Here is a 230686-nt window from a genome sequence, read left to right as displayed (position 1 = left end):
AAAAAGCAATTGATGAAGATGTTTATCATATGGCTCGATTAGGAATTGATGGATTTAGAATTCATGTAATGGAATCTTTTATAGTTGATGAAAAAGGAAACTTAATATACAATCAACATTTTGAATTATTTGATTATTTATTGTTTAAATTAAAGGAAAGAGGGATAAAAATGTATATTACCCCAATGTATTTAGGTGGTGGAGGTAACACAAATTCATTTACTGCAAAATACGGCATGGGTGTTGGATGTTTATCTAATGAAAAAGCCTTTCCTGCTCAGGAAAACTATCTAAAGCAATTTGTTTCTCATATAAATCCATTAACAGGAATTGCTTACAAAGACGATCCGGATATCATTGCTTTTGAAATTGTAAATGAACCTAAACATTGGAAAGAACCAAAGTTGATTAAAAAGTACATTGGTAAAATGTACAAAGCAATCAGAAGCACAGGTTGTGATAAGCCTCTTATGTACAATATGACAACTTGTTCAGATTTTATAGATGATGTTTTGGATACAAAAATTGATGGAGGAAGTTTTCAATGGTACCCTACAGGTTTAACTTCAAATCACGAACAAAAAGGTAATTTATTACCAAATGTAGATCAATATATTGTTCCGTTTCAAGATAAATTAACAGAATCTAAAAGACCAAAATTTGTTTATGAATTTAGTCCTTCAGATACTAAAGGTGCTTATATGTACCCAGCAATGGCAAGAAGTTTTAGAGAGGCAGGGTTTCAATTTGTGGCTCATTTCTCTTATGACGCCTTGCATGCTGCTCATACAAATGTTGCGTATAAAACCCACTTTTTAAATTTGGCATATACGCCAAAAAAAGCCATTGGTTTAATGATAGCTTCTGAAGTTTTTCATAAAGTGGCGCTAAATAAAAGTTTCGGTCGTTTCCCTGATAACAATGAATTTGATGATTTCAGCTTGAGTTATGAAAATGATCTGACTGAAATGAATAGCGATAAAAAATTCTTGTATAGTAATTCAACAGAAACACTTCCAAAGAGTGTTAAAAAGTTAGAGAAAATTGCTGGAACTGGTAATTCACCAATAGTTCAGTATTTAGGTACAGGTGCATACTTTTTAGATAAGTTAGAAAAAGGAGTTTGGAGGCTAGAAGTTATGCCAGATGCTCATTGGGTAAAAGATCCTTTTTTTGTGCCTTATACCTATGGAGAAGTTGCTGTAACAATTTCTAGAGAGCATTCAATGAAAATAAATATTCCAGAACTAGGGAGCAATTTTAGGTCAAATGGAATTAACAAAGGAAATGTAACAAGTACTTCAGCTAATGAATTTTCAATTCTTGTTAGCCCAGGAGTTTATTTGTTACAAGCTAAAGAAATAAATTATTCGGTTAAAGAGCAGTTAAAAGAGTTCCATATTCCTGCTAATAAACCCAAACAAAATTATGTGTTACATCACGCGCCAAAAACAGTTTCTGTTGGAGAGAATTTAGTCTTAGAAGCTGAAGTTATTACTGAAAATAACATTGAACAGGTTGAGGTTATTATTTTAAATCAAAGAAAACAAGAAGTTTTTCCTCTGCATAAATTGGACAACGGATTTAAGTATGAATTGGCAGTTCCTAAAAATTATTTAAAAACGAGTCAGTTGATAAGATATTATATCAGCTGTAAAATAAACGGGGACTACTATAGTTATCCCGGAGGTGAAAAAGACACTTATTTGTTGGATAGACGTATTTATAGTGATGATTTAAGCTTAGATGATGAAAAGCCTTATGTTATCAGTGTATTGGAATCAAGTTCACCGATAACTTTATTTAACGCAACAGATGATTGGGAGAACATTACCAAGATGGGAAGGTCTGATAAAATAAATGTTTATCCATCTGGAATACCGAACCTATATAAACTACGATTTACTTATCCTAAGAAAAATAAATATGGGGATGAATTCGGTTTTAAATATTACTGTGCGGATAAGATAATTGGAAGAAAGAAGGATTTAATTACGAAAAACAAAATTATATTTCATGGTCAGTCCATTGGAGGCAAAGATAATGCGGTTACTGTTCAGTTATTAATGAAAGATGGAAGCGCTTATTCAGGGAAAATTCAGGTTGGAACGGAATTAAGGAAATATTCCATTTCAATAGATGAATTAGTTTTTGATAAGTATCCTTTGCTGCCAAGAGCTTATCCAAAGTTTCAGGTGTATAATTTCAAACCTAGTTTGAGAACAGCATTTAATATCGGTGAATTAGAATCTGTCCAGTTATTGCTTCACAAAAAAGAAAATTTAACTATAGAAAACACGGTAGAGATTTATACAATTGGTTTAGAATAGTTACGCCTATACTTGTTAAACTTCAAGAAGGAAAATTAGAATTTTAGAATATGAAAAAAATAGTATTTCTTTTAACCTTTATACTGAGCTTTTACTTAAACGCTCAAAATGGTGTTGAGTTACTTTTTCCAGATAATAACGAAAATCTTACTGATGTAGCAGTTGCATTTAAAGCTAAGATTACTAAAGATGGTCCTTATATTTTACAAGTAAGTAAGCAACAGGACTTTTCTGGTCGAGTGTTAGAACACAAACCTACAGGACATAAGAAGCAGTTTAAAAGTAAAATGGATGTAGTGTATTTCTTAACGTATCAAGGGAAATTACACTCGAATGAAAAATTTTTATTAGATCCTGGAACCTGGTATTGGAGAGTTTCTGGAGATAACGGAACTACATTTAGTGCAACAAGGAATCTAATTGTAAATAATAAACATACGCGAAAAGAACCAGAAAGACTTACGAGTCCAAACAAGCCTCTTTTCCATATGCGTTTAAGATGTAAGGTTTTTGATTTTAATAACCCTGAGGAAGTGTTGGCTAAAATAGTACCTGAGGAATTAAAAGAGTATGTTGTTTTTGATCTTCGCAATACGCTAAGCTCTATTCCAGGTGAGAGATCTGTATATGCATTCGCAAAACTTTTTAATGATGCTGGATATAAATTCTATTATGATTTAGGAAGTCAGTTGCGACCAGATAGAATTGGGTTATTAGGTGAATATGAAAAAATAGCTAGAGAACTACCAAATTGTATTGGAGCATCAATAACCGAAAGGTTTTATGACTATCAGTCAGACGAAGCTAGCAACTCTGTATTTTATGGAGCTCTTGCTATTTCAAAAAAATACGGAAAATCTTTCCAATTGGCAGATATTAATTGGAGAACAGCTAGATGGCCTACTTTTAGTTATAATTTTTATGATGAATTTGAAAAGGAAGGCTACGGAGATTATTTTCATCCCGTATATAAGACAACTAGCCCATGGGGAGCGCATACTTGTATAAGTACGCTACAGGGAATGAAATTATCAGGGATGACTAAGAATATAGGAATCTGGAGCGATGGATGGTGTTGGGAAAAATTTGGAGATGTCGATACTATTGCTCTTGGCGATTTCCTAGAGAAAAGGCATGGTACGGGTGGTCAGAAAAATTTCCCTTACATTCAAAACCTTAAATGGTATATCTACGGAATGACATTTGGAAGTACGGTTTTTGCACTTGAACCTTCTACCTGGGCTCATTACAATACCTGTGAGCCAAATGAATTGTATTCTAGATACTTGTTACCTTTTTATAAAGCGGTTGTCAAAGAGAACATTATACCTAGTGTACAATCAATTAATGATAATTTTAATATTGTAGTAGACCCTAGTCTAAAATCTGGTAAGATGCATGATGGCCCTTGGCTTACTTATATGCCAGGGACTATTTGGAACGACTACTTAACTAATACCTTTGGTATTTCTAAAATTCCAGGATATAATGATGTTGTGAACACAAGTTCAGGAGAGATCATTCAAGCGGCATATTTAGAAGTAATACCTAATACAGATCGATACCCTTCTGGGGTTCCTTTTCTTGCGAAACCAGGAATACCTGCACCGGTAGTTAATGGACGAACACTAGATGTTGTGAAGCTTTCAGAATTACGATCTAAAAAAAATATAGACGAAAAACTCAATAAGTATTATCCAGAAAGTGATAACGAAGCTTATGCTGTGAAAATTGATAAATCTATTTTTGTCTTTAATACTACAGAAAACCATGATATCAGACAAAAGTATACCGTAGATATTAATTGTTCTGGTATTCAATCATTATCGGGTAATATCGATTTAATGAGCTATGTTATGGGTAAATGTAGAACGGATGATAAATCAGTATTTTTTCAAGTGAATGGATATGTTTCAATACCATCATTGCAAGGAGGATTGTACAGCTTGCCTAGTTATCCTTCTGTTATGAAATTTAAGTGTTTAACTAAGCCTGACTTAACTAGTAATGAAATGTCTGCAATCACTAAATCATGGAATAAAGGGAAAAAAGAATTGACAGTAACAGTAGATCATACTAATGCAGGAGCTGTTGATTTTGTTCTTTCTACTAACAAATAGTTTTACCTACTAAAGTATGTTTATCGCTGTCAGACTAGTATGTTGAGAACGAAAATTTCATACTCAATCAGGATTTAGAGAGGGAACTAAGAATATTGGATACATCGAAAATGAACATGTAACTTAGGTTTAAGTATTTGTTATTCTGTTGTTTGTTTAGATATAGAATTAAAAAAGGAGCTTTAAGAAGAATTCTAAGTTTTTACTGATAAAGACATTTATTGAGCCTTAACAGACATTTCATAAACTAAAAGAGACACTATTGTTAAGAAACTTTATTTTCTTCGTGAAATATTATTTTATAAAAAAAACAGATGAAAACAAAAGTATTATATCTAATCGCAATAAGTTGCTTGTTATTAAATACGAGTTGTGTGGCTCAAAAAAAGTCAGATAAAACAGCTAAGAAACCTAATTTGGTTATTATTCATACAGATGAGCATAACTTTAGAACACTAAGTTGTTATCAAAAAATAATGAGTGAAGATCAAGCTTTTGTTTGGGGAAAAGGAAACAATGTAAATACGCCAAATATTGATAAAATTGCAACGGAAGGTGCAATTTGCACAAGTTATTATGCATCGTCTCCGGTGTGTACACCATCTAGAGCATCTTTAGTTACAGGATTGCATCCACAAGCAACTGGAGCGCCAAAAAATGGAATGCATATTCGTGAAGATATCCCAACATTTGCAACTATTTTAAGAGATGAAGGATATTCAACTTCATATGTTGGTAAATGGCATTTAGCAGGTCACGAAAAATATACATTTGGAATTGAGTATAAAGCAGGTTTTGATGATAACCGTTATATGATGCGTGGTGGACACGCTCCTTATTTTCATATAAAAGGTGAAAAATTCAAAGGTATTAATGATAAAGTTGCAGCAAAATTACCTAAGGAAGAAATTATCCATGCCACTGACTTTTTTACTGATAAAACATTAGAAATTTTAGAGCGTGATAAAAACAAGCCGTTTGCATTAATGCTTTCAATTCCTGATCCACATACTCCAGATTATGCAAAGCCACCGTACAATACAATGTATGCGGATATGGATATTCAAGAACCATTAACAATGGATCCGAAATATACAGCAATTAAACCTGCTTGGGCAAAATCTGGAGGGTCAAAACCAGATTCAAATGAGGCAGTTGGTAAACAAGCTTTTGATAGTAAAGCATTGCAACAATATTTTGGAATGGTAAAACATATTGATGATAGTGTTGGTAGAATACTAAAGTTTTTAGAAGATAATGATTTGGTTGAAAATACCATTATAATTTTTACTTCGGATCACGGAGATATGTTTTTTGAGCATAATCGCAGAAACAAAGGAGTACCTTATGAGGCTTCAGCTAAAATTCCTTTTGTAATACGTTATCCAAATAAAATTAAAGCTGGTAAAGTATTAAATACAGCCTATACAAATGTAGATTTTGCTCCAACTATTTTAAATATAATGGGTGTAAATTATTCGGCTAACTTTCAAGGTACTGATACTTCTGAAGATTTTTTAAATTCAAAAAAAGAAATTACAAGTGATAGAATAACATACTTTGCCAAAAACGGTGGATGGTGGGTTTCTGCTGTTAGTGATAGATATAAACTAGTGCTAGACAAAAAAGAAATGCCTTATTTATTCGATTTAGAAAAAGATCCAAATGAGTTGATTAACTTTTATAATAATCCACAATACAAAGAAATTGCTTCAAAAATGCAAAAAGAACTATTTCTTCAAATGAAAAAATTCAAAGAACCTGGGTTAACATCAAATAGACCATATATAATTAAATAATTATAAGGAAAATGAAACATTTTAAAGATGAAATTTTAAGAATTTCATTAGTAGGAATCTATTTGGTTCTAGCCACGTCTTTTGGAATAACTGCCCAATCTAAAAAATCATTAGTAGATTTCTTTCTACCTATGGAACCTCAATCTGATCTTATTTTAAAAGGAACTTGGGGAGATAAAGTTGTTATGCCACGTGATACAGCTAATGGTTTAGAAGATGCTAAACTTAAAAAGTATTGTTATTGGGATGGAAGAATAGTAAAAAGTGATGATGGTAACTATCATATTTATGCAAGTCGTTGGGATCAAAAAATGTCGCATAGTGAAGGTTGGCATTTAGGGTCAAAAGGAATGCACGCAGTTAGTAATAATATTATGGGACCTTATGTTGATAAAGGTTTAATTTACCCTAATTGGAAAGAAGGCATGGGACATAATGTTATTGGATTACGAATGCATGATGGAAGATATGCTGTTGTAACGAGCGAAATTACAGAAGGAGAAGTCTTTGTTTCTAATTCGCCTGATGGACCTTTTAAGTTATTAGGTAAAATTAAGGTTGATCCAAATGGTTTTAATGAAGGTTTAGCAAGGTATCAAAACAAAAAACAGGCGTCATATGGACATATGTCCAATGTTAAAATATTACTGAGACCGGATGGAGATTATATGATTATTGGAAGATCTACCGCGCCAATGTTAAGTAAAAATGGAATATTAGGCCCTTATAAAATAATGGGAGATCGTATTTACAAAAACTACCCTGAATTGCCCCAAACAAAAAATGAAGATCCAACAATATGGTTTAGTGGAGGAATGTATCATATTGTTTATAATCACTGGCCAACAAAAACATCTCATCATTTTTCTTCAATGGATGGAATTTCTGATTGGAAATATAGAGGAATCGCTTTTAAAAAAGAAGAATCTAAAATATTTAAATATACCAATGGTATTATTAACGATTGGCAGTTTATAGAGAGACCAACTGCATATGTAGAAAATGGACATGTAACTCATTTTATTTTTTCTGTGATTGATGTGTTTAAAGGTAAAGATAGAGGTAATGATAATCACGCAAGTAAAATTGTAGTTGTACCTTTTAACGGTAAAGCATTTGATAAACACATGAATAAAATTGTTAAGGCTGAGCGTAGAAAAAACTAAGCGTTAATAGATTTTTTTCTTTGTATTTAATGGTTTAATAGCAGATTATAAGCTATCGATTACATTATTGTTTTTAAGTGCCTTTAATAACAATAATCTATAAAATAGAGGCTTTAAGCTACATTGTTAAGTTTTTGTAATGCTTCTTTTTAGGCTTTCACCCATTAAATCTTCGATATTTGGACTGAGAAGTACATTTATTTTACTTAAACATTACATTGTAATAAAATAATTGATGATTTTTATATAATTGAAACATAAAACCTAAAAATGAAACGTAGAAACTTTTTTAAAACAGGAGCAAAAGGAGCATTAGCCGCAGGATTATTTCCAATTATGGGAGATATTACTGCACAAACTTCAAGTAGTTCAGATAAAAGATTATTTAATTGGAATGAAGGAGTGGAAGGAATTAAAGGAGATCCAATTAGAAGAAAAACACTAAATGTTGATGTTGCAGTTATTGGTGGTGGAATGTCTGGTATTTCTGCAGCCGTTTCCGCAGCTAGAAATGGAGCTAAAGTAGTTTTAGTGCAGGATAGACCCGTTTTGGGTGGTAATGCTTCCAGTGAAATGAGGGTTACTGTTAATGGAGTTTCTAGCTTGCAAAACAAACATAAAGTTGAACGAGAAACAGGTATCGTAGAAGAACTTTTAATTGAAAATTGGCATTACAATCCACAAGAATCTTATCCTGTTTGGGATCACGTTTTATATAACTATGTTATCCGTGAAAAGAATTTAACATTATTATTGAATACTTCAGCATTAAGTGTTGAAATGAATGACGATAAAATTAAATCAGTTGTTTGTAGACAATTAACTACAGAAACAGATTTTACCATAAATGCAGCTATGTTTTGCGATTGTTCAGGTGACGGATTTATGGCCGCATCAGCAGGTGCTGAATTTAGAATGGGACGTGAAGGTAAGGCAGAATTTAATGAGAAATTTGCACCTGATGAGCCAGATGGATGGGTAATGGGAGATTGTTTTATGATGATTACCAAAGACATGGGAAAACCTGTACCTTTTTATGCGCCAGATTATGCTATTCCTTTTGATGCTGAAACAGCTTTTAAAGACAAGCATAGAAAAGTAAAGCAAGTAAAAGAAGGATTTTGGTGGGTTGAATTAAGTAGTAAAGTTGATATTATTGGTGAAAGAGATGAAATTCGTCATAGATTAATGGCGCATTTTTATGGAGTTTGGGACCATATTAAAAATTCGGGAGATTTTCCTGAAGCAGAAAATATTGCGTTGGATTGGATTGGCTCTATTCCTGGAAGAAGAGAATCTCGCAGATTTATGGGAGATTATATTTTAAAAGAAGGAGATCTGTTAGGTAATACTCAATTTAACGATGCTATTGCTTTTGGAGGGTGGAGTTTAGATGAACATTGCCCAGGTGGAATTGAAAATCTTAAAGAACCTGCTAGTTATTTTCACTCTAGATTTAACGAAGTATATCAAGTACCTTTTAGATGTTTATATTCTAGAAACATATCTAATTTATTATTTGCAGGTAGAAATGTAAGTGTTACTCATATGGCACTATCTTCAACTAGAATTATTGGAACTTGTTCTATGATGGGACAAGCAGCAGGAACTGCAGCTGCAATGTGTGCAGAAAAAGGTGTAAATCCAAGAGGTTTATATCAAAAGCATATGAATGAATTGCAAGAGCAATTATTGCGTGATGATTCTTATTTTCCATACCGACCAGCTAATGATCCAAAAGATAAAGCTAAAAAAGTGGCAACTATTTTTGCGTCTTCTACATCTTCTGGAGAGGCTAAATTATTGTTAGATGGTGTGTCACGTGATGAAGTCGATAAAATTCACCATTGGCAATCTGAAGGTTTAAATGAAGAGTTACAGTTAGAATGGAGTAAACCTCAAAATTTAACAAGCGTTGAAATGAAGTTTGATACAAACTTGCAACGTAAAATGATGATGCATAAAGACCCTGAAAAAAACAAAGGACAAATTATTGGAATTCCTCCAGAGTTAATTAAAAATTTAAGTGTTGAAGCTCGAATTAAAGGTGATTGGGTTGAAGTAGGAAAAGTAGAATATAATAAAACGCGATTGGTAAAAGTTAATTTCAATGAAGTTAAAACTACCGCCATTCGTGTTAAATTGAAAGAAACTCACGGAGCAGAAAGTATAAAAATGTTTGAAATACGTTGTTATTAATTAATATATGAATTTCAATAAAATTCTTATTTTGCTATTCTTTCCAATTTGGTTTTTTTTCCAAAATGGAGAGGATAGTTCTTTTTCAAAAATAAAAAAAATTGAACACCAAATAACAGTTGGGCATCCTGGAAATGAGGATAATGGATTGGAACAGTCAATACTTGTTGAGGTTAGAAATAAAAAAGGATTGGCCGTTGAATTCTATATGAACGTAGAATCGGTTATTTGTGTAAAAAGTGTTTGTAAAGTTGTACCTGTTCGTATTTATTGGAACAATTTAGGGGGGTATCAAAAATATGAACTAGATAAAGGTGTAACATTAGAAAAATATGAAGCCGACCTTTTTGAAAAAGAAGATTATGTAAAATTACAAAGTATACTTTCGGATTTAGATTCCCCATTTAAAAATGTAAGAATTGATGAAATTTTAACAGTTGTAGATGAAACGCATAACGATGCTGATGCAGTTTCCGGAGCTACTGCGTTGGAATTAGATGAAGAAGATACTGTACCTGGTGCGGCTTTAACTTGTTTTACACTTTGGCATTGGGCACACGGAGATATTGAAACTATTATTAGAAATTTTGCAGGCGAATCATTAAAAAAACAAAATTTTTTAAAGCTGTTAAATAGTAAAAATGTAGACAAACAATTGTTTGCTGTAGAACAGTTAGATGAACGAAAAATTTATAAAAAAATTCTTATTGAAGAAGTTATTAAACAGACTACAAGCAACAATAAATTATTAAAAACTGCTGTAAATTATTTTGAAAATTCAGATTCTAAAATATATTTTTCGGCAATAAAAAAACTACTTCAAAAAGGAAATGAATCACAAAAAATAGTTTCATTGAATTCCTTATTGAAGTCAGAATTAGTTCCTCCAAAAGGATATTATAATGAATTGAGTTTGCTTATTTCAAATTTAAAATCATACCAAGAAATTTCATTGTTTTTAAGATTAATGAAAAGTAAAAACCCAAACTCTTTAGAAGTAGTATCGCAATTAATACCATTATTAAAAAGTGATTTGTTAATTTCTAGAAATGTGTATTGGTTTTTAAAAAAACAACAATTAAACAAAAACCAAGAACAACAATTAAATATTTTTTATAAAGAATACCAAGATCAACTTTAACCAAAAAACCAACGTATTATGATTACATTTTTAATCTGCATTGCCGTATTAATTGCCGGATATTTTATTTATGGAACTTATGTAGAAAGGAAATTTGGAATAGATGTAAATCGTAAAACACCTGCAATAACAAAACAAGACGGTGTTGATTATGTACCTTTAAAATTGCGAAAAATATTTTTAATTCAGTTTTTAAATATTGCAGGATTAGGTCCAATATTTGGAGCTATTGCAGGAGCGCTTTGGGGACCAGTAGCATTTATTTGGATTGTTTTTGGATGTATATTTGCAGGTTCAGTCCACGATTATTTTTCGGGTATGTTATCTATTCGTCACGATGGAGAAAGTATTCCCGAAATTGTTGGTAAATACCTAGGAAACGGTGTAAAACACTTTATGAGAGTTTTTGCGGTTGTACTGCTTATTTTAGTTGGAGTTGTTTTTGTAAAAGGGCCCGCAACAATTTTACAAGAATTAACAGGAATAAATGCTTCAATTCTAGTTGTGATAATATTTGTTTATTATCTATTAGCAACTATGATTCCTATTGATAAATTAATTGGGAAAATTTATCCAATTTTTGGGTTGTCGTTATTAATAATGGCGGTAGGATTGTTTATTGCATTGTTAACTCAAGGGTATACAATTCCTGAATTAACCCCTGAAAATTTAATTAATATGCATAGCTCACCAGATAAATATCCCATATTTCCTATGTTATTTATAACCATTGCTTGTGGGGCGATTTCCGGATTTCATGCAACACAATCGCCATTAATGGCACGTTGTATTTCAAATGAATCTCACGGGAAAAAAATATTTTTTGGAGCAATGATTACAGAGGGTATTGTAGCTCTTATTTGGGCTGCTGTTGCTATGGCGTTTTTTGGAGGTGTTCGTGAGTTGGGAGAAACTATGGCACAAGAGGGACATAATGCAGCTTGGGTTGTAAATATTATTTGTAATACAATGCTTGGTAAAATAGGTGGAATTCTAGCAATATTTGGTGTGGTTGCAGCTCCAATTACTTCTGGAGATACAGCTTTTAGAAGTGCACGACTTACCATTGCAGATTCATTTAATATCAATCAGAGTAATTTAGTGAAACGATTAATGGTAACTATCCCAATTTTTATAATAGCTATAGGGTTAACTCAAATTAACTTTGCTATTATTTGGAGATATTTTGGATGGTCCAATCAAATGTTAGCGACAGTAGTATTATGGGCAGCTGCCGTTTATATGAAAACTCAAGGTAAGAAATCAGGGTTTATTTTAATTCCAGCAATGTTTATGACAGCAGTTGTAACAACATATATTTTAGTGGCTCCAGAAGGATTTAAATTAAATTATAGATTGTCTTATTCTATAGGAATTACAGTTTCAATATTATTAGGAATGTGGTTTTTATTTTCCAAATCAATTTCTAAAATAAAAGAAGAGAACTAAAAGATATGAAGTTTTTAAAATTAGGATTATTTGTATTATTATTAATAGTAATTTCAAATAGAACAGAAGCACAACAAAAATTTTCTACAGCAGGTTTTTACGAAGTAGAAAATAGTCCACGAAAGGTGTTTAATTTTAATATTGGCTGGCGTTTTTATAAAGGAGATGTTAAAGGTGCAGAAACAATAGATTTTAACGATTCAAATTGGGAAGCTGCAAATTTACCTCACGGATTAGAAATTTTACCAGAAAATGCCAGTGGAGGTAGAAATTACCAAGGGAAGGCTTGGTATAGAAAAGAATTTTCAGTTGAAGAGAGTTCAACTTCCTCAAATACATTTTTATATTTTGAGGCTGTAATGGGAGTCGGTAAAGTATGGGTAAATGGATCATTGGTAGCAGAACATTACGGAGGTTATTTGCCTTTTACTGCTGACATTTCAGAAGTATTGAAAAAAGGAAAAAATGTTGTTGCTGTATTGGCTGATAATAGCGATAGTAAACTATATCCTCCGGGGAAACAACAAGGTGGGTTGGATTTTAGTTATTTAGGCGGAATTTATAGAGATACCTATTTAATTCAAACAAAACCAATTCATATTACACTTACAGAGCTTAGTAAAACAGTTGCTGGCGGTGGTGTTTTTGTTGGAACAAAAGAAATTAAAGGGAATGATGCTAAAATTGGAATTAGAACAGAAATTGCTAATAATTCGAATAAAACACAAACTATAATTGTTAAATCTGTTTTAGAAAATTCAGATTTTAAAGAAATTAAATCAACGCAACAATCGGTTAGATTACAAGCGGGAAAATCCAAACAATTATCAAAAGATTTAAAGGTAGAAAATGTTCATTTATGGCATCCAGATGATCCTTATTTGCATTTTATTAGAACTGATATTATTGTAAATGGAAAAATTGTAGATCAAACAAGAACTCGTTTTGGAATTAGATTGTTCGAAATGAAAGGAGCGGAAGGATTGTTTGTAAACAATAAATATATAGGCAAAAAACTGGTAGGTGTAAATCGTCATCAAGATTATGCGTATGTTGGTAATGCCGTTCCAAATTCAAGTCATTATAGAGATGTAAAACTATTACGCGAAGGAGGTAGTCACATTATTAGAGTTGGTCATTACCCTCAAGACGATGCTTTTTATGATGCTTGTGATGAATTAGGAATGTTAACAACAACAGCAAATCCGGGTTGGCACTTTTTCAATTTTAAAGAAAAGATATTTGAAGAACGTTTATATGAAGATTCTCATAATTTAGTTAGAAAAGATAGAAATAGACCCTCAATTTTATTGTGGGAAACAGCTATTAATGAAACACCTTCTCAGCCAGATCACGCAATGAATAATATGCACAAGGCTGCACATTCAGAATATCCTTTTCCAGGAATGTACACAGTAACAGACTATGAAGAGGCTGAAAAAGGAGGGTTAGATGTGTATTATCATGGGAATTCTAAAACGGTGAATTCGTTTAATAGAGAATTTGGAGATGGTAATGAAGTTGACGATTGGTATTCGCAAAATTCAATTGTACGAGTAAAACGTGAATGGGGAGAAAAAGCAATGCTTGATCAGTCATTAAGACAAGCTCAACAATTATCACAAAGATTTAAAACAGATAAGGTTCGTATTGGTGGTGCAATGTGGGCAGGAATTGACCACCAAAGGGGATACCACCCAGATCCGTTTTTGGGAGGGCATTTAAATGTGTTAAGATTGCCTCGTTATACGTACTATTTGTATCAAAGTCAAAATTCAGCAGATTATAAATTGAAAGGTATTAAAACTGGTGCTATGATTTATAATACAAATGAATTAACGCAATTATCAGGTAGTGATGTTATTATTTATAGTAATTGTGATGAAATAAAATTGACTTGGATGGGAGAAAATTTTGGAACTCAAAAACCATCTACAGACCCAAAATATGATGGTTTACCGCATCCGCCTTTTGTGTTTAAGGATGTTTTCTATTTAGATAAAATTCGTCATAGAAAAGAAGATCAGAGAGGTGCAGTTAGATATATGATTGCTGAAGGTCTTATTAACGGTGAATTGGTTGTGGAAAATGTAAAACCCTATGCCATGAGATCTGAAAAAATAGAATTAAGCATAGCAGATGAAGGATTAGAATTAATAGCAGATGGATCTGATTTTATTCCTATTAGAGCTACCATTGCAGATTTAAATGGAACAAAGAAAGTATTGGCAGAAGAATTTGTTTACTTTGAAGTTGAAGGCCCTGCAGAAGTTATTGGAGGAATTCAAAATATGAGTAACCCAGCTAAATCTTCTTTTGGTATTGCAACTACATTAATAAGAGCTACTAATAAGCCTGGTGTTATTAAGGTTCGTGCCTATGTAAAAGGGTTAAAATCAGATGAAATTACTTTAGAATCAAAACCTTCAAAACAGAAAATGCTTTTTGATGAAAATTATGTTTCAAATTCTAAAAAGGTTAACAAAGATAAAGTAACAATAGAACAAGTTAAAGAAGAAAAATTACCTACAAATATTAAAAAACTTCAAGAAGAAGTTAAAATGTTAAAACTGCAATTAGTTGGTAAAGATCAGCAATTAATGGAATTAAGAAGTAATCCAGAAGGAAATAAAAATTAAACAAATGAGAAAAATTGCATGTTTTTTTGTAATACTTTTTAGTTTACAAAGTGTATTGGCATTTGGAGGAATTCAAAGTGAAGAAACAGATTATACCATCATGAAAGTTAGAATCATGAAGTATAAAAGCAAAACTAGAATTATTGGAACTAGCTATGAAGGTACCGTAGTATGTTATGATTATTCTGGAAAATTACAGTGGAAAAATGAACTTTCTGGTTTTATGAACAACGATATTTATTGTGCAGACATAGACAATGATGGTAAGGATGAGGTGTTAGCTGCAAATGCAGATGGAACTTTATATTGTTTAGATGATAATGGTGAATTATTATGGAAGTTCAAAAAAAACTCAGCACCAATATTAACGGCAACTATGGTAAGTGCACATAAAACCAATTATGTAGTTTGTGGGGGTTATGATAAAAATATTCATTATTTATCTACAAAAGGAACCTTGTTAAAATCTATTCCGTCAGCATCTTATAGTATTGATAAAAAGCATCCAAATCACGCTATAAATTACCTTAGGAAAATTGAACAAAACGGAAAAGATGTTTTGGTAGTATTAAGTGCTTTTAATACAAATTACGATCAAGGTGTATTGTATTACTTTAAACCTTTTGCTGATAAACCGTACCAATCTGCGAAAATGAAAGGTAAAGGAGGCGGAGGTTCTTGCCCAGGGACTTTTTCTGTAAATGATATTATTACTGGAAATACTGAAGTGTTATTAGGAGGAAATGGCTTGGCTAAAATGCAAGTGTCTGTTGCTTCTGCTGAAAAATGCTCGGCTGAAAAAATGGATTTTAAATTTAAAAATGAAAGAAATAGTTTAGGGAAGCCAGGATATAGATTAGCTTCTGTTGAAGCAATTCCCTATAAAAATGGATTCAAATATTATGTGCTTTTTGGAAATAGAATGTTTTTGGTTTCCGCAGAAAAAAATGGAGAAGAAACTGAAATTATTGAAAGTAACTATGCTTTTAATGATATGTGTAAAGATGGAGATAATGGAAAATTAATTTTAGGAAGTGTACAAAGTGGTGGTAGTTGTATTCATATAATTGATTACACAAACGACTCTTGGAAAAAGGAATTTCAAAAATTGGAGCCTTCAGGGAAAATGGCAAAGATTTTAGAAAATACAAAAGAGTTCAGTAAAAAGTTAAAAAAATTCAAAATCCCTAAATGGGAAAATCATAAAGTAGCTGTAAAAGTAATGTCGTCGGGTATAAGTAGTGAAGAGGTGGCAGCTTTATCAGGTGGAAATACTAAAAATTTTATTAACATAGATGGTGTAAAAAAGTTATATCCACATGTTGAAAACTGGGATCGTTCAGGTATGGAAAATAAAGTGTCAAGAGAAACTCGCGACCATCGTAAAAAATATGATTTAACAGGTGGTGAGGCTTTAGCTAGATTCAAAAAAGGATTGGAAGCTGCTCCATCAGGAATTCAATATTGGCAGGGACATGGTAGGGATGTTTATTTTTATTCTTTACCTACAGCTAAAAAAGTAATTGATGCAGCAGGCGATAAAATTGTGATTCCAATTTTGGCGGAATTAGGAGCTCATGATAAAGATGCTGAGTGGATGGTTGAAGATTTTATATATCCATTGGCAGCTCATATGAAAGGAACAAATAGTTTTATTTCTATAAGAAATAAATTTACTTTTTGGCAATCTGTAGTTTATACTCCAATGTGGAAACGACTTGTTTCAGGCGAATTTGCCGATTCTTTTGTGTCATCAATGGAAGAATCAAATAGTAAGGTAATGGATATGAGTATTTCTGGCAGAATAGGACTTTGGGCTGCTGGCTCAATGAATCAGTGGGGAACTCGTTTTACAAGAGACAATCCATGTTATGATCGGTTACGCCAATTATCATATCAAAAAGTACCAAATCATGCATTGAGAATGCTTGTGCATCAAATAGCAAGCGGAGCTTCTGTTGTTCACCACACAACAGTAAATATTAAGTATCAAAAAGTATTATGGGATATGATTTCTTCTGGTATATTATATGTGCCAACAAGAAAAGAAATATTAAGTATTAATCCTGTTCATTTAAGTATGTTAGATCCACATCCTTTATTTCTTAAGGGGGAGGAAGTAAAAGATGTAACTCTTTATGATGAAAAGTTTGAAAAAGAAAACCCAATGGTTGTTGGACGTACTCAAGGTGTTTATGCAGGTGGACCGGTAACTGAGTGGGATTTTTCTAAATATGCAGCTGGAGTTAAAGAGCGTAGATTAGAGTTTTTACCAACCTATCCAAACGGATTGGTATTAACTACACCGCCAGTAGATGAAAAATCATTGAGAGGAACATTAGAAAGTCATTTAAATCCAATTTATAAAAACAATACAACTGAAATTTTTATGGATGGAAAAAATTACTATTCTGATAAAAATAAGACTACAACTTACAGAGCAGATACTTATTACACTACAGTTAAAAAAGCCATTGAAGAAGGTGCTAAAAAATTACCTTTAACAGTTAATGGACGTGTAGCGTGGGTTACGGCGCAAACAGCACCAAAACACTTAAGATTAACCTTAGTTGATGGTGGTTATGTGAACCCAAATGATAGAATTGCAATAATTAATTTTCATACGGCAAAAGTGAAAAAAATCACCAATTTAATAACAAATGAAGAGTTGAAATTTAACAAGGAAAATGCTACAGTAGCTGTTCCTTGCGGTTTGTTTGTGTTTTTAGATATTGAATTGAAAGAAGCGCTTTAAAGTGTTTTAAACATAAAGTATAGCAGTAGTTATAAGAAAAATAGTACTCCTACTAGTTACTTTGATTTTATTAATGTATAGAAGTTATGTTGTTATATACACTTTTTAAAAACCTGGTGGGTTTCTGCTGTAAGTAACAGGTGTAAATTAGTTCTTGATAAAAAGGAGAAGCCTTATTCGTTCAAATGAAAAATTTAAAGAGTTGGTTTAAAAATGAATAGACCCTACATTTAAAATAATACGTAGTTTTTTATGAATTAATTGTGTAAGTGAAAGAATAAAATGAGTAATCTAAGATTAAAAAACAGTTATAAATTGCAAATTAAAAGGGGCTTTAAACTATAAAGGACAAGTTTTTTATCTATAACAACAAATCAAGTTGTAGGAAAGGTATTTTTGTTAGTGTATTAATAAATTAAAGATGTATAAAAATTTCTATATTGTTATTGTAAGTTGTTTATTATTGTCGTGTGGAGGTAATAATTCAACAAAAGAAAAAATTGTAAAAAAACCAAATATTCTTTGGATTGTGGCTGAAGATCTTTCACCTTTTATGGGCTGTTATGGCGATTCGATTAACAAAGGTCATACACCTGTAATTGATAAATTTGCTTCAGAAGGAGTTTTGTTTAATAGAGCTTATTCAACTGCGCCGGTTTGTTCAGCCGCAAGGTCAGCATTTATTACTGGGAAAATGGCAACAACTATAGGTACGCATAATCATAGGTCTAGTAGATTTACGGATGGGGAAATTGTTCCGGAAGAATTACAAATTAAGCTACCTGAAGGGATGAAAACAATTCCTGTGTTAATGAAAGAAGCTGGTTATTTTACATTTAATAGTGGTAAGGATGACTACAACTTTAATTACGATAGGAGAGCTTTGTATGATGTTGGTACAAAAGAAGATTATGTTGCTGGTATGAACGGTTGGCAAGGGAATATGGCAATTGATTATATGACGGTAAAAGACTATGTTTGGAGCTCTAGACCAGATAAAAACCAACCTTGGTTTGGGCAAGTTCAAATAATGGGAGGGAAAAAAGACGCTAAATATGTTCGTGAAGGTGAAAGGTTAGCTGTTAATGATGTTCCTTTGCCTCCTTATTTTCCAAATATTCCATCACAACGCAAAGCTTGGACAGAGCATTACAATGCAAATAGAGGTTCTGATGTTACTGTTGAACATATTTTAGATCAATTAAAAGCCGATGGCGAATTAGAAAATACTATTATATTTTTCTTTTCCGATCACGGAAGTCCATCATCTTTACGTCATAAACAATTTTGTTATGAAGGTGGAATGTTAGTGCCATTAATGATAAAAGGAAATAATAAGGCTTTAAAAGCTGGAACTGTAAGAAACGATTTAGTTTCACTACTAGATGTATCTGCAACAACACTATCATTAGGGGGTGCAAAAATGCCAGATTATTTAGACGGTCAAGATTTATTTGCTGAAAATTACAAAGAACCAAAATATGTTGTTGGAGCAAGAGATCGTTGTGATTATACTATTGATAGAATTAGAACAGTAGTTTCTGAAGATTACAGATATATTAGAAATTTCTTTCCAGATAGACCAATGATGCAAGCAGGTTATAGAGATTTAAAACCTATTGTTACTGATTTAAAAAAATTACATAAAGAAGGAAAATTATCACCTTATCAAGATAAACACTGGTTTGGAATTAGACCAACAGAAGAATTATATGATCTTAAAGCTGATCCAAACCAAATGAATAATTTGGTAAATGACCCTAAATATGCAACTGTTGCAAAAGATCACAGAGATTATTTAGAAAATTGGATAAAAGAAACAGATGATCAAGGTCAATATCCTGAAGCTTCAGCACAATTAAAAGCCACATATGATATGTGGAAAGACAGACCTCGTTTTAGAGATGCAAAAATAAATCCTGAATACGATCAGTTTAAAAAATAAATTTTCATTTCAAATATTAAATAAAAAAGGGGGAGCCATTTAGGTTTTCCTTTTTTTTATGCTTTGTAAGCCAGATTTATAAGGTAGTTATTAAGAAATGTATCTTTCAGTAAAAAGAGAAGATTGACTTAAAAATACAAATAATTTACGCATACATATAACAAGAATGTTTAAAAGGATGAATTTTAACTTTATAATTATCAAACCAAAAGAAAGATGAGAAACAAATTTATAATACTAGTAATTATTTTATTTTCAGTTAGTTGTAGTGCTCAAAATTTTTCAACAAAAGAAAACGGAATTAGAAACTGTATTATAGCAAATGTAAAGGGTAATAATGTATTTTATTTATCTGAGTTAAGTGGAGGTGTTTCTTCATACACATTAGAAGGGAAAAACCTATGGAGGAATGCCACAGATGAAGAGGCTGTGTTGTTTGAAATTAATGCTGTAGATGTAAATGAAGATGGAAACGATGATTTAATTGCAGCAAGTGGAGACGGAAATATTTATTGTTGGGATAGTAATGGATCATTACTGTGGAAATTTACACCTGAGGTTAAAGTTCGTTTTTCAGAAGTTGCTGTTGTAAATAATAGAACAATTCAAATTTTTGCAGGTGGAAATAATAATAAATTGTACGAATTAGATTCCAAAGGAAAATTAGTTTCAACAACTCCAATTAAAGGTGTTGTTAGAAAAATTGAAGCAGGTAGGTTTACTGGAGATGGAAAGCAATCTTTATTTGTATACACTTATAATCATGATAAATTTCGTTGGGAATTTATGGGTTTTATAGATGCTGAAACTAAAGAAGTTATTAAAAGTGTTTCTCTTAATGATAAAAGACTAAAAGAATTAAGAAAAGCAATGGTTACAGATGTTGAAATTGCGGATATTAATGGAGATAGTAAAGATGATATTTTGTTTTTTGGAGATGTTTCTTTTAAGGCATTAGTTGTTGGATTAGATTCAGATTTTAATGTAATTGTTCAATTTCAAGCTTCTAATAAAGATACACAGCGTTATGCACATTCTCAAGGAACATTTTTACCAAAGCGAAATGAAATAATGTTTCAAAATGGAGGGATTTTATTTGTGCTAGATTCAAAAGGAAAATTAATTGCTAAATCTGGGGAACGATACGGAGCTATGGTTTACAACGATTTTGTATTTGAACCAAAGTCTAATCAGTTAATTGCTGCAGGTGAAGTTGATGGAGGAAACACATTATATTTTTACGATGTAAGTAAAAATAATTGGTGGAATACAACTCACAAAATGCAAGGTAGAATGTTAGAGGTTGAAAAAAATATTGATAAGCTTTATCAGCAAACATTAATGTTTACACCTCCAAGTTATCAAAAAAAATCTGATGAGGATTGGGTGATGATTACTTCAAAAGAAATTGATTCAAAAGTTAAAAAATTAAAGGGGCAAGATATTAAATTTGTAATTCAAAAAGCACCAAAAGAAGGAACTGATCGCTCACATTTAGTTGCGAAAATCGGGAAAACTGCTTTGAAGAAAGATAAGCGTGGTAAATATCAAGAAACCAGAGAAGAAATTGTTCAAATGGCAAGAGATTATGAAGCGCAAGGACAACCTTTTACTTTTTGGGCAGGACACGGAAACGATCCTTTTTATATTCAAATTGAAACTTTAGAAAAAATATTAGAAGTAGCACCAACAACTTGTTATGGCTTTGTATATGCTGAAATGGCAAATGTTGACGATCCAAGAGTTGTTCATTTTGTAAAAGAATATTTACCTCGCTTGGCAAAAGCAATTCGAAAAAATAATAGAGCCAAATTATATTTTAGATATAAAAATATGTTTTGGGCGGCAACATCACATTTACCATTGTGGAAAGAAATGTTTTTCTCAGGAAAATATAGTGATATTCTTATTCCAGCATCAGAAGATACAAGTAACCGTATTCAAGATTTAAATTTAGCAGGAAGAGTAGGAATGATGTCTGGTGGTTATGTAAATGATTTTGCAATGCGTTTGGTTGATGATAATCCAACTAGTTGGAGACCGTTAACTCCTGGAGGGCAAAATTCAATTTCTCCTTATTTACGTCAAGGTGTTGTTATGGCAGCATATGGTGCTCGTTATGGAATTATTATAGATAATAACTTCACAAAAGGACCAGGGCTAAATGTGTTATTTGCATTAATGAAATCTGGAGTGCTTCCTGTTGTTGAAAAAGAAAACATTCAATCAATAGGATCTTGGCATTTAATAAAAGAAGTTGATGCACATTTAATTCATTCAGTAGATGATCACCATAATTTAAAACATTATAAGAAGGATGATGACAATGCAGTTTTCTCAGTAGGACAAATGCATTGGGCTGGTGCAAGTGTACCAGAATATGATTTTTCAAATGCTGCTTTAGGTGTTAAATACCGTTGGCTAAATTATATGCCAATAATGCCTTACGGAATGGTGCCTGTTGCTCCAATTGAAAGTGAGAAATTGGTTGAAGGGCAGAACAAACCATATTTTGTGTCTAATGCCAAAGTTGGGTTTGTGAACGGAGAAAAAATTGAGGCAAAACAATTTGGGTCAACCATAACTAAAACAGTAAAAGAAGGCGCTGATAAATTACCAATTATTGTAGAGGGAGCATCTTGGAGTGCTGTTAAAATAGATGATAATCATACTAGATTAATTTTAGTTGATCCTGGTTATATCAATCCTCAAGAAAGAAAAGTAGTTGTAATATTTCAACATAGAAAACCGAAATCAGCTACGGATATTTTAAGTAATGAAACTGTAGAAATAATTAATAATACATCTAAATTTTTGGTACCTGCAGGTTCAATTAGGTTTATTGATATTGCTTATTAATTTAAATTTTTTAAAATGAAAAACACACGTAATTTAGTAACAATATCAATCTGGTTTTGTTTTACATTATTTTTTGCAATACCATCATGTTCTTCAGATGATATGAAAGATGTAGATTTAATTGAAGAAGAGAAACAGGTTGAAGAGATTGAAGAGGTTGAAGAAGAGAAGGAGGTAGAAGTTGTGGATGTTCCTAGACTTTTAGATGATGAAGATCTTTTTTATACAATTGTATCAAATTCAAACTATAATAAAAATCTGGTGACAGATTATAACGCTGATATTATTTTTTCAACAGATGATAGTGTTATACTGCAAGAAGCAATAGATGATGTGTCAGCAAACGGAGGTGGGATTTTAACTATTCCTGAAGGAAATTTTTCTTTTGATGATATTCATTTAAAATCCAATGTTCATCTTAAAATTGACGAAAATGCTGTAATTAGACCAACAGATAGAAATGATACAAAGAACTATTCTATTTTTCATTTAGGAGTAAAAAATCAATTACCAATTGAAAACATTTCAATAACTAGTACAAACGGAAATAAGTTTAAAGTTGATTTTACACAAGTTAATAACCCAAATGTACAAGTAGTTAATTGCAATAAAGTTACCAATTTTTTGATATCAGATATTATGGTTGACGATGTTTATACAAAGTTTTCTGTAGTTACTATGGGAGGTGATGATTATAATAATTCTTATCAAATTCCTGAAAATGGAATTGTAAAAAATATTCATGTTGAAAATGCACATTATGGTTACGGAACGGTACAAACTCAATCTGCAACTAACATTTTATTTAAAGATTTATCAGGTGTTGGAGGAGCAACTTTAAGATTAGAAACAGGTTTTACAGGATTAAATGATTTACAAGTAGTAGGGCAACCAAGAGTTGGTGGTTTAGATAAAATTGTAGGTCGAAATATTTCGTGTACAAATGGAAATTCAGCAGTAATGATATCTCCACATGCAATGCATAACGGAGTTGTAGATATTGAAGGAGTTACAACAAGTAGTGCAGGATTTGCAGTAAGAATAGAATCTGGTTTTATTTCAAACAAATACGATCAAACTATTGGTTTAACTCAGGGTACTTTTGAGTTTGTTTACGTAAAAGATGTAAAAGCTACCTATGGTGAAAATGCAGAGTTAAAGTCTAAGCATTTTGGTTGGTATCCATCGGAGATTGCTGATCCAAGTACTTCAAGTTCGTATGATGATGCTATAACAATTGGACCATCTATAGCTGCAATTTTAGCAGATGCAAATTATACTTGTAAAGCAGGAGAACAAACAGTTTTTGTGCAAGAGCCAATTGAAGTAACTGGTTTTTTATATCAAGAAAATATTATACCTGAAGAGTTTGTGAATACAGATTGTTCTAACTAAAAAGCCAAAAGAGAAACGTTAAAAATTTTGCAACAGGTTGGTTGTGTTTAATTTATATAGCATATTAAGAATTCATCAAATGGAAATAAAAGCATTCAAACATTTAAAGAAACTAGTATTATTAACAGTATTCATAATGTGTTTTCAGCAAACAGAAATGTTGGCGCAAATAAAAGAAAATATTAATGCTAATTGGTTTTTTCAGAAGGGTGAGGTGTCTGATGCTTTGTCCAAAAATATAAATCAGAGTAAATGGCAGAAGGTTGAAATTCCACATACGTTTAATCCTTCAGGAACTGCAGAAATTTACCGAGATCAAAAAGAAGAAGTAGGATATCAAGGCCCTGCGTGGTATCGTAAAGATCTTTATATTCCGCAGGAATTAAAAGGGAAAAGGCTGTTTCTACATTTTGATGGAGCATACATAGATACTGACGTATACATTAATGGTGAAAAGATTGGAAACCATAAAGGAGGGTATTCCGCTTTTGTTTTTGAGGTAACAAACAAGGTGAAATATGGTCAGGATAACCTTATCTCAGTTAGAGTATCAAACGAGTATAGTCCAGACATTACACCTTTGGGAGGTGGATATATCAAGTTTGGAGGAATCACTAGGCCTGTTTCTTTAATAGTTAAGGATGAATTTTGTATTAGTCCGTTACACTATGCTTCAAGTGGAGTTTATTGTAAGCAATTAAATATTTCAGAAGAAAAAGCGGAATTGGAAATTGAAACAGTATTAAATTCTTCTGTAACTTCAAAAGGAAATTATAAGATTGTATGTCAAGTTATTGATGCTAACAAAAAAGTTGTAGCAAAAGAAACTTACAAAGGCAAATCTACAAAAGCTGGGCAATGGAATGTAAACATACCAATATCAGTAAAAAATCCAGTTTTATGGAATGCAAAAGAAAATCCAGCATTATATATTATACAGGTAGATTTATATCAAGATAATAAATTAGTGGATACGGTTACTGAAACAACAGGATTTCGTTATGTTTCAGTTGATGAGAATAAGGGCTTTTTCTTAAATGGAAAATCATTCCCTTTGTATGGAATTGCAATCCATCAGTATTATCCTGGTGTTGGATCGGCAATGCATAAGGAACACTTTGATGAAGATTTAGAGTTAATGCTTGATTTGGGTGTTAATGCAGTGCGTCTTTCTCATTATCCACATAGTGAATACCGTTTAGATCTTTGCGATAAATATGGAATTGTAGCTTTTTCTGAAATGGCTTTTATTAAAGAGTTTTTTGGAACAGAAGCATTTGTAGGGAATTGTCAACAACAAGTAAAGGAGATGATTTATCAGTTATATAATCATCCTTCAATTGCTATTTGGGGATTGTTTAATGAAATACGTTACGATACATTTAAAGGAGTTGATGGGGTGCCAATTGTAGAAGGATTGAATAAGTTGGCTAAAGAAATTGATGCCTCCCGCCCAACTTGTGGAGTAAGTTGGAAAGCAGGTAAACGAAATGATGTTGCGGATATCTCTGGGTGGAACCGCTACCAAGGTTGGTATTGGAATGCTTATCCGGGTGGTCCAAACGATTTTACATGGTTGGATCAAATGCATGAACAATTTCCAAATCGTAAATTGGGTATTACAGAATATGGTGGAGGTGGCGCAATCAACCATTTTGATGAAAATAGAAAATCAGCACCGTATAATCAAGATCAGTTTCATCCTGTAGACTTTTATAATTATAGTCACGAAGAACATTGGAAAGAAATGAAGAAAAGACCTTGGTTGTGGGGGAATTTCATTTGGACATTAACTGAGTTTTTGGTTCCAAAATATGATCAAGGTAGAGCATCTTATCTTCACGATAAAGGATTAGTTGGTGAGAATCGTATTCAGAAAAAAGATGTGTATTATTTCTACAAGGCTAATTGGAAAAAAGAACCAGTTTTTCATTTAGCATACAAACAATTTGATATCCGATTAAAAGACAATGCAGAAGTAACCGTATACTCTAATCTTGATAATGCAACACTTAAAATAAATGGTGTTGATTACGGAACGCTAAAAAATGCTTCTTATGGAATTTACCGTTGGAATGAAGTACCGTTGAAAGTTGGAGAAAATAAAATTATTGTTAGTTCATCAAAGAATGGGAAAATATACGAGGAAAAAGCGGAATGGTATTATATAAAAGATATTCATAATAACTCAAAATTAAAGGAGCTGGTTCAATGTGGTGCTGAATGGAAAACCTTGTTTAAGGAAGAAATTGCACAGACTAAGAAAAAAAGAGGAAGTGGTGTACCAGGGGAAGAGGTTAATGCTTCTTTCAATGTGTTGTCAGATAATTGGAAAAGTAGTGACCAATGGCAGTCTACAAAACTACCTTTGTTTACAACCACACAAACTGCTACGGGTAATTGGGAAGGTAAAATGGTATACCTAACAAAAGAGTTTGAAGTTCCAAAGGAAGGTTTAATGAATCCACATATTTATCTAAAACAAACGGCTAAACTTTCTACAGAAAATGCAGGTAGAATTTCAATTGCAATTGATGGAAAAGGAGTTTTAACATTAGAAGAAGGGTATGAAGATTATCGTTTGATTCCAATACTAGAACGTTTAGGAAATCTGAAAGCTGGGAAACATAAAATTTCAGTGATAGCGAATACTCCTTTAAAAGGTGGAATTCTAGATATAGGTTTAGTGGATAAAATTTTATAAATGTCATTTGGAATATGTGCATTGTGTTTGATCAATTAATAAGTTAATGAATAGTAAGAATTGTATTTGTCTAATATTACTCGCGTTAGTTTGTAGTAATAGTTTTTCACAGAAGAGTTTTTCCTCTATTGCAGAGGATAGGTATCCTAAAACAGTAGCTTTTAGAAGTACGGAATATGCTCTTAGAAAAAAAATATTTGTAGTGGATTCTGCTTTTAACAAAGTTGATGGAAAAAAAATAACTCAGGTTCAATTTGCTCGAGATATGTCTCGTTTTCCTGTAATAATGGGGAAAATGGTAGACGAAGAGAGAACAGGTGGTACAAATAAGGTGTTAAAGGGTTATTCGTTTTCTAAAAAAGAGAACCCTGAAAGTAAAGTGATTCTTCATTTTAATGGTAGAAATAGGAGACCTGAATTTCTGACAAATAAGAATGAACCTTTTTATCCTGGGCATTGGTTATATAGAGTGCCAAATGAAATTATACAAAGGGGAGCTATTTCTAAAGAACAAAAATCATTTGTACTTAAAGATGTTTCTATGTTTAAAGGAGTGAACTTTAAGAAAAAGAATATTGTTTTTTGTTTATATGCAGTTAAGAATAAAGTTAAGGATTTTTACCACAGCGAATATGTAAAAGTTACAGATGTTGACTTTAAGAATAATAAAATTATAGTAGATAGAGGCTATTTTAAATCTATTTCAAAAGAATACAAAGATGATTTCGGAATTGCTGAATTAGCCGTTTTTGAGCGTAAAGGAAATTATCGTCTTTATTATAACTTCTCTAAGCTTTCTCCAAAAGATAAATATGGAAGAACTTCTAATGAAGCTTTAGCTGATGAAATAAAATCATTAAAAAACGGAAAATTAAAAGCGATTGATGGAGTTATTTTTGATGCAGCATCATTTACAGCCCCATTCAAATATTTTGATGGTAATGTTGATTTGAATATTGATGGAGTTCCTGAAAAATTTGGGTTTAAAAATGGAGTAAATCAAATGATGATTGGTTACGATGATTTTTTCAAGACAATTAGAACAAAAATGGGACCAGATTTTATTGTTATGGCAGATTCAAGAACTGCTTTTCACAATAGAAGTTTTACATATCTTAATGGGACAGAGTCCGAAGGGTGGCCGCAAAAGAAGGATGGTGAATTTCTGCTACAATGGTCTACAGGATTGGCAAGACATGAGTTTATTAATGACCGTTTGTTTGATGACACCTCGAACAAACTTATTCAGTTTAATGTAAATGTAGGCTCATTAAATAGTGGTCAACAGCGACTTATTCAAGTTGCAGCTGCTTGCGAAAGTGCGGCGCATACTGCAAAATATGTGCTAGATAATAATACAGGGAAAGTTGTTGGTTTTACTGATGAAATGTCCAAAGGAATAGAAAATGATTTTAGCGGTTGGTTAGGGGAACCTTTAAGTAGTATAAAGACATTAGCAACAGAGGAAACTAGTTTTAAAGAAGTAAATAACTTAGAGTTTAAAGAAATAAATGAATTAACCGAGACGGAAATGCCTGCTTCAGAAATCATATTAAATAATATTGAAATAAAGGGAAAACAGTTTTATGTTAGATTTAAAATTAAAGGAGAACCATTAGAGAATTATCCAGAGAATATTCCTAGAGTATGCAGTGTTGAAGTCTTTCCAGAAAACTCATCTTCATTTAAAAATAAATTACCCGAAAAAGGTATTAAATCTTTAACACCGTACCGTCAAGAATTTTATGTAGATAAAAAAGGACAGGAATATGGAGCTTATTTTAGATGGATATCTGATAGTAAAGTGAAATTAAAATTCACTATTGAAGGAATTGAATCGGCGAATATAGAATGGGTGAGATTATATAATACTCCAGACATTATTCATAGAGAATTTGAAAATGGAATTGTTATAGGGAATCCATCCTTAGAATCTTTTGAATTTGATTTAGAGAAAGAATACCCGAACCAATCATTTAAAAAAATAAAAGGCTTTTTTAACCCAAGATATAATACAGGTGAAATAATAGGAGATAAAATTATTTTAAACTCTTTAGATGGTATTTTTCTTGAGAAAATGAATTAATTAAATCTAATTTTTATAGAGCCAGATCCTATTTTACGAGCTTAGAAAAAACAAGAAAAAACAAAATATATCAATATGAAATTTAGTGTAAAAATAGTTATAACAAGTTTATTATTAAGTCTCTTAATAGTTCCAATTCAAGCTCAAAAACAACCAAATGTTGTGGTAATAATGGCTGATGATATTGGTTTAGGAGATATTAATTTTTATCATAAAGAAAGAACAGGTAATAATGGAGTTGTGCCAACACCTAATATTGATGAATTAGCTCAGGCTGGAATGCGATTTTCAGATGCACATTCACCAGCATCTTTATGTGCGCCTACTCGTTTTTCAATGTTAACGGGTAATTATTCATTCAGAAATCAACGTCCGTATGGAGTGTGGTCTCCAGATGCGGATGCTTTAATAGATTCAAACAATTTTACAACTATTGCTCGCATAGCCCAAAAAGGAGGATATGCAACTGCCTTTTTTGGAAAATGGGGATTAGGAGGTTCTTGGAAAATAAAAAATAAAGTTAACTGGGAAAAAGAAGACGGTGGTGCGTTAACGTATGGTTTTGATTATGCGGTTGAACTTCCAGAAGGTATCCAAAATAAACCATATGCGTTTTATGAAAATCAAGTTTGGATGAAATTGAAAGAAGATTCAGTTTTAAAAGAATTAGATGCAGATCAAACAGGATATTCAACTTCAAAAAAACATAAAACTCGTGGAGGTGTTGGAGATTCTAATTGGGATCCAAAACAAGCAGGCCCAGTTTTAGTGGGTAAGGCAGTTGATTATATTAAAAATCAAGCTAAATCTAAAAAACCATTTTATATGTATTACTGTAGTCAGGCTGTACATATTCCACACGAACCACCTGCAGAATTTAACGGGAAGAAAATAAAAGGAGCTACGCCAGGTAAACATGGAGATATGATTTATGAGCTTGATATTCAGGTTGGTTTAATTGTAAAAGCTTTAAAAGATGCTGGTTTGTATAAAAACACTTTATTAGTGTTTACGTCAGATAACGGTGGACTTTCATTTGATAGAGATATGACCAAAGCGGGTCATGTTACAAGTAATGGATTAAATGGTAGTAAAGGTTCAATATATGAAGGAGGACATCGAATTCCTTTCTTTGCAATTTGGCCAGGGAAAATTAAATCTAATATTGTTTCAAATGTACCAATTGTTGGGCAAGATATGGTTGCTACAATTGCAGAGTTGTCTAATCAAGAATTGGATAAAACAAAAGTTTTTGATTCAGCTAACTTGTTACCTGTGTTTTTAGGGGAAACTAATAAACCAATTCATAAATATTTAATACATCAATCTAAGGGTGGCCCAACGTACGCTATAAGAGATGGTAAATGGAAGTTGATAATTAAAGGGATTAAGCCTAATAAAATGGAGAACTTGAAACCGATAGCTCTTTTTAATTTAGATGAAAATTTAACTGAAAAGGAAGAGGAAAATGAAATAAATAATCCTAAATACTCTGATAAAATAAAACAAATGTTTGAAGCATATGTTGATGTGCGTGCTAGTGGAAAAGTAACTGTATACTAGGTTTTGGACTTAGAGATACATTGTATAAATTTTAAACAACATTTATTGCGGTTATAAAACCTTAATTTGAGGGATGAAGTTTCTTAAAAGAAAAAGAAAAAATAGTTTTTATTGATTTTCACTAATTATAATTACAAAAATGAAAAGAAGAGATTTTTTTAAAAAAGGAGTAACAGGGGCAGTAGCTGCATCTATAATTCCAATGAGTGTAATTGCTGCGTCTTCTGAAGTTTCAAATTCAGACAATCGTAAATATGATAAGTGGAAACATATGGAGTCCGAAAAAACGGGAACTCCTAAAAGAAATAAAGACATATATGTTGATGTATTGGTTGCTGGTGGTGGAGTTGCTGGTTGTTGTGCTGCAGTTTCCGCAGCTCGAAATGGAGCTAAAACAATGTTAGTTCAAGACAGACCAGTTTTAGGAGGAAATGCTTCAAGTGAAATAAGAGTACATTTAAATGGTGTTACGCATTTAAAGGGAGCACATCCAGAGAGGGAAACAGGAGTTGTTGAAGAATTATTATTAGCCAATCGTTTTCATAATCCTCAAGAATCATGGCATGTTTGGGATCATGTTGTGTACAATTATGTTACAGAAGAACCAAATTTAAAGGTTTTGATGAACACTCAAGCTATAGAGGCTAAAATGAAAGGGGAACGCATAGAATCAGTAAAATGCTGGCAGTCTACAACTGAAATGACATTTACAATTTATGCCAAACAGTTTATAGATTGTTCTGGAGATGGTTTAATGGCTGCTACTTCTGGTGCTTTGTATAGGACTGGTAGAGAAGGAAAAGAAGAGTTTAATGAAAAATTTGCTCCAGACCAACCAGATGGTTGGCAAATGGGATCAACACTTATGTTTAGTACCAAAGACATGGGAAAACCAATGCCATTTGAAGCACCACATTATACCATTCCTTTTAAAGCTGAGGAAGCTGCAAAAGAAGATAGGAAAATTAAGCAGTTTAAGCAAGGATATTGGTGGGTTGAAGTGGGTAGTGATGACGATATTATTGCAGAGGCGGATGATATTAGACAAAGAATAATGGGACATATGTATGGTGTTTGGGACTATATTAAGAACTCTGGAAATCATCTAGAATCTGAAAATATAGCCCTTGATTGGGTGGGCTCATTTCCTGGTAGAAGAGAATCTAGAAGGTTTATGGGAGATCATATTCTTACAGAAGGTGATCTTTTAAATTTTCGTCATTTTGATGATGCAGTTGGTTATGGAGGTTGGTCTTTAGATGAACATAATCCTGGAGGAATTGAAAACTTAAGTGATCCTCCAAGCTTTTTTCATCATAGATTTAATAAAGTTTATGAAATACCATTTGGCAGTTTGTATTCTAAAAATGTACCAAATTTAATGTTTGCTGGTAGAAATGTAAGTGTTAGCCATATTGCACTTTCATCAACACGTCTTCAAGGAACCTGCGCTACTATGGGGCAAGCAGTAGGTACGGCAGCTGTACTTTGTGTTGAAAAAGGTATAGATGCTCGCACATTAAGAGAAAAGCATATTAATGAATTACAAGAGCAATTGTTGAGAGATGATGCTTATATTCCAAATCGGCCGGCAAAAGACACTAAAGATTTAGCAAAAAAAGCTTCTTTAATAGTTGCTAGTTCAACAAGTTCAGGTGATCCTAAATTATTATTAAATGGGTACTCTAGAGATGTTCAGGAAAGAGAAGAATTAAACCATTGGCAATCAGAAATGTTACCAGCTGACGTTGTTTTAGAATGGATAAAACCACAAAATATTTCGAAAATAGAAATTAAATGTGATACCAATACAAGGAAGAATATAATGATGAGGCATGATTCAAAAGTTGGTGATAAAAATATAAATACTGTTCCTCCAGAACTAATGGAGTCGTTATCTGTTGAAGCTAGAGTTAAAGGTGAATGGATTCAAGTAGGAGACATAAAGAAAAACAAGCGCAGATTAATCAAATTTAGTTTTGATTCAATTAAAGCAACAGCGGTAAAAGTTATATTGAAAAATACATATGGTAAAAAGGTTGGTAGACTCTATGAAATAAGGTGCTACTAATTACAGGTAATAGAATTGGTATTAAACGAGAATTAAGTTTAAAAATTAAAAATAAATAGAATTAAAATGAAAAAGTTTATTGTAATATGTATTACTGTTTTAACAATAGTTAATTTACATGCACAAAAGAAAAAACCAAATATTTTGTTTATCATGTCTGATGATCATACATCACAAGCAATTGGAGCTTATGGAAGTAGGTTGGCAAAACTAAACCCAACTCCAACTATTGATGCTATTGCTGCTGAAGGTGTTGTAATGACCAATGCTTCTTGCCAAAATGCTATTTGTACACCAAGTAGAGCTTCAATTATGACTGGGCAAAGTAGTGCCGTAAATGGTTGTCCAACGTTGGCAGATCACCTACCAAAGGATAAACAATATTTAGCCATTGAAATGAAAAAAGCTGGATATCAAACAGCAGTTATAGGAAAATGGCATTTACATGAAATTCCTGAATCTTTCGATTATTATAAAGTGTTTCCAGGGCAAGGTTCTTATTTTAACCCTGTATTTTATGATATAGATGGTAAGGAGAAAATTCAATGGAAAAAATATAATATTGAAAAAGGTTCAAGAATGAAAGGCCATTCTTCAGATTGTGTTGGTGATTCTGCAATTGAATGGTTTAAGGAAAAAAGAGATCCAAACGAACCCTTCTTTTTGAAACTTCATTTTAAGGCACCACATGATTTGTTCGAGTACGCACCGCGCTATGAAAATTATTTAGCTGATGTTAAAATTCCTGAACCTTCAAATATGCGAGATAGAAAAGAAAATGGTTCTATTGCAACTAGAGGTTATAATAATGAGTTGGAGCAGTATATAGGAACTTCAATAGGGAAAAGAAATCCAAGAAGAAACTATACAAATTCTGGAGCTTGGTCTAAAAAGTTAGATTTTACTAAAAGCGACGAAGAAATTCACGGAGATGCATACCAAGGTTATATGAAAGCTTATTTACGTTGTGTAAAAGGAGTAGATGATAACCTAAAACGAGTAATTGATTATTTAAAAGAAAATGATCTTTATGACAATACGGTAATTATTTATACTGGAGATCAAGGGTTTTATTTAGGTGAACACGATTATATGGATAAGCGATGGGCATATGAAGAATCTATGAGAATGCCTTTTATTATTCGTTATCCTAAAACTATTAAACCAGGAGAAATTGATGCTATTGTAGAAAATATAGATTATGCACCTACAATGTTAGATTTTGCAGGAGTTTCAACACCTAAATACATGCATGGTAAAAGTTTTAAGTCAATTTTAGAAACAGGAAAAGAAGCTAAGGATTCAAAAAAAGCAGCTTACTACCATTATTGGATGCATATGACAAGTCATGACAATCCAGGGCATATTGCTATTAGAACTAAACAATTTAAATTAATTCAATTCTACGGAACTAAAATTAACGGAGATCAACCACAAACACCTCCAGGTTGGGAGCTGTATGATTTAAAAAATGACCCTTCAGAAGATTATAATATTTATGATAATCCAAAATACAAAGATGTAATAGCAGATTTAAAAATACAACTTAAACAACTTAGAAAAGATTATGGTGAAGATGATCCTAAATTCTCTTTTAACAAAGTAATAGATGAATATTGGGATTATGATGAAAAGCATAAGCAGCGAGCTATTGAGATTTCTCATGAGTATTTAAAAACTGTTCAATCCAATATGTACGTGAATAACCCTCAAAAAAAGGTAAAAATTAAAGTCAAGTCTAAACATTAATAATAAAGCTCACAAAAAAGTATTTATTAAATTATTGAGTTTTATTTTAATTGATTGTGAAAAGACCTTGTTTGTTATTAAACAAGGTCTTTTTCTTTATGTATTTCAGAGTAATTTAACACAATATACCCTTAGCTACAATTCATTTACCAATTAATACACGTTTTTATATTGATTGTAGATATTTGTTTAGTAAACTTAAAATGGTTCAAATGATAAAAAGAATTATAACTGCATTAGTAGTGTTAAATGTAATTTTCATGTATGCTCAACAACAGCCAAATGTACTGTTGATAATGGTTGATGACATGAACGATTGGGTTGGTGCATTTGGAGGTCATCCTCAAGCAATAACTCCAAATATGGACAAGTTAGCAAAAAAAAGTACCGTGTTTAAAAATGCATTTTGTTCAGCGGCTTTATGTAATCCTTCTAGAACAAGTATGCTTACCGGTTACCAGCCTTTTAAAACAGGAGTTTATGGTAATAAAGAAGTTTTTAGAGACATGAAAGGCTTTGAAAATACGGTTACCTTACCGCAGTATTTTGCAAAAAATGGATATAAAACAGTTGCTTCTGGTAAAATATTTCATAGCCCTAGAGGAACAGCAAAAGAGCCAAAAGAAGGAAGTGATCCAGGCTCATTTCAAATAGAAAATAAAGTAGGGTTAGGAACTCCATATCCTGAAAAAAGATTTACTCACGGAATAGATTTTAAAAGAGCCGGAGTAAAAGGTAGTAAAACTAGATCATTTGATTGGGGAGCTGTTGATGTTGAGGATGAAGAAACAAATGATTGGAAAACTGCAGATTATACAGTGAAATTTCTTGAAAAAGAACACGATAAACCATTCTTTTTAGCCTGCGGAATTTTTAGACCTCATTTACCATTATATGCGCCTAAAAAATATTTTGATATGTTTAATGAAGAAGATATTCAACTTCCGACAGTATTAGAGAACGACTTAAAAGATGTTGGTAAAGTTGGGGAAAATTGGGCTAGTGAAAAGTTACATGCTGAAATATTAAGAAATAATAAATGGAAATCGGCTGTAAGAGGTTATTTGGCAAGTTTAGCTTTTGCAGATGCTTGTGTTGGTCATGTGTTGGATAATCTTGGTAAAAGTAATTACAAAGAAAATACAATTGTTGTTCTAATGGGAGATCACGGTTGGCACTTAGGTGAAAAAGAACATTGGTCTAAACAAACTTTATGGGAAGAATCAGCAAAAACGCCGTTAATTATTTTCGATCCAAGAAAAGGTGAAAGTGGAGTGAGCTTAAGAACGGTTTCATTAATAGATGTATATCCAACATTAATTGATTTATGTGGTTTACCAAAGAAGAAAGATTTAGATGGAAACAGTTTTGAACACCTAGTAGAAAACCCAAAAGGTAAATGGAATCATTCCGCTTTAACAACTAAAGGCTTAGGAAATCATACGTTAAGAGATGAAAGCTATAGATATATTGTTTATACCGATGGTTTTGAAGAATTATACAATGAAAAAGAAGATCCAATGGAGTGGAATAATATAGCTAAGGATCCAAAAAATAAGGAGATTTTAAAAAAGTTTAGAAAAGAATTGAATGAACTAGTTAAGTAATAGCACTAAATAAATAACAATGAAAAAAATAATTCTTTTAGCAATCTTAACACTTGGAATATTCCATGTATCAGCACAAAAACAACCGAATGTATTATTTATAGCCATTGATGATATTAACGATTGGGTTGGGCCTTTAAATGGAAATCAGCAAGCTATAACTCCAAATATGGATAAGTTCACCAAACAAGGAGCAATGGTGTTTAAAAATGCAGTTTGTGCAGCACCTATATGTGGCCCATCACGTTCTGCAATTCTTTCTGGTTTTATGCCAAATAGAAGCGGTGTTTACGGGAATGCTCAAAATATGATTTATTCTGAATTGGTTAAAAAGAATGCTACACTTCCAGAATATTTTTCAAAAAACGGCTATCATACAATGGCTAATGGAAAAATATTCCATAAACACGGTGCTGAATTTGGTACTGATTTTGGACATTGGGCTTGGGATGAATTTGCACGTGCTCGTAGATATGAAAAAGATCCTATAGATAAAAAAAGATACACAGCTTCCAAAGCAGGAATTATAAACGGAGTTAAAAAGCCTGAATTTAAAGGGAAGAAAAGTAAATTAAGTTGGGGTCCAACTATTGATTCTTTTGAAGAAACGGTAGATTATAAAGTAGCCGATTGGGCAAAAACGCAATTGAAAAAAGATTTTGATAAACCATTTTTTATGGGTGTTGGGTTTATAAAACCGCATTTACCTTGGATTGTTCCTCAAGAATTTTTTGATATGTATGATGTTGATAAAATTAAAGCACCAATTGTTCCTGAAAATGATTTGGATGATATTTTAAAACCAAATGGAGAAAAAGCATTTCAACCTTCAGGAGAGTATAATTGGATTAAAAAAAACGGATTAGAAAAGGAGGCGACAAGAGCTTATTTGGCTAGTATTTCATATGTAGATGCTTGTTTGGGTGTTGTAATGGATGCGCTAGAAAAAAGTGGACATGCGGATAATACCATAGTCGTTATTTGGGGAGATCACGGTTGGCATTTAGGTGAAAAACAGCGTTACCTTAAAAATACTACTTGGTTAGAAGCTGTTAAAACACCTTTGTTTGTTAGACTTCCAGGAATGAAAAAAGCTGAGGTTGTAGATCATAATGTTAGTTTAATAGATTTATATCCAACATTGGTTTCATTGTGTGGATTGCCCGAAAAGGCGAACATTGATGGACATGATTTTTCTAAAATATTGAAAAATTCAAAATCAAAATGGGAATATTCAGGAGTTACCATAACAACAAGTGGAGCTTCAGTATTAAAAGGAAAATGGCATTATTTGTTAGAATTAAACGGTACAGAGCAATTATACAATGTTGAAGAAGATCCAATGGAATGGACAAACTTAATTTCAAACTCTAAATATAGATCTATTGCAAATGAATTAAAAAAATCAGTTCCTAAAAAGCGTCAAGTTCCAAGTAAAATTCATTTCGATAAAATGAAAAATTATGTAGATGCAGATGCTGATCCATCAATTAAAAAAACAAGAGATTTAAGCAAACTGAAATAATAGACTATGAAAAACAGAAGAGACTTTATAAAAAAGGCTGGTTTAGGAATTGCAGGTGTTGGATTAGTTGGTTGTGGAGCTCCTTCAATAAATGTTGAAAAATCTGAAGACGGTTATACTTCAGGTGCTGTTGTAAAAGGAGGAAGAACTATTGAAAAGGTTACCTTAAAAGTAACTACACCGTTGTTTTTACCTTATCATAGTTTATCTACTGCAGCAGAAAAAGGTGGTGGAGCACATTATTATAAAAGTGAATCTTTTGAACACAATCCGTTTACAATTCCTGCGTCAGGAATGTCTGGTTCTCCAGTAATTATTGATGCTAAAGGAAAGTTTGTTGGTTTTATGACATCTTTAGGGTTTGAAAATTCAACCTTTAGTTTTGATGGTGTTGAAACATTAACAATTTCAGTACCTGAAGGTCAAGAATTGTTTATTGATGAAAAAGAAAATGGAGATGAAGCATGGATGCAATATAATTCAATAATGATGAAACGGTTAAATTTTAAACCGTACACTTCTACACCAAAATTTTGGGGAGAAGTTGAGTATTGCACTTGGGTTGAACAAAAAATAGCATCTAAAGTTAGACGAGGACATTTTAATTTATTAACACATGATTTTGTAGAGAAGTATTTAGATAAAATTATAGAATTTGGGTATCCAAAAGGAAAAATGACACTCGATCACGGTTGGGGACAATTTCCTGATGGAAGCTTAAACTCAGGTTTTGGTACTTGGCATGCAGATACTAAAAAGTTTCCAGATTTTAGAAAAACAATGGATATGATTCAAAACAAAGGATTTACTCCTGGTTTATGGATTGCATTTCCTAAAATTCATCATGCAAGTTCAATTGCTCAGAAATATCCCGATATGTTAGGTGATTGGAGAGTAAATAAAAAGATAGATAAAGAAAAAGATGAACGTTGGTTAAATCCAAAGGCAGATATTTTTGAGTATGCTTCCGAAGTAATAAACAGATTTTATTCAATTGGTGTACGAAAATTTAAAATTGACATGTCATATAATACAAAATCTGATATGTTACATATTCATAAAGAATTGTATAGAGCAGCAAAAGCAATAGACCCAACAATTGAAATGGAGTTTCACGTTCCAGATATTTTCTTTACTAAATTTACAGATGTAACTAGAACTAATGATGTTTGGTTGAACGATAAATATAATTGGCCTGCACGTGTAAAAACGCATTATAAGGTAACGTATAAATCTTCACCAGGAAGGTGTATTAATTTAGATCATATTGGAGGTAACGATTCTTCTGAAAAAGCTTTAACTGAAGAAAAATATTTAAAGCATTTAGCAATGTTTAAAGGTAAAACGGGTTATCCGCTAGTTTCTGTTTTACCGCATCATATTAGTCAAAAATGTGTAGATGAAACAGGTGATTACTTATGGGATTATGCAAAAGGTGAACGAAAAATAATATCAGAATTTTATAAGAAATAAAGATTGAAAATGTTACAAAATAAAAAAGGAATTCGATTGCTTACCGTACTTATCTTAATGCTGCTTTCGTTTGTTGAAATTAATAGTCAAAATAAGAATAATACATCAAAGCCTAATGTTATTTACATTTTAGCAGATGATTTGGGTTATGGAGATTTAAGTTGTTACGGACAAGAGAAATTTAAAACTCCAAATATTGATAAGTTAGCTGAAAAAGGAATGAAATTTACAGATCATTATTCTGGTAATTCGGTGTGTAGTCCTTCAAGAGCTGTTTTAATGACTGGGCAGCATCCTGGAAATGTATATATAACAGGGAATTCAAAAGAAGAACCGCCATTAGATTCAGAAATGATAGTGTTACCAGAGGTTTTTAAAAATGCTGGTTATGCTACGGGAGCATATGGAAAATGGGGACTTGGTTATACTAATGAAGCAGGAGATAGAAATCCTTTAAATAATGGATTTGATGAGTTTTATGGTTGGAAAACCCAATCTGAGGCTCATACTTATTATCCAAAAGTAATGGTGCATAATGGAGAAGAAGTTGTAATGGAAGAAGGAACCTATGTTCATGATAAAATTATGGATAAAGCTTTTAACTTTATAAAAACAAATGCAGCTGCAAACAAGCCTTTTTTCTGTTATATTCCTACAGCAATACCTCATGCTGCAATGCACGCTCCTAAAAAGTTGCATGATAAATGGAGAAAGAAATTACCTCAATTTGAAGAAAAAATAGGGAAATATACAATAGGGAAAAATCAATATGTAAAAGAAGTTATAAATCCAGTAGCTGCTTTTCCTGCAATGGTACAGCATTTAGATTCTCAGGTAGGAGAAATTATGACGATTCTTGAGGATTTAGGTATTGATGATAATACAATTATCATTTTTACGAGTGACAATGGAGCACATCATGAGGGTGGTCACGATCCGAATTTTTGGAATTCAAATGGAAATTTAAAAGGAGGGAAAAGAGATGTGTATGAAGGAGGAATTAGAGCTCCAATGCTAGCTTATTGGCCAGGTAAAATAAAAGCAGGAAGTGTAACTAATCATCCGAGTGCATTTTGGGATGTTATGGCTACAGCTTCTGAACTTACAAATCAACCAATTCCTGAGCAATGTGATGGAATTTCATTTTTACCAACGTTATTAGGAAAAAAATCAAAACAAAAAAAAGCGGATTATTTGTATTGGAAATTTACAAATTGGCAAACAACGAAGGTGGCTGTAAGAATTGGAGATTACAAAGGAGTTTTAATAAATTATAATAAAACAAGTAAATCACCAGAACATGTTACTCCGTTTGAATTGTATGATTTATCGAAAGATTTAGGTGAAGAAAATAATATGGCGTCTGAAAACCCTAAAATGGTTGCTAAAATGATGAAAGTTATAAAGCAGTATAACTAGTTGTTTTAATAAGTAACTATGTACTAAATGACCATTGAAGTGTAGATAAAAGTCTAATAGTAAAAGAATATTGAATAAAGAGCGTATTTGTACTAGCAAATACACTCTTTTTATTGTTTAAGCCTAAAATAGAATCAATTTGTATCTATCGATATTCGTTTTAGATGTCAATTAAACTTAAAAGAACAAATTATTTATCAATAACAACATATTTTTATTGTAAAAAGGCGAATTTTATTTTTTAAAATAAAGTAAAATTGAAAAGTATGTATTTCAGAAATCAAGTCCTTATCTTTTTGGTTGTTTTAGTAGCTGGTTTAGCTTCTTGTAATTCAACAAAAAAGAACAAAAAAGAAGATGTTAAAAAACCTAATATCATATACATTTTAGCAGATGATTTAGGGTATGGAGATTTAAGTTGTTATGGTCAAGAGAAATTTCAAACACCAAACATTGATAGTTTGGCAGCAAACGGAATGAAATTTACACAGCATTATAGTGGCTCTACTGTTTGTGCTCCATCTCGTTCTTCGTTAATGACAGGTCAACATACGGGGCATACACCAATTAGAGGAAACAAAGAATTAAAAGGTAGAGAAGGACAAACTCCTATGCCTGCAAATTCTTATACTATTGCTGAAATGATGAAAGAAGCAGGGTATGTAACTGGTGCTTTTGGAAAATGGGGATTAGGTTATATTGGTTCTGAAGGAGATGCTATAAATCAAGGATTTGATGAGTTTTATGGCTACAATTGCCAGCGAATGGCGCATAGATATTACCCACCATACCTTTGGAAGAATGATGAAAAAGATATTTTAGAAGGAAACGATTGGACAAATACAGTAACCTATGCTCCTGATAATATTCAAGATGCTACGTTAGAATTTATAGAAGACAATAAGAATAAGCCGTTTTTTGCTTATGTACCACTTGTATTGCCACACGCAGAGTTGATTTCTCCTCAAGATTCTATTTTTAAAAAGTATCAAGGAAAGTTTAAAGAAGTTCCATATACAGAGCCGTATGCTTCGGATTATGGTCCGGATATTGTAAAAGATAAATATTGTACACAAAAAGAACCTTTTGCTGCTTTTGCTTCAATGGTTTATAGAACTGATGTTTATGTTGGTCAAATTGTTGCTAAAGTGAAAGAATTAGGTATTGAAGATAATACAATTATAATTTTTACAAGTGATAATGGCCCGCATAATGCGGGTGGAGCAAATCCTGAATTTTTTAATAGTGCAGCAGGATTTAGAGGAATTAAAAGGGATTTATATGAAGGTGGTGTAAGAGCTCCTTTTATTATTTCTTGGCCAACTAAGGTTAAAGCAGGAACTGTATCAGATCACGTTTCAGCATTTTGGGATATGATGCCAACTTTTGCTGAAATTATTGGTGTAGAAACTCCTTCAACAACGGATGGTATTTCGTTTTTACCAAGTCTATTACAACAACCAAATCAAAAAGAACATGAGTATTTATATTGGGAATTTAACCATAAAGGAGGTAAACAAGCTGTTAGAAAAGGTGATTGGAAAGGTGTTGTTTACAATGTTTTAAAAAATGAAAAAGCAAAAATTGAATTGTACAACTTAGCTAAAGATCCTTCAGAAAGTAATAATGTAGCAGATAAACATCCTGAAATTGTAGCTGAAATTGCTCAAATTATGAAAACTGCTCATGTAGATTCTGAATTGTTTCCATTTAAACCAAAACAAAAATAAATATGAAGATTTATTCAACTATTTTTCTGTTACTTTTTTCTATGTCATTTATAGCGCAACAACGTGTTAATTTTGATGAAAACTGGAAATTTATTCAAGAAGATGTTAAAGGAGCTGAGCAAGTAAGTTGGGATGATACTACTTGGCGAACGCTAGATTTGCCTCATGATTGGAGTATTGAAGGTGAATACAATGAAGAAAACCCAATGGGTGGACAATGTGGTTATTTACCTGCCGGATTTGGTTGGTACAGAAAAACCATTGAAGTTCCTAAAGAATGGAAAGGCAAACACATAGAAATTTCATTTGATGGAGTTTTTATGAATAGTACTGTTTGGGCAAACGGAAGGGAAATAGGAACACGACCATATGGTTGGATTTCTTTTAACTATGATATTACTGAAGAAGTTAATAATTCAAACAAAATAACATTTGCCGTTCGTGTAGATAATGACAAGCAACCATCAGCGCGTTGGTACACCGGTAGTGGTATTTACGCACATACATGGATTGAAGTTAAAAACGATATTTATATTCCAAAAGATGGGATTTATATTAAAACAACAGGAAATAAAGTTACTATTGAAACCGAATTAAATAGTGAACTTTCAAAATCTAAAAAGGTTCAGTTATGTACTTCAATTTTAAATAATGAAGGAAAAGTAATAGCCAATACTTTAGAAAAAATAAAACTTAAAAATACGGGTTCTATAACGCAAGAATTAACAATTGATAATCCGAAATTATGGTTTGTTGAAGCTCCTAATTTGTATACGGTTTTAAGTGAAGTTAAAGTTGGAAAAACAATTCTTCATTCTAAAAAAACCAAATTTGGAGTTCGAGATATTGAATGGAGAGCAGGAACAGGAATGTGGCTAAATGGTAAAAACGTGAAGTTACAAGGTGTTTGTAATCATCAAGATGCTGGAGCTTTGGGAGCTGCGGTTCCAGATAAAATTCTTCGTTTTAGAATTAAGCAATTGAAGGATATGGGTGTGAATACAATTAGAACTTCTCATAACCCACAAACTCCAATTTTTTACGATTTATGTGATGAGCTTGGTATGATGGTTATGGATGAAATTTTTGATGGTTGGTTAAAAAAAGCAGCCAATGATTATGGAGCACATAGTTTTAATGAATGGTGGAAGCGTGATGTTACAGATTGGATTAAAAGAGATAGAAATCATCCATCAATTGTAATTTATAGTGTTGGGAATGAAACTCACGGTGAAATTGGAAAAGACTTAGTTGAAACTTGTCACAAATTAGATAATACACGTTTGGTAACTTCTGGACATTCAAGTTCAGAATATATGGATGTGTATGGAGTTAACGGCCACAGTGAAAAAATGGGATTCTTTGATGAATTAGAAGATGACCAATTTTTTATTGGTACAGAAAATACGCATACTTGGCAAGTGAGAGGTTTTTATCGAACCAAAACTTGGTTTAGAGATGGATTCCCAAGTAAAAAGCAAAAACCATATCCGCTTCCAGATTTAACTGAAAAAGAGGTGTTTTCTCACGATTGGACTTCTAATTTAGAGCGATTAAATCCTAAGCAAATTTTCAATTCTAGTTATGATAATGCGATGGTTCGTGTTTCATCTAGATTAAATATTGAGCAATTAAGAGATATTCCAAAATATGCTGGTTCGTTTCGTTGGACTGGTTATGATTATATTGGAGAAGCAAGTTATGTTCACGGTGGTTGGCCATTTAAATCGTTTATGGGAGGAGCAATAGATATGGCAAATTTTGAAAAAGATTTATTCTATTTATACCAAAGTCAGTGGACATCAAAACCAATGGTGCATATATTACCGCATTGGACACATCCAAAAGTTGAACTAGGAATTGAAATACCGGTTTGGGTGTATTCAAATTGTGATGAGATTGAATTATTTTTCAATGGAAAATCTTTAGGTAAAATAAAGCCAGGTGCAAAATGGGATAAAATGCAATGCCAATGGATGGTGCCTTGGAAACCGGGAGAATTAAAAGCAATTGGTTACAATAATGGAAAAGCTGTTTCAGAAAAAATAATTAGAACTGCGAATGCACCTTCAAAAATTAAATTATCTGTTGATGGTGATGTATTAACTTCAAAGGGAAAAGACATTGTTCAAGTTCGTGTTACAAGTACAGATGAAAATGGGGAAATGTATCCTTATGGAGAAAATAGAACTTATTTTAAAGTGCTTGGTGCAGGAAAAATTAAAGCGTTAGATAATGGAAGTCCAATTGATGTAGAGCAACATTTTGAAGCTGAAAACAGAATTGCGTTTTATGGTTTAACACGTGCTTATGTTGAGTCTTTTGAAGGTAGTGAACCTATTACATTATTAGCAAGCTGTATTCTTGGAGAAAAGAAACAAATAACATCAAACAAGGTAAGTATTGATACTCAATTATTAGCTTTAAGAGGAAATCTTCCGAAGGCTGAAATTGAAGTGTTTTATACGGTTGATGGTTCAATTCCAACTAAGAATTCAAAAAAATATACAGAATCATTTTCTGTTGAATTAGGAACTACTGTAAAAGCATTGGTTGTTTTAAACGGAAAAGAAGTTCAGCAATTAGAAGAGAGATTTGCTAAAAATGAAGGTTTTGTTTGGAATGAAATTCAGAATGAATATGTAATAGCAGGTGAGCAAGCCGAAGACGCAAAATTAATAGATGCTGAAATTTCTAAAAGAGGATCAAAATATAATGGAAAAGGTTATGTGAAATTTGATAAAAAGATAGGAGCTTCAATTGAATGGTATCAAGAGAATGATGGTGGCGCTGGAGAAGCAGATTTATATATTCGTTATAGTAGTAAAATTGATGGTGAAGGAGGAACTTATATTAAAGTTTCTGTTAATGGAGAAATAGTAAAAGATAAACTGTTTTTACGAAATACAAGAAGCCAAGGAGGTAGATGGAATAAAGTAAAAGTACCAATTAAATTAAATAGAGGAGCAAATACGATAAAGCTTATTTCTGTTGAAGATACTGGAGTGTTTATTGATGAAATATTAATAAATTAAGATACAGTTTTTAATATTTACATACATATTTAAAAAATACTATTTAATCATAAAAATACACCTATGCATAATATAAAAAAACAATTTACATTCATTCTTTTATTCACAATAAGCGTTGTTTCAAATTCATTTGGACAAACTCAAAAGGCTGATAATTTTTATTTTAATCCAGTTTACGGAAATAATGATATCACAATTACAGCAAAGCAAGGCGATAAAGGATTTATAGATAAAGAGTTAACTGAGGCTATTGATAAGGTTAACAAAAAAGGAGGAGGAATTATAACCATTAAAAAAGGAGATTACAACTTTAAAGAAGGTGTAGAATTAAAAAGTAATGTGCATATCCATATAGAATCTGGCGTTAACCTTTATATGAACAAAACTGGAGTAATCTTTAATGCAAGAAGTACAACAAAAGGAAAACCTGTTTCTAACTTTAGTATTGTAGGAATAAAAGGAGAAAATTCAGATCCGTTTAAAGTTCATTTTAAATATGGCAACTCAGAAACCGATTCTAAAAAAAATAGTTTTATTGTTCTAGGCTATGTTACCAACTTTAAGATATCTAACGTTACTATATTAGATAATTTCACAAAAATAGCTTCAGTAGTATTAGCTTCGGATGCTACTAGTGTAAATATTTTTAATGAAAAGGGTAAGAAAAGTAACAGAACTAAATTAATTAATGAAGTATTTGGTGTACCAAGTAAAGGAATCATTGAAAAAATGCACAACGAAAACGGAAGTTATGGTTATGGGCTTATACAAATGCAAGCTGGTAATAATGTTGTTTACAGAGATTTAAGTGGTAAAGGTGGTGTTACATTAAGATTAGAATCTGGTTTAAATATAAATCAACTTTTTAGACCCGTTGGTTCTGCACATACGTATGTTATTGATGGGATTGAATTACCATTAACTATTGATAAACAACCTAAAATAGACCAAGTTTATGCTAACAACATTAGCTGTAGTAATGGTCATGCTGCTTTTACAATGTCTCCTCACACAGTAAAACAAGGAAGTGTGTTTCTTTCTAAAATAAGAACCAAAAGTTGCGAAGCTGGAGGTGAAGTAAGTAAAGGTTTTATCAATAATTTTAAGAGAGAAGAAAAAGCAGGATTAGAAGTTTCTAAATTCGGAATTGAAAAAGGCTCATTTGCAAGTAATTCTACAGTTACAGATGTTGTTGCTGAATTTGGACAATTTGCTCAAATTAAATCTAAGAACTTTAGATATATTCCTTGTAATTTAAGAATTGACAGAGGTACAAACCAAGCTAACGTTGGTTTAAGTACAAAAAATGGTTTAGATTTTGAATCCCGAGTTGGACCTTCTTTATTTCCTTTTCATTACACTGCTGCAAGTGGAGAAATTGGTGATGGAGGTTATCGTATTAACATAGATGAAACTACAATTGTTGGACAAGGTTTTGGAAGCAATGTTGAGACAATTTCTATAAATACTAATTATAGTTGTGGGGGATCACCTAATTTTTCAACAGAGATTGGAGGAAAAAAGAAGACAAAGAAAATTAAGGGAACAAAAGTGAAAAAGGAGAAAAAGAAAAATAAAAAGGAAAGAAAATAGCACGTTTAAATTTAGAGCACTTTCTATGGTTCTGTTAAAAATACAGTGATTTATATTGATGTATTTTAATTAATTAAATGGAGAACGGGTAGTATTTCATTTATAGGATATATAAAAAAAACACACTTTTTTAATAAGGTGTGTTTTTTAGTTAAACTCATGAGAAAAATCATATAGGTTAGGTTTTAGGTATCATTCTTAAATCAAGAGCAACATTTAAAGAACTCTTAAAGACATGTTTTTCTTGTAAAAGCAGTTATTTAGTAGTCTCCTTTAAGGGAGAATCTTTTGATAAGTATATAAAGAGACTAGTGAAACAAGAAATAAGAAATAAGAAAATAATTTAAAGTATTAATTGATGAAAACAAATTTAAAAATTTTATTAAAATTAGCTGTTGTAGTTTTTACGATGTTTAATATCAATGCTCAGAAAAAACCTAATATTGTTTATATTTTGGCTGATGATATGGGGGTTGGAGATGTTATGATATATAATAAAGACTCTAAAATACCCACGCCAAATATTGATAAATTGGCAAAAGAAGGGATTAAATTTTCAGATGCTCATACAAGTTCTGGAGTTTGTTCACCTACCCGTTACGGAATTTTAACTGGACGATATTCTTGGAGAACTTCAGCATTAAAAAAGGGAGTTTTAGGTGGTCATAGCGAGCATTTAATTAATAATTCAAGAGAAACTGTAGCTAGTTTGTTAAAAAAGCAAGGTTATACAACTGCTTGTGTTGGTAAATGGCATTTAGGAATGGATTGGAAACAACTTGAAGCATCAAAATCTGTAAGAAAAAAAGCGAACAATGTAGATATGAATGCACCAATTAAAAATGGTCCAAATGTTAATGGTTTCGACTATTATTTTGGTATTGCTGCTTCATTGAATATGAATCCTCATGTATTTATTGAAAATGATAAAGCTCAAGGTACTTTTGAGTATTTAAAAGATCAAGATGCGTTAAAAAAACGTGGTTATATTGGAGCAAAACCAGGTTGGTCAGCTAAAGAATTTGAGCAAGATCAGGTTTTACCAACATTTACTAAAAAAACATGCGATTGGATTAGAAAAAACTCAGACAAGCCATTTTTTGTGTATATGCCTTTAAATGCACCGCACTCACCAATTGTTCCTAATAAAGATTTTGCAGGAAAAAGCGAATTAAATGACCATGGTGATTTTTGTATGGAAACTGACTGGGCTGTTGGAGAAGTAATGAAAACATTAGATGAATTAGGAATTGCAGATAATACCATACTTGTTTTTACGGCAGATAATGGTACTTCGCCAAAAGCAGGTTTTCCTGTAATGGCAAAAAAAGGACATCATTCAAGTTGGATTTATAGAGGAATGAAAGGTACAAACTGGGAAGGTGGTCATAGAGTTCCTTTTGTAGTGCGTTGGCCAAATGAAGTTGAAAAAAATCAAGTTTCTAACCAACTTATTTGTACAACCGATTTAATGGCTACTTGTGCTGAAGTTTTAAATTTTGATTTAAATGATAATGAGGGAGAAGATAGTGTTAGTTTTTTGCCAGCCTTAAAAAATAAAAGTATTCCTGAATTAAAAGATAGAGCTGTAGTTCATCATTCAGATGTGGGTGTTTTTTCTGTACGTTATGGAAAATGGAAACTAATGTTTGATAATTTTGGAGGCTCTAAAAGGGGAGATCCAAGAGAAAGTGAGCCAATTAAAGATACTGCAGATTTGTTGTTATTTGATATGGAAAATGATGCTGTTGAGAATATTAATTTAGCAGCTAAATATCCAGAAGTTGTTGAGAAATTAAAGAAAAAACTAGCTGCAGTTATTAAAAATGGGCGTAGTACAGAAGGTGAAAATCAACCTACAGACGTAAAAGATCCTAATGTAAAATGGCCGCAATTAAAAGTAGTTAAAGAGTATTTGTAACAAATTTTTAACTGATTGTAGCACTATTGTTTACACATACATACGTATTTTGAATTAAGGAATACATTTAGTTGAAATAAGTTAGCGAAATTGCAAGGGTAATTAAAAAAACTAAATGAAATTATTAAAAATTGTATTGGTCATTTTTTTGAGTATTGCGTTTACATCCAATGCTCAGAAGAATAATGTTGTAGATAATGAGAGTTTGATACCATTAGGAACTAAAATTTTTAAAAATCTACCATATGTAAAAGATGGACATTCTCTTCAAAAACTTGATTTGTATTTACCTGAAATTTCAAGTAAAGAATCTTTACCGTTAATAGTTTGGATACATGGTGGAAGTTGGAAAAAAGGGTCTAAAAATATGATTGAGAGAAATGCATTTGTCTTAAAACATGGTTTTGCATTAGCTTCTATAAATTATCGTCTCGTACCTGAACATATTTATCCAGCTCAAATTCATGATTGTAAAGCTGCAATTCGCTATTTAAGAAAAAATGCAAGAAGTTTTGGAATTGACCCTGATAAAATTGGAGTTTGGGGCTCCTCTGCGGGTGGACATTTAGCAGCTCTTTTGGGGACAACAAATGGAGTTGAAGAATTAGAAGGATCTATTGGTATAACAAATGTGTCTAGTAATGTACAAGCAGCATGTAATTGGTTTGGGCCTTCAGATATGATTGAAATGGGTGCGTATAACATAAAAAAGTTGAAACCTGAGGTTGACCCAGTTGTACAGCTTATTGGAGGAGTAATTCAAAAAAATATTTCTAAGGCTAAAATGGCTAGTTCAATTAATTATGTTAGTGAAGATGATGTGCCTTTTTTATTGATGCATGGTGAACAAGATTCGAATGTTCCTTGTACAGAAAGTGAAAATTTACATAAACGACTGCAAGTGGCAAATGTGGATACGAAGTTGATTCTTGTTCCAGATGCAGGTCATGGGTTTTTCAAAGAAAAAAAATTGCATCAGAATGTAGTGGATTTTTTCGAAAAGAATTTAATAAATAGTAATCAAGTAGCAACAATTCAAAATGAATCAGAATGGATTAAACTTTTTAATGGAAAAGATCTTACAGGTTGGATTCCAAAAATTAGAGGTCATAATATTGGGGTTAATTATGCTGATACCTTTAGAGTTGAAGAAGGTTTGCTAACTGTGTCTTATGATAAATATAAAGAAGCAGATTTAGAGAATTTGGATGGTAAAGGGAAGAGTACTTTTGACAAATTTGGACACCTTTTCTATAAAGAACTTTTATCTCATTATATTCTGCGAGTGGAATACCGTTTTATTGGTGATCAAATAAAAAATGGGCCAGAATGGGCATTTCGTAATAGCGGTATTATGATTCATGGTCAAGATCCATCCCAGATGAAAAAGATGCAAAAATTTCCTATTTCATTAGAAGCTCAATTACTCGGTGGAAATGGTAAAGATGATCGTTCAAATTTAAATCTATGTACCCCAGGAACTAATGTTGAAATTGGAGGAGAATTAATTAAAAAACCGATAACTAAAAGTAATTCAGAAACTTTTCATGGAGATCAATGGGTTGAGGTAGAAATAGAAGTACATGGTAATGATGTTATACGGTATAAAATTGATGGGGAAACTGTTATAGAATATTTTAAACCACAGTTTGATAAACGTTTACCTGAAGTGTTACCATTTATTGAAAACAATAACATTTTAATAAATAAAGGAACCATTTCATTACAATCTGAGAGTCACCCAATTCAATTTCGAAAAATTGAATTGAAAAAACTAAATCCGAAGAATAAAGCTTATCGTTTTATAGGCAATTGGGCCTTGTCTATGCCATATGGTTCTGCTGGATGGCTGTCTATTACCGAGAAAGATGAGAATTTAAAAGGAGAACTTTGGATGGTAGGAGCACCTAAACCTTTATCTAATATTTCAGTTGAAAATAATAAACTGTATTTTACTCATAACCGTTCAATTGGTGAGCGGAAATATAAAGACGGTCCTGCCTCTGGTCCAAAAATAGCCCTTAGGCATTCAGCAACAATTATAGGTGATAAATTAAATATAGAAGTTGAAGTACCAAAAAATGATGGAACTTTCAAAAAAGTGAAATTTAACGGTGTGCGTATTGCACCAACACCTCCTAAACCAGATTTAAGTCAAGTTGAATATGGAGAGCCAATAGAGTTATTTAATGGAAAAGATTTGAACGGGTGGAAGCTAACAAACCCAAATCAAATAAATAAATGGAAAGCAGTTGATGGTGTTTTGTTTAATGATACACCTAAAAAAACCTTCAACCCTTTTGCTCATTATGGTAATCTAAGAACGGAAAGAGAATTTACTGATTTTAATTTAGATCTAGAATTTAATGTTCCTACAGGAGGTAATAGTGGAATATATTTAAGAGGACTTTATGAGGTGCAGGTTGTTGACCATGATAGTAGAATGCAAGGAATGCATGGAGTAGGATCTATTTTTAATCGAATTATACCAAAAGGAAATTTTGGGAAAGATGGTGGTGAATGGCAACATTATAATATCACATTAATTGACCGTCATGTAACCGTTATTTTAAATGGTGAAAAAGTAATTGATAATGAGCCTATTCTTGGATGTACAAATGGTGCTTTACATGCAGATGTAACAAAAAAAGGTCCAATCTATTTGCAAGGAGATCATACCAAAGTTAGATATCGAAATATTATTATTAAAGAAATTATTAAAAAATAAACTATACACTTGAAATAATCAAAAATGAATATAACTATTCAATTAGTAAAAAATTATAAAAACAATCGAATGAAAAGAGTACAAATCTTATTTTTAATGCTTTTGGCATTTGCTATAAATACAAACGCTCAAAAAATTAATGTTGCCGATTACGGAATTGAACCGGGAAAAGATGTAACCTTAGAAGTAAATCAATTAATAGAATCTTTGAAAGGGAAAAAAGATGTTACCTTATTTTTTCCAAAGGGTCAATATGAATTTTATCCTGAAAATGCGATTGAACAATATAGAGCAGTTACAAACCATGATAATAGTTTAAAACGATTGGCAATTCCAATTTTTGGATTTGAAAATTTTACGTTGGATGGAAATGGATCAACATTTATGTTTCACGGTAAAATTTGTCCAATTACAGTTGAAGGTTCAACAAATACAATATTAAAAAATTTCACAATAGATTGGGAACATTCATTTGTAAATGAAATGAAGGTACTTGAAAATAATACAAAAGAAAATTCATTTATTGCTGAAATTAATGAAGGTAAATTTGATTTTAGAGTTGAAGACAATCAAATATTATTTCAACATTATGACTGGGAAGATGTTATTGGTCAAAATATAGCTTTTGATTCAAAAACTAAAGCTCCAATTTGGCACACCAGAAATTACTCATTAAATAACAAAGGGAAATCCAAAGTTGAAAAACTAGATAATAGCAGAGCTAAATTCACAAATATTACAAAAGTAACACCACCTGTAGGAACTATTTTTGCAACATACGGTCCAAGTCCAGGAGGAAATAGATTTGCGCAAGCAATTCATTTAGATAGATCTAAAGATAATTTCATTGAAAATGTAACCGTGTATGCGGCAGGAGGAATGGCATTAATCGCGGAGCGTTGCGAGAATATCACCTTAAATAAATTGATGGTAACATCAAGAGATGATCGTAATTTTGCAACAAGAGCAGATGCTACACATTTTTTAGGTTGTAAAGGTTTAATAAAAATTGAAAATTGCTTGCTAGAGCATATGATGGACGATGGTGTAAATGTTCACGGAGCATATATAAAAGTGGAAAAATATATGGGTGAGAACACATTTTTATGTGAAATTAGCCATAGTCAACAATGGGGATTGGTTTTTGCTGAACCGGGAGATAAAATAATGCTTACCTCAAGAGAAACAGTGTTGCCAATTTATGAAACTTCAGTTACGAAGGTTAAAATTTTAAATGAAAAAAGAGTTTTAATTACAGTTTCTGATTTGCCTAAAAAAATGCCTACTGGTCCACTTTCTTTTGAAAATATTACTTGGAACCCAGATTTAATAATGAGAAATAACACCATTAGAGAAAATAGAGCAAGAGGAGCTTTAATTACAACAAAAGGAAATGTACTAATTGAAAATAATTACTTTTCATCTCAAATGCACGGTATTTTAATTGAAGGTGATAACAAGGCTTGGTATGAGTCTGGTGGAGTTAGAAATATTACAATAACAAATAATATTTTTGACAATGTTGGTTATGGTTCTGGTGAGCATTACCCGTTATATGCAGCGCCATTATTTTTGCCAAACCAACATATTGGAGATGAGAAATACCATCACAATATTACTTTTTCAAACAATAAAATTAAAAGTTTTAATGGTTTGTTAGTGCACGCTTTTTCAGTTAAAGGTCTTAAAGTTGAAGGGAATGAAGTAGAGTTAAGTGATAAATATCCAATCGGATGCGATTTACCAACTATATCTTTAGATTATTGTGAAGATGTCTCTATTCAGAAGAATAAATTTGAAAATTATACATGGCCTTTAAAAATTGAAAAGACAGATAATTCGACAAACATAAAAGTTAAGGGTAATAAAGGAATTTAAAAAAGTTTTAAAAAACTGTTATTTCATTGTAGTTACCTAATTATGGATAAAATCTATTTGTAATTAGGTGTTTTTTTGCTACTAGTATAAAGTATTCTTAAATAAATTTACTTCAAAATACATTTTCTATACTTGTGGGAACAAATGTTTTTTAATATTGAAGCATTTTCACATTGGTGTAATTGTATTTATTCAGCAGATAGAAATAATATGCTAGAGATTAAAAGAAATAACCACAACAAAATTATAATTATAGATGATTTCAAAAAACACGTTTTTAGTAGCTTTAAAGATATATATGTCATATTTCAATAAGAAATATTTTTTAGCATTGATAATTATTGCTGTAGTAGGATTTAGTTCTTGCACAGAGAAAAAGAAACAGAAAAAAGTAGAAGAAACAGCATTTAGATATCAAGAAAATTGGGAATCTATTCGAAGTGGTTATAAGGTTCCAGAATGGTTTAAAGATGCTAAGTTTGGGATATTTTTACATTGGGGTCCATATGCTGTGCCTGCTTATAGTAGTGAAAAATATCCAAAAGGAATTTATCAAAAAAGTTGGAACAAAGGAGGGATGAATCCTTGGACTCATCATAGAGAGCATCACGGAGATCCTTCTGTATTTGGTTATAAAGATTTAATTCCGAAGTTTAAAGCAGAGAATTTTGACGCTAAAGAATGGGCTTCTTTATTTAAAAAAGCTGGAGCTCGTTATGTAGTTCCTGTTGCTGAACATCACGATGGATTTGCAATGTATAAATCAAATTTTACACGTTGGAATGTTGTAAATATGGGACCTAAAAAAGATGTTATGCAAATGCTGTCTGAAGCTTGTAAATCTGAAGGGATGAAATTTGGAGTTTCTTCTCATTTTGCTTTAAATAGAGCGTATTACAATCACGCAGATCCAAGTTATGATGTGAATGATCCTCAATATCAAGATTTATATTGGAAAAAAGTTGAAAGAAATTCATTACCATCTAAAGAGTTTCTAGATTTATGGTGGAACAGAACAACTGATATTATTGATAATTACCAACCAGATTTATTATGGTTCGATTTTGGTTTAGATAAGCCAGGTTTTGAACCAATGCACAAGAAAATACTTTCATACTATTACAATAAAGGGTTAGATTGGGATAAAGGCGTTGTTTTTCAAGATAAAAATATGAAAGGAAAATCGTTTCCTGAAGATTTAATTACCTTGGATATTGAACGTGGTAGAATGGATGGTATTTATAAATATCCTTGGCAAACTGATACTTCTATCGGTAAAATCTCTTGGGGATATATTAAAGATGAAGAATACAAAACATCTAATTATTTGTTAGATGAATTGATTGATATTGTAAGTAAAAACGGATGTTTATTATTAAATATTGGCCCAAAAGCGGATGGAACAATACCTGATGAAGCTAAAACTATTTTAGAAGAAATGGGTAGTTGGTTAACTGTTAATGATGAAGCCATTTTTAACACACGACCTTGGAAAATATTTGGAGAAGGACCAACAAAAGTGAGTAAAGGTCATCATTCTGAAAAAAATAATAAAGAATCTGGATTTGAAGATATTAGATTCACTATAAAAGATGATATTTTATATGCTACCTCTTTAGGTTGGGCTGATAATGGTGTTTTTACCATTAAATCTTTAGCTAAAGGAAATGAATATGAGTCTAGAGAAATAGTATCAATTCAATTTATTAGTGGAGCCAATAAAATTGATTGGAAACAAACTGAAAAAGGTCTTCAAATAAATGTTGAAGGGAAAAAACCTTGTGAGGCTGCTTTTTCTTTTAAAATTGAATTCAAAAAATAGTATTTCATTTAAACAAGTTAAAAAGTACAAAGGCATTTCTTAAAAATAGATACTTAGAATAAAATGAAAAAGTTATTAGCATTACTAATTTTAGTTGCATTAGTTTTTAATTCTTGTACAGAGAAGAAAGAAGAACAAAAGGAACAAAAAACAGAAAAAAAAGAGAAAGAAAAAACAGCATTTCGTTATCAAGAAAATTGGGAATCAATACGAAGTAAATATGAGATCCCTGAATGGTTCAGAGATGCTAAATTTGGTATTTTTATTAATTGGGGTCCTTATTCCGTTCCTGCATTTAGTAGTGAGAAATACTCAAAAGGAATTTATTCTGAAAAATGGCAAAAAGGCGGAATGTATCCATCAATTTATCACCGTATCCATTATGGAGAACCAGAAGAGTTTGGCTATAAGGATTTAGTACCTCTTTTTAAAGCTGAAAATTTCGATGCTGCTTCTTGGGCTAAATTATTTAAAAAAGCTCAGGCAAAATACGTTGTTCATGTTGCAGATTACCATGATGGGTTTGCAATGTATAATGCAAAACACACACGCTGGAATGTTGCCAATATGGGGCCTAAAATAGATGTGATGCGAGAAGTTAAAAATGCTGTGACTGCAGAAGGCTTAAAGTTTGGAGTGTCATCTCACTATGCTTTAAATCGTGTTTTTTACAATAAATCTAACCCAGATTGGGATGTTAACAATCCAGAGTATTATGATTTGTATTGGAAACCAGAAGATCCGAAATCTAAACCATCTCAAGAATTTTTAGACCATTGGTGGGACAGAACCATAGATGTTATAGATCAATACGAACCAGATCTCTTATGGTTTGATTTTGGTTTCGATAAACCTGGGTTTGAATCTGTGCACAAAAAGATATTGGCTTATTATTATAACAAAGGTTTGGATTGGGATAAAGGTGTTGTTTTTCAAGATAAAAACATGAAAAATCATTCTTTTCCTGAAGATTTGATTACGTTGGATATTGAGCGTGGTAGAATGGATGATATTTACAAATACCCTTGGCAAACAGATACTTCAGTAGGTGTTATTTCCTGGGGGTATATAAATAACGAAAAATATAAAACATCTGATTATCTTATTGACGAACTTATAGATATTGTAAGTAAGAATGGATGTTTATTATTGAATGTAGGTCCAAAAGCTGATGGAACAATTCCTGATGAAGCTAAAACTATTTTAGAAGAAATGGGAAGTTGGTTAACTGTTAATGATGAAGCCATTTTTAACACACGACCTTGGAAAATATTTGGAGAAGGGCCAACAAAAGTAAGTAAAGGTCATCATTCAGAAAAAAACAATAAAGAATCTGGATTTGAAGATATTAGATTCACTACAAAAGATGATATTTTATATGCTACCTCTTTAGGTTGGGCTGATAATGGTGTTTTTAACATTAAATCTTTAGCTAAAGGAAATGAATATGAGTCTAGAGAAATAGCATCAATTCAATTTATTAGTGGAGCCAATAAAATTGATTGGAAACAAACTGAAAAAGGTCTTCAAATAAATGTTGAAGGGAAAAAGCCTTGTGAGGCTGCTTTTTCTTTTAAAATTGAATTTAAAAAATAGTATTTCCTTTAAATTATTAAAATTATGCTGCAAAATAAGTTTTCAAAACTGATTATAATTGCGTGTTTATTTGCTTTTGTAACCTCAAAAGCACAAGATAAAAGACCAAATATTTTATGGATAACAATAGAAGACTGGTCGCCAGATTTATCTTGTTATGGAACCAAAGGGATTTCAACTCCAAATGTTGATAAATTAGCTTCTGAAGGTGTTTTATATAAAAAAGCATTTACAACTTCACCGGTTTGCTCAACATCTCGTTCAGCAATGATGACCGGGTTTTATCAAAATTACATTGGTGCAAATCAACATAGAGAACACAATAAAAAACCATTACCATACGGTATTAAACCCATTCCAAAAATATTTGAAGAAGCAGGTTATTATACTAGTTTAATGAGTTGGAAAACGGACTGTAATTTCACTCCGAATAAAAGTAGTGAATTATTTATGGATACAACTGATTGGGTAAAAGAGGGAAAAGCAGGTTGGTCTAACCGTAAACCTGGACAGCCATTTTTTGCTAGAATTACTTTTGGAGGAACACATCGTTCTTGGAATCGTGATCCTCAAAATCCTATTGCTACAAAAGATGTTGAGTTACCTCCATATTATGCCGATACGGAATTTAATAGAAGAGATTGGGCAAATGGTTTAGAGCAAATGCAATTGGTAGATCGTGAAGTTGGTGCCTTATTAAAGCGTTTGGAAGATGAAGGTTTAGCGGAAAATACTATTGTATTTTTTATTGGTGATCACGGACGTTGTCACATACGTGGAAAACAATTTTTATATGATGGAGGAATCCAAATTCCAATGGTTATGCGTTGGCCAGGAAAAGTAAAACCAAATACAGTAAGTGATAAAATGGTAATGTCTATTGATATTTGTGCAACAATCTTAGAAGCTGCAGGAATTGAAGAACCTGTTGCATTGCACGGTAAAAGTTTATTTAGCAATGCTGTTAAGAATAGAAAATATGTATTTGCGGCACGTGATAAAATGGATGAAACCCACGATGCAATGCGTGCAATTAGATCAAAAGAATATAAGTTAATTTTGAATTTAATGCCCGAGCGTCCTTATTTACAATACAATAATTACAAAGAAGGAGCTTACCCAATGTTGGCTGAAATGAATATTTTAAATATGAAAGGAAAGTTAACTCCTGCACAAGCGGCTTTATTTGCTTCAACAAAACCAGAAATTGAATTGTTTGATTTGCAGAAAGACCCTTTTGAAATTAACAATGTTGCTGATAATCCAGAATATGCTTCAATTAAAAAAGAATTACTTGCTGAATTAGAAAATTGGCGTACAAATGTAATTAAAGATAAAGGTGTTTCTAAAGAGTTTAGAGCGGCAACTGTTTTTCCAGAAAATTGTCCTACTTCAACTGTAGATGAGTGGGTAAAAGCAAATGAGAAAAATTACGATTTTAATGTTACCGGTTGGCCAAAATGGTTTCCTACAAGAAACTTGGAAGCTTGGGAAATAGCACGAAAAAAATGGGAGCCTTATGTAATGCGTGAGGCAGATGAAAAAGTGTTAAGACCATTTATTACAATTCCAACAGAAAATCAATTAAGAAAAAGAGCATCTAAAAAACATTGATAAAACCCAGTAAAATGAACTATAATCTATCTAAATATTTTTATTGCATAGTAGTAATTTTGTTTTCATTTCAAACAATTTGCTCTCAAGAAACTCCAGAGTTTTCAAAAGCTGGTTTTTGGGAAGTAGAAAATAGCGGAAGAACTGTTTATAATTTTAATATAGGTTGGCGCTTTTATTTAGGTGAAAATGAAGAAGCTTTTCAACAAAATTTTGATGATTCATCTTGGGATGTTGTTAACTGTCCAAACGGATTAGAATACAATTCAAGTGAAGTTAGCGGGAGTGGAAATTATCAAGGTGTTGCTTGGTATAGAAAACATTTTAAACCTACCGCTAATTCAAAAAATAAAGTGGTTAAGCTCCATTTTGAAGCTGTAATGGGAAAATGTAAAGTTTGGTTAAATGGAGAATTACTAGGTGACCATTACGGAGGTTATTTACCTTTTGAAATAGATTTAACAAACAAGTTAAATTTCGAGAAAGACAATGTTGTGGTTGTTATGGCTGATAATAGTGATGATCCATTATATCCGCCAGGAAAACCACAAACACGGTTAGATTTCTCTTATTTTGGAGGGATTTATCGTGATGTTTGGATGGTTGAAACAGGAAATGTATATGTAACAAATCCAAATGCTGTGAATAAAATTTCTGGAGGTGGAATTTTTACACACATTGAATCTATTTCAGAACAAGAAGCAATAGTTTCTGCAAGTATAGATATACAAAACGATGCATTGAAAAGTAAACGTGTATTGGCTTCTTTGGTTTTAATTAATACTGAAGGGAAAGAAGTTTTAAAGAGCGTAAAAAAAATAACAATGAAAGCTGGTAAATCAACAAAAATTAAGCATATTTTTTCTGTTGAAAATCCTAAATTATGGTCGCCTTGGTCACCAAATTTATATCGATTAGAAGTTATTTTGAAAGATGAAAAAGGAACTAGGTTTGATGCAGTTGCATCTAGAATTGGAATTAGAAAAATAGAGTTTAAGGGAAAAGATGGCTTTTACTTAAATAATAAACCATATCCGGGGAAATTAATTGGTGTTAATCGTCATCAAGATCACGGTTATGTAGGAAATGCTATTCCAAATAACGGACAATGGCGAGACGCTAAAATATTTAAAGAAGGTGGTAGTGATGTAATTCGTGCTGCTCATTATCCGGCAGATCCTGCTTTTATGGATGCTTGTGATGAATTAGGGTTGTTTTATATTGAAGCAACTCCAGGTTGGCAATTTTGGAATGAAGAAAATCCAATTTTTGAAAAACGAGTGTACGAAGATATTCGGAATATGGTTCGTAGAGATCGAAATTATGCGTCTGTAATTATGTGGGAGCCAATTTTAAATGAGTCTCGTTACCCATCTTATTTTGCTGAAAAAGCGCACAATGTAGTTCACGAAGAATATCCAATGCAAGGAGCTTTTACGGTTTGTGATAAAAAAGCTGATGGACAAGAATATTTTGATATTGTATATGCACACGATTATAATATAGATTTTTTAACAGAAAAACGTTGTACGTTTACGCGTGAATTTGGTGATAATGTAGATGATTTTAATTCTCAAAATTCACCAAGTAGAGTTGCAAGAGCTTGGGGAGAACAACCTCAAATTATACAAGCACAGTTTTATGCAGATGTAGATTATGTTCATACTACGTTAGAATCGTTACACGCAATGCCTCCACAACATGTTGGTGGTACGCTTTGGGCTGGTTTTGATCATCAAAGAGGGTATCATTGTGATCCGTTTTATGGAGGATTAGCAGATGTATTTCGTCAGCCAAAATATTCATATCAGTTATTTAAAAGTCAACGTGATATTTCAGAAAAAAATAAGCCATTTATTTTTGTTGCGCACGAAATGACTCCGTTTTCTGGAGCAGATGTAAATGTGTATACAAATTGTGATGAAGTACGATTGACTTTACACGAAGGATTGGCTGTGTATCAAAAAAAGACTCACAAAACAGAAACAGAATTAAAGTTGATAAGAAGAGGTCAACCTAAATTAAGAATTATAAAACCTATTAAGAAAATTCCACATCCAATTGTAACATTTGAAAACGTGTTTGATTTTATGGATACAAAATACTTGCATAGAGGTGGAGGTAAAAGTAAATCAAGTATGTTGGTTGAAGGTTTAGTTGATGGAAAAGTAGTAGTTTCTGAACGAAAAGTAGCCGCTAAAAAACCTACAAGACTTCAATTGAGTATTGAGAATAGCGGTTTACCTTTAACGGCAAATGGATCGGATTTTGTGTTAGTTGTAGCTTCTATGGTAGATCAAGATGGTGTTGTAAAACATTTGAATGAAAATACTGTAAAGTTTGAAGTTGAAGGAGAAGGTGCAATAATTGGTGATGAATCAATTTCAGCAAATCCAAAAAGATTGGATTGGGGAACTGCTCCATTATTAGTTAGAGCAACAAATAAATCAGGTGAAATTAAAATAAAAGTATCACTTCTTAACGAGGGTAAAAGTACACCATTAGCAGGTGAGTTGATTATTAAAAGTAACCCTTCAAAAAACAAGTTTTTATATTCAGATGTTGGTTCAGAAAAAACAAAAACAACTTCAATTAAAACCAATACGCAGCTTTCTGTTGAAAGTTTAATGAAACAGAATAAAGAACTTCAGAAAAAATTGATTGATTTAAAATTAAAGCAAGAAGAAAAGGAACAGATTGAATTTGATGAGAATCATTAAGGTTACAACTATCATTATCTTAAGTGCTTAAATTGGGTAATTAATTTTTTTAGATAGGTAAATTTTGATTAATAATATTTAATTCTTTAATTACTTTTACAAAAGAAAAGTATTTATGCCGGCTTATTAAATTGGTAGTTATTTGTAAATATTAAAAAAAATAAAACATGATAAAAAAACAACTTTTTATATTAGTATGCTTTTTATGTGTAGCAACTAGTTTTGCTCAAAGGGATATAGAATCATTTAATGAAAATTGGAAGTTTGCTCGTTTTGGGTCAATGCCTGATGGTTCTACATTAGAAGAGCCAAAAAACATGGATGAAGTAAATTTTAATGATTCTGATTGGAGAGTTTTAAATGTTCCGCATGATTGGGGCATTAAAGGACCTTTTAGAGCTGATCTACCAAATCAAACAGGTAAATTACCTTGGGCAGGAATTGGGTGGTATAGAAAAACGGTTGAATCTTCTGAGTCCGATAGAAATAAAAAAATATTTATTGAATTTGATGGTGCTATGTCTGGAACAAAACTATGGGTAAATGGAGGTTTTGTTGGTGAATGGCCATATGGGTATTCTTCTTTTAGTTTTGAAATATCTAGATATCTTAAAACAGGTGAAAATACTATAGCTGTTCGATTAAATAACAAAGCGGAATCGTCACGTTGGTATCCAGGTGGTGGGATTTATAGAAATGTTCGTTTGGTAAAAGTAAATCCAACACATATTGCACAATGGGGTACATTTATAACTACACCAGAAGTTTCTCCAGAAGAGGCAGAAGTAACTATTAAAACTGACATTATTGGTGATACTGAAGGTGTTGAAATTATTCATGAAATATTTGTTGATGAATTAGGAGGAAAAAAAATTACTGAAATTAAAATTCCTTATTATGCTCCTTGTAAAGTGAAAATTTCAAATCCACGTTTATGGAGTTTAGATAATCCAAACCTATATAAAGTAAAAACCACCTTGATAAGAAATCAGGAAAAAATAGATGTTTATACTTCTACTTTTGGAATAAGATCTATTGAATATACTGCTGAAGGATTTTTTCTAAATGGTAAAAAAGTTAGGATGAATGGTGTCTGTCAGCATCATGATTTAGGTCCTTTAGGCACGGCAATAAATGTTAGAGCAATAGAGCGTCAAATTGAAATTTTAAAATCATTTGGCGTAAATGCAATTAGAACCTCTCATAACCCACCAGCACCAGAATTTTTAGAATTATGTGATAAAATGGGAGTGTTAGTGCAAGTTGAAGCTTTTGATGTTTGGGAAAAGAAAAAGGTAGAGAATGATTATTCAACGCTTTATGGCGCTTGGCATGAAAGGGATATTATTGCAATGGTTACACGAGACAGAAATCACCCAAGTGTAGTTATGTGGAGTACAGGTAACGAAATGATTGAATTAAGAGAAAGTAATGATGCACCAATGGCAGCAAAATTAGCAGATATTATTCGTTCAGTTGATACAACGCGCCCAACAACTTTTGGAAATAGTAGACCAGAAGGTTCAACAAACGGATTTCAAAAAACTGCAGATGTTTTTGGTTTTAATTATAAGCCACATTTATATGAAGAATTTAGAAAAGCAAACCCAAATATGCCTTTATATGGAAGTGAAACGGCATCAACAATTAGTAGTCGTGGAGAATATTTCTTTCCATTCTCTGAAAATAAAAAAGAAGGTTCCGGAGGAAATTTTCAAGTAAGTAGTTACGATTATTCCGCACCAAATTGGGCTTACAGACCAGATATTGAGTTTGAAGCTCAGGATAAGTATCCTTGGGTTTTTGGTGAGTTTGTTTGGACAGGATTTGATTATTTAGGAGAACCAACACCTTATAATAAAGATAAAACCAATTTATTAAATTTTACAGATCCAGCTGAAAAGGCACGAATGAAAGCGGAATTGGCTAAAATGGGAGGAAATATCCCTCCTCGTAGTTCTTATTTTGGAATTGTAGATTTATGTGGATTTCCAAAAGATAGATATTACTTATATCAATCTAAATGGATGCCAGAACTTCCTATGGCTCACATTTTACCACATTGGAATTGGCCTGAGCGTATAGGGAAAGAAATACCAGTTTTTGTTTATACATCAGGTGACGAGGCTGAGTTGTTTTTAAATGGAAAATCATTAGGTAAAAGAAAAAAAGGACAATATGAATATAGGCTTCGTTGGGATAATGTTATTTATAAGCCAGGGACGCTAAAAGTTGTAACCTATAAAAATGGAAAAAAATGGGCACAACAAATAGTTAAAACAACAGGGAAAGCTAAAAATATTAGTTTAATGGCTGATAGGAATGAAATAAATTCAGATGGACAAGATTTAACTTTCATAACTGTAAGTATTAAAGATAGAAAAGGGAATGTAGTTCCAAGAACTCATAATAGTGTAAATTATAATATTGAAGGTCCGGGAGAAATTGTAGCAGTAGGAAATGGAGATGCTACAAGTCACGAATCTTTTCAGGCTACAAATAGAAAAGTTTTTAATGGTTTGGCTTTAGTAGTTGTTCGTTCAATTAAAAATAAGCCAGGAGAAATTATTTTAAAAGCAACATCAGAAGGTTTAAAAGCTACTGAAATTAAAATAACTACAAAATAATGAACGATATTTTAATTAACTTATTGAAATTTAAGTTTTAATAGAGTTTATTTGAAAGTCTATATTTTTAATGAATACCTAATTACAGATAATTTCTATTTGTAATTAGGTATTTTTTTGTAACTATTTTAATGTGTTTTCTAATAAATTTACGGCTACATACATTTTCTAAACTTAAAAGAACAAATTTTCCTGAATAAAAGAGCATTTTTACATTGTAATTCTGTATTTGAAAATTAAAATCTTTTATGGCTAGAACAAAATACAATTACTCTAATATTAAACTAAAGTACTAATGATTTCAAAAGAAAATTTATTAAAAGCATTTTCAGTTTTAATGATGCTAACCATTTTTGCTTGTAAGGGACAAGTTGAAGAAAAGGAAAAAGAAGAAGTTAAACAAAATGAAAAACCAAACATTGTTTTATTGTTTGTTGATGATTATGGTTGGGCAGATATTGGATATAGGAATTCTTCTTTTAAAACACCAAATTTAAATCAGTTAAAGAAAGAAAGTTTAGATTTTACAAGAGCTTATATTCCAACACCTACATGTAGTCCAAGTAGACTTTCATTATTAACCGGAAAAGAAGCAATTAGATTGGGAATGCCAAGACATATTTCAATTGATGAAAATCACCCAGATGCTGAATATAATTTATGGCCTACAGATCCTGTTCAAATGCCTTCTAGAAATTATTTACCACTTGAAGAAATTACCTATGCTGAAAGGTTGAAAGAATATGGTTATTACAATTATTTTATAGGGAAATGGCATTTAGGTCATGAATCTCATTATCCAGATCGTCAAGGTTTTGATGAAATGTTTGGAACTACAAATTCTGGTCATCCTAAAAATTATTATTTCCCATTCTTTAAAAATAATGAAGATCCAAAAGGCTTTTTGAAAAATTACAAAAAAGGAGATTATTTAACTGATGAATTAACCAATGGGGCAGTTGACTTTATAAAGAACTATAACAAGAAACAACCATTTATGTTGTCGTTTTGGTATTATTCAGTACATGGGCCTTCTGTAGGAAGAACAGATTTATTGAAAAAATATCAGGACGCAGGTTTCGAAGATAAATATGCACATCATCATGCAATGGTTGAAGCTATGGACGAATCTGTTGGTAGAGTTAGAAAAGCTTTAGAAGAAAAAGGAATTGCAGATAATACAATTGTAATTGTGTTATCAGATCAAGGTGGAGCATTTACAAACGCACCTTTATCAGGAGGTAAAAAAGGAGGGAATACTTTAGGAGAAGGAGGAGCAAGAGTTCCTTTTATGGTATACTATCCTGGTGTTACAAAAGCTAATACAGAAACTGCTGTTCCTGTTCAATCAATAGATTTATATCCTACCTTAATGGAAATTGCTTCAGGAGAAAAATGTGAAGAGAAACAAATAAATGGGGTAAGTTTAATGCCTCTTTTAAAAGGTGGAACTATTGCAAAACGTAAGTTATTTTTCTTTAGAAGTTACGAAGATCAATATGCAGCGGTAATTGAAGGTGATTGGAAATTGGTGAAATACCATAGTGGAAAATTTCAGTTATTTAATGTTACTAAAGATATTAGTGAAAAAAACGATTTAATAGGTACAAATCTTGAAATTGAGAAAACCCTAAAAGAAGCAATAGCTGCTTGGGAAAAAGAAGCTGTTCCTGTTTATAAAAAATAGAAGAAAATTATGAAAATATTTAAGTTTATAATTATAGCTATAGGATTTTTTACTTTAAACTCATGTAGAGAAGTTAAGAAAGACGGTAAAGAAACGGAGATCTCAAAAGTTGTAAAAAAAGCGAAAAAATTATCTAAGCCAAACATTGTCTTTTTATTAGCAGATGATATGGGATATGGTGAGTTAGGTTCATACGGACAAGAAATAATTAAAACGCCGTTTTTAGATGATTTAGCGAGTAAAGGTTTACGTTTTACGGATTTTTATGCAGGTACTTCGGTGTGTTCACCTTCAAGAGCTGTTTTAATGACAGGAATGCATACAGGACATACAAGTATTCGCGGAAATAAAGGGAAACTTCAAAATAAATGGGATAGAGTAGCTTTAAAGAAATCTGAAATAATTATTCCTGAAATGTTGAAAAAAGCAGGTTATCAATCTGCAATGATTGGTAAATGGCATTTAGGTGTTCCTGAAGATATAAGTACTTGGGCTAAAGGCCGTGGTTTTGATTATGCGGTTCAAGAGCAATGGGGAGAAGACAAAAATGGAAATGAAATAGATGAACGTGTTCATTGGGTTAATAACAATCAAGATTCTATTTTCTATAACTATAATAATTACAAGTGTTTAGATGAGTTTAGAACCAATTTTGCATTGGACTATTTAGATCAAAAAGATGAAGACAAACCTTTCTTTTTATATATGTCTTATAGAACGCCACACGCACACGAATTCTTTTTAAGTAAAAATAATTTGTATGCAGATAAAATTGAAGAATGGCCAGAAATTGAAAGACGTCACGCGGCTAGAATTACAATGTTAGATACCCAGATTAAAAGGTTGTTTGATAAGCTAGAGGAAAAAGGAGAATTAGAAAATACATTAATTATATATTCTAGTGATAACGGACCAACGAATGAAAATCATCATAGTTATAAATTTTTCAATAGTTCAGGAAGTTTAAAAGGTTTTAAAAGAGATGTATATGAAGGTGGTGTAAGAGTTCCAATGATTGCTTATTGGAAAAATAAAATTAAACCTGGTGAATCTAATCATCCTTCAACTTTTTATGATATTATGCCAACCCTTGCTGAGGTTGCTGGAATTGAAGCTCCAGAACAAACAGATGGAATTTCAATATTACCAGAGTTGTTAGGGAAACCACAAAAAAAACATGACCATTTATATTGGGAAATTCAAGAAGGTGCAAGTGTAAAAGGTTTTCATCAAGCAACACGTTTTGGAAACTGGAAAGCTGTTAGATACGGAAATAATTATCATACTGAAATTTACGATTTAGAAAAGGATCTGTATGAGCAAAATGATATTTCAGCAGCTCATCCAGAACTCGTTAAAAAAGCAAATGAAATTTTAAAAAAAGAAAGTATTATAGATATACATTGGCCTTATTCAGGAGGTGTATTCAAAGACTAATTTTATGAAAAAAAATGTATTAGCGTATTCGTTATTGTTAATTTTAGGAATAAACTTTACAAGTTGTAAAGAACAAATAAAGGAAGAGGTTAAAGCTAAAAAACCAAACATTGTTTGGATTATGGCTGAAGATATGAGTATAGATTTGGAGTGTTATGGTATGAAAGCTGTAAAAACTCCTTATTTAAATAAAATGGCAAAAGAAGGGATTCTGTTTAACAATTGTTTTGTTACGAATTCTATTTGTTCGCCTAGTAGATCGGCTATGATGATTGGTACACATCAAGTAAAAACAAATTCGCACAACCACAGAAGTAATAGAAACGTGCCACTGGATCTTCAATTTACGCCATTTACTCAAAAATTAAGAGAAGCTGGTTACACTACTATTTTAGGGAATCAATCTGTAATGAGAAATGGTAGAAAAATTGATGTGAATTTTAAACACGAACCTTTAGGTGAGTGGGACGGAAAAACCAAGTTTGGATTGTTTGATAGATATGACACTATAAAAAAATCAGACGAACCATTTTTTGCTCAAATTCAATTAGTTGTTACACATAGAGGTGATTGGTGGAACGAAGTGAGAGAACAATCGAAACATCAAGTAAACCCAAATGATGTTGAATTACCAGAGTATTATTCAGATCATCCTGCTATTCGTTTAGATTGGGCTAAATATTTAGACCAAGTGGAATATATGGACAATGAAGTTGGAATGATTTTTAAAGAATTAGAAGATAAAGGTGTTGCAGATAATACCGTTGTTATTTTTATAGGAGATAATGGACGTTGTAACATTAGAGGGAAAGGATATTTACAAGATCCGGGGTTAAGAATCCCTTATATTATTCATTATCCAAAAGGTTTAAAAGGAGGTCAGGTTAGAGATGATGTTGTGAGTTCAACAGATATTACAGCTACAATTTTAGATTTTGCAGGAGTTGAAACTCCTAGTTATATGACAGGTAGACCAATGTTTGCTGATAATTTTAAACGTGAGTATGTATATTCTGCACGTGATTTATGGGATGAAATTCCAGAGAAAATGAGAGCAATTACTTCAAAAGAATGGAAATATATTAGAAATGATAAACCTGAAATTCCTTTTGATGCGCATCAAGCTTATTTAGAGTTTTACCGTCCTGCAGTTCATATTATGAGAGGCTTAAAAAAACAGGGTAAATTAAATAAAAATCAAAGTTTCTTTTTTGAAGATACTAAACCTGTTGAAGAATTATATAATTTAAAAAATGACCCTCAAGAGTTGATAAATTTAGCTAATAATCCAAAATATGCTTCAATTTTAGAAGATTTAAGAGCTAAAACAAAAAGTTTTGATGAAGAATTTAAACCTGTATCAAATGTTTATGAACCAGTTTCTGTTCAAAAAACAGTTGATTTGGTACAATGGATTAAAGATGAAAAACCTGAAATCCGTAAACAAATGGAAGAAGGAGTTGAAGTTGGATTTAAGAAATGGGGAAAAGAATTTAAGAAAGCTCAAAACAAGAAAAAATAGAAATTATGAAAATATCTAACCTGAAAGATACGTTTAAAATAATAGTCTTAATTTGTTTTTTAGTTCTTGTAAATTCTTGTGCAGAAGGAGAAGTAGGGAATATAAAAATACAATCGGATTGGAAGTTTAAATTGTTAAACGAAACTTCAATTCAAGATAGTAAATTTCAGGATGTAGATTTTGATGATTCAAAATGGAAAACAGTAAGTTTACCACATACAGCAAATATTGAACCTCTTGTTGTAAACAATCAATGGCAAGGAATATGTTGGTATCGTAAAAGTTTTAAAGTTCCAAGTAATACTTCAAACAAAAAAGTATTTTTAGAATTAGAAGCGGCTATGAATTTTTCAAAAATGTGGATTAATGGTATGGAAGTTACTGCACATCAAGGGGGTTATTTACCAGTTGTGGTTGATATTACTAATTATATTGAAGTTGGAAGAGAAAATGTTGTAGCCATTAGGCTAGACAACACAAATAATTTGGTAACTGGCCCAAAACCACTAGAAAGATTAGATTTTAATATGTACGGTGGTTTGTATAGAAATGCTTCAGTAACGGTTAAAGAAAAAGTTTATATATCTCATCCGGTTTTAGCAAATAAAGTTGCAGGAGGGGGAGTTTTTATAACGTATCCAAGTGTAACTAAAGAAAAATCAGTTGTTCAGGTTAAAACTCATATTGTTAATGAAGAAAAGGAAGATAAACTTATAGAGGTAAGTCAATCAATATTTTATAAAGACCAACTTATTAAAGAAAATATATCTTCAAAAGTAACAATTAAAGCAGGCAGTGATTTAACATTAAACGAAAAAATATCACTTCAGGCAGCAAATTTATGGTCGCCAAAAGATCCAAATTTATATCATTTAGAAACTGTAGTTTTTGAAGACGGAAAGCAAATTGATAAAGAAACAACTCGTTTTGGAATCAGAAAATTTTCATTTAAAAATAACGAATTATATATTAACGGAGAAAAAACATTTTTAAGAGGAGTAAACAGACATCAAGAATATCCTTTTGTTGGATATGCTCTTTCTGATAATGCACAATACCGTGATGCAAAAAAGATAAAAGATGGAGGGTTTAATTATATAAGATTATCACATTACCCACAATCACCTGCATTTATAGATGCTTGTGACGAATTGGGACTTGTTGTAATTGATGCAATAATGGGATGGCAATTTTATGCGGATACAGATTCATTTAGAGAGTATTGTTACCGTTCTGCTACAGAATTAATTAGACGAGACCGTAATCACCCATGTGTTTTAGCTTGGGAAGTTTCTTTAAATGAAACTCAAATGCCTGTATTTTTTATGGAAGAATTAGATAAAATAGTACACGCTGAATATCCTGGAAAAAACACATTTTCTTGTGGATGGATGGATGATGTTTACGATATTTATTTACAAGCTCGCCAACATAGAATAATGCACCCGCATGAATTAAAAGACAAACCTTATTCGGTTTCTGAATATGGAGATTGGGAATATTATTCTAAAAATGCTGGATTAAATCAAGATAAATTACCAAATGATTTAAGAGATGAAATGAGTAGTAGGCAAGCTAGAGAGTTTGGAGAATCTCGTTTATTACAGCAAGTTTATAATTTGCAAGAATCTCATAATGATAATTTAAATACAGCCGCTTATTCGGATAGTTATTGGGTAATGTATGATTATAATAGAGGTTATCATGATGATATTGAGCGATCTGGAGTGATGGATATTTTTAGAATACCAAAGTTTGGTTATTACTTTTATCAGAGTCAGAAAGATGTTGAAGATGGAGTTGTGTTAAAATTAGCAACATATTGGAATGAAAAATCACCAACAGACATAAAAGTGTTTTCAAATTGTGATGAAGTAACATTATTTTTGAATGATAAGTTAATTGCAACACAAAAACCAGATTCAAATGAAATTTCAACAAATTTAAATCATCCGCCATTTACATTTAAATTAGCTTCTTTTGAAGCAGGTACTTTAAAAGCAGTTGGAATAATTAACGGGAAAGAAGTTTCTGAGGCGATTGTAAAAACTCCTAAAAAAGCAACAAGTTTAAAGGTTTGGTTAGATGAAAGTGGTAAAGCTCCAAAAGCAGGTGTTAAAGATGTATTGTTTTTATACATTGCAGCAGTTGATGAGAATGGAACTATAATTCCTGATTTTTCTGATGAAATTGAGTTAGATTTAAATGGAGATGTTGAAATAATGAATGTTGAAAAAATAAAGGCTGAAGCTGGAATTGCAACGGCATTAATTAGAGTTGGAAAATCAAAAGGACAAATAGGTGTTTCCGCTACATCAAAAGAGTTAAAAGGAAATATTAACATTAACGCTCAATAAATAATTTTTAAAATTTGAAAACATATATTTTAATAATAATCTCATTAGTTTGTTTGAACACTATTTACTCACAATCTAATGAGATTAATTTGTTACAATCAATTCATTCTAATTCAAACTTAGAAAATGTAAATGGATTAAATGTTGAGGTTAGTAAGAAAAATAGTGTAGCAGTTTTAAAAGAGAAAGATTTAGAAAAACGGAAATATTCTTGGTTTGCTATTCCCGTTTCATCTTTAGTTAAACAATTAGAAACTTCAAAAAATATTGAGGCAACTATTAAAAACACAAGCAAACATTCCTTAAGTATAATGCTTTGGGTTGTTGCTGATAAAGGTTGGAATGCCGTTGGAAATACTGTTGAAATTAAACCCAATGAAACAAAAATAGTTTCTTGTGCAATAAGAGCTACTTTTCCTGATGGTACACCGAGATTGAATCCTTCTAATATTCAACAAGTTCAATTAATGTTGATGAAAGCAAAAGAAGGTTCAACTTTTAAACTTCAAAAATTAATTGCAAATGGAACTGTTTCTAAATTCAAACGAAATAAACAAAGACTAGTAGTTCCAAATATGGAATTATGTAACCCAAAACCAGGCAAAAGAGTTGCTTATAAGTTAGATAAGAATTCAAACTTATATGCTGTTTTGTATTTACCTAAAAATTTCAAACACAATAAGAAATATCCAGTAATTGTGGAATTTCCTGGGAATATATATTATACAAATACGGTGTATTCAACTGGGAGACCAGAGCAATGTGTAATTGGTTATGGAATGGCCAAAGGAGAAAACGCAATATGGGTAAGTATGCCTTTTGTTGATTATAAAAAAGATGAAATAGCTGTAAGCGGATGGGGTAATCCCGATGATACTGCTGATTATACAGTAAAAATTGTAAATGAAATTGCAGAAAAATTTGGAGGAGATAAAAATAATTTGATTTTAACTGGATTTTCTAGAGGTGCAATTGCTTGCGGGTATATTGGATTAAGAAATGACACAATTGCCGGTTTATGGAAAGGAATTCACGCTTGTCAACATTATGATGGTGACGGTTGGGGAGGTTCAGAAATGGATGATGCTATTGAGCGTTTGAAAAGGTTTAAAGGAGAGTCGTTTTTTGAAACAGACAATGCAAAAGGTGATGAGCCTAAAAATATGCTTTCAAATGCAACTGTTAAAACTACATTTGTTAATTCTGGTTTAAGTGCTCACGCTTGCGATATGTTTTTAGACAATAGACCTTCAACTTTAGATCTTAGAAAATGGTTTAAGAATTTAGTTTCCAAATAAAATATTCTCATTAATAGATTAAATAATGAAAAACAAAACACTTATTCAAATTGTAGTAATCGCTTTCTTTAGCTGGAATTTAATTGGGCAAAACTCAAATGAAATTCAAATTAGAAAAAAAGAAAATTTCAATAAAAATTGGAAGTTTAAATTAGATGATAAAGGTACGTATAGTGCTTTTGAATTTGATGATACTAATTGGAGAGAATTAAGCTTACCGCATGATTGGAGTGTTGAAGCTGAATTTAGCGAGAATAATTCAGGTAGAAATGCTTGGCTTCCTGGAGGAATTGGATGGTATAGAAAGAGTTTTTCATTAGCAGAAATTGATAAAAATAAGCATATTGAAATTCAGTTTGATGGCGTTTACAGGCATTCTCAAATATGGGTAAATGGGGAGCATGTTGGAATTCAGTATGATGGTTACACAAGTTTTTATTTTGATATTACACCGTTTGTGCATTTTGATAAAGAGAATGTAATTGCTGTAAAAGTAGATAACTCAGTGCAGCCAAATTGCCGTTGGTATTCAGGTTCTGGAATTTACAGAAATGTGTGGTTAACTGTTACTAATCCTCTTCACGTAAAAAATTGGGGAACGTATATTACAACACCTCAAGTTTTAAAAGAAAAAGCAGTTGTAAATATTAAATCAACTATAGAAAACTTTAGAAAGTTGCCAAGTAATGCAACAATAAATACTGAAATATTTAATTCTGAAGGAAAAAAGATTACATCGAATTCAACAGAAATTAAAGCTGATTTATTAAAGGATTATGAAATAAATCAAGTGTTAGAAATTAGTTTTCCAAAGCTATGGAGTGTTGCTACCCCAACTTTGTATACAGCAATTACTAAGGTAGTTGTTAATGGAAAGGTTGTGGACGATTACAAAAGTACATTTGGAATAAGAACTATTAAGTTTGATGCTGAAAAAGGATTCTTCTTAAATGGAGAAAATATGAAAATGAAAGGTGTCTGTTTGCATCACGATGCTGGTGTTTTAGGCGCTGCTGTACCAATTGAAGTATGGCAACGTCGTTTAAAAACGTTGAAAGAAATGGGTTGTAATGCTATAAGAACGGCGCACAATCCAACTGCGCCAGAATTTATGGATTTATGTGATGAAATGGGATTTTTAGTAATGGATGAGTTTGTTGATAAATGGACCAATCATGGTGATTCCTATATGAAAAAGAAAGACCCAAACAATTTTTTTAATCCACAAGGTTTTGCAGATCCTTATTTTGAAATGGAATGGAAGAATAATTATAGTGAAACAGTTAAACGTGATAGAAACCACCCAAGTGTTGTTATTTGGAGTGTTGGAAACGAAAATCATAGTCCGGGTACTGTTCAGCAAATTGTTGGTTTAAAAAAATATACATCGTTTGTACGTTCATTGGACCCAACGCGTCCAGTAATTTCTGGAATGGAACGTGGTAAAGATGCAAATCCAAATGAAAAAGTTTCAAACATTATAGAATCTTGTTCATATATGGATTTAGTAGCTATGAACTATGGAGAACAATGGTGTAAGGCAATTGGAGAACGTAAACCTGGAAAACCTTATGTGAGCACAGAAAGTTATGTGTATTTTAATAGTTCACCTGAAAAAAGGTTCCCAAATATTGAGCGTTCTCCTTGGTTAGATGTGCTAGATAATGAGCATAATATGGGTTTATTCTTATGGGCAGGAATTGATTATTTAGGTGAATCTAATAATTTCCCTAGATTAGGAACTGATTGTGCTTTAATGGATATGGCAGGGTTTAGAAAGGAGCGTTCTTATTTATATGAAGCCTTTTGGAGAGATAAACCTATGGTTAGAATTGCAGTATATGAAGGAGGTGCGGATGATTTTTCAACTTCAGGACGCTGGGGAACGCCTCCAACAAATGAAAATTGGAATTTGGAGAGAGGAAAACCCTATGATTTAGTTACTTATACAAATTGTGAGTCGGTTAATTTATATTTAAATGGAAAGAAAATAGGTAATAAAAAACTAACAGATTTTTCAAATTTTATAATGAAATGGCGAAAAATTAAATTTCAACCAGGAACTTTAAAAGCAAAAGGAGTTATAGCTGGAAAAGAAGTTTGTGAATTTGAATTGAAAACGGCTGGTAAACCACATCATTTCGATTTAAAAATAGATAAAACAGAAGCCTCACCGGAAGAAGTTGTATTGATAGAAGTTTTTGTGAAAGATAGAAAAGGAACTACAGTAGCTGATTCTTCATTATTGTTGAATTTGAGTGTTGAGGGTGGCGAAATTTTAGGTTTGTCTAATGGAGATATGAAAGATACTACTAGTTTTTCTAATAAAACATCTCGAAAAACAGTAAAAGGAAGATTATTAGTGATTGCCAAGGTTAATTCTATGTTAAATGTATCAAAAATAACTGTTAATTCTGTGGGGGTAAAACCTGCAGCAGTGAATATAAAGGTGAAAAAGTAGTGATTTTCGTATAGTTTTAGAGGAATTCAAAGAAATTAAGGTTATAAGAATGGTGTAATAGGTCTAATAGGAACTATTACACCATTCTTTGTTAAGCAGAGGTAGGTTTAGCGATGTATTTACCAGTAAATACATTTTATTTACGTGTATATACAATGTTAGGAGGTTAAATCATCAATTTTATAATCTAATATTTAATTAAATTTAATTTATTGTGCACAAAAGAAAAAACATAAAATTCTTTCAATTAATCGTTTTTACATTCGCATTATTACTTCTGTCATTTACAAGTTGTAATAGTCAAACAAAAACTAAAAAAGAAGCATCAGTATATTTTAATTTAAAAATAGCAGCAGATGCAACTCCAGCAGTGTTGGCAAGAGTTTTAGAAGCTTCAGAAAAACCTATTTCAGAAATTAAGTTTGAAAAAGGAACATATCATTTTTATCCAGACAGAGGATTAGAATTTTATGTACATATTTCAAATCATAATGATGAAGTTATTAGAACTTCTTTTCCTATAAATGGTTTTGAAAATTTAACTATTGACGGGCAGGGTTCTACTTTTATATTTCATGGAGTAATGATTCCATTTTTTATTAATGATTCAAAAAATATTACTGTTAAAAATCTAACAGTAGATTGGGCTGAGTCTTTTCATAGTGAAGGGAAAATAGTTGCACATGATGTGGCTAATCATACTTTTGATATGGAAATTTCAGATGAATATCCATATGAAATTAGAAATGACCAATTAATTTTTGTTAAAGAATATTATGAGCACACTTTAGGGCAGGCAATTTTGTTTGATCCTAAAACCAAAGCAATAGCTTTTGATACTGAGTCTTATACAGGGTTATCTCTAACAGGGAAAAATAAAGTGAGTAGAAATTTAGATAAAATTTCATACAAATATAAAATAGATATTAGAGATCCTGAAAATTCAAAACTAAGAAAAGAAAACAATTTAAAAGTTGAAGAGTTAAAACCAGGATTGGTTAGAATTTATAACCATAAAAAGAAATTACCACCAATTGGGATGATTTTGGTTTGTAAAGGAGAACAAGATAAAAACAGGTTGGCTCCGGCGTTTAGAGTTACGCATACTTATGGTTTTAACGGTACAAATGTAAATATACATCACGCAGGTGGAATGGGAATTATTGCTGAAAATTCGGGAGACCTAATTTTAGATAATTTCAACATTACACCTTCACATGGAAGAATGGTTTCAACAACTGCTGATGCCACTCATTTTGTAGGTTGTAGAGGTAAGGTAGAGTTAAAAAACTGCACATTTAACAATCAATTAGATGATGCTACAAACGTTCATGGAACCTATCAAGAAGTTGTTGAAATTTTAAACTCTAAAACTATTGGAGTTAGAATGGGACATTATCAACAACAAGGATTTGTAATTGGACAGCCTAATGATAATATTGGATTTGTACGATTAAGTAAATCATTTTTCTCTTATGATCAGAATACAATAAAAAGTGTACAAAAAATAAATAGCAGATATATGCTAATAACTTTTAATAAAGATCTACCAACGGATTTAAAAGTTGGAGATTTAATTGAAAACTTGGATGGATATCCTGATTTATTAGTTGAGAACTGCACTATAAGTAGAAACAGAGCAAGAGGTTTGTTGCTTTCTTCACCAAAAAACACAATAATAAGAAACAATTATTTTCATACAGAAATGGAAGCAATTTTAATTCCTGTTGAAAGTGGACATTGGTACGAATCTGGAAATGGAGCAAACATTGTAATTGAAAATAACACATTTCAAGATTGTCAACATAGTGGATTTAATCGCGGTGTAATTCGTTTTGTAACGGATGATGATAATGAAAACATAGCTTTTAATAATATTACTATTAGCAATAATAAATTTAATCAATTTGATAACCTAATATTAGAATTGGCAAATACTGATGGATTAAAATTCGCAGGAAATACGATTACAAATTCAGGTACTTTTAATCAACTAAATCCTGAAAATCCTGCAATTACAATTAAATCTTCAAAGAACATTATTTTTAAAGGGAATAAATACTCTGGGAAAGCTAAAGAAATATTAAAAACCGACCTAACCAATTCGGTATTGAAATTTGAATAATCTAAACTTAAACAATAAACAATGAATAAAAATTTTCTACTACTAAGAAAGGTCCTGGATTTAGGATAAAGGAGCAAATTATTTTTTTAATACAATAAAATTTTTAGGATACTCAACTTTAAAAAGTAAAAAAAAATTCAAACTAAATTTAACCAAATGAAAATTAAAAATTTTACAAATTACAATAAAATTATGAGTCGTTATTTTCTCATAACTTTATTTGCGTTGCTATTTTGCAATATAGATGCGCAAGCGCAAAAAATTACTGTGCAGGGTACTGTGATAGGTATAGATGATGCTATGCCAATTCCTGGTGTAACAGTTTTAATAAAAGGAACTTCAAAAGGTGTATCTACTGATTTTGATGGAAAATATTCTATTGATGCGAATAAAGGAGATGTGCTTTTATTTAGTTTTTTAGGAATGACCGAAGAGTCAAGAAAAGTTACAAGTGCTGTTTTAAATGTTTCTATGACACCTGATGTAGAAGGATTAGAAGAAGTAGTTGTAATTGGTTATGGTACTGTAAAAAAGAAAGAATTAACAGGCGCCGTTGCACAAGTAAAATCTGATCAAATTGAAGAGTTTGTAACTCCCGATTTGGCTTCGGCTTTACAAGGCCAAATTTCAGGGGTAAATATTGCAGCTTCAAGTGGAGAACCAGGTGAAGCGGCAAGTATTCAAATTAGGGGGGTTTCATCCTTAATTGGATCAAACGAACCTTTGTTTGTTGTTGATGGTGTTGCGCAAACAGGTAATCCTGGTTTGAGTCCAAATGAAATTGAATCTATTGATGTATTAAAAGATGCCGCATCTGCTGCAGTTTATGGTACTGAAGGTGCTGGTGGTGTAATTTTAATTACTACCAAGCAAGGTAAAGAAGGTAAAATGAGTGTAACGGTAAATTCTACCTATGGTGTTCAAACTTTAGGAGATGGGATTCGATTAATGAATACTAAAGAAGAGTTGTTTTATAATATTACTCAATTTGACAATGATGCATCTACCTACGATCCGGGACCAACAAAGTATCCAGAATGGTTAAACAATGATAATACATTTGATGATTTTGTGTTAAATAGTGGAGCTCAGACTAATCAGCATACTTTAAATGTTTCGGGAGGAACTAAAGGTTTTTCTTACAATGCTGTTGGGGGGTATTTTGATCAAGAAGGGACAATTATTAATTCAGGTTTTACAAGAATTAATGCACGTGCAACAACTGCGTATAAATCTAATAATTGGAGAATTAATACAAGTGTTGCTTTTACAACAGAAAAAAGACAGCGAGTAGGGAATAATTTAATTGCAGTTGCGCAGCGTTATTCTCCTTCTTATCCATTTGTTGATACAGCTTCGGATGTAATATATTCAACTGGTAACACAGGAGATGGAGGTGTAAGAACTCCATTAGAACTTTTAGCTCAAGCATTAAAAAAACAAGATAATAGTTCAAGAGATAAAATTAATGCAAGTTTAAGTGTAACTAGAGATTTTACAGATGCTTTAAGTTTAACTACAACAGTTGGTACAGCAATTACTGATGATCTTAGAAATCAGTTTTCACCAAAATACACAATTGTATTTTTAAATGGAGACCCTTCAGAAACGGACCCAATTAAAAGTTCGGTTACAGCTATAACTTCTAGAAGAACTAACTTATCATTGGATACTTCTTTAAAATTTAAAAAGAAATTTGGAAATCATAATGTAGGAGCCCAAGTTACTTATGCACTTAAAGAAGAATCTTTTGAAGGCTTTACAGCTAGTAAACAAGGAGTTTTAGATAACAATGTTTCTGTATTAGATGGTACAAGTATCAATCCAGTTGCAGATTCACAAAATAACTACAAAAGTACACAAATAGGTGTTTTAGGTAGGGTAACTTATGATTTTAAAGGGAAGTATTTGTTATCTGCTTTAATGCGTAGAGATGGTTCTTCTAAATTTAGCCCAGAAAATCAATGGGCAACGTTTCCCTCAGTTACTTTTGGATGGAATGTTTCAGATGAAAACTTCTGGAGTTCTTTAAAAGGAACAATTAACAATTTTAAAATTAGAGGAGGTAGAGGTACTGTAGGTAACAATCGTTTTGATAATTACGAATACCAAAGTACCATACAGAGTAACTCAAATTATATATTTGATCCAACAGATGCAGTATTAACAAATGGTGCTGCAATTTATAGTTATGCTAATCCTAAAGTACAATGGGAAACGAAGACAGAGAATAATATTGGTTTTGATATGGCGTTTTTCAAAAATAAGTTTAGCATAAGTGCAGATTATTATAACGCAACTAATAAAGATATGTTATTCCCAGTGAGAGTTCCTGGGTCTGCAGGAGCCTATGATGGTGCTAGTAATGTAAACACAATTTTAAATGTTGGTAATATGACCAATAAGGGATTTGAAATAGCAGTTAAATACCGTACTAACATTGGTGCAAGTAAATTAACTACAAACGTTACATTCTCTAAAAATGAAAATGAAGTAACAAGTACTGCAGGCCAAAATATTATATTTAATACTGGGTCTAGAATTAATTCTCAGGATATGACGGTATTTGCAGAAGGTTATGAAGCCGGTGCATTCTGGTTATATCAAACAAACGGAGCTTTAAACACCGAAGAGCGTTTAGCAGCGTATCAATTAATTGACCCAACAGCTAAAATGGGAGATATGGAAATTCTTGATATTAATAATAATGGAGAAATTGACATAAACGACAAAAAATATTCTGGTAGTGGTATGGCAGATTTTGAAGGTGGTTTAAATATTCAATGGTATTACAAAGGATTTGATGTAAGTATGAACTGGTTTGGGTCTGTAGGTGCTGAAATTATTAATGGTAATAAATTAGAAGCATACAATAAAGGAAGACATAGAGATCTTTTAAACATGTGGTCTGCTGATAATCCTAATTCAGATATTCCAATCCATAGAGATTTTGGAACAAATAATTTTGAGTCTAATACTAATTTCTGGGTAGAAAACGGTGATTATTTACGTTTAAAATTAGCTACCTTAGGGTATACAATTTCAAAAAACGTGACAGAGAAAATGGGTATTTCTAAATTAAGAGTGTTTTTAACTGCTCAAAACCCATTAACAGTTTCAAATTATTCAGGTTATGATCCTGAAATTGGAGGAAGTGTAATTAGAAGAGGATTGGATACATCAAGATATCCATTGACAGCTTTATATACTTTAGGTGTTAATCTTAAATTTTAAAAAGTACAAAAAATGAAAAATTATAAAATATATATAGTCGGATTGATTGCACTTTTAGGGTCTTTACAATCTTGCGATACAGAAACTTATTTAGAGGAGATAAATCCGAACCAAGTTTCTTCAGATACTTATTGGTCTGATTTAACAGAGTCAGAAAATAATTTAACATCAGTTTATGGTGGGTTATTAAATCAATATCTATGGAATATTGACAACGAAGCTTTAAGAAGTGATATTGGTTTTCCAAAAGACAGAATAAGACCTTTGGCTACGGGTTATGAGTGGCATTCACAACAATTTACAAACACTGTTTCTACACACTATTTTAAAAATTGGAATGCGATGTACAGAGTAATCTGGAGAGCCAACCAAGTTATTGAAGGTTTAAATGGAATGGAAGAACTATTTAAAGGTCAAGAACGTTGGACTACTCAAATGGCTGAGGCAAGGTTTATGAGAGGGTTAATGCATTTTTATGCACATTCTAATTATAACCAAGGGAAAATTATTATCAGAGATAAAATACCTACAAGTTTAGCTGAATATTCAAAACCACTTTCTACTTCAGAAGAAGCAATTGCATTTTTCAGAGAAGATTTTAAATATGCATATGATAATTTACCAGATATTCAGGATAAAAAAACAAGAGTTTCTAAGGGTACAGCAGCTACTGTTTTAGGAAAAAGTTATTTATATACGGAAGAGTATGATTTAGCCATCCCACTATTAAGAGATGCCATTGATGGTCCTTATGGATATGATTTATTAACAGGTGATGATGTTAGTTTATTATTTACACATGCCGGAGATTATAATAAAGAATCTATTTTAGAGATTAATTATACAGACCAACATCAAAGACTTATTTTATCTTCTGATGCTTGGGATGAAGAAGCTTATACAACAAGATGGGCAAGATATACGGCTCCTAACTCCTTAGGTGGAGGGTCAGGTCAATTTGTTCCAACATCTTGGCTAACATATGCATATTCTAACGAACCAATAAATACAAATGATATTCGTAATTATGTTACAGGTACAAATAAACAAAAAAGTGTGCCTTTACGCTGTGCTCAAATGATTGCGGTTGTTAATGACGAAGAATCTAAATATTATAATAGTACGCCAGGTTATGAGGTGGCATCTTTTGGAGGAACTGTTTTTTCATATTTTAAAAAATTAACAAATCATGATATAGCTGCGAATGAAGATGAAGTTTTATCATCATCTTGGGTGTCAGGTAAAAATGTAATTGTATATCGTTTGGCTGATGTTTATTTAATGCTTGCCGAGTGTTTAATTCAACAAAATGATATTGATGGAGGATTAAAATATATCAACGCTATTAGAAATAGATGGGGATTATTATTGCTAGGGCAAGATGATGGAACTGGATCTTATGATGGTGTTACATACACAAAAGAAACATTAATGAATGAATTAATGTATACAGAAAGACCATTGGAATTAGCTTTAGAAGGTTATGCTGAAAGAGCTATCGATTTAAGAAGATGGGGAGTTACAAAACAGCGTTTTGAAGAGTTAGCGGCTAGTGAATATAATTTAGTAAATTATGCTTTCACAAAAGCAGATGGAACAACGGGTAAAGGAAGTTTAATTCAAAAAGGACCTACTGTAACTGATAATTTAGATGTAAATAAAGAGTTTGATGAAGCTGCTGTAAATTTTATTGAATCTTTACACGCTTATTTACCGCTTCCAACGGATGAATTATTGTATAACCAAGAAGTAAATTAAAAACGAGAATTATGAATACAAAAATAAAAACATGGGCAATTTTGTTGTTGAGCGTTATTACTTTCACAACAAGTTGTACAGATGATGATATTTCACTGGCGGAAGATTTTATTGGAGTTAGTGATGACTTTTCAAGTTTTAAATGGTACACAAGTGGAACTAAAACAACCTCTCGTGAAAGTGAAAAAGTAATAAATTTAGATACTTACGTTGGTTTTTTCGATGTGTCTGAGAATGCATTAAGTCACCAATGGACTATTCCAGAATCTGGGAAGTTTTTGAATAAAGAGTTTACAGAAACAGATTCTATTTATGATAAATTTATTGTTCCTTCTACTTCATTAGTTTCAAATGATGATTTAATTAATGTGCTTTTTACGGAGGCAGGAGTTAAAGAAGTTATACTTTTTGATACATTTAAAGATTCAGTAACTGATGCTGTTTTGGTAGGAGACTATTGGCAAGTTGAAAAAGTATTTACTATTGATGTTTTTAAAAACACAAATCCTGAGTGTAAAGTGTTTAAATATGATTATAGTGTAGACCCTGAGAACCCAACATTAGTTGAAGTAATAACTTTAGATGCTTCTCAAGATCCAACTGAAGAATCAGCAAGTAGCTGGCCAACGGTTTCTATTGAAGCGGGTGAGGAATTAGTATATGTAGATAAAAGTACAATTGGGAGACCTTCTTCTAGAAAGTTTTATTTAAATGGAGGAAAACCAGATGTAAGTTCTAAAGATACAGCTGTTATTAAATATAATAAATTAGGTGTGTTTACTGCAAACATGGAGTCTTCGAGAGCTGGAGATTCAATACCAAAATATACTAGAAATAAATTAATTCCATTAAATATTGAAGTATTGCCTTCAACAAAACCATTTGTAATAGGTGGTAATGCTCAATTGGAAGATCGTGTTATTTCATTCGCTGTAACAGGTGAGGCTGCTGAAGCTGTAAATCAGAAAGATTTCTTTACTGTTCATGTTACAAATGAAGCAGCAGGATTTGATCAAAATGTAGCAATTGAATCTGTTTCAATAAATAAAGAAGATGCAACTTTAATTGAAATAAAGTTAGTTGATGCTGTATTTAATACAGATGAAATAGAAGTTTCATTTAATGGAGGTAATATTGTTTCTGTTGATGAAAGAGTATTGGTAGATTTTGATGCAGTTCCGGTTAAATTTGATTTAGGTGAAAATGTACTTGATAATGATTGGAGTAGTTATGAGAAGAACAGAGCAGATTTTTGGAAATCGGCTATGCTATTTGGATATTGGGTAGGTAATTCTAATGATGATAATGGATCAACTTCAGCTCCAATTTGGCAACAAACAGATGAGAAAGTATTTGAAGGTAATTTTAGCGTTGTATATCAATTTGATTTATCTAAAAATATGACATTACAAGGTTCAGATTTTTCTAAACCTAACGGAATTCCTGAAGGAACTTATAGAATATCTTACATGATATATTTGGAACCTGGAAATACAATGAAAATGTTTACAACAGCAATTCAAGTACCTTTTCAATTATTAGAATGGGACATTGAAAATTTACCAAGAGGTGAATGGGTAGAAATAAGTCAAGTTGTTACAACTGGTGCAATACCATCAGGGAAACGTTTTGATTTGAAGGTTGATATATCTAATAATCCAGGAGTTTCTGGTGCTCAAAAAATGTATTTTGATGCTGTAAAATGGATACCATTGGTTCCTAGAACTTAATAAGTAAATGAGTTTGATTGTAATTTGCAATCAAACTCATTATTTAAGGCAAATGTTATTATGAAAAGTCTGTAGTTTTGAAAAATGTTTTTCTAACTTCAGATTTTTTAACTTTAATAAAATTATAAAATGAAATTAAGGTATTTAGTAAATAGTGTTATAGCAATTGCAGTATTTGGAGTTCTTATTATCTCTTGTAAAAACAAGAATCAAAACAATGGTTTTGTAAAATTGCACAATAGTAAAAACTGGACTGGTTGGTATCTGAAAATTAGAAGTGGAGATATGGAAATGGCGAACAAAGTGTATTCCATAGAAGATGATATGATTCATGTATTTAATGATCAATTTCCAGATTCAATAAATTTAAATACAGGCAAGAATGATACACATGGGCTGTTTTATACCAAAAAAAAATACAGTAAATTTATTTTGAGATTCGAATACAAATGGGGGACTAAAATAGCCAATAATTTCGATAAATTTCAATATGATGCGGGTTGTTATTACCATGTTACAGATGATAAAATTTGGCCTAAAGGAATTGAATATCAAGTAAGGTACAATCATATTAAAAATGAAAACCATACAGGAGACTTTTGGGCTGGAAATTTATTGCAATGGTATACAGCAGAAGGCGGAAATACTTTTTTAAATCCAGATAAAGGAGGTATTCTTCAACCAATGAAAAACGGAGAGCATTTAGCCTCTAAACCATCTAAATTTAACGGATTAAATGATAAGTGGAATAAGTGCGAAGTTATTGTAATGGGAGATAAATATTGTATCCATAAATTAAATGGTGAAATAGTAAACATGGGAGTAAATCTTAAAGTTAGTGAAGGGATAATTGGTTTTCAATCTGAAACTGCTGAAATTTTTTACAGAAATATAGAAATTAAAGAATTTGATAAAGAACTTCCAATTGGAGAATTTTTAGATTAGAAAATGTATGCCTATTAAATTTAATAAAGTCGTTATTTATGTTATTCTGAACAGTAGTAAAGAATCTCACACTGTTAAAATTAAAAATATTTAAAAAGGCTTTAAAATTAAAGAATCACAAATACCTTATTTTAAAAAAACAAAGGATGAATAATAACACTTGGGCAAAAGTTTATTATGTGCTTAGTTTGAAAGGCAATCAGTGACCGATTGCTGAGCACATTCGAAGTACAAGGAAATGTAATAACAAAAAATGGAGAACCAAAAATAAAAATTATGAATAAGTTTCTATTAATGCTTTTAGGTCTGCTTTTGGCCGTTTCATGCGGTAAAGCAAAAAAACAAGAAGAAGCAATAAAACAAGAAGTTAAACAACCAAATATCATTTATATTTTAGCGGATGATTTAGGTTATGGTGATTTAAGTTGTTATGGTCAACAAAAAATTAAAACTCCAAATATTGATGCTTTAGCAACCAGAGGGATGAAATTTACACAACATTATACTGGTTCTGCTGTTTGTGCACCTTCTAGATCTTCATTAATGACTGGTGAACATACAGGACATACACCAATTAGAGGAAATAAAGAATTAAATGAAGAGGGGCAAATTCCTTTACCAGCTGAATCTGTTACAATTGCAGAAGTATTAAAAACAGCAGGTTATAAAACAGGTGCTTTTGGAAAATGGGGATTGGGTTTTAATGAAGGTGATCCAAACAATCAAGGGTTTGATGTTTTTTATGGGTATAATTGTCAGCGTATGGCACACCGTTATTATCCTCCACACCTTTGGGAAAATCAGAATAAAGTATTATTAGAAGGTAATGATTGGATAAATACGGTTACCTATGCTCCGGATAAAATTCAAGAGGCAACTTTAAAATTCATTGAAGAAAATAAAGCAACACCATTTTTTGCTTATGTACCACTTGTGTTACCACATGCAGAACTTATTTCACCAAATGATTCTATTTTCAATAAATATAAAGGGAAATTTGAAGAAACACCATTAACAAGTGATGCTAGTTATACATCAGATTATGGACCAGATATTATTCCTAAAGAATATTGTTCTCAAGAAATGCCTCATGCAGCTTTTGCATCAATGATAGATAGGTTAGATGTTTATGTTGGTCAAATAGTTGATAAAGTAAATGAATTGGGGATTGCAGATAATACTATAATTATGTTTGCAAGTGACAATGGGCCTCATGCTGAGGGAGGTGCAGATCCAGAATTTTTCAACTCAGCAGGAGGATTAAAAGGAATAAAAAGGGATTTATATGAAGGAGGAATTCGTACTCCTTTTGTAGTTGTTTGGCCGGGAAAAGTTAAAGAAGGTAGCACATCTAACTTTGTTTCTGCATTTTGGGATATTATGCCAACAATAGCTGATATTACTAAAGTTGAAGGAGCAAAAGATATTGATGGAATTTCATTATTACCTACTTTATTAGGTGAAAACACACAAAAACAACACGATTATTTGTATTGGGAATTTAGTATTCAAAATGGTAGAAAAGCCATAAGAAAAGATAACTGGAAAGGTGTTTGGTACAATATAAAAGCAAAAAAACCAGGGGAATTTGAATTGTATGATTTATCGAAAGATATTAGTGAAAACAATAACTTAGCTAAAAATCATCCAGAAATAGTAAAAGAATTAAAGCAATTAATGGTTGATGCAAGTGAACCATCAGAATTATTTCCATTTTAAGATTGAACATGAAAATATTAAATAAATGTTTATATAAAAGCAATACTACTTTAGTTGTGTTGCTTTTATTTTTAATAGTGACTAATAGTTTATATGCTCAACTAGAGCAAACTGCAAAATCTAAAATAACAGATTTAGAGGTTCTTATTGAAAAAGCAGAAGAAGCAGGGATTGATGCTTCCAAAGAAAAAATGACAATTAGAACTGCTGAAGTGTTTCTTAAATATGCAAATTGGGATGAAAACCATTTAACTGAAAACACTAGTTATTTTAACGAAGTTCAAATTTATAGAGATAATGCAGCTAAAATGGCGGCAGATTTACCAGATTTTGAAAGAAATGAAATTGTTTTAATGTTAGATGACGCAACAACATATTTAACTAAACTAATTAATGGTGAATTAAAGAGAAAACCAATTCCTAAAATTGATTGGGCAAAGGTTTCAATAGAGGGTAATAAAGTTGTTCAAAATGGGAAACCAGTATTTTTAGATGATTATACTTGGAAACCGAGTATACCTGAATTAACCGAGTATTTTGGTGATAAAGATGGGGTTTTTATGACTCCAACTTCTGTAACAAATGCCAATGGTACTATAAAAGATAATTTACTCAACGATATTCAAAGCAAAACGGATGGAGGGAGATTTGGAAGTGTGTTTTTAAATCATAAAAATGTTCCTAATTGGGCAGAAACTAAATACGGTCCTGGCTTTAAAATGCGAGAAGATACTTATACGGCTTATGATATTGATAATCCCGGAGCTCTAGAAATGCAAGGATTGCTACTTGGTGGAACTGTACCTCAAATGGCTAATAAAAAATATACAGAATTGGGTTATATGTTAGCCAATGAACCTCATTTTATTACCACAAAAGATGGAAGTAAAAAAGTTTGGGCTAGCGGACCTGTTTCAGAATTTACAAAAGCTAAGTTTAGAATTTGGCTGAAAACAAAGCATACTTCAATTTCAGATTTAAATGCTTTATGGGGTAAGAGTTTTTCATCATTTAATGACATTACAATTGATATTCCTATTGAAATATCTTTAAGAGGAACACCAATGTGGTACGATTGGCAACGATTTAATATGGATCGGGTAACAGAATGGTTTTCATTTTTAAGAAGTGAAATTCAAAAACATGACTCCAAAGCTAAAACCCATATTAAGTTAATTCCTAAAATGTGGAGTGGAAACGCAAGAGATTATGGATTGGATTTTGAAGCGTTAATGAGCCAGAGTGAAATTTTAGGAAACGATGCAGGCTCGCATAATAATTATATGTGGGGACCAACTGAAGAATGGGAAAGTCGTTATAATTTTGAATGGAGAGAATTGGCAATGTCTTATGATTTTTTCAAATCAATAAGTCTAAATAAAATAAATTATAATTCAGAAGGACATTTCTTATCAACAACTAAATCAAGAGATTTATATCAAAAAAAATCATATGCGCGTATGACTTATTGGTTGGCATATGTTCAAGGTTTAAATGTTGTTCAAACGTGGTATTGGTCAAGAAGAGAAGATGGTTCTGTAAGAAATAGTTCAGATAAAGGATATGCAGGTTCCAACAATCAGCAACCAAGAGTAGTGAATGAAGTGGCATCAACTTTAATGGATTTAAATACATTTTCAGAAGATATTACAGTTTTACAAAATTTAAGAAAACCAATTCGTATTTTTTATTCCGAGGCATCAGCTTTAAATAAAACCAATCATATGGATGGTATTTTTGAGCTTTATGAATCGCTATACTTTGAAGGTTTATCCCTTGGTTTTGCAACTGAAAACATTATAAAAAAACAAAATAACTCTTTATGGGATGTAGTGTTGGTTTATAATACAGAGTTTGTTACAGAAAGTGAATTAGATGGACTACAAGAATATTTAAATAATGGAGGAACTATTATTTTAGATTCAGAAAGTTTAAAGAAAAATGAATATGGTGAACCTCATACGAAAAGTTTAAATACAGATAATGGAGGTGTTTTAATTTCAGGATCAAGTTTTGGGGATATTTCTTCAAAAGCATTAGATTTAATGGAAGCTAAAAACAGATTGCCAAATGTGATTTTAACAGAATCTAACAGTTTAAACTTAAAAGGGTGTACATGGAGGTCTTATAAAAATAATGCAGGTGAAAATGTTGTTTCAATAGTTAATGTAGGGAAAGAAAGCGCCTCTGTTAAGTTGGTTTTAAAAGGAATATCAAATTCGGAAATAACTAATTTAATTACTGGAGAAAAAATAAAATCTCCATTTATTATGAAGCCCGAGGGTGTTCTTTTATTGGCTGTTTCAGAAAAAAAACTTGCGGTTAAAAATTTTAATATTGAAGTTATTGGAGAAACTTGTCCAAATGAAAAAAATGGAAATGTAAAAATTTCAATTGATGGAGATGAAGAATTTACAGCAGATTTAAATGGTGTGAAAAAGGTTTTTACAAATGAAGTTGAATTTGAAGATATAGCACCTGGTTCTTATATTTTATGTATAAAATCTTTAAATAGTTTAGAGCAATGTTATAAGGTAAAAGTGGAAAAGGCTTCAGAAATTTCAGGGAAAATCAGTTTTTTAAACCATAAAGCTTCAGTGGAAATTATAAAAGGAACAGCACCGTTTAATGTTCAAGTTAATGGTGAGAATGTATTGAATACCTCTATGAATAATTTCTTAATTGATATTAAAACGGGTGATAAAATTTCTGTAAAATCAAATGTAACTTGTGAAGGTTCATTAAATGAATATATGATTAAGGCATTTCCAAACCCAACAAAGAGTTATGTGGAAATACCATTAAATGTAGAAGAAAAATTAGTTGAAGTAGAATTGTTTAATTTTCAATCTCAAAAACTTTCAACAAAAGTAATTAAAATTCAAAATGGTAAAATTCAATTAAATTTAGAGCACTATCCAACAGGTGTATATATTGCGAAAATTAAACTTAAAAACGAACCGTTAATAACTGTAAAAATTTTGAAGGAATAAATAATTTTTCAAAATAAGGAACTTAAAAAAATGACTTTTATATAAAAGTCATTTTTTATTTTATAAATCATTAACTTAGAAAGTTAGTTTATTTGGGATGTAACTATTATTAAGTTTAATAGTTTGGTTTATATTTGTTGAAATTTAAAGGGAATTTATGAAAGGAGTTGTAACAAAATCTACAGGAAGCTGGTATACAGTTATTGATGATGATAATAATTCGATAGATTGTAGGTTAAAGGGTAAATTCAGAATTAAAGGAATTAAAAGTACAAACCCTGTTGCAGTTGGTGATTTTGTAAAATTTGAATATGAAGAAGGGAAAGAAACAGGAGTTATTAATAAAATTAATGATAGAAAAAATTACATTATTCGTAAATCTGTAAACCTATCAAAACAAACACATATAATTGCAGCAAATATAGATATTGCTTTTTTAATTGTTACCATTGATAATCCGCCAACATTTACGGGGTTTATAGACCGGTTTTTGGCAACTGCTGAAGCATATAATATAAAATCGGTTATTCTCTTTAATAAATTAGATTCTTACTCTGATGAGGAATTAGATAAATTAGCAATGCTTGATGAAACATATTCAGATATTGGTTATAAGTGCATTGCCATTTCTGCTACTAAAGGAATTGGTTTAGATGAAGTAAAAGAACTTATGGAAAACAAAACTACAATGTTTTCTGGTCATTCTGGTGTTGGAAAATCAACATTGATAAATGCTATTGAACCTTCTCTTAATTTAAAAACCAAAGAGGTTTCAAAACAACATAAACAAGGTATGCACACAACTACTTTTGCCGAAATGTTTAAGTTGAGTTTTGGAGGATATATAATTGATACACCTGGTATAAAGGGATTTGGAGTTGTAGATTTTGAGCCAAATCAGATTACAGATTATTTTCCAGAGTTTTTTAAAATAAAATCAGCTTGTAAATTTAATAATTGTATGCATATAAATGAACCAAAGTGTGCTGTAAAAGATGCTGTTGAAAATGGTGAAATTGCTTACTCTAGGTATGCCAGTTATATACAAATGGTTGAAGGAGATGAAGAACATTATAGAACAGATATTTATAGTTAAAAAATGAAAGTTGTTATTCAAAGAGTTTCTGAAGCTTCAGTAACAATAGATAATATAGTTGTAAGTAAAATTAATGACGGACTCTTAATTTTAGTTGGTATTGTATCTGATGATACCAAAACAGATATTGATTGGTTGGCTAAAAAAGTAGCTAATCTTCGTGTTTTTAATGATGAAAATGAAGTAATGAATAAGTCATTAAGAGATGTTGATGGAGAAGCAATTATTGTGAGTCAGTTTACTTTGCAAGCAAGCACAAAAAAAGGTAATAGACCTTCCTATATAAACGCAGCAAAACCTGATGTTGCCATTCCTTTATATAATCAATTAGTAAACCAGTTCGAAATAGAATTTGGGAAGAAAGTTGGAACCGGTGAATTTGGTGCAGATATGAAGGTTTCTTTAATTAATGATGGGCCTGTAACTATTATTATAGATACTAAACATAGGGTTTAGATTTGTAATATGACTTAAATCATAGAGGAATTTTGTTTTTTTTTGTTTTTTTGTAGGAAAATAATTCTATGAAATTCTCCATAAAGATTGCTATGGTAGCTTTGCTGCTGTATTCCACTATTTCTTATACTCAAGATTACGATTTTAACGTAAACTTAATTCCAGAAACTTTAAAAAAAGATGCTAATAGTATTGTAAGGTTAGATAATTTTTTCATTGAGGTAGAATCTCAAGATCAAATGACAATAAAGGTTGAAACGGCTGTGACAATTTATAATAAGTTAGCTGATAAATATGCAAATATCAGAATTGATTATGATAAGAGAAGGTCTTATAGTAATGTAAAAGCCTATATTTATAATGCTACAGGGAAAGAAATAAAAAAAATAAAAAAAAGCGAGTTTAAAGATTTCAGCGCTCAAGATGGCTTTTCACTTTTTAATGATGGTAGGTTAATATATTATAGCTATACTCCTATATCGTATCCCTATACTATTTATTATAGGTACGAAATAAAAACTTCAAATACTGCCTTTATACCTGATTGGATTTTAAATGGAAGCTACTATCAAAGTATTCAAAATGCAAAATTTGAGATTAAGTATCCTTCTGGAATTACTTTAAATAAAGTAGAAAAAAACTTTGAAGGTTCAGATGTTTTAAAAGTTGAAAAACCAGGTGTTTTATCATATGAAATTAAAGAAATACTTGCCTTAAAAAGTGAAGGTTATACACCGTCATTAAGAAAAGTGTTACCAACTGTACAATTTGGAATAAATAAATTTAGTTTAGAAGGAGTAGATGGCGAGGCCACAAATTGGAAAGATTTTGGAATATGGTACTATGATAATTTATTGAAAAACACTCAAGAATTAGATGAAGGAACAAAACAAAAAATACGAAGTTTAACTGCTAAAGTTGTCGATCCAGTTGAAAAGGCAAAAATAGTTTACGAATTTGTTCAAAATAAAGTAAGGTATATAAGCGTACAAGTTGGGATAGGAGGTTTTAAGCCAATGTTGGCAGCAGATGTTGATAGATTGGGTTATGGAGACTGTAAGGCTTTAAGTAATTACACAAAAGCGTTAATGGATGCTGCCGGAGTAAAATCAAATTATACTATAATTTACGGAGGCAGAACAAAAAGAGATATTTCTAATGAATTTTTATCTGTTCAGGGTAATCATATTATTTTAAACCTTCCAACGGATAATGGTGATATATGGTTAGAATGTACAAGTCAAAAAAATCCTTTTGGACATTTGGGGAGTTTTACTGATGATAGAGATGTTTTGGTTGTAACGCCAGAAGGGGGGAAGATAAAGCATACTAAAATATACAAATCAGAAGAGAATTATCAATTTACAAAAGGAAGTTATTCTCTAAAAGAAGGCGGAAGTATTGAAGCAAGTTTAATTATTGAATCATCAGGTACTCAATATGATGATAATTTAATGAGAAATGATGGAGAGAGTCCAAAAGAATTGGATGTACTGTTTAAAAAATATTTGTCGCACATAAATAATATTGAGTTCTCAAATATTGAAGTTTTAAACAACAAAAAAGAAGGTAAATTCATAGAGAAGCTAGATTTTACAGCAACAAATTATGGTTCTAAAACTAATAGTCAATTATTAGTTCCTATCAACGCTTTTAACATGTTAAATTCTGTTCCAAAAAAAATTAGAAATAGAAAGTTGCCATTTGTTATTTCAAGAGGTTATTTAGATGTTGATGAGGTTACTATAAAATTACCTAATAATTTAAAGCTTGATTATTTACCTAAAAGTACAGAGTTAGCTTCTAAATATGGTTCTTATTCATTAACCATAGAAAAAGTAGATGAAAGTAATATTCTTTTTAAAAGGAAATTACAAATAGATGCAGGTAACTACCCCAAAGAAGATTATGAGTTATATAGAGCTTTTTTGAAAAAAATTAAGAGGTATGATAATTCAAAAATGATTCTATCAATATAATCTAAAATTAAAATTATTTAATATGAAAAAGATTTTATTAACACTGATTACTTTTCTCACCTTAATTTCAGCAAAAGGACAAGATTATAGATTTGGAAAGGTTTCAAAGGCTGAATTAGAAGAAAAAGTGTATCCGTTAGACTCTTCAGCAAATGCGGTTGTTTTATATAAGAGTAGAAAAACATCATTTAATTATACCCAAGGAGAAGGGTTTCAACAAAGAACTGAAATTCATGAACGAATAAAAATATATAATAAAGAGGGGTATAAATGGGCTTCTAAAAATATTGAATACTATAAGCCAGATATTGGTGATGATGAAAGTGTATCAAAAATTTCTGCAAAAACGTATGTATTAGAAGGAGGTAAAGTAAAGGGCTATAAAATACAAAAAAGTCAAATTTTTGATGAAAAGAAGAATAAATTTTGGTCTCAAAAAAAAATAACAATGCCAAATTTATCTGAAGGTTGTGTTATTGAATGGAAATATAATATTTATTCGCCTTATAAAGGAATTAGTAAAGTTGAATTACAATATACTATACCAATTAAAAAAGTAGTTTGTGAAATTACGATTCCAGAATACTTTAAGTATAGTATAAAAGAGTTGGGGTATCTATCCATAAACAAGACTATTAGTGATAGAAATGATGAAATTTCGTTAATTTTTAAATCAAGAACTGGTCAAGGAGGAGGAGCTGTTAAAACTAATTATTCTACAGAAATTGTAAGGTATACAAGTAATATAGCAACGATAAATATGGAGAAAGTACCTGCTATATTAGAGGAAGATTATGTGGATAATATTAATAATTATAAATCCTCAGTTTATTATGAATTGTCTAGTGTTCAATGGCCAAATGAACCTGTCGAATCTTTTTCAACTACTTGGGGAGATGTAGTAGAAACTCTTTATAAAGATAGTGATTTTGGAGGGGAGTTAGAAAAACGTAATTATTTTAAAGATGAATTAACGGAACTTATAAAGGGAGTAACAGATGAAACAAAAAAGGCTTATTTAATTTTTGAGTTTGTAAAAAGAAAAGTAAAATGGAATAAATATTATGGTATTACCACAGATGAAGGAGTTAAAAGCGCATATAATAAAGGTGTAGGTAATATTGCGGATGTAAATTTATTATTAACAGCAATGCTTCAAGAAGCAGGTTTAAGTGCTTATCCTGTTGTTTTAAGTACAAGAAATCATGGGGTTCCAATTTTTCCAACCTTAAGTGGTCTTAATTATGTTTTAGCTTCGGTTAATATGCATGGAGAAATAATTTTATTTGACGCCAGTAAAAAGAATTCGAAACCTAATATTCTTCCTCAAAGAGCTGTAAATTGGAAAGGACTTCTTGTTGGAGCAAAAGGTAACTTTAAGCAAATTTCATTGTTAAATTCTCAAAAAGCGGGAATTAGTTCAACTATATCTACAAAATTGAATGGTGAAGGAGGAATTAAAGGTTTATGTAAAACAAAATATTCAAATTATTATGAAATGCTTTATCGAGATGCTTACGGAGATTTAAATGAAGAAGAATTAATGTCGAAATTAGAAGAAGCAAATGATAATATTGAAATTGAGAATGTTAGAGTAACTAACAAAAAAGAACTTTACAAGCCGCTTTCAGAGATGTTTACCTTTAGTAGTGTAGACCTGGTAATCACTTCTAATAATAAAATGTTTGTAAAACCCTTATTGTTTAATAGTATAAAAGAAAATAAGTTTAAACTTGAAAATCGGGACTACCCTGTTGATTTTACAACTACATTTTCAAAAAAAAATACTTCAATTATTGAAATTCCAGAAGGTTATGAGGTAGAATCATTACCTGAAAGTATCGCTTTTGGGTTGCCAGAAAGTTTTGGAGTTTATAGGTTCCAAATTTCGCAAGCAGGAAACAGAATAACTACATTATCAGAGTTGACAATTAATACTGTTATATACCCTGCAAGTTATTATCAAGAATTAAAAGAATTTTACAAAGAGATAGTTAAAAAAAATTCGGAACAGATTGTATTAAAGAAAAGTTCAGAATTATAAATAAAATACCAAACTTTCAAAAAATCAACAATTACTTTATACTATGAAAAAGATTTTATTAACATTGATTACTGTTCTTACCTTAGTTTCAGTGAAAGGACAAAATTATAAATTTGGAAAAATTTCAAAAATAGAATTAGAAGAAAAAGTGTACCCACTAGATTCTTCTGCGAATGCGGCAATTTTATTTAAAGACCGTAAAACCTATTTTAGGTATAAACAAAACGAAGGTTTTTATGTTTATACTGATATACATGAACGTATTAAAATTTACAATAAAGAAGGATATGATTGGGCTACTAAAAGAATTAGGTATTATGCTCCCGAAACGGGAGAGGATGAAGATGTCCATTCAATCGATGCAAGAACTTATGAGCTTAATAATGATAAAATAAAAGTTTATAAGCTTAAAAAAAATGAAATATTTAAAGAAAAACTAAATAAGTTTAGATCAGTTAAAAAGTTTACAATGCCAAATATAACTGATGGCTGTATTGTTGAATGGAAATATAAAATTTCTTCACCTTATAGAAGTATTGATAAAGTTGAACTGCAATATGAAATTCCAATAAAAAAAATTCAAAGTAAAATAACGATCCCAGAATACTATAAGTATAATAGAAAGCAACTCGGTTATAGCTCAATTGATATAACTAATGAGACTAAGAATGGTAGAATAAACTTAAATTCTAAAAATAGAACTGGTGATAAAGTAATTAAGACTGAGTATTCGAATGAGGTAATTGAATTTTTAGAGAATATTACTCTAATTGATAATGAAGATGTACCAGCAATAGTTGAAGAGGATTATGTAGATAATATTAATAATTATAAATCTAGTTTATCTTTTGAATTAGCTTCTGTAGACATGCCTGGTGCTGTTATTAAACATTATTCAAAAACATGGGAGGATGTTGCTAAAGCTATTTACCAAGAGGGTCATTTTGAGCTAGAACTGAATAGAAGCAGTTACTTTAAGGATGATTTAGAAATTATTCTTTCAAAAGTTTCATCTGATTCTGAAAAAGCAATTGCAATTTTCGAATTTGTAAAGAGTAAAATAAAATGGAATGAATACAATGGAATTACCACAGATGAAGGAGTTCGAAAAGCATATACTACTGGTGTGGGGAATGTTGCAGATATAAATCTAGTATTAACGGCAATGTTCAAAAAAGCGGGTTTAAGTTCTAACCCAGTCTTATCAAGTACTAGAAGTAATGGGATTCCAATTTTTCCAACTCTAAACGGGTTAAATTATGTGTTGTCTTCTGTAGAAATTGATGGAAAATTATTGTTGTTTGATGCGACGGAGAAAAATGCAGTGCCAAATATTTTACCCAAAAGAGCCATGAATTGGGAAGGTATTGTTGTTGGAGAACAAGGTTATTTTAATAAAATTTCTTTAACAAACTCACAAAAGTCAGAAATATCTTCAACATTATCCATAAAGATTGGAGAAGAAGGAGCAATAAGTGGGATGAGTAGAACTAAGTACTTAAATTATTATGCGATGCGTTATAGAAATACATATAACCATTTGAAAGAAGAAGAGCAAATTTCCAAGTTAGAAGAAGAAAAAGGAGGGATTGAAATAGGGAATATTAGAATTGGAGCCAAGAAGGATATTTATAAGCCAATAGATGAATTATTTACTTTTGAGGCTGAAGATGCAATAACTTCCGCAGGTGATAGATACTACATTAAACCATTATTTTTTAACAGTATTAATGAAAATAGCTTTAAGTTAAAGAATAGAGAATATCCTGTAAATTTCAATACTAAATTTTCTAAAAAGTATATATCAAGTATAGAAATTCCTGAAGGGTATGAAATAGAATCTGTACCAGAAGATATTGCGATTGGGTTACCGAATGAGTTTGGAGTTTACAGGTTTAAAATTACTCAAAGCGGAAAATCAATTAATGTGTTAACGGAATTATCCATTGATACTGTAATTTATCCAGCCACATATTATCAGCAATTAAAAGATTTTTATAAGGAAATTGTTAAAAAAAATGCAGAACAAATTGTATTAAGAAAAATATTAGCTAACTAGTTTTAAGGTTTGTTAATGTATTATTAAAAACAGAAGTTGAAATAAATAGTTTTATATTAAAATTGTATAATTGTAAGAATTAACAAAAAATAATCGAAAATGAAAAAAGTATTCTTATTTACACTTGTATTAGGTGTGTTATTTGTAGCCTGTAAACCAGAAAAAAAGAATGATAAGCCAGAAGTTAAACAAGAAGTTAACAAATCTGAAAAATCAGCAGTAAAAATAAGTGATGGAGTTTATTCAGTAAATGCAGCAGCTTCAACCTTAAATTGGAAAGGATTTAAACCAACAGGAAGCCATAACGGAACTGTGAAAGTTAAAGACGGAAGTTTAACAATTTCTGAAGGAAAAATAAAAGATGGGAAATTTAATATTGATATGTCATCAATTACAGTATTAGATATTCCTGCGGATGATGAGTATAATAAAAAATTAGTAGATCATTTATTGGCTGCAGATTTCTTTGATGTGAAAAATAATACAACTTCAGTTTTTGAAATAACTGAAATTGATGGGGAAATGGTAAAAGGAAATTTAACTATTAAAGGAATTTCTAAACCAATTCAATTTTCAGCAAAATTAGAAAACAAAGAAAATGGAGTTGCATTAATAAGTGAAACATTTAAAATAGATAGAACAGCATATAACATTCAGTATAAATCTAAAAAGTTTTTTGAAAATTTAAAGGATAAATTTATTGATGATGAATTTGAAATTTCTATCAACATTTTAGTTTCTAAAAACTAGTATAAGCAAGCTAGTAAATAAAATTTGTGTTTTTGTAAGTTTTATTATTTAAATTACACTAATTATCTACATAACTAAAAAAACATAAAAATGAAAAAATTAGGAATTTTAATATTAGTCACTGCATTTATAGCAATGTCTTTTACAAACATAGTAGAGCCGTTAAATGTTGATGTTGCAAAATCAAGTGTAACTTGGAAAGGTTTTAAGCCTACAGGATCACATAATGGAACTGTTCAATTGCAATCTGGTACTATTGAAATGAGCGGAGATAATTTAAAAGGAGGCTCTTTTATAGCAGATATGACAACAATAAAAGATGCAGATGGAAGTGGTAAATTAGAAGGTCATTTAAAGTCTAAAGATTTTTTTGAAATTGAAGTGTTTACAACATCAAAATTTGAAATTACAAATGTTAAAAATGCTGAAGCGGATAAAGTTACAATTGTGGGGGATATTACCATTAAAGGAATTACAAAAGAGATTTCATTTTTAGCTGAAGTAATTAAATCTGGAGATGATGTAACTGTTAAAAGTGATGTTATTAAAATAAACAGAGCTGATTTTAATATTCAGTACAAGTCTAAATCATTTTTTAATAATTTAAAAGAAAAGTTTATTAATGATGAATTTGAATTACAAGTTACATTAGTTTCAAACTAGTAGTAATTTTAAAAATATAAAAGGCTATTTAAAAAGTAATGAAAATTTTACTTTTTAAATAGCCTTTTTTTTATAACCTAAAATAAGAGTTTTCCTTTGTAGAACTCATTACAAAAGTACTTTGTACATTGGCTACAGAATCTAAAACAGATAATTTGTTTTTTAAAAAATTCTGGTAGCTACTCATATCCTTCACAATTACTTTTAATAAATAATCATAGTTTCCAGCTACGTGATAGCATTCAATAACCTCTTCCATAATACTAACAGCTTTCTCAAATCGGTTTATCAATTCTTTGGAATGAACTAATAAAGATACTTGACAAAATACTTCAATTGTATAACCAATTTTTTCTTTGTTTAAAGTGGCTATGTATTTTTTTATAACACCTGATTTCTCCATCCGTTTAATCCTTTCATATGTTGGTGTTTGTGTTAAACCAATTTTTATAGCAATTTCTTTAATATTTACTTTGGAATTTTGCTGAAGAATATTCAATATTTTTTTATCGGTTGTATCTAATGAATTCATATAAAGTGATTTTTTCTGAAATTTTCCATTTATTTTAAATTATATAGAAAATAAATCTTTTAAAATATAATATAGAAGTAATATTATCTAAATATAAGCATATTAGTAGATATTATTATATATGTTATGTAAATTTATAAGATAAAGTATATTATCATGAGCAATAAACCAGCAAATAAAATTCAAGATTTACAATATTTCGGAGAATATGGAGGGGTTAACCCTTCAATATCAGATTCTGCCACTTTTACATTCTTACACGCAAAAACAATGCTTGATACTTTTGAAGGTCATGCAGAAGGTTGCTATTTGTATTCACGGCATACAAGCCCAAGTAATTTATATTTAAGTGAAGCTTTGGCTGCAATGGAATTCACAGAAACAGCAAATGTTGCAGCTTCTGGTATGGGAGCAATTACATCTGTAATTATGCAGGTTTGCGGGGCAGGTGATCATATAGTTTCAAGTAGAACAATTTATGGCGGTAGTTATGCATTTTTAAAAAACTTTGTGCCAAAATTTAATATTTCAACATCATTTATTGATATTACAGATTTAAAAGCTATTGAAGACGCAATTTTGCCAAACACAAAAATGATTTATTGTGAAGCCATAAGCAATCCACTTTTAGAGGTGGCTAATATTAAAGAATTATCAAAAATTGCAAAAGCTCATAATATTTTACTTGTTGTAGATAATACATTTACTCCTTTAATTATTTCACCTCAAAAATTAGGAGCAGATATTACGGTTCATAGTTTAACTAAATTTATTAATGGTACAAATGATACGGTAGGAGGTGTAGTTTGTGGTAGCCAAGAATTTATAGATAGTTTAAGAAGTGTGAACAACGGTGCAGCTATGTTATTGGGTCCAGTTATGGATAGTTTAAGATCTGCAAGTGTTTTAAAAAATCTTAGAACACTTCATATAAGAATGAAAAAGCATAGCGAAAACGCCCTCTATTTAGCTGAGCATTTTGAAAATGATGGATTAAAGGTTGTGTATCCAGGATTAAAAAGTCATAAAGATTACAATCTTTTTAAAGAAATCTATAATAAAGAATATGGTTTTGGAGGAATCTTAACAATTGACGTTGGAAACATAGAAAAAGCAAATGAGCTTATGGAGTTAATGCAAAATGAAAATTTGGGTTATCTAGCTGTAAGTTTAGGATTTTATAAAACCTTATTTAGTGCTCCAGGAACTAGTACTTCATCTGAAATTCCTGAAGAAGAACAACAAAAAATGGGGCTTTCAGATGGAATTGTACGTTTTTCCATTGGTTTGGATAATGATATTGAGCGTACCTATAGAGCAATGAGAATGTGTATGAAAAAAGTAGGAATACTTTAAGAATATAATGATTTTATAAATTATAAGCCTCACTCATTAAATTGTGTGAGGCTTTTTGATTTGTGTAAATTTTTAAATTTCCGTAATATTACCAATCAAAATAATATATATGCAGGAGGACTCAAATATTGAAGAAATAAAAATTGAGGATCAAAAAATTATAGTAAATAAAGAATTAAATATTTGGGAAGCCCTTATTCCTGTTTTAGCATTGGTTTCAATGCTTTTTTTTAATGTATATGTTTATGGAGATGACGCACTAAGTGGAAGTAATCAGTTTATATTACTATTGGGAGCTTCAGTAGCAGCCATTGTTGGTTTTTTTAATAAGGTTTCTTATAAGATAATGGTTGAAGAAATATCTGAAAATATTAAATCAACTGCAGGAGCAATTTTAATTTTGTTAATGGTAGGTGCCTTGGCAGGAACTTGGCTAATTAGTGGAATTATTCCAACTATGATTTATTATGGACTTCAAATTTTAAATCCAACTATATTTTTAGCAGCTTGTGTTGTTATTTGTGCTATTATTTCTCTTGCAACAGGAAGCTCATGGACCACTTCAGCTACAGTTGGTATTGCTTTAATTGGTATTGGAGAATCTCTTGGAATTTCATTAGGTATGACAGCTGGAGCTGTACTTTCGGGCGCCTATTTTGGAGATAAAATGTCACCTTTAAGTGATACTACAAATTTGGCACCAGCAATGGCAGGAGGCGATTTATTTGATCATATAAAGTATATGTCTTATACAACGGTACCAACAATAATTATTACACTAATAGTTTTTATAATAATAGGATTTAGTATTGATACTGCTGGAGTAACTGATGTTTCTGATAAATTAATATCTATAGATGAGGCTTTTAATATTACACCGTGGTTATTTACTGTTCCGGTTTTAGTTATTTTTCTAATTATAAAAAAAGCGCCTCCATTAATTGCTTTATTAGGAGGTACATTATTGGGCGGTATTGCAGCTTTAATATTTCAACCAGATATTGTTTTGGAAGTTTCTGGCGCAAAAAATTTAGATTTTATTGCGGGTTATAAAGGTGTAATGAATGCTATTACTGTTGATACTTCTGTTGAAACATCAAGTGCTGAGTTAAATGATTTGTTTAGTTCTGGAGGAATGAAAGGGATGTTAGGAACAATTTGGTTGATTTTATGTGCCATGGTTTTTGGAGGTGTTATGGATGCCATTGGTGCATTAGCTAGAATTAGTAAATCAATACTAAGTATGTTTGATTCTATTTTCGGGTTATTTGCCAGTACGGTTTTTACATGTGTTGTGTTAAATGGAACTGCTTCAGATCAATATTTAGCAATTGTAGTTCCTGGTAAAATGTATGCAAAAGCATTTAAAGATAAAGGTTTAGCTCCCGAAAATTTAAGTAGAACTCTAGAAGATTCGGGAACTGTAACATCTGTATTAATACCTTGGAACACTTGTGGAGCCTACCAAAGTGGTGTTTTAGGTGTGCCTGTTGTAGATTATTTTGCTTTCGCGATTTTCAACTGGTTAAGTCCTATTATGACATTAATTTTTGCAGCTTTCAGAATTAAAATTAAAGAATTAGTTTCTAAATAAAGAAATTCCACACAAGTCCAAATCTAACAGTAAGATCTCTATAAGGGTAATTTGGTGCAGAATAATAATTTCTTCCTAAAAAGCTAGCTCCAAAATTCTCAACTTTTAAATATATACGTGTTCTTCTAACTTGCATATTAAAGAAGAAATCAAGAATTGGGAAATTTCCAATTTCAGTATCATCTTGTAAAACAAATTCATTTAGCAGTGGGTTAAAGGCATTGGATTTAAATGATGTAAAATATTTAAAAGTAATTCCGGTTTGTAAATATAAAGGATCCCCTTTAAAAACGTAATCTGAAAAATATATTGTATTTCTAGTTACTATCTGTGGTACACGAAAAAATGATTCACCCTCCAAAACATTTTGATACATTACTGTATTATCAATGGTAAATTTTTTGTAAGTGAAATATTGGTGTGCTTTAACCTTAAGGTAGTTTAGCGTTTCTGAAGCTTGGGTTGGCTTAGATATAGTATCGAAATAAGTGTAGTTGTCTATTAAATTATAAGAGGCATTAATACTTCCCCACTTGTTCAATTTAAACTCGACACCTAAAGATTTAACGTCTTCATTTTTAAAATTATTAGACCAATTGTAATCTTTATAGGAACTTTGATATAGTATTTTATTTAAACTTGGAGATTTTGAAGCTACTTCAGCAAAACCTTTAAAATTATAAACACTATCTTTCTTAAAACCAAGCGATGCTTTTATTGAAGAACCTGTAAAATCACCTGATATTATTGAATTAGCATCAGCATCTAAATAGAATTTTCCAATTGATGTTTTCCAATTTGCACCTGCGGCAATAGTATTTCCTTTTAATTTGTCTTCTATTGTTAAATCATCATAATACAAAATACTATTGTAATGATAATTGTATTTATAATGATTAATTTTTGTTCTCAGCACCCCAATTTTAGGCGTTTTAAGCTCTAAATAAAGCTGATTTTCCATATTTTGATATGAAGTGTGATCACTAAGAGATGAGCCAAAAGTTTCTCCAAAAACGGACCCTGCAGAGGATTTAGTAAATCTATAATGTTTGGTTTCATACGTAAATATGTGCCCCAAATTTAATTCAACTATATCCGTAATTTGAAGTAGGGAATCAAGATCTTTTTTATTAATTTTTAAAGAATCTTTTATAATTTTTGAAGATGTTCTTAATTCAGATATTTTTACTTCATCTAGGGTGAATTCTAGAGGTGCTAACAAATCAGTTTTTTTAGAAACAACTTCTAATGAATCAATTTTAATTACAGGCTTTGTTAAGGTGTCATTTTTAATTGATTTAATATTTAAAGAGTCTATTTGTTTTTTTGGAATAAATACGCTATCAACTTTTGCAGTATCTAGTTTCTTAAAATCAATATTTAATTGCTTTATTGAATCTATATTTATAGAATCAATAGGTTTTATAGACAAAGTATCAACTTTAGAAGCTTTTAATTTCTTTAAATTAATGTTTAATTCCTTTATTGAATCTGCACTTATAGAGTCTTTTTGTATTTTTAAAATGGATTTGTTTATTGAGTCTAATCTGTTTTTTTGAATATTTTCTTTAAAAGAAAACGCTTTTCTTACTGAATGTTTTTTAGAATATAAAGAATAAGATTGGTTTATGTAATATCGTTTTCCTTCAAGAAGACTTTCTGCATCACTGTAATTTACGTCTAAACGACCTCTTTCTATATAATTTGGGTCATTACCTTCAAAATAATTAATAGATTCTTCAGTCAATCCACCATTTTCATAATTTAAAAAATCAAAAGATGAAAAATGTCCTTTCAAATTATAAAGTTCATTTTTTGAATGATAATTAAATGTATATCTAAAATTACCATGGCTTGATAATGCTTGGCGATATTTACCAAGCGATCTTAAACCTTTATATGCAAGTGAAAAGTTAAATTGCTTAGAAGTGTTCATTGTTATAAATGCATCCAATACCTGTCCTTGTTCAAGTCCTGTTCTATAAAGTACCTCGGTTGTTGGCGTAGGAACATAATAGTATTGTATATCTTCAACAGTTTTATAATTAAATTGTTTTGCATCTATTCCCATTAAAGGAAAAATACCTTTATTATTAAAATTATATCCTAATTTATTAAATGTTTGTCCTTGATTGTGAAAAGCTAATAATTCAAAATTATCTTTTCTAATATAATTAAATTTAAAATCTTTTTTTAAAGTTAGTGTTGTGTCAATATAGGTTGTATCATTATTAACAGAAAACATTTTGTAATCTGTGTATTTTGTTTCACCACTAAGTTTTATCGTAGTATCGTCACTAGCCGTAGAAGATTGATTGTTATTGCCGCCACCAAACATTCCTCCTCCAGAATTATTTTGTGAGCTACCTTGTCCATTTTGATTGTCAAATTGGGCACAAATAGAAGTGATGGTAAAACTAAAGAATACGAATAATACTATTTTTTTCATATAAAATATTAAGTGGCAAAGGTAAAATAATTGAACGAAAATAATAATAGTAAATTGTAATGATAACTTTTATTAATTTTACGTACTTATTTCATATAAATGGGGCTCAAAAAATATTATAAAAAAAACATATTAGAAGCAGGAACAGATGAGGCCGGAAGAGGCTGTTTAGCAGGGCCAGTGGTAGCTGCAGCAGTTATTTTACCACCCAATTTTGTGCACCCACTTTTAAATGATTCAAAGCAGTTAACTGAAAAGCAACGTGATATTTTAAGACCGTTTATTGAAAAAAATGCCTTAGCATATGGAGTTTCATTTATTTCTGAAGAAAAAATTGATGAAATAAATATATTACAAGCATCAATATTAGGAATGCATGAATCTATAAAAAAACTCTCTTTACAGCCAGAACATATTATTGTTGATGGTAATAAATTTAAACCTTTTAGGGATATTCCTCACGAAACAATTATAAAAGGTGATGCAAAATATATGAGTATTGCCGCAGCATCAGTTTTAGCAAAAACTTATAGAGATGAGTTTATGGAGAAGATTGATAAAGAATTTCCTAACTATTTTTGGAAAAAAAATAAAGGATACCCAACCAAACAACATAGAGCTGCTATTAGAGAATTTGGACCTAACAAATACCATAGAAAATCATTTAAATTATTGCCAGAACAATTAAAATTAGATTTGTAATACAGAAAATTGTTTTGTTCTCAGTTTTAAATTAATTAGGAGGTAGATATAAATTGTTATATTTGTTATAATCGTCTATATATTAACTAATTAAAATCAAGTGGTATGAAAGTCAAAATTTATTTAACAGTTGTGTTTGTGTTTATATTTATTGGCGCCAAAAGCCAAAATAATTGTAGTACATATTATCCATTTAAAAAGGGAGTAGAAGTAGAAATAACTAATTATGATAAAAAAGGTAAAAATTCTGGAGTAGTCAGTCATCTTGTTAAGGATGTAAAAGATAATGTTGCTGTGTTTGTAACAAATATGAAAGATGAAAAAGGGAAGCATATTTCTGAAATAGAATACAATGTTGAATGTGTAAATGATGGGGTTTCTGTAGATTTTAAATCTTTAATTTCTGGAGATATATTAAAACAATATAAAGATATGGAGATTAATATGACAGGGACAAATTTAAGTATACCTAATAAACTTATAGCAGGGCAGGAGTTACCTGATGCTAAAGTTAATATGGAGATAATAATCACTCCAATTAAAATGAAATCATCAATTAATATAATAGATAGAAAAGTTGAAGGCAAAGAAACCATAACTACACCGGCCGGAACTTTTGATTGTGTTGTTATTACAAATAAAACTGAAATGAAAATGGGTATTAAATCTACTATGATATCCAAGCAATGGCTTTCAGTAGGAATTGGTATGGTGAAAAATGAAAATTTTAATAAAAAAGGGAAACTAATAGGTTATTCTGTACTTACTAATTTAAAAAAATAAACATCTTTTTTTAGAACATTAAATACACTTTTTAAAATTGAACTTTTGAGCTCGGTTTTTTTATATTATAAACATTTACTTTTTAATATTTTAAAATTACATTTGCGTTCCTATAAAATGTAAACAATGATTAAAAGAACCAGAGCTGGAATTTCAAAATTTATTATCCATAAAGTTGGAAATAAATTTAATAGTGCAACAAATATTTTTTCTGAAAACGTAATTACTTTTGATGAAGAAAGTTATGAGTTAATGAAGCCATTTTTGCTTAAACCATTTGCCAATGTAGCTGAAAGTTTTCGTTTTAATCATCATGCTAATATTGAGTTGAATGAAATAAATAACTATTCAACCGAAATTTTTACTGATGATACTGAGTTTATTGAAGTATCGAAGCATATTGTGAATCATTTATATGAACAATCTAATTCTGCGCAAATAAAAACAGGAGATGTAATTATAGCTTTGTTTGAAGATGTTGAATATAAAGATGTGGTAACGCAAGCACTTGGGATTTTTAAAATTGAAAATAAAATTAACTTTTTTCAAACTTTCATGGAAAAAGATAGTTTAGATGTATTTGTGCAACAAGGAATAAGCACTAAAAAACTAGATAAAGGTTGTTTAATTGTTAACTCTACAGATGGAGAGGGAAGAGTTGTATTAAGTGTTGATAATAATAATTATGACGCGCAATACTGGATTAAAAACTTTTTAAATGTGAAATATGCTGATGATAATAACCAGCATACACAAAATTACATTGAAATGTGTAAAGATTTTTCTGAAGAGATTAAGGAAGATTATGGATCTCAAGAAAAATCTAAATTTTTAGCTAAAACAGTTGATTTCTTTAAAGAAAATGAAGATGTAAATATTCAAGATTTTAAAGAAGAAGTTTTTGAAGAAAATGAAGACTTAAAACCTTTATTTGACGATTATAAAAAACAATTTGAAGAGATAAATGATGTTTTGGTAAGAAATCAGTTTGCAATTTCTGATATAGTATTGAAAAAGCAGAAAGCAAAAATGAAAACCGAAATAAAACTTGATACAAATATTCAAATAAAACTTGATATTGATGCTCCAGATGCATCAAGTGAATATTTAGAAAAAGGTTACGATGAAGATAAAAAAATGAAATTCTACAAAGTTTTCTTCAATGAAGAAGATTAAGTAGATATTTAGATGTTTTAAAAAGCTGGGTGATTACTTTAATTAAAATTTAAATAATCACCTTTTGTTTTTTTAATTATAAAAGTTAAAAAAAAATAAGACAATTTATATCACTTATAATTCTATATAGAGTAAAAATTTTAAATAAATTCTACTTCAAATATTTCAGAAAAGTGTTTTAAAATTTTACTTTTAACTTCTTCCATAGGAACCTTTCTATTTAATTCTGCTTCTAAAGAAGTAACTGCTTTTCCTTTAATTCCGCAGGGAATAATATTATCAAAATAACCTAAGTTAACGTTAACATTAAGTGCAAAACCATGCATTGTAACCCATCTGCTGGTTCTAACTCCCATAGCACAAATTTTTCGAGCAAATGGAGTGCCCACACCTAGCCAAACGCCAGTTTCACCTTCGCTTCTAGTGGCTTTTAAGCCATACTCGTCCAACGTTTTTATAATAACTTCTTCTAAAAAACGAAGATATTTATGAATATCAGTAAAAAAATTATCTAAATCTAAAATAGGGTAACCCACTATTTGCCCAGGACCGTGGTATGTAATATCACCACCTCTATTAATTTTATAAAAGGTAGCTCCTTTTTGAGAAAGTTGTTCTTCATTTAATAATAAATTATTTAAATTTCCACTTCTTCCTAGTGTGTATACGTGAGGATGTTCAACAAAAATAAAATTATTTGAAGTAGGGTTGTTTAAATTATTATGTCTGTTATCAACTTTTATATCAATAGTTTTTTGAAAAACAACTTCTTGATAGTCCCAAGTTTCTTTATAGTCTTTTAAACCTAAATCAATTAATTTTACTTTTTGCATTTTATTAGTTTTCTGGATTGTTATTTATTATTAAAGCTGCAATTACTCCAGGTATCCAACCCAAACAGGTTAAAATAAAAACAATAATAATAGACCCGCATCCTTTATCAATTACTGCTAAAGGCGGGAAAATAATACATAATAATACTCTAAAACAACCCATATTTATTATTTTTCAAAGTTCCTAAAATTATATGACGCGTACAACGTTATTTTGTAACAGTAAATTATAATTAAAATGTATTTTTGTTAAATGTCTATTGAAGTAAAAAATATAAGTAAACGTTACGGAAGCCAATTAGCGCTGGATAATGTAAGTTTTTCTATAAAAGAGGGAGAAATAGTTGGTTTTTTGGGGCCAAATGGAGCTGGTAAATCAACAATGATGAAAATCTTAACAGGTTATATTCAAGCTTCAGAAGGAGAGGTTTTTGTAAATGATTTAAATTTACATATATCAAAAAATGAAGCTCAAAAGAACATTGGTTATTTGCCTGAACATAATCCATTATATTTAGATATGTATGTTAAAGAATATTTGTTGTTCAATGCAAGGATTCATAAAATACCTAAAAGTAATATTGAAAAAATTATAGATAAAGTTGGGCTGACTAATGAAAGTCATAAGAAAATAAGTCAGCTTTCAAAAGGATATAGACAACGTGTAGGCTTGGCAGCTTCACTTTTACATAATCCTAATGTGGTAATATTAGATGAGCCTACAACAGGATTAGATCCAAATCAGTTACTAGAAATTAGAAATTTAATTAAAGAAATAGGGAAGGAGAAAACAGTACTTTTTTCAACGCATATAATGCAAGAGGTAGAGGCTGTTTGCGATAGGGTAATTATAATTAACAAAGGTAAAATAATTGCAGATGAGCTATTAAAAGATTTAAAGGAAAACCAAGAACAATTGATAGAAGTAGAATTTGATTTTAAAATTGAAAAACAATTTATTGAAAAAATTCCCAATTTAAAAATAGCTAATAATAGTTATGATACAACTTGGGAACTAACATTTTCTACTAAAGTTGATATGAGATCTGCAGTTTTTGATTTTGCGAAAGATAATGGATTGAAAACTCTTAAATTAAACGCTAAAAACAAAAATTTAGAGAGTTTATTTAGAGAATTAACTACTTGAAAATTAATTTTCCAATACTCTGTACATCCACTTCAACAATTGGTGGTTTATTATAAGATATTACACTACCAGTTGATTGAACGGTTCCTTTTAGGCTTTCAGTTGGGTTAACTAAAATATCATTTGAACTCACTTGAAAAATAGAAACATTTTTAGCAATATATTTTTCACCTTCAAAGCGGGTGTCTCCATCAGCAAAAAGAATTCTTAAATTATTGGTTGTTCCGTTCATATAAAAATTAGCAATACCATTACTTAATATTGTTAAACTATTATTTTCAATGTTTAAATGCCAATCTCCAACAGCTAAAAATTTATGACCTTCACCTGTTGATCTTAAATATAATGATGGATAAGTTAAAAGCCCGTCTGAAGTTACGTTTAGCTCAGAGCCGTTTCTAATTTCATTTATATCAGGAGATGTAATATACACTTTTGTTAATCCATAATCTCTAAGGAAATTACAAGTGTTATTGTTTGTAAGCGTTATTATTCCATCCGTAACTTCTACGTTAATATCAGGTAGTAAATTTTTACCAGTTTCAACAATAACTTTCTGAACAGGGCCTTCTTTAATAATTAATTCTACCCTTTGTTCAACTAGGATTTTATTAAATGTTGGAACTTCAAATTCTTGTTTTATTATTTTTCCAGCTGTTTGAAAACAATCACCGGAATCTTCGTTATTACAACTTATTAATCCTATAATAAAAAGTATATAAACTAATTTTTTCATTTTTTTAATTTTTCTCTAAAACTTGTAACCAAGTCCAATTTCAAGAGCTTCCGCTCTAAATAAATTTATTTTCATTGAAATTTCAGAAAACAAATGTTTACTCAATTTGTATTTTAACCCAAAACGTTCATAAATTCTTCTAACATAAGGAAATGGATAATATACATTATATCCAATTTGAGAAATAAATGAAAAATTATTTTGAATTAATTCGTGACCTACAAAAATACCTACTCTTGAGTAATCGTTTTCATTATAGGTTTTACCTTCTTCAATATTTATATTTTTAATATGATTTTTTAAAAATTCTGATCTAAAATAATCTGTTCCAAATGTTAATGTAGAGTATTTATTTATTGCTTTACTACCATAAAATGAAACGGTGTAAAAAGGGAATAAACCACTGTCTATTATTAAAGATTCATTATAGCCACCTCTTAATATTAAATTAAAATAAAGTTTTTTATCAACGGTTATATTTTCAATTTCAGGATTTAAACGTTCTTTTTTTATAGGTTCAAGTAAATAATTAATTCCTAAGTTTAAATTTATGGTATTGATTCCTAAGTTAGGGTTTTTGAATGCTACATTTGAAAAATGAATTAAACTTACGCCTGTATTTAAACTTAATCGTTCTTTTTTAATTAATTGAAAGAATTGTAATTTTAAATATGCCGAAGCTAAAAGTTTTGATCCAATTGCATGGTTTTTATTATTAGTTACAGCGTTGTATGATTTTGTTGCATAGCCCATCCCAAATCCGGTTGCTAATTCTAATTTACTACTGGTGTTTTTTGTTAATTTATAATTAAAGTGTCTATATGCTCCAAACACTTCTCCTAGCACATCTGAATTGAAATTTTGATATAAAAATGAAAATCCTTTTTCGGGCGAATTATATAATGAACTAAATTTTTTGTTTTTTAATCGTGTAGAATTAAAACTAAACATAATTCCATATGAATTTCCATCAATCGCATCTTTTAATTTTTTATCATGTTCAATAGGCCTTCCATAAAAGATGTCGGTTTGAAAACTATTGGCTTGTGAAAAACAAATGGTTGAAAGCAATAGTGAAACAATTAAAAGTAGGTTTTTCATAAATTTCAATTATAATCTTACACCGATTCCAAGTTCAACAGTTTCAGCATCAGCAGCGTGGGCTTTTAACCTTAAAGCAGCAAACCATTTATTATTAATGTATCTTTTTATTCCAAGAGTTTCATAAACTCTTCCACCATATTCAAAAGGGTATTTAGCGTAAAATCCTAATTGTGTTTCAATTGAAATTTTATTAATAAATAACTCATGACCAATAAAAACTCCTATTCTTGAAAAATCTGAAGTTTCTTTTAAATTGGTTTGGGGTATGGTTAAGCTCAGTTCATAATAATCTTTTAATATTGGCGATATGTATAGATCTGCACCAAATTGAATGGCAGATTTTCTATTTAATCGTTTATCGGCATAAGCTGAAAAAACAAAAAATGGTTTTACTCCAGTTCCTATAATTTCACTTTCATTTACACCTCCACGAACCACTAAATTAAATTTTATAGGTTCTTTAAAATACATTCCTTCAGAAGAAGGTATGAATGATTTTCCTTGAGAATTATTGTCTAAATCATAATTTAAACCTAATGTAGCTGCCCAAACATTCATTCCTGAATTAGGAGATTTAATATTAGAATTTGAAGCATGAATAAATGTTAAACCAGCATTTAATCCTAAATTATTAAGAATACGCTCTCTTTGAAAATACAATTTAAAATAAGTGCTCGAATTTATGCTTGAACCAAAAGCAGTATTTTTATTGTTGGTTACTTTGTTGTAAGGATTGGTATTATATGCCAATCCAATTCCTGTTCTTAGAATTAATTGATTTTTAGATTTTCTATTTGTAAAATAAAAATTATAATGTCCGTAAATGGAATAAAGTTTCCCTAATATTTCTGATTTATAATCCTGATAACCTACTGAATACCCAAAATCTGGATAATTGTATAAATCCTGCCAGCTTTCCTCTCCAAATGATCTTTTATTATAACTTATAAAAAATCCGGTTGGATGTCCTTGTAAAAGAACTGCCGCATCAGGATTTTGTTTTAAAATATTACCGTAAAAATAATCAGCTTGAAAATAGTTCGAGTTATTTTGGCTATAGCCAAAATAATAACCAATTGTTATTAATAAAAATAGAAATTTCTTCATAAAAAACTTAACTCAATTTGAAGCTTGGATTTATTTCTTTTAAATCCTTTAAAAATTCATTTGTAACTTTAACTTTAGTTGATCTACTGGGCATTGTTATTTTTGTTTTCTCTATTAAATCATACACTATAAAATCAACTTGAACAGAACCTTCATTTTGTTTAAGGAATTTCTTTAATTTAAATATTGATGTTTCACTAATTCTTGCAATATCAAGATGTAAAGTTAATTTTTTCGCTTGTTTTTCTAATACGTCTTGTAAAATTTGAATATCGGTAAAATTAATTCTAGGTTCTCCAATATTTCCGTCCTTATTTCTCCAACCTGGAGCAATATTTACTTTAATTTGACGGAATGCATTTTCATAAAGATATGGTTTGAAATTTAAATACGCATCTTTAAATATTCTAAATTCATGACTGTCTCCAAAATCTTGCACTGTAAAAGAAGCCCATTCATTGCCGTTTTGTGATACTCTATGTTGAACATCAGTTAATATTCCAGCAAATGTTATGTTTGATCCTACATATTTATTTAGATCTTCTTTAAATACAGAAACAGAAGAATTGCAAAAATATTTTATTTCATTTTTAAAATCGTCTAAAGGATGGCCAGAAATATAAATACCAACCAGCTCTTTTTCTTTAGTGAGCTCTTCCATCATACCCCATTTTTCAGCTATAGGAACTTCAGGCTCAGGGAATTGAACTTCTGAAGTTTCTCCAAACATTGATATTTGAGCGGAGTTTTTATTTTCTTGATATTTATTTCCAAATCTTATCGCTTTTTCAATAAAAGTAACTCCTTTTTCATCTGTAGCATAATATTGAGCTCTATGTACATTTTGAAAAGAATCCAAACCACCGGCCATAACAAGACCATCAAAGGCTCTTTTATTGCAAGCACGTAAATCTACACGTTTAGTGATATCAAAAATAGATGTGTAATTTCCATTTTCTTTTCGCTCATTAATTAAAGAATCTACAGCAGCACCTCCAACACCTTTAATAGCTCCCATTCCAAAACGTATTGCACCTTCCTTATTAACTGAAAATTTGTAATAAGATTCATTTATATCTGGTCCTAAAACTGGAATACCTGAACGTTTACATTCTTCCATAAAAAAGGTAACTTGCTTTAGATCGTTCATGTTATTTGAAAGCACAGCGGCCATATATTCAGCAGGGTAATGCGCTTTTAAATAAGCAGTTTGATACGCTATATAGGCGTAACATGTTGAGTGTGATTTGTTAAAGGCATAGGCAGCAAAAGCTTCCCAATCTTTCCAAACTTTTTCTAATATTTTCTTTTCATGCCCTTTTTTAATACCTCCATCAATAAATTTTGGTTTTAGCTTTTCTAGCATGGCAAATATTTTTTTACCCATTGCTTTACGAAGCATATCGGCTTCACCTTTAGTGAAACCAGCTAGTTTTTGAGAAAGTAGCATTACTTGCTCTTGGTACACTGTAATACCGTAAGTTTCCTTAAGGTATTCTTCCATACCATCTAAATCATAGGCAATTTCTTCTCGCCCATGTTTTCTATCAATAAAAGATGGAATATATTCCATTGGACCTGGACGGTACAAAGCATTCATTGCAATTAAATCGGCAAATTCGGTTGGTTGCAACGATTTCATATGTTTTTGCATTCCAGGAGATTCATATTGGAAAATACCAATAGTTTCACCTCTTTGGAATAATGCATAGGTATCTTTATCGTCTAAAGGAAAATCATCAGGGATTAATTCAATACCATGAATGGCTTTTATAATTTTAATAGAATCTTTAATTAGGGTTAATGTTTTTAACCCCAAGAAATCCATTTTTAATAAACCAGCAGTTTCAACAACATTATTATCAAACTGAGTTACATACATGTCACTATCCTTAGCGACGGAGACAGGGACTAAGTTTGTAATAGGTTCTGGAGTAATAATTACACCACAAGCATGAATTCCTGTATTTCTAATAGAACCTTCTAAATTTCTTGCTTGGTTAATAGTTTCAGCTTCCAAATCATTACCAGCAGAAAGTCTTCTTAATTCTTCTACACCAACTAAATCTTCAGCTTTTAAACCTTTTATTTTTCCTATACTTTTGGCATCTTCTCCAAAAATATGCTGCAATTTAACACCTGGTATTAATTTAGCAATTTTATCGGCCTCATGTAAAGGTAAATCTAGAGCTCTTGCGGTATCTCTTATTGAAGATTTGGCCGCCATACTACCGTAAGTAATAATTTGGGCTACTTGTGATGCTCCGTATTTTTCAATTACAAAACTAATTACTCGTTGTCTTCCTTCATCATCAAAATCAATATCAATATCGGGCATTGATACACGATCGGGATTTAAGAAACGCTCAAAAAGTAAATCGTACTTAATAGGATCAATATTTGTAATCCATAAACAATACGCTACCGCAGAACCAGCAGCCGAACCACGACCAGGGCCTACGGAAACTCCCATTTTTCGAGCTTCCAATATAAAATCCCATACAATTAAGAAGTAACCCGGATATCCAGTTTTTTTAATAATTTCTAGCTCAAAATCTAATCGTTCAATAGTACTTTCATCTAAAACATCTCCATATCTTATTTTAGCACCTTCAAAAGTTAAATGTTTTAAGAAGGCGTTTTCACCTCTAACACCTCCATCAATTGCGTCTTGAGGGTCAATAAACTGTTTAGGAATATCAAATTTAGGAAGTAAAACATTTCTACTTAATTTAAAAACTTCAACCTTGTCTATTATTTCTTGAATATTTATAATGGATTCGGGAATGTCTTTAAACAATTCCTTCATTTCATCTTCTGATTTGAAGTAATATTGGTCGTTTGGTAAACCGTATCTAAAGCCTCTTCCTCTACCTTTTGGTGTGGCTGTTTTTTCTCCGTCTTTTACACAAAGTAAAATGTCATGTGCATATGATTCTTCCTGTTTAGTATAAAAAGTATTGTTAGTAGCAATTAATTTTACATTATGCTTTTTTGAAAATTTAATTAAAACCTCATTTACATGGTCTTCATTTTCTTGTCCGTGACGCATTAATTCTAAATAAAAATCATCACCAAACTGTTCTTTCCACCAAATTACTGCTTCTTCAGCTTGAGCTTCACCTACATTTAATATTTTACTAGGAATTTCTCCAAATAAATTCCCGGAAAGAACCATAACATCTTCTTTATGTTGTTCTATAATTTTTTTGTCAATTCTAGGAACGTAATAAAAACCATGAGTATGAGATTGAGAAGACATTTTAGCTAAATTCAGATATCCATTTTTGTTTTTAGCAAGCATTACTATTTGGTAACCATTGTCTTTTTGAGATTTGTTAGTATGGTCTTCACAAACATTAAACTCGGAACCGGCAATTGATTTAAAAGGTATTCTGTATTCTTTTTGGTCGTAGTCAAAATCAATAGGTTCTTTTTCTTTCTCGTCCTCTTTTATAGAAATATATTGTAGATTAATATTTTCCTTTTTTTCAATCCTTTTTCTTATTTCTTGATATTCTTTTTCAGCATTTTTAATATCAAACTTTACTATTTCATCTCCTTTAGTATATTCAATATCTAATTCTTCACCATTTGCAATACGCTTTTTAAGGTCTTTAGTGAAATCTATTTTTTTATTGTGATTAACTGCTTCAGTATAATGTTTAAAACCTGCTTGTACAAAATTAAAGGCATTCATCATATTTCCAATATCTGTAATGGCAAGTGCATTCATACCTCCTTTTATGGCTGAGTTTACAAGCACTGGAATACTAGATGTAGACTGTAAAATAGAAAATTGAGAATGACAATGTAAGTGGGCAAATGAGGCCTTAGCTAATTCTTTTGAAATTGTTACGGAACTAGATTTACTAGGCGCTTCCTTTTCTTTTTTTCTTAATTTAGAGCTTTCCTTTTTTAGATTTAAATGATTTAAACCTATAATTTTGGTAAGTTCTGTGTTGAATTTTTTATAGTTTTCAAGAAAATTTTCTTCAATATTAATTTCTTCTTGAGTGTAATTTCCTAATCTAATTAATTCTAAAAAGCATCTTGTAGTTGCTTCAACATCTGCAGTTGCATTATGCGCTTCAGCAAAAGGAGCATTAAATAAATGAAGATGTAATTCAGTTAAAGTAGGTAATTTAAATTTTCCACCTCTACCACCTGGGATTTGACACAAAGTAGCTGTTTTTTCAGTACAGGTATCTAAAACAGGTATAGTTGTCATTTCAGATTGAATGTCATTTCTGTAGTATTCACAGCCCATAATGTTAACATCAAACCCAACATTTTGGCCTACAACATAAGTTGCTTTGGATAAAGCTTCGTTAAATAAATACAAAACCTTTTCTAAATCTTCTCCTTGTTCTTCTGCAAGTTGAGTTGAAATACCATGAATTTGTTCAGCATCATATGGAATGTTAAATCCATCAGGTTTAATTAAAAAATCTTGATGCTCTATTAGTTTCCCGTATTTATCATGTAATTGCCAAGCAATCTGAATACATCTTGGCCAATTGTCTGTGTCAGTGATTGGTGCCTTCCACTTTTTAGGTAAACCAGTAGTTTCAGTATCAAATATTAAAAACATATATAGCTGTTAGATTTTGGATAAAATTTAATTTTTAAAAGTATGGATTAATTAATTTTCGACGTTTTAAAAAGTGGTTTTTTTATTAACAATATCTAGGTGTTTTATATTGGTAATTTATAACCTTAATTAGTTAAAGTTGTTTCAAATTTTTAAGTAACAATTGTTTCATACTAATATATTTAAATAAAACCCTAACAATAGTCATATTTTTTACTCAAAAGATAACTTAATTTTACTTCATTAAAATAATGTAGATATTTCATTATGACTCAGCTGGATTTAGACAGTTATAAAAACAAAACAAAAAACTTAGTTAAGCACGAAGGAATAGTATCTAAGATTTCGAAAAATGCGATAACGATTTCGTTGAAGGGTAATGTAGATTGTGAAGGCTGTAAGGCTCAGTCTGCTTGTGGAGTGTCAGACTCAAACGATAAAGAAATAGAAGTTTCAAATTCACTACAATCTTTTCAATTAAATGAATCAGTTAATGTAATGTTAAAACGAGAATTAGGTTTAAAAGCAGTGTTTTGGGCATATGTTTTTCCTTTTATCCTAATGATGGTAGTTTTGGTAACTGCTACTTTTTTTGTTAAAGAATGGATTGCCGGTTTATTATCTCTTTTTATTCTAGTGCCGTATTATTTTATGCTTTACTTATTAAAAGATAGGTTTAAAAAAGCATTTCAAGTTTCAATATTAAAATTTAAATAAGAATGACAGATTCAGTATTATATAGTGTATTGTTGTTAACTTCTTTAGGGGTTATTGCGGCAGTTGTGTTGTATATAGTTTCAAAAAAGTTTTATGTGTATGAAAATCCATTAATCGCAGAGGTTGATGAAATTTTACCTGGCGCAAATTGTGCTGGTTGTGGTTCTCCTGGATGTAAATCTTTTGCTGAGAAATTGGTAAACACTGAAGATATTTCAGATTTATTTTGTCCTGTAGGAGGAAATGATGTTATGAAACAAGTAGCAGCACTATTAGGAAAAGAAGTTGCAGAAAAAGCCCCAACTGTGGCAGTAGTGCGTTGCCAAGGAGCTTGCGATGTCAGGCCAAAGACAACAGAATATCAAGGGCCAAGAACTTGTGCTATTTCAGCAATGGTTTATAGTGGTGAAACCGATTGTCAATATGGATGTTTAGGAGACGGTGATTGTGTTGCGGTTTGTGATTTTGACGCCATGTATATGGATGAGAAGACAGGTCTGCCAGTTATTGATACTGATAAATGTACTTCTTGTGGTGCTTGTGTTAAAGCATGTCCTAGAGATATAATTGAAATGCGTCCAAAAAACAAACGTGATTTAAAAGTGTTTGTTGGTTGTTTAAATGAAGATAAAGGAGGTATTGCTAAAAAATCTTGTGAAGTTGCTTGTATTGGATGTTCAAAATGTGAAGATGTTTGTACTAAAGGTGCAATTACAATGCATAATAATTTGGCTTATATAGATGCAGATCTTTGTACTCTTTGTAGAAAATGTGTAGATGTTTGTCCAACACATTCTATTATTGCTACAAATTTTCCGCAAAAAAAGCCTAAAAAAGTTGTTGTAAAAAAAATTATTGAAAAGGCTGTTGAAAAAGTTGAAGCTGAAAAGGTTAAAGCTGAAAAGACTGAAGTGGAAAAGGTTGCTGTTGTAAAAAAAGAAATAGTAGCTAAAGTTAAACTAGAAAACCCTAAAACGGATGCTTAAAACATTCCCAAAAGGAGGTATTCATCCTCCAGAAAATAAAATTACTTCATCCATTGGAATTAAACGTATGACAGTGCCAAAAGTGGTAAATGTTCCAATTGCACAGCATATTGGTATTCCTGCGGAAATTGTAGTTGATAGAAAAGATAAAGTTGAAATTGGTCAGATAATTGCAAAATCTGGCGGTTTTGTTTCATCCAATATACATTCTCCAGTTGCAGGTACTGTAACCAAAATAGATCAGATTATTGATACAAGTGGTTATAAAAAACAATGTATTGTTATAAGAACTGATGCTAAAAATGAAGCAAATTTTGAAGAAGTTACATATCCTCTTCTTAAAGAAATTAAACTAGAACCAAAAGAAATTATTCAACGAATTTCTGATTTTGGTATTGTTGGTTTAGGTGGAGCGACATTTCCTTCTCAAGTAAAATTAAATGTAAAGGAAGGGACAAAATTAGATTGCCTTATTATTAATGGTGTTGAATGTGAACCTTATTTAACGGCTGATCATAGGTTAATGTTAGAAAAGGCAGAAGAAATTGTTGTTGGAATTAAAATTTTAATGAAAGCTTTGCATTTGAAAAAAGCTGTTATTGGAATTGAAAACAATAAAAAAGATGCCATTAGTATTTTTAAAAATATTATTAAAAAAGAAGATGGTATTCAAGTTGCTGCTTTACAAGTAAAATATCCTCAAGGAGGAGAAAAGCAATTAGTAAAAGCAATTTTAGGAAGAGAGGTTCCAAAAAATGGTTTGCCATTAGATGTTGGTGTAATTGTACATAATGTTGGAACAATTTTCGCAATTTATGAAGCTATTCAACATACCAAACCTTTAACTGAACGTGTTGTTACTGTAACAGGGAAACATTTAGAAACCCCTTCAAACTTTTGGGTTAAGATAGGAACACCAATTAAAGATTTAATTGCTGAAGTTGGCGGTTTACCTGAAGGAACTAGGAAATTAGTAAATGGAGGACCAATGATGGGGAAAGCCATTAAAAATACAGATGTACCGGTTACTAAAGGAACATCAGGTATTTTGGTTATTTCAGAAGATGAAGCAAGTAGGGGTAAGTCTGAAAATTGTATTCGTTGTGGTGAGTGCGTTTCTGTTTGTCCTATGGGATTAGAACCTCATTTGTTAATGAATTTATCAGAAAAAGGAATGTATGAAAAAGCTTCCAATGAAGATATAATGACTTGTATAGAATGTGGTTCATGTAGTTATGTATGCCCTTCTAACAGGCCTTTGTTAGATTATATCCGCTTCGGAAAAAATATTGTTAAAAAATTACAAACCTCTAAAAATTAAAATGAGTCAACCTATTATAGTATCGGCCTCACCGCACGTACATTCAGATAGAACATCTAAAAAACTGATGTATGATGTGGTTATCGCTTTAATTCCTGCATTTTTAGTATCACTATATGTGTTTGGAATTGGCGCATTAATTGTTACTGCGGCAGCAGTAATATCTTGTTTAGTATTTGAATATTTAATTCAAAAATATTTATTAAAATCTGAAATCACCGTTGGAGATGGTTCAGCGTTAATTACTGGAATTTTATTAGCATTTAACTTGCCGTCAGGCATCCCAATTTGGATGATTGTAGTGGGGAGTTTAGTGGCGATTGGAATTGGTAAACTTTCATTTGGAGGTTTGGGATTTAATATTTTTAATCCGGCTTTGGTTGGGCGTGTTTTCTTGTTGATTTCATTTCCAGTTCAAATGACAACATGGCCTACAGCTGTTGAAAATCAAACTGCTTTAGCAGATGCAGTTACAGGAGCTACTCCTTTGGGGGTTATAAAAGAAGGTTTAATGTTTGGAGAAACAATGTCTGAAATTGGATCTAGAATTCCTTCAGCTATAGATATGTTATTAGGTATTACCGGCGGTTCAATTGGAGAAATGTCTGCAATAGCGTTATTAATAGGAGGAATTTATTTAATAATTAGAAAAGTAATTACTTGGCACATTCCTATTACTATGTTAGTAACAATGGCTGTTATGACTGGAATTTTTTGGTTAGTAGATGGTGAGCATTATGCGAGTCCGGTAATTCATATTTTATCTGGTGGAGCTTTATTAGGTGCGTTTTTTATGGCAACTGATTTAGTAACTAGTCCAATGACAAAAAAAGGAATGATAATTTTTGCAATTGGAATTGGAGTTATAACAGTAATAATAAGATTATTTGGTGCATACCCAGAAGGAGTTTCATTTGCAATTTTAATAATGAATGCCTTTGTACCTTTAATTAATACCTATTTTAAACCAAGAAGGTTTGGTTCAAAAATTAAAGTTAAAATTGTGTAATTATGAGTAAAAAGAAAGATACATTTATAAATATGGTGGTATCATTATTTGTGATTACCATAATATCGGGATTTTCGTTAGGTTTTGTAAACGATTTAACTGTACAGCCAATAAAAGACGCGAAAATTGCCAAGAAAATTAAAGCATTAAAATTGGTGTTACCAGAATTTGATAACAATCCTGTTGAGAATGTAAAAATGATTAAATCTGATTTAGCTAAAGATAGTGTTGAGATTTACTCAGCTTTAAAAGGAGATGAAAATGTTGGGACTGCTATTATTGGTTCTTCTGAAAAAGGATTTAGTGGATTGGTGAGATTAATGGTTGGTTTTAAACCAGATGGAAGTATTCAAAATATTCAAGTTTTGGAACAAAAAGAAACGCCAGGTTTAGGAACAAAAATGAAGGAAGAGAAATTTCTACAACAATTTAGAGATAAAAATCCTACAACTTTTAAATTAAAACCAACAAAGGATCAAGGTGATGTAGATGCTTTAACTGGAGCAACAATTTCAACAAGAGCTTTTAGTGAAGCAACGCAAATGGCGTATGATATTTTTGAGAAAGAAAGTTCAACTACTCAACCTAAAAAAGATTAGTTATGGCAGAAACAGTAAATCAAAAAGACAATTTCTTAAAGGGAATTGTAAAAGAAAATCCAATTTTTGTAATGCTATTAGGTATGTGCCCAACATTGGGTGTTACTTCATCAGCTTCTAATGGATTGGGAATGGGAGTTGCAACAATGTTTGTTTTAATAATGAGTAACATTGTAGTTTCGTTAGTGAAAACACAAATACCTAGTAAAGTTCGTATCCCAGCATTTATAATTATTATAGCATCGTTTGTAACCATTGTTGAAATGATTCTAGAAGCATTTGTGCCATTTTTATATGAGCAGTTAGGAATTTTTATTCCACTAATTGTGGTAAACTGTATTATTTTAGGTAGAGCAGAATCTTTTGCGTCTAAAAACAACGCAATATCATCATTAATAGATGGTTTAGGAATGGGGTTAGGGTTTACTTTGGCTCTTACAATTTTAGGTGCAACACGTGAAATATTAGGAAGCGGAAGTATTTTTGGATTTAAATTTGTGCCAGATGATGCAAATACATTTATCTTATTTATTTTACCTCCAGGGGCATTTATTGCCTTAGCTTATTTAACCGTTTTATTCAATAAACTAACAACAAAAACAAATTAGAAAATGGATTATATTATTATTTTAATAGCGGCGGTTTTTGTAAACAACATTGTTCTTTCACAATTTTTAGGAATTTGTCCGTTTTTAGGAGTTTCAAGTAAAGTTTCAACTTCAGTAGGAATGTCTGGAGCAGTATTATTTGTAATGACATTGGCTACAATGGTAACTTATTTATTACATCAATACATTTTAGTACCTGCCGGATTGGATTATTTACGAACCATAACATTTATATTAGTGATTGCAGCCTTAGTTCAAATGGTTGAAATTATTCTAAAAAAAGTAAGTCCACCGTTATATCAAGCATTGGGTGTGTTTTTACCATTAATTACAACAAACTGTGCCGTTTTAGGGGTAGCTATTTTAGCTCTAGGATTGGATGGCGGTAGTTTGTTAAAAGCTGTATTTTTTGCAGTTTCAAATTCTATAGGTTTTGCTTTAGCATTAATACTTTTTGCAAGTATTAGAGAGCATTTAGAGCTAGCTAATATTCCTAAAGGAATGAAAGGGGTACCAATTAATTTATTGGTTGCCGGATTATTATCTTTAGCATTTTTAGGATTTACAGGATTGGTATAATTAGGTAGATAGTTTTAAAGGTGAAAGGTTGAAAGAAGTGATTTTTCTTAAACTTCTGTAACTCAACTACAAACTATGAACTACAGTCTCCTAAAAACTAAACTTTTATACATTAAAGCTCAATATATTAAAAATAACTCACTATATTTGCGCACTTAAATTTATAACCAAGGTCGAGAACCTTAAAAATTAAAAAAGAATGCCAGTAAAAATTAGATTACAAAGACACGGTAAGAAAGGAAAACCATTTTATTGGATCGTTGCAGCAGATGTACGTTCAAAAAGAGATGGTAAATACCTAGAAAAAATAGGGACTTATAACCCTAATACAAATCCAGCAACAATCGATTTAGATGTTGATGGAGCCGTAAATTGGTTGCAAAATGGAGCACAACCAACTGACACTGCAAAAGCTATTTTATCTTATAAAGGAGCTATGCTAAAAAATCATTTAGTAGGTGGTGTAAGAAAAGGTGCTTTAACTGAAGAGCAAGCTGATGCAAAATTTCAAGCTTGGTTAGATGAAAAAGCTGGAAAAGTAGCTAATAAAGTTGATGGTTTAGCAAAAGCAAAAGCTGATGCAAAATCAAAAGCATTAGAAGCTGAAGTGAAAGTAAATGAAGACCGTGCTGCTGCTGCTAAAGAAATAGAAGAAGAAGCAATTAAGGCTGAGGCTGACGCAAAAGCTGCTGCAGCTGCTGCAAATGCAGAACCTGTAGAAGAAAAAGGCCCAGAGTCTATTGACGATGCTCAAAACGCTGCAAGCGAAGAAGCTTAATTAATTTCATTCGATAATGCATAAAGAAGATTGTTTTTATTTAGGCAAAATCGTAAGAAAACACAGTTTTAAAGGTGGGGTTGTAGCCAAATTGGATACAGATGAACCTGAACTTTATAAAAATTTGGAATCGGTATTTGTTGCTTTAGGCAATGATCTGGTTCCATTTTTTATTGAAGAAAGTTTACTTCAGAAAGGAAATCAATTAAGAATTAGTTTTGAGGATGTAGATAGCGAAGCAGATGCAGATGCTATTTTAGGTTCTGAATTGTATTTACCTTTAGAGTTTTTACCTAAGTTAAAAGGTAACAAATTTTATTTTCACGAGATTATAAATTTTGATATTGAAGATGTAAATCATGGCTATGTTGGTGTTATTACTGGCGTAAATGATTCTTCGGCTCAAGCTCTATTTGAAATAAATGCCAATGGAACGGAAGTGTTTATTCCTATGATTGATGACTTTATTAAAAAAGTTGATAGAGAAAATAAGAAGATTATAGTTGAAACTCCTGACGGATTAATAGATTTATATCTTAATAATTAAATTTTAGAGAGGTGGCCGAGTGGTCGAAGGCGCACGCTTGGAAAGCGTGTATACGGCAACGTATCGAGGGTTCGAATCCCTTCCTCTCTGCTAAAAAGAAAACAAATTTTATCAAAACCTAGTAAAATATTGATTTTACTAGGTTTTATGTTTTAAGAATTAACATAAATATTCATAATTGATTTGATTTTCGCCTTTTATAGAGTTTAACTTTAAAAGTTGACAACTATGAAGATAAAAAACACTTTTTCGATCCTTTTCAGCATTAATGCTTCACAATCAAAAAACAACAAACCTGACTTATTTAAAGTAAGAAAGTAGTTACTTCACATGCAATCAAATCTAGGTTTTCGGGAATAGAGAACAATATTATTTCCTTCAAAATATAAATTGATTAATACAATGAAAATACAGCTAATAAGTTCCATAAAGAAACTTTATGGCTTTATAAATAATACACAAAGGTATTTAGTGAATTTGTGCTTAAAGAGTTTAAAACTTCTTATATCTATCTAAGAAACCTCAATTATTCTATTGTACTAACTTTGATAATTTATTGCGTTCCAATAAAAAGTTTAGAAATAAAAAATTAAAAGATAATAACACTATTATAAATCATATCCAGAGATTGCGTAAAATTTGATAAAAATCAGTTTCAAGACTGATGATAATCATTTCCTTTATTTTTCTTAATCTCTACCTTTAATTTGTTAAATGTACAAAGGTGCATTAAAAGACTAATTTAAAACATTCGGTTATGACTTTAAGAAATAAATTTTTAATTAATTTTCAAAATTATTTAATGGTGTTTGTCTTGTTATTTGGGAGCTTACTAATAAGCAGTTGCAATAGGCAAGCACGTGAATTTGCATTGCCTAAAGGAGACATTGATAAAGGAATAGTAATCTATAAGAGGTTGGCATGTAATGAATGTCATAGTATTCCAAATATTGAATGGAAGGGCGGGAAAGATAATCTAAAAATAGATCTAGGAGGTGAAGTATCATCTCTAAAAAGCTATGGAGGTTTGGTAACTTCAGTAATTAATCCTTCTCACAAAGTAGCAGCGTTATACAATCAAAAAAACTCTACTGAAGATAACTTTTCTAAGATGAAGAATTACAATGAAGTTATGACTGTTCAGGAACTTATTGATCTTGTTACTTTTCTTCAATCGGAATATCAAGTAGTATCACCACCAACCGAATACGATCCTTATTATTGAGTAGTTAAGTAACGTTTTAAAAACTGAGGAAAATCTATATTAAAATCAAAAATTTAAATATTATTAAAAGAATTTTCCAAATTTTAGGTGATTGCCAGAATTGTAACAGAAAATGAATTAATCACAAGTTAAAAGGTAATAGACTCGTTTGTAACAAAATTAACTGAAGAGCGATACATTGATTTGTTAAATACTCAGGGAAAACTATTCCAAAGAGTACCAAAGCGATATATCGCATCTTTTTTAGGTGTATATCCAGAAACTTTAAGCAGAATAAAAACTCGAATATTCAATAAAAAGAGTTTTTGTTGTTTGTAAAAAAATGATCTGTAAGCTATAATTTTGTCTTATAAAAAATAATAAAGATGAAAAAAATATTAGTAGCTGGAGCAACAGGATATTTAGGTAAATTCATAGCTCGAGAATTGATTGAAAGAGGTTATGATACTAAAATAGTCGTTCGCAATAAAGAAAAGATAAAAATTAATGTTTCAAACCTTGAAATTTTAGAAGCACAAGTAACTAAACCTAAAACATTAAGTGAAATATGCAAAGGTATAGATGTAGTTATTAGTTCAATTGGAATTACAAGGCAAAAAGATGGATTAACATATATGGATGTTGATTATCAAGCAAATGTAAATTTGATAGATGAAGCAAAAAAAAGTGGAGCAAAAAAATTTATTTACATTTCGGTTTTAAATGGTAAACAACTTAGACATCTAAAAATTTGTGAGGCTAAAGAGAAATTAGGAGATTATTTAAAATCTTCTGGATTGGATTATTGCATTATTAGACCAAATGGATTTTTCTCGGATATGGGAGAATTCCTAAAAATGGCAAAGGGTGGAAAAGTTTATCTTTTTGGAGATGGGAAATTAAAATTAAACTCAATTCATGGAAAAGACTTAGCTAAAGAGGTTGTTAATGCCATAAGTCAAGAAAAAAAAGAGATAAATATAGGTGGGCCTGATTTGCTTTCTCAAAATGATATTGCTGAGTTAGCACTTAAAGCTTATTCAAAACCAATTAAAATTATCCACTTCCCAGATTGGATACGAAAATTTACACTTTGGCTTGTTCGATCATTTACAAGTTCAAAAACTTATGGCCCTATTGAGTTTTTTATGACAACAATGGTGATGGATATGCAAGCTCCTCAATTTGGTCAAGAAAAATTAAAAAATTTCTTTAATGATGAAGTAAAAAGAACTAAGAAAAAATAAGCCCTTGTTGCATCAATGCACATTAAAGGTTGCTTATTTCAGTAAAATAGAATGCTTCTAAAATAAAAAATTATTAATTTTCAACTATAGCCATTATTTAGCTGAAACGAAAAGTGCAATTGATAGCAAATTTGTTGCAATAGGTAATAGAAAGTATGATTTTAAAAGGATTTTTCTTTTAGTTAACCATTTTTGAATTATTTGGTAATGAAGAAATTATTTTTAAAAATGAAATTAAAAATATCATTTTATAAGTAAAGAAGTTTACTGGTTTTAAATATATTTATGTAAAGATTAGTATAGTTAAAATGTTAAAAACGGCAAGTAATTTAATACATAATAATACGCCTTTAAATTTTTAGCGCTATTTCATTCCAATACTCTACGATCTATAAGGGATCCAATTATACATACTTGTTTAGAAATTGAATATTTTTTAAAGGAGAAGATTGAAGAAATTAACAGTTAATGTTATTATGATTGTTACAATTACAAATAATAGGTTTAATCATTTTTTGCGTCTCACTCATAGAGGTTAATCGATTTGTTCTTTGGTCTATGCATTTTGGGCAGGCTGAAAAGAGACCTAAATCCCAAACATCGGCAAAAACACGACCAGATTGGAGATTAATACCATATTCTAGAACTGTCTCTAGGGATTCTATTTTTGGTAAACTAAAATCACCTTTTTTTAATAAAACCTCCATAGCTCCATTCCCTGCTCTAACAGGAATAACTGTACAACAATCAATACCTACTTTAAAAGCATAATTTATTGATTTTTTAGCCCAATAAATACCTTCTTCCTCTGAAGTGAAAGGAGGTTTTAAAAGAATAAATGCCCTAGATTTAATATTGTTCTTTGTAAGAAATTGAACAGCAGTTGCAAAATTATTTAAGGTCATTTGTTTATTTAACTGCATCAAAACTTCAGGATGAACTGTTTCTAATCCAATAGCAATTTCAAGTTTTGGCTTTAACAAATCTCTAAACTGTAAACATTTTTGGTTGATTAATTTTGTATGGCTTTCAACAATAACTGTTTCAAAATTTTGTAGTAAATCAGCTATTTTTTGATAATCTTTTTGGGGTATAGCAGCTTCATCAAAAAAATTACCACTATTATAAAGTTTTATATGTTTTGCCTTTGGCATTTTAGAGAGCGCCCATTCAATTTGAGTAGGGATGGCTCCTAAAGGAACTGGATTATCTGTTGTGTTTTTCCATAAATCACACATTAAACAATGAAAAGGGCATTCTCGGTTGGTTAAAAAAATAATCGCTGTATCTTCAATTTCTCCTGAAGAAGTTAATTCTTTTTCAACCAACCAAGCATAGGGCACTAATGGATTAACCTGGTTTTTTTTACCACGATGAGAAACTATCCATTTTGTGTCTATTACTGCTCTTTCATTTTTACTCATACTTTGATAGGAACTCTTTTCTGTATGTAATTTCTTTCTCAGGGAAATGTTTATTAAAATTATCTTTTGATGCTACTCCATGTTGAAAACGTCTTTTTTCAAAAATTGGCATTTCCATTCCGGTAATGGCTTTTACACCCTCAAATACAATTTGACCTTTAAGGTCATATAATTTTTTATGATCCCAATCGGTCATATCAATATATGGTACACCTTCAGAAATTTCAATTACATTTGGCAGCGTATATGGACTAAAACCTTCAAAACCTAACAAATCTGCAGGTGAAAATGTTCTCATGTAACCTCTACTTAAACCTCCTGAATATGTTAAAGAATGTTTTATAGATTCTACTCCCCATCCTTCATGATACAACATTAAATTATTTAGAACACTACGAATTGTTAATTCAGGATTATCTTCTATTGGATAGTCTTTTAAGTTTTCATCTCCACCATCTCCATCAATTATATATTTCCAATCTGGATAACGAGATCGAACACCTTGTAATAAGGATAAATTCATTGTTGCGGATTGAATATCTAATGGTTTATAATCTTCCACTACAGAAATAGCCTCTTTCCAGTTTAACGCCTTATAATCCAACTCAATTGGTTCTAAAAACAATTCAAGATCTAACTTTTGTAAAAATTTTCGTGCTTGCATTAAATCGGCACCATCACCATCAATTGAAAGTGTAAACGCTTTTAATCTTGAAGGACTTTCACCCAATTCTTTTAATGCATGATACATTAATAAAAAAACTGAACCACTATCAATACCTGCAGAAAAAGTAACTCCAATAGGGCCTTCTGTAGCTCTATATTGTAGCCATTTTTTTATTTCTTTATAAACGGCTCCTATATAATCCGCTCCAATTTGTTTAATACTATTTGGAGCATATTTGTTTCGTTCAGGAGTAAAAAATCGTGTATAAATTGGGTTTGGGTCTGGACAACCTAATAACTCTATTTTAGTTATGTAATGTGCAGGAGCCATACGTGTATAAGAAGGGTGAAATTGATCGTCCATTCCTTCTTTTTTTAGATAATCAAAAATAACATCTATTCGTTCAGCAATAATTAATTGTGGTCCAGCAGCTCTTTTGGCAATAAAATATCGAATTGGACGCCCAATAGATCTTGCCATACGAATTGTTTTTTCTTCTACAGATATAAGTGAAAACTGACCATCTATTTTACGAACAGCTTCAACATCTCCAGATTTCACAATATTTACGGCCTCTTCATGCGTCATATTATAAATAACATTCTTTTCAGGATTTGTAAGGTCAATAACCTTACTCACATACATGCTATTATTTTTACTTATTTGCTCTATATCCATTATTACTTATTTAATATTTTTAATTACTGAATTGATAAAAATACTATTTTATTTTATAATTCCAGTTCCTTTTTTAATTGTTATAAATTGATTAGCGTTTACATTCTCAAACATTTCTTTTTTTCCATCTAGCCAAACAATTTCAATCTTGTTAACAATTTTTTTATTTCCAAGTCCAAAATGTAAGCGAGGCTCACTATTTGATAAATATCCAGTTGTCCACTGATTAACAGAAACTTGTTTTTTTCCTCCTGAAACTATTGAAACCTTAGCCGCTATGCCAGATGATAAACCATTTTCACCTAACAATGTAATAGCTAACCAATTATTTTTATTTCCTCCATCATTTCTTAATAAGGCAGCATCAGCTTTTAAATCAACATGAGAAATAATAACATCTAAATCTCCATCATTATCGTAATCTGAAATTGCCAAACCTCTTCCAGAACGTTTTGTTGAAAAATAAGAACCGTGGTTTTGACCAATATCTTTAAAATTTCCTTTCCCATCATTTTCTAACAAAAGAGGGTACTGTAAAATTAATTCTTCAGCTGTTCCATTTGCAGAAATAATATCTATATCTCCATCATTATCAAAATCCAAAAAAGCCGTTCCCCAACTTCCTTTACCTGCCATTGGAGTTGCAATTCCACTTGATTCAGTAATATCTTTAAAAACGCCATTCCCAAGATTTTTATACAATGCACCATATTTTAAGTCCGAAACTAAAATATCAATTAACCCATCTCCATCTACATCTCCAATAGTTGCATGCATGGAACCTGTAATATGGCCTTTACTATTTGTAGCTATACCAGTTCCAATTCCAACCTCTTTAAAAACACCGTCATTATTTTTAAACAAAAAATTCATTTGATGGTCATTTGCCTGAAAAATATCTAAATCGTTGTCGTTATCATAATCATAAACAGTTAACCCCATGCATTTAGAATCTGGAAATAATAGCCCATTTTCTTCAGTAACATCTTTAAATTTCCCATTGGCTTGTTGCTCGTATAACATTGATGCTTGTCCTTTATATTCAGATGGGTGAGGCATCATTCCAGGTGTTTGGGTAGATATATATTCGGGATCAAAGGCAAGAAAATTCCCAACCATTAAATCCATTCTTCCATCTTTATTGTAATCCCAAAAAGAAGTTCCAATACTCCATTTTGTGAACCCGTTTAAGTCATCAGGTCCTTGTAACCCGAGAGAAGCTGTAATATCACTAAAAGTTCCATCTCCATTATTGTGATAGAAAATATTTGGTCCGTAATTTAATAAGTATAAATCTTGAAAACCGTCATTATCCAAATCTATAGCTCCTGCAGCCATACTCCAATTTTTATTATCAACACCCGCTTTTTGAGCAACTTCAGTAAACGTTCCATCGCCATTATTTTTATACAATTTATTTGAAGTACCCTCAAACTTTTTACCCTCTGGTTTTGAAATTCCTTCAAGATACGTTCCATTCATCATATAAATATCCATCAAGCCATCATTATTGTAATCAAATACAGTTATACCTGAGCCACTACTTTCTAAAATATTCTCATAACTATTATCTCCAAAAGTGTAATTGAAATTAACACCTACTTCTTTTGCTACATTGGTAAAAACAACTTTATTATTCTGAGCCATTAAAATTGTTGAAACGCTCATTAATAATGTAATACAAATAATTCCTTTTATTTTCAATCTCATTCTTGTTTATTCTTTTTTATTAAATTGCGATAATCATCCATTTTTACGATCCTAGTATTGTATTCTTGATTGTACTCTTTAAGATTAGAATTATTAGGGTAAATATCATTTTTTGAAGGTGGATAAGACTCCATTCCATGGAAAGGCAATGGAAGTACTGTTTGTCCAAAAGAAGTATTAATATCTCCATCTTTTACCCAACCAACGCTATGAATTAGAAAATCTCTTTTCCAACCAACTTTTAACTTTGGAAAGTTACTCACACTAAAGTTAAGCGATGTTTCATCACCTGCATTTGAAATAATATATTTATTATCCGATTCCTTTAAAAGCGGAAGTACATCACCATACCGGGTATAGTTACCTGTTAAATCACGCCATTTTTTTGTTTTATCTACATCGTAATAATCAAACCAGTGAGGACCGTAACGACCTCCTTTTTTATAACTATGCGAAAAGCCTCTATAATGTATTTCTGCATTGTCTGGATTTAACTCGGTTATTTCCATTGGCACATTTGGATTTGAATTTGAGAAAAATATCTGATTCCAATATATTTCCATATTCGTTTTAATTTTTATTCTATGGTCGTTTGATAGAAATTTCCCCGAAAGATCTGCTATTACTGTTTTATCTTTACCCATTGGAAAACCAAGATTTTTATCTACCGTTTCCCAATTACCTTTTTTATTTACTACTTGAATTACAGGAAAAGATACTTTTAATTTATCTGTTTGTGATAGTGCTACATTAATACTAGCATCTGAAGGAAAAATCCATCCATTTAAAAATATAAAAACCTCCTTGTTGAAGTCTAAATTTCCTGGATCCAAAATAATTTCTTGCATTTCAGTTAATCCCTGATATTTTTCAAGTTTAAAATCTGACAAATACTTATCATCTTTTTCAGTTATAAAAGAAAGAACATCATTGCCATATAAATTTTTAGCAGAAACTGGTGTGTGTTTTTTATAAACTTGTGTAATATCTAACCCTGGAAAAGGAGGGGGTGTAAATTGTTCTGGAATAAATACATCAATTGAATCGGGATGATCAACTGCAACTAATTGAACTTTGTCCATATAAATAGTTTCCCACAATTCTGAAGTGATTTTTAAAGAATACATTTCATCTTTAGGTTGAAGCATTTCACCTGGGATTTTAATATAATCATCAGAAGCATCTGGAAATGCATGCAATGTTGTACCACCCATTATTCCAAGAGGCATACCTAATGCACTTCGCCACGTAATATCTTTAACAAAAACATATTCACTTCCATTCCAGGTATATAAAAATGGACAAGAACCTTTTAATACTTGAGATTCAATAAGTGCTTGATCTGCATCTGGCAATAGCATATTTTGAGGAACACCATTTGTCCAGGTTATTCTAATAATATCAACTTTAGCCCTATGACCTAAACCAAAATACACATTTGGATCTGTAACTACCATAGTTTGATACAAATCTCCAGCTCTGATTTCAACTTTAGCACCTATTCCAAAATAGTTGTTTTTTGCACTACCGTTTCTTAATCCAACAAGTTTCACATTAACATAATGGTTAATACTACCTCCATCGTTTCTCAAAAGAAAAACACCTCCATCTAAACCTGTTATTATTAAGTCTAAATCTCCATCGTTATTGTAGTCTAAAAGCGTAAGTTGTTTTGCGGATTTTGTATCTTCAGGCAGTAGATGAGAAACATTTGAGAATTCATTTTTCCCATCATTATGAAATAATTGTAGACCTCTTTTACCCGTAATTTCAGATTCTCCAGCAACAATAATATCTAGAAAACCATCATTATCAAAATCAAAAAATTTAGAATCATATGCTTTAACACCTTTAAGGGAGTTTTCCATTTTTCCAGACTTTTTCACCTTTTCAAATTTTCCTTCCCCTTTATTTTCGAATAAGGTTCCCCCGTCTTTTAAGGAGGTAATAAATAAATCTAAAAATCCATCGTTGTTGTAATCACCAACAGAAACATTACTTGAGTTTAGATTATCCTTTATCCCACTTTTATCTGTTAAATTTTTAAAACGACCTTCTCTTTGATTTGAAAACAGTGAAGCACTTTCATTAGAATTAATTACCAACAAATCAATATCACCATCATCATCAAAATCTCCAAAAGCAGCATCAACTGAATTTGAATTAGCTTTTCCTGAAAAATTAATAGTATTTGAAATGTTTTTAAATGTCCCATCTCCATTATTTCTATATACAATATTAAAACTTGAAGTTGTTTTAAATAAATCTAAATCACCGTCATGGTCATAATCAAAAAATAAAGCTTTGTTTCCTCCTTTAGTGTCAATCCCTGCTTTATCTGTAACGTTTTTGAATGCTCCTTTACCTTCATTTCGGTATAAGATATCTCCGTTTTTTCGAACAATATATAAATCTAGAAAACCATCATTGTCATAATCTACAAATTTGGCAAAAGTATCTTCACCGGTATGATTAATTCCAACTTGTTCTGAAACATCATTAAACTGAACCATGTCATTATTAAAAAGAAAGTGTTTATAGGTTGAAGTTGAAGCATCAAAACTACTTACATATAAATCAAAATCTCCGTCACCATCATAATCTGCTGTTTCTACCTGAGTAGAATTTAACGTCTCATTTTTAGATTCATCTTTAAAAACTGGAACAATTTCTAAACCTATTGGTGCTGTTATTTTAACAAATTTAATTACATCTAATATTGATTCATTTTCTACTACCTGATAGGGGGCGTGGTTATAAGTAATTAAAGGAAATCCTATAGATGATCCTCCAGGTCCTTTTAAGTCTTTTATACCCGACTGGTACGGAAATGTAACTTTTAAATAATTTTGAAAAATAGTAAATTGCACCAAAGCATTTTCTTTATCCTTTTTCTTCAAAAACTGAAGTGTGTTATCATAAAATTCAACAGCTTCTTTTGGGAATTCTGGAAATTGTTTTTGAATAATCTCTAGTTGATTAATTGCAGCATCAGTTTCACCATCCTGAATAAAAATAGTTGTTAAGTCTAATTTTGGAACTATATTTCCTGGGGCATTTTTAACTAGTTTAAGAATATATAATTTTCGTTCTTTACGAGAAGATTCATCATTGTTTAATGAATATAATTCCGATAAATTATATAGTATTTTTACGTGAGAATGATCAAATTCAAGAGCTTTTTTAAGTTCTTGCTTGGCCTTTTCATTGTTGTTCTTCATCTGGTAAACAGTTGCAAGCATTAACCTTACGTCTGCATCCTTAGGGTCTATTTTAATTGCTTTTAATAATTGTTTTTCAGCCTCAATATTATTCCCCATTCTCAAATAGGTTAAACCCAGATTAGCATAGCCACGTTTTTTATTTGGTGCAAGTTCAATAACTTTTAGAAACTCATTTTTAGCTAATTCAAGATTAAATTCTTCAAGATAAGCAAGCCCCAATGTTTGAGCTGACATTAAATCAAGTTTAACTTGCTTAGGGTCTTTTTGAGTTTTTTTACAACTAAAAAAAGTAGTTGAAATAAGAATAAATAAAAAAGTGATGAATATTTTTTTCATAAAATCAAAAATAAGAAATAAAAAGGTAATTTACCGTACAACTTTAGTGATAAAAGCATTTTTAACTTCTAACAAATTGACTTCACCTTTGCGATTTCCATTTTGATCAAATTGAATATTCCCTGTAACACCATTGTGATTAATAATTGCTAAAGAATGCAGTATTTCTTCCTTATTAAAGCCAGATTCTGTAATTGCCTCAATAATAATATTGGTTGCATCATAGGCATAGGCTTCTATCAAACCAGGTTCTTTTTTAAACCTTTTAAAATACGCTATCTTAAACTTTATCCATTTTGAATTTGATGATAAATTGGCATCAATAGAAATTGTATTTTCATAATCTTTAGAAATAGTTTTATTAGCTCCAAAATATAATGAAGGGCTGAAAATAGGTTTATTTATTTTAAGTTTTCTAATGTGATTTACTATTTTATTAGTATCTGAAGAGCTTCCAACTATAACAATACCATCAAATTCTACTTTCTTTAATTGCTCAGAAAGATTACTGAAATTATTAGAAGCGTTGGCATATGAAAGTTGAACCATTTTTGGCAAACCTTTCTTTTCTGAAATTTGAATAAAGCTATTTAAAAATTGATTTGAATCATAAGAATTATCTGAAATTGAAATAATTTTCTTCAGTTTTCTATGTTGATATATTTCATTACTTATAGAGGTAGCCTGTTTTTCAGTATTAAAAACACTATTAAAATACCAAGGCACAAAAGCTTTTGAAAGGGTAGGGTCGGTTGCCCAAGCCGACAAAAAAATAGTACGTGTTTTGGCTGTAACCTGCTCAACTAAATGTGCATTGCGCCCATCATGAGATCCTAAAATAGCATAAACATTATCTTGAAAAATTAAATCAACAGCCTTTTTAGCCCCAGTACCCCATGGACCTTCCATTGATTGAGTTACCAAATTAAATTTGTTACCATTTAATCCAGGCTTTAAGTTGGCTTGCTCAATGGCCAATTCTGCCGCATATTTCGCGTTTATATGACTCTCATCATTAATTAATAATCCAATATTTATGGTTTGCCCCTCAACTTGTTTAGGTACATTTAAAAGAATAATAAATGTTATTATTCTTAATAAAAAAACAGAATTAAATGAATTCATAAATACTAATAATACAATTTAATAACCAACTGATTTACTAGAATGTCTTTTCATTTTGGGTGTAGAAGAATAATTGAATTTTCCATTTTTCATTTTTGCTATAAAAACATCTCCAATGTCATTCCAACTTCCATCTAAAATAATCTTTCCTGTAACGCCTTCATAGCCTTGAAAAGTTTCTAAATCTGTTAGTACATCTCTTATTAAAACTCTATTTAATCCAACTTTTTGAATTGCTTTAATAATCAGATTCATTCCATCATATGCATGAGCAGCAAAAGCATTTGGCTCTTGGTTGTATTGTTTAATATAATCCGCTCTAAATTTTTTCAATTTTGGATTATCAGCATCCGGATTATAAGGGCTAGTAGATACAATTCCTTCTGCATCTGAGCCTGCAATTTTTAAAAATTCTTCACTTACAACTCTATCTGAAGCAAATATTGGTAATGCCATACCCATTGCTCTAATTTGTTTCACTATAAGCGCTGATTCCTTTGCATTTCCCCAAATTAGTACAGCATCTGGTTTTGATCTTTGGATATTTGCTAATTGCATTTTAAAGTCTTCTTCACCTTCATTAAATCGCTCCTCAATCATCATTGGGTGCCCTAATCGAGTAGCAACTTCTGAATACTCCATAATACCCACGCGGCCATAACGACTATTAGTTCTAATTACAGCCACACGCTTATGCTTCTCTTTATTAAAAATATACGAAGCTAACGCATAACCACTTTGTCTATCATCACTTATAACACGAATCATCCAAGGAATACTTGTTTCTGTAAAAGTAGGATCTGGATCTCCTGTGCAGACCATCATTATTTCCATTTTTAATGTAGCTCTTAAAGCAACATGAGATACAGTATCATCAATGGAACCTAACCAAACCCATACTTTTTCACCATCCATTTTTACAACTTCATTGGCAGCAGCGCCCCATAAGCCAACATCATTATGAATCATTAGTTTATATGGAATACCGTTATAGCCATCTTTTCTGTTTGCCTCTAAAATAGCTAAAGTTGCTCCGTTTAACATTTGTTTCCCTAAAGGAACAATAGGAGAACCATCTAGAGGACCTAAAAAACCAATTCGAACTTCTTTTATATCTTTTGGCGGTAGTTTCTCGCGACCTGCTCCATAAAATTGAACAGGCTCGAGAAAATGATATTTATAAGCCTTTTGAAAATTGTTATAAGGGAAAAAATCATCTGGTGTATTCCCATACATAACCTTTTTTTCTTTTTTTTCTTGACCAATTATTTTTTCACCCTGAAACATGAAAAATAAGATGAAAATTCCAAATACCCAGTAGTGACGTTTCATTCTTTAATAGTTTATTTTGATTTGCAAATTGCGTATACTTCTATTTCAACCAATAAGGTTTCCCAACATAATCTTACTTGAATTCCCGTAGCAGCTGGTAAAGGATCCAATCCTAACCAACGGTAAAATGATGTGCGTATTTTATTGAATTCATCATAATCTCTTTCTATATCTCTAAGGTAATTTGTTGTTCTAACTACATCATGCCAAGACATTCCTTCAGCCTCAAGAAGATTGGTAATATTAACATAGGTTCTCCATAATTGAGCTTTAAAATCTCCTATATGTTCAGGTTTCCCTTCATCATTAACACTTGCTGTACCAGAAATTAATAGCACTTTATAGCCTCCTAAATCTAAACGTAAAGCTCTAGAAAATGAAGATGGTTTTTCATAATTATAAGCTTCGTTAAGTGTATGAGGTACATTAACAACATGCTTTTCAATAGGTGGTCTTTCGTCATGAATTGAAGGGAATATATTCTCACTAATTTTATGATCTTCGGTTAAAATTCCCAATTTTTTCATTTCAATAATTTCTCCATCAGTAAGTTTTGATAGATCAATTAACATCTCTTTACTATCTTTTTTATCTACTATATCATTCATAATTCTAATGTTTTGTTATTATTTAAATTTTGAGATTTAGAAATCTTATTTAACTAAATTTACTTTTTTAATTCCCCTCTACTTATCCCTTTTGAAGTAGCAACCCAAATAACATCTTTTTTAATATCTACACCTAAAGTGAAATTGTGAGATATTGAAGGTGACATTGTTATTTCTTTTATGTTTTCTCCTTTGGTAAAAACAACTTTTCCATTTACGTTATTTTTATTTTTAGTATAGGTTACCCAATTTGTGCCATCTGTACAACTCAATCCTTTATCCGTGCATAGATATGCTACAGAACCTTCTGCTTTAACATAATTGATAAAATTACTTGCTAAACCACTATCATGGTCAAAATAACCTTTCCAATGAACACCATCATATTTACTCAAACCAAAATAAGTTGCCACCCATAAATTTCCATTTGCCCAAGAAGTTCCTGTTGTTATATCATGTACAACACCATCGTCTGGAAAAAGATCAATTTCCATATTCCCATCTGGATCTACATGATCTCTAAATTTTTTTGTTTTTTTTGCATATTCAATAACTCCACCACCCCAAGCAGCAATATAAATATTATCGTCTCCAGCACAAACGCCATAAGTCCAAGGTTCATGCATTGGAGCGTTTTCTTCCGTAAATATTTCCCATTTTTTAGTGTGTGTATTGTATTGTCCTGCGCCTCCTCCGGTTGCAACCCAAACATATTTTTCATCACAGATAACAGAATAGATTAAATCATTTGGCATTCCGCTATTAAATTGATTAAAATTTTCAAATTTACCAGAAACCCAACGTGTTAATCCTCCCATAGTACCAATCCAAACATCGCCAGTTAATTTACAAACATCAATGGATAAAACTCCGTTATGTGCAAGGCCATCTTCAGAAGTATAGGTTTTCCATGTGTTATTCTCGTATACAGCTAAACCATCATGTGTTCCTACTAATACACGATCTCCATCTATACGAACACAATAGGTTTTATCACTAGGAAGACCATCTTTTACAGTGAAATTTTTCCAATTACCAAAAACTGGAATTGATGAATTTTGAGCATTTAAATCAAACTTCAAAAAACAAATAGAAAAAATAACAATTGTTAAAACTGTGACTTTTAAATATTTTATAAATCGTGTAAATATCATAATATTAACCTTTACTTATTAGTTAAATGAACATTAGCATAACTTTCTGGTTTGCTTTTTTCATATTCGGGTCCTCTTAAAGATTTTAGATATGCAACCAAATCATTTAATTGGATTTTAGTCATATCATTTACATAGCCATGTTCATCTTCTTCTCCGTAAAGCGTCCAAATTTCTTCCAGTGTCTCGGCACGTCCATCATGTAAATAAGGAGCAGAAGAATAAATGTTATTTAAATGAGGTGTGTCAAATAAAATTGGATCATCACTTTCTGATAAAGTACCAACATCCGCCAACTGTAAATTTGTGTAAAATGGTGCTGGATGACAAGTAACACATCTGCCATTTTCAGGTATTTCTTTACCTGAATTATCAATAGATCTATTAAAAAGTTTTTTCCCTCTATACTGAGATTCAGTTAATTCCCCTGAAGGGTTGTTCATTAAATTAGGAGGGTATTTAATTCCTGTTTTTATATAAGCTGTTATCGCATCTAAATCATCATAACTAAATTGTTCTGTTCTTGTAAGGACCGTTGAAAATCGGATTCCATCTTGTTTATAAACAGTTTGATTTTTACCATTCCACTTGAATGGTGCCGTTCCTTTAATTTCGCGTAAAGACTGTGTATTTGTTACATTTCTCCCCATATCTTTCCCTGCCATATTGTATACTAATCCATCCTCGTGATTATCGGGATGACATGTATAGCAAGCATATTGATTTTGAAAAGTGTGTCCTGCATTATTAAAAAGTCTTCTTCCTTTACGAGCTACAGTTATTCGAGTTGGCCCACCTAAATCAATAGATTGCTCTTTTTCTAATGTTTTGGTATTTATAACTCCAATTTTATCTTCTAAATTCTCTGCTATATATAATAATTCTCCATCTGCAGAAAGTTTAAGACCTTTTGGATTTGCACCTGTTTTAATACGTTTTATAACAAATCTCTTACTAATTCCTAATGTATTTGCGTACAATTTTAACTTTTTGGCAGGTGTTGAGGCTAAAATATTTTTAATTGAATCCATTGAAATTACAGAAATATAATCCACACCTGAACTTGAGACGAAAGCCTTTTTACCATCTGGAGTTATAACTATATCAAATGGGTTGGGATAATAAGAATTTGGTTCATCTAATAATAATTGAATAATTTTACCATCTTCTTTTTGCTCAACAATTCCAATACCGTGAGTCATCATCCACCCACCTTCAACTTGTATACTTGGTACTAAATTTTTAGGTCGAGTTAACGTCATAATTGCTAAATCGGACGATGGTGTAAATGCAATATTTTCCATTAAATAAGCAGATGGAACACTAATCTGTTTTGTTAATCTTTGTGTATTATCATTAATTAGTGTTAATTCACTTATTAAGGGATCACCATATGGAGCAATTTTAGCACGTCTGCTTGTTACATATAAATTTTTACCCTTTGGAGATAAAGCAATGCCAGTTGGATCACTTCCTGTTGAAATTCTTTTTATCTCTTCTTTTGATACTAAATCTATTACCGATACATCAGAACCAAATGTATTGACCGCATATAAATATTCTCCTGAATTACTTATTGATAAACCCGATGGCCCATTTCCCGTTTTAATAGTATCAACAACAGCTAATGTTTTAAGATGTATAACTGAAATATTATCCGACCATTGATTACTTACATAACAAAATTTCTCCTCCTTACCAATTATAACGCTATGAGGATGAATACCAACATTTATATTTTTTAAAACCTTTTTACTTTTTGTATCAACAACTAACAACGCATTGGCATCTTGAGCCACAACAAGAAGTTTTTCGCCATCATTCATTATATCAAGATTAAAAGGCGACAAATAATCTTCATTAATAAATTTAGAAACGTATTTGTTTTGAGAAGTATACAAATGGCATGAACTACACAAAAGGGGATGATCGGTTACTGCAGTTCTTTCATTTACATGTGCTCTTGCTAACTTTCTACCAGGGTAAGCAATTATAACTACAAGAAGAAGTATAATTCCAAATAATATTAATAATCTAGTTTTTTTCATAGCTATTTTACTAATTCTTTTTTAGCATTAATTTTATTTTCTTGGGAAGGCAACACAATTGGAAATTTTCTAACAGAAAGGGGTTGTATATTATCTGGAACTAGCCCTTTATTTTCATGACATCCAACACAACCTCTTCTCTCATTCGGCCTCAAATAAATCCAACTACTTGGTCCGTTAACAATATCTCCTTCACTATTTAAAGTTTGAACTCTAAACGGGACATCAGCCAACATTTTTACATAAAATGACCCATCATCTTCTAAATTAATTGTACCGATTGATTTATCAATACCTATAAATTCAATTTTATTTGATTTATAGTTGTCAGTGTTTTCAATTGTCTCTATATCAGTTAGATTAGCGTTTTGACACACCATTAAAGCGGTGTTCTTATTTAGATTAATTTCACTAGGTAATTTTCTTGGGAGCTCTCTCTTTTCAACTAATACAACATCAATAATATTAAAATCACTATTTGTATAAATCTCTTTTTCAATAGCGTTTTTAATTGAATTATATTCATAAATTCCATACCTGTCATTAGACGATGGTTTAAATGATGTAACAAATTCAGTATCATTTTTTGAATTCACAAAATGAAAACTTCCTTTAATAGTTTTAGATAATTCAACCCTAGTGTTTAACGGGTTACTATAATTTACTGAAACAATTCTATATTCTTCGGTCGAAGTATTTTGCTCAATAAATAAAATTTCACCTTTATCAGTTTCACAACCAATACTTATTAAATTATATGTATTTGAACTTTTATAAAAAACATCTTGCTTACTTCCGTCAGGTCTAGATATCATTAACACTCCTTTTTTATCTTCAGGGAAATATTGCTTACTAATTGCTAATAATCGTCCATCCTTAAGTACAATACTGGAAAAATAAGAATGTGGATTGAAGGTTATTTGATGCAGTTCAGAACCATCAAAATTACAAGTGAAAAGAGCATAGCCTCCGTTTTCTGCATTACTTAAAACATATTTACTAAATACAATTTGTCCAGTTGGAAGATAATTTGGATCAATACAATTTTGTTCTGAAAAAACTAATTGTTGAAATTTTAAATTAGATAAATCTAATTGCCAAATTTGCCACTTGTCACCTTTATTTTTTTGAGCTGAAAAAATCATTAAAGCTCCGTCAAAAGAAATTTTTGGCGCACAAGCAGAGTAAAAATCCTTCGTAAGAATTTTCAAACTTTCATTACCTTTAACTGGGTTTATTGCAGCAATACTAGATTTAGAGAAATAATTATTGCAATTTATATTTTTTAAACTGCTTTCAGTTAAATCACCTTTAACTTGTGTGAATATAATTTCACCTTCAAATGAAGTTTTACTACAAGAAGACATTAATAAAATCAGAAATAAACTTATGGAATAAAACAATTGTGTATTTATATTAATTCTAGACATTTAAACTTATTTAGGTTCTTTAATTGTGAGAATCTGATTTGCCTTAATTTGCTCTAGTGTTTGAATTTTACCAGAAGGCCATTTAATTTCAATAAAATCAACAATTTCGTTTTGAGAAATTCCAAAATGTAATCTAGAGTCGTTTTGAGAAAGATAACCAGAAGTGCTTTTTTTCTGAGAGGTTTGAATTTTACCCCCTGAAGAAATTTTTACTCTAGATCCAATTCCGTCTCTATTGCTTGTTTCGCCAATTAAGTTTAAAGTAATCCAGTTGTTATTGTTCCCTTTATTATTTCTTAAAAATGTACTTGCACTATTTAAATTAACTATAAAAATATCTATATCACCATCATTATCGTAATCTCCCAAACAAGCACCACGGCCTACATTTTCTTCTTTAAAATACGCTCCTAAATTTACAGAAACATCATTAAATTTTCCTAGGTCTACATTTTCAAAAATTTGATCTTCCTGTCCATATAAATGTTTCAATTCTCCATTTGCTTTAAAAATATCAACATCTGCATCATTATCATAATCTAGAAAAGAAGAAGACCAACCTACAAATTGACCTGAAGCAACTGAAATTCCAGCAACATAGGATTTATCGCTAAATATTCCATTTCCTAAATTTTTATATAACGAGCAATAATTATCGTCTGAAATAAACATGTCTAATAATTCATCACCATCATAATCAGCAAAATCTACAGACATACTAACAGTGGCTTCACCTGCCTGACTAAATCCCGTTCCAGACATTGTTCCCTTATTAATAAATCCTTTTCCTTGATTATTTTGCCATAAGTAATTTACTGTGTGATCATTAGCTACGTAAATATCTACAAATCCATCATCGTTATAATCTGCAGCTCCAACTCCCATTGCTCTACCATCAATATCAACAATTCCCATTTCTTTGGTTACATCTGAAAAAGTTTCATCTCCATTATTAAGAAACAAAACATCTGGTTGACTGTCATAAGCTAACGGACCAGGAAATCCATCTGGAGCATAATAATAATTGTATTCAGGGTCAAAACTTAAGTAGTTTCCAACATACAAGTCTAATAAACCATCATTATTAAAATCTAACCATACAGCTCCTACACTGCATGCTTTTCCAACACCTAGATTAGATTTTTTGGTTACATCTGAAAAAGTTCCATTACCATTGTTTTTAAATAATGAATTAACGCCATAATTACTCAAAAATATATCAGGATAACCGTCATTATTATAATCTCCAATTGTAACTCCCATGCTATATGTAGAATTATCAATTCCTGCTTTATCTGTTACATCTTCAAATGTTCCGTTTTGAAGATTTCTATATAAATGGTTTTTAGGTAAATTATCAGGTTCTTCACATTTACTAAAACCTTCCAACCAAATTCCATTACAAGTGTAAATATCAATATAACCATCTTGATCGAAATCAAGAAAAGCAGCTCCGCCTCCAACTGATTCTATAATATTTTTCATATCATTAGAGCCAATGGAATGTGTGAAATTCAATCCGATTTCTTGACCAATCTCTTGAAAAAATTCATTATTTTCTTCTGGAATTGTGTAAACGGTTTTATTATTTGAATTAGATGGAGAATTAGAATTTAAATTACACCCAGTAAAAATTACTATTATTAAAAGGAAAATATAAGAGTTGTATTTATTTGAATATCTGAAATTATAATTTTTTATGTGCATTATATTAATAATCTATTTTTATGCTGTTTTAATTATAATAAAAGAAAAAGTACTCTTTATTTTCTTTTATAAAAACCTCTATTATTTTAATATTTACTATTCTAAAAAAGCTTAATACTTAGATTAATTATATTTTTGAGAGTTTTTTAATTAGACTAATTATAGCTACTACTAGTCATTTTTTTATTAATCTAAAAATAATAAATACTTAGCAAAAATATATTATTGATTTTAATCATTGTATGATTTAAATCATATAATGATTAAAAATTTATTAAACTACTATATTGATAATCAGTATTTTGAAAAATATTTTAAGGTGAAGGTATTGTGTTTTTTTATCTCATAACAAGTTTTAAAGGTGTAGCGCACTGATAATCATCTGTTAAACTATTTGCTAATTTTTGATGTGTTCAAACTGTTAAAATTTGAATGATTTTTTCTTTCGCCACTATTTGAGGTTTTGTGCTTTGGGAATTCAATCTGATTTATTTAAGTGGAAATATTTTGTTTTATTTAGTAATATCTAATAGAATATTTAGAGCTTCTATTTCATAATAATTAGAAAAAAGAATAGTATGAAAAATGCACTTAATTAGAAGGTATAAGTTTGTTCTAGTTTTTTTAAAGTTTGTGCATGTTTAAAATTAGAATAAGATAAAAACATCCTGTCACTTTAGAAATAGTCAGATATTACCCTATAATGGTCATATTTCACCCGTGCTAAATCATCTGTTGCATCATTTGATCCGAATGTTTTTTTTGAATAATTAATTATTAATAGATTTATGGTGTCAAATTTTTATTTTAACCAAATATTATATTTATGAAAAAAACATTATTTAAGCAATTGAAAAAAACAAGCACATTGTTGCTGTTTTTATTAATTTTATCAGTGCATCATATGAATGCACAGAACATTACCATTACTGGTATTGTGACTGACGGACAAAATCAGCCATTGCCCGGGGCAAATGTTCTTTTAGAGGGAACCACAATTGGTACGCAAACTGATTTTAACGGAAACTATACTATTACTGCAGATAGTAATGGAAAATTAGTATTTAGTTTTATTGGGTTTGTAACTAAAAGTATAAGTATTAACGGTGAAAAATCAATAAATGTTTCTTTAGCTGAAGATGCTAATAGTCTTGATGAGGTTGTTATTGTAGGTTACGGAATACAATCTAAATCAGATGTAACAGGTTCTGTAGGTGTTGTAGACTCAAAGGAAATTGAAAAATATACTTATAGTAATGCTACTGAGGCATTACAAGGTAGAATGGCAGGTGTTAGCGTAACAGCTCCAGGAGGTACTCCAGGAGGAGGTCCTGTTGTAACTATTAGAGGGTCTGGTACTCTTTCTGATGCAGGTCCGTTATATGTTATTGATGGTATGTTAACAGGAAGTATGAGTTCTATTAACCCAGGAGATATTGAATCTATTTCTGTTTTAAAAGATGCTTCTGCAAGTGCAATTTACGGTTCTAGAGCAGCAAATGGTGTTATTATAGTAACTACTAAAAAAGGTGTTAAGGGACAAATTGGAATTGACGCAGATGTGAGTTATGGAATACAAAAAGTTATTAACACTATAGATTATGCAACGGCAGAACAATATGCTGCAATTTCTAATAGAGCAAGAGATAATGATGGTATTGATAGAGCTCCGGCAAATGACACAGCATTTAATCCTGCATATACAAGTGATATTCAAAATGAATCTTTAAGAACTGCACAGGTAAAAAATATGAATGTTAGGTTTTATGGAGGTGGTGAAAATGGAACATATAGTGTTTCTTTAAATCATTTTGATCAAGACGGTATAGTTAGGGAATCTAGTTATAAAAGAACTACAGCAAGATTTAATGCTGGATTAAAAAAAGGTATTTTTAAATTAGAATCAGCTGTAGGTTTAACAAGAACAGAAAACAATCCGAATAATTATTTTAATAAAGAAAGAGGATTGATTCCAACGATAAGAACAAAAGATGATGATGGAAATTGGAGTGCTACAGATTTTCCTGATGAATCATTTTCATCTTATTACGGTGTTGGTAGTTCAATTAACTCCTTAGGTTTAGCTTCTATTGAAGATAGAACTGTAACTAGAAATGCTATTATTGGAAATATTGGAGCATCTTTAGAGATTATTGAAGGATTAACATATAAGTTGAACCTAGGTTTAGAGTCTTATGCCAATAATAACTACACATTTACACCTCTTTATGTGTTTAATGAAGCTTCAGAAGGTAATACTGATTATGCAGAACTTAAGGAAACAAATACAAATTACTTATCTACATTAGTTGAGAATACATTAAACTATAAAAAAGAATTTGGAGATCATAAAGTAGATGTAATTGCTGGGTATACTGAGCAAGTTTCTAACACTAGGTATTTAGGTGTTGTAGCTAGAGATTTTCCTAATAACGATATTAGAGTGGCATCAGCAGCAGCAGATTTTACTCAAATGCCTTCAGAAGATTTAACTAAAGGGATTCAATCATATTTTGGAAGAGTTAGTTATAGCTATGATGAAAGATATTTATTAACGGCTACTATACGTCGTGATGGATCTTCATTGTTTAAAGAAGATTTAAGATGGGGAACATTCCCTTCAGCTGCTTTAGGTTGGAATATAAGTAACGAGAAATTTATGGAAAATTTTGAAACACTTACTGATATTAAATTAAGAGGTAGTTATGGTGAGATAGGTTCTGATAACGTTGCTATTTATGCTATTTATCCTGAATTAAACTTAAATAGTGAAAGTGTTCTTGGTGATCCTCAAGTTAGATATCCTGGTTACTCTATAACAAAAGGTGTAAATAGTAATATTACTTGGGAAACAACAAAAACTACAGATATTGGTCTTGAATTTGAGGCTTTAGATAATAAATTGAATGTTACAATGGATTACTTTATTAAAAACTCTGAAGATGTTTTGGTTGCTTTACGTCCATCTTTATATACAGGGTTTGATAATGATGTGCCTTTTAACACGGCAAGTATTAAAAATAAAGGTTTTGAATTTATAGCTGGATATAATGATCAATTTGGTGAAGTTAATTTTAATGCTTCAGCTAACTTTTCTATTATAAATAATGAAGTTACCGCTCTTGGTAATGCAACTCCAATAATTGCTGGTGGATTTACATCTAATGGTTTATTAGGAACAAAAACTGATATTGGTGAGCCTATTTCTTCATTCTTTGGATATGTAAGAGATGGAATTTATCAAACAGATGCAGAGGCAGATGCAGCAAATGATCAAGCAAATCCACAAGCTGGAGACATAAGATTTAAAGATTTAGATGGAGATGGGGATGTAGATGTAGATGATCAAACTTATATTGGAAATCCAACACCAAACTTTATGTATGGTATTAATGTTTCTGCTGATTATAAAGATTTTGATATTAGTTTATTCTTTAACGGTGTATCTGGGAATAAGATATTAAATGGAGTTAAATACAGAGGATATTTTGATACGGAAGGAAACTATTTGGCTGATGCATTAAATGCATGGACACCTGAAAATACTTCTTCTAATATTCCAAGAAACACTTTGAGTGACCCTGGATTTAACAGAAGAATGTCAGATTTTTATTTAGAAAATGGATCTTACTTAAGATTGAAAAATGCACAAATTGGGTATTCTTTACCAGAAAATGTGTTGGAGAAAATAAAAATAGCTAAAGTAAGATTCTATGTTTCTGCAACAAATTTATTTACAATTACAGATTATACTGGTTATTATCCTGAAATTGGAAGAGGAGGAAGAGGAAACTCAACAAAAATATTCAATTCTGGTGTAGATGAAGGGTCTTATCCTGTGCCAAGAACTTACCAATTAGGATTACAAGTGTCATTTTAATAATAAAAAACAGTTAAAAAATGAGAAAAAAATATAATTATTTAAAAACTATAATTGCAATGACTGGTATTTTATTACTATCAGTTAATTGCGCAGAAGATCTTTTGGATCAACCAAATCCAAATGCATTTACGCCAGACTTATTTTGGCTAGATCAGTCTGATGCAGAAAAGGGTATTATTGGTGCATATAGTGCATTTACACATATTTGGTATTACTCTAGATTTGAAATTTTCGCATCAGATTATAGAGATGATGTAACTAATCCTTACGGAACGTCTGAAAGAACTGCTTTAGGTTCATTCAACGGAGTTTCAAATTCAAATGGAACCAAATGGGTTTGGGCATCTATGTATAAAGGAGTGAGTAGAGCAAATGAAGTTTTATTTAATGTGCCAAATATTGATATGGATGAAACTGCCAAGAATAATATTCTTGGAGAAGCTTATTTTATTAGAGCATATAATTATATGTGTTTAGTTCAGAGCTGGTTAAATGTGCCATTAATTACATTGCCAATAAGTGAGATTGCAGATCCTATTGGAGATATTACACAAACACCTCCAGAAGAGGTTTGGGTACAAATTATTTCAGATTTAAAAATGGCAGGAGATTTATTACCTAATGCTTGGCCTGATGGTCAAAAAGGTAGAATTACTTCTGGTGGTGCTATTGGTATGTTAGGAAAAGCATATTTATATACAAAAGATTACGATAGTGCAAAAGAAGCATTTTCAACTATAATGGATGGTCGTTTTAATTTAACAGCTGATTATGCTGATAACTTTACTGAGACTAAAGAGAACAATTCTGAATCATTATTTGAAATTCAAATGATTAATGATGGTAACCAAGGTTGGGGAAGTGATGCACCAGGTTCTGGAAAGGGAGCAGGGTTCCATGCAGATTTAGCACCAAGAGGTTTTACAGGACAAGATGGTACTAGAATTAACCAATGGGTGTTAGATAAGTTTTTAGATGAAAGAACTGTGAATGGAGAAATTGATCCAAGAACTTTTACAACATTATTCTTTGATACTGATGAGACAACTACTTATCAAGGTAATGTATTATCTCCTAGAACCTATACAGATAAAACATATCAAGAAGTATTCCCTGGTGGAGACTTAGTGTGGGCAAATAAACATTTAGATCACGCATTTAACGGACGTGCAAATTCTCAAGATGGTGGATGGCACGGTTCAGGAAATAACTTAAGAATATTAAGATATGCTGATGTTTTATTAATGTATGCAGAAGCAGAATTTATGACAAATGGTTCAACTACTGCTGCCTTAAATGCAATTAATCAAGTAAGAGCAAGGGTAGATATGCCACCTTTTACAAGTATTACTATGCAAGATATAGAAGATGAGAGAGTTAAAGAGCTTAGTTTAGAGCGTACAAGATACTTTGATATTTTACGTTGGGGTAAAGTTGTTGAATATATTGTAAACAAACCTGAGTTGAAATCTGAAAGTGGAGGAACAAGTTCATACAAAGCGGGTAGAGAATATATCGCTATTCCACAGAATGAGTTGGATACAAACCCAAATTTTGTACCAAATCCTGGTTACTAAAAATTAATTTTTTTTAATATTTTGAAGGAACCATGTTTTACATGGTTCCTTTTTTTTATTTTTACCCATAAACAATAATCTCATGTATAGAATTAATTTTCTATTAATAATTTTAGCCTTCGTTTCTTGTGAAACAAAGAAAACAGAAGGAAATAATACAACTACATTTATAAGTTTAAATGCTGATCAATCAGGTGTTAATTTCTCTAACAATATTGTAGAGAATGATACTTTAAATTATTTTAAGTTTCCTTACCTATATATGGGTGCTGGGGTTTCAATAGGTGATATAAATAATGATGGTCTTTCTGATATTTATTTTACGGGTAATATGACTCCTAATAAATTATTTCTGAACAAAGGAGATATGAAGTTTGAGGATATTACAAAAAAATCAGGTACACAAGGAGATAGTAGGTGGTATACAGGAACAACAATGGCCGATGTAAATAATGATGGATGGATAGATATATATGTTTGTTCGGGAGGGAAATTTGGATCTTCTAAAAATCAACTATTTATAAATAATACCGATGGAACTTTTACTGAAAAAGCGGAGGAATTTGGTATTGCAGATGGTTCAGCTTCCATTCAAGCAACCTTTTTTGATTATGACAATGATGGATTTGTAGATTTATTTGTTGGAAATTACCCACATGTTCAAGTAAGTCAGGGAAATGCGTACTATAGAGTGAAAATGGATGATAATTTAGATTATGAGTCTGGTCATTTATTTAAAAATAATGGAAATGGAACTTTTAAAGATGTTACACGAGAAGCTGGAGTACAGAATTTTGGAATGACTTTAGGGGTTGTTGCTTCAGATTTAAATAATGATGGTTTTCAAGATCTATTTGTTTCAAATGATTTTAATGTGCCAGATTTTATTTATTTAAATAATGGAGACGGTACGTTTAAAGAATCTGTAAAAGAAGCAACGAATCAAATTTCAATGTTTGGTATGGGGTCTGATGCAGCCGATTTTAACAATGATGGTTTGATTGATATTGTTCAGATGGAAATGACTCCTTCCACTCATAAAAGATCTAAAACCAATATGGCAAGTATGAATCCTGAAAGATTTTACGAAGGTGTAAATTTTGGTTTTCATTACCAATATATGCAAAATAGTTTACAACTAAATAATGGTACTTATAACAATGTACCAATATTTAGTAATATTGCGCGTATAGCAGGAATTCACGCAACAGATTGGAGTTGGGGAGCTTTATTTGCCGATTTTAATAATGATGGATTAAAGGATATAATCATTACTAACGGTATGATGAGAGATGTAAACAATAACGACATAAATGATGAATTTAGTTCAAAAAGTTTTTTTGGGAAAACGAATCATTTAGATTATTTGAAATATCCTAGTACACCACTTGATAACTACGTGTTTAAGAATAACGGAGATTTTACTTTCTCTAGAGTAAACGATGAATGGAACTTAAAATATGTAGGGTTTTCAACCGGTGCATCATATGCCGATTTAGATAATGATGGTGATTTAGATATTGTAATAAACAATTTAGGAGATGTAGCATCAGTGTTTGAAAATAAAACTGAAACTACGAATAAAAATTATTTAGATATTAAATTAATAGGGTCAGAAAGTAATCCATTAGGATTAGGTACTAAAATAGTTATAAAAACTGGTGATGAAGTTCAAAAACAAGAATTAACATTAACTAGAGGGTTTCAATCTAGTGTGGACGCTAAAATTCATTTTGGTTTAAATAATGTTACAAAAGTTGATGAGGTTAAAGTTGTTTGGCCAAAAGGTGAAGAGCAAATAATTAGCAATGTAAATTCAAATCAAGAGTTAAAGGTTAACTATAAAAATGCGTTAGAAGTAAATAGATATAAAGAGGTTATTACTCATAAATTTGAGGATGTTACAACGTTAAAAGGGATTGATTTTAAACATACCGAAAATAGTTATAACGATTTTAAATTTGAGCCTTTACTTCCTCATAAGAATTCTCAATTTGGTTCGGGTGTTACCGTTGGAGATGTTAATGGAGATGGTTTAGAAGACTTTTTTGTAGGTAATGCTACCGGAAGTTCGGCAGCAATGTATATACAGAATATTGAAGGGAAATTTACAATTATGAATGGGCCTTGGGAACAAGACGCTCAATATGAAGATATGGAAGTTTTACTGTTTGATTTTGATAATGACAATGATTTAGATTTGTATGTTGTAAGTGGTGGTAATGATAAGAGAAAAGAGGAAAGTTTTTTTCAAGATAGAATTTATATCAATACTCAAAATGGATTTGTGAAAGGAGATAAAGTATTACCAAGTATAATATTTAGTGGTTTAATGGTTAGTCCGGGGGATTTTGATAAAGATGGGTTAACTGATTTATTTGTAGGAGGAAGAATAATTCCAGGAAAATATCCTTTCCCCGCTAAAAGTTCTATTTTAAAGAATAATGGGGGTAAAGATTTAGATTTACGTTTTGTAGATGTTACTAACCAAGTTTTACTAGAGTTAAATGAAGCAGGATTAATAACTTCTGCAATTTGGGACGATTTTAATAACGACGGTACTTTAGATTTAATAATTGCAGGTGAATGGACTCCAATTCGTTTTTTTAAAAACACAAATGGAAGTTTTAAGGAAAAAACTGAAGAGTTTGGTTTTGAAAAAAGTACTGGTTGGTGGTATAGTTTAAAAAAGGCCGATTTGGATGGAGATGGAGATAATGATTATTTAGCTGGAAATTTAGGTTTAAACTATAAATACAAAGCAAGTGAAAAGGTGCCATTTGAAGTTTTTGCTAATGATTTTGACGAAAATAATAGTATGGATGTGGTATTGAGTTATAAGAAGGAAGGAACACAATTACCATTAAGAGGTAGGGAATGTTCATCACAACAAGTACATGCAATTAAAGTTAGATTTAAAACCTATGAAGCTTATGCGAATGCTGATTTACAAGAAATATATGGGGAGCAAATGTTAGAAAAATCATTGCACTATTCCGCAAATACATTTGCAAATTATTGGATAGAAAATAAGGGAGATGGAATATTTAAAATGCATAAATTACCACAAAGAGCTCAATTAGCAGCTATAAATAAATTTGAGGTTTTTGATTATAATGGAGATGAATATCCAGATATTTTATTAGCTGGAAATATTTATGGATCCGAAGTTGAAACGCCAAGAGGTGATGCTAGCCTAGGACTTGTATTAACGGGTACTGGAAATAAGGTTTTTAATGTAGTTACACCTTCTGAAAGTAATTTGTTTGTAAAGGGAGATGTAAGAGGGTTAGCTCCTATTAAAATAAATAATAATTCTACGGATGCCTATTTATTTTCAATTAATAGTGAATACTTAAAACTGATCCAATTTAACAAATAAGTTTGCATCTTGTTCTTTTTAATATAACTAAGTTAGTTTAACTTAAAAAGTTAATAAAAAACGAATTGTAAGAAAACAATAGTATTTAGTTCTTTGTTAGTCATTTTGTAACAAGTTCACTATCAGAAATTTTATTTTTCTAACATTTGGTTAAATATTACTTGTTGTTGACCAGTGATAACCAAGTTAATAACTTGAAATATTTTATCTTTATAATGTTCAAATAAAAATAAAAGCTAAGAAGCGTTAAAATATCTTCGGTTATAAGAAAGGTATTCATTTAATTTTTGCCCATTTTGGTGTTTTAGAATAAAATAAAACTTAAGTTTAGTTTGTATTAATCTCAAATCATATTGTTTTAAATATGGTTTGAGATTTTTCATTTCTAAACAAAAAGTGTCATTAGAATATAAAGTTTATTTTAAGTCTGGTTTGGGTTCACTAAACGGTAAGAAATTAAATTTTCATTAGAGAATAAATGTGCTATTTTTAAAGTAAGTAAAAGAAATGCTATAATTGATTTAAGTTAGGGCGTTATAAACTATTGCTTTCTAATTAAAAGCTAACATCACCTATTAAAGGAAAAAGTAGTTTTTAAAAGAAAATTATAGTTTAGAAAAAACTCGGGCTATCTGTTTTTTATATTATAGATAATAATTAGAGCTTGGGTTTTATAATGTTAGAATTGTATTAAGTTCTAGAAATATAGGTTTAAATTACAAGTTGAGAAAATAAATTAAAACAGTATTGTTTATTGTATTATCTAACGAGTAATATTATATTTGATTCTTTGTTTATTGGAAAGTATTTGAGTAATTATAAGACCATTTTATTTGTGAATTTTAAGTTAAAAATAAAAAACATCATAAAGATTATTCAATTTAGTTTCATAATAATTGGTATGCAAACATTGTATGCTCAATTTCCGGATTTAAAATTTGAACATTTTTTAGACGAAAAAGGATTTAATCAAAATAGTGTAGAAGATATTTTACAAGATAATGATGGTTATATTTGGATTGGAACTCCTAATGGTTTGTACCAGTATGATGGAAATAACTTTAAACTTCACACAAATAAATTTGATGATAAGAATTCTCTGATAGATAATTCCATTATAGTATTAAAATTAGATCCCTTTGGGGATGTTTTGATTGGGACAACTTATGGATTGTGTAAATATGAGAAAAAGTCAGGGAAATTTTTACGCATTTATAATGAAGCCAACAATAATCATATTACAACAATTAACTTTGATGAATCTAATAATATTTGGGTTGGTACTGAGTTTTCTGGAATCTTTGTGTTTAGAGAGAAAAGAACACTACATTTTAATAAAATAAAAGGGGCTGAGTTTGGTTTAATGAGTAGTAATATTACTGCTATTGTTAAAGATAAGTTTAATGATCTTTGGGTTGGAAGTGAAAATGGATTATACAAGGTTATAAAAAAGGATGGTATTTATAGTTTTAAAAAAGCACCACTTCAAACAAAAGAGATAGTATCCATACATATTGACGATAAAAATAGGTTCTGGTTAGGTACCTATGGAAATGTAGTGTCCTGTATTCAATTAAATGAAAATAGGTTTATTGATAAAAATTCAAAAAAAAGAGATTACTTAATTGGGTCAAGTAGGCTAGAGAAAGAGATTTATACAAATATGTTTTTGGAGCAAGATGAAGAGCTTATTTGGGTTGTGATATCTAACTATGGATTGGCTCTGCTGAACACAAATACTGGGAGTTATAAATTGTATAAAAATGATCCCCAAAACCCATACTCGTTATATAATAATAGAGTAACAAAATTAATTGTTGATTCTTCGTCTGTTTTATGGGTAGGTTCATCCTCTGGCGGTTTACATAAATTTAATTTGAATAGAAAGAATATTCATCATGTTGAATCTATTCCAACTTCCAACAATACTTTAAGTAATGGAGCAATTAATGTAATTACTGAAGGGGATAATAATACATTTTTTGTAGGCACAGAAAATGGATTGAATTTATTGTCCTTTAAAAATAATCAATTGAAAAACCCCAAGATTGAACAGTATTTTATAAATGGTAAAAAGACCTCTAATGCTATTTTATCAATGATAAAATATGAAGGAGATTATTGGATTGCTGAAAGAGATCACATATCTAGGATGAGATTTAATGGAGAACTAAAAAAATCAGTTTTTTTCAATGAGAAATTCGAACTTTCTGAAGTTTATAATATGTTAGTAGATGATGATGAAAATCTTTGGTTTGCTTCTTTTAATGATGGACTTGTAAAATGGAAGAAAACTAAAAATTCGCAATTTCCAGAAGAATCAAAAGTAACACATTACCGCAAAAATAATTCAGGTTATAAATGTTTATCTTCCAATGCTATCTCTGTAATGTATGAAGATAACAATAAAAATTTATGGATTGGAACTCTTGATGGAGGACTTAATTTAAGGGTTAAAGGAAAAAATGGTGAATCAGATACGTTTATTAATTATCAACAAAACAATTCAAAAGCCAATTCTTTAAGTCATAATTCAGTTTTTTCCATTCATCAAGATAAGGAAGGTGTTTTTTGGATTGGTACTTTTGGTGGTGGGCTTAATAAAATGATTGTTTCAGAAAATATAGAGGAAACACCAATTTTTAAACATTTTAGACAAAAAGATGGATTAGCAAATAATGCGATATATGGAATTTTAGAAGATGATTTAGGGAGATTATGGCTAAGTACAGATGATGGTATTTCTTGCTTTGATAAGAATACCGAGAAATTTGAAAACTATGATGCGAGTGATGGTTTACAAAGTCATAATTTTAGAAAAAGCGCATACTATCAGAACAATAGTGGTTATATGTTTTTTGGAGGGCTGAGAGGACTGAATATTTTTAACCCACAAGAACTAAAGAATAATGAAATACTTCCTTCTGTTCATATAACTGGATTAAAAATAAATGGAATCCCTTATGCATCCGAAAAGGACAGAGTATTAATATGTGATTCTAAAAATAGAAATGATATTATTTTGGATCATTTTCAAAATTCTATTACTATTGATTTTTCAGCAATGCACTTTGTAGCCCCAGAAAAAAACAGATTTCAATATAAATTAGAAGGGCTGGATAATGATTGGAATTATACAACAGGATCTAATTTTGCACATTATACTAATTTATCTCATGGGGAGTATTTTTTTAAAGTAAAGGCATCAAATAACGATGGCCTTTGGAGTGATAAACAAGCAGTTTTAAAAATTAAAATAATCCCACCTTATTGGTTTAGTATATGGGCGTATATATTTTATAGTTTAATATGTTTATTTATTGCTTGGGGAATAAGATCTTTTTTATTAATAAAAAGAAAAAATAGAGAGGCTCAAATTAGAGAAAAAGAAATAGAGAAAATAAACGACCTAAAACTTCAATTTTTCACTAATATTTCACACGATTTTAAAACCCCAATCACATTAATAATTAACCCTATTGAAGAATTATTGGCGTCAGTTTCAAAAAATTTAGAGTTAAAACCTAAATTTGAAATGATTTATAGAAACGCTAATTATTTGTTACGATTGGTTAATCAACTTATGGAGTTCAGAAAAATTGAATTAGGTGAAACAAAATTGAATACCGCAGAGGGAAATATCATCAATTTCATTAAAAAAATCACTTATTCATTTAAAGAATTGGCCAGTAAAAAACATATAAAATTAGTTTTTGAAAGTGAATATGACGAAATAATTACCTGGTTTGATTGGGATAAATTAGAAAAAGTATTAAATAATTTGTTGTCAAATGCTTTTAAAAGTATAGAAAATAAAGGTGAAATTGTGATAAAGGTTTCAAAAATGGCCTCAAAAAAGTCTGTTAATTTTAATAAGAGAAACAATATAAATTCAAAAGTTGAAGAAATAGTTAGGATTGAAGTTAAAGATAATGGAAGGGGTATACCTTCTAGTCAGTTAGAAAATATTTTTCATAGGTTTTATCAGGTTCAAGAGGTTTATCAAAATCAAAATTTAAAATCAGGAAGTGGTGTAGGATTAGCAATAGCAAAAGACTTAGTAGAGATACACTATGGTAATATATCTGTTAATTCTGAAGAAGGGAGTGGATCAGTCTTTATTATAGAAATTCCATTGGGTAAATCCCATTTGGCAGCAGAAGAAATGCTAGGTGTTTCTAGAGAAGACGAAAAAATAATAAAATCAGAAGATGAATTTCCGCTTATAGATCAAAATAAACTAGAAGAAGAGAACACTTCTAAAAATAAAAATACTGTTTTAATAATAGATGATAATGAAGATATTTTAACAATTGTTAAAGAAGGTTTGGCTAAGAATTATGAAATATTGGCAGCAGAAAATGGTAAAATGGGATATGAAATAGCTCAAAAGGAAATACCAGATTTAATTATTACAGATGTATTAATGCCAATTATGGATGGTATTGAATTAACTAAAAAATTAAAGAGCAATATTAGAACATGCCATATTCCTATAATAATGCTAACTACCCTGAGTGCTGTAGAACATAGAATTGATGGGATTGAATCTGGTGCAGAGGTCTATTTACCAAAACCTTTTAAAATGGATTTATTAAAAATTAGAGTGGATAAGCTGTTAGAGACTAGAGAGTTAATTTATAAGCGATTTAAGATACAAGATACTATAAAACCAGATAAAATTGAACTTAATTCTATTGATCAACTATTTTTGGATAGCATTATGGAATTAATGGAGAAACAAATGTCTAATAGTAGCTACTGGGTAGATGAATTAGCTGCAGATATGAATATTAGTAGATCTACGTTTTTTAGAAAAATAAAAAAATTAACAGGTTTAGGACCTAATGATTTTATGAGGATGATACGGCTTAAAAGAGCAGAGCAATTGTTGGGGCAAGGTCAAATTAGTGTCACTGAGGTATGCTATCAAGTAGGTTTTAAGGATCCTAATTATTTTGGAAAATGTTTTAGAAAAATGTTTGGGAAACCACCATCACAGTATTCTTTAAAATAAAACAAATTTATTATTAAGTGATCAGGTAAAAAATATTCGTATGAAAAAAATCAAAAAAATAACTCAGTTTAATTTTCTAATCTTTACAGTTTTACTTTGTTTTTCCTGTAATAATGAAAATAAAATAGCCGAATTTAACGATTGTCATTTTAGGCCTCTAGAAACTGAAAAAACAGGAGTCTATTTTTCCAATGAAATTATTGAACCTGATAATTTCAATTTCAATGACCCTTATTTTTATATGGGTGGGGGAGTTGCGATTGGAGATATAAACAATGATGGTTTATCAGATGTTTTTTTTACGGGTAATATGGTTGAAAATAAATTGTATCTCAACAAAGGAGGAATGCAATTTGAAGATATTGGATTATCAGCAGGAATAACTGGTGATGAGCGTTGGTATACAGGAGTAACAATGGCAGATGTGAATAATGATGGCTGGATTGATATATATGTATGTGTTTCTGGAATGGATGGAAATACAAAAAATCAATTATATATTAATAATGGAGATTTGACATTTATTGAAAAAGCGGAAGAATATGGAATTGCAGATAGTACTCCTTCTATACAAGCTACTTTTTTTGATTATAATAATGATGAATTAATAGATCTTTTTGTTGGTAATTATCCGCAGGTTTCATTAAGTATGGGTAATAAATTTTATTATAATGAAATGAAAAAAAATGATCCAGAGTTATCAGGTCATCTATACAAGAATAATGGAAATGGTTTTTTTCAGGATGTTACAAAGGAGGCAGGTGTACAAAATTTTGGATTAGCAATTGGAGTAGTTGCAACAGACTTAAATAACGATGGATGGAAAGATTTATATATCTCAAATGATTTTAATGTTCCTGATTATTTATATATAAATAATGGAGATTCTACATTCAGTGAGAAAATTAAAGAATCTACTGGTCATACATCATTTTTTGGAATGGGTTTAGATGCTTCGGATTTTAATAATGATGGTTGGATAGACTTGTTCCAAACTGATATGGTGCCTGAAGATTACAAAAGAGCACTTCTTAACTTGTCTAATATGAAATATAAATCCTTCAGTGAAGGAGTTGAATTGGGGTTCCATTATCAATATATGACTAATAGTTTCCAATTAAATAATGGTGTAACAGATAATGGTACTCCAATATTTAGTGAAATTTCTAGGTTTACAGATACTTATGCAACTGACTGGAGTTGGTCTACTTTATTTATGGATATGAATAATGACGGCTGGAAAGATATTTTCATAACAAATGGTATAAAAAGGGATATAAATAATAATGACATAATTCATTCGGAAATTGATAACCCATTTAATAATAAACGAAAAAAATTATCGGATTACCCAAGCAAACCTGTTGCGAATTATGCTTTTAGGAATAATTCTAATTTGTCATTTACAAATGTGACCAAAGAATGGGGATTGGGTGATGAAGGATTTTCAAATGGAGCTGCGTATGGAGACCTTGATAATGATGGAGACCTTGATATTATTATAAATAATATAGATGAAGCGGCATCAATTATTGAGAATGAAGCCAATAAATATGGAAATAGATACTTGAAAATAAAATTAATTGGTTCCGAAAAAAACACTTTGGGATTGGGAACTAAAATTACGATTAAATCTTATGGGATTGAACAGACACAGGAATTAACTCTTTCTAGAGGATTTCAATCTAGTGTTGAGCCTATAATTCACTTTGGATTAGGAGATATTGAACTCATATCTGATATAAACGTTCAATGGCCAGATGGAAAAGTTCAGGTATTAAAAAACGTAAATTCTAATCAATTATTAAAAGTATTTTATAAAGATGCTAAGGTAAAACCACAAGATAATTCAAAAACACCGGTTGTCTTTAAAGATATTACTACTAGCTATGGCATTGATTTTGAGCATATTGAAGATGTTTTTGATGATCTTGAACGGGAGCCATTACTACCTCACATGAATTCAAAATTAGGACCGCCGTTAACAGTTGGAGATGTGAATGGTGATGGTTATGAAGACTTTTTTGTAGGGAATGCTAAAGGTGCTGTTGCTGCTATGTATCTTCAGTTAGAATCTGGAGAATTTATTAAAATGAAAGGGCCCTGGGAACAAGATTCAAATTTTGAAGACACAGGAGTATTATTATTTGATGCTGACAATGACAATGATTTGGATTTGTATGTTGTTAGTGGTGGTAACAATTTAACAGGAGGAGATAAGTATTATCAAGATAGACTATATGTAAATACTCAAAATGGATTTGTGAAATCTAATAGTGCGTTACCCCTAATTTCTTCAAGTGGGTCACAAGTAGTCCCTGGTGATTATGATGGAGATGGCGATTTAGATTTATTTGTTTGTGGTAGAATTTCACCAGGAATCTATCCTTTACCAGCAAAGAGTTATATACTCCGTAATGAGGGAGGAAAAGATGAGGAAATAAGATATAAAGATGTTACAGAAGAAATAGCGCCTGAATTAATGAGTGCAGGATTGGTGACCTCTGCAGTGTGGAGTGATCTTAATAATGACAATCTGCCTGAATTGATAATTACAGGAGAATGGATGCCAATACGTTTCTTTGAAAATGAAGATGGGAAATTTGTTGAAATCACGGATGAGGTTGGATTGAAAAATACAGAAGGATGGTGGTATAGCCTTAAGGAAGTTGATATAGATAATGACGGGGATAAAGATTTTATTGCTGGAAATCTGGGGCTCAATTATGATTATAAGGCAAGTGAAACTTCTCCATTCGAAATTTATTTAAATGATTTTGATGAAGATGATCACTTGGATATTGTTTTAAGTTATAATGGACTTCCTGTTAGAGGTAGAGAATATTCATCAATACAGGTTCCCGCAATACAACAGCGGTTTAAAACATACGAAGCATTTGCAAATGCAGATATGGCTGAAATTTATGGAGAGGGTATGTTAATGAAATCATTTCATTATAAAGCAAATACCTTTGCTAATTGTTGGATTGAAAATAAAGGAAATCAAAAGTTTGTAATGCATCAGTTACCAAGATCAGCCCAGTTATCATCAATTAACTCTATTGAAGTATTTGATTATAATAATGATCAATATTTAGATTTATTAGTTGCCGGAAATTTATATAATTCTGGAGTAGAAACCATACGGAATGATGCAGGAATCGGTTTGGTGTTGTTAGGAGATGCTAAAGGAGATTTCATTCCAGTACCAGCATTTGAAAGTGGAGTTATGATATTGGGTGAAGTAAAATCAACGGCTTCAATAAAGTTGGGAAAATCAGGAAATCAAGGTTTTTTGTTTGGTGTTAATAATTCAAAATTGAAACTGATTTCTAAGAACAATTCAGTGAAAATTAAATAATAGTAATAGATTGGTTCTGTCCTTTAAAATATGGTTTATTTCATTAAATGTAGCTAATTATTAATTGTTTAATAAAAAGGATACTAAATATGTAGGGAATATTACTATAATTTGGGTGGGTAGATATTTATAAATAAAATCATAAATTCACAAAAAAAAAGAGTTCAGGGTTTATGCTTTGGCTATTCTAATAAAATAAAATAAAAAAATGAAAGCATTAATTATTTCTGGAGGTGGCAGTAAAGGTGCTTTTGCGGGCGGTGTTGCTGAATATCTTATAAATGATTGCTGTAATGATTATGGTATGTTTGTTGGGTCTTCAACGGGTAGTTTGTTGCTGCCTCATTTGGCTTTGGGTAAAATTGAAAAAATTAAACAAATTTATACCTCAGTTTCTCAAAGGGATATTTTCAATATTTCTCCTTTTAAAATTCGAAAAACTAAGAATGGTTTTGTTACAAAAATTAATCATTTTAATACATTAAGAACCTTTATTAAAGGTTGTTTAACTTTTGGCGAAAGTGAGAATTTACGAAAACTAATTAAAAAAAGTATTACAGAAGAAGAATTCAATGAAATTAATGAACTTCATAAAAAAGTTATTTTTACTGTTTCAAACTTAACAAAAGATAAGGTTGAGTATATTCATTCAGACCAATGGAATTATAATGATTTTTGTGATTGGGCCTGGGCCTCTTGTAATTTTATTCCATTTATGAGTATTTTAACTAAAAACAACTGTCAATATGCCGATGGAGGATTTGGGAATTTTGTACCCATTTTATATGCCATTAAAAACGGAGCGAGTGAGATTGATGTTATTATTTTGGAAGAAGAAAAGGTTAATATCAATCATGATCCAATTAATAATGCATTTTCATTGTTGTTTAGAACTTTTGAATTTATAAATCAACAAAATAGTAGTAAAGATATAGTTCTAGGTAAGTTGGTTGGTTTGAATAGAGAGGTAAATATTAATTTTTATTATTCTCCAACTGAATTAACTGATAATCCTCTAGTCTTCAATCCAAAACAAATGACTAAATGGTGGAAAGATGGATATGATTTTGCGAAATCCAAAAACCCTGTAAGTTATTGTCATATTCCAAAAGCAGAATAGTAATGCATTTAATAAAATAAGGGAAGTTTGAAATATTTTTTGTTTCTTCGTCTTTGCATAAAATAATATTTAAACCTATTAACTTATTGTTTATAGGTTTTTTTATTTTTACAATAATTCCATATTTATTAATAATGTCAGAAAAACCATTTCAATTTAAACAATTTACAATCCATCAGGATAAGACAGCTATGAAAGTTGGAACCGATGGTGTATTATTAGGATCTTGGGTGAGTTTAAATTCAAACCCTTTTAGCATATTAGATATTGGAGCTGGAACGGGGGTTATTGCTTTAATGGCGGCTCAAAGAAGTGGAGCAGAAGTTATTGATGCTATTGAATTAAATGAAGAAGCATACGAACAGACTGTTGAAAATTTTGAACAAAGTGATTGGGGAGATAGACTGTTTTGTTACCATGCGTCTTTACAAAAGTTTGCAGAGGAGATTGATGATGAGTATGATCTAATAATTTCAAATCCTCCATTTTATACTTCTACATATAAAGAAATGGATGAAAATAGGGCTCAGGCAAGACATACTGAGAGTTTAAGTTATAGCGAATTATTAACTGGGGTTTCAAAGCTTTTATCTAAAAATGGAAGCTGTGCTTTTATTATTCCTTTTAATGAAGAAAAGGATTTTGTTTCTAAAGCTAATAAACTTGGATTATTTATAAATAAACTCACGAGAGTTAAGGGAAGTGAAAACTCTAAAATTAAACGTAGTTTATTACAAATGTCTTATTTGGAAAAAGATATTGAATTAAATGAATTAGTTATTGAAATAGACCGTCATGTGTATACAGAAGATTATATAAAATTAGTTCAAGATTTTTATTTAAAAATGTAGTTGTTTTATTGGTTTTTAGTTTTTTTTTTGAACAGCTCTTTCATCTCATTTTTTAAATCCAAAGCTTTTAGGTAAATCTCTAAATTTTTTTTAATAAAATATATAGGTGTTAGTATTATAATAGTTATTGGAAAAATATAGATAAATTCAATTTCGTCAAATGAAGATTCTGAACTAGATACAATAGAAATTAATTGAAATACATAAGTGGCAATTGGTACTAAAATAACATTACTCCACCAGTTTTTATTAGTTATGTATAAAAGAGATAATAAAAAAAGAGGTACGAATTTATTAAAAAACATAAAAACAATAACTTAGGCATTCTCAAATTGGCCCCCTTTAATTGTTCCAAAAATTGATTCAAAATTTTCTAAATGATCAGGAATTAAGTTATGTATATATAATAAAAATGGACTAAGGCATATTAAAATTGCTATAACACTACCAATTAATAATGCAGTCTTTTTGTTTTTCAATGAATTTTCCATTACATAAATATACCTTATTTTTTTTGAGATTAAAACCCATAAGATTAGAATAAAAATTTTACCTAATTAAATTTAAAATTGGATTTCCATTTTCGTTATGAGTGTTTTAAATGTGGAATCTTCTACATTTAAAAAGTTGGTTTATTCACTATTAAAACTAAAATTTAATAAACCTTTACTAAGAACTTTTTTTAACCATTTATAACATCAGGATTATACCCTAAATAAGGAACTTCTTTATTAGTAAATGATATTCCATATTTAGTAAGTTCTAATAAAATTGGTTCGTAAATTTCTTTTGAAACAGGAATTAAAACACCCGTAGCTTTTATTTCGCCATTTAAAATTTTTAGGGCGGCAATTGCAACAGGCAATCCTACAGATTTAGCCATTGCAGTATAAGTTTGGTTGTCTCCAATGCAAACCATGCTGCTTTCAATTTGTTTTTTTTCTCCATTTATTTCATACCCAAAAATATGTTGCATCAAAATCATATCTTTATCATCTTTTTTCAATGTCCAGCTATCTTTAAGAATTTTCTCTAATATTTGTGCTGGAGTAGCATTTATTAAACCTACTTTTTTATTTGCATTAAAAATATCCAATTCAAGAAGTTTCTCCCAAATTATATCATCTTGGTCAATTTTTAAGTAATGTCTTAATTTTAATTCAACTGAATCATTTGGGTTATAGGCTAAAAATGAATTAGTAAAATCTCGATAACTCATAGTTTCAGAGCCTTCAATGGTATAACTATCATCAGTCATTCCTAATTGAACAAAAACATTCCAAGCTTTTGAGAATCCAACCCTTCTAATTGTGCCTCGGTATAAGGTTAAAATATTATTTAAGCCATAAATACTTCTGTATTTTAAAGAATCTCGGTTTGCATAAGCTTCAAATTTCCCATAACCATCAATATGAAGTATTTCACTTCTTCTAAATAGTTTATGATATGGTATATATTTATATTTTCCTTCCTGAATAAATTTTGAAGCTCCACCTTGTCCAGCTAAAACAACATTTCTAGGGTTCCAGGTAAATTTGTAGTTCCAAAGGTTGTTATCGCTTTCAGGAGCTATTAAACCTCCTGTAAATGATTCAAAAAGTAATATTTTACCACCTTTATCTTTTATTGAATCTAATACTTGTTTGGCGCTCATATGATCAATTCCGGGATCTAGGCCTATTTCATTTAAAAATATTAAGTTTTTTTCAGCAACTTTAGTGTTTAAAGCTTCCATTTCTTTTGAAACGTAGGAGGCTGTAACTAAATGTTTGCTATTTTGTAAGCAAACTTCGGCTACAATCATATGAAAACGTGCAGGTAGCATTGAAATAACAACGTTTGCTTTTTTGATTGCCTTATTTAATTCAATTTCATTAAAAATATCTAATGAAATTGCTACCCCGTTAGGGTGGTTGTTTATAATTTTTTTTGCTAATTCTAAGTTAAGATCCCCAATTGTAACCTTAAAACAGTGTTTTTTTGCATTGTTAAGTAAATAGGTTATTAATGATGCAGTTGATTTTCCCGCACCAATTATTAAAATATTTTGCATCTTAATTAAGTTTAAGAGTATATTAAATATTTATTATTTCATAAGGTATATTTAAAATCCTACGCTTCTGCGTTTTTTGCATCTTCTAAAATTTGTTTTGCTTTTTCGTAGTCATCAACTCCAACTTCTAATTTATAACCATCAACATAGGCAGTTCCTATTGTAGTCATAATATTTTCATCAAAAATATAACTGGTTATATTGTTATTTGCTAAAAGAGCTTTTGCAATATGAATTTCATGAATTAAACTAGCTGTTAAAACTGTTACTAAAGATTCTGATTGATTTTTCATGATTTTTTATTTTACTTAAAGATACTAATTTTTAGAATAAAAATCTATTATATATTTGTAGTTTTAAATTATATATTATGAAAAAGATTTTGGTTTTAGTAGCATTTTTAGGTGCTATTACAGTGATTTTAGGTGCTTTTGGAGCGCATTCTTTAAAAGATATTTTAAATGTGCAAGAATTAAAAAGTTTTGATACCGCTGTTCGATATCAAATGTATCATGTACTTGTCTTATTATTTGTAAATAGCTATAATGTTTTTACAATAAAACAGAAAAAAAATATAAGTATGCTGTTTTTGTTTGGTATTCTTTTCTTTTCAGGATCAATTTACGCCATTGTTTTTGGTATTGAAGCAAAAAACATTTGGTTTGTTACTCCTTTAGGAGGGTTCCTTTTTATTTTGGGCTGGGTTTTGCTAGCTTTTTCTTTTTTTAATGAAAAAACTATAAATAAAGGTGTTTAATTATTAAGTATTTTAATGAATAAGCATTTTTATGAGTTTTAATTGGATCTTTCGAAATCGTATTCGAGAAAATTTCACTTTCAACAAGTATGCTTAAATCCTTGATTATTAAGTGTTTAAGTTTCGGAAAACGTTTTAGTAGATAGTGCGTTTTTACTGACATATGTCATATAAAACAACTCCTAATTATGCGTAAATTTGTTCAAGAAATTAAACATAATAAACATAAATAAAATCACAACAATATGCAAGTATTAAGAGATTCAGTTGTTAAAGGCCTAAAAAATTTAGGAATCAAAGATGTTCAAGAAATAGTTTACAACCCATCATATGAAGAATTATATGACGCGGAAATGGATCCTTCATTAGAAGGTTATGAAAAAGGACAATTAACAGAATTAGATGCTGTTAATGTAATGACAGGTAAATTTACAGGACGTTCTCCTAAAGATAAATTTATTGTAAAAGATGACGTAACTAAAGATACATTATGGTGGAATTCTAAAACTGCACCAAATGATAACAAGCCTACAACTCAAGCTGTTTGGAATGAGCTTAAAGCGTTAGTTGCAGATGAATTATCTAATAAAAAATTATATGTTGTTGATGCATTTTGTGGTGCAAACGAAGATACACGTTTAAAAGTACGTTTTGTTGTTGAAGTAGCATGGCAAGCACATTTTGTAACAAATATGTTTTTACGTCCAACTGCTGAAGAATTAGAAAACTTTGGAGAACCAGATTTCGTAGTAATGAATGGTTCAAAAGTAACTAATGCAAACTGGAAAGAAAACGGATTACATTCTGAAAACTTTGTATTATTTAACTTAACTGAAAAAGTACAAGTTATTGGTGGATCTTGGTATGGTGGTGAAATGAAAAAAGGTATGTTCGCAATGATGAACTACTATTTACCATTAAGAGGAGTTGCTGCTATGCACTGTTCTGCTAACGTTGGTAAAAAAGGTGATACAGCTATCTTCTTTGGTTTATCAGGAACTGGTAAAACTACTTTATCTACAGATGCAAGTCGTCAGTTAATTGGTGATGATGAGCACGGATGGGATGACGAAGGTGTATTTAACTTTGAAGGTGGATGTTACGCAAAAACTATCGATTTAGATGGTGAAGCTGAACCAGAAATTTTTGGAGCAATTAAACGTAACGCACTTTTAGAAAACGTAACTGTTGATGCTAATGGTAAAATTGATTTTACAGATGGTTCTGTAACTCAAAACACTCGTGTTTCTTACCCAATTAACCATATTGAAAACATTGCAGTACCTTCTAAAGCAGGTCACGCACAAAAAGTAATTTTCTTATCTGCTGATGCATTTGGAACTTTACCTCCAGTTTCTAAATTAACTCCAGAACAAACTAAATATCACTTCTTATCAGGATTTACAGCTAAATTAGCAGGTACTGAAAGAGGTATTACTGAACCAACTCCAACATTCTCTGCTTGTTTCGGAGCTGCTTTCTTAACTTTACACCCAACTAAATACGGTCAAGAGTTAGTAAAAAGAATGGAAGCTAACGGAGCTGAAGCTTACTTAGTAAACACTGGATGGAATGGATCAGGAAAAAGAATTTCTATTAAAGATACAAGAGGAATTATCAATGCAATTTTAGATGGTTCTATTGAAAAAGCGGAAACTAAAAACATTCCAATTTTCAACTTAGAAGTACCAACTTCTTTACCAGGAGTACATACTGAAATTTTAGATCCTAGAGATACTTATACAGATGTTTCTGATTGGACTAAAAAAGCAACTAAATTAGCAGGATTATTTATCGAAAACTTCGAAAAATACACTGACAATGAAGAAGGAAAAGCTTTAGTAGCTGCCGGACCTCAATTATAATAAGCTAAATTTAATCTTAGTTAAATAAAAAGCTCGCCATTGGCGAGCTTTTTTTATATTTAAAAAATAAAAAAAAGATTAAAATAATCCGTTTATTTGAGCATCAATCTTATCAATTATAAATCCTAAATCTTCTTGGTTGTCAACAAAATTTAAATTGTCAACATCAATAATTAAAAGGTTTCCTTTATCATATGTAGTTATCCATGCCTCGTATCGTTCATTTAATCTGCTTAAATAATCAATACTAATTGAATTTTCGTAATCTCTTCCTCTTTTATGAATTTGTCCTACCAAAGTAGAAATAGAAGCTCTTAAGTAAATTAATAAGTCTGGAGGTGAAACTAAACGCTCCATCAATTCAAATAAAGAGTCGTAGTTTTGATAGTCTCTATTAGGCATTAAACCCATAGCATGAAGGTTTGGTGCAAAAATTCGAGCATCTTCATAAATGGTTCTATCTTGAATAATATTTTTTCCACTTTCTCTAATTTCAAGTATCTGTCTAAACCTGCTGTTTAAAAAGTACACTTGTAAATTAAATGACCAACGCTCCATTTCAGCATAAAAATCATCTAGATAAGGGTTTCCCTCAACCGATTCAAAGTGCGGTTCCCACTTATAATGTTTTGCTAAAAGTTTGGTTAAAGTGGTTTTACCCGCTCCTATATTACCAGCAATGGCTACATGCATAATCAATTTTTAAAGTATAATAAGGGGATAAAGTTAATTAAATTTTTTTTGAATTCGGAAATCAATTTCAGAGCATTAAAAAATTAACTTATAGCCAAAACCTCTAACATTGATAATTTGAACAGATTCATCTGAATTTAGCTTTTTTCTAAGTTTTGAAATAAATACATCCATGCTTCTAGCATTAAAAAAATCATCATTACCCCATAGTTTCTTCAAAATAAAAGATCTGTCTAAAACTTGATTTTTATGTTGTATTAAATGAAATAAAAGATTGGCCTCACGGTGCGTAAGTTTTTCTATAGAACCATTTAAAGTTAATGTTTGTTTTTTGAAATGGAAAGTGTAATTGCCTAATTTAATTGGCTCATTAGTAGTTGTGTAATTCTTTTTTCGATTTAATAAAGCGTTCATTCTAACAATTAACTCTTCCATACTAAAAGGTTTTTTAAGGTAATCATTACCTCCTAAATTAAAACCTTCAACAACATCTTCTGTTTGAGATTTTGCTGTTAAAAAAATAATTGGAATATCAGGATCCTCCATGCGAATTTCTTTAGCTAAGGTAAAACCATCTTTAATTGGCATCATTACATCTAATACCAATAATTCAGGTTTTTCAGCCTTATAAGTTTTGTATGCTTCTTCACCATTTGCGCAAAGTAATACTTCAAAATTTCTAGTTTCAAGACTTTCCTTTACAATTTGACCTAAAGCAGGCTCATCTTCAGCTAATAATATTTTAATTGAGTTATTCATTTGGTAATTCAATTTTAAAAACGGTTTCACCTTTTGAATTGTAGATTATTGAAATTTTTCCGTTATGTTGATTTATAATTTTTTTTGTGTAATACAATCCAATTCCAAAGCCTTTTACGTTATGCGTATTGCCTTTGGGGATTCTGTAAAATTGCTCAAAAACTTTATCTTTTTGGTTTTTAGGAATTCCTTCTCCATTGTCCCAAATTAAAATTTCTACTCCATTGTTAGTTTTATTTTGTTCTGTATATATATTGTTTCCGCCATATTTTACGGCATTGTCAATAATATTTGAAATGGCATTTTCAAAATGAAAGATATCAGCATTTACAGTAATGTCTCCATTCTTATTACTGAAATTAAATTGTTTTTCAGGGTTTAAAACTCGGTATTTTTTAACAATACTTTCTAATAATTCATTAACAATAATAACGTCTTTTGATAGTTTTAAATCTTCATGTTTTAAGGAGGCAGTTTCTAATAGTTTTTCAACCATTAAATTTAATTTAGAAGTCTGTGCAGTTGCCATTTCTACGTATTTTTCTGATTTTGATTTGTCTTCTAATGCATTAAAACTTTTCATTGCTTCAAGAACCGTTGAAATAGTTGCAATTGGGGTTTTAAATTCGTGTGTAATATTACTTATTAAATCGTTTTTAACTTCAGATAATTGTTTTTGACTGTTAATTGTTTTAAGTAAATAAATAACACTAGCAATAATACTAGCGGATAATAATAACGATAATAAAATACTCACTAAAGAGTCTCTAAGTACATCTTTTGTTGTGTTTGTAAAATAAATTTCAAGTTTACTTCCATGTGGTAAATAATGAGATTTATTTGTTACTGTTAAATGCTTTTCTGGAAAGTTTTCTAAGTTTATAGATTGTGTTTTAATCTCAGTTTTATCAACTTCAAACCAGTGATGGTATCTTAAATTTAAGGCGTATTTAACATTTATATTTTGTCTTTTAAACTCTGTTTTTAAATAAGAATTTAATTTATAAATATTTAAAGTGTCTTTGGAAAATGAAACAACAACTTTAGAGATAATGCTATCAAGATTTTGTATAAATTGATCGGGACCTCTAAAATATGGAAATTTTTTGCCTTCTTTCTGATTGGATTTAGAATCTGATTTTCCTATAAAAATCACCTTAGTGCTATCCTTTTTTCTTAGTTTTTGTAAGGTGCTATCAACCTTTTGAAACATAAGTTTTCGGGATTTAGTACGAAATTTTATAGTGTCATTTTTTTTCTCTGAATTAATAGAGTCGTTTGAAGTTATAATAAAACTAGACTTTGTTAAGTTGGCAAAATAATCTTCAACAGAATTGTCTAAACTTTGTCTAATTCTATTAATTAATTGCTTTTTATTATTTTGATATTCTCGATAATTCCAATAAACCTGTACAGCAAGAGTAATTACAATTACACTTGCAATTAGATAAATAATCCATTGATATCGCTTGTTGTTCATATCTCAAAGATAGTTATACATATATTAATATCACAACCGGTTAACAGTAGTTAACATTAATTAACTATGGTTTACTTAAATTGAAACTATATTTGTTCTGTAATAAAAAAAACATCTCAGAAAATGAAAAATATCGTTATAAAAAGTCTTCCAATTTTAATGTTGTTTGCAATCTCATCATTAAGTGCTCAAGATTTTCAAGGAAAAGCCATTTACCAAACAAAATCTACAATGGATATGGATTTTTCGGGAACCGGTATACCAGCTGATAGAATAAAAATGATAAAGGAACGTATGAAAGGGTTTTTAGAAAAAACCTTTGTTTTAACCTTTAATAAAACAGCATCAATATATAAAGAAGAAGAAAAGTTAGAGCAGATGGGTGGTGGTCCAGGAGGTGGAGGAATGCGTATGATGATGGGCGGTGGCGCTGCAGGAAATCATTATAAGAATATACAAACAAAAGTATCCAAAAAAGAAAGTGAATTTAGTGGTAAGAATTTTCTTATAAGTGACGGTTTAAAAACGTACGATTGGAAAATGGAGCAGGATACAAAAATGATTGGTCAAAATTTATGTTTTAAAGCAACAACAGTTATAGAAATGGCTGTTAAAAATACAGAAATGAGGTTTGGTAGAAGAGGACCTGAAGGTAATAAAAAAGAAGATGATAAAGAGGAACAGGAACCAGAGATGGAACAAGTTATTGTAACTGCTTGGTACACATTGGGAATCCCTGTAAGTCACGGTCCTGATGATTTTTGGGGTTTGCCTGGTTTAATTTTGGAAGTGGCATATGGTAATACAAATATTTTATGTACAAAAATTGTAATGAACCCAAAAGATAAAGTTGAGATTAAAGAACCTAAAAAAGGAAAGATTGTTAGCCAGAAAGAATATGATAAAATCATTGGAGAAAAAATGAAAGAGATGCGTGAGCGATTTAGAAATGAACGTGAAAAAGGAGGTCATGATGGTCCTGGAATGAGAATGCGTGGTTAAAATTATAAGTAATTTAATGCATACTCAAAAGCTATAATTTTTAATTTAAATAAAATATTTTTATAATGAATAAGTATACAGTTGTTATGCTATTTTTAATTACACCATTTCTTTTAATAGCGCAAAATGTAAAATTAGAAGGCGTAATTAATGATGAAGATGGAAATCCTTTGGAAATGGCAAATGTTATAGCCTTTAAAAAGGGAACTCAATTTTTACAATCTTACTCTATAACAGATTCAAAAGGGAATTATAAGTTAAGTTTAGAGCAAGGCGAAAGTTATACTCTTAAAGCTAGTTATTTGGGGTTTGATACTAAAAATATAGATATACTTGTTGAAGATACTTCAGATGATATTGTAAAAAATATTGTTTTATCTGAATCTAGTGAGGAGTTAAGTACCGTAGAAATAACCTATGAAATGCCTGTAAAAATTGTAGGTGATACAATTGTTTATAATACAGATTCGTTTACTTCAGGTAAAGAAAAAAAGTTGGAAGATGTTCTTAAAAAGTTACCTGGTATTGATATTGATGATAATGGAGAGGTAGAAGTTGAAGGTAAAAAGGTTCAAAAAGTTTTAGTGGAAGGAAAAGAATTTTTTGATGGAGATTCTAAGCTGGCAACTCAAAATATTCCGGCAAGTGCAATTGATAAAGTAGAGGTGTTAAAAAATTATAATGAAGTTGCAGGAATGCGAGGTGTAACCAATAATGAAGATAATATTGCTTTAAATATTAGATTGAAAATAGGAAAAGATAGATTTTGGTTTGGTGAAGTAAATGCAGGAGCAGGTGAAAATGAAAAATATATTGTTAAACCAAAATTATTCTATTATAGTAAAGAGAAAAGTGTTAATATTTTAGGGGATATTAATAATATAGGTGAAACACCTTTTACAATGAGGGATTATTTTAGATTTACCGGAGGGTTAAGAGGGGCAATGAGAGGAAGCGGTACAAGTTTTAATATACAATCTGGTGGCCTTGGTTTTTTAACAACTCAAAACAATAGAGCTCAAGAAATTATTTCAAAGTTTGGAGCGGTAAACTTTAGTTTAGTACCAAAGAAGACTGTTGATTTTAATGGATTTGCAATTATAAATCAATCTGAGACTGATATTTTTACGCAATCAAATACTATATATAATAAATCTGGTTTAATTGAGGGAAGTGAAAATTCAGCGGTTCAAAAAAGCAAATTAGGTTTGTTAAAATTTAGTACAACTTATAGGCCAAATACCAACGTTCATATAGATTATGATATTTTTGGTAAAATTTCTGAACAAACTGAATTTAATGATGTGACTTCAACAAATAGAGGATCTTTAGATACCAATTTAGAGGAAAAACCAGTTTCGTTAAATCAGAATTTTAACTTGTATTATACTATTGATGATAAAAATATTTTTAGTGCTGAGGTGCAACATTTATATGAAAAAGATCAGCCATTGTATAATTCATTAGCTTCAACACAGCCGTTTCAAGCAATACCTTCTTCAGATTCTGAAGAGTTATTTAATATTGTTCAGGAACAAAAAACAAGCACTAATAAGTTTGATGCAAAATTTGATTATTACTATCTGCTAACTCCAAAAAGTAATATTAATATATCATTAGGAACAACTTTTAGCGGACAGAATTTTGATTCGAATATTTCACAAAAGTTAGATGATGGTACCTCATTAAATTTTACAGATTCATCTTTAAATAATGATGTAAAGTATAATTTTTCTGATATCTTTATCGGTGCAAATTACAAAATGGTTTCGGGTATACTTACTTTTCAACCAGGTGTAAGTTTACATCAATATTCAATAAAAGATACACAATTGGGGTCTGTAAATAAAGATGATTTAACAATGTTATTACCAGATGTTTATGCTAGATTACAGTTTAAATCTTCAGAAAGTTTGAGGTTTAACTATTCAATAACATCTCAATTTTCAGATATAAATAATGTTTCCGAAGGTTATGTTCTTGATAATTATAGATCGTTAAAAAGAGGAAATAGAGATATTGAAAATTCACTTCGTCATAAATATTCATTAAGCTATTTTAGTTTTAGTATGTTTTCATTTACAAACATTCAAGCTTCAATTAATTATACAAAAAATGTTGATGGGATAAAAAACAATAGCGAGCTAATTGGTGTTGATAGAATTTCATTTCCTGTTAATTCTATTTTTGCTGATGAAACTTTCTCAGCTAATTTTAGATATGGGAAAACGTATAATAAGTTAAAGACTAATTTTAGAGCTAGTGCTACCAATTCAATATTTAATAATATTGTAAATAATGAACAAATAGAATCAAAAACATTTAATCATAATTATCAGGCAAGCGTAGCTACTAAGTTTAAAGATGCTCCAAATTTTGAAATAGGATTTGAAAAGTCATTTAATGAGTATTCAAACACTGGAAGTACAACAGATAGACCTTTTGGGAATATTGAAATAGGTTTTTTAAAGAACTTTATATTAACAGCAGACTACAGTTATTATAACTATAGAAATGATGAAGATACTGTTAAAAATACCTATTCATTTTTAAATGCTAATTTATACTATCAGCAAAAAGATAGTAAGTGGGAGTTTAAGCTTTCGGCAAATAATTTAACTAATAATAAAACAATAAATAGAGATAGTTACAATCAAATTGTTGATAGTAATGCTACCTCTTTATACTATATACAGCCTAGAATTGTAATGCTGTCAGTAAAATATAATTTATAAATTTAAATAAAATGAGTAAAAGTAAGTCTACAGGTTTCTATATGAGAGTTGTACACCGTTATTTAGGGTTTTTCTTAGCGGGAATTATGACAGTATATGCCATAAGTGGTGTTATTTTAATTTTTAGAGAAACAGAATTTTTAAAAGTAGAAAAAAAGGTAGAAAAAAAATTGCAGCCAAATACTGAAATTAATAAGATTGGTAGGGCCTTAAGAATACGTGATTTTAAAATCACAAAAACTGAAGGGGATTTGGTTTATTTTAATAATGGAACATATAATAAGGAAACAGGTTTAGTAAATTATACTTCTAAAGAATTTCCTTATATTTTAGAGAAGTTTGTTCATTTACATAAAGCAACTACAAAACAACCTTTATTTTATCTAAATGTATTTTTTGGAGTCTCGTTGTTTTTCTTTTCTATTTCTGCATTTTGGATGTTTCTACCCAAAACTAAGGTTTTTAAAAAAGGATTGTACTATACTTTAGGAGGGATTATTTTAACTATAGTTATGCTATTTTTATAATTAGTTAGTAAAAAAATTAAACAAAAAAACAACTTTATTTAAAGTTGTTTTTTTGTTTAAATGTGATTAATAATTTTAATTACCAATTGAAGTTAAATCTAATGTTGTTGTGTTTTTTCCTTTTTTTATTGCAATATAGCTATGCACATTTCCAAGTTCAGAAATAAGCGATAATTTAGTTTGTACAAAGGTTTCATAAGCATCAATATCTGCCAGAACAATTTTTAGTAAAAAATCAAAATTCCCGGATACCTGATAGCATTCCAACACTTCGGGGAATTCATCTACTTGAGCTAAAAATTTCTGTAAATAACTTCTGGTATGACCTTTTAATTTTACACCAATAAAAATAGTTTGTTTTAAACCTATGGTGCGTTCATTTAATAAAGCAACGTACTTATCTATATATCCTTGATTTTCCAGTTTCTTAATTCGCTCAAATACTGCGGTTGTAGATAAATTTAAGTTTTCAGCTATTTTTTTAGTTGTTATCCTACAGTCGTTTTGTAAAATATCTAGTATTTTAAGATCAGTCTTGTCTAGGTTTTTTTTCATTTAAATTTATTTTCGGTTGTTAAAAAATGAATTTTATTAAATAGAATTAGAATATAATATTTGGTAAATGTATAGAATAAACTTCTTAAAAATAATATAAAAAAGGATTAAAAGAGGGGTTAATTTTAAAAGTGATTAATTTTATTCAGAACATAGTGAGCTGGTTTTTATTAACAAAATAGTTCTTGTTTTAAGGTGTAAATTAAATTTTAATAAGATATTCATAAGAATATTTTGTAATTTTGCATTTAAAATGAAGCAATTCACACTTAAAATATCAGCTATAATAATGGCATTCGTAGTTTTTTTATCTACAATGTCATTTACAATTGATATGCATTATTGTGGAGATTTTCTAGTTGATATTTATAGCTTCATTTATTAAATCTTATGCGAATCTATTTGAAGGTTTTCAAAATAAATCCTTACCTTTTGAAGAGTATATACCACCAATTGTTGTGGCAGACATACACGTATTACACCAAGTTTATATAATTTGATTTTAAATTAATTGTAGTTAATCAAGGACTATATAATTCTCCTTGAAATAGAATTATTATGATTTAAAATTAAAAGAATGAAAAAAATACTATATCTATTGTTTATAGTTCCCTTATTTATTTTTTCGCAAGAGCGGTTAAAAGGAACTATTTATGAAGAGGATCCGGACAATAAAAAAGCAGTATTGCCAGGAGCAAATGTTTACTGGTTAAACCAATCTATTGGTGCTGTAACAGATCTTAAAGGGGCATTTAATTTACCATATAAAAAAGAGTACACTAAGCTAGTTGTGAGTTATATTGGCTTTAAAACAGATACAATTTTGGTGAATAATTCAGCCAAAATTAAACATTGGTTAAAACCAAAAAGTATGTTAGATGAAGTTGTATTAACACAACAAAAAAAATCTTCATCAGTTTCGTATTTAAAATCGCTAAATGTAATTAACGTTAGTAGTGATGAATTATTAAAAGCTGCTTGCTGTAATTTGGCAGAAAGTTTTGAAACTAACCCATCTATAGATGTTAATTTTTCTGATGCAGTTTCGGGAACTCGCCAAATAAAAATGTTAGGATTAACCAGCCCAAATATTTTAATTACTACTGAAAATATACCTTCAATTCGTGGTGCTTCACAAGCATACGGTATGAGTTTTATTCCTGGAACTTGGGTTGAAAGTATTCAAATTACAAAAGGAACTGGAAGTGTTGTAAACGGTTTTGAAAGTATTGCGGGGCAAATTAATGCAGAACTTAAAAAACCAATTTCAGATGATAGATTATTTGTAAATGCTTATGCTTCTGCTAACGGCAGGTTGGAGTTGAATACGCATTTAAATAAAAAACTAAGTGAAAAATGGAGTTCAGGTTTATATTTACATGGAAATCTTAGAGATAAAAAAATAGATAATAATAACGATTCATTTTTAGATATTCCATTGGCTAAGCAAATAAATGTAATGAACCGTTGGCAATATACTAATACAGAAACTGGTTTTGTGAGTTTTTTAAATTTAAGATATTTAAAAGATGAAAAACAATCTGGGCAGGTTAGCTTTAGTCCTGAAAAAGATAAATTAACTACTAATTTTTGGGGAAGTGAAATTAATACAGAAAGATTGGAAGTGTCTTTTAAATTAGGTTATGTAAATCCAAATATTCCTTATCAGAGTATTGGTTTGCAGATGGCATATAGCAATCATAAACAAGATTCTTATTTTGGGTTAAATAATTTTAATATTATACAACAGAGTGTATATTCAAATCTTATTTATAATACCATTATTTCTGATTCTAGGCATAAGATTAAAACTGGTGTTGGATTTTCGTATGATAAATATGATGAAATAGTTTTAAATGATATTTATTATAGAAATGAAAATAATGTAGATGGATATTTTGAATATAATTATGATGATTTAGGAGCTATTAATATGTCTGCGGGAATAAGAATTGATCATAATAATTTATTAGGGACTTTTGTAACGCCAAGGTTTCATATAAGATATTCACGTTGGGAGAAATCGGCTTTAAGAGCTTCATTTGGGAGAGGGAAAAGAAGTGCTAATATTTTTGCGGAAAATCAAAAAATGTTTGCAACTTCAAGAACTATTAATATTTTAAATTCAGGAGGGAAAATATATGGTTTGGATCCTGAAATTGCCTGGAATTATGGTGTTTCATATTTGCAAGGTTTCAATTTGTTTGGAAGAAAAGCAGACTTAAATATAGATTTTTATAGAACAGATTTTAAAAATCAGGTAGTTGTAGATTGGGAAATTTCAAAAGAAATTAGTTTTTATAATTTAGAAGGAGAAAGTTATTCAGATAGTTTTCAGGCAGAGTTTTCATACAATCCTTTTAATAAATTTAACTTAAAACTAGCATACAAATATTATGATGTTAAAACTCAATATAAATCGGGAAAAAAGTTGTCACCTTTAATTCCTAGAAGTAGAATATTTGCAAATGCCTCTTATGAAACTTCATTAAAAAAAAATGGAAGCCACTGGAAATTTGATGGAACCTTTAATTGGCTAAGCAAACAGCGATTTCCTTCAACAGAGTTTAGTGATGTAGAATATCAATTAAATAAGTATTCGTCAACTTTGGCAACTCTAAATATGCAAGTAACAAAAGTATTCTCACCTAAATTAGAAGTTTATTTTGGAGGAGAGAACATTACAAATATTAAACAAGAAAATCCTGTAATAAGTGCGGAAAACCCGTTTGGAGCACATTTTGATACTACTTTAGTATATGGTCCAATTTTTGGAAGTATGTATTATACAGGACTTAGGTATAAATTAAATTAAATATAAATAAAATGAAAAAATTAGTAATCTTATTAGTGTTTTTTGTGGGGGCATTATCTTATTCGCAAAATAAAAATGCAAGAACTTCATTTGAAGTTGATGGTGTATGTTTAATGTGTAAAGAGCGAATTGAAAAAGCTTGTATAAAAACAAAGGGTGTAAAATCTGCAGTGTGGAATGTGAAAACTCATGAATTGAGTCTTATTTTTGATGAACGTAAAACGGATGTGAAATCAATAAAAAATAGCGTTGCCAATGTTGGTCACGATATGAAAGATTTGAAAGCTTCTGATGAAGCTTATAATGGTTTGCATAATTGTTGTAAATATAGAGATGAAGAAGTAATTGAAGATCACAAAGACGAATAAAATAATTGTATAAAAAAAAGACGATTTTCTTAAAAAAATCGTCTTTTTTTATAGTGTTTAGGTTAACTATTATAATTTAAAAGCTTCTTTTACTTTGTTCACATAATCAAGTTTTTCCCAAGTAAATAATTCAACATCTAGAGAGATTTCAGTTCCATCTACATTTCTAAATGATTTATTTACTATTTTGTTTTCTCTTCCCATATGGCCATAAGCGGCAGTTTCTAAATACATAGGTTGACGTAATTTTAAACGCTTTTCAATAGCTGAAGGTCTCATGTCAAAAATAGTTGAAACAATTTCAGCTATTTCCCCATCTGCTAAATCAACGTTTGAAGTTCCGTAAGTATTCACATAGATACCCATAGGTTCAACAACTCCAATAGCATAAGAAACTTGAATTAAAATTTCATCTGCAACACCTGCAGCAACTAAGTTTTTAGCAATATGTCTTGTTGCATATGCAGCACTTCTATCAACTTTACTAGGGTCTTTTCCTGAAAAAGCTCCACCACCGTGAGCTCCTTTACCACCGTATGTATCAACAATAATTTTTCTTCCCGTTAATCCAGTATCACCGTGAGGTCCTCCAATAACAAACTTACCTGTAGGATTTACATGGTAAACAATATTATCATTGAATAAAGCTTTAATAGCGTCAGGTAACTTAGCAATTACTCTTGGAATTAAAATGTTTATAATATCAGCTTTAATTTTAGCTAACATTTCATTGTCATCTTCTAAAAACTGATCGTGTTGTGTAGAAACTACAATATCTTTAATTCTAAAAGGCACGTTGTCATCTGTATACTCAATAGTTACTTGACTTTTAGAGTCTGGACGTAAGTATGAGATTTCATTGTTTTCTCTTCTTAGTTCAGCAAGTTCTATTAAAATTCTATGACTTAAATCTAAAGCCAATGGCATAAAGTTTTCAGTTTCGTTGGTAGCATATCCAAACATCATTCCTTGGTCACCAGCTCCTTGTTCTTCTTTAGAGTCTCTGTCTACACCTTGGTTAATGTCTTGAGATTGTTCGTGTATAGCTGAAAATACACCACAAGAATTTCCATCAAACATATACTCGCTTTTAGTATATCCAATTGTATTAATAACATCTCTTGCTATTTTTTGAACATCTAAGTAGGTTTTCGATTTAACTTCACCTGCAAGTACTACTTGACCAGTAGTGACTAATGTTTCACAAGCAATTTTAGAATCTTTATCGAAGGCTAAAAAATTATCAACCAAGGCATCTGATATTTGATCCGATACTTTATCTGGGTGTCCTTCAGAAACGGATTCAGAAGTAAATAAATATGACATAATATTTTTATTTTAAAATGAATGAAGAAAATAAGTTGATTGCAATAGTCGCTAAAAGAAGTAAAAACTTACTGCTTTAGCATTTTTTAATGAGGTTGCAATCAGTTCAAATTCTTCCTCTAATTATTTCGTGTGCAAATCTATGAAAAATATAAACCTAAATAAAAAATAGATGCTAAATAAATCTTAAATTTTTTAAAGTTTTATTTATAAACGGTTTTGAAATAGTGTATTACAACCATTTTTTTAGAATATTTAAGGATGATTTAAGATTTATAGTAACCGTGAGTTTTATTAAAAAAAAGTGACATATGTTGTAAATTAAAAATTTGTGATTACATTTGCATCAATAAAACAAGAAAAAATGAATATTAAATTTAACAAAAAGCGTTGGATGATGTGTAATTTATACGCAGAGGGTGCTATTGTTTAAAATTTAATAATATAAATAAATAGAAACCTCTGAATTATCAGGGGTTTTTTGTTTTAATAAAGATAAAAATGAATTTAATAAACCATATTTATATTCTTAATTTTTTTGAGATGTTTATGCGAATGATGCATAATACAATGAAATGGTATTGCCTAAACTAAACAGAAATTAAATAGTATATTTAAGTCTCTTTGGTAATACCTAAAGCCAAAGAGACTTTTTTTATTATAAAATTAAAACTAAAAAAATATTAAAGGATATTATGAGTACTCAAAAAATTTCAACATTAGCTTTACACGCAGGACACGATACAAATAGCACGGCAGGAACAAGAGCAGTGCCAATTTATCAATCATCATCGTATGTTTTTAACAATACAGAACATGCTGCAAATTTATTCTCATTAAAAGAATTAGGGTTTATTTATACACGTTTAAATAACCCAACTAATGATATTTTACAACAACGTTTAGCAGCTATTGAGGGTGGAGTAGGAGCAGTTGTTTTTGCTTCAGGTGCAGCGGCAATTTCATCAGGTTTATTAACCTTATTAAAAGCTGGAGATCATATTGTAGCTTCAAGCAGTTTATACGGAGGAACTTTTACATTGTTAAATGTTACTCTACCAAGGTTAGGAATTACAACAACTTTTGTTGATGCTTCAAATCCAGAAAATTTTAAAGATGCTGTTCAAGAAAATACAAGAGCATTTTTTGTAGAGTCTTTAGGAAATCCAAAATTAGATGTGTTAGATTTGGAAGCAATAGCAGAACAATCTAAAGCTGCAGAAGTACCATTTATAGTTGATAATACAGTTGCAAGTCCGGCATTATTAAATCCTATTAAACACGGTGCTAACTTGGTTATTCATTCTTTAACTAAATATATTGGAGGTCATGGAAGTTCATTAGGTGGAGCAATTATTGATGCTGGTACTTTTGATTGGACAAATGGAAAATTCCCTGAATTTACAGAGCCTTCAGAAGGTTACCATGGTTTAGTATATAGTGAAGCTTTAGGAGCGGCAGCTTTTACTTTTAAATTAATTTTAGAGGGGTTACGTGATTTTGGTGGAGCTTTAAGCCCTTTTAATGCTTTTCAAATTATTCAAGGTTTGGAAACGTTGCCTGTTCGTATTAAACAACACAGTGCAAATGCATTGGAATTGGCTCAATGGTTAGAAGATAGAGAAGAAGTGGCTTGGGTAAATTACCCTGGTTTAAAAAGTAGTAAATATAATACATTGGCAAAAAAATACTTACCAAAAGGTCAAAGTGGTTTAGTTACATTTGGTTTAAAAGGTGGTTTTGAAGCAGCTAAAAAAGTAACAGATGCGACAAAAATATTTTCTTTGCTAGCCAATATTGGTGATACAAAATCGTTAATAATTCACCCTGCAAGTACAACACATCAGCAACTAACAGCTGAGCAACAAGCAGGAGCTGGTGTAGGTCAAGATTTAATTAGATTATCTGTTGGTCTTGAGGATATTGAAGACTTGAAGAATGATTTAGAACAAGCTTTTGTTGAAGCAAAAATATAAGTAAATTAAATTTTTATTAAAAGTATTGTATGGTAAAAAATTATTGCGTTAATTTGCTGCTTAGTTCATAATCTTATTGAATAATGTTATCAAGAAAGGCAGAGGGAATAGACCCGTTGAAGCCTTAGCAACCCTTTACTTATTAAAGAAGGTGCTAAATTCTACCCATTATGGATAGATAACTCAAGCAAATTACCGCAGGTAATTTAAAACCTCTCTCATAATATTAATCGTTAAGCAACTGAAAAAATTTAAACTAATAGTTTTTATTAATTTGTATTATTAATGAGTCAACTTAAAAATATTTCATTAACAGGTTTTGTTCCAGAAAAAGGCACGCAACCTATTAATATAAAACTTTCTTATCAGGTTTTTGGTAAGGAATTACATAGTGCTCCTATAATTTTAGTGAATCATGCATTAACAGGTAATTCTGAAGTTGCGGGTGAAAATGGTTGGTGGAAAGATTTAATTGGAGATAATAAAGTTATAAATACTAAAGAGTATACAGTTTTAGCTTTTAATATTCCAGGAAATGGATTTGATGGTTTTGTAATAGAAAACTACAAGGAATTTGTTGCAAGAGATATCGCTAAAATTTTCCTAAAAGGACTTAATATATTAAATATAGAAGAGTTGTTTGCGTTAATTGGAGGGTCTTTAGGAGGCGGAATTGCTTGGGAAATGGCTGTTTTAAGCCCTAAAATTACAAAGCACTTAATAACAATAGCAACAGACTGGAAATCTACAGATTGGTTAATTGCTAATTGTCAAATTCAAGAACAATTTTTATCTAATTCTAGCAATCCTGTTCACGATGCGCGTATGCATGCAATGTTGTGTTATAGAACTCCAGAATCTTTTAAAGAACGTTTTCAGCGTTCTAAAAATGAAGAGTTAGAGATTTTTAATGTTGAAAGCTGGTTGCTACACCATGGTGCAAAATTGCAGGAACGGTTTCAACTTTCAGCCTATAAATTAATGAATCAATTATTAAGAACAATTGATGCTACAAAAGGTAGAGATGAGCATATTTTAGATTCAATAAAAGCTAATATTCATATAATTGGTGTTAGTTCGGATTTGTTTTTTACGGCTGAAGAAAATAAAGAAACTCACAAACAATTGGCTTTAACAAATCCAAGTGTTACTTATAATGAAATAAATTCTGTGCACGGGCATGATGCCTTTTTAATTGAGCACAAACAATTAGAGAAAATTGTTGATTCAGTTTTTAATCAAAGTTCTAAAAAGAATAAAATGAAAATAGTAAAATTCGGAGGGAAATCCCTTGCAAATGGTATAGGTTTAGAAAGTACTCTAAGTATTGTTTCTAGCAAAGTTGACAATAATGAGCAAATAGCTTTAGTTGTTTCGGCAAGAGGAAAAACCACCGATCAATTAGAATCAATTTTAGAAAAAGCAAAAAATGATTTGCCTTATTTAGAAGAGCTTAAACAATTAAAAGAATTTCAACTTGAGCCTGATTCATCAGTTAATGTATCTGCAGAATTTAAATTGTTAGATGAGATTTTTAAGGGGGTAAATTTATTAGGAGATTACAGTGCAAAAGTAAAAGACCAAGTGCTTGCGCAAGGTGAAATTTTATCTGCAAAAGTAATAGCACATTTATTGAATAAAAATAATGTGAAGGCTGCATATGTAGATTCTAGAAAATTAATTAAAACTGATAATCAGTTTGGTGAAGCTATTGTATTTGAAAGTGTTTCAGAAGAAAATGTAATTGAGCATTTTAGAAATATTGAAGATGGTGAAGTTCAGGTTATAACAGGGTATATTGGTTCAAATATAAAAGGAGATACAACTACACTGGGTAGAAATGGGAGTAATTATTCGGCAGCTTTAATAGCTAACTTTTTAAATGCTTCAGAATTTCAAAATTATACCCATGTAAATGGAATTTATACTGCAAACCCGGATTTAGTTGAAAACTCAAAGAAAATTGAAAAACTTTCTTACCAAGAAGCTAATGAAATGGCGAATTTTGGTGCAAATATTTTACATGCAAAAACTATAATTCCTCTTATTCAAAAAAACATTCCATTAAGAATATTAAATACTTTTGATAAAGAAAATAAAGGAACCTTAATTGGTCCAGAAACTGAACGTGGAGGTATTAAATCTTTGTCTGTTCAGGAAGATGTAGCTTTAGTAAATCTAGTTGGTAGAGGTTTGTTAGGAAAAGTTGGTGTAGATGGTAGAATATTTGGTGCTTTAGGGAAAGAAAATGTTAGTGTAAGTATTATTTCACAAGGATCATCAGAACGTGGTATTGGTTTTATTGTTGAAGCAAGAGATGGTTATAAAGCTAAAAAAGTTTTAGAGAATGAATTTAAAAATGAATTTCAAAGTAAAGATGTAAGTCAGATTTATATTAAAGAAAATGTTTCTGTTATTTCAATAATTGGGCAAAGTTTATATTCATTTAATCAGCCATATAGCGCATTAATTAAAAACCATATTACTCCAATATTAATTAATAATACAGTTACAGGTGAAAACGTTTGTTTGGTTGTTAATAAATCAGATTTAAAGAAAGCTGTAAATGTGATTCATGGAGAAATATTTGGTGTTTCTAAAAATATAAATATTGCTGTTTTTGGTAAAGGCTTAGTGGGTGGAACACTTATTAATCAAATATTAAAGAGCAAAGAAAATATTGTTAAAAGAAAGAATATAAACTTAAATATTTTTGCAGTAGCAAATTCTTCAAAAGTATTGCTATCTAAAAATGGTGTTTCTGAAAATTGGGAACAAGATTTAAGTGAATCAACTGTTGAAAATAGCCTTCAGAATATTCTTGAATATGCTGAAAAATATCATTTAGAGAATTTAATAGCAGTTGATAATACTGCAAGTAGCGAATTTGTTAAAAATTATATTGATCTTGTTGAAAACGGGTTTGATTTAATTTCTTCAAACAAAATAGCAAATACATTGAGCTATGAATTCTATAAAGAATTACGTAAAAAATTAAGCGAAAATAAGAAGGCTTATTTGTATGAAACTAATGTAGGTGCTGGTTTACCATTAATTGATACAATTAAATTATTGCATGATTCAGGTGAAAATATTACAGGTATTAGAGGTGTTTTTTCTGGGTCATTAAGTTATTTATTTAATACATATTCTGTTGAAGATAGACCGTTTAGTTCTGTGTTAAAAGAAGCAATTGAAAGTGGTTTTACAGAGCCGGATCCACGTGAAGATTTATGTGGAAATGATGTTGGAAGAAAATTATTAATTTTAGCACGTGAGCTTGATTTACAAAATGAATTTGAGGATGTAGTAATTGAAAATCTAATTCCAGAAAATTTAAGAGAAGGTTCTGCAAAAGAATTTTTAGGTAAATTAAATGAATTTGATGATTACTATAAAAAGATAAAAGAAAACCAAGAAGACGGTCATGTTTTAAGGTATATAGGTGATTTATCTGGTAATTTACAAGAAGATAAAGGAGTTTTGGAAGTGAAATTAATTTCCGTTCCAGCAAATAGTGCTTTAGGACAAATACAAGGTGCAGATGCTATTTTTGAAGTATTTACAGAATCTTATGGTGAAAAACCAATTGTAATTCAAGGAGCAGGAGCAGGAGCAGCAGTAACTGCAAGAGGTGTATTTGGTGATATTTTAAGATTAGCAGAAAAGAATTAATAAGGAATATTAAAAAATGTTATTGAGGTGATTTTTAATAGTTGAAACCTTAATTAAAATTGCGTTAGTGAAAGTAGTGGTATCTTTTTTTGAAGTGAAATGGAGAAAAGAGATAATGATAAATACGATCTGAAAGGAAACGCAAAAAAAATAATACTAAGATTTTTAGAATAAATAACAGATATAATGAGCGATAACAAATTTGAAACAGATGCTATTAGAACGCAATTAGAACGTTCACAATTTCAAGAACATACTACACCAATGTATGTTACTTCAAGTTTTGTATTTGACGATGCAGAAGATATGAGAGCTTCATTTACTGAAGAGAAAATACGAAATATTTATTCTCGTTACAGCAATCCAAATACCACAGAGTTTGTTGAAAAAGTTATGAAAATGGAAGGAGCGGAAGATGGTTATGCTTTTGCTACCGGAATGGCAGCGGTGTATTCAAGCTTCGCGGCATTATTAAGTAGTGGAGATCATATTGTTTCTGCAAGATCAATTTTTGGTTCAACGCATACGTTATTTACAAAGTATTTTCCTAAGTGGAATATTGAGACTTCTTATTTTGATATTAATAATCCAGATGAAATTGAAAGTTTAATTAAACCTTCAACAAAATTTTTATATGCTGAAACGCCTACAAATCCAGGAGTTGATATTATAGATTTGGAGTTATTAGGTAAAATTGCAAAAAAGCACAATTTATTACTAGTTATTGATAATTGTTTTGCAACTCCATATATTCAACAACCTATAAAATATGGGGCTGATTTAGTTATTCATTCAGCAACAAAATTAATGGACGGTCAAGGTCGTGTGTTGGGTGGTATTGTAGTTGGTAATTCAGATTTAATACGAGAAATTTATTTATTTTCTCGAAATACAGGTCCAGCACTATCACCATTTAACGCTTGGGTGCTTAGTAAAAGTTTGGAAACTTTAGCGGTTAGAGTTGATAGACATTGTGAAAATGCATTAAAATTAGCTCAATTTTTAGAAGGTCATGAAAAGATTTCTAAAGTAAAATATCCTTTTTTAAAATCGCATCCTCAATATGAAATTGCGAAAAAGCAAATGAAATTAGGGGGGAATATTATTGCGATGGAAATTAAAGGAGGTATTGAGGCTGGTAGAAATTTTTTAGACGCTATTAAAATGTGTTCATTGTCGGCAAATTTAGGTGATACAAGATCTATTGTAACACATCCGGCATCTACTACACATAGTAAATTAAGTGAAGAAGAACGGCTTGCGGCAGGTATAACACCTGGCTTAGTGCGTATTTCAGTTGGTTTAGAAAATATTGATGATATAATTCAAGACATATCACAAGCGTTAAATAACTAATTTTTAACATAATTTTTTGAGAATATAATAAAACTTTCAAAAAATTACGGGCTATAAGTCTATCAAGTTGGTAGGGTAATAAAAATCATGTATGTTTGCATCAGCAAAAAATAGATGTAAATTATTTAAAATGATGCTAGATCAAATTTTTATACAGGATAAACAGAAACAAGATGTTAGCGTAGAAAGCGTTAAAACTTCTGAAAAACCAATTCGTAGTGCTGTAAAAGCAATTAGCTGGAGAATTATCGGAACACTTGATACAATGGCAATTTCTTGGATAGTGACAGGGCAATTAGCAATGGCAATTTCCATTGGATCTATTGAAGTTGTAACTAAAATGATTTTGTATTACGGACATGAACGAATTTGGAATTATATAAAATGGTGGAAATAATGAGAAATTTAGATATAGAACAAATAAATAAAGATTTACAAGATAAATCACCTCAAGAAATTATTGCTTGGGCTATTAGTATAGCAAAAGCACCTGTAGTTACAACTAATTTTAGACCGTACGAGGTTGCTATATTACACGCTTGTACGCAGGTAGATGGAAATTTAAAGGTAATTTGGTGCGACACAGGTTATAACACACCGCAAACATATAAACATGCAAATGAATTAATACATTCACTAAGTTTAAATGTTCATTTATATGTTCCGCAGCAAACATCTTCGCATAGAGATGCAACAATAGGAATTCCTCAAATTGAAGATTCATTGCATAAGATATTTACTGAGCAAGTAAAATTAGAGCCTTTTAATAGAGCAATGCAAGAACATAAACCAGATGTTTGGTTTACGAATTTACGTAAAGGGCAAACAGCTTTTAGAGATAGTATTAGCGTAGTATCATTAAGTAAAGATGGTGTTTTAAAAGTGAGTCCTTTTTATAATTGGACCGATGAGCAATTAGATGCTTATTTAGAAGAAAATAATTTACCAAACGAATTTAAATATTTCGACCCAACAAAGGTATTGTCGAATAGAGAATGTGGATTGCATTCATAAAAAAAGAAAGATGACAGAAACAGTTCAAATTAACGCACTTGAGAACGAAGCAATTTACATTTTTAGAGAAGTTGCTGCTCAATTTGAAAAACCAGTATTATTATTTTCTGGTGGAAAAGATTCAATTACATTGGTGAGATTGGCTCAAAAAGCATTTCATCCTGCAAAAATTCCTTTTCCATTAATGCATATTGATACAGGCCATAACTTTCCTGAAACAATTGAATTTAGAGATAGATTAGTTGAAGAATTAGGATTGGAATTAATTGTGCGTAACGTACAAGATTCAATAGATCAAGGTAAAGTAAAAGAAGAATCTGGAAGATATTCAAGTAGAAATATGTTGCAGACAACTACTTTATTAGATGCTATTGAAGAGTTTAAATTTGATGCGTGTATTGGTGGTGCAAGAAGAGATGAAGAGAAAGCAAGAGCTAAAGAGCGTATTTTTTCTGTACGTGATGATTTTGGTCAATGGGATGAAAGAAACCAACGTCCAGAGTTATTCGATATGTTAAATGGTGAAATTGATTTTGGACAAAATGTACGTGTTTTTCCTATTTCAAACTGGACAGAATTAGATGTTTGGACTTATATTGAACGTGAAGTTTTAGAAATACCATCTATTTATTTTGCACACAAACGTGAAGTCTTTTTAAGAGATGGACTTATATGGTCTGCGTCAGAACATGTTTATAGAGATGAAGAAGAGGAAGTTGAAGAGCGTATGGTTCGTTTTAGAACTGTGGGGGATATGAGCTGTACAGCAGCTGTAGATTCTTATGCTACTACAATTAGTAAGGTTGTTGAGGAGATTAGAGATTCAAGTATTTCTGAGCGTGGAGCTAGAATTGATGACAAAAGATCTGAAGCAGCTATGGAAGAGCGCAAGCAACAAGGGTACTTTTAAAATTTTCAATTGAAAATTTGTCTTAAAGCTAAGGATTTAAATTCATTAGCTGATTAATAAAAAATAAAATTAAAGCCAGTAGCAAAAGCAAATGGCACATAGCTAAACAGAAAATGGAAGTTTTAAAAATAGCAACAGCAGGAAGTGTAGATGACGGAAAAAGTACTTTAATTGGAAGGTTATTGTATGATACAAAATCATTAACATCCGATAAATTAGAAGCAATTGAACGTAGTAGTAAGCAAAAAGGATATGATTATTTAGATTTTTCTTTAGCTACGGATGGTTTAGTTGCAGAACGCGAACAAGGAATTACAATTGATGTAGCTCACATATATTTTTCAACAGCTACAAAAAGTTATATAATAGCAGATACTCCAGGTCACGTGGAATATACACGTAACATGGTAACAGGAGCTTCAACATCTCAAGTAGCAATTATTTTAATTGATGCTCGTCATGGTGTAATTGAGCAAACATACCGTCACTTTTTTATTAATAACCTATTACGTGTAAAAGATGTAATAGTTGCTGTAAATAAAATGGATTTAGTTGATTTCTCTGAAGAAAGATACAATGAAATTAAAAATGAATTTCAAAAATTAGTTGAAAAAAGTGACTATGAAGATCAAAACATTACGTTTATTCCTGTAAGTGCTTTAAAAGGAGATAATGTTGTTGACAAGTCAAAAATAATGTCTTGGTATAGTGGGAACACGTTACTAGAACATTTAGAAAAGATTGATACCGCAGATATTTACAATAGAGGTAAAGCTCGTTTTCCAGTTCAATATGTAATACGCCCTAAAACCGAAGAATATCACGATTATAGAGGGTATGCAGGAAAAGTATATGGAGGTTCTATTAGTGTAGGTGATGAGGTAATTGTGTTGCCTTCTGAAACAAAAACTAAAGTAAAAGAAATTTATTTTTACGACAAAAAATATGAAACTGCTGCACGTAGGTCTTCAGTTACATTAACATTGGAAAATGATGTAAATGTAAGTAGAGGAGATATGATTGTTAAAGTTGGTGAATTACCAAAGGTTGAAAAAACATTAACAGCTACAATTTCTTGGATGGATGCTAAACAATTAGTTCCAGGGTCTAAGTATGTTCTTCAGCATGGTGTAAATAAAGTATTGGCAAAAGTAAGTGCCATTAACAATAAAATTAATCCAGATTATTCTGGTATTGAAACGGGTGTTACAGGGTTGCAAATGAATGATATTGCATCTGTTTCATTTCAATTAAATAAACCAATATTTTTTGATGCTTTTAAAGAGCACAGAACAAATGGAGCATTTATTTTAATAGATCCACAAAGTAATAGTACTGCTGGTGTTGGTTTTATTGAATAACAAAACATACTAAAAATCAAAAACATATAATACACTTAACCTGCACATTTGTGTGGGTTAGGAATTTTTTTACTAACTAAAAAAATTAAAAAGAATGCAAAGTTTTAGAAGCGAGATCGAAAATCCGATCGTCGAGAAGGATATTATTGACTTAGAAAAAAAGATTCAACAGTTTTATAAAGGTGAAATTGATGAAGAGCGTTTTAGAAGTTTACGTCTTGCAAGAGGTGTTTACGGTCAACGTCAGTTTGGTGTTCAAATGATTCGTATTAAATTACCTTATGGTAAATTAACCAGCGAACAATTACATAGAGTAGCCAACGTTTCTGATGAGTATTCTAGAGGAAGATTACACATTACTACCCGTCAAGATATTCAAATTCACCACGTAAGTTTAGATAGAACACCTGAGCTTTGGGCTGAATTAGAAAAAGATGATATTACATTGCGTGAAGCTTGTGGTAATGCAGTGAGAAATGTAACGGCAAGTGAAACCGCAGGAATTGATGTGGATGAACCTTTTGATGTTTCTCCTTACGCACACGCTACATTCGAATTCTTTTTACGTAATCCTATTTGTCAGGAATTAGGAAGGAAATTTAAAATTTCTTTCTCGGGTACAGATAAGGATACAGCTTTAAGTTTTATGCATGATTTAGGTTTTATAGCTAAAATTAAAGATGGTGTGGTTGGTTTTAAAGTGATGGTTGCCGGTGGGTTAGGTTCTCAAGCTAGGTTAGCAGATACCTTATTTGAATTTATTGAAGCCGATAAAATTATTCCTTTAACGGAGTCTGTTTTACGTGTTTTTGATAGATATGGAGAACGTTCTAAAAGAGCAAAGGCTCGTTTGAAATTCTTAATTAAAGATATTGGTTTTGATGCTTTTGTAAAATTAGTTGAAGATGAGCAAAAAGCATTGTCAGTAAAATCATTCCCTATTGATGCTACTGGTTTTGATGAAGAAATTAACTTATCTCATGTTGAAATTCCTACAGTTAAAATTGAAGATCAAAAAACATATAATGCTTGGAAAGCAACAAATGTAATTGCTCAAAAACAAGAAGGTTTAAGCGCAATTGGGATAAAAGTCCATTTAGGAGATTTTTATACAGATAAAGCTAGAATTTTAGCAGATTTAATTAAAAAATATGCAGGTAATGAAATTCGTTTATCATTACGTCAAAATATATTAATTCGTCATGTAAAAAATGAGTTATTGCCATTTTTCTATGTTGAATTACAGAAACTAGGTTTTGTAGATATAGGATATGAAAGCACCTTAGATATTACATCTTGTCCGGGTACTGATACTTGTAATTTAGGTATTGCAAGTAGTACTGGAGTTTCTGCAGAATTAGAAAAAGTATTAAAATCTGAATATCCTCAATTTATAAATAATAAAGATATTACCATAAAAATTAGTGGTTGTATGAACTCTTGTGGGCAACATACAATGGCACATATTGGTTTTCAGGGAATGTCAATTAAATCTGGGAAATTAGTAGCGCCAGCGTTACAAGTATTATTGGGTGGAAGTATTTTAGGAAATGGAGAAGGAAGAATTGCAGATAAAGTATTGAAAATCCCTAGTAAAAGAGGGCCGCAAGCTTTACGTGAAATTTTAAATGATTATCAATCTAATGTAAAAGTAGATGAGACATTTATTAATTATTATGATCGTAAAGGTGAGCGCTATTTTTATACATTACTAAAACCATTGTCTGATGTTACTAATTTAGAGCAAAGTGATTTTGTTGATTGGGGAGCAGATGAAGCATATGTAAAAGCAGTAGGAGTTGGAGAATGTGCGGGTGTTGTTATTGATTTAATTGCAACTTTGTTGTTTGAAAGTGAAGAGAAATTAGAAAATGCCTCAGAATCATTTAAAAAAGATCAATATGCAGATAGTATTTATTATTCATATTTAAGTATTGTAAATACAGCAAAAGCACTGCTAATTTCAGAAGGGAAAAAAACAAATACACACGCCGGAATTATTTCTCAGTTTGAAGAAGTTTTTGCATCAAAAATAGTATTAGATGTTCCTTTTTCTGAGTTTATTTTTCAAATTCAAAAAAATGAACCTACTAAAGAGTTTGCTGAAAATTATTTAATTGATGCGCAATCTTTTTATAAAAAAGTAGATACTTATAGAGCAAGTGTTGTTTCAGATGAAAGCTAATATAAAACATAAAGTAACATTAATTGGAGCGGGTCCTGGTGATCCGGATTTAATAACCGTAAAAGGTGTTAAGGCTTTAAAAAAAGCTAATGTTATTTTATATGACGCTCTTATTAATAGAGAATTGTTAACCTATGCGCCTACTGCAAAATTAATTTTTGTTGGCAAGCGCAAAGGTTCACATAGCTATACTCAAGATGAAATAAATGAGCTAATTGTGAAAAGTGCTTTTGAATATGGTAATGTAGTTCGTTTAAAAGGAGGAGATCCTTTTGTATTTGGTAGAGGTTCTGAAGAAATAGATTACATAGAGTCTTTTAATGTTGAAACCGAAGTAATTTCAGGTATCTCTTCTTCAATGGCAGTTCCTGCAAGTCAGGGTATTTCATTAACAAAAAGAGGGGTTTCTGAAAGTTTTTGGGTAATTACAGGTACAACTTCAGAAAGAAAATTATCTAATGATGTTTATTTAGCAGCGCAATCAACAGCAACCATTGTTATTTTAATGGGAATGAGTAAGCTTAGCGAAATAATTGCAATATTTAAAAAGTTTAATAAAACAGAAGTTCCAATAGCAATCATTCAAAATGGAACTACTGAGAATGAAAAAATAGGATTAGGAACAATAAATACTATTGAAGAAGTTGTTGAACAACAGCAATTATCTTCTCCTGCAATAATTGTTATTGGTGAGGTTGTAAAAGAAAGTGTTAAATTGCGATCGTTTTATGAAAACGTAGCAATTCAAAATTCTGAAGTGAACCAGTATTAAATTATGGAAAAAAACGAGTTATACCCAATTTTTTTAAAAGTAGCACAACTAAATGTTCTAATTGTTGGAGGTGGTAATGTTGGACTTGAAAAATTAACGTTCTTGTTAAAATCCAGCCCTAATGCAAATGTAACCATTGTTTCTATAACTTTTTTACCAGAATTAATTGAGTTAGCTAATAAACATGATGTTAAGCTTGTTGAGGATTCTTATAAAGTTTCTTATTTAGATGGAAGGCATATAGTAATCGCAACAACCGATAATATTGATGTGAATGTTCAAGTTTATAAGGATTGTAAAGAGAGAACTATATTGGTTAATGTAGCAGATAATCCACCATATTGCGATTTTTATATGGGTGGAATTGTTACTAAAGGAAATATTAAAATAGCAATTTCAACAAACGGAAAATCACCAACGTTGGCAAAACGTTTGCGTCAGTTTTTTGAAGATGTAATACCTGAAAATATTGATGATTTAGCTAAGAATTTAAATACTTATAGAAAAACACTTAAAGGTGATTTTCAAGAAAAATTAACAACATTAAACACACTTACCAAAGGAATAATTAATAAAAAAGATTAATCTCTACTTATTTTCCTAAAGATATTTCATTATTTTGTAATTACTTCAATTTTCATAAATTAAAATTCTGATATTGAAAATATATTATATGATATGTGCAATTATATTTAATAATTCATATATAATGAAATATAAAACTCATTAAAAATTAATATTTGTTGAAATATTGGTAATTTCGCATTATCTTGTTCTAAAATGTAATTATTCTTTTTTTTGAATGATTTGAATAAGAAAATACCAAAGAAATAAAGGTGCTGTTAAAATATATTATTTTGTAAAAACTCAAATTTTTGATTCTATTATTTTTGATAAGATTTTCAATAATAGATGACTTTATTTGTTATTAAATTAAAAATTCAAAATAATGAAGTGCCAAATACAAATCACATTATTTTTATAAAATAGTACATATGGCTTTAAAAATTGTAATCTCACATAAGACAGTATATAAATATGATCGTTTGGTTTCATTATCACCTCATATTTTTAGATTAAGGCCAGCTCCTCATAGTAGAACTCCAATTGAATCTTACTCAATAAAGATAAAGCCTGAAAATCAGTTTTTTAACTGGCAGCAAGATCCTTTTGGAAATTATATGGCGAGGTTAATTTTTCCGGATAAAACAAAAGAATTATCCATTGAAGTTGAAATTTTAGCTGATTTAAAAACAATTAATCCATTCGACTTTTTTGTTGAAGAAGCTGCGGAAGAATATCCATTTAACTATACTGAAACTATAAAAAAGGAATTATCTCCTTATTTAGAAATTACAGAAAAAGGAAAGCTTTTAGAAGACTTTCTAAAAACAATAGATTATACCCCCAGAAAAACCATTTATTTTTTAATTGATATCAATCGAAAGATTTATGAATATTTAAATTACAATATAAGATTAGATCCTGGTGTGCAAACTTGTGAAGAAACACTTAATGGTAAAAGTGGTTCTTGTAGAGATTATGCATGGTTATTTGTTCAAACATTACGTCATTTAGGTTTTGGAGCGCGATTTGTATCGGGTTATTTGGTACAATTAAAATCTGATGAAAAGTCTTTAGATGGACCTTCTGGGCCAGAAGAAGATTTTACAGATTTACATGCATGGGCAGAAGTTTACCTTCCTGGAGCAGGTTGGATTGGTTTTGATGCAACTTCAGGTTTATTAGCGGGAGAAGGTCATATTCCTTTAGCATGTACTCCAAATTTTGAAAGTGCGGCCCCTGTGGAAGGCTTAACAGATATATGTGAAACGGAATTCTTTTATGAAAATACAGTAAAAAGAATTTTTGAATCTCCACGTGTAACCAAACCTTATACGGAAGAACAGTGGAAGGAAATTTACAAACTTGGTTTTAAAGTTGAAAAAGAATTAGAAAAAGGAGACGTAAGATTAACAATGGGAGGTGAGCCTACTTTTGTTTCTATTGATGATATGGAATCTCCAGAATGGAATACTGATGCTGATGGAGAACATAAAAGAAAATTAGCAGCCAATCTTACTAAAAAATTATATGGAAAATTTGCCAAAGGAGGAGTTTTACATCACGCTCAAGGTAAATGGTATCCTGGTGAGCCGCTTCCTAGGTGGCAAATTGAAATTTGTTGGAGAAAAGATGGAAAACCAATTTGGCATAATAAAAAATGGTTAGGTGCTTTTTCTGAAAATGTAGTATTACCAGAAAATGCGGATTTATTATTTTTAGAAAAGCTTACCAATTATTTAAGAATTTCTAGTGAACATATTTTACCAACTTATGAGGACGCATTTTATTTTTTATGGGAACAAGGTAAATTACCTGTTGATATTGATCCTGCTAAAGATAAAGACGCTTCACTTGTACGTAAAAAGTTAAATGAAATCTTAGAATCAGGTACCGATAAAGCTGTTGGTTATGTATTGCCTTTAAATAATTCAGAAGGACAATGGTATACAAATAAATGGGAGTTTAGACGGCAACATGCCTTTTTAATCCCTGGAAATTCACCAGTAGGGTTAAGATTACCTTTAGAATCTTTAATTGAAAAACCAGGAAATGAGTTTCCTAAATTTGAGCCAGATAATTTTTCTAAAAAGAAAAAATTACCAAGTTTTAAAAATCATGTTTTAAAAAGACATAGGGAATATTTAAGTGAAGGTGTTTTACAAAATGAACATGATTATTTTGTGAGAACAGCTCTTTGTGCTGAGGTTAGGGAAGGTAAATTATATCTTTTCTTACCACCATTAGATAGTGCAGAAATATTTTTAGATTTAATTTCGTCTATTGAATTAACTGCAAGAGAATTAAAAATACCTGTTATTATGGAAGGCTATGAGCCGCCAAAAGACAGTAGATTAGAGTCTATGAAAATTACGCCAGATCCAGGAGTAATTGAAGTTAATGTACACCCAACACATAATTGGAAAGAACTTACGGAAAATACGTTTACTATTTATAGAGAAGCAAAACAAGCACGTTTAGGTACAGAAAAATTTATGCTTGATGGCAAGCATACAGGAACTGGTGGTGGAAATCATGTAACTTTAGGTGGTGTAACACCAGCTGATAGTCCATTGTTAAGAAAACCGAGTTTATTAAGAAGTTTATTAACATTTTGGCAACATCATCCGGGATTATCGTATTTATTTTCGGGTTCATTTGTTGGGCCAACGAGTCAAGCTCCAAGAGTTGATGAGGCACGTTTAGAAAATTTATATGAATTGGAAATTGCATTTAGTCAAATTCCAAAAGATGGAGAAGTGCCGTTTTGGTTAACGGATCGTTTATTTAGACATTTATTAACAGATTTAACAGGGAATACGCATCGTGCGGAATTTTGTATAGATAAATTATATTCACCAGATTCTTCTTCGGGAAGGTTAGGAATTCTAGAACTTAGAGGTTTTGATATGCCACCACATCCAGAGATGAGTTTAATGCAAATGTTATTAGTAAGAACCTTAGTATCTTGGTTCTGGAAAAAACCATACGAACATGATTTGGTGCGTTGGGGAACAGAATTACATGATAAGTTTTTGATTGAACATTTTGTACGTGAGGATATTAAGGATATTGTAGAGCAATTAAATAAAGCAGGTTATAAATTTAAAGAAGATTGGTTCAATCCATTTTTTGAATTTAGATTTCCATTACATGGAATGGTTGATATTAATAATATTCATATTGAATTACGTGCAGCTATTGAGCCTTGGAATGTTTTAGGAGAAGAAATGACAGGTGGAGGAACAGCACGTTATGTAGATTCTTCATTAGAAAGAATTCAAGTTAAAGTATCTAACTTTGTAGAAGAAAGATATGTTTTAACGTGTAATGGTGTAAAAGTTCAGTTGAGCGCTACAACCGTAAAAGGTGAATTTGTTGCAGGGATAAGGTACAAAGCATGGGATCCGTATTCTGCGTTGCATCCAACAATTGGTGTTGATACACCATTAGTTTTTGATATTGTTGATAAATGGAATAGAAGATCAATAGGCGGTTGTACTTATTTTGTGGCGCATCCAGGTGGAAGATCTTATGATACATACCCTGTAAACAGCAATGAAGCAGAGTCAAGAAGAATTAATCGTTTTTGGGAATTTGGCCATACACAAGGTGAAATTGATCCTATTGAAGAAACGTTACAAGATGGTGATGATTCAACCAAAACTGTGCAAGAAAAAGGAAGTTCGAAAAAGTTTAGATATAAGGAAATTCCGATTAACTTTGAATTTCCAAATACCTTAGATTTAAGGAAAAAATAAAAGCAAGAATGCCAACGAGCACAAATAAACTATTTAGAAATTATTTTACAGATTATAGAGGATATGATGAGGTATTTGCCTCAGATTTAGGAATTGATAAAAATTGGGATAAATTACTAAATAATCTTTCAGAAATTGGTCGTGAAAAACTAATTTCTAAACAAGGTGAGATAGATTGGTTATTATCTGAAAATGGTGTTACGTATAATGTATATAACGATCCAAAAGGATTAAACCGTCCTTGGGAATTAAATGTTGTCCCTTTTTTAATTCAAAAAGAGGAATGGAAAACTATAGAAAAAGGCATTCAACAACGGTCTGAAGTTTTAAACTTACTGTTAAAAGATATTTATGGAAAAAGAGAACTTATAAAAAAGGGAATTGTTCCCTATGAAGTTATTTTTGCGCATAGAGGTTTTTTACGAGCTTGTGATCAGATTCAGTATAAAACATCCAAACAATTACTTATTCATTCAGCTGATTTAGCAAGAGGTCCTGATGGACGTATGTGGGTAGTTAATGATAGAGCTCAAGTGCCTTCAGGTATGGGATATGCTTTAGAAAATAGGTTTTCTATTAGTAAAATGTTACCTGAAATTTTTGAAGATATAAATGTTGAGCAATCATCGGCTTTTTTTAATGACCTTAATCAACTTTTATTGTCATCGGCTCCATCAAATAAGGAAAATCCAACAGTGGTTATTTTAACTCCTGGTCCTCATAATGAAACTTATTTTGAGCATTCTTATTTGTCATCATTTTTAGGATATCCTTTGGTAAAAGGAAGTGATTTAGTTGTTAGAGGAGGAAAATTATGGATGAAATCTTTAAAAGGGTTAAAGCAAGTTGACGTAATCTACAGAAGAGTTGACGATGTTTTTATTGATCCTTTAGAATTGCGTGAAGATTCATATTTAGGTGTTGCAGGTTTAATGGAGGTAGTTAGACTTCAAAATGTTGCAATTGTAAATCCTATAGGGAGTGGAATTCTTGAAAACCCAGGGTTAATTCCCTTTCTGAATGCTATTTGTAAGTATTTTTTAAACGAAGATTTATTATTGCCTCAAATAGCTTCATGGTGGTGTGGACAAAAAAAAGAAAGAACATATGTTTTAAAACATTTATCTTCATTTGTAGTTAAAAGAATAGATAAAACACATAGGGAGCATATCTATTTTTGTGAATTTTTAAACAAAAAAGAGTTAAAACAGCTTAAAATTGAAATTTTAAAAACGCCTTATCAGTTTGTAGCTCAAGAAAAAATTAATTTTTCAACTGCTCCAAATTTTGTTAATGGGCAATTAGAACCTCGTAAAATAGTATGTCGAACTTTTTCGGTAGCTAAAAATGAGGGGTATAGCGTTATGCCTGGAGGGTTGGTTAGAGTTGCAGCTGAAAGAGAGGAATTGTTGGTTTCTAATCAAAAAGGAGGAACTAGTAAAGATTTTTGGGTAGTAAGCGATAAAAGTCAAAGTAAAATTCAACATTACTCTTGGAACCAAACCAGCTCAAATAGGTTTACAGGAATAAATGATGTTCCAAGTGATACTGCTGAAAATTTGTTTTGGTCTGGAAGGTATTTGGGAAGAACTATAGTTACTGCTAGGTATTTAAGAATGGCTTTAAATCAGATGGCAAATGTACAGTTTAATCATAGGAAATCTGAATCTGAAAGTTTGAAAATCATTTTTAATTCAATTACAAACATAACCTCTACATTTCCCGGATTTACTGGTGAAAATGAATTAGAGGCAATGAAGAACCCGTTAAAAGAAATTGAGTCTGTAATATTAGATGAAACTAGATATGGAAGTTTTGCTCAAACTATTTCAAGTTTTAATTTTGCATATTACTCTCGTAGAAATTTATGGTCTAGAGATATGTGGCGTGTTTTTGATGGGATACAAAAACTTTGGGAAAATTTTAAAAATGAAGAAAATTATTCTATCCCTGTTATAGTTAAATTTTTTGATAGAATAATTACTAGATTAATTGCTTTTAGAGCACTTTCTGAAGAATGTATATTGGTGAAACAAGGGCTTTTACTTTATTTTATTGGACTTCAAATGGAAGAAGCAACCATGACAATTGCTAAAATTAGGTCATTAATTATAGTAAATCATAATCAAGAACTAGAATATGAAATATTAGAATCCTTGCTTAGTAGCCATGAGAGTTTAAATATTTACAGATATAGTTATAAATCTTATTTAAGTTTAGAAAATGTAATAAACTTAATTTTGTTAGATAAAGAGTATGCCAAATCGTTATCATATCAAATTAGGAGAATAAAAAAGGATATTGATCAGTTACCAAATAATACAAGTAATGAATTTACTGAATGTCAAATAAATATTAATAAGGCATTCGATAAAATTAATAGTTTAACTGTTGCTGAGTTAAAAACCGTAGATTTAAAGTCTAATATGCGTTTAAAATTAGATGAATCTTTAGAGGAATTAAGTGATTTGTTACATGATGCATCATTATCAATTTCAAATACTTACTTTAACCACGCCTACAAACAAACCCAACTATTAAATTCAATTAAATAAATAGATTTATGGTTTTTGAAATAATTCATACTACACGCTATAAATATGAAAATGGCGCTTCTTTCTGTCATAATTTGGCTACATTAAAACCTAAAAACGGTCCTGGACAAGAACTATTAGAATATAATTTAAATATAAGTCCAACGCCTAATGAATTTTCAGAAAGAGTTGATTTTTTTGGGAATACAATTGCAAGGTTTTCAATTCAGCAATATCATGAAGAATTAGAGGTAACAGCTAAAAGTAAGGTGTATAGAAATTATGAAGAACAAGAGGAGGTTTCTAATTTAGATAAATGTAAATCAGTTACGGTAAAACAAGCTAAAGAATTGCTAAAAGGTTTAGATGATGAGGTTTTAAATGCTAAACAATTTTTGTTAAAGTCTCCGCTTATTTCAATTAATTCTGAAGAAATAGAAGCGTATGCAAAAATTTCATTTAAGTCTAAACGCTCTTTATATGAGGCGTCTTTTGAATTAATGCACCGTATTTTTACTGATTTTGATTTTGTTTCTGGTTTTACAAGTATTGCCACACCTTTAGATGAGGTAATGAAAGAAAAGAAAGGGGTTTGTCAGGATTTTGCTCAAATAGCAATTGCTTGTTTGCGTTCCGTAGGATTATCAGCAAGATATGTTAGTGGTTATATTGAAACTTTACCGCCTGAAGGAAAAGAAAAGTTAATAGGAACTGATGCTTCACATGCGTGGTTTTCAGTTTATATTCCCACATTTGGTTGGGTTGATTTTGACCCAACTAATAATCAAGTTCCAAAAAACCAACATATAGTTGTGGCTCATGGAAGAGACTATTTAGACGTTCCCCCTTTAAAAGGAGTTACCTATAGTTCAGGTAAAACCAATATGGAGGTTTCTGTTGATATTAGACCTGCGAAGGAATTTTAAATAGTTTTAAGAAACTATTTTATTGAGTTTGTACTGAAGAAACAGATTTTTCTTTTATAATAGGATAAACCGTTACTTTAAAATAATCTTCATCTAGTCTTTCTCCTATGAATACTAATTTATCGATTAAATCACTTAAAAAATCTTCAATATCACTCTCAATATCATCAATTAATTTATATTTAAATTCGGCATTTAATTTTTTAATTAGAAATGCAGCCGAATCAGTTTTAATTTTATGGTGTTTTGAAAGAATATCAACATATTTTTCCATTTGACTTAAACAATTTTTTATAGATCTAGGGCATTGAGGATTTAAGATTAAAAACTCTAATGTTGTATTTTGTTTAGGTGTTTTTTTGTATAATCTTCTCATCATGTCATACGCTGAAACACATTTTAATAATGTAGCCCATAAATGACCATTCTCTTGAGGGATTTTGTCTTTCAACTTTTCAACAGTAGCATCGCTACATTTTGAATTGATAATTCTTGTAATTTGTAAAGCTCTTTCTAAGTATATTCCTAACATGATAACAGCATAAAGGTCATCATGTAATAAAGTCCCTTGTACTTTGCTTCGCAATTCAGAAGTTGATTTTATAACTATTGAAGTAAAATCATATAAGCCGCTTTTAACAAAAGCTTTGGCATCATAATTTTTTATTCGATGATTTATTGTGTTCAATGATTCAAAGAGTTCAGTTGAAAGTAAATCTCGTGAGCTTCTAGCATTTTCATGTGCTGAATGAAAAGAATAAATAATGGAATATGGTTCTTTAATATTTAATCCTATATTATATAGAACGTCTTTTTCCTTTAACTTAACCTTAGCATCTACAACTTCATTACTGGCCATAAACATTATTGATCTCAACACAAATTCGCGAGATTGCGATAATTCGCTAGGAGCATCTAATGATGAAAAATAATTGACATTTAAGTACCTTGCCAAATGTTCTGAGCGTTCTATATATCTACCCATCCAAAATAGGTTATTTGCTACTCTTGCTAACATATTATATTATTTTTTTAATACCCAAGTGTCTTTTGATCCACCACCTTGAGATGAGTTTACTACTAAATTTCCTTTACTAAGTGCTACTCTAGATAGCCCTCCTTTTAAAACAAAATCTTTATCTTTTCCTAATAAAGTAAAAGTTCTTAAATCAACATGTCTAGGTTCAAACGATTGAGTTTCTTCTATATATGTTGGATGTGTAGAAAGAGCCATAATTGGTTGTGCAATATACTTTCTTGGGTTTTCCATAATGGTTTCTTTTACTTTTTGAATTTCTTCTTTGGTTAATTTATTACCAATTGAAATTCCATAACCACCAGATTCATCTACAGGTTTAACTACAAGTTTATCAATATTATCTAAAACATAACTCAATTCATTTTTTCGACTACAATGATATGTTTGTACATTATTTAAAATAGGATCTTCATCTAAATAATATTTAATTATTTCAGGCATATATGTGTAAACAGCTTTGTCATCAGCAACACCAGTTCCAGGAGCGTTTACCAAGCATACATTTCCTTTTTTATATACTGAAAATAAACCAGGAACACCCAATACAGAATCTTTTCTAAATTCTAAAGGATCAATAAATAAATCATCAATTCGTCTATAAATTACATCTACTTTTTCGGGGCCATAAATGGTTTGTTTGTAAACAAAGTCGTTTTCAACAAATAAATCTTGCCCTTCAACTAATTCTATTCCCATTTGTTTGGCCAAGAAAGAATGCTCATAGTAGGCAGAATTGTAAACTCCTGGAGTTATAACAACACATACTGGGTTGTCAACTCCTTTTGGTTTTACAGACTCCATAATGTCTAATAAATTAGAGCCATAATCTACAACAGTATGTGCATTGTATTCATTAAAGACTCCAAATAATGCATGTTTTACAGCAGCTCTATTTCCAACAACATAACTAACACCAGAAGGGCAGCGTATATTGTCTTCTAAAACATAATAATTTCCATCAGAATGTTTAATTAAATCGGTTCCAGAAACATGGTTGTAAATACCTTCCGGAGGATCTAAATTAACCATTTGAGGTAAAAAGTTTTCAGAAGAACTAATTAAATCGAGAGGTACAATACCTTGCTTTATAATTTTCTGTTCGTGATATACATCCCATAAAAAATGGTTTAAAGCCTTGCTTCTTTGCAATACACCTTTTTCTATAGTAGACCATTCTTTATTATTAATAATTCTAGGGAATAAATCAAACGGGAAAATTTTTTCAGAAACTTGGTTGGAATTATAGACCTGAAATGTAATTCCATTGTTGAAAAAAGATTCCTTCGCTCTATTATTTAAGGCGTTAAATTCATTTACAGAATATTGACTAAATAATTTAAAAAGTCTTTTGTATATTTCTCTTGTCTTTTTATTCTTGCTAAAAAGCTCATCATAAAAATTTGAATTAAATTCATAAGAAGAGAATAACGGTAGTTCAATTTTATTTTTCAAATTTCTAATTTTAGTAAATATATAAATAATTCAATAAAAAAGATATTTTATTAACCCAAAATATAGTAAATAAGCAATAAAATGTGAAAATAAAAAATAAACAACCTGTTGGTTGATAATATGGTAATTTACAATGTAACTAATTTATAAGTTTCTTTTGAAGACTCACAAACGGCACATTTATAATCATCGGGTAAATTATTAAAAGTAGTTCCAGCTTCTATTTTAGCTAATTTATCACCATAATCTGCATCATATACAGTTAAACATTCAGAACATTGATGTACTTCTTTTTCTAGTTTTAAGTTTTCTTCTTTATCTGTGTCAGTTTCATCATTTTCACCTAATTTTTCAAAATACAACTTACTAAGTTCCATTAACAAACCGGGTAGTTCCATTTTATCCACGTCTTGTGCATATGTAATATATTCTTTGGTGTTAGGGTTGAAATTTTTACAATATAATACATTGAATGTTGGACGAACCTTATAATCTTTTATAATGGTTGGGATTTTATTTTTTTCAATAACTGCAGAAGTAAAATAAGTTTCATTTTTTGCAATGTTGGCAAAGCTAAAATTTAAACCATAAGTACTTATATCGTTTTGATCAAAGTTGCGTACAATGAATTTTTTCAACTCTAAAGCTTCTTTATTTTCAACAGGTAAATGCCAATTTAATTCTAAAGAAGAATGCCTAACATTAATACCGTTTTTTCCTAATAGTTTTTCTAATTTAAGTTTGTATTTTCTGTTAATACCTTTAATAATAAATGATTTCCAAGGTGTAATACAAATTTTACCAACTCTACTTTCTAAACAAAAATCACATAGAATATTTAAAAATTCAATGTCATATTCATTATTTCTCCAATATAGGCCTAACCAATATTCGTTATCGCCCATTTTATTCATTCCTTCATAATAAGGAAATGGGTGGAAGGGGATTTCTAATTTCTTTTCAATAGTTCTGTGATTCGTTTCAATTTTTTCATTTATTAAGTCAAATAATAATGAAATATCAGTAGTTTCTTCAAAAAATTCTTCAATCGCTTCAGCAATTTTTGGGATATCCCAGCTATAAACCAAAACGGGAAAATCAATTTGGCTTTCCCAATTAGGAAGTTTTAAATTTAAATGCCAATAGTCTTCGTTTTCTGAAGCAATAAAATTTACTTGTCCATTATATATAGGAACTAATTGTTGTTTTGGATCAACAATATTAATTTTTAATGTAGGGTTAAATCTAAATTGTTCAAGAATATATAAATAAGTGGAACCTTTTAGCCATGATGTTGCTGGGAAAATATCAGATGATACATAAGAGCTCACTATATTTTGACGATTGTGTACTAAATCTTTTTCAGTGTTAATAGAAGGAAATAAATCTGTAAATGACTTATTTGAATCTTTATATGGTATTAAAATATCTTGTCTTGATCCAAACTTTATAGTTGAGTTGCCAAGTTCTTCAGCCATTTTAATAATTTGCTTCATTTCACCTGGAGATAAAACCCCACCCTTTATAAAAATACGTTGTAATTTGCGTTTCATTTGTTTAGATTTTTATTTTAGTAGGTGGTACGTGCTGTTCGTTATTAGTTATTGCAGTTTTTGTTGAAATTGGACATGCTCGGTTCATAATTGTATTATTTAGCAGTTAATAAAATGTCACTTATTTCAGGTTTACAGCTACCACAACCTAGTCCTGCTCCTGTTTGGGAGCATAATTCATTAAAATCTTTACAGCCTCCTTTTATTGCTTCTAAAAGATTGCCTTCACCCACTTGGCTGCAAGAGCAAATAAGTTTTCCTAAAACTGGTGTTGATTCATTTTGCCCTCTTAATAATTCTGTTCTTTTTTCTGAGAGTTCAATTTTACCTTCAATAAATCGTTTAAATTCAGCAAATTCATTTTTGTCACCCATTAATATTGCCCCCACTAAAAGATCATTTTTTATAATACATTTTTTATAAAAATGTTGATTAACATCTTTTAGGATTACCTCTTCGTAAGAAGTGTCATTCTTTGGAGCGTTTACCATTCCAATACTGCATAAGTCGAGGTCTTCAAACTTTAATATGTTCATTAAAACGGAGCCTTTGTAAATGCTATTTAAATCTCCTAATATAAATTTTGCGGCAGTATCTGCTTGCTGTTCTGCGGCTGAAGTAATACCAAAAAGTGAGTTTTCAAATTCGGCTATTTCACCCAAAGCAAAAATACTTGGATCACTAGTTTGTAAATACTGATTTACAATAACACCTCTTCTATATGCAATATTACAACCTTTGGCAAGCTCAATATTTGGGCGTGTTCCAATGGCGTAAACAATTGCGTTGGCATTAATTAATTTACCAGTTTTTAATGAAATAGAAATTCTATTTGGTATATCTTCACCTTCAAAAACGGTGCTTACTTCGTTATCAAAATATATTTGTATTCCACGTTCTTGAACATTTTCGGCTAATAGTGTGCTGGCGACTCTATCCAATTGACGTTCCATTAATCTTGGTGCTCTTTGAATAATTGTAATATTAATGTTTTTCTTTTTTAATGAAGCAGCTAACTCAAGACCTAATAAACCTCCACCAACAATTACTACATGTTGTTCGTTTTCTGGTAACCCTGTAGATTTTAGATAGTTCCTTAAATTATCGGCATCTGTTTTATTACGCATTGTAAATCTGCCGGGCAATTGTAATTGGGCATCTTTTGGTACAAAAGCTCTGCTGCCAGTTGCCATTATTAAAGTGTTAAAATAATGTTTATCGCTATTGCTATCTATAATATATTTTTCTTTGGAATTTATTTTTGTTATATGAATTCCAGTATGTAGATTTAATTTTAATTTTTCTACTTCACCTTCTTTTAGCTTTTGAAGTTGCTCCCAAGTTAAATCCTCATTTACATATTCTGGTAATAATACTCTATTGTAAAAAGGATCTTCTTCTTTAGAGAAAACAGAAATTTCATCATCAGAATTAAAAGACCTATAAGTATGAACAAACCTATATGCTGCAGCTCCAGCTCCAATAACACAAATTTTTTCTTTTTCTTTTTTATGTTTAGTTACTTGAACAGCAGAGAATTTATAATCTGGTTCTTTGGAAACGGGGTCAATTAAATTATTAGTTAAATTGTTGGCGCGCCCAAAATCATTTCCTTCAATTTTACCAAAATGCATTGGTAAAAATACAACACCTTCTTTAATGTCAAAATTTAACTGAGCCTTTACTTTAACACTTCCTCTTTTATTATGTATTTCAACTATATCACCTTCATTTATATTTAAAGCCATAGCATCTATCTTATTCATTTCAAGATAGGGAGATGGAATATGAGTGGTAAGTCTATTTACTTTTCCTGTTTTAGTTCTTGTATGCCATTGGTCTCTAATTCTTCCTGTTGTAAGAATAAAAGGGAACTCTTCGGAAATCTTTTCAGATTGATTTAAAATATGTTGAGGTGTATTTATTTGAGCTTTTTTATTAGGTGTTTCAAATAATTTATCTTCAAAAAGGCGTGGTGTTCCTGGGTGTGTTTTGTGAGGTACAGGCCACTGAAAACTTCCTTCTTCAATTAATCTTTTGTGGGATAATCCTGAAATATCCATATTAGTACCTTTAGTTAAAGCACAATGTTCTTCATAAACTTCTCCTGAATTTTCATATTCAAACCCTTGAAAATTCATTTTTTGTGCAAACTTCCATAATATTTCTACATCAGGAAGTGCTTCACCCGGTGCGTCAATTACTTTAGGTAAATAACTAATTCTTCTTTCTGAATTTGTCATTGTACCATCTTTCTCTATCCAACCGGCAGCTGGTAACAATAAATCTGCATATTTAGTGGTTTCAGAATTATGAGATATTTCTTGAACCACTACAAAATTTGCTTTTTCTAAAGCGCGTTCAACTTTTTTAGCGTCTGGTAAACTTACTACAGGGTTTGTACAAATAATCCAAATAGCTTTTAATTTACCAGTGTCAAGTGCATCAAACATTTCAGTTGCTGTAAGACCGGGGTTTGGAGAAATAGGATTACTTCCCCAGAAGTTTGCTACATCCTTTCTGTCTTGTTCGCTTTGTAAATTTTTGTGAGCAGCTAATAAATTTGCCATTCCTCCAACTTCTCGGCCACCCATTGCGTTTGGTTGTCCAGTTAAAGAAAAAGGACCCGATCCAGGTTTTCCTATTTGACCCGTTATTAATGAAAGGTTTATTAGAGAAACATTTTTATCTACTCCAATTACACTTTGGTTTAATCCCATGGTCCACATATTAATAAAGCTTGAGGCTTTACCAATGTAGTTGGCTGCTTTTTTTATTTCGCTTATTTCAATGCCACATATTTTTGCGGCATCTCTATATGAAGTTTGATAAACTAATTCTTTTAATTTATCAATACCATCAGTATGATTTTGAATAAAGGACTTGTTAATTCTATTTTTCTCAAATAACCTTCTTGCAATTGCATTGTATAAAACTACATCTGTTCCTGGTTTTATTTGCAAGTGTAAATCGGCAATAGAAGATGTTTGAGTTTTTCTCGGGTCTACAACAATTACCTTAACATTAGGGTTTTCTAATTTATGTTTTTCAAGTCTTCTAAATAAAATAGGGTGACACCAAGCTGGATTTGCCCCTGCTATTAAAAATGTATCTGCCAATTCAATATCTTCATATGAAATTGGAACCATATCATCACCTAAAGATTTTTTATATCCAACAACCGCAGAACTCATACATAGTCTTGAGTTTGTATCAACATTGTTGGTTCCTAAAAACCCTTTGGTTAATTTATTAATTAGATAATATTCTTCAGTTAAACATTGACCAGATACGTAAAAACCAACACTATCTGGGCCATGTTTGTCAATTATACTTTTAAATACTGAAGCTGCTCTTGTAAATGCATCATCCCAAGAAACTCTTTGCATAGGATGGTTTTTACTCCATCTCATTTCTGGATATAAAATTCTGTCTGAAGTTTCTTGAGCAACGTAATTGAGATTCATGCCTTTTGAACAAAGCATTCCTTTATTTACAGGGTAATCAGGGTCTCCCTCTACGCTTATCTTTCCGTTTGAATTCTGATTTACAAGAATTCCACACCCAACTCCGCAATATGAACAAATGGTTTTATGTGGTTTATTTTTTGACATATTTATAGTTTTCTAGGTGTAACAATACTGCAAAGATATTAAAAATACGTATAAATACGTAGTTAAATACGTATTATTTTAAAAAAAACTAAGTGTTTGAAGAATTATGATATTAAGTTAAACTCTTTTGCTTTGCTTGAAAGTTCAATTAAGTTTTTGACTTCCATTTTTTTCATCAAGTTAAAACGGTGAGTTTCAATGGTTCTCTTACTTTTGTTTAATTCTTCTGAAATTTCTTTATTGGTTTTTCCTTTCAGAACTAATTGAAGAATTTCAATCTCTTTCTTTGTAAGGTTGTAGGTGTTTTTCGGTACGAAGTTAGATTTTAGTTCAGTAGTTGGATCCTCTGAAGTGCTGCTTAATGATTTTTTCATTAAGTTGTTTACGATAATATTGCTAATGTCTCCGCTAAAATATTTTTCACCATTATAAACAGTGTGAATTGCTTTTAAAACTTCGGCTTTACTAGCATCTTTTAAAAGGTAGCCCATTGCTTTTGAATCTATTGAATTTAGGATGTATTCTTCAGAATCATGCATTGATAAAACAATTGATTTGGTTTTGGTGTCTGTGCTGTTTATTGCTTTAACGGCATCAATACCATTCATTTCAGGCATTCTTACATCAATAATTAAAAGGTCTGGTTGTAGGTTTTTAACCAATTCAATGGCTTCCAATCCGTTTGAACCTTCACCAATTACAGTTAAATTTTCATCTTCTTCTAGTAAATATTTAATCCCGTCTCTTACTATTGCGTGATCATCAACTAATACAATGGATATTTTATTTTTCAAAAGATTAAATTTAATTTTCAGTCAAATATACTGTTTAAATACGTAATTTTAAAATATACGTAGAAAAGTGTGAAATATGAAAAAATGAGCCTGCCTAAAAAGCTTTTTGTGTAAAACTTTATTTAAAGGCAGGCTCGTGAGGTAGTAAATTATAAAAAATTTGGTTTAAAAACTAGCATTACCCAAGCCCAGTTCTGACTATTGGAGGCTAACGATTTGTTTAGTCCTTTTAACTCATACATTCCGTCTGAAGCAAACATTTGTGAGTATCCAAGTTTTAATGTATATCCTTTTAGAGCTTTGGAGTATACTAAATCAATTTCGGTACCTAAAGATTTATCACCACTTGGTAATTCTTGTTCTCCTGAAAAATTTAAAGCCTTTACAAGTAAACTAGATCCTTTTCCTAAGTTAAAATTTGCACTTGCATGAATGTCAAAAAGACCAATAGAATTTGCGTGATTTCCAACATAAAAGTAATCCATAAATCCATTGAATTTGTGGTTTGTTCCATAAAGTGGGAAAAAGGCTCCTGTTTCTCCTGCATCTGCATCGTTTCCGCTAATTATTTCAGATCCAATACCTAAAGTGATTTTATCAGAAGTTTTTAATGTGAAATCTAAACTAGCTAAATAAGCTTCTTTTACATCAACTTCACCTTGTCTTTTTCCAGTTTGTAAAAATAAGTTAGCTGCTGCTCCAAATGTTCCTTTTTTGTAATTTAAATGTGTTCCTATAGTTTGTAGATAACTTATATCTTCAGTTTCTTGAAAACCATTATTTAAAACTAATAAGCTTCCTGAAAAGGCATCCCAACCATTTTTTAAATAGGCATATTGCATTGTTTTATAAGAGAAAAAACCAGTTGTGCTGTAGTTGTTTCCTTCAGAAATAAAACCAGTAGGATTATTGTAATCTTGGTTAAATGCAAGTCCTAAATCGAATAAGAAGCTTCCTTTTTTATGCTTTAAAATTGCAGCATCATGATTACGGCCTTGCTGTGCCCAATCTAGTCCTCCAAATATTCTTTGATCATCATAAGCTATAGATTGACGACCTAATTTTGCTGAAGTTCCTTCACCTAATTTAATATCAGCCCAAGCTTCAAAAATAGCAAATGAATTGTTTTGATCAAATGGTAGTATTTGTCTGTTTTCTCCCCAAACCATTACATCTTGTAGGCTTACAAATAAATTATATCCTTCAGTTTTAAATCCGAAATTTAAACGAGCTCTTGTTGAAATTCCAAATCCGGGGTCGTTGTCTTCAGCGATTAAATTTCCAAATCCACTTCTATATTCTGTTCTTGGTCTCAATTCTCCACTAAGTGAGAACTGTGCATTAGCTGTTAATGTTATTAATAACAAGGTTGCTAAAAGTGATAATTTTGTTTTCATATTTATTAAAGTGAAGATGATTATTTATCTGCTATTATTAGTTGTGGTGCAACTGAAAATTCACTTTCTTCGGTTTCTTCTTCAGTTGAAAATTTGATAGCCAATGTTACAATTGAGGTTAGAATAATAACTCCTCCAATTATAAAAAATCCGCTTGAGACTGCTGATGAAGAAGCTGCAGACTGAGCAGCATCAATTACCTCTTGAGCCATTCCTTGATTTTCAGAAATAGCGATTTTTTCAGCAAAAGCAGATTTAGATTTTAATAACATTGCTGCTAAAAATGCACCAACATTTCCTCCAGCTCCTACAATTCCAGAAATAGAACCGATTGCTTTTTTATTTATAAAAGGAACCACAGAGAATGTTGCTCCTTCAGCCATTTGAACTGTTAAACTAAAAGCAACTAGGAACATAATTGCAACGGATAAAATTGATATACTTGAGAAAGTTGCAAGCATAATTCCTTCTGCAGCTAGAATTACAGCTAAGAATAAAACTCGACCTCTTAAACCAAACTTTTTACCAAACCTATCTCCAAAAAATCCACCTAAAGTTCTGGCAAAAATATTCATTAGAGCAAAAGACATTACAATGTTTCCTGCAGTAGCTCTTTTTAATTGAAATGTGTTTTGTAGGTAATCATCCATTGTTCCGTAAACGGTTAATTCTATACCAAAACAGGCGGCGTAAACCAAAAATAAAATCCAAACTCTATAATCTTTTAATACTTCTATAAATCCAACTTGATCTTTCTTTTTATTTGGCAATTCTCCTCTATCTCTTAATTCTTTATAATTTCCATTTAAAGTGTCTTGCGTAAAAAAGTAATAAACAATTCCCATTAAAAAACAAATTACACCTGCAATTATCATTGAATATCTCCAGGCGTCAGCTTGGTCAGCAATACCAAAGCTTACAACTGCAGCAGCTATTATTGGCATTCCTAGTCTATTTGCTCCTCCGCCTAAATTTCCCCATCCGGCAGATGTTGCATTTGCAGTACCTACAATGCTTGGCGCAAACATGATTGATGTGTGAACTTGTGTGATTACAAATGAAGCTCCTATAAACCCAATAAATAATCTACAAATTAAAAATTGTATTGGTGTTTGAACAAAACCGATCGCTATTACAGGAATTGCTCCTAAAATTAGTAACCAAGTATAACATAAACGTGGTCCATATTTATCTGTTAGTTTTCCAATTAATAAACGGGCAAATACCGTTCCTGTAACGGCTAAAATAATAGAGTTCCATTTTTGATCAGGAGTTAAACCTAAATCTCTAACTACATCAGGCATAAAAGGTACAATTCCAAACCAAGCAAAAAAGCATAGGAAAAATGCGATTGATGTTATCCAGAAAGTTTTAGTTGCTGGGTTTTTAAAGTTTAATAATTCTAGTTTTGTTGCTTTTTTTACAGTGCTCATATTTTTAATTTTTTAGTTAAATACGTATAAATACGTAGATGTGGCAAATATATAAGTATGTAGTTTTATAAACTGTGTAATTTGCATTGTAAAAACAAATTAATACACATAAAAAAGAATGCGAAAATACAAATTAAGAGTGTTAAAGAATTGTGAGGTAGCAGTATAAAAAAAATACGCAGAACATTAATGTATCTACGTATTTTTGAAATCAACTCTGAAAAAATGGAGTTTAACTATCTAAAAAATAATTATGTTCAGAAATTTCTTTCTGTAGTTCTTTAAGGTTTGGGATTCCAATTTTTTTTCCTTGTATTGTTAATAAACCTTCTTTCTTTAGTGCAGAAATAGTTCTAGTTACTTGTTCGTTTGTGGTACCTGCAAAATCAGCTATTTCCTTTCTTTTCAATTGAATGTTTAAGAATTCTTTATGGTTTGTTCCAAATTTACGATGAATGTAAAGTAGTGTGTCAACTACTTTTTCTCTAACGGTCATTTGTGCTATTGTTTTAACTTTAGATTCAGATCTATTTAGTTCTTCAGCGTAAAATTTCATAAAATCTAATGTTAAGCTAGGTATTTTATGAAGCATTTCATTTAAAATGTCGTTTGAAAAATTACATAAAACGGTATCTTCTAAAGTAACAGCTCCAATTGAATGATTTTTTTGAATTCCAAAGCCTCTATGACCTATTATTTCTCCGTCTTTAACAAATCTAAGAATTTGTTCTTTTCCATAAATACCAGTTTTTAATACTTTGGCTTTACCTTTGTAAACAAAAAATAATCCATTAATAGGTGTTCCTTCTAAAATAAAATGTTGATTATTTTTACAAGCTATAGTGTTTTTTGCTTTAGCAAGCTGCTGCATTAAAGTAGAATTTAAGTTCTTCTTAATTAAGCAGTTTGTATTTAAGCAAGAATCGCAATTGATTATAGATGGTTTCATTTTTCAGACTTTAATGATTGATTATTTTTAAAATGAAGAATTTAAAACTCTTTGAATTTCTTCATCAAGAAAAGAAGTATGTTCTGCAACTACATCTCCAATAATAATAATTCCAGGAGAGGAATAATCTATTGTATCTATGGTGTTTTTATAGTTTTTTATAGATTCAATTACAATTGTTTCGTTTGGAAGTGATCCGTTCTGAATAATAGCAAACGGAGTGAGTTCGTTTCTGTAGGTCTTAATTTCTTCCATAATAAGTGTAAAATTACGTAGTCCCATTAAAATTACCAGTGTAGCCGAAGATTGTGCGCCTAATTTAATATCTTTTGAAATGTTACCATTAGATGTTGTTCCGGTAATTACCCAAAAACTTTCGTTTACATTTCTTTTAGTTAATGGTATTCCTTGCATTGCAGGTACTGCCAAAGAGCTGCTAATTCCTGGGACTATTTCTGTAGGTATATTATATGACTCTATATAGTCTATTTCTTCGGAGCCCCTGCCAAAAACAAAAGGGTCACCGCCTTTAAGTCTTACTACGTTTCCAAATTCTAGAGCCTTTGTGACTAATAATTGATTTATTTCGTCTTGAGGTAATCTGTGGTTATTGAAACGTTTACCTACATATATTAAAGGAGTGTCTTTTTTTGCATATTCTAATATTTCTGGATTTACTAGTGCATCATATAAAATACAATCAGCTTGTTCAATAGCTTTTACTCCTTTTAATGTAATAAGGTCTTTATCTCCAGGGCCTGCGCCTACTAAAGTAATTTTTGGGGTATTGTTTTTTATTGACATAATAAGGTAAATATAAGTATGTTAATTAATATTCTTTGCGAAAATACGTAAAAAATACTTAAATACGTAGTTTAATTAAGTAAAAATACGTAGTTTTGCATTGTATTACTTAAAACAGTAGCAATATGAAATCAGTATTAGTTATAGGAAATGGAATGGTTGGGTATAAATTTTGTGAAAAATTTGTAGCAAAAGAATATTCAAAAGATTTTAAAATTACGGTTTTTGGTGAGGAGCCAAGACCTGCTTATGATAGAGTTCATTTAAGTGAGTTTTTTGAAAATGGTGATGCGAAAGCATTGGAGATGGCACCAAGATCTTGGTATGAAAAAAATAATATTGAATTGATAACTAATGAAAGAGTTACAGATATTCATCGTACTAATAAAACAATTACTACTATTTCTGAAAAAACATATGGGTATGATTATTTAGTGTTAGCAACTGGGTCTTCTGCATTTGTTCCTTCAATAAAAGGAGTAGAGAAAAAAGGAGTGTTTGTTTATAGAACTATAGAAGATTTGGAAGGTATGATGAGTTATGCCGAGAATCTTAAAAAGAAAAATCCAAAAGCTAAAGCAGCTGTTTTAGGTGGTGGTCTTTTAGGTTTGGAAGCGGCAAAAGCAGTTATGGATATGGGATTAGAACCTCACGTAGTTGAATTTGCTTCTAAATTAATGCCAAGACAATTAGATAAAAGAGGGAGTAGCGTTTTGCAAAATAAATTAGAAAATATGGGTATTAATATCCTATTGTCTAAGGCTACAAATAAAATTTTAGGAGAGGATACTATTACCGGAATGGAGTTTGGCGAATATGATAAAATTGATGTAGAAATGTTAGTTATTTCTGCAGGAATTAGACCTCGTGATGAGTTAGGGAAAACCTGTGATTTAAAAATGGGAACCAGAGGAGGGATTGTTGTGAATAATAAAATGCAAACTTCTGATCCTGAAATTTTTGCAATTGGAGAGGTTGCTTTGTATAATGAAATGATATATGGATTGGTAGCTCCAGGTTATGAAATGGCTGATGTTGCTGTGGATCAAATTTTAGGAACCACAGAAACTTTAATGAGTGCTGACATTGATATGTCTACCAAATTAAAGTTAATTGGTGTGGATGTAGCAAGTTTTGGAGAGCCATTTATGCCTGTTGAAAAAGGTTATTCTATTTTATTTGAGAATAAAACGAAAGATTTATACAAAAGAATTAATATAAGTCACGATGGAAAAAAATTATTAGGAGGAATTTTAATTGGAGATGCATCAGATTATAATATGTTTCATCAAATATATTTAAACGGATTGCCAATTCCTGAAGATGCGGAAGAGTTAATTATAGGTAGTAGAGGAGAAGGAGGTTCTTCTTTTGGAAGTGCAATGGATATTCCGGATGCTGCTCAGGTTTGTTCGTGTGAAAGTATTACAAAAGGAGCAATTTGTAGTTCAATTACTGAAGGCGGTTGTAATAATTTAGCAGATGTAATTGCAAAAACAAAGGTGACAACTGGTTGTGGAGGTTGCAAGCCAATGGTTGTTGATTTGGTAAATGAAACTTTAAAATCTTTAGGGAAAGAAGTTAAAGAAACTATTTGTGAGCATTTTGAATATACGCGTCAAGAATTATTCGGAATTATAAAAATAAAGCAATTAAAAACCTTTGATGAAGCTATTGATACGTGTGGAAAAGGCGATGGTTGTGAAATTTGTAAGCCTTTAGTAGCTTCAATTTTTGCAAGTTTATACAATGATACTGCTAATAAAGAAGAGGTAATTCAAGATTCAAACGATAAGTTTTTAGCAAATATTCAACGTAACGGAACCTATTCCGTAGTGCCAAGAATTCCTGGAGGTGAAATTACACCAGAGAAGTTAATTGTTATTGGTGAAGTTGGAAAAAAATACAATTTATATACTAAAATTACTGGTGGTCAGCGTATCGATTTATTTGGAGCGCAGTTAAATGATTTACCTGCAATTTGGAAAATACTAATTGATGCTGGTTTTGAAAGTGGGCACGCTTATGGAAAATCATTAAGAACTGTTAAAAGTTGTGTTGGTTCATCTTGGTGTAGATACGGAATGGCAGATAGTATAGGTTTTGCTATTGAATTAGAAAATAGGTACAAAGGTTTGCGTTCTCCTCATAAATTTAAAGGTGGTGTTTCAGCTTGTATTAGAGAGTGTGCTGAAGCTAGAGGAAAAGATTTTGGAATTATTGCTATTGAAGGTGGTTGGAATTTATATGTAGGTGGAAATGGTGGAGCAACTCCAAGACACGCGCAATTATTAGCGGAGCAAATAGATAATGAAACAGTTATAAAATATTTAGACAGATTCTTTATGTATTATATAAGAACTGCTGCACCGTTAATGAGAACTTCAACTTGGTTAGATAAATTAGAGGGTGGAATTGAACAATTAAAGAAAATTGTGGTAGATGATAAATTAAATATTGCTTTTGAATTAGAATCTGAAATGCAAGGCTTGGTAGATGCTTACCAATGTGAGTGGAAACAAGCTATTGAAAATGATGATATGGTTTCAAGATTTCAACATTTTGTGAATTCAGAAGATACGGATGATAATATTTTGTTTGTTCCAATGAGAGAACAATTACAACCTTCAGCTTGGGGTAATTAAAAATTTACATTCAATTAGGTGAATAACCAAAAAAAAATTAAAAAATGGATACAATTTTAAATACATATAGTACAGTTAAAGAAAGTGAAGTTTCAGTTTGGTTTAAGGCTGCTGAAGTAGGCAAATTTGCAAAAAACGGAGGTGTTTGTGTAAAATATAAAGACAAGCAAATTGCAGTTTTTAATTTCCAAAGAAGAAATAAATGGTATGCCTGTCAAAATTTATCTCCTGAAAAAAATGAAAATGTGTTATCACGTGGTATGATTGGCGATGAGAATGGAATTCCAAAAGTTGCTTGTCCGTTGCATAAAAAAACTTTTTCATTAGAAACGGGTGAGAATTTGAACGGAGATTTGAATGCAATTGCAACTTATCCGGTGAAAATAGTAGACAACTTTGTGTATATCGGATTTTCTGAATAGATTTGGTTTCTTAATAAAACCAAAATGCAACTAGAAAAATTTAATAAAGCTATTGAGTTATTTGATGAAGCCAATTCATTAGATCCAAATAAAGAATTATATAACGGAACTGAATTTCCAAAGGAATTATTGTATGCAGTAAGAATGACGGAACAGTTAAACAAGTTTGCTCCAAATTCATCTGAAGCATTGCAATTAACAGTTCGTTGTCAGCATATTTGTAGATGGGAAATAGCAAGAGATTCTTATGAGATGAATCGTGTAGGTTATTTAACTTGGCGAAAAGATTTAAAAGATTTTCATGCTAAAAAAGCCTCGGAAATATTAGCTTCTCTTGGTTATGATGATGAGTTAATAGCACAAGTTCAAATTTTATTATTGAAAAAACATTTAAAGAAAAATGCAGATACACAAACATTAGAAGATGTGATTTGCTTGGTGTTTTTAGAGTTCTATTTTTTGAAGTTTTCTAAGAAATATTCAGAAGAAAAAATGATTGACATTGTTCAGAAAACCTGGAAAAAAATGTCGGAAAAAGGTCACGAAGCAGCTTTAAAATTAAACCTTCCTCAAGATGCATTGGCGCTAATTACAAAAGCACTGAGTTAGTAAAATAAATATAATTTTACTTTTATGAGTGATATAAATAATGATATTTCATTAGATAATTCAACCTTCTTTAAATTTAGAAGGCTGTATTTGTTAGCGTTATTATTAATTGCTGGAACTATTATTATTGCACAAATTTTAATTCAAAAACATTTAAATTCTCAAGTAAACGATTCTCGAATTATTAATATTGCTGGTAGGCAGCGTATGTTGAGTCAGAAATTGGTGAAGGAATCTCTTTTTTTATTGAATTCTACAAAAGAAGAGAAATTAAAAAGTATTGAAATTATAAAAAATGATGCAGAAACTTTTTTAAATTCTCATCATAATTTACAAGATGAATTTAATGAGTTAGGAGAGTTAACACAAAACAATCCTGAGTTAAAAAGGTTGTTTCAAGATATAGAAATTCATCATTCAAAAATAATTGAATCTTGTAATTCTATTACTCAGTTAGTTAAAGATAATCCATCTACTTCAAACAATATATTATTTCCTTATTTTCAGGTTTTAAAAAGTGCTGAAAAGCCTTTCTTAAATACAATGAATGAGATTGTTTTTAAGTATGATGAGGTGAGTCATCAAAAAGTAAAACAATTACAAAAAATAGAATACATTCTTTTAGTAGTTTCTCTATTAATTTTAGTGTTTGAAATACTGTTTTTATTTAAACCAATTTCAATTCATATTAAAAAGGTAATCGGAGATTTAATTCAAACAAAGAAGGAAGCGCAGGAGAAAGCACAGAAAATTGAGGAACTGTATATTGCTAAAGATGCTTCAATTCAAGAGTTAAAAGGGTTAAATTACGCGTTGGATAATGCGGCTTTGTTTGTGAGTGTTGCTCAAGATGGGTCAGTAGTTCATATAAGTAAAAAGTTTAAAAAATTATTAGGAGTTGATAGTCAGAATACTAAGGCGGGACAGCTAGAGGATTTATTGTTGTTTGAAGATAGTGAGAACCATACAGTAACAGAATTATTGAAGGGGAAAAGAAGGTCTATTTGGGTTGGTGAGTTGCAAATAACAACAAGGAAAGAAGAGAAATTGTGGTTAGAAATGTCTATAATTCCAATGAATCAATTAGGGAGTAAACAAAGAGCTTTAATTTTATGTACAGACATTACTACACGGATAACATCTCAAAACGAGATAGATTTATTAAATGAAGAACGATTTACGGAACAAGTAAATCGTCAAAAAATACAAGCAAGTCAAATTGTTGAAGCGCAAGAAGAAGAACGAAAACGTATTGCCAAAGATATTCATGATGGTATTGGCCAAATGTTAACTGCTTTAAAATTTAATATTGAATCTATTAATGCTGAAAATACCGAAAATACCACTTTAAAAGTTGGTAGATTAAAAGATTTATTAGGTAGTTTAATTAAAGAAGTTAGAGCCGTGACTTTTAATTTAACACCTCCAGAATTAATTGATTATGGTATTGTGCCAACTATTCAAAAATTGGCAGAAAAATTATCAGGATTTACAGGGAAGCAAATCTTTTTTGAAAATAAGACTGATTTTAAAGGTCGTTTTGATTCTTTGGTGGAAACAAATTTATATCGAGTGGTTCAAGAAGCTGTTAATAACGCTTTAAAATATGCAGATTCTAATTATATTTTAATTTCAATAAGTCATTCAGAACAGGTATTGAGTATAGTAATAGATGATGACGGAAAAGGCTTTGATGCTGAAAAACTACTTAAAGAGAAAAGCGAATCAGGTATGGGGCTCTTTTTCATGAAAGAACGAATAAATTACATTAATGGACGGATTTTTATTAATTCTTCAAAAAATAATGGAACTCGTGTTACAATTAATATAAACTTGCCAAATTCTTAAATAAAACAATAGTTGTTTGTAATTCAAAAGAATATGCCGTTAATTTGCACAAAGTTCATAAATATACTTATTAGTTATTAAGAAAGGCAGAGGGAATAGACCTGTTGAAGCCTTAGCAACCCTTTAAAACTAAAGAAGGTGCTACGTTCTACCATATAAATGGACAGATAACAATTACTTCTTAATAACTTCCGCGTGTTTATGTAAAATGTATAAAATGGAAGACATTCGCAACATATTAAAAAATAAAATCCTTGTGTTAGATGGCGCAATGGGAACAATGATTCAACAGTATAAATTTACTGAAGAAGATTATAGAGGTGAAAAATTTAAAGATTTCAAAGTTTCAGTGAAAGGAAATAATGATATGCTTTCAATTACGCAGCCAGAAGCTATAAAAGAAATTCATAGAAAATACTTAAATGCAGGAGCTGATATTATTGAAACCAATACTTTTTCAAGTACTACCATTGCAATGGCTGATTACAAAATGGAAGAGTTTGTATATGAGTTAAACTATCAATCGGCTAAAATAGCAAAAGAAGTTGCACAAGAAATTACTGCATTAAATCCTGATAAACCTCGTTTTGTTGCTGGTTCAATCGGACCAACAAATCGTACGGCAAGTATGTCTCCAGATGTAAATGACCCAGGTTTTAGAGCTGTTACTTTTAATGATTTAAGAGTAGCTTACAGACAACAAACAGAAGCTTTAATTGATGGAGGGGTAGATGTTTTACTAGTTGAAACAGTATTTGATACTTTAAATGCTAAAGCAGCTTTATTTGCTATTGAAGAAATAAAAGCAGAAAGAAATATTGATATTCCAGTAATGTTAAGTGGTACAATAACTGATGCTAGTGGTAGAACATTGTCTGGTCAAACTGCTGAGGCATTTTTAATATCAGTATCACATATTCCATTATTAACTGTTGGGTTTAATTGTGCTTTAGGAGCAAAACAATTAACACCACATTTAGAAGTGTTAGCGCAAAAAGCAGCTTTTGGAGTTTCAGCACATCCAAATGCAGGTTTGCCAAATGCTTTTGGTGAATACGATGAAACGCCAGATCAAATGGCTAGCCAAATAAAAGAATATTTGGAGAAAGGATTGATAAATATTATTGGTGGATGTTGCGGAACAACTCCAGCACATATAAAAGCAATTGCTGAGGTGGCTGAAGGTTTCGAACCTCGTAAAGTTGATTCAAAAAATTAAATTTTCGTCATTCTGAACTTGATTCAGAATCTCATACTTATTAGAATGAATTCAGAAAAAAAATATTTAAAATTATCAGGACTTGAACCTTTAATAATTACTCCAGAAAGTAATTTTATAAATGTTGGTGAACGTACCAATGTTGCAGGTTCTCGTAAGTTTTTACGATTGATAAAAGAAGAGAAATTTGATGAAGCATTAGCAATTGCACGTCATCAGGTTGAAGGTGGTGCACAAATTATCGACATAAATATGGATGATGGTTTGTTGGAAGGGAAAGAAGCAATGGTTCGTTTTATGAATTTAATTGCTGCAGAACCAGATATTGCGCGTGTTCCTATCATGGTTGATAGTTCTAAATGGGAAATTATTGAAGCTGGTTTGCAAGTTGCGCAAGGTAAATGTGTTGTAAACTCTATTAGTTTAAAAGAAGGAGAAGAACAGTTTAAAGAGCACGCAAGAAAAATAAAAATGTATGGAGCAGCCGTTATTGTAATGGCTTTTGATGAAGTTGGGCAGGCTGATAATTATAAACGTAGAATTGAAATATCTAAGCGTTCTTATGATATTCTGGTGAATGAAGTTGGGTTTGCTTCCGAAGATATAATTTTTGATTTAAATATATTTCCAGTAGCAACTGGAATGGATGAGCATAGAAGAAATGCAATAGATTTTATTGAAGCTACGCGTTGGGTTCGAGAAAATTTACCAAATGCAAATGTAAGTGGAGGTGTTAGTAATGTATCGTTTTCTTTTAGAGGAAACAATGCTGTACGTGAAGCAATGCATTCGGTGTTTTTGTATTATGCTATAAAAGCAGGAATGAATATAGGAATTGTTAACCCTGCAATGTTGGAGGTTTATGATGATATTCCAAAAGATTTATTAGAACACGTAGAAGATGTTATTTTAGATAGAAGAGATGATGCAACAGAGCGCTTATTAGATTTTGCAGAAAGTGTTGTAAGCACTGCAAAAGAGCGTAAAGTTGATATGTCTTGGCGTGAAAAACCATTACAAGATCGTATAACACATGCGTTGGTAAAAGGCTTAGATGAATTTATTATTGAAGATGTTGAAGCTGCAAGATTAGTGGCAGAAAAACCAATTGAAGTTATTGAAGGTAACTTAATGATAGGGATGAATGTAGTGGGAGATTTATTTGGTTCAGGAAAAATGTTTTTACCTCAAGTAGTAAAATCTGCACGTGTAATGAAAAAAGCAGTAGCTTATTTATTGCCTTATATTGAACTAGATAAAGGAGGGGTGAGCCAGGCAAATGGTAAAATTTTATTGGCAACTGTAAAAGGAGATGTGCACGATATTGGTAAAAATATTGTTGGTGTAGTTTTAGGCTGTAATAATTATGATATTGTAGATTTAGGAGTAATGGTTGCTCCAGAAAAAATTATTCAAGCAGCAAAAGATGAAAATGTAGATGCTATTGGATTGAGTGGCTTAATTACACCAAGTTTAGATGAGATGGTTTATTTAGCTAAGGAAATGGAGCGTCAAAATTTTGAAGTTCCTTTGTTAATTGGAGGAGCTACAACTTCAAAAGCGCATACCGCTGTTAAAATTGATCCACAATATAAAAATGCAGTTGTTCATATTCATGATGCTTCAAGAGCTGTAACTGTTGTTGGTGATTTATTGAATAAAAGAATCAATGAAAAATATGTTGGAGATATAAAAGCTGACTATGTTAAGGTTCGTAAAGGTTTTGCAAATAGATCAAGTAGAAAAGAATATGTGAAATTGACAGAAGCTAGAAAAAATAAGTTCAAAATTGATTGGAGTGAGACAACTATTAAAAAGCCAAATTTTGAAGGAGTTCAAGTTATTGAAGATTTTGATTTAACAAAATTAGTTGATTATATAGATTGGAGTCCGTTTTTTAGAACTTGGGAATTAGCAGGGAAATATCCTGCAATTTTAAAAGATGAAGTTGTAGGTGAAGCAGCAACTAATTTATTTAATGATGCAAAATTAATGCTGGCTCAAATTTTAAATGAAAAACTATTGACAGCAAAAGCTGTTTTTGGAATTTTTCCTGCAAATAGTGTAAATGATGACGACATTGAGATTTATGGGGATGCTGAAAGAAATGATGTAAATGTTCAATTTGTAACATTGCGTCAACAATTAAAAAAGAAAGAAGGAATTCCTAATATTGCTTTGGCAGATTTTGTTGCGCCAAAAGAAACTGGAATTCAGGATTATATGGGTGCATTTTGTGTATCTACAGGTTTTGGTACTGCTGAATTAGCTGCTGAATTTGAAAAAGATCACGATGATTATAATTCAATTATGATTAAGGCATTGGCAGATAGATTAGCGGAAGCTTTTGCAGAATATTTACACGAAAAAGTAAGAAAAGAATACTGGGGATATGGTTCAGATGAGGTTTTATCTAATCACGAATTGATAAAAGAAGATTATAAAGGGATTCGTCCAGCACCTGGTTATCCTGCCTGTCCGGATCATACTGAAAAGTTAACTATTTGGGATTTGTTGAGTGTTAAAGAAACAATAGGTGTTGAATTAACGGATAGTTTGGCTATGTGGCCAGCCGCATCTGTTTCAGGATATTATTTTGGTAATGAAAAATCTAAATATTTTGGTGTTGGTAAAATTACGCAAGAGCAAGTAAGAGATTTTGCTGAAAGAAAAAATATGGATTTTGAAACTGCTAAAAAATGGTTAAACCCTAATTTAGCGGATTAGATTATTGCGTTAGCGATGGGAGTGACATCCTTTTTTGAAGTGTAACGTAGAAAAAGATATAACGGATAGCGCGACCTGAAAGGTAACGCCCAAGATTAAAGAAGAAAATGAAAGTAACAGATCATATAAAACAAGCAAATGGAAAATCGTTGTTTTCGTTTGAAATTGTTCCACCTCAAAAAGGTCAGAATATTCAGGATTTATACAATAATGTAGATCCGTTAATGGAATTTAATCCGCCTTTTATTGATGTAACTACTTCGCGAGAAGAATATGTTTATATAAAAAAGGAAAATGGCTTATTAGAGCAAAAAATGACTAGAATGCGGCCCGGTACAGTTGGTATTTGCGCTGCTTTGAAATATAAATATGATGTAGATGCAATTCCTCATGTGCTTTGTGGAGGTTTTACAAAAGAGGAAACGGAGTATGTTTTGGTTGATTGTCATTATTTAGGTTTAGATAATATTATGGCTTTGCGTGGTGATGCAATGAAGCATGAACAATATTTTATTCCAACAAAAGAAGGGAATGTTTTTGCTTCAGATTTAGTTGGGCAAATTAAAAATTTGAATGAAGGTAAATATTTACACAATATAATTGAAACAAATAATAAACCAGATTTTTGTATTGGAGTAGCAGGATACCCAGAGAAACATTTGGAAGCGCCAAGTATGGAAACAGATTTGCGCCGATTAAAGGAAAAGGTTGATGCGGGAGCAGATTATGTGGTGACTCAAATGTTTTTTGATAATCAGAAATATTTTAATTTTGTTGAAAAAGCAAGAGGTATAGGAATTACGGTTCCAATAATTCCAGGAATTAAACCTGTGGCGGTAAAAAGACATCAGCAAATATTACCTCAAATTTTCAGGTTGGATATGCCTGAAGATTTAATTAAAGGAATTGAAGGGTGTAAGGATAATAAAGAAGTTCGTCAAATAGGAATAGAATGGGCTATTATGCAGTCTAAGGAATTAATAGCAAATGGAGCTCCTGTTGTACATTTTTACTCAATGGGTAAATCAGATAATATAAAAGCAATTGCAAAAGAGGTTTTTTAATATTAACAGCTAGTATTTAAATTGTTGATAGTTTAATAAAGAAAAGTAATAAATGTAAAATTGATTTGGATAATTAATTGTTTACATTTGTAATCGTTAAAAGAAAGTAATAATTAAAAAAATATAATATGGCGTTAGAAGTAACAGATGCAACATTTGATGAAGTTGTATTAAAGTCAGACAAACCGGTAATGGTTGATTTTTGGGCAGCATGGTGTGGACCTTGTAGAATGGTAGCTCCAATAATGGATGAGTTAACAACTGAATATGATGGTAAAGCTGTAATAACAAAGGTTGATGTAGATTCTAATCAAGAATTTGCAGCAAAATACGGAGTTAGAAATATACCTACTGTATTGTTGTTTAAAGGCGGTGAAGTTGTTGAAAAACAAGTTGGAGTAGCTCCAAAAGCTACTTACGCTCAAAAAATTGATGCACATTTGTAGAAATTATAAATGAATATAATATTGAAAGCTCGACAATTTTGTCGGGCTTTTTCTTTTTATATATTATATTTACGCATATTAAAAATTAGAAATGGCTAGCATAGAGGTAAAACATCTTACTGAATTAAATAATCTTGAATTATTAGCAAAACAGGTTGTTGAAGGTTTTATTACTGGAATGCATAAAAGTCCGTTCCATGGTTTTTCTGTTGAATTTGCTGAACATAGATTGTATAATAAGGGTGAAAGTACTAGGCATATTGATTGGAAACTCTATGCGAAAACAAAAAAGCTGTTTGTAAAAAGATATGAGGAGGAAACTAATTTACGTTGTCATTTAATTATAGATAATTCAGCTTCAATGCATTATCCGGTAATTAAAAACCCTTCAATTGATAATTTATCAAAAATTGCATTTTCTTCAATAGCATCTGCCGCTTTAATGGAAATTTTAAGAAGGCAACGAGATGCTGTTGGATTAAGTATTTATAGTGATACAACTAATTATTATGCACCAGCAAAAGGAAGTGATAGACATAGACGCATGTTACTTTCTCAGTTAGATGATTTACTTAAAAGTAATTCTAAAGCAACAACAGATACTTATAAGGTATTGCACGAAATATCTGAGAAGATTCATAAGAGATCACTTATATTCTTATTTACAGATATGTTTCAAACAGATAAAAATGAGGAAGAATTATTTGAAGCCTTACGGCATTTAAAACACAATAAACACGAAGTTGTTTTGTTTCATACCTTTGATGGAAAGCGAGAATTAAACTTCGATTTTGAAAATTCACCAAAAAAGTTTGTTGATGTTGAAACAGGAGAAGAAATAAATTTATATGCTTCGTCGGTTAAAAAACAATATAGTTTGGAAATTTCAAAATACTTTAATGAATTGAAATTGAAGTGTATGCAATATAAAATTGAATATGTTCCTGTGGATATTAATAAAGGATTTGAGCAGGTATTAATAGCGTATTTAATAAGAAGAAATAAATTTTTGTAAATTCTATTTAAAAATCTTTTGCATATATAAAAAACACGACTATATTTAGCATCTGCTAAGAGCAACGGTCTGGTAGTTCAGCTGGTTAGAATACCTGCCTGTCACGCAGGGGGTCGCGGGTTCGAGTCCCGTCCAGACCGCTTTTTAAAACCTTAACAATCTCATATGAGATTATTAAGGTTTTTTGTTTTTAAGGGGGGATTGATTTTTTTATAAATTAGAATTTATTGAAACGTTTCCTGAATCTTTAAAATGTAACGGAATTATAAATCTTTCTATAGTTATAAAAAATTAACAAAAACATTACTAAATACCATTGTTTTTGACTTGCTATTCTAGTCAAAATATATAACTTTAGGAACTGCTTTCAAGATTTAAGTCGCTATAATTCAATTTGTGATATTTTTTGGAAGCAATTAATAATTACTAATTAAATTATATTGAAATGGCCAATGAGTTACTTGAAAAAGAAGGATTAAAAAAAATTAGAGAAGATTACCAATACTTAATAACTTTATTTAAAGAAATGTTGACTTCAATTGGAGAAAGTAGCTTAGCTGATGGGTTGCCAATTGATAATTTTTCGGTAAAAAAGACCACTAATTATTCCAATGAAAAATTTACACAAGCAATTGGGATGTGTTTTGAGTTATTAAATTTAGTTGAAGAAAATGCCGCCACTCAATATAGGAGAAAATCTGAAACTCAGTTTGGTGTAGCATCTACAAAAGGTTCTTGGGGGTATACCTTAAATCAATGGAAAACGGATGGAATTAATGAGTGTAAAATTGCTCAAAAACTAAGAGAGGTTAAAGTAGTGTCAGTTTTAACCGCTCATCCAACTGAAGCAAAACGTTTAACTGTGATTGATATTCACCGTGAGTTATATTTGCTTTTGGTTAAAAAAGAAAATCCAAATTGGTCAACTTCAGAGCAATCACTTTTAAAACAGGAAATTATTAGCCTAATGGAGCGTTGGTGGAGAACAGGTGAAATTTATCTTGAAAAACCACGTCTTGAAGATGAGAGAAACAATCTTATGCATTATTTTAATAATGTTTTTCCTGAAGCGGTTAAATTAACAGATCAACGATTGAAAGATGCTTGGGAAGAAATGGAATTTTCTCCAGAATTATTAGAATGGCCTGAACATTTTCCTTTAATTCAGTTTGGAAGTTGGGTTGGAGGTGATCGTGATGGACATCCGTTTGTAACATCCGAATTTACGGCCTCAACATTAAGGTTGCATCGTAGGTTGATGTTGAAAATGATTCAAAAACAATTAGTTGATTTAGCGGCTAAACTTAGTTTTTCAAGTTTACAAAATACAATAGCGCCCGACTTTCTTAATGAACTTGAACAAAAAGCCACTTTATTTGGCGCAAAAGGAGAAAAAGCTTTAAAACGAAACCCATCAGAACCACTACGTCAATTTATAAATTTACTATTGGTTCAATTAAATAATACAATTAAAGATAATCATACCTTAGGAGAAGCCAGTTATTTTAAATCGGCTGATGTTTTAGATGTTGAACTTAAAAAATTAAGACAACTACTTATTGATTTAGGTGCAGTTCAAATTGCTAAACAGTGGTTATTTCCTATTGAAAGATTAGTACAGAATTTTGGATTTCATTTAACAAAACTAGATATTCGACAAAATAGTGCTTACCACGAAAAAGCAATTAGTCAAATATTAGCAGCATCAGGTTTTACTGATTTTGATTATGGAAATTGGAATGAAGAAAAAAGATTGGCTTTTTTAAATAAAGAATTAAAAAATAAACGTCCGTTTTTAGTAGCAGGTGTTTCTTGTGGAGCAGAGGCTGATAATGTTCTTGGTTATTTACGTGAAATTAAAACTTATGTAGATTTATATGGAACAAATGGAATTGGATCTGTTATTGTTAGTATGACACGCAGTTTAAGTGATTTATTAGTAGTGTTTTTACTACTTAGAGAAGTAGGGCTGCAAGATACTAATCTTCCGGTTGTTCCTCTTTTAGAAACTGTTGATGATTTAATTGCTGGGCCAGAAATTTTGACTGCTTTCTTAAAACATCCAATTGTTGAAAAACAACGGTTAATTTCTAAATCATTTACTCAAGAAGTAATGTTGGGATACAGTGATAGTAATAAAGATGGTGGTATTTTAACAAGCCGTTGGAATATATACAAAGCAGAAGAAAACCTGACTAAAGTAGCTAAAGAATTTGATGTGAAGCTCTGCTTTTTCCACGGACGAGGAGGAACAATTAGTAGAGGTGGAGGGAAAATTCATAGATTTTTAGACAGTATGCCTGCTGGCTCAATGAGTGGGCAAATTAAAATGACTGTGCAAGGAGAATCTATCGCTAACTTATTTGCCAACCGTCTTACCGCTGCATATAATTTAGAAATGTTTGTTGCAGGAACAGCAAGACAAGCTATGGTTGAAGAATCTAAAGTTAAAGATGAGCAGCGCTATAAAATAATGGATGAAATTGTTGAGCTTACTAGAACAACGTATAGAAAATTATTAGATCATCCGAATTTTATAGAGTTTTATACTGCTGTAACTCCAATCGATGTTTTAGAGCAAAGTAAAATTGGATCAAGGCCAGTTCGCAGAACAGGTCAAAGATCGTTGGAAGATCTTCGTGCTATTCCTTGGGTGTTTAGTTGGAATCAATCTAGGTTTAATATTAGTGGGTGGTTTGGAACAGGAACTGCATTAGTAGAGTTTCAGAAAAAGCATCCAAATGATTTTGAACAATTAAAATCATTGGCAAAAGATTGGCCTTTCTTAAAATACAGCCTTATTCAAATCGAATCAAATTTATTGAATTCTGATATTGAAATAATGAACTCATTTACCAACTTTGTTAAAAACCCAAAGGTTAAAGAAGAATTAATGACTTTAATTTTAAATGATTATAAAAGTTGTTTAGATGAAATTGAAGAAATTTCGGAAAGTTCAGTAGAGGTGAGACGAATTTCTAAGTTAAACGATAACAAATTAAGAAATAACTCATTGAGAGCATTGCACGAAATTCAAATAGACTATTTAACGAAGTGGAGAAACCTTAAAGACACTAAACCAAAAGAAAGTGATAGTTATTTAATGGAACTGTTATTGCTTGTAAATGCATTGTCTGGAGGGCTTAAAGGTACTGGTTAAAAAATTACTCAAATTAAAAATACAATTTTAAAAATCTGTTTATCTTTATTTAAAGAATTCTAATTAAACTATTCACATAAAATTAGTTTTATGTGAATAGTTTGTAAAGTATAAAAACAGTTTGCTTTAAGTATTTCCTTGCTAGTTCAATTTAAATTAACATTTGAGATACTTCATCATTTTCAAGAATTAAGGTATTCAAAAGATATGCTTTTTTTGTATTTTAAATTTATTTTAAAAAAAAACAGATTTATTGTTAAGTATTTAATTAAAAGTGTATCTTTGCATCCGCTAAGAGCAACGGTCTGGTAGTTCAGCTGGTTAGAATACCTGCCTGTCACGCAGGGGGTCGCGGGTTCGAGTCCCGTCCAGACCGCAAAAAGCATCTCATTTGAGATGCTTTTTTTATGCAACTGTATTAAACTGAAATAGGTTGACCATTTTTTTGATTTTTTTAAATGGTTAATATTTCTAAATTTTGTTTCTTTTATAGCTTTTGTAGTTTACATTTTTGTTTAAATGAACAAAAGAAGGAGTATTTAAGTCAAGGCTTAAATGCGGTCTTAGATTATTATAAATGTATACAGCCTTTTTAGCTATTTTTTGAGCTAATTTAGTGTTTTTTATAATTTGTTTCAAACCATATTCATATTTTAATGTTCTGTTTATTCTTTCAGCAATTGCATTTTCATAAGGATCATATTGTTGAGTCATACTTAAACTAATACCATTTTGTTGAGCAAACTCTGTATAAGTTGGGTTGCAATATTGTAAACCTCTATCAGAATGGTTAATTAGTTTTTGGTTAGGATAATTTCTATTTTTCAGAGCCATTTTAAGGGCGTCTAAGCTGAGTTCTGTTCTCATATGGTTATCTAGTTTATATCCCATTATTTGTTTAGAATAAGCATCCGTAACAAGCGCTAAATAATTATGTCCTTTTTCTGTTTTTATATATGTTATATCGCTTACCCAAAGTTGTTCTGGTCGTGTTGGTATTTTATCTTTAATTAGGTTCTTGTATTTATAAAAATGATGTTTAGAGTTTGTCGTGATAAAGTGACGTTTAGTTTTTGTTATCAGTAGGTTATGAGTTCTTAAGAATTTAAAAAACTTATCTCTTCCTATTTTAATATTCAACAGTTTCATATCGTTTTTAAGAAGTTTCAATAGTTTGATTCCTCCTGTTTTTTGCCCTACATCATTTCGACAATTTCTCACTAATTCAATTAATAATTTATCTTGATTTTGTTTGGTTTGATAGGGTTTTAATCGTTTATAAAACGCTTGTTTAGATATCCCAAAACATTCGATTAACCATTTTCTTTTAAACGGTTTTGTTTCTTTTTCTCTATCTCTTTTGCTAATGTTTTGGGCAATGACTTTTTTGACATATCGACTCCTGTAATGAGTTCCATATCAGCAATGATATCTTGTTGGAAGTCTTTTACAAACTCTAACTCTTCGATACGTTCCTTAAGTTTTTTAATTTCATCTAGTTTACTCATACCAGTATTTTGTTGTACTAATGTAATGTGTTTTCTTAACCAATAAGTAATAGTTGTTCTGGGAACGTAATATTTCTTAGAAGCAAAGTTTGTTGATATCTGATCGTTTAGAATTTGGTCAACGACTAAAAGTTTGGTTTCTAAAGTTACTTTTTGGTAGCTTTTTTTTTTTTTTCGCCAGTGTTCATTTTGTGTTTTCATAGGTGACTATAATTAATGGTTTAATTTTTAGTCAACCTATTTCAGGATTTTACAGAGATTACTCGGTATTCCTACGGTTGTAGATAGGGTATTTCAACAAGCATTACATCAAGTATTGCAACCTGTATTTGAGCCAGACTTTCAAAGGCATAGTTACGGATTCAGACCAAAGCGTAATGCTCACGGAGCTATTACACAAAGCCTTGAAAACATTAATTCAGGATATCAAGATATTGTAGATATCGACCTTAAATCATTTTTTGATGAAGTCGAGCACTATGTTTTGCTAGAATTGATATACAAAAAGGTAAAGTGTAAAGCTACTTTGAAGTTATTGCGTTGTTTTCTACGAGCACCAATATTAATAGGAGGTAAATTACAAAAGCGAAGAAAAGGCGTTCCGCAAGGTTCACCGTTAAGCCCATTACTTTCTAATATTCTACTCAATGAGTTGGATAAAGAATTAGAAGGGAGAGGGCATCGTTATGTAAGATATGCCGATGATTTTAGTGTTTATGTTCAAAGTAAGAAGTCCGCAAAACGAGTAGGTAATAGTATCTACAAATTTCTGCGAGACAAACTGCAACTTCCAATAAACAGAGAGAAAAGTGGTATACGTAGACCCTCAACATTTAACTTACTAGGTTATGGTTTTGTATCCACCTATAAGAAGAACGAAAAAGGGAAATATCAACTAGTGGTAAAACAGTTAAAATGGGCAGTGTTTAAGTCAAAACTTAAATACCTGACCAAAAAGACAATTCCCGTTAGTTTTGAAGAGCGTATTCTACGGATCAATCAGTTAATTTGAGGTTGGATTAATTACTTTAAACTAGCATCTATTCAAAGTAAACTTAAAAAGTTAGAAGAATGGTTGCGTAACCGTCTTAGGTATTTTATTTGGC

145 protein-coding genes, 3 tRNA genes, 1 pseudogene and 2 riboswitches (1 of these 151 cut by a window edge) are annotated in these 230686 nt (G+C 30.6%); of the genes and pseudogenes, 112 read left to right on the top strand and 37 right to left on the bottom strand.

Annotated elements, in window-relative coordinates:
- The 52 genes from DAD81_RS13895 to DAD81_RS13640 all read left to right on the top strand — a co-directional run.
- Positions 1-2330, top strand: the 3' portion of a protein-coding gene (locus tag DAD81_RS13895) for a glycoside hydrolase 5 family protein (RefSeq protein ID WP_111708884.1). The gene continues 196 nt to the left of window position 1, outside the view; only the last 2330 of its 2526 coding nucleotides appear in the window; its start codon lies off the left edge, out of view; the stop codon is at positions 2328-2330.
- Between the two features lie 50 nt (positions 2331-2380).
- Positions 2381-4450, top strand: a complete 2070-nt coding sequence (locus DAD81_RS13890; protein WP_111708883.1) for a glycoside hydrolase family 98 domain-containing protein — start codon at positions 2381-2383, stop codon at positions 4448-4450.
- 314 nt (positions 4451-4764) lie between these two features.
- Entirely contained in the window at positions 4765-6249 is a 1485-nt protein-coding gene (locus DAD81_RS13885; protein ID WP_111708882.1) for a sulfatase family protein, read from the top strand.
- 11 nt (positions 6250-6260) lie between these two features.
- The gene (locus DAD81_RS13880; protein WP_111708881.1) at positions 6261-7415 is read left to right on the top strand and encodes a glycoside hydrolase family protein; all 1155 of its coding nucleotides are present in this window, start codon (positions 6261-6263) and stop codon (positions 7413-7415) included.
- A gap of 270 nt (positions 7416-7685) precedes the next feature.
- Positions 7686-9614, top strand: coding sequence for an FAD-dependent oxidoreductase (locus DAD81_RS13875; protein ID WP_111708880.1), 1929 nt, complete (start codon positions 7686-7688; stop codon positions 9612-9614).
- 7 nt (positions 9615-9621) lie between these two features.
- Positions 9622-10755 (top strand): hypothetical protein, encoded by a 1134-nt coding sequence (locus DAD81_RS13870; protein WP_111708879.1) that lies wholly within the window; start codon positions 9622-9624, stop codon positions 10753-10755.
- Positions 10756-10773: 18 nt separating this feature from the next.
- Positions 10774-12204: a carbon starvation CstA family protein gene (locus tag DAD81_RS13865; protein ID WP_111708878.1), complete on the top strand. Its 1431-nt coding sequence runs from the start codon at positions 10774-10776 to the stop codon at positions 12202-12204.
- A gap of 5 nt (positions 12205-12209) precedes the next feature.
- A complete protein-coding gene (locus DAD81_RS13860; protein WP_111708877.1) occupies positions 12210-14843 on the top strand; it encodes a glycoside hydrolase family 2 protein in 2634 nt (877 codons plus the stop codon).
- Positions 14844-14847: 4 nt separating this feature from the next.
- Positions 14848-17598, top strand: a complete 2751-nt coding sequence (locus DAD81_RS13855; RefSeq protein ID WP_111708876.1) for an outer membrane protein assembly factor BamB family protein — start codon at positions 14848-14850, stop codon at positions 17596-17598.
- A gap of 421 nt (positions 17599-18019) precedes the next feature.
- Positions 18020-19543, top strand: coding sequence for a sulfatase family protein (locus DAD81_RS13850; protein ID WP_111708875.1), 1524 nt, complete (start codon positions 18020-18022; stop codon positions 19541-19543).
- A gap of 216 nt (positions 19544-19759) precedes the next feature.
- Positions 19760-22402 carry a PQQ-binding-like beta-propeller repeat protein gene (locus DAD81_RS13845; RefSeq protein WP_111708874.1) on the top strand — a complete coding sequence of 881 codons (2643 nt, stop codon included), beginning with the start codon at positions 19760-19762 and terminating at the stop codon, positions 22400-22402.
- 15 nt (positions 22403-22417) lie between these two features.
- Complete coding sequence (locus DAD81_RS13840; RefSeq protein ID WP_111708873.1) at positions 22418-23797, top strand: glycoside hydrolase family protein; 1380 nt, start codon at positions 22418-22420, stop codon at positions 23795-23797.
- A 79-nt stretch (positions 23798-23876) separates the two neighbouring features.
- On the top strand, positions 23877-26501 hold the full coding sequence (locus tag DAD81_RS13835) for a glycoside hydrolase family 2 protein (protein WP_111708872.1): 2625 nt from the start codon (positions 23877-23879) through the stop codon (positions 26499-26501).
- 46 nt (positions 26502-26547) lie between these two features.
- Positions 26548-28587, top strand: a complete 2040-nt coding sequence (locus DAD81_RS13830) for a hypothetical protein (protein WP_111708871.1) — start codon at positions 26548-26550, stop codon at positions 28585-28587.
- Positions 28588-28662: 75 nt separating this feature from the next.
- Positions 28663-30150, top strand: coding sequence for a sulfatase family protein (locus DAD81_RS13825; RefSeq protein ID WP_111708870.1), 1488 nt, complete (start codon positions 28663-28665; stop codon positions 30148-30150).
- A 139-nt stretch (positions 30151-30289) separates the two neighbouring features.
- A complete protein-coding gene (locus DAD81_RS13820; RefSeq protein ID WP_111708869.1) occupies positions 30290-32221 on the top strand; it encodes an FAD-dependent oxidoreductase in 1932 nt (643 codons plus the stop codon).
- A gap of 66 nt (positions 32222-32287) precedes the next feature.
- Complete coding sequence (locus tag DAD81_RS13815; RefSeq protein WP_111708868.1) at positions 32288-33970, top strand: sulfatase family protein; 1683 nt, start codon at positions 32288-32290, stop codon at positions 33968-33970.
- A 212-nt stretch (positions 33971-34182) separates the two neighbouring features.
- On the top strand, positions 34183-35577 hold the full coding sequence (locus DAD81_RS13810; RefSeq protein WP_157961136.1) for a sulfatase: 1395 nt from the start codon (positions 34183-34185) through the stop codon (positions 35575-35577).
- Between the two features lie 19 nt (positions 35578-35596).
- Positions 35597-37102 (top strand): sulfatase, encoded by a 1506-nt coding sequence (locus DAD81_RS13805; RefSeq protein WP_111708866.1) that lies wholly within the window; start codon positions 35597-35599, stop codon positions 37100-37102.
- Between the two features lie 6 nt (positions 37103-37108).
- Entirely contained in the window at positions 37109-38575 is a 1467-nt protein-coding gene (locus tag DAD81_RS13800; protein WP_111708865.1) for an alpha-galactosidase, read from the top strand.
- Between the two features lie 9 nt (positions 38576-38584).
- Positions 38585-39994: an arylsulfatase gene (locus DAD81_RS13795; RefSeq protein WP_245949285.1), complete on the top strand. Its 1410-nt coding sequence runs from the start codon at positions 38585-38587 to the stop codon at positions 39992-39994.
- Positions 39995-40260: 266 nt separating this feature from the next.
- Positions 40261-41724, top strand: a complete 1464-nt coding sequence (locus DAD81_RS13790; protein WP_111708864.1) for an arylsulfatase — start codon at positions 40261-40263, stop codon at positions 41722-41724.
- 2 nt (positions 41725-41726) lie between these two features.
- Positions 41727-44759, top strand: a complete 3033-nt coding sequence (locus DAD81_RS13785) for a glycoside hydrolase family 2 TIM barrel-domain containing protein (RefSeq protein WP_111708863.1) — start codon at positions 41727-41729, stop codon at positions 44757-44759.
- Positions 44760-44822: 63 nt separating this feature from the next.
- Positions 44823-46352, top strand: coding sequence for a hypothetical protein (locus DAD81_RS13780; RefSeq protein ID WP_111708862.1), 1530 nt, complete (start codon positions 44823-44825; stop codon positions 46350-46352).
- Between the two features lie 358 nt (positions 46353-46710).
- Entirely contained in the window at positions 46711-48273 is a 1563-nt protein-coding gene (locus tag DAD81_RS13775; protein ID WP_111708861.1) for a sulfatase family protein, read from the top strand.
- A 115-nt stretch (positions 48274-48388) separates the two neighbouring features.
- On the top strand, positions 48389-51001 hold the full coding sequence (locus DAD81_RS13770; protein ID WP_179950060.1) for a family 16 glycoside hydrolase: 2613 nt from the start codon (positions 48389-48391) through the stop codon (positions 50999-51001).
- Positions 51002-51070: 69 nt separating this feature from the next.
- Positions 51071-52879 carry a right-handed parallel beta-helix repeat-containing protein gene (locus DAD81_RS13765; protein ID WP_111708860.1) on the top strand — a complete coding sequence of 603 codons (1809 nt, stop codon included), beginning with the start codon at positions 51071-51073 and terminating at the stop codon, positions 52877-52879.
- A 298-nt stretch (positions 52880-53177) separates the two neighbouring features.
- Complete coding sequence (locus tag DAD81_RS13760) at positions 53178-54701, top strand: alpha-L-fucosidase (RefSeq protein WP_111708859.1); 1524 nt, start codon at positions 53178-53180, stop codon at positions 54699-54701.
- 63 nt (positions 54702-54764) lie between these two features.
- Positions 54765-56297 (top strand): alpha-L-fucosidase, encoded by a 1533-nt coding sequence (locus tag DAD81_RS13755; RefSeq protein ID WP_111708858.1) that lies wholly within the window; start codon positions 54765-54767, stop codon positions 56295-56297.
- 24 nt (positions 56298-56321) lie between these two features.
- Positions 56322-57911, top strand: a complete 1590-nt coding sequence (locus DAD81_RS13750) for a sulfatase family protein (RefSeq protein ID WP_111708857.1) — start codon at positions 56322-56324, stop codon at positions 57909-57911.
- 14 nt (positions 57912-57925) lie between these two features.
- On the top strand, positions 57926-60631 hold the full coding sequence (locus DAD81_RS13745; RefSeq protein WP_111708856.1) for a glycoside hydrolase family 2 protein: 2706 nt from the start codon (positions 57926-57928) through the stop codon (positions 60629-60631).
- Between the two features lie 167 nt (positions 60632-60798).
- Positions 60799-63258: a beta-galactosidase GalB gene (galB, locus tag DAD81_RS13740; protein WP_111708855.1), complete on the top strand. Its 2460-nt coding sequence runs from the start codon at positions 60799-60801 to the stop codon at positions 63256-63258.
- 295 nt (positions 63259-63553) lie between these two features.
- Complete coding sequence (locus tag DAD81_RS13735) at positions 63554-64945, top strand: sulfatase (protein WP_111708854.1); 1392 nt, start codon at positions 63554-63556, stop codon at positions 64943-64945.
- Between the two features lie 9 nt (positions 64946-64954).
- On the top strand, positions 64955-66382 hold the full coding sequence (locus DAD81_RS13730) for an arylsulfatase (RefSeq protein ID WP_111708853.1): 1428 nt from the start codon (positions 64955-64957) through the stop codon (positions 66380-66382).
- A 4-nt stretch (positions 66383-66386) separates the two neighbouring features.
- On the top strand, positions 66387-67904 hold the full coding sequence (locus tag DAD81_RS13725) for a sulfatase family protein (protein ID WP_111708852.1): 1518 nt from the start codon (positions 66387-66389) through the stop codon (positions 67902-67904).
- A 5-nt stretch (positions 67905-67909) separates the two neighbouring features.
- Entirely contained in the window at positions 67910-70261 is a 2352-nt protein-coding gene (locus DAD81_RS13720; protein ID WP_111708851.1) for a glycoside hydrolase family 2 TIM barrel-domain containing protein, read from the top strand.
- Between the two features lie 14 nt (positions 70262-70275).
- On the top strand, positions 70276-71559 hold the full coding sequence (locus DAD81_RS13715; RefSeq protein WP_218939717.1) for a hypothetical protein: 1284 nt from the start codon (positions 70276-70278) through the stop codon (positions 71557-71559).
- A gap of 25 nt (positions 71560-71584) precedes the next feature.
- The gene (locus DAD81_RS13710) at positions 71585-74020 is read left to right on the top strand and encodes a glycoside hydrolase family 2 TIM barrel-domain containing protein (protein ID WP_111708849.1); all 2436 of its coding nucleotides are present in this window, start codon (positions 71585-71587) and stop codon (positions 74018-74020) included.
- A 214-nt stretch (positions 74021-74234) separates the two neighbouring features.
- Positions 74235-76145, top strand: coding sequence for a right-handed parallel beta-helix repeat-containing protein (locus DAD81_RS13705; RefSeq protein WP_111708848.1), 1911 nt, complete (start codon positions 74235-74237; stop codon positions 76143-76145).
- A gap of 156 nt (positions 76146-76301) precedes the next feature.
- A complete protein-coding gene (locus DAD81_RS13700; protein WP_111708847.1) occupies positions 76302-79379 on the top strand; it encodes a SusC/RagA family TonB-linked outer membrane protein in 3078 nt (1025 codons plus the stop codon).
- 12 nt (positions 79380-79391) lie between these two features.
- Entirely contained in the window at positions 79392-81137 is a 1746-nt protein-coding gene (locus tag DAD81_RS13695) for a RagB/SusD family nutrient uptake outer membrane protein (RefSeq protein ID WP_111708846.1), read from the top strand.
- Positions 81138-81148: 11 nt separating this feature from the next.
- Positions 81149-82867: a hypothetical protein gene (locus DAD81_RS13690; protein WP_111708845.1), complete on the top strand. Its 1719-nt coding sequence runs from the start codon at positions 81149-81151 to the stop codon at positions 82865-82867.
- Between the two features lie 129 nt (positions 82868-82996).
- Complete coding sequence (locus DAD81_RS13685) at positions 82997-83812, top strand: 3-keto-disaccharide hydrolase (RefSeq protein ID WP_111708844.1); 816 nt, start codon at positions 82997-82999, stop codon at positions 83810-83812.
- Positions 83813-84088: 276 nt separating this feature from the next.
- Positions 84089-85531: an arylsulfatase gene (locus DAD81_RS13680; RefSeq protein WP_111709071.1), complete on the top strand. Its 1443-nt coding sequence runs from the start codon at positions 84089-84091 to the stop codon at positions 85529-85531.
- An 8-nt stretch (positions 85532-85539) separates the two neighbouring features.
- A complete protein-coding gene (locus DAD81_RS13675) occupies positions 85540-88524 on the top strand; it encodes a beta-galactosidase (RefSeq protein ID WP_111708843.1) in 2985 nt (994 codons plus the stop codon).
- Between the two features lie 157 nt (positions 88525-88681).
- Complete coding sequence (gene rsgA / locus DAD81_RS13670) at positions 88682-89620, top strand: ribosome small subunit-dependent GTPase A (RefSeq protein WP_111708842.1); 939 nt, start codon at positions 88682-88684, stop codon at positions 89618-89620.
- 3 nt (positions 89621-89623) lie between these two features.
- Positions 89624-90076, top strand: coding sequence for a D-aminoacyl-tRNA deacylase (gene dtd, locus DAD81_RS13665; RefSeq protein WP_111708841.1), 453 nt, complete (start codon positions 89624-89626; stop codon positions 90074-90076).
- Positions 90077-90144: 68 nt separating this feature from the next.
- Positions 90145-92055 carry a DUF3857 domain-containing protein gene (locus DAD81_RS13660; RefSeq protein WP_111708840.1) on the top strand — a complete coding sequence of 637 codons (1911 nt, stop codon included), beginning with the start codon at positions 90145-90147 and terminating at the stop codon, positions 92053-92055.
- Between the two features lie 22 nt (positions 92056-92077).
- On the top strand, positions 92078-94099 hold the full coding sequence (locus DAD81_RS13655) for a DUF3857 domain-containing protein (RefSeq protein ID WP_111708839.1): 2022 nt from the start codon (positions 92078-92080) through the stop codon (positions 94097-94099).
- 43 nt (positions 94100-94142) lie between these two features.
- The gene (locus DAD81_RS13650) at positions 94143-96158 is read left to right on the top strand and encodes a transglutaminase domain-containing protein (protein ID WP_111708838.1); all 2016 of its coding nucleotides are present in this window, start codon (positions 94143-94145) and stop codon (positions 96156-96158) included.
- Between the two features lie 99 nt (positions 96159-96257).
- Positions 96258-96908: a YceI family protein gene (locus DAD81_RS13645; protein WP_111708837.1), complete on the top strand. Its 651-nt coding sequence runs from the start codon at positions 96258-96260 to the stop codon at positions 96906-96908.
- A 90-nt stretch (positions 96909-96998) separates the two neighbouring features.
- The gene (locus DAD81_RS13640) at positions 96999-97571 is read left to right on the top strand and encodes a YceI family protein (RefSeq protein ID WP_111708836.1); all 573 of its coding nucleotides are present in this window, start codon (positions 96999-97001) and stop codon (positions 97569-97571) included.
- A 70-nt stretch (positions 97572-97641) separates the two neighbouring features.
- Here the strand turns inward: DAD81_RS13640 and DAD81_RS13635 are convergent, their stop codons facing one another.
- A complete protein-coding gene (locus DAD81_RS13635; RefSeq protein ID WP_111708835.1) occupies positions 97642-98103 on the bottom strand; it encodes an Lrp/AsnC family transcriptional regulator in 462 nt (153 codons plus the stop codon).
- Positions 98104-98259: 156 nt separating this feature from the next.
- Here DAD81_RS13635 and DAD81_RS13630 point away from each other — a divergent pair, with 156 nt between their 5' ends.
- Together DAD81_RS13630 and nhaC are read left to right on the top strand one after the other, a co-directional pair.
- The gene (locus DAD81_RS13630) at positions 98260-99459 is read left to right on the top strand and encodes an aminotransferase class I/II-fold pyridoxal phosphate-dependent enzyme (protein WP_111708834.1); all 1200 of its coding nucleotides are present in this window, start codon (positions 98260-98262) and stop codon (positions 99457-99459) included.
- Between the two features lie 109 nt (positions 99460-99568).
- Entirely contained in the window at positions 99569-101053 is a 1485-nt protein-coding gene (gene nhaC, locus DAD81_RS13625; RefSeq protein ID WP_111708833.1) for a Na+/H+ antiporter NhaC, read from the top strand.
- Here the strand turns inward: nhaC and DAD81_RS13620 are convergent.
- Positions 101046-103502, bottom strand: coding sequence for a putative porin (locus DAD81_RS13620; RefSeq protein WP_157961135.1), 2457 nt, complete (start codon positions 103500-103502; stop codon positions 101046-101048). The two genes, nhaC and DAD81_RS13620, sit on opposite strands and share 8 nt — an antisense overlap.
- A 99-nt stretch (positions 103503-103601) precedes the next feature.
- Here DAD81_RS13620 and DAD81_RS13615 point away from each other — a divergent pair, with 99 nt between their 5' ends.
- The 3 genes from DAD81_RS13615 to DAD81_RS13605 all read left to right on the top strand — a co-directional run bounded on the left by DAD81_RS13615 (position 103602) and on the right by DAD81_RS13605 (position 106163).
- Positions 103602-104204, top strand: a complete 603-nt coding sequence (locus DAD81_RS13615; protein WP_111708832.1) for a ribonuclease HII — start codon at positions 103602-103604, stop codon at positions 104202-104204.
- Positions 104205-104309: 105 nt separating this feature from the next.
- Positions 104310-104987 carry a TapB family protein gene (locus tag DAD81_RS13610; protein WP_111708831.1) on the top strand — a complete coding sequence of 226 codons (678 nt, stop codon included), beginning with the start codon at positions 104310-104312 and terminating at the stop codon, positions 104985-104987.
- 126 nt (positions 104988-105113) lie between these two features.
- Entirely contained in the window at positions 105114-106163 is a 1050-nt protein-coding gene (locus DAD81_RS13605) for a nucleoid-associated protein (protein WP_111708830.1), read from the top strand.
- Positions 106164-106303: 140 nt separating this feature from the next.
- On the opposite strand, the gene lipB is transcribed toward DAD81_RS13605, so the two are convergent.
- Together lipB and DAD81_RS13595 are read right to left on the bottom strand one after the other, a co-directional pair.
- Positions 106304-106996: a lipoyl(octanoyl) transferase LipB gene (gene lipB / locus DAD81_RS13600; RefSeq protein ID WP_111708829.1), complete on the bottom strand. Its 693-nt coding sequence runs from the start codon at positions 106994-106996 to the stop codon at positions 106304-106306.
- A 4-nt stretch (positions 106997-107000) separates the two neighbouring features.
- Positions 107001-107159 (bottom strand): YqaE/Pmp3 family membrane protein, encoded by a 159-nt coding sequence (locus tag DAD81_RS13595; RefSeq protein ID WP_111708828.1) that lies wholly within the window; start codon positions 107157-107159, stop codon positions 107001-107003.
- Between the two features lie 90 nt (positions 107160-107249).
- Here DAD81_RS13595 and gldA point away from each other — a divergent pair, with 90 nt between their 5' ends.
- Complete coding sequence (gldA, locus tag DAD81_RS13590; RefSeq protein ID WP_111708827.1) at positions 107250-108143, top strand: gliding motility-associated ABC transporter ATP-binding subunit GldA; 894 nt, start codon at positions 107250-107252, stop codon at positions 108141-108143.
- Here gldA and DAD81_RS13585 read toward each other — a convergent pair.
- Genes DAD81_RS13585 through dnaE form a run of 4 tightly spaced genes read right to left on the bottom strand, consistent with a single transcriptional unit; the run spans position 108136 to position 115684 of the window.
- Positions 108136-108879 carry a head GIN domain-containing protein gene (locus DAD81_RS13585; protein WP_111708826.1) on the bottom strand — a complete coding sequence of 248 codons (744 nt, stop codon included), beginning with the start codon at positions 108877-108879 and terminating at the stop codon, positions 108136-108138. The two genes, gldA and DAD81_RS13585, sit on opposite strands and share 8 nt — an antisense overlap.
- Before the next feature lie 15 nt (positions 108880-108894).
- Positions 108895-109980, bottom strand: a complete 1086-nt coding sequence (locus tag DAD81_RS13580) for an acyloxyacyl hydrolase (RefSeq protein ID WP_111708825.1) — start codon at positions 109978-109980, stop codon at positions 108895-108897.
- Between the two features lie 9 nt (positions 109981-109989).
- A complete protein-coding gene (locus DAD81_RS13575) occupies positions 109990-111090 on the bottom strand; it encodes an acyloxyacyl hydrolase (protein WP_111708824.1) in 1101 nt (366 codons plus the stop codon).
- A 7-nt stretch (positions 111091-111097) separates the two neighbouring features.
- Positions 111098-115684 (bottom strand): DNA polymerase III subunit alpha, encoded by a 4587-nt coding sequence (gene dnaE / locus DAD81_RS13570; protein ID WP_111708823.1) that lies wholly within the window; start codon positions 115682-115684, stop codon positions 111098-111100.
- 267 nt (positions 115685-115951) lie between these two features.
- On the opposite strand from dnaE, the gene DAD81_RS13565 reads away from it, so the two are divergent.
- The 12 genes from DAD81_RS13565 (at position 115952) to DAD81_RS13505 (ending at position 125279) form a co-directional block, all read left to right on the top strand.
- Positions 115952-116401: a SoxR reducing system RseC family protein gene (locus tag DAD81_RS13565; RefSeq protein ID WP_111708822.1), complete on the top strand. Its 450-nt coding sequence runs from the start codon at positions 115952-115954 to the stop codon at positions 116399-116401.
- A 2-nt stretch (positions 116402-116403) separates the two neighbouring features.
- The gene (locus DAD81_RS13560) at positions 116404-117387 is read left to right on the top strand and encodes a Fe-S cluster domain-containing protein (RefSeq protein ID WP_111708821.1); all 984 of its coding nucleotides are present in this window, start codon (positions 116404-116406) and stop codon (positions 117385-117387) included.
- Positions 117380-118708, top strand: a complete 1329-nt coding sequence (gene rsxC, locus DAD81_RS13555) for an electron transport complex subunit RsxC (RefSeq protein WP_111708820.1) — start codon at positions 117380-117382, stop codon at positions 118706-118708. Before DAD81_RS13560 ends, rsxC begins: the two co-directional genes overlap by 8 nt.
- A gap of 1 nt (position 118709) precedes the next feature.
- On the top strand, positions 118710-119717 hold the full coding sequence (locus DAD81_RS13550; protein ID WP_111709069.1) for an RnfABCDGE type electron transport complex subunit D: 1008 nt from the start codon (positions 118710-118712) through the stop codon (positions 119715-119717).
- A 2-nt stretch (positions 119718-119719) separates the two neighbouring features.
- Positions 119720-120316, top strand: coding sequence for an RnfABCDGE type electron transport complex subunit G (locus DAD81_RS13545; protein WP_111708819.1), 597 nt, complete (start codon positions 119720-119722; stop codon positions 120314-120316).
- A gap of 2 nt (positions 120317-120318) precedes the next feature.
- Positions 120319-120924 carry an RnfABCDGE type electron transport complex subunit E gene (locus DAD81_RS13540; RefSeq protein ID WP_111708818.1) on the top strand — a complete coding sequence of 202 codons (606 nt, stop codon included), beginning with the start codon at positions 120319-120321 and terminating at the stop codon, positions 120922-120924.
- 3 nt (positions 120925-120927) lie between these two features.
- Positions 120928-121503, top strand: coding sequence for an electron transport complex protein RnfA (locus DAD81_RS13535; protein ID WP_111708817.1), 576 nt, complete (start codon positions 120928-120930; stop codon positions 121501-121503).
- A 199-nt stretch (positions 121504-121702) separates the two neighbouring features.
- The gene (locus tag DAD81_RS13530) at positions 121703-122281 is read left to right on the top strand and encodes a 30S ribosomal protein S16 (protein WP_111708816.1); all 579 of its coding nucleotides are present in this window, start codon (positions 121703-121705) and stop codon (positions 122279-122281) included.
- Between the two features lie 16 nt (positions 122282-122297).
- A complete protein-coding gene (gene rimM / locus DAD81_RS13525) occupies positions 122298-122828 on the top strand; it encodes a ribosome maturation factor RimM (protein ID WP_111708815.1) in 531 nt (176 codons plus the stop codon).
- Positions 122829-122833: 5 nt separating this feature from the next.
- Positions 122834-122918 (top strand) — tRNA-Ser (locus DAD81_RS13520).
- A 667-nt stretch (positions 122919-123585) separates the two neighbouring features.
- A complete protein-coding gene (locus DAD81_RS13515; protein WP_111708814.1) occupies positions 123586-124053 on the top strand; it encodes a cytochrome C in 468 nt (155 codons plus the stop codon).
- Between the two features lie 365 nt (positions 124054-124418).
- Complete coding sequence (locus DAD81_RS13505) at positions 124419-125279, top strand: SDR family oxidoreductase (protein ID WP_111708813.1); 861 nt, start codon at positions 124419-124421, stop codon at positions 125277-125279.
- A gap of 458 nt (positions 125280-125737) precedes the next feature.
- Here DAD81_RS13505 and DAD81_RS13500 read toward each other — a convergent pair whose 3' ends face one another.
- The 11 genes from DAD81_RS13500 to DAD81_RS13450 form a co-directional block, all read right to left on the bottom strand.
- Positions 125738-126703 carry a radical SAM protein gene (locus tag DAD81_RS13500; RefSeq protein WP_111708812.1) on the bottom strand — a complete coding sequence of 322 codons (966 nt, stop codon included), beginning with the start codon at positions 126701-126703 and terminating at the stop codon, positions 125738-125740.
- Positions 126696-128048 (bottom strand): asparagine synthase-related protein, encoded by a 1353-nt coding sequence (locus tag DAD81_RS13495; RefSeq protein WP_218939715.1) that lies wholly within the window; start codon positions 128046-128048, stop codon positions 126696-126698. Before DAD81_RS13495 ends, DAD81_RS13500 begins: the two co-directional genes overlap by 8 nt.
- Before the next feature lie 48 nt (positions 128049-128096).
- Positions 128097-129758 (bottom strand): CRTAC1 family protein, encoded by a 1662-nt coding sequence (locus DAD81_RS13490; protein ID WP_111708811.1) that lies wholly within the window; start codon positions 129756-129758, stop codon positions 128097-128099.
- Positions 129755-133318 carry a CRTAC1 family protein gene (locus tag DAD81_RS13485; protein WP_111708810.1) on the bottom strand — a complete coding sequence of 1188 codons (3564 nt, stop codon included), beginning with the start codon at positions 133316-133318 and terminating at the stop codon, positions 129755-129757. The genes DAD81_RS13490 and DAD81_RS13485 overlap by 4 nt, the downstream gene beginning before the upstream one ends.
- Positions 133319-133348: 30 nt before the next feature.
- Positions 133349-134443, bottom strand: coding sequence for an ABC transporter substrate-binding protein (locus DAD81_RS13480; RefSeq protein WP_111708809.1), 1095 nt, complete (start codon positions 134441-134443; stop codon positions 133349-133351).
- Between the two features lie 18 nt (positions 134444-134461).
- On the bottom strand, positions 134462-135775 hold the full coding sequence (locus DAD81_RS13475) for an ABC transporter substrate-binding protein (protein WP_111708808.1): 1314 nt from the start codon (positions 135773-135775) through the stop codon (positions 134462-134464).
- Positions 135776-135786: 11 nt separating this feature from the next.
- A complete protein-coding gene (locus DAD81_RS13470) occupies positions 135787-136383 on the bottom strand; it encodes a Rid family hydrolase (RefSeq protein ID WP_218939713.1) in 597 nt (198 codons plus the stop codon).
- A gap of 59 nt (positions 136384-136442) precedes the next feature.
- Positions 136443-137465 carry a ligand-binding sensor domain-containing protein gene (locus DAD81_RS13465; RefSeq protein ID WP_157961134.1) on the bottom strand — a complete coding sequence of 341 codons (1023 nt, stop codon included), beginning with the start codon at positions 137463-137465 and terminating at the stop codon, positions 136443-136445.
- 83 nt (positions 137466-137548) lie between these two features.
- Positions 137549-139585: a YVTN family beta-propeller repeat protein gene (locus DAD81_RS13460; RefSeq protein ID WP_111708806.1), complete on the bottom strand. Its 2037-nt coding sequence runs from the start codon at positions 139583-139585 to the stop codon at positions 137549-137551.
- Between the two features lie 2 nt (positions 139586-139587).
- Entirely contained in the window at positions 139588-141015 is a 1428-nt protein-coding gene (locus DAD81_RS13455) for an HzsA-related protein (protein ID WP_157961133.1), read from the bottom strand.
- A 6-nt stretch (positions 141016-141021) separates the two neighbouring features.
- Entirely contained in the window at positions 141022-142722 is a 1701-nt protein-coding gene (locus DAD81_RS13450) for a CRTAC1 family protein (protein ID WP_111708804.1), read from the bottom strand.
- 826 nt (positions 142723-143548) lie between these two features.
- Between DAD81_RS13450 and DAD81_RS13445 the strand changes: the two genes are divergently transcribed.
- From DAD81_RS13445 to DAD81_RS13415, 7 genes are all read left to right on the top strand, one after another.
- Positions 143549-146602 carry a SusC/RagA family TonB-linked outer membrane protein gene (locus tag DAD81_RS13445; protein ID WP_111708803.1) on the top strand — a complete coding sequence of 1018 codons (3054 nt, stop codon included), beginning with the start codon at positions 143549-143551 and terminating at the stop codon, positions 146600-146602.
- Between the two features lie 20 nt (positions 146603-146622).
- Positions 146623-148182, top strand: a complete 1560-nt coding sequence (locus DAD81_RS13440) for a RagB/SusD family nutrient uptake outer membrane protein (RefSeq protein WP_111708802.1) — start codon at positions 146623-146625, stop codon at positions 148180-148182.
- 82 nt (positions 148183-148264) lie between these two features.
- The gene (locus DAD81_RS13435; protein ID WP_111708801.1) at positions 148265-151564 is read left to right on the top strand and encodes an FG-GAP-like repeat-containing protein; all 3300 of its coding nucleotides are present in this window, start codon (positions 148265-148267) and stop codon (positions 151562-151564) included.
- 901 nt (positions 151565-152465) lie between these two features.
- Positions 152466-156581: a hybrid sensor histidine kinase/response regulator transcription factor gene (locus DAD81_RS13430; protein WP_111708800.1), complete on the top strand. Its 4116-nt coding sequence runs from the start codon at positions 152466-152468 to the stop codon at positions 156579-156581.
- A gap of 40 nt (positions 156582-156621) precedes the next feature.
- On the top strand, positions 156622-159942 hold the full coding sequence (locus DAD81_RS13425; RefSeq protein ID WP_111708799.1) for a VCBS repeat-containing protein: 3321 nt from the start codon (positions 156622-156624) through the stop codon (positions 159940-159942).
- Between the two features lie 208 nt (positions 159943-160150).
- Positions 160151-161062, top strand: coding sequence for a patatin-like phospholipase family protein (locus tag DAD81_RS13420; RefSeq protein WP_111708798.1), 912 nt, complete (start codon positions 160151-160153; stop codon positions 161060-161062).
- A gap of 134 nt (positions 161063-161196) precedes the next feature.
- On the top strand, positions 161197-161913 hold the full coding sequence (locus DAD81_RS13415) for a tRNA1(Val) (adenine(37)-N6)-methyltransferase (RefSeq protein WP_179950059.1): 717 nt from the start codon (positions 161197-161199) through the stop codon (positions 161911-161913).
- Positions 161914-162595: 682 nt separating this feature from the next.
- On the opposite strand, the gene DAD81_RS13405 is transcribed toward DAD81_RS13415, so the two are convergent.
- Both DAD81_RS13405 and DAD81_RS13400 read right to left on the bottom strand, forming a co-directional pair.
- The gene (locus DAD81_RS13405; protein WP_111708796.1) at positions 162596-163966 is read right to left on the bottom strand and encodes a saccharopine dehydrogenase family protein; all 1371 of its coding nucleotides are present in this window, start codon (positions 163964-163966) and stop codon (positions 162596-162598) included.
- A gap of 59 nt (positions 163967-164025) precedes the next feature.
- The gene (locus DAD81_RS13400; RefSeq protein WP_111708795.1) at positions 164026-164259 is read right to left on the bottom strand and encodes a putative signal transducing protein; all 234 of its coding nucleotides are present in this window, start codon (positions 164257-164259) and stop codon (positions 164026-164028) included.
- A 77-nt stretch (positions 164260-164336) separates the two neighbouring features.
- Between DAD81_RS13400 and DAD81_RS13395 the strand changes: the two genes are divergently transcribed.
- Both DAD81_RS13395 and pckA read left to right on the top strand, forming a co-directional pair.
- The gene (locus DAD81_RS13395) at positions 164337-164723 is read left to right on the top strand and encodes a DUF423 domain-containing protein (protein ID WP_111708794.1); all 387 of its coding nucleotides are present in this window, start codon (positions 164337-164339) and stop codon (positions 164721-164723) included.
- A gap of 245 nt (positions 164724-164968) precedes the next feature.
- Positions 164969-166588: a phosphoenolpyruvate carboxykinase (ATP) gene (gene pckA, locus DAD81_RS13390; RefSeq protein ID WP_111708793.1), complete on the top strand. Its 1620-nt coding sequence runs from the start codon at positions 164969-164971 to the stop codon at positions 166586-166588.
- Positions 166589-166666: 78 nt separating this feature from the next.
- On the opposite strand, the gene DAD81_RS13385 is transcribed toward pckA, so the two are convergent.
- From DAD81_RS13385 to DAD81_RS13375, 3 genes are all read right to left on the bottom strand, one after another.
- Positions 166667-167281: a deoxynucleoside kinase gene (locus DAD81_RS13385; RefSeq protein WP_111708792.1), complete on the bottom strand. Its 615-nt coding sequence runs from the start codon at positions 167279-167281 to the stop codon at positions 166667-166669.
- A 75-nt stretch (positions 167282-167356) separates the two neighbouring features.
- Positions 167357-168040, bottom strand: coding sequence for a response regulator transcription factor (locus DAD81_RS13380; RefSeq protein ID WP_111708791.1), 684 nt, complete (start codon positions 168038-168040; stop codon positions 167357-167359).
- Positions 168033-169520, bottom strand: a complete 1488-nt coding sequence (locus tag DAD81_RS13375) for a sensor histidine kinase (RefSeq protein ID WP_111708790.1) — start codon at positions 169518-169520, stop codon at positions 168033-168035. The genes DAD81_RS13380 and DAD81_RS13375 overlap by 8 nt, the downstream gene beginning before the upstream one ends.
- Positions 169521-169643: 123 nt before the next feature.
- Between DAD81_RS13375 and DAD81_RS13370 the strand changes: the two genes are divergently transcribed.
- The 3 genes from DAD81_RS13370 to DAD81_RS13360 all read left to right on the top strand — a co-directional run bounded on the left by DAD81_RS13370 (position 169644) and on the right by DAD81_RS13360 (position 173784).
- On the top strand, positions 169644-170522 hold the full coding sequence (locus DAD81_RS13370) for a GLPGLI family protein (protein WP_111708789.1): 879 nt from the start codon (positions 169644-169646) through the stop codon (positions 170520-170522).
- A 65-nt stretch (positions 170523-170587) separates the two neighbouring features.
- Positions 170588-173257 (top strand): TonB-dependent receptor, encoded by a 2670-nt coding sequence (locus DAD81_RS13365; protein WP_245949282.1) that lies wholly within the window; start codon positions 170588-170590, stop codon positions 173255-173257.
- Between the two features lie 11 nt (positions 173258-173268).
- Positions 173269-173784 carry a hypothetical protein gene (locus DAD81_RS13360; protein WP_111708788.1) on the top strand — a complete coding sequence of 172 codons (516 nt, stop codon included), beginning with the start codon at positions 173269-173271 and terminating at the stop codon, positions 173782-173784.
- A gap of 75 nt (positions 173785-173859) precedes the next feature.
- Here the strand turns inward: DAD81_RS13360 and DAD81_RS13355 are convergent, their stop codons facing one another.
- Positions 173860-174339, bottom strand: coding sequence for an Lrp/AsnC family transcriptional regulator (locus DAD81_RS13355; protein ID WP_111708787.1), 480 nt, complete (start codon positions 174337-174339; stop codon positions 173860-173862).
- A 253-nt stretch (positions 174340-174592) separates the two neighbouring features.
- Between DAD81_RS13355 and DAD81_RS21275 the strand changes: the two are divergent.
- The 3 genes and pseudogenes from DAD81_RS21275 to DAD81_RS13340 all read left to right on the top strand — a co-directional run bounded on the left by DAD81_RS21275 (position 174593) and on the right by DAD81_RS13340 (position 177522).
- Positions 174593-174839, top strand: a pseudogene (locus DAD81_RS21275) (HYC_CC_PP family protein).
- A gap of 77 nt (positions 174840-174916) precedes the next feature.
- Entirely contained in the window at positions 174917-177154 is a 2238-nt protein-coding gene (locus DAD81_RS13345; RefSeq protein WP_111708786.1) for a TonB-dependent receptor, read from the top strand.
- Positions 177155-177165: 11 nt separating this feature from the next.
- Positions 177166-177522, top strand: a complete 357-nt coding sequence (locus DAD81_RS13340; protein ID WP_111708785.1) for a heavy-metal-associated domain-containing protein — start codon at positions 177166-177168, stop codon at positions 177520-177522.
- Positions 177523-177591: 69 nt separating this feature from the next.
- On the opposite strand, the gene metK is transcribed toward DAD81_RS13340, so the two are convergent.
- A complete protein-coding gene (gene metK / locus DAD81_RS13335) occupies positions 177592-178848 on the bottom strand; it encodes a methionine adenosyltransferase (RefSeq protein ID WP_111708784.1) in 1257 nt (418 codons plus the stop codon).
- 695 nt (positions 178849-179543) lie between these two features.
- Here metK and DAD81_RS13330 point away from each other — a divergent pair.
- The 13 genes from DAD81_RS13330 to DAD81_RS13270 all read left to right on the top strand — a co-directional run bounded on the left by DAD81_RS13330 (position 179544) and on the right by DAD81_RS13270 (position 199882).
- Positions 179544-180824: an O-acetylhomoserine aminocarboxypropyltransferase/cysteine synthase family protein gene (locus DAD81_RS13330; protein WP_111708783.1), complete on the top strand. Its 1281-nt coding sequence runs from the start codon at positions 179544-179546 to the stop codon at positions 180822-180824.
- Positions 180825-180907: 83 nt separating this feature from the next.
- A riboswitch (SAM riboswitch) is annotated at positions 180908-181009 on the top strand.
- A gap of 100 nt (positions 181010-181109) precedes the next feature.
- Entirely contained in the window at positions 181110-184499 is a 3390-nt protein-coding gene (gene thrA / locus DAD81_RS13325) for a bifunctional aspartate kinase/homoserine dehydrogenase I (protein WP_111708782.1), read from the top strand.
- Between the two features lie 186 nt (positions 184500-184685).
- A complete protein-coding gene (locus DAD81_RS13320) occupies positions 184686-185855 on the top strand; it encodes a trans-sulfuration enzyme family protein (RefSeq protein ID WP_111708781.1) in 1170 nt (389 codons plus the stop codon).
- A 91-nt stretch (positions 185856-185946) separates the two neighbouring features.
- The gene (locus DAD81_RS13315) at positions 185947-186252 is read left to right on the top strand and encodes a DUF2061 domain-containing protein (protein WP_317047328.1); all 306 of its coding nucleotides are present in this window, start codon (positions 185947-185949) and stop codon (positions 186250-186252) included.
- Positions 186252-186869 (top strand): phosphoadenosine phosphosulfate reductase domain-containing protein, encoded by a 618-nt coding sequence (locus DAD81_RS13310; RefSeq protein WP_245949280.1) that lies wholly within the window; start codon positions 186252-186254, stop codon positions 186867-186869. Before DAD81_RS13315 ends, DAD81_RS13310 begins: the two co-directional genes overlap by 1 nt.
- Before the next feature lie 10 nt (positions 186870-186879).
- On the top strand, positions 186880-187779 hold the full coding sequence (cysD, locus tag DAD81_RS13305) for a sulfate adenylyltransferase subunit CysD (protein WP_111708778.1): 900 nt from the start codon (positions 186880-186882) through the stop codon (positions 187777-187779).
- A 113-nt stretch (positions 187780-187892) separates the two neighbouring features.
- Entirely contained in the window at positions 187893-189140 is a 1248-nt protein-coding gene (locus tag DAD81_RS13300; protein WP_111708777.1) for a sulfate adenylyltransferase subunit 1, read from the top strand.
- A 94-nt stretch (positions 189141-189234) separates the two neighbouring features.
- Positions 189235-191325: a HEPN domain-containing protein gene (locus DAD81_RS13295; protein ID WP_111708776.1), complete on the top strand. Its 2091-nt coding sequence runs from the start codon at positions 189235-189237 to the stop codon at positions 191323-191325.
- A complete protein-coding gene (gene cobA, locus DAD81_RS13290) occupies positions 191315-192097 on the top strand; it encodes a uroporphyrinogen-III C-methyltransferase (protein ID WP_111708775.1) in 783 nt (260 codons plus the stop codon). Before DAD81_RS13295 ends, cobA (DAD81_RS13290) begins: the two co-directional genes overlap by 11 nt.
- Positions 192098-192100: 3 nt before the next feature.
- Positions 192101-192682: a precorrin-2 dehydrogenase/sirohydrochlorin ferrochelatase family protein gene (locus DAD81_RS13285; RefSeq protein ID WP_111708774.1), complete on the top strand. Its 582-nt coding sequence runs from the start codon at positions 192101-192103 to the stop codon at positions 192680-192682.
- 410 nt (positions 192683-193092) lie between these two features.
- Positions 193093-196422: a transglutaminase family protein gene (locus DAD81_RS13280; protein ID WP_111708773.1), complete on the top strand. Its 3330-nt coding sequence runs from the start codon at positions 193093-193095 to the stop codon at positions 196420-196422.
- Positions 196423-196430: 8 nt separating this feature from the next.
- Entirely contained in the window at positions 196431-198977 is a 2547-nt protein-coding gene (locus DAD81_RS13275; protein WP_111708772.1) for a circularly permuted type 2 ATP-grasp protein, read from the top strand.
- Between the two features lie 8 nt (positions 198978-198985).
- Positions 198986-199882, top strand: a complete 897-nt coding sequence (locus DAD81_RS13270; RefSeq protein ID WP_111708771.1) for a transglutaminase family protein — start codon at positions 198986-198988, stop codon at positions 199880-199882.
- A 19-nt stretch (positions 199883-199901) separates the two neighbouring features.
- Here DAD81_RS13270 and DAD81_RS13265 read toward each other — a convergent pair whose 3' ends face one another.
- From DAD81_RS13265 to cobA (DAD81_RS13225), 9 genes are all read right to left on the bottom strand, one after another.
- Positions 199902-200900, bottom strand: a complete 999-nt coding sequence (locus DAD81_RS13265; protein WP_111708770.1) for an alpha-E domain-containing protein — start codon at positions 200898-200900, stop codon at positions 199902-199904.
- A 6-nt stretch (positions 200901-200906) separates the two neighbouring features.
- Positions 200907-202382: a circularly permuted type 2 ATP-grasp protein gene (locus DAD81_RS13260; protein ID WP_111708769.1), complete on the bottom strand. Its 1476-nt coding sequence runs from the start codon at positions 202380-202382 to the stop codon at positions 200907-200909.
- 119 nt (positions 202383-202501) lie between these two features.
- Positions 202502-203926, bottom strand: coding sequence for a rubredoxin domain-containing protein (locus DAD81_RS13255; protein ID WP_111708768.1), 1425 nt, complete (start codon positions 203924-203926; stop codon positions 202502-202504).
- Between the two features lie 95 nt (positions 203927-204021).
- Positions 204022-207540: a nitrate reductase gene (locus DAD81_RS13250; RefSeq protein ID WP_111708767.1), complete on the bottom strand. Its 3519-nt coding sequence runs from the start codon at positions 207538-207540 to the stop codon at positions 204022-204024.
- Between the two features lie 104 nt (positions 207541-207644).
- Positions 207645-208334: a response regulator transcription factor gene (locus DAD81_RS13245; RefSeq protein ID WP_111708766.1), complete on the bottom strand. Its 690-nt coding sequence runs from the start codon at positions 208332-208334 to the stop codon at positions 207645-207647.
- Positions 208335-208483: 149 nt separating this feature from the next.
- The gene (locus DAD81_RS13240; protein ID WP_111708765.1) at positions 208484-209731 is read right to left on the bottom strand and encodes an alginate export family protein; all 1248 of its coding nucleotides are present in this window, start codon (positions 209729-209731) and stop codon (positions 208484-208486) included.
- 20 nt (positions 209732-209751) lie between these two features.
- Entirely contained in the window at positions 209752-211164 is a 1413-nt protein-coding gene (locus tag DAD81_RS13235) for an MFS transporter (RefSeq protein WP_111708764.1), read from the bottom strand.
- Between the two features lie 232 nt (positions 211165-211396).
- Positions 211397-212035, bottom strand: a complete 639-nt coding sequence (locus DAD81_RS13230; protein ID WP_245949278.1) for a Crp/Fnr family transcriptional regulator — start codon at positions 212033-212035, stop codon at positions 211397-211399.
- Between the two features lie 105 nt (positions 212036-212140).
- Entirely contained in the window at positions 212141-212917 is a 777-nt protein-coding gene (gene cobA, locus DAD81_RS13225) for a uroporphyrinogen-III C-methyltransferase (RefSeq protein ID WP_317047327.1), read from the bottom strand.
- A gap of 125 nt (positions 212918-213042) precedes the next feature.
- On the opposite strand from cobA (DAD81_RS13225), the gene nirB reads away from it, so the two are divergent.
- The 12 genes from nirB to DAD81_RS13165 all read left to right on the top strand — a co-directional run bounded on the left by nirB (position 213043) and on the right by DAD81_RS13165 (position 228448).
- Positions 213043-215562, top strand: a complete 2520-nt coding sequence (gene nirB / locus DAD81_RS13220; protein WP_111708762.1) for a nitrite reductase large subunit NirB — start codon at positions 213043-213045, stop codon at positions 215560-215562.
- 44 nt (positions 215563-215606) lie between these two features.
- Positions 215607-215984: a nitrite reductase small subunit NirD gene (gene nirD, locus DAD81_RS13215; protein ID WP_111708761.1), complete on the top strand. Its 378-nt coding sequence runs from the start codon at positions 215607-215609 to the stop codon at positions 215982-215984.
- Between the two features lie 24 nt (positions 215985-216008).
- Positions 216009-216593, top strand: a complete 585-nt coding sequence (locus tag DAD81_RS13210; protein ID WP_111708760.1) for a DUF4202 domain-containing protein — start codon at positions 216009-216011, stop codon at positions 216591-216593.
- A 24-nt stretch (positions 216594-216617) separates the two neighbouring features.
- The gene (locus tag DAD81_RS13205) at positions 216618-218441 is read left to right on the top strand and encodes an ATP-binding protein (protein ID WP_111708759.1); all 1824 of its coding nucleotides are present in this window, start codon (positions 216618-216620) and stop codon (positions 218439-218441) included.
- Positions 218442-218512: 71 nt separating this feature from the next.
- Positions 218513-218615, top strand: a riboswitch (SAM riboswitch).
- Between the two features lie 43 nt (positions 218616-218658).
- A complete protein-coding gene (locus tag DAD81_RS13200; RefSeq protein ID WP_111708758.1) occupies positions 218659-219660 on the top strand; it encodes a homocysteine S-methyltransferase family protein in 1002 nt (333 codons plus the stop codon).
- A gap of 45 nt (positions 219661-219705) precedes the next feature.
- On the top strand, positions 219706-222387 hold the full coding sequence (gene metH, locus DAD81_RS13195) for a methionine synthase (RefSeq protein ID WP_111708757.1): 2682 nt from the start codon (positions 219706-219708) through the stop codon (positions 222385-222387).
- A gap of 107 nt (positions 222388-222494) precedes the next feature.
- On the top strand, positions 222495-223451 hold the full coding sequence (metF, locus tag DAD81_RS13190; RefSeq protein WP_111708756.1) for a methylenetetrahydrofolate reductase [NAD(P)H]: 957 nt from the start codon (positions 222495-222497) through the stop codon (positions 223449-223451).
- 128 nt (positions 223452-223579) lie between these two features.
- The gene (gene trxA / locus DAD81_RS13185) at positions 223580-223897 is read left to right on the top strand and encodes a thioredoxin (protein WP_111708755.1); all 318 of its coding nucleotides are present in this window, start codon (positions 223580-223582) and stop codon (positions 223895-223897) included.
- 91 nt (positions 223898-223988) lie between these two features.
- Positions 223989-224912 carry a DUF58 domain-containing protein gene (locus tag DAD81_RS13180; protein ID WP_111708754.1) on the top strand — a complete coding sequence of 308 codons (924 nt, stop codon included), beginning with the start codon at positions 223989-223991 and terminating at the stop codon, positions 224910-224912.
- A 66-nt stretch (positions 224913-224978) separates the two neighbouring features.
- Positions 224979-225052 (top strand) — tRNA-Asp (locus tag DAD81_RS13175).
- Positions 225053-225357: 305 nt separating this feature from the next.
- A complete protein-coding gene (locus DAD81_RS13170; RefSeq protein WP_111708753.1) occupies positions 225358-228072 on the top strand; it encodes a phosphoenolpyruvate carboxylase in 2715 nt (904 codons plus the stop codon).
- A 302-nt stretch (positions 228073-228374) separates the two neighbouring features.
- Positions 228375-228448: transfer RNA gene (locus DAD81_RS13165), tRNA-Asp, on the top strand.
- 95 nt (positions 228449-228543) lie between these two features.
- On the opposite strand, the gene DAD81_RS13160 is transcribed toward DAD81_RS13165, so the two are convergent.
- Together DAD81_RS13160 and DAD81_RS13155 are read right to left on the bottom strand one after the other, a co-directional pair.
- A complete protein-coding gene (locus tag DAD81_RS13160) occupies positions 228544-229371 on the bottom strand; it encodes an IS3 family transposase (protein WP_245949298.1) in 828 nt (275 codons plus the stop codon).
- Between the two features lie 14 nt (positions 229372-229385).
- Positions 229386-229781: a DNA-binding protein gene (locus DAD81_RS13155; protein WP_111708751.1), complete on the bottom strand. Its 396-nt coding sequence runs from the start codon at positions 229779-229781 to the stop codon at positions 229386-229388.
- Between the two features lie 46 nt (positions 229782-229827).
- Between DAD81_RS13155 and DAD81_RS13150 the strand changes: the two genes are divergently transcribed.
- Positions 229828-230592, top strand: coding sequence for a reverse transcriptase domain-containing protein (locus tag DAD81_RS13150; protein ID WP_317047331.1), 765 nt, complete (start codon positions 229828-229830; stop codon positions 230590-230592).
- 6 nt (positions 230593-230598) lie between these two features.
- Positions 230599-230686: hypothetical protein (locus tag DAD81_RS21030; protein WP_262511278.1), on the top strand; the 88-nt coding region annotated here is incomplete at its 3' end.

Source organism: Lutibacter citreus (assembly GCF_003260195.1).
Taxonomy (GTDB): Bacteria; Bacteroidota; Bacteroidia; order Flavobacteriales; family Flavobacteriaceae; genus Lutibacter; species Lutibacter citreus.
This window is presented reverse-complemented; position numbering and strand designations above follow the sequence as displayed.

What these genes read in the sequence shown, in the direction of transcription:
- DAD81_RS13890 (WP_111708883.1), top strand. Translation starts at nt 2,381, where the DNA reads ATGAAAAAAATAGTATTTCTTTTAACCTTTATACTGAGCTTTTACTTA.
- DAD81_RS13885 (WP_111708882.1), top strand. Translation starts at nt 4,765, where the DNA reads ATGAAAACAAAAGTATTATATCTAATCGCAATAAGTTGCTTGTTATTA.
- DAD81_RS13880 (WP_111708881.1), top strand. Translation starts at nt 6,261, where the DNA reads ATGAAACATTTTAAAGATGAAATTTTAAGAATTTCATTAGTAGGAATC.
- DAD81_RS13875 (WP_111708880.1), top strand. Translation starts at nt 7,686, where the DNA reads ATGAAACGTAGAAACTTTTTTAAAACAGGAGCAAAAGGAGCATTAGCC.
- DAD81_RS13870 (WP_111708879.1), top strand. Translation starts at nt 9,622, where the DNA reads ATGAATTTCAATAAAATTCTTATTTTGCTATTCTTTCCAATTTGGTTT.
- DAD81_RS13865 (WP_111708878.1), top strand. Translation starts at nt 10,774, where the DNA reads ATGATTACATTTTTAATCTGCATTGCCGTATTAATTGCCGGATATTTT.
- DAD81_RS13860 (WP_111708877.1), top strand. Translation starts at nt 12,210, where the DNA reads ATGAAGTTTTTAAAATTAGGATTATTTGTATTATTATTAATAGTAATT.
- DAD81_RS13855 (WP_111708876.1), top strand. Translation starts at nt 14,848, where the DNA reads ATGAGAAAAATTGCATGTTTTTTTGTAATACTTTTTAGTTTACAAAGT.
- DAD81_RS13850 (WP_111708875.1), top strand. Translation starts at nt 18,020, where the DNA reads ATGTATAAAAATTTCTATATTGTTATTGTAAGTTGTTTATTATTGTCG.
- DAD81_RS13845 (WP_111708874.1), top strand. Translation starts at nt 19,760, where the DNA reads ATGAGAAACAAATTTATAATACTAGTAATTATTTTATTTTCAGTTAGT.
- DAD81_RS13840 (WP_111708873.1), top strand. Translation starts at nt 22,418, where the DNA reads ATGAAAAACACACGTAATTTAGTAACAATATCAATCTGGTTTTGTTTT.
- DAD81_RS13835 (WP_111708872.1), top strand. Translation starts at nt 23,877, where the DNA reads ATGGAAATAAAAGCATTCAAACATTTAAAGAAACTAGTATTATTAACA.
- DAD81_RS13830 (WP_111708871.1), top strand. Translation starts at nt 26,548, where the DNA reads ATGAATAGTAAGAATTGTATTTGTCTAATATTACTCGCGTTAGTTTGT.
- DAD81_RS13825 (WP_111708870.1), top strand. Translation starts at nt 28,663, where the DNA reads ATGAAATTTAGTGTAAAAATAGTTATAACAAGTTTATTATTAAGTCTC.
- DAD81_RS13820 (WP_111708869.1), top strand. Translation starts at nt 30,290, where the DNA reads ATGAAAAGAAGAGATTTTTTTAAAAAAGGAGTAACAGGGGCAGTAGCT.
- DAD81_RS13815 (WP_111708868.1), top strand. Translation starts at nt 32,288, where the DNA reads ATGAAAAAGTTTATTGTAATATGTATTACTGTTTTAACAATAGTTAAT.
- DAD81_RS13810 (WP_157961136.1), top strand. Translation starts at nt 34,183, where the DNA reads ATGATAAAAAGAATTATAACTGCATTAGTAGTGTTAAATGTAATTTTC.
- DAD81_RS13805 (WP_111708866.1), top strand. Translation starts at nt 35,597, where the DNA reads ATGAAAAAAATAATTCTTTTAGCAATCTTAACACTTGGAATATTCCAT.
- DAD81_RS13800 (WP_111708865.1), top strand. Translation starts at nt 37,109, where the DNA reads ATGAAAAACAGAAGAGACTTTATAAAAAAGGCTGGTTTAGGAATTGCA.
- DAD81_RS13795 (WP_245949285.1), top strand. Translation starts at nt 38,585, where the DNA reads ATGTTACAAAATAAAAAAGGAATTCGATTGCTTACCGTACTTATCTTA.
- DAD81_RS13790 (WP_111708864.1), top strand. Translation starts at nt 40,261, where the DNA reads ATGTATTTCAGAAATCAAGTCCTTATCTTTTTGGTTGTTTTAGTAGCT.
- DAD81_RS13785 (WP_111708863.1), top strand. Translation starts at nt 41,727, where the DNA reads ATGAAGATTTATTCAACTATTTTTCTGTTACTTTTTTCTATGTCATTT.
- DAD81_RS13780 (WP_111708862.1), top strand. Translation starts at nt 44,823, where the DNA reads ATGCATAATATAAAAAAACAATTTACATTCATTCTTTTATTCACAATA.
- DAD81_RS13775 (WP_111708861.1), top strand. Translation starts at nt 46,711, where the DNA reads ATGAAAACAAATTTAAAAATTTTATTAAAATTAGCTGTTGTAGTTTTT.
- DAD81_RS13770 (WP_179950060.1), top strand. Translation starts at nt 48,389, where the DNA reads ATGAAATTATTAAAAATTGTATTGGTCATTTTTTTGAGTATTGCGTTT.
- DAD81_RS13765 (WP_111708860.1), top strand. Translation starts at nt 51,071, where the DNA reads ATGAAAAGAGTACAAATCTTATTTTTAATGCTTTTGGCATTTGCTATA.
- DAD81_RS13760 (WP_111708859.1), top strand. Translation starts at nt 53,178, where the DNA reads ATGTCATATTTCAATAAGAAATATTTTTTAGCATTGATAATTATTGCT.
- DAD81_RS13755 (WP_111708858.1), top strand. Translation starts at nt 54,765, where the DNA reads ATGAAAAAGTTATTAGCATTACTAATTTTAGTTGCATTAGTTTTTAAT.
- DAD81_RS13750 (WP_111708857.1), top strand. Translation starts at nt 56,322, where the DNA reads ATGCTGCAAAATAAGTTTTCAAAACTGATTATAATTGCGTGTTTATTT.
- DAD81_RS13745 (WP_111708856.1), top strand. Translation starts at nt 57,926, where the DNA reads ATGAACTATAATCTATCTAAATATTTTTATTGCATAGTAGTAATTTTG.
- galB (WP_111708855.1), top strand. Translation starts at nt 60,799, where the DNA reads ATGATAAAAAAACAACTTTTTATATTAGTATGCTTTTTATGTGTAGCA.
- DAD81_RS13735 (WP_111708854.1), top strand. Translation starts at nt 63,554, where the DNA reads ATGATTTCAAAAGAAAATTTATTAAAAGCATTTTCAGTTTTAATGATG.
- DAD81_RS13730 (WP_111708853.1), top strand. Translation starts at nt 64,955, where the DNA reads ATGAAAATATTTAAGTTTATAATTATAGCTATAGGATTTTTTACTTTA.
- DAD81_RS13725 (WP_111708852.1), top strand. Translation starts at nt 66,387, where the DNA reads ATGAAAAAAAATGTATTAGCGTATTCGTTATTGTTAATTTTAGGAATA.
- DAD81_RS13720 (WP_111708851.1), top strand. Translation starts at nt 67,910, where the DNA reads ATGAAAATATCTAACCTGAAAGATACGTTTAAAATAATAGTCTTAATT.
- DAD81_RS13710 (WP_111708849.1), top strand. Translation starts at nt 71,585, where the DNA reads ATGAAAAACAAAACACTTATTCAAATTGTAGTAATCGCTTTCTTTAGC.
- DAD81_RS13700 (WP_111708847.1), top strand. Translation starts at nt 76,302, where the DNA reads ATGAAAATTAAAAATTTTACAAATTACAATAAAATTATGAGTCGTTAT.
- DAD81_RS13695 (WP_111708846.1), top strand. Translation starts at nt 79,392, where the DNA reads ATGAAAAATTATAAAATATATATAGTCGGATTGATTGCACTTTTAGGG.
- DAD81_RS13690 (WP_111708845.1), top strand. Translation starts at nt 81,149, where the DNA reads ATGAATACAAAAATAAAAACATGGGCAATTTTGTTGTTGAGCGTTATT.
- DAD81_RS13685 (WP_111708844.1), top strand. Translation starts at nt 82,997, where the DNA reads ATGAAATTAAGGTATTTAGTAAATAGTGTTATAGCAATTGCAGTATTT.
- DAD81_RS13680 (WP_111709071.1), top strand. Translation starts at nt 84,089, where the DNA reads ATGAATAAGTTTCTATTAATGCTTTTAGGTCTGCTTTTGGCCGTTTCA.
- DAD81_RS13675 (WP_111708843.1), top strand. Translation starts at nt 85,540, where the DNA reads ATGAAAATATTAAATAAATGTTTATATAAAAGCAATACTACTTTAGTT.
- rsgA (WP_111708842.1), top strand. Translation starts at nt 88,682, where the DNA reads ATGAAAGGAGTTGTAACAAAATCTACAGGAAGCTGGTATACAGTTATT.
- dtd (WP_111708841.1), top strand. Translation starts at nt 89,624, where the DNA reads ATGAAAGTTGTTATTCAAAGAGTTTCTGAAGCTTCAGTAACAATAGAT.
- DAD81_RS13660 (WP_111708840.1), top strand. Translation starts at nt 90,145, where the DNA reads ATGAAATTCTCCATAAAGATTGCTATGGTAGCTTTGCTGCTGTATTCC.
- DAD81_RS13655 (WP_111708839.1), top strand. Translation starts at nt 92,078, where the DNA reads ATGAAAAAGATTTTATTAACACTGATTACTTTTCTCACCTTAATTTCA.
- DAD81_RS13650 (WP_111708838.1), top strand. Translation starts at nt 94,143, where the DNA reads ATGAAAAAGATTTTATTAACATTGATTACTGTTCTTACCTTAGTTTCA.
- DAD81_RS13645 (WP_111708837.1), top strand. Translation starts at nt 96,258, where the DNA reads ATGAAAAAAGTATTCTTATTTACACTTGTATTAGGTGTGTTATTTGTA.
- DAD81_RS13640 (WP_111708836.1), top strand. Translation starts at nt 96,999, where the DNA reads ATGAAAAAATTAGGAATTTTAATATTAGTCACTGCATTTATAGCAATG.
- DAD81_RS13635 (WP_111708835.1), bottom strand. Translation starts at nt 98,103, where the DNA reads ATGAATTCATTAGATACAACCGATAAAAAAATATTGAATATTCTTCAG.
- DAD81_RS13630 (WP_111708834.1), top strand. Translation starts at nt 98,260, where the DNA reads ATGAGCAATAAACCAGCAAATAAAATTCAAGATTTACAATATTTCGGA.
- nhaC (WP_111708833.1), top strand. Translation starts at nt 99,569, where the DNA reads ATGCAGGAGGACTCAAATATTGAAGAAATAAAAATTGAGGATCAAAAA.
- DAD81_RS13620 (WP_157961135.1), bottom strand. Translation starts at nt 103,502, where the DNA reads ATGAAAAAAATAGTATTATTCGTATTCTTTAGTTTTACCATCACTTCT.
- DAD81_RS13615 (WP_111708832.1), top strand. Translation starts at nt 103,602, where the DNA reads ATGGGGCTCAAAAAATATTATAAAAAAAACATATTAGAAGCAGGAACA.
- DAD81_RS13610 (WP_111708831.1), top strand. Translation starts at nt 104,310, where the DNA reads ATGAAAGTCAAAATTTATTTAACAGTTGTGTTTGTGTTTATATTTATT.
- DAD81_RS13605 (WP_111708830.1), top strand. Translation starts at nt 105,114, where the DNA reads ATGATTAAAAGAACCAGAGCTGGAATTTCAAAATTTATTATCCATAAA.
- lipB (WP_111708829.1), bottom strand. Translation starts at nt 106,996, where the DNA reads ATGCAAAAAGTAAAATTAATTGATTTAGGTTTAAAAGACTATAAAGAA.
- DAD81_RS13595 (WP_111708828.1), bottom strand. Translation starts at nt 107,159, where the DNA reads ATGGGTTGTTTTAGAGTATTATTATGTATTATTTTCCCGCCTTTAGCA.
- gldA (WP_111708827.1), top strand. Translation starts at nt 107,250, where the DNA reads ATGTCTATTGAAGTAAAAAATATAAGTAAACGTTACGGAAGCCAATTA.
- DAD81_RS13585 (WP_111708826.1), bottom strand. Translation starts at nt 108,879, where the DNA reads ATGAAAAAATTAGTTTATATACTTTTTATTATAGGATTAATAAGTTGT.
- DAD81_RS13580 (WP_111708825.1), bottom strand. Translation starts at nt 109,980, where the DNA reads ATGAAAAACCTACTTTTAATTGTTTCACTATTGCTTTCAACCATTTGT.
- DAD81_RS13575 (WP_111708824.1), bottom strand. Translation starts at nt 111,090, where the DNA reads ATGAAGAAATTTCTATTTTTATTAATAACAATTGGTTATTATTTTGGC.
- dnaE (WP_111708823.1), bottom strand. Translation starts at nt 115,684, where the DNA reads ATGTTTTTAATATTTGATACTGAAACTACTGGTTTACCTAAAAAGTGG.
- DAD81_RS13565 (WP_111708822.1), top strand. Translation starts at nt 115,952, where the DNA reads ATGACTCAGCTGGATTTAGACAGTTATAAAAACAAAACAAAAAACTTA.
- DAD81_RS13560 (WP_111708821.1), top strand. Translation starts at nt 116,404, where the DNA reads ATGACAGATTCAGTATTATATAGTGTATTGTTGTTAACTTCTTTAGGG.
- rsxC (WP_111708820.1), top strand. Translation starts at nt 117,380, where the DNA reads ATGCTTAAAACATTCCCAAAAGGAGGTATTCATCCTCCAGAAAATAAA.
- DAD81_RS13550 (WP_111709069.1), top strand. Translation starts at nt 118,710, where the DNA reads ATGAGTCAACCTATTATAGTATCGGCCTCACCGCACGTACATTCAGAT.
- DAD81_RS13545 (WP_111708819.1), top strand. Translation starts at nt 119,720, where the DNA reads ATGAGTAAAAAGAAAGATACATTTATAAATATGGTGGTATCATTATTT.
- DAD81_RS13540 (WP_111708818.1), top strand. Translation starts at nt 120,319, where the DNA reads ATGGCAGAAACAGTAAATCAAAAAGACAATTTCTTAAAGGGAATTGTA.
- DAD81_RS13535 (WP_111708817.1), top strand. Translation starts at nt 120,928, where the DNA reads ATGGATTATATTATTATTTTAATAGCGGCGGTTTTTGTAAACAACATT.
- DAD81_RS13530 (WP_111708816.1), top strand. Translation starts at nt 121,703, where the DNA reads ATGCCAGTAAAAATTAGATTACAAAGACACGGTAAGAAAGGAAAACCA.
- rimM (WP_111708815.1), top strand. Translation starts at nt 122,298, where the DNA reads ATGCATAAAGAAGATTGTTTTTATTTAGGCAAAATCGTAAGAAAACAC.
- DAD81_RS13515 (WP_111708814.1), top strand. Translation starts at nt 123,586, where the DNA reads ATGACTTTAAGAAATAAATTTTTAATTAATTTTCAAAATTATTTAATG.
- DAD81_RS13505 (WP_111708813.1), top strand. Translation starts at nt 124,419, where the DNA reads ATGAAAAAAATATTAGTAGCTGGAGCAACAGGATATTTAGGTAAATTC.
- DAD81_RS13500 (WP_111708812.1), bottom strand. Translation starts at nt 126,703, where the DNA reads ATGAGTAAAAATGAAAGAGCAGTAATAGACACAAAATGGATAGTTTCT.
- DAD81_RS13495 (WP_218939715.1), bottom strand. Translation starts at nt 128,048, where the DNA reads ATGGATATAGAGCAAATAAGTAAAAATAATAGCATGTATGTGAGTAAG.
- DAD81_RS13490 (WP_111708811.1), bottom strand. Translation starts at nt 129,758, where the DNA reads ATGAGATTGAAAATAAAAGGAATTATTTGTATTACATTATTAATGAGC.
- DAD81_RS13485 (WP_111708810.1), bottom strand. Translation starts at nt 133,318, where the DNA reads ATGAAAAAAATATTCATCACTTTTTTATTTATTCTTATTTCAACTACT.
- DAD81_RS13480 (WP_111708809.1), bottom strand. Translation starts at nt 134,443, where the DNA reads ATGAATTCATTTAATTCTGTTTTTTTATTAAGAATAATAACATTTATT.
- DAD81_RS13475 (WP_111708808.1), bottom strand. Translation starts at nt 135,775, where the DNA reads ATGAAACGTCACTACTGGGTATTTGGAATTTTCATCTTATTTTTCATG.
- DAD81_RS13470 (WP_218939713.1), bottom strand. Translation starts at nt 136,383, where the DNA reads ATGAATGATATAGTAGATAAAAAAGATAGTAAAGAGATGTTAATTGAT.
- DAD81_RS13460 (WP_111708806.1), bottom strand. Translation starts at nt 139,585, where the DNA reads ATGAAAAAAACTAGATTATTAATATTATTTGGAATTATACTTCTTCTT.
- DAD81_RS13455 (WP_157961133.1), bottom strand. Translation starts at nt 141,015, where the DNA reads ATGTCTAGAATTAATATAAATACACAATTGTTTTATTCCATAAGTTTA.
- DAD81_RS13450 (WP_111708804.1), bottom strand. Translation starts at nt 142,722, where the DNA reads ATGCACATAAAAAATTATAATTTCAGATATTCAAATAAATACAACTCT.
- DAD81_RS13445 (WP_111708803.1), top strand. Translation starts at nt 143,549, where the DNA reads ATGAAAAAAACATTATTTAAGCAATTGAAAAAAACAAGCACATTGTTG.
- DAD81_RS13440 (WP_111708802.1), top strand. Translation starts at nt 146,623, where the DNA reads ATGAGAAAAAAATATAATTATTTAAAAACTATAATTGCAATGACTGGT.
- DAD81_RS13435 (WP_111708801.1), top strand. Translation starts at nt 148,265, where the DNA reads ATGTATAGAATTAATTTTCTATTAATAATTTTAGCCTTCGTTTCTTGT.
- DAD81_RS13430 (WP_111708800.1), top strand. Translation starts at nt 152,466, where the DNA reads ATGCAAACATTGTATGCTCAATTTCCGGATTTAAAATTTGAACATTTT.
- DAD81_RS13425 (WP_111708799.1), top strand. Translation starts at nt 156,622, where the DNA reads ATGAAAAAAATCAAAAAAATAACTCAGTTTAATTTTCTAATCTTTACA.
- DAD81_RS13420 (WP_111708798.1), top strand. Translation starts at nt 160,151, where the DNA reads ATGAAAGCATTAATTATTTCTGGAGGTGGCAGTAAAGGTGCTTTTGCG.
- DAD81_RS13415 (WP_179950059.1), top strand. Translation starts at nt 161,197, where the DNA reads ATGTCAGAAAAACCATTTCAATTTAAACAATTTACAATCCATCAGGAT.
- DAD81_RS13405 (WP_111708796.1), bottom strand. Translation starts at nt 163,966, where the DNA reads ATGCAAAATATTTTAATAATTGGTGCGGGAAAATCAACTGCATCATTA.
- DAD81_RS13400 (WP_111708795.1), bottom strand. Translation starts at nt 164,259, where the DNA reads ATGAAAAATCAATCAGAATCTTTAGTAACAGTTTTAACAGCTAGTTTA.
- DAD81_RS13395 (WP_111708794.1), top strand. Translation starts at nt 164,337, where the DNA reads ATGAAAAAGATTTTGGTTTTAGTAGCATTTTTAGGTGCTATTACAGTG.
- pckA (WP_111708793.1), top strand. Translation starts at nt 164,969, where the DNA reads ATGCAAGTATTAAGAGATTCAGTTGTTAAAGGCCTAAAAAATTTAGGA.
- DAD81_RS13385 (WP_111708792.1), bottom strand. Translation starts at nt 167,281, where the DNA reads ATGCATGTAGCCATTGCTGGTAATATAGGAGCGGGTAAAACCACTTTA.
- DAD81_RS13380 (WP_111708791.1), bottom strand. Translation starts at nt 168,040, where the DNA reads ATGAATAACTCAATTAAAATATTATTAGCTGAAGATGAGCCTGCTTTA.
- DAD81_RS13375 (WP_111708790.1), bottom strand. Translation starts at nt 169,520, where the DNA reads ATGAACAACAAGCGATATCAATGGATTATTTATCTAATTGCAAGTGTA.
- DAD81_RS13370 (WP_111708789.1), top strand. Translation starts at nt 169,644, where the DNA reads ATGAAAAATATCGTTATAAAAAGTCTTCCAATTTTAATGTTGTTTGCA.
- DAD81_RS13365 (WP_245949282.1), top strand. Translation starts at nt 170,588, where the DNA reads ATGAATAAGTATACAGTTGTTATGCTATTTTTAATTACACCATTTCTT.
- DAD81_RS13360 (WP_111708788.1), top strand. Translation starts at nt 173,269, where the DNA reads ATGAGTAAAAGTAAGTCTACAGGTTTCTATATGAGAGTTGTACACCGT.
- DAD81_RS13355 (WP_111708787.1), bottom strand. Translation starts at nt 174,339, where the DNA reads ATGAAAAAAAACCTAGACAAGACTGATCTTAAAATACTAGATATTTTA.
- DAD81_RS13345 (WP_111708786.1), top strand. Translation starts at nt 174,917, where the DNA reads ATGAAAAAAATACTATATCTATTGTTTATAGTTCCCTTATTTATTTTT.
- DAD81_RS13340 (WP_111708785.1), top strand. Translation starts at nt 177,166, where the DNA reads ATGAAAAAATTAGTAATCTTATTAGTGTTTTTTGTGGGGGCATTATCT.
- metK (WP_111708784.1), bottom strand. Translation starts at nt 178,848, where the DNA reads ATGTCATATTTATTTACTTCTGAATCCGTTTCTGAAGGACACCCAGAT.
- DAD81_RS13330 (WP_111708783.1), top strand. Translation starts at nt 179,544, where the DNA reads ATGAGTACTCAAAAAATTTCAACATTAGCTTTACACGCAGGACACGAT.
- thrA (WP_111708782.1), top strand. Translation starts at nt 181,110, where the DNA reads ATGAGTCAACTTAAAAATATTTCATTAACAGGTTTTGTTCCAGAAAAA.
- DAD81_RS13320 (WP_111708781.1), top strand. Translation starts at nt 184,686, where the DNA reads ATGAGCGATAACAAATTTGAAACAGATGCTATTAGAACGCAATTAGAA.
- DAD81_RS13315 (WP_317047328.1), top strand. Translation starts at nt 185,947, where the DNA reads ATGTTTGCATCAGCAAAAAATAGATGTAAATTATTTAAAATGATGCTA.
- DAD81_RS13310 (WP_245949280.1), top strand. Translation starts at nt 186,252, where the DNA reads ATGAGAAATTTAGATATAGAACAAATAAATAAAGATTTACAAGATAAA.
- cysD (WP_111708778.1), top strand. Translation starts at nt 186,880, where the DNA reads ATGACAGAAACAGTTCAAATTAACGCACTTGAGAACGAAGCAATTTAC.
- DAD81_RS13300 (WP_111708777.1), top strand. Translation starts at nt 187,893, where the DNA reads ATGGAAGTTTTAAAAATAGCAACAGCAGGAAGTGTAGATGACGGAAAA.
- DAD81_RS13295 (WP_111708776.1), top strand. Translation starts at nt 189,235, where the DNA reads ATGCAAAGTTTTAGAAGCGAGATCGAAAATCCGATCGTCGAGAAGGAT.
- cobA (WP_111708775.1), top strand. Translation starts at nt 191,315, where the DNA reads ATGAAAGCTAATATAAAACATAAAGTAACATTAATTGGAGCGGGTCCT.
- DAD81_RS13285 (WP_111708774.1), top strand. Translation starts at nt 192,101, where the DNA reads ATGGAAAAAAACGAGTTATACCCAATTTTTTTAAAAGTAGCACAACTA.
- DAD81_RS13280 (WP_111708773.1), top strand. Translation starts at nt 193,093, where the DNA reads ATGGCTTTAAAAATTGTAATCTCACATAAGACAGTATATAAATATGAT.
- DAD81_RS13275 (WP_111708772.1), top strand. Translation starts at nt 196,431, where the DNA reads ATGCCAACGAGCACAAATAAACTATTTAGAAATTATTTTACAGATTAT.
- DAD81_RS13270 (WP_111708771.1), top strand. Translation starts at nt 198,986, where the DNA reads ATGGTTTTTGAAATAATTCATACTACACGCTATAAATATGAAAATGGC.
- DAD81_RS13265 (WP_111708770.1), bottom strand. Translation starts at nt 200,900, where the DNA reads ATGTTAGCAAGAGTAGCAAATAACCTATTTTGGATGGGTAGATATATA.
- DAD81_RS13255 (WP_111708768.1), bottom strand. Translation starts at nt 203,926, where the DNA reads ATGAAACGCAAATTACAACGTATTTTTATAAAGGGTGGGGTTTTATCT.
- DAD81_RS13250 (WP_111708767.1), bottom strand. Translation starts at nt 207,540, where the DNA reads ATGTCAAAAAATAAACCACATAAAACCATTTGTTCATATTGCGGAGTT.
- DAD81_RS13240 (WP_111708765.1), bottom strand. Translation starts at nt 209,731, where the DNA reads ATGAAAACAAAATTATCACTTTTAGCAACCTTGTTATTAATAACATTA.
- DAD81_RS13235 (WP_111708764.1), bottom strand. Translation starts at nt 211,164, where the DNA reads ATGAGCACTGTAAAAAAAGCAACAAAACTAGAATTATTAAACTTTAAA.
- DAD81_RS13230 (WP_245949278.1), bottom strand. Translation starts at nt 212,035, where the DNA reads ATGCAGCAGCTTGCTAAAGCAAAAAACACTATAGCTTGTAAAAATAAT.
- cobA (WP_317047327.1), bottom strand. Translation starts at nt 212,917, where the DNA reads ATGTCAATAAAAAACAATACCCCAAAAATTACTTTAGTAGGCGCAGGC.
- nirB (WP_111708762.1), top strand. Translation starts at nt 213,043, where the DNA reads ATGAAATCAGTATTAGTTATAGGAAATGGAATGGTTGGGTATAAATTT.
- nirD (WP_111708761.1), top strand. Translation starts at nt 215,607, where the DNA reads ATGGATACAATTTTAAATACATATAGTACAGTTAAAGAAAGTGAAGTT.
- DAD81_RS13210 (WP_111708760.1), top strand. Translation starts at nt 216,009, where the DNA reads ATGCAACTAGAAAAATTTAATAAAGCTATTGAGTTATTTGATGAAGCC.
- DAD81_RS13205 (WP_111708759.1), top strand. Translation starts at nt 216,618, where the DNA reads ATGAGTGATATAAATAATGATATTTCATTAGATAATTCAACCTTCTTT.
- DAD81_RS13200 (WP_111708758.1), top strand. Translation starts at nt 218,659, where the DNA reads ATGGAAGACATTCGCAACATATTAAAAAATAAAATCCTTGTGTTAGAT.
- metH (WP_111708757.1), top strand. Translation starts at nt 219,706, where the DNA reads ATGAATTCAGAAAAAAAATATTTAAAATTATCAGGACTTGAACCTTTA.
- metF (WP_111708756.1), top strand. Translation starts at nt 222,495, where the DNA reads ATGAAAGTAACAGATCATATAAAACAAGCAAATGGAAAATCGTTGTTT.
- trxA (WP_111708755.1), top strand. Translation starts at nt 223,580, where the DNA reads ATGGCGTTAGAAGTAACAGATGCAACATTTGATGAAGTTGTATTAAAG.
- DAD81_RS13180 (WP_111708754.1), top strand. Translation starts at nt 223,989, where the DNA reads ATGGCTAGCATAGAGGTAAAACATCTTACTGAATTAAATAATCTTGAA.
- DAD81_RS13170 (WP_111708753.1), top strand. Translation starts at nt 225,358, where the DNA reads ATGGCCAATGAGTTACTTGAAAAAGAAGGATTAAAAAAAATTAGAGAA.
- DAD81_RS13155 (WP_111708751.1), bottom strand. Translation starts at nt 229,781, where the DNA reads ATGAAAACACAAAATGAACACTGGCGAAAAAAAAAAAAAAGCTACCAA.